General features: G+C 48.8%; 181 protein-coding genes, 6 pseudogenes and 1 CRISPR repeat array (1 of these 188 only partly in view). Of the genes and pseudogenes, 141 read left to right on the top strand and 46 right to left on the bottom strand.

Annotation, left to right across the window (positions count from 1 at the left end):
* The 11 genes from floT to QNH46_RS17870 all read left to right on the top strand — a co-directional run.
* Positions 1–773 carry the 3' end of a flotillin lipid rafts scaffold protein FloT gene (floT, locus tag QNH46_RS17920; protein WP_283928484.1) on the top strand. Its footprint begins 817 nt before the window's first position, so only the last 773 of its 1,590 coding nucleotides appear in the window; its start codon lies beyond the left edge, outside the window; its stop codon occupies positions 771–773.
* 174 nt (positions 774–947) lie between these two features.
* Positions 948–1,790 (top strand): glucose PTS transporter transcription antiterminator GlcT, encoded by an 843-nt coding sequence (gene glcT / locus QNH46_RS17915; protein ID WP_283925472.1) that lies wholly within the window; start codon positions 948–950, stop codon positions 1,788–1,790.
* A 237-nt stretch (positions 1,791–2,027) separates the two neighbouring features.
* Positions 2,028–4,088, top strand: a complete 2,061-nt coding sequence (gene ptsG, locus QNH46_RS17910; protein WP_283925471.1) for a glucose-specific PTS transporter subunit IIBC — start codon at positions 2,028–2,030, stop codon at positions 4,086–4,088.
* Positions 4,089–4,173: 85 nt separating this feature from the next.
* Complete coding sequence (locus QNH46_RS17905) at positions 4,174–4,449, top strand: HPr family phosphocarrier protein (protein ID WP_155610719.1); 276 nt, start codon at positions 4,174–4,176, stop codon at positions 4,447–4,449.
* The gene (gene ptsP, locus QNH46_RS17900) at positions 4,442–6,154 is read left to right on the top strand and encodes a phosphoenolpyruvate--protein phosphotransferase (protein WP_283925470.1); all 1,713 of its coding nucleotides are present in this window, start codon (positions 4,442–4,444) and stop codon (positions 6,152–6,154) included. The genes QNH46_RS17905 and ptsP overlap by 8 nt, the downstream gene beginning before the upstream one ends.
* 225 nt (positions 6,155–6,379) lie before the next feature.
* Complete coding sequence (locus tag QNH46_RS17895; protein WP_283925469.1) at positions 6,380–7,021, top strand: 50S ribosomal protein L25; 642 nt, start codon at positions 6,380–6,382, stop codon at positions 7,019–7,021.
* Positions 7,022–7,262: 241 nt separating this feature from the next.
* Positions 7,263–7,976, top strand: coding sequence for a DsbA family protein (locus QNH46_RS17890; RefSeq protein ID WP_283925468.1), 714 nt, complete (start codon positions 7,263–7,265; stop codon positions 7,974–7,976).
* A 1-nt stretch (position 7,977) separates the two neighbouring features.
* Positions 7,978–8,418: a disulfide oxidoreductase gene (locus QNH46_RS17885; RefSeq protein ID WP_283925467.1), complete on the top strand. Its 441-nt coding sequence runs from the start codon at positions 7,978–7,980 to the stop codon at positions 8,416–8,418.
* Positions 8,419–8,575: 157 nt separating this feature from the next.
* The gene (locus tag QNH46_RS17880) at positions 8,576–9,457 is read left to right on the top strand and encodes a DUF8580 domain-containing lipoprotein (protein ID WP_283925466.1); all 882 of its coding nucleotides are present in this window, start codon (positions 8,576–8,578) and stop codon (positions 9,455–9,457) included.
* A gap of 160 nt (positions 9,458–9,617) precedes the next feature.
* Positions 9,618–15,347: a WIAG-tail domain gene (locus QNH46_RS17875; protein WP_283925465.1), complete on the top strand. Its 5,730-nt coding sequence runs from the start codon at positions 9,618–9,620 to the stop codon at positions 15,345–15,347.
* 422 nt (positions 15,348–15,769) lie between these two features.
* Positions 15,770–16,783, top strand: coding sequence for a LacI family DNA-binding transcriptional regulator (locus QNH46_RS17870; protein WP_283925464.1), 1,014 nt, complete (start codon positions 15,770–15,772; stop codon positions 16,781–16,783).
* Positions 16,784–16,836: 53 nt separating this feature from the next.
* On the opposite strand, the gene QNH46_RS17865 is transcribed toward QNH46_RS17870, so the two are convergent.
* Positions 16,837–17,781 carry a sugar kinase gene (locus tag QNH46_RS17865; RefSeq protein ID WP_283925463.1) on the bottom strand — a complete coding sequence of 315 codons (945 nt, stop codon included), beginning with the start codon at positions 17,779–17,781 and terminating at the stop codon, positions 16,837–16,839.
* A 287-nt stretch (positions 17,782–18,068) separates the two neighbouring features.
* Between QNH46_RS17865 and QNH46_RS17860 the strand changes: the two genes are divergently transcribed.
* A complete protein-coding gene (locus tag QNH46_RS17860) occupies positions 18,069–18,707 on the top strand; it encodes a bifunctional 4-hydroxy-2-oxoglutarate aldolase/2-dehydro-3-deoxy-phosphogluconate aldolase (RefSeq protein WP_283925462.1) in 639 nt (212 codons plus the stop codon).
* Between the two features lie 100 nt (positions 18,708–18,807).
* Here QNH46_RS17860 and QNH46_RS17855 read toward each other — a convergent pair whose 3' ends face one another.
* The 4 genes from QNH46_RS17855 to QNH46_RS17840 form a co-directional block, all read right to left on the bottom strand.
* Positions 18,808–19,911 carry a Gfo/Idh/MocA family protein gene (locus tag QNH46_RS17855; protein WP_283925461.1) on the bottom strand — a complete coding sequence of 368 codons (1,104 nt, stop codon included), beginning with the start codon at positions 19,909–19,911 and terminating at the stop codon, positions 18,808–18,810.
* 33 nt (positions 19,912–19,944) lie between these two features.
* Entirely contained in the window at positions 19,945–20,679 is a 735-nt protein-coding gene (locus QNH46_RS17850) for a ThuA domain-containing protein (RefSeq protein ID WP_283925460.1), read from the bottom strand.
* A gap of 15 nt (positions 20,680–20,694) precedes the next feature.
* Positions 20,695–21,855 carry a Gfo/Idh/MocA family protein gene (locus QNH46_RS17845; protein ID WP_283925459.1) on the bottom strand — a complete coding sequence of 387 codons (1,161 nt, stop codon included), beginning with the start codon at positions 21,853–21,855 and terminating at the stop codon, positions 20,695–20,697.
* A gap of 132 nt (positions 21,856–21,987) precedes the next feature.
* Entirely contained in the window at positions 21,988–22,839 is an 852-nt protein-coding gene (locus QNH46_RS17840) for an AraC family transcriptional regulator (RefSeq protein ID WP_283925458.1), read from the bottom strand.
* Positions 22,840–23,015: 176 nt separating this feature from the next.
* Here QNH46_RS17840 and QNH46_RS17835 point away from each other — a divergent pair, with 176 nt between their 5' ends.
* The 6 genes from QNH46_RS17835 (at position 23,016) to QNH46_RS17810 (ending at position 29,057) form a co-directional block, all read left to right on the top strand.
* Positions 23,016–23,744, top strand: coding sequence for a thioesterase II family protein (locus QNH46_RS17835; protein ID WP_283925457.1), 729 nt, complete (start codon positions 23,016–23,018; stop codon positions 23,742–23,744).
* Between the two features lie 289 nt (positions 23,745–24,033).
* Positions 24,034–24,651: a helix-turn-helix transcriptional regulator gene (locus QNH46_RS17830; protein ID WP_155610705.1), complete on the top strand. Its 618-nt coding sequence runs from the start codon at positions 24,034–24,036 to the stop codon at positions 24,649–24,651.
* 13 nt (positions 24,652–24,664) lie between these two features.
* Complete coding sequence (locus tag QNH46_RS17825) at positions 24,665–25,462, top strand: pyruvate, water dikinase regulatory protein (protein ID WP_283925456.1); 798 nt, start codon at positions 24,665–24,667, stop codon at positions 25,460–25,462.
* Positions 25,463–25,721: 259 nt separating this feature from the next.
* Positions 25,722–26,696, top strand: coding sequence for a class II fructose-bisphosphatase (glpX, locus tag QNH46_RS17820; RefSeq protein ID WP_155610703.1), 975 nt, complete (start codon positions 25,722–25,724; stop codon positions 26,694–26,696).
* Positions 26,697–26,997: 301 nt separating this feature from the next.
* On the top strand, positions 26,998–27,945 hold the full coding sequence (locus tag QNH46_RS17815) for a pectate lyase family protein (protein ID WP_283928483.1): 948 nt from the start codon (positions 26,998–27,000) through the stop codon (positions 27,943–27,945).
* Between the two features lie 164 nt (positions 27,946–28,109).
* A complete protein-coding gene (locus tag QNH46_RS17810) occupies positions 28,110–29,057 on the top strand; it encodes a radical SAM protein (RefSeq protein ID WP_283925455.1) in 948 nt (315 codons plus the stop codon).
* Positions 29,058–29,753: 696 nt separating this feature from the next.
* Here the strand turns inward: QNH46_RS17810 and QNH46_RS17805 are convergent.
* From QNH46_RS17805 to QNH46_RS17795, 3 genes are read right to left on the bottom strand one after another with little or no spacing between them, the layout of a single operon-like run.
* Positions 29,754–30,878, bottom strand: coding sequence for an ABC transporter permease (locus QNH46_RS17805; RefSeq protein WP_283925454.1), 1,125 nt, complete (start codon positions 30,876–30,878; stop codon positions 29,754–29,756).
* The gene (locus tag QNH46_RS17800; protein WP_283925453.1) at positions 30,838–31,872 is read right to left on the bottom strand and encodes an ABC transporter ATP-binding protein; all 1,035 of its coding nucleotides are present in this window, start codon (positions 31,870–31,872) and stop codon (positions 30,838–30,840) included. Before QNH46_RS17800 ends, QNH46_RS17805 begins: the two co-directional genes overlap by 41 nt.
* Before the next feature lie 2 nt (positions 31,873–31,874).
* Positions 31,875–33,035, bottom strand: coding sequence for a COG1470 family protein (locus QNH46_RS17795; RefSeq protein ID WP_283925452.1), 1,161 nt, complete (start codon positions 33,033–33,035; stop codon positions 31,875–31,877).
* Positions 33,036–33,264: 229 nt separating this feature from the next.
* On the opposite strand from QNH46_RS17795, the gene QNH46_RS17790 reads away from it, so the two are divergent.
* The 8 genes from QNH46_RS17790 to QNH46_RS17755 all read left to right on the top strand — a co-directional run bounded on the left by QNH46_RS17790 (position 33,265) and on the right by QNH46_RS17755 (position 39,841).
* Positions 33,265–33,879, top strand: coding sequence for an RNA polymerase sigma factor (locus tag QNH46_RS17790; RefSeq protein ID WP_283925451.1), 615 nt, complete (start codon positions 33,265–33,267; stop codon positions 33,877–33,879).
* Positions 33,854–34,717: an anti-sigma factor gene (locus QNH46_RS17785; protein WP_283925450.1), complete on the top strand. Its 864-nt coding sequence runs from the start codon at positions 33,854–33,856 to the stop codon at positions 34,715–34,717. The genes QNH46_RS17790 and QNH46_RS17785 overlap by 26 nt, the downstream gene beginning before the upstream one ends.
* A gap of 213 nt (positions 34,718–34,930) precedes the next feature.
* Positions 34,931–35,161 carry a hypothetical protein gene (locus QNH46_RS17780; protein WP_283925449.1) on the top strand — a complete coding sequence of 77 codons (231 nt, stop codon included), beginning with the start codon at positions 34,931–34,933 and terminating at the stop codon, positions 35,159–35,161.
* 101 nt (positions 35,162–35,262) lie between these two features.
* Positions 35,263–36,306 carry a nucleotidyltransferase family protein gene (locus tag QNH46_RS17775; RefSeq protein ID WP_283925448.1) on the top strand — a complete coding sequence of 348 codons (1,044 nt, stop codon included), beginning with the start codon at positions 35,263–35,265 and terminating at the stop codon, positions 36,304–36,306.
* Positions 36,303–37,517: a glycosyltransferase family 4 protein gene (locus QNH46_RS17770; protein WP_283925447.1), complete on the top strand. Its 1,215-nt coding sequence runs from the start codon at positions 36,303–36,305 to the stop codon at positions 37,515–37,517. Before QNH46_RS17775 ends, QNH46_RS17770 begins: the two co-directional genes overlap by 4 nt.
* Complete coding sequence (locus tag QNH46_RS17765) at positions 37,517–38,635, top strand: glycosyl transferase (RefSeq protein WP_283925446.1); 1,119 nt, start codon at positions 37,517–37,519, stop codon at positions 38,633–38,635. Before QNH46_RS17770 ends, QNH46_RS17765 begins: the two co-directional genes overlap by 1 nt.
* Before the next feature lie 286 nt (positions 38,636–38,921).
* Positions 38,922–39,383: a type 2 periplasmic-binding domain-containing protein gene (locus tag QNH46_RS17760; protein ID WP_283925445.1), complete on the top strand. Its 462-nt coding sequence runs from the start codon at positions 38,922–38,924 to the stop codon at positions 39,381–39,383.
* Complete coding sequence (locus QNH46_RS17755) at positions 39,341–39,841, top strand: DUF3502 domain-containing protein (protein WP_283925444.1); 501 nt, start codon at positions 39,341–39,343, stop codon at positions 39,839–39,841. Before QNH46_RS17760 ends, QNH46_RS17755 begins: the two co-directional genes overlap by 43 nt.
* A gap of 54 nt (positions 39,842–39,895) precedes the next feature.
* On the opposite strand, the gene QNH46_RS17750 is transcribed toward QNH46_RS17755, so the two are convergent.
* Positions 39,896–40,735, bottom strand: a complete 840-nt coding sequence (locus QNH46_RS17750) for an AraC family transcriptional regulator (RefSeq protein ID WP_283925443.1) — start codon at positions 40,733–40,735, stop codon at positions 39,896–39,898.
* A gap of 148 nt (positions 40,736–40,883) precedes the next feature.
* On the opposite strand from QNH46_RS17750, the gene QNH46_RS17745 reads away from it, so the two are divergent.
* From QNH46_RS17745 to abnA, 4 genes are all read left to right on the top strand, one after another.
* The gene (locus QNH46_RS17745; protein ID WP_283925442.1) at positions 40,884–42,941 is read left to right on the top strand and encodes a beta-galactosidase; all 2,058 of its coding nucleotides are present in this window, start codon (positions 40,884–40,886) and stop codon (positions 42,939–42,941) included.
* A gap of 123 nt (positions 42,942–43,064) precedes the next feature.
* Positions 43,065–45,494, top strand: coding sequence for a beta-galactosidase (locus QNH46_RS17740; protein WP_283925441.1), 2,430 nt, complete (start codon positions 43,065–43,067; stop codon positions 45,492–45,494).
* A gap of 18 nt (positions 45,495–45,512) precedes the next feature.
* Entirely contained in the window at positions 45,513–46,802 is a 1,290-nt protein-coding gene (locus QNH46_RS17735; protein WP_283925440.1) for a galactokinase, read from the top strand.
* Between the two features lie 278 nt (positions 46,803–47,080).
* On the top strand, positions 47,081–48,019 hold the full coding sequence (abnA, locus tag QNH46_RS17730; RefSeq protein WP_283925439.1) for an arabinan endo-1,5-alpha-L-arabinosidase AbnA: 939 nt from the start codon (positions 47,081–47,083) through the stop codon (positions 48,017–48,019).
* A 748-nt stretch (positions 48,020–48,767) separates the two neighbouring features.
* On the opposite strand, the gene QNH46_RS17725 is transcribed toward abnA, so the two are convergent.
* Together QNH46_RS17725 and QNH46_RS17720 are read right to left on the bottom strand one after the other, a co-directional pair.
* Positions 48,768–50,534, bottom strand: coding sequence for a sensor histidine kinase (locus QNH46_RS17725; RefSeq protein ID WP_283925438.1), 1,767 nt, complete (start codon positions 50,532–50,534; stop codon positions 48,768–48,770).
* Positions 50,535–50,551: 17 nt separating this feature from the next.
* Positions 50,552–52,117 carry a response regulator transcription factor gene (locus QNH46_RS17720; RefSeq protein ID WP_283925437.1) on the bottom strand — a complete coding sequence of 522 codons (1,566 nt, stop codon included), beginning with the start codon at positions 52,115–52,117 and terminating at the stop codon, positions 50,552–50,554.
* A 268-nt stretch (positions 52,118–52,385) separates the two neighbouring features.
* Here QNH46_RS17720 and QNH46_RS17715 point away from each other — a divergent pair, with 268 nt between their 5' ends.
* From QNH46_RS17715 to QNH46_RS17705, 3 genes are read left to right on the top strand one after another with little or no spacing between them, the layout of a single operon-like run.
* Complete coding sequence (locus tag QNH46_RS17715) at positions 52,386–53,693, top strand: ABC transporter substrate-binding protein (protein WP_283925436.1); 1,308 nt, start codon at positions 52,386–52,388, stop codon at positions 53,691–53,693.
* Between the two features lie 25 nt (positions 53,694–53,718).
* Positions 53,719–54,594 carry a carbohydrate ABC transporter permease gene (locus QNH46_RS17710; RefSeq protein ID WP_283925435.1) on the top strand — a complete coding sequence of 292 codons (876 nt, stop codon included), beginning with the start codon at positions 53,719–53,721 and terminating at the stop codon, positions 54,592–54,594.
* Positions 54,591–55,397 carry a carbohydrate ABC transporter permease gene (locus tag QNH46_RS17705; protein ID WP_283925434.1) on the top strand — a complete coding sequence of 269 codons (807 nt, stop codon included), beginning with the start codon at positions 54,591–54,593 and terminating at the stop codon, positions 55,395–55,397. The genes QNH46_RS17710 and QNH46_RS17705 overlap by 4 nt, the downstream gene beginning before the upstream one ends.
* A 109-nt stretch (positions 55,398–55,506) precedes the next feature.
* On the opposite strand, the gene QNH46_RS17700 is transcribed toward QNH46_RS17705, so the two are convergent.
* Positions 55,507–57,027, bottom strand: coding sequence for a response regulator transcription factor (locus QNH46_RS17700; protein WP_283925433.1), 1,521 nt, complete (start codon positions 57,025–57,027; stop codon positions 55,507–55,509).
* The gene (locus tag QNH46_RS17695; RefSeq protein ID WP_283928482.1) at positions 57,024–58,805 is read right to left on the bottom strand and encodes a sensor histidine kinase; all 1,782 of its coding nucleotides are present in this window, start codon (positions 58,803–58,805) and stop codon (positions 57,024–57,026) included. Before QNH46_RS17695 ends, QNH46_RS17700 begins: the two co-directional genes overlap by 4 nt.
* A 282-nt stretch (positions 58,806–59,087) precedes the next feature.
* Here QNH46_RS17695 and QNH46_RS17690 point away from each other — a divergent pair, with 282 nt between their 5' ends.
* The 7 genes from QNH46_RS17690 to QNH46_RS17660 all read left to right on the top strand — a co-directional run bounded on the left by QNH46_RS17690 (position 59,088) and on the right by QNH46_RS17660 (position 66,839).
* Entirely contained in the window at positions 59,088–60,452 is a 1,365-nt protein-coding gene (locus QNH46_RS17690; protein WP_283925432.1) for an ABC transporter substrate-binding protein, read from the top strand.
* An 82-nt stretch (positions 60,453–60,534) separates the two neighbouring features.
* Positions 60,535–61,428 carry a carbohydrate ABC transporter permease gene (locus QNH46_RS17685; RefSeq protein ID WP_055107188.1) on the top strand — a complete coding sequence of 298 codons (894 nt, stop codon included), beginning with the start codon at positions 60,535–60,537 and terminating at the stop codon, positions 61,426–61,428.
* Positions 61,429–61,431: 3 nt separating this feature from the next.
* Positions 61,432–62,271: a carbohydrate ABC transporter permease gene (locus tag QNH46_RS17680; RefSeq protein ID WP_283925431.1), complete on the top strand. Its 840-nt coding sequence runs from the start codon at positions 61,432–61,434 to the stop codon at positions 62,269–62,271.
* 55 nt (positions 62,272–62,326) lie between these two features.
* Entirely contained in the window at positions 62,327–64,843 is a 2,517-nt protein-coding gene (locus QNH46_RS17675) for a glycoside hydrolase family 2 protein (RefSeq protein ID WP_283925430.1), read from the top strand.
* 55 nt (positions 64,844–64,898) lie between these two features.
* Entirely contained in the window at positions 64,899–65,447 is a 549-nt protein-coding gene (locus QNH46_RS17670) for a cupin domain-containing protein (protein ID WP_283925429.1), read from the top strand.
* Between the two features lie 37 nt (positions 65,448–65,484).
* Positions 65,485–66,525, top strand: coding sequence for an NAD(P)-dependent alcohol dehydrogenase (locus tag QNH46_RS17665; protein ID WP_283925428.1), 1,041 nt, complete (start codon positions 65,485–65,487; stop codon positions 66,523–66,525).
* A gap of 86 nt (positions 66,526–66,611) precedes the next feature.
* Entirely contained in the window at positions 66,612–66,839 is a 228-nt protein-coding gene (locus QNH46_RS17660) for a hypothetical protein (RefSeq protein WP_283925427.1), read from the top strand.
* A 466-nt stretch (positions 66,840–67,305) separates the two neighbouring features.
* Here the strand turns inward: QNH46_RS17660 and QNH46_RS17655 are convergent, their stop codons facing one another.
* On the bottom strand, positions 67,306–68,259 hold the full coding sequence (locus tag QNH46_RS17655) for an AraC family transcriptional regulator (protein ID WP_283928481.1): 954 nt from the start codon (positions 68,257–68,259) through the stop codon (positions 67,306–67,308).
* 194 nt (positions 68,260–68,453) lie between these two features.
* Between QNH46_RS17655 and QNH46_RS17650 the strand changes: the two genes are divergently transcribed.
* The 8 genes from QNH46_RS17650 (at position 68,454) to QNH46_RS17615 (ending at position 81,121) form a co-directional block, all read left to right on the top strand.
* Positions 68,454–70,592, top strand: coding sequence for a glycoside hydrolase family 52 protein (locus QNH46_RS17650; protein WP_283925426.1), 2,139 nt, complete (start codon positions 68,454–68,456; stop codon positions 70,590–70,592).
* A gap of 87 nt (positions 70,593–70,679) precedes the next feature.
* Positions 70,680–72,413, top strand: a complete 1,734-nt coding sequence (locus QNH46_RS17645; RefSeq protein ID WP_283925425.1) for a sensor histidine kinase — start codon at positions 70,680–70,682, stop codon at positions 72,411–72,413.
* A gap of 1 nt (position 72,414) precedes the next feature.
* Positions 72,415–74,079, top strand: coding sequence for a response regulator transcription factor (locus QNH46_RS17640; protein ID WP_283925424.1), 1,665 nt, complete (start codon positions 72,415–72,417; stop codon positions 74,077–74,079).
* Positions 74,080–74,186: 107 nt separating this feature from the next.
* Positions 74,187–75,845, top strand: coding sequence for an extracellular solute-binding protein (locus QNH46_RS17635; RefSeq protein WP_283925423.1), 1,659 nt, complete (start codon positions 74,187–74,189; stop codon positions 75,843–75,845).
* 102 nt (positions 75,846–75,947) lie between these two features.
* The gene (locus QNH46_RS17630) at positions 75,948–76,847 is read left to right on the top strand and encodes an ABC transporter permease (protein ID WP_155610877.1); all 900 of its coding nucleotides are present in this window, start codon (positions 75,948–75,950) and stop codon (positions 76,845–76,847) included.
* A 12-nt stretch (positions 76,848–76,859) separates the two neighbouring features.
* Positions 76,860–77,741: a carbohydrate ABC transporter permease gene (locus QNH46_RS17625; RefSeq protein ID WP_283925422.1), complete on the top strand. Its 882-nt coding sequence runs from the start codon at positions 76,860–76,862 to the stop codon at positions 77,739–77,741.
* Between the two features lie 42 nt (positions 77,742–77,783).
* Positions 77,784–79,274 carry a glycoside hydrolase family 43 protein gene (locus QNH46_RS17620; protein ID WP_283928480.1) on the top strand — a complete coding sequence of 497 codons (1,491 nt, stop codon included), beginning with the start codon at positions 77,784–77,786 and terminating at the stop codon, positions 79,272–79,274.
* A 176-nt stretch (positions 79,275–79,450) separates the two neighbouring features.
* Positions 79,451–81,121, top strand: coding sequence for an MGH1-like glycoside hydrolase domain-containing protein (locus tag QNH46_RS17615; protein WP_283925421.1), 1,671 nt, complete (start codon positions 79,451–79,453; stop codon positions 81,119–81,121).
* Positions 81,122–81,471: 350 nt separating this feature from the next.
* On the opposite strand, the gene QNH46_RS17610 is transcribed toward QNH46_RS17615, so the two are convergent.
* Entirely contained in the window at positions 81,472–82,419 is a 948-nt protein-coding gene (locus QNH46_RS17610; protein WP_283925420.1) for a bile acid:sodium symporter family protein, read from the bottom strand.
* Positions 82,420–82,708: 289 nt separating this feature from the next.
* Between QNH46_RS17610 and QNH46_RS17605 the strand changes: the two genes are divergently transcribed.
* Positions 82,709–84,505 (top strand): acid phosphatase, encoded by a 1,797-nt coding sequence (locus QNH46_RS17605; RefSeq protein WP_283925419.1) that lies wholly within the window; start codon positions 82,709–82,711, stop codon positions 84,503–84,505.
* Between the two features lie 131 nt (positions 84,506–84,636).
* Here the strand turns inward: QNH46_RS17605 and QNH46_RS17600 are convergent, their stop codons facing one another.
* On the bottom strand, positions 84,637–85,797 hold the full coding sequence (locus QNH46_RS17600) for a serine hydrolase domain-containing protein (RefSeq protein WP_283925418.1): 1,161 nt from the start codon (positions 85,795–85,797) through the stop codon (positions 84,637–84,639).
* 343 nt (positions 85,798–86,140) lie between these two features.
* On the opposite strand from QNH46_RS17600, the gene QNH46_RS17595 reads away from it, so the two are divergent.
* Positions 86,141–87,328, top strand: a complete 1,188-nt coding sequence (locus QNH46_RS17595) for an MFS transporter (RefSeq protein WP_283928479.1) — start codon at positions 86,141–86,143, stop codon at positions 87,326–87,328.
* Positions 87,329–87,417: 89 nt separating this feature from the next.
* Here QNH46_RS17595 and QNH46_RS17590 read toward each other — a convergent pair whose 3' ends face one another.
* Positions 87,418–88,041, bottom strand: a complete 624-nt coding sequence (locus QNH46_RS17590) for an acetate uptake transporter (RefSeq protein ID WP_283925417.1) — start codon at positions 88,039–88,041, stop codon at positions 87,418–87,420.
* Between the two features lie 257 nt (positions 88,042–88,298).
* Here QNH46_RS17590 and sigK (QNH46_RS17585) point away from each other — a divergent pair, with 257 nt between their 5' ends.
* The 9 genes from sigK (QNH46_RS17585) (at position 88,299) to QNH46_RS24635 (ending at position 105,255) form a co-directional block, all read left to right on the top strand.
* On the top strand, positions 88,299–88,994 hold the full coding sequence (sigK, locus tag QNH46_RS17585; protein WP_055107206.1) for an RNA polymerase sporulation sigma factor SigK: 696 nt from the start codon (positions 88,299–88,301) through the stop codon (positions 88,992–88,994).
* 505 nt (positions 88,995–89,499) lie between these two features.
* On the top strand, positions 89,500–90,468 hold the full coding sequence (locus QNH46_RS17580; protein ID WP_283925416.1) for a LacI family DNA-binding transcriptional regulator: 969 nt from the start codon (positions 89,500–89,502) through the stop codon (positions 90,466–90,468).
* 239 nt (positions 90,469–90,707) lie between these two features.
* Positions 90,708–91,658 carry an ABC transporter permease gene (locus tag QNH46_RS17575; RefSeq protein WP_283925415.1) on the top strand — a complete coding sequence of 317 codons (951 nt, stop codon included), beginning with the start codon at positions 90,708–90,710 and terminating at the stop codon, positions 91,656–91,658.
* Between the two features lie 12 nt (positions 91,659–91,670).
* Complete coding sequence (locus QNH46_RS17570) at positions 91,671–92,567, top strand: carbohydrate ABC transporter permease (protein ID WP_283925414.1); 897 nt, start codon at positions 91,671–91,673, stop codon at positions 92,565–92,567.
* Positions 92,568–92,693: 126 nt separating this feature from the next.
* Complete coding sequence (locus QNH46_RS17565) at positions 92,694–94,322, top strand: ABC transporter substrate-binding protein (RefSeq protein WP_283925413.1); 1,629 nt, start codon at positions 92,694–92,696, stop codon at positions 94,320–94,322.
* Between the two features lie 24 nt (positions 94,323–94,346).
* On the top strand, positions 94,347–96,815 hold the full coding sequence (locus tag QNH46_RS17560) for a PfkB family carbohydrate kinase (protein ID WP_283925412.1): 2,469 nt from the start codon (positions 94,347–94,349) through the stop codon (positions 96,813–96,815).
* A complete protein-coding gene (locus tag QNH46_RS17555; protein ID WP_283925411.1) occupies positions 96,812–99,091 on the top strand; it encodes a GH32 C-terminal domain-containing protein in 2,280 nt (759 codons plus the stop codon). The genes QNH46_RS17560 and QNH46_RS17555 overlap by 4 nt, the downstream gene beginning before the upstream one ends.
* 110 nt (positions 99,092–99,201) lie before the next feature.
* Entirely contained in the window at positions 99,202–104,853 is a 5,652-nt protein-coding gene (locus QNH46_RS17550; protein WP_283925410.1) for an S-layer homology domain-containing protein, read from the top strand.
* Positions 104,854–105,159: 306 nt separating this feature from the next.
* On the top strand, positions 105,160–105,255 hold the full coding sequence (locus QNH46_RS24635) for a DUF2961 domain-containing protein (protein ID WP_232282258.1): 96 nt from the start codon (positions 105,160–105,162) through the stop codon (positions 105,253–105,255).
* Between the two features lie 196 nt (positions 105,256–105,451).
* Here QNH46_RS24635 and QNH46_RS17535 read toward each other — a convergent pair whose 3' ends face one another.
* Positions 105,452–106,345: a helix-turn-helix domain-containing protein gene (locus QNH46_RS17535; protein WP_283925408.1), complete on the bottom strand. Its 894-nt coding sequence runs from the start codon at positions 106,343–106,345 to the stop codon at positions 105,452–105,454.
* Positions 106,346–106,756: 411 nt separating this feature from the next.
* On the opposite strand from QNH46_RS17535, the gene QNH46_RS17530 reads away from it, so the two are divergent.
* The 7 genes and pseudogenes from QNH46_RS17530 to sigK (QNH46_RS17495) form a co-directional block, all read left to right on the top strand.
* Entirely contained in the window at positions 106,757–108,037 is a 1,281-nt protein-coding gene (locus tag QNH46_RS17530) for an ABC transporter substrate-binding protein (protein ID WP_283925407.1), read from the top strand.
* Positions 108,038–108,091: 54 nt separating this feature from the next.
* On the top strand, positions 108,092–109,012 hold the full coding sequence (locus tag QNH46_RS17525) for a carbohydrate ABC transporter permease (RefSeq protein ID WP_230202504.1): 921 nt from the start codon (positions 108,092–108,094) through the stop codon (positions 109,010–109,012).
* 13 nt (positions 109,013–109,025) lie between these two features.
* On the top strand, positions 109,026–109,880 hold the full coding sequence (locus QNH46_RS17520; protein ID WP_283925406.1) for a carbohydrate ABC transporter permease: 855 nt from the start codon (positions 109,026–109,028) through the stop codon (positions 109,878–109,880).
* A 24-nt stretch (positions 109,881–109,904) separates the two neighbouring features.
* Complete coding sequence (locus tag QNH46_RS17515) at positions 109,905–111,344, top strand: glycoside hydrolase family 32 protein (protein WP_283925405.1); 1,440 nt, start codon at positions 109,905–109,907, stop codon at positions 111,342–111,344.
* A gap of 786 nt (positions 111,345–112,130) precedes the next feature.
* Positions 112,131–113,003: a fructokinase ScrK gene (gene scrK, locus QNH46_RS17505; protein WP_283925404.1), complete on the top strand. Its 873-nt coding sequence runs from the start codon at positions 112,131–112,133 to the stop codon at positions 113,001–113,003.
* Positions 113,004–113,414: 411 nt separating this feature from the next.
* Positions 113,415–114,758, top strand: coding sequence for a NosD domain-containing protein (locus QNH46_RS17500; protein WP_283925403.1), 1,344 nt, complete (start codon positions 113,415–113,417; stop codon positions 114,756–114,758).
* Between the two features lie 442 nt (positions 114,759–115,200).
* Positions 115,201–115,701 (top strand): annotated as a pseudogene (gene sigK, locus QNH46_RS17495) (RNA polymerase sporulation sigma factor SigK); the annotation flags it as partial.
* 110 nt (positions 115,702–115,811) lie between these two features.
* Here the strand turns inward: sigK (QNH46_RS17495) and QNH46_RS17490 are convergent.
* Positions 115,812–115,979 (bottom strand): hypothetical protein, encoded by a 168-nt coding sequence (locus QNH46_RS17490; RefSeq protein ID WP_283925402.1) that lies wholly within the window; start codon positions 115,977–115,979, stop codon positions 115,812–115,814.
* A gap of 119 nt (positions 115,980–116,098) precedes the next feature.
* On the opposite strand from QNH46_RS17490, the gene QNH46_RS17485 reads away from it, so the two are divergent.
* Together QNH46_RS17485 and QNH46_RS17480 are read left to right on the top strand one after the other, a co-directional pair.
* Positions 116,099–116,305, top strand: coding sequence for a phosphopantetheine-binding protein (locus tag QNH46_RS17485; RefSeq protein WP_283925401.1), 207 nt, complete (start codon positions 116,099–116,101; stop codon positions 116,303–116,305).
* Positions 116,305–116,730, top strand: coding sequence for a hypothetical protein (locus QNH46_RS17480; protein WP_283925400.1), 426 nt, complete (start codon positions 116,305–116,307; stop codon positions 116,728–116,730). Before QNH46_RS17485 ends, QNH46_RS17480 begins: the two co-directional genes overlap by 1 nt.
* An 801-nt stretch (positions 116,731–117,531) precedes the next feature.
* On the opposite strand, the pseudogene QNH46_RS17475 reads toward QNH46_RS17480, so the two are convergent.
* From QNH46_RS17475 to QNH46_RS17465, 3 genes and pseudogenes are all read right to left on the bottom strand, one after another.
* Positions 117,532–118,767 (bottom strand): annotated as a pseudogene (locus QNH46_RS17475) (IS91 family transposase).
* Between the two features lie 293 nt (positions 118,768–119,060).
* Positions 119,061–120,923, bottom strand: a complete 1,863-nt coding sequence (locus QNH46_RS17470; protein WP_283925398.1) for an ATP-dependent nuclease — start codon at positions 120,921–120,923, stop codon at positions 119,061–119,063.
* Positions 120,920–122,569: an ATP-binding protein gene (locus QNH46_RS17465; RefSeq protein ID WP_283925397.1), complete on the bottom strand. Its 1,650-nt coding sequence runs from the start codon at positions 122,567–122,569 to the stop codon at positions 120,920–120,922. Before QNH46_RS17465 ends, QNH46_RS17470 begins: the two co-directional genes overlap by 4 nt.
* Positions 122,570–122,745: 176 nt before the next feature.
* Between QNH46_RS17465 and QNH46_RS17460 the strand changes: the two genes are divergently transcribed.
* Together QNH46_RS17460 and QNH46_RS17455 are read left to right on the top strand one after the other, a co-directional pair.
* A complete protein-coding gene (locus QNH46_RS17460) occupies positions 122,746–123,867 on the top strand; it encodes a Fic family protein (RefSeq protein ID WP_283925396.1) in 1,122 nt (373 codons plus the stop codon).
* A gap of 261 nt (positions 123,868–124,128) precedes the next feature.
* A complete protein-coding gene (locus QNH46_RS17455; RefSeq protein WP_283925395.1) occupies positions 124,129–125,958 on the top strand; it encodes a type I restriction-modification system subunit M in 1,830 nt (609 codons plus the stop codon).
* A 408-nt stretch (positions 125,959–126,366) separates the two neighbouring features.
* Here the strand turns inward: QNH46_RS17455 and QNH46_RS17450 are convergent, their stop codons facing one another.
* On the bottom strand, positions 126,367–127,875 hold the full coding sequence (locus QNH46_RS17450; RefSeq protein WP_283925394.1) for a tyrosine-type recombinase/integrase: 1,509 nt from the start codon (positions 127,873–127,875) through the stop codon (positions 126,367–126,369).
* Between the two features lie 280 nt (positions 127,876–128,155).
* Here QNH46_RS17450 and QNH46_RS17445 point away from each other — a divergent pair, with 280 nt between their 5' ends.
* The 3 genes and pseudogenes from QNH46_RS17445 (at position 128,156) to sigK (QNH46_RS17435) (ending at position 131,293) form a co-directional block, all read left to right on the top strand.
* Positions 128,156–128,908: a hypothetical protein gene (locus QNH46_RS17445; protein WP_283925393.1), complete on the top strand. Its 753-nt coding sequence runs from the start codon at positions 128,156–128,158 to the stop codon at positions 128,906–128,908.
* A 257-nt stretch (positions 128,909–129,165) separates the two neighbouring features.
* A pseudogene (locus tag QNH46_RS17440) lies at positions 129,166–130,224 on the top strand (recombinase family protein); the annotation flags it as partial.
* 541 nt (positions 130,225–130,765) lie between these two features.
* Positions 130,766–131,293 (top strand): RNA polymerase sporulation sigma factor SigK, encoded by a 528-nt coding sequence (gene sigK, locus QNH46_RS17435; RefSeq protein ID WP_283925392.1) that lies wholly within the window; start codon positions 130,766–130,768, stop codon positions 131,291–131,293.
* Between the two features lie 56 nt (positions 131,294–131,349).
* Here the strand turns inward: sigK (QNH46_RS17435) and QNH46_RS17430 are convergent, their stop codons facing one another.
* Positions 131,350–131,517 (bottom strand): hypothetical protein, encoded by a 168-nt coding sequence (locus tag QNH46_RS17430; protein WP_283925391.1) that lies wholly within the window; start codon positions 131,515–131,517, stop codon positions 131,350–131,352.
* 119 nt (positions 131,518–131,636) lie between these two features.
* On the opposite strand from QNH46_RS17430, the gene QNH46_RS17425 reads away from it, so the two are divergent.
* From QNH46_RS17425 to QNH46_RS24630, 7 genes are all read left to right on the top strand, one after another.
* Positions 131,637–131,843, top strand: coding sequence for a phosphopantetheine-binding protein (locus tag QNH46_RS17425; protein WP_283925390.1), 207 nt, complete (start codon positions 131,637–131,639; stop codon positions 131,841–131,843).
* Entirely contained in the window at positions 131,843–132,190 is a 348-nt protein-coding gene (locus QNH46_RS17420; protein WP_283925389.1) for a hypothetical protein, read from the top strand. Before QNH46_RS17425 ends, QNH46_RS17420 begins: the two co-directional genes overlap by 1 nt.
* A gap of 573 nt (positions 132,191–132,763) precedes the next feature.
* Entirely contained in the window at positions 132,764–133,801 is a 1,038-nt protein-coding gene (locus QNH46_RS17415; protein WP_283925388.1) for a cysteine peptidase family C39 domain-containing protein, read from the top strand.
* A gap of 219 nt (positions 133,802–134,020) precedes the next feature.
* Positions 134,021–136,126: an MMPL family transporter gene (locus QNH46_RS17410; RefSeq protein ID WP_283928478.1), complete on the top strand. Its 2,106-nt coding sequence runs from the start codon at positions 134,021–134,023 to the stop codon at positions 136,124–136,126.
* 60 nt (positions 136,127–136,186) lie between these two features.
* A complete protein-coding gene (locus QNH46_RS17405; RefSeq protein ID WP_283925387.1) occupies positions 136,187–136,861 on the top strand; it encodes a response regulator transcription factor in 675 nt (224 codons plus the stop codon).
* 41 nt (positions 136,862–136,902) lie between these two features.
* Positions 136,903–138,249, top strand: a complete 1,347-nt coding sequence (locus QNH46_RS17400) for a sensor histidine kinase (RefSeq protein WP_283925386.1) — start codon at positions 136,903–136,905, stop codon at positions 138,247–138,249.
* A 215-nt stretch (positions 138,250–138,464) separates the two neighbouring features.
* Positions 138,465–138,716: an ATP-binding cassette domain-containing protein gene (locus QNH46_RS24630; RefSeq protein ID WP_430691845.1), complete on the top strand. Its 252-nt coding sequence runs from the start codon at positions 138,465–138,467 to the stop codon at positions 138,714–138,716.
* A 368-nt stretch (positions 138,717–139,084) separates the two neighbouring features.
* Here the strand turns inward: QNH46_RS24630 and hcp are convergent, their stop codons facing one another.
* Positions 139,085–140,776: a hydroxylamine reductase gene (gene hcp, locus QNH46_RS17395; RefSeq protein WP_283925385.1), complete on the bottom strand. Its 1,692-nt coding sequence runs from the start codon at positions 140,774–140,776 to the stop codon at positions 139,085–139,087.
* Between the two features lie 421 nt (positions 140,777–141,197).
* Here hcp and QNH46_RS17390 point away from each other — a divergent pair, with 421 nt between their 5' ends.
* The 5 genes from QNH46_RS17390 to QNH46_RS17370 all read left to right on the top strand — a co-directional run bounded on the left by QNH46_RS17390 (position 141,198) and on the right by QNH46_RS17370 (position 147,245).
* Positions 141,198–142,862, top strand: coding sequence for a cache domain-containing sensor histidine kinase (locus QNH46_RS17390; protein WP_283925384.1), 1,665 nt, complete (start codon positions 141,198–141,200; stop codon positions 142,860–142,862).
* Entirely contained in the window at positions 142,855–143,964 is a 1,110-nt protein-coding gene (locus QNH46_RS17385; RefSeq protein WP_283925383.1) for a response regulator transcription factor, read from the top strand. The genes QNH46_RS17390 and QNH46_RS17385 overlap by 8 nt, the downstream gene beginning before the upstream one ends.
* A 149-nt stretch (positions 143,965–144,113) precedes the next feature.
* A complete protein-coding gene (locus QNH46_RS17380; RefSeq protein WP_283925382.1) occupies positions 144,114–145,433 on the top strand; it encodes an ABC transporter substrate-binding protein in 1,320 nt (439 codons plus the stop codon).
* Between the two features lie 82 nt (positions 145,434–145,515).
* Positions 145,516–146,391: a carbohydrate ABC transporter permease gene (locus QNH46_RS17375; protein ID WP_283925381.1), complete on the top strand. Its 876-nt coding sequence runs from the start codon at positions 145,516–145,518 to the stop codon at positions 146,389–146,391.
* Positions 146,392–146,417: 26 nt separating this feature from the next.
* Positions 146,418–147,245 carry a carbohydrate ABC transporter permease gene (locus QNH46_RS17370; protein WP_283925380.1) on the top strand — a complete coding sequence of 276 codons (828 nt, stop codon included), beginning with the start codon at positions 146,418–146,420 and terminating at the stop codon, positions 147,243–147,245.
* Positions 147,246–147,324: 79 nt separating this feature from the next.
* On the opposite strand, the gene QNH46_RS17365 is transcribed toward QNH46_RS17370, so the two are convergent.
* From QNH46_RS17365 to QNH46_RS24625, 4 genes are all read right to left on the bottom strand, one after another.
* On the bottom strand, positions 147,325–148,974 hold the full coding sequence (locus QNH46_RS17365; RefSeq protein ID WP_283925379.1) for an ABC transporter ATP-binding protein: 1,650 nt from the start codon (positions 148,972–148,974) through the stop codon (positions 147,325–147,327).
* 22 nt (positions 148,975–148,996) lie between these two features.
* Entirely contained in the window at positions 148,997–150,250 is a 1,254-nt protein-coding gene (locus QNH46_RS17360; protein ID WP_283925378.1) for a radical SAM protein, read from the bottom strand.
* Between the two features lie 11 nt (positions 150,251–150,261).
* Complete coding sequence (locus tag QNH46_RS17355; RefSeq protein WP_283925377.1) at positions 150,262–151,725, bottom strand: radical SAM protein; 1,464 nt, start codon at positions 151,723–151,725, stop codon at positions 150,262–150,264.
* 90 nt (positions 151,726–151,815) lie between these two features.
* Complete coding sequence (locus QNH46_RS24625; RefSeq protein WP_430216641.1) at positions 151,816–151,944, bottom strand: huazacin family RiPP peptide; 129 nt, start codon at positions 151,942–151,944, stop codon at positions 151,816–151,818.
* Between the two features lie 268 nt (positions 151,945–152,212).
* Between QNH46_RS24625 and QNH46_RS17350 the strand changes: the two genes are divergently transcribed.
* Both QNH46_RS17350 and QNH46_RS17345 read left to right on the top strand, forming a co-directional pair.
* Positions 152,213–152,836 carry a hypothetical protein gene (locus QNH46_RS17350; protein WP_283925376.1) on the top strand — a complete coding sequence of 208 codons (624 nt, stop codon included), beginning with the start codon at positions 152,213–152,215 and terminating at the stop codon, positions 152,834–152,836.
* Positions 152,803–153,039 (top strand): annotated as a pseudogene (locus QNH46_RS17345) (carbohydrate ABC transporter permease); the annotation flags it as partial. The gene QNH46_RS17350 and the pseudogene QNH46_RS17345, both read left to right, overlap by 34 nt.
* A 149-nt stretch (positions 153,040–153,188) precedes the next feature.
* Here QNH46_RS17345 and QNH46_RS17340 read toward each other — a convergent pair.
* From QNH46_RS17340 to QNH46_RS17330, 3 genes are all read right to left on the bottom strand, one after another.
* Positions 153,189–153,515, bottom strand: coding sequence for a hypothetical protein (locus tag QNH46_RS17340; protein ID WP_283925375.1), 327 nt, complete (start codon positions 153,513–153,515; stop codon positions 153,189–153,191).
* A gap of 4 nt (positions 153,516–153,519) precedes the next feature.
* Positions 153,520–154,113: an ImmA/IrrE family metallo-endopeptidase gene (locus tag QNH46_RS17335; protein WP_283925374.1), complete on the bottom strand. Its 594-nt coding sequence runs from the start codon at positions 154,111–154,113 to the stop codon at positions 153,520–153,522.
* A gap of 111 nt (positions 154,114–154,224) precedes the next feature.
* Positions 154,225–154,578 carry a helix-turn-helix domain-containing protein gene (locus QNH46_RS17330; protein WP_283925373.1) on the bottom strand — a complete coding sequence of 118 codons (354 nt, stop codon included), beginning with the start codon at positions 154,576–154,578 and terminating at the stop codon, positions 154,225–154,227.
* A gap of 327 nt (positions 154,579–154,905) precedes the next feature.
* Between QNH46_RS17330 and QNH46_RS17325 the strand changes: the two genes are divergently transcribed.
* The 28 genes from QNH46_RS17325 (at position 154,906) to QNH46_RS17190 (ending at position 177,891) form a co-directional block, all read left to right on the top strand.
* On the top strand, positions 154,906–155,403 hold the full coding sequence (locus QNH46_RS17325) for an ArpU family phage packaging/lysis transcriptional regulator (RefSeq protein ID WP_283925372.1): 498 nt from the start codon (positions 154,906–154,908) through the stop codon (positions 155,401–155,403).
* 504 nt (positions 155,404–155,907) lie between these two features.
* Entirely contained in the window at positions 155,908–156,747 is an 840-nt protein-coding gene (locus QNH46_RS17320; protein WP_283925371.1) for a hypothetical protein, read from the top strand.
* Positions 156,748–156,758: 11 nt separating this feature from the next.
* A complete protein-coding gene (locus tag QNH46_RS17315; protein ID WP_283925370.1) occupies positions 156,759–157,076 on the top strand; it encodes a YqzN/YkzM domain-containing protein in 318 nt (105 codons plus the stop codon).
* 2 nt (positions 157,077–157,078) lie between these two features.
* On the top strand, positions 157,079–158,542 hold the full coding sequence (locus QNH46_RS17310; protein WP_283925369.1) for a phage tail sheath family protein: 1,464 nt from the start codon (positions 157,079–157,081) through the stop codon (positions 158,540–158,542).
* A 21-nt stretch (positions 158,543–158,563) separates the two neighbouring features.
* A complete protein-coding gene (locus tag QNH46_RS17305) occupies positions 158,564–158,980 on the top strand; it encodes a phage tail tube protein (protein WP_155610595.1) in 417 nt (138 codons plus the stop codon).
* 31 nt (positions 158,981–159,011) lie between these two features.
* Positions 159,012–159,473 (top strand): phage tail assembly chaperone, encoded by a 462-nt coding sequence (locus tag QNH46_RS17300; protein ID WP_283925368.1) that lies wholly within the window; start codon positions 159,012–159,014, stop codon positions 159,471–159,473.
* 14 nt (positions 159,474–159,487) lie between these two features.
* Positions 159,488–159,658 carry a cupin domain-containing protein gene (locus tag QNH46_RS17295; RefSeq protein WP_187386514.1) on the top strand — a complete coding sequence of 57 codons (171 nt, stop codon included), beginning with the start codon at positions 159,488–159,490 and terminating at the stop codon, positions 159,656–159,658.
* Positions 159,659–159,696: 38 nt separating this feature from the next.
* Positions 159,697–161,289, top strand: a complete 1,593-nt coding sequence (locus tag QNH46_RS17290; RefSeq protein ID WP_283925367.1) for a hypothetical protein — start codon at positions 159,697–159,699, stop codon at positions 161,287–161,289.
* Between the two features lie 14 nt (positions 161,290–161,303).
* A complete protein-coding gene (locus QNH46_RS17285) occupies positions 161,304–161,939 on the top strand; it encodes a LysM peptidoglycan-binding domain-containing protein (protein ID WP_283925366.1) in 636 nt (211 codons plus the stop codon).
* Positions 161,936–162,952, top strand: a complete 1,017-nt coding sequence (locus QNH46_RS17280) for an XkdQ/YqbQ family protein (protein ID WP_283925365.1) — start codon at positions 161,936–161,938, stop codon at positions 162,950–162,952. The genes QNH46_RS17285 and QNH46_RS17280 overlap by 4 nt, the downstream gene beginning before the upstream one ends.
* Positions 162,945–163,358 carry a hypothetical protein gene (locus QNH46_RS17275; protein ID WP_283925364.1) on the top strand — a complete coding sequence of 138 codons (414 nt, stop codon included), beginning with the start codon at positions 162,945–162,947 and terminating at the stop codon, positions 163,356–163,358. The genes QNH46_RS17280 and QNH46_RS17275 overlap by 8 nt, the downstream gene beginning before the upstream one ends.
* On the top strand, positions 163,351–163,836 hold the full coding sequence (locus QNH46_RS17270; protein ID WP_430691844.1) for a DUF2634 domain-containing protein: 486 nt from the start codon (positions 163,351–163,353) through the stop codon (positions 163,834–163,836). The genes QNH46_RS17275 and QNH46_RS17270 overlap by 8 nt, the downstream gene beginning before the upstream one ends.
* The gene (locus tag QNH46_RS17265; RefSeq protein WP_283925363.1) at positions 163,836–164,954 is read left to right on the top strand and encodes a baseplate J/gp47 family protein; all 1,119 of its coding nucleotides are present in this window, start codon (positions 163,836–163,838) and stop codon (positions 164,952–164,954) included. The genes QNH46_RS17270 and QNH46_RS17265 overlap by 1 nt, the downstream gene beginning before the upstream one ends.
* A complete protein-coding gene (locus QNH46_RS17260; RefSeq protein WP_283925362.1) occupies positions 164,947–165,534 on the top strand; it encodes a YmfQ family protein in 588 nt (195 codons plus the stop codon). The genes QNH46_RS17265 and QNH46_RS17260 overlap by 8 nt, the downstream gene beginning before the upstream one ends.
* The gene (locus QNH46_RS17255; RefSeq protein WP_283925361.1) at positions 165,515–166,624 is read left to right on the top strand and encodes a tail fiber protein; all 1,110 of its coding nucleotides are present in this window, start codon (positions 165,515–165,517) and stop codon (positions 166,622–166,624) included. Before QNH46_RS17260 ends, QNH46_RS17255 begins: the two co-directional genes overlap by 20 nt.
* A 35-nt stretch (positions 166,625–166,659) precedes the next feature.
* Positions 166,660–166,938: a hypothetical protein gene (locus QNH46_RS17250; protein ID WP_283925360.1), complete on the top strand. Its 279-nt coding sequence runs from the start codon at positions 166,660–166,662 to the stop codon at positions 166,936–166,938.
* An 81-nt stretch (positions 166,939–167,019) separates the two neighbouring features.
* Entirely contained in the window at positions 167,020–167,298 is a 279-nt protein-coding gene (locus tag QNH46_RS17245; RefSeq protein ID WP_055107265.1) for a hypothetical protein, read from the top strand.
* A 31-nt stretch (positions 167,299–167,329) separates the two neighbouring features.
* Positions 167,330–167,599 carry a phage holin family protein gene (locus QNH46_RS17240; RefSeq protein WP_283925359.1) on the top strand — a complete coding sequence of 90 codons (270 nt, stop codon included), beginning with the start codon at positions 167,330–167,332 and terminating at the stop codon, positions 167,597–167,599.
* Positions 167,596–168,312, top strand: a complete 717-nt coding sequence (locus QNH46_RS17235) for an N-acetylmuramoyl-L-alanine amidase (protein WP_283925358.1) — start codon at positions 167,596–167,598, stop codon at positions 168,310–168,312. The genes QNH46_RS17240 and QNH46_RS17235 overlap by 4 nt, the downstream gene beginning before the upstream one ends.
* A gap of 921 nt (positions 168,313–169,233) precedes the next feature.
* Positions 169,234–169,641: a hypothetical protein gene (locus tag QNH46_RS24620; RefSeq protein WP_430691843.1), complete on the top strand. Its 408-nt coding sequence runs from the start codon at positions 169,234–169,236 to the stop codon at positions 169,639–169,641.
* Positions 169,631–169,915, top strand: a complete 285-nt coding sequence (locus QNH46_RS17225; protein ID WP_283925357.1) for a hypothetical protein — start codon at positions 169,631–169,633, stop codon at positions 169,913–169,915. The genes QNH46_RS24620 and QNH46_RS17225 overlap by 11 nt, the downstream gene beginning before the upstream one ends.
* 194 nt (positions 169,916–170,109) lie before the next feature.
* Entirely contained in the window at positions 170,110–171,597 is a 1,488-nt protein-coding gene (araA, locus tag QNH46_RS17220; protein WP_283925356.1) for an L-arabinose isomerase, read from the top strand.
* Positions 171,598–171,687: 90 nt separating this feature from the next.
* Complete coding sequence (locus QNH46_RS17215) at positions 171,688–172,809, top strand: GntR family transcriptional regulator (protein ID WP_430691842.1); 1,122 nt, start codon at positions 171,688–171,690, stop codon at positions 172,807–172,809.
* A 620-nt stretch (positions 172,810–173,429) separates the two neighbouring features.
* The gene (araD, locus tag QNH46_RS17210) at positions 173,430–174,119 is read left to right on the top strand and encodes an L-ribulose-5-phosphate 4-epimerase (protein WP_283928476.1); all 690 of its coding nucleotides are present in this window, start codon (positions 173,430–173,432) and stop codon (positions 174,117–174,119) included.
* Between the two features lie 27 nt (positions 174,120–174,146).
* Complete coding sequence (locus QNH46_RS17205) at positions 174,147–175,817, top strand: ribulokinase (RefSeq protein WP_283925354.1); 1,671 nt, start codon at positions 174,147–174,149, stop codon at positions 175,815–175,817.
* Between the two features lie 27 nt (positions 175,818–175,844).
* Positions 175,845–176,975 (top strand): sn-glycerol-1-phosphate dehydrogenase, encoded by a 1,131-nt coding sequence (locus QNH46_RS17200; protein ID WP_283925353.1) that lies wholly within the window; start codon positions 175,845–175,847, stop codon positions 176,973–176,975.
* A 186-nt stretch (positions 176,976–177,161) separates the two neighbouring features.
* Entirely contained in the window at positions 177,162–177,512 is a 351-nt protein-coding gene (locus tag QNH46_RS17195; RefSeq protein WP_283925352.1) for a DUF805 domain-containing protein, read from the top strand.
* Between the two features lie 187 nt (positions 177,513–177,699).
* Positions 177,700–177,891, top strand: coding sequence for an aspartyl-phosphate phosphatase Spo0E family protein (locus QNH46_RS17190; RefSeq protein WP_230873731.1), 192 nt, complete (start codon positions 177,700–177,702; stop codon positions 177,889–177,891).
* Between the two features lie 43 nt (positions 177,892–177,934).
* Here QNH46_RS17190 and QNH46_RS17185 read toward each other — a convergent pair whose 3' ends face one another.
* The 7 genes from QNH46_RS17185 to QNH46_RS17155 form a co-directional block, all read right to left on the bottom strand.
* Positions 177,935–179,512: an oleate hydratase gene (locus QNH46_RS17185; protein WP_283925351.1), complete on the bottom strand. Its 1,578-nt coding sequence runs from the start codon at positions 179,510–179,512 to the stop codon at positions 177,935–177,937.
* Positions 179,513–179,656: 144 nt separating this feature from the next.
* Positions 179,657–180,223: a TetR/AcrR family transcriptional regulator gene (locus QNH46_RS17180; RefSeq protein ID WP_283925350.1), complete on the bottom strand. Its 567-nt coding sequence runs from the start codon at positions 180,221–180,223 to the stop codon at positions 179,657–179,659.
* Positions 180,224–180,350: 127 nt separating this feature from the next.
* Positions 180,351–181,514 carry a multiple monosaccharide ABC transporter permease gene (gene mmsB, locus QNH46_RS17175; protein WP_283925349.1) on the bottom strand — a complete coding sequence of 388 codons (1,164 nt, stop codon included), beginning with the start codon at positions 181,512–181,514 and terminating at the stop codon, positions 180,351–180,353.
* Positions 181,515–181,518: 4 nt separating this feature from the next.
* Positions 181,519–183,048, bottom strand: a complete 1,530-nt coding sequence (mmsA, locus tag QNH46_RS17170; RefSeq protein ID WP_283928475.1) for a multiple monosaccharide ABC transporter ATP-binding protein — start codon at positions 183,046–183,048, stop codon at positions 181,519–181,521.
* A 93-nt stretch (positions 183,049–183,141) separates the two neighbouring features.
* Positions 183,142–184,230, bottom strand: coding sequence for a multiple monosaccharide ABC transporter substrate-binding protein (gene chvE, locus QNH46_RS17165; RefSeq protein ID WP_283925348.1), 1,089 nt, complete (start codon positions 184,228–184,230; stop codon positions 183,142–183,144).
* Between the two features lie 568 nt (positions 184,231–184,798).
* A complete protein-coding gene (locus tag QNH46_RS17160; RefSeq protein ID WP_283925347.1) occupies positions 184,799–185,581 on the bottom strand; it encodes a cobyric acid synthase in 783 nt (260 codons plus the stop codon).
* A 23-nt stretch (positions 185,582–185,604) separates the two neighbouring features.
* Positions 185,605–186,195 carry a GbsR/MarR family transcriptional regulator gene (locus tag QNH46_RS17155; protein ID WP_283928474.1) on the bottom strand — a complete coding sequence of 197 codons (591 nt, stop codon included), beginning with the start codon at positions 186,193–186,195 and terminating at the stop codon, positions 185,605–185,607.
* 344 nt (positions 186,196–186,539) lie between these two features.
* On the opposite strand from QNH46_RS17155, the gene QNH46_RS17150 reads away from it, so the two are divergent.
* The 7 genes from QNH46_RS17150 (at position 186,540) to QNH46_RS17120 (ending at position 193,416) form a co-directional block, all read left to right on the top strand.
* Positions 186,540–187,364 carry a carbohydrate ABC transporter permease gene (locus QNH46_RS17150; protein ID WP_283928473.1) on the top strand — a complete coding sequence of 275 codons (825 nt, stop codon included), beginning with the start codon at positions 186,540–186,542 and terminating at the stop codon, positions 187,362–187,364.
* Between the two features lie 31 nt (positions 187,365–187,395).
* Positions 187,396–188,238 carry a carbohydrate ABC transporter permease gene (locus tag QNH46_RS17145; RefSeq protein ID WP_283925346.1) on the top strand — a complete coding sequence of 281 codons (843 nt, stop codon included), beginning with the start codon at positions 187,396–187,398 and terminating at the stop codon, positions 188,236–188,238.
* A gap of 37 nt (positions 188,239–188,275) precedes the next feature.
* Positions 188,276–189,616 (top strand): ABC transporter substrate-binding protein, encoded by a 1,341-nt coding sequence (locus QNH46_RS17140; RefSeq protein WP_283925345.1) that lies wholly within the window; start codon positions 188,276–188,278, stop codon positions 189,614–189,616.
* A 14-nt stretch (positions 189,617–189,630) separates the two neighbouring features.
* The gene (locus QNH46_RS17135) at positions 189,631–190,458 is read left to right on the top strand and encodes an HAD family hydrolase (RefSeq protein ID WP_283925344.1); all 828 of its coding nucleotides are present in this window, start codon (positions 189,631–189,633) and stop codon (positions 190,456–190,458) included.
* Positions 190,455–190,796, top strand: a complete 342-nt coding sequence (locus tag QNH46_RS17130; protein WP_283925343.1) for a DMT family transporter — start codon at positions 190,455–190,457, stop codon at positions 190,794–190,796. The genes QNH46_RS17135 and QNH46_RS17130 overlap by 4 nt, the downstream gene beginning before the upstream one ends.
* A gap of 41 nt (positions 190,797–190,837) precedes the next feature.
* Complete coding sequence (locus QNH46_RS17125; RefSeq protein ID WP_283925342.1) at positions 190,838–191,713, top strand: metallophosphoesterase family protein; 876 nt, start codon at positions 190,838–190,840, stop codon at positions 191,711–191,713.
* A 254-nt stretch (positions 191,714–191,967) separates the two neighbouring features.
* On the top strand, positions 191,968–193,416 hold the full coding sequence (locus QNH46_RS17120) for an N-acetylmuramoyl-L-alanine amidase family protein (protein WP_283925341.1): 1,449 nt from the start codon (positions 191,968–191,970) through the stop codon (positions 193,414–193,416).
* 91 nt (positions 193,417–193,507) lie between these two features.
* Here the strand turns inward: QNH46_RS17120 and QNH46_RS17115 are convergent, their stop codons facing one another.
* Positions 193,508–193,897 carry an SH3 domain-containing protein gene (locus QNH46_RS17115; RefSeq protein ID WP_283925340.1) on the bottom strand — a complete coding sequence of 130 codons (390 nt, stop codon included), beginning with the start codon at positions 193,895–193,897 and terminating at the stop codon, positions 193,508–193,510.
* 462 nt (positions 193,898–194,359) lie between these two features.
* Between QNH46_RS17115 and cas3 the strand changes: the two genes are divergently transcribed.
* The 7 genes from cas3 (at position 194,360) to cas2 (ending at position 202,469) form a co-directional block, all read left to right on the top strand.
* The gene (cas3, locus tag QNH46_RS17110) at positions 194,360–196,798 is read left to right on the top strand and encodes a CRISPR-associated helicase Cas3' (RefSeq protein WP_283925339.1); all 2,439 of its coding nucleotides are present in this window, start codon (positions 194,360–194,362) and stop codon (positions 196,796–196,798) included.
* A 210-nt stretch (positions 196,799–197,008) separates the two neighbouring features.
* Positions 197,009–197,728 (top strand): type I-C CRISPR-associated protein Cas5c, encoded by a 720-nt coding sequence (cas5c, locus tag QNH46_RS17105; RefSeq protein ID WP_283925338.1) that lies wholly within the window; start codon positions 197,009–197,011, stop codon positions 197,726–197,728.
* The gene (gene cas8c / locus QNH46_RS17100) at positions 197,725–199,632 is read left to right on the top strand and encodes a type I-C CRISPR-associated protein Cas8c/Csd1 (RefSeq protein WP_283925337.1); all 1,908 of its coding nucleotides are present in this window, start codon (positions 197,725–197,727) and stop codon (positions 199,630–199,632) included. Before cas5c ends, cas8c begins: the two co-directional genes overlap by 4 nt.
* Positions 199,629–200,492 carry a type I-C CRISPR-associated protein Cas7/Csd2 gene (cas7c, locus tag QNH46_RS17095; protein ID WP_283925336.1) on the top strand — a complete coding sequence of 288 codons (864 nt, stop codon included), beginning with the start codon at positions 199,629–199,631 and terminating at the stop codon, positions 200,490–200,492. The genes cas8c and cas7c overlap by 4 nt, the downstream gene beginning before the upstream one ends.
* Positions 200,482–201,141, top strand: a complete 660-nt coding sequence (gene cas4, locus QNH46_RS17090; protein WP_283925335.1) for a CRISPR-associated protein Cas4 — start codon at positions 200,482–200,484, stop codon at positions 201,139–201,141. Before cas7c ends, cas4 begins: the two co-directional genes overlap by 11 nt.
* On the top strand, positions 201,138–202,169 hold the full coding sequence (gene cas1c, locus QNH46_RS17085) for a type I-C CRISPR-associated endonuclease Cas1c (protein ID WP_283925334.1): 1,032 nt from the start codon (positions 201,138–201,140) through the stop codon (positions 202,167–202,169). The genes cas4 and cas1c overlap by 4 nt, the downstream gene beginning before the upstream one ends.
* A 9-nt stretch (positions 202,170–202,178) precedes the next feature.
* Positions 202,179–202,469: a CRISPR-associated endonuclease Cas2 gene (gene cas2, locus QNH46_RS17080; protein WP_283925333.1), complete on the top strand. Its 291-nt coding sequence runs from the start codon at positions 202,179–202,181 to the stop codon at positions 202,467–202,469.
* A gap of 170 nt (positions 202,470–202,639) precedes the next feature.
* A CRISPR array of direct repeats spans positions 202,640–204,692; the repeat unit is 32 nt; unit sequence GTCGCATCCCTCGCGGATGCGTGGATTGAAAT.
* A gap of 263 nt (positions 204,693–204,955) precedes the next feature.
* Here the strand turns inward: cas2 and QNH46_RS17075 are convergent.
* The 4 genes from QNH46_RS17075 to QNH46_RS17060 form a co-directional block, all read right to left on the bottom strand.
* Positions 204,956–206,194 (bottom strand): response regulator, encoded by a 1,239-nt coding sequence (locus tag QNH46_RS17075; RefSeq protein ID WP_283925332.1) that lies wholly within the window; start codon positions 206,192–206,194, stop codon positions 204,956–204,958.
* The gene (locus QNH46_RS17070) at positions 206,194–208,107 is read right to left on the bottom strand and encodes a cache domain-containing sensor histidine kinase (protein WP_283925331.1); all 1,914 of its coding nucleotides are present in this window, start codon (positions 208,105–208,107) and stop codon (positions 206,194–206,196) included. Before QNH46_RS17070 ends, QNH46_RS17075 begins: the two co-directional genes overlap by 1 nt.
* Complete coding sequence (locus QNH46_RS17065; RefSeq protein WP_283925330.1) at positions 208,097–209,095, bottom strand: substrate-binding domain-containing protein; 999 nt, start codon at positions 209,093–209,095, stop codon at positions 208,097–208,099. Before QNH46_RS17065 ends, QNH46_RS17070 begins: the two co-directional genes overlap by 11 nt.
* A 207-nt stretch (positions 209,096–209,302) precedes the next feature.
* Positions 209,303–210,304, bottom strand: a complete 1,002-nt coding sequence (locus QNH46_RS17060) for an ArsR/SmtB family transcription factor (RefSeq protein WP_283925329.1) — start codon at positions 210,302–210,304, stop codon at positions 209,303–209,305.
* A 524-nt stretch (positions 210,305–210,828) separates the two neighbouring features.
* On the opposite strand from QNH46_RS17060, the pseudogene QNH46_RS17055 reads away from it, so the two are divergent.
* The 8 genes and pseudogenes from QNH46_RS17055 to QNH46_RS17020 form a co-directional block, all read left to right on the top strand.
* Positions 210,829–211,054 (top strand): annotated as a pseudogene (locus tag QNH46_RS17055) (endo-alpha-(1->5)-L-arabinanase); the annotation flags it as partial.
* 881 nt (positions 211,055–211,935) lie between these two features.
* Positions 211,936–213,321 carry an ABC transporter substrate-binding protein gene (locus tag QNH46_RS17050; RefSeq protein WP_283925328.1) on the top strand — a complete coding sequence of 462 codons (1,386 nt, stop codon included), beginning with the start codon at positions 211,936–211,938 and terminating at the stop codon, positions 213,319–213,321.
* Between the two features lie 125 nt (positions 213,322–213,446).
* Positions 213,447–214,334, top strand: a complete 888-nt coding sequence (locus tag QNH46_RS17045; protein WP_283925327.1) for a carbohydrate ABC transporter permease — start codon at positions 213,447–213,449, stop codon at positions 214,332–214,334.
* A 27-nt stretch (positions 214,335–214,361) separates the two neighbouring features.
* On the top strand, positions 214,362–215,204 hold the full coding sequence (locus tag QNH46_RS17040; RefSeq protein ID WP_283925326.1) for a carbohydrate ABC transporter permease: 843 nt from the start codon (positions 214,362–214,364) through the stop codon (positions 215,202–215,204).
* 62 nt (positions 215,205–215,266) lie between these two features.
* Positions 215,267–216,670, top strand: coding sequence for an arabinan endo-1,5-alpha-L-arabinosidase (locus QNH46_RS17035; RefSeq protein WP_283928472.1), 1,404 nt, complete (start codon positions 215,267–215,269; stop codon positions 216,668–216,670).
* A 47-nt stretch (positions 216,671–216,717) separates the two neighbouring features.
* Complete coding sequence (locus QNH46_RS17030) at positions 216,718–217,686, top strand: glycoside hydrolase family 43 protein (protein WP_283925325.1); 969 nt, start codon at positions 216,718–216,720, stop codon at positions 217,684–217,686.
* A 55-nt stretch (positions 217,687–217,741) separates the two neighbouring features.
* Positions 217,742–218,491, top strand: a pseudogene (locus QNH46_RS17025) (alpha-N-arabinofuranosidase); the annotation flags it as partial.
* A gap of 2 nt (positions 218,492–218,493) precedes the next feature.
* Complete coding sequence (locus QNH46_RS17020) at positions 218,494–218,784, top strand: LamG domain-containing protein (protein ID WP_283925324.1); 291 nt, start codon at positions 218,494–218,496, stop codon at positions 218,782–218,784.
* A gap of 44 nt (positions 218,785–218,828) precedes the next feature.
* Here the strand turns inward: QNH46_RS17020 and QNH46_RS17015 are convergent, their stop codons facing one another.
* Positions 218,829–219,734 carry a helix-turn-helix transcriptional regulator gene (locus QNH46_RS17015; RefSeq protein ID WP_283925323.1) on the bottom strand — a complete coding sequence of 302 codons (906 nt, stop codon included), beginning with the start codon at positions 219,732–219,734 and terminating at the stop codon, positions 218,829–218,831.
* 141 nt (positions 219,735–219,875) lie between these two features.
* Here QNH46_RS17015 and QNH46_RS17010 point away from each other — a divergent pair, with 141 nt between their 5' ends.
* The 3 genes from QNH46_RS17010 (at position 219,876) to QNH46_RS17000 (ending at position 226,993) form a co-directional block, all read left to right on the top strand.
* Positions 219,876–221,852, top strand: coding sequence for a glycoside hydrolase family 127 protein (locus QNH46_RS17010; RefSeq protein WP_283925322.1), 1,977 nt, complete (start codon positions 219,876–219,878; stop codon positions 221,850–221,852).
* A gap of 238 nt (positions 221,853–222,090) precedes the next feature.
* Entirely contained in the window at positions 222,091–223,641 is a 1,551-nt protein-coding gene (locus QNH46_RS17005) for a response regulator transcription factor (protein ID WP_283925321.1), read from the top strand.
* 520 nt (positions 223,642–224,161) lie between these two features.
* The gene (locus tag QNH46_RS17000; protein WP_283925320.1) at positions 224,162–226,993 is read left to right on the top strand and encodes a glycoside hydrolase family 3 protein; all 2,832 of its coding nucleotides are present in this window, start codon (positions 224,162–224,164) and stop codon (positions 226,991–226,993) included.
* A gap of 1 nt (position 226,994) precedes the next feature.
* Here the strand turns inward: QNH46_RS17000 and QNH46_RS16995 are convergent, their stop codons facing one another.
* Positions 226,995–227,897, bottom strand: coding sequence for an AraC family transcriptional regulator (locus QNH46_RS16995; RefSeq protein WP_283925319.1), 903 nt, complete (start codon positions 227,895–227,897; stop codon positions 226,995–226,997).
* A gap of 133 nt (positions 227,898–228,030) precedes the next feature.
* Between QNH46_RS16995 and yicI the strand changes: the two genes are divergently transcribed.
* Positions 228,031–230,352: an alpha-xylosidase gene (gene yicI, locus QNH46_RS16990; protein WP_283925318.1), complete on the top strand. Its 2,322-nt coding sequence runs from the start codon at positions 228,031–228,033 to the stop codon at positions 230,350–230,352.
* Positions 230,353–230,686: the final 334 nt, after the last annotated feature.

Below are 230,686 nucleotides of genomic sequence, written 5' to 3'. Positions count from 1 at the left end.
ATATCCAGGAAGCGCGTGCAAAGCAGACGATGGTGGAAGAGCAAATGAAGGTTGAGCTCGTGCGTAAAGAACGCGAAATTGACCTGCAGGATAAGGAAATTTTGGTACGGCAGAAGCAATATGACGCCGAGGTGAAGAAGAAAGCCGACGCCGACCGTTATGCGGTAGAGCAGGCAGCAGAAGCTGAGAAGGCCCGAAAGATGCGGGAGGCCGACGCGCTGCAATACTCTATCGAGACCCAGGCTAAGGCTTCTGCTGAGCAGAAACGCCTCGAAGGTCTTGCGATCGCGGATGCCGAACGGGCAAAGGGGACGGCCGACGCCGAGATTATCCGGCTGCGGGGGCTTGCCGAAGCCGAAGCGAAGGAGAAGCTGGCTGAAGCGTTCCAGAAGTTCGGCGAGGCCGCGATTCTGGATATCGTGGTGAAAATGCTGCCTGAGCTTGCGGAGAAAATCGCTGGTCCAATCTCGTCCATCGATAAGCTCACCGTCGTCGATACCGGCAAAGGCGAAGGCGCTGCCCGGGTGAGCAATTACGTGACCGAGCTCATGGCTACGGCGCCGGAAATGCTCAAGAGCGTATCCGGCATCGAGCTGGATCGTTTGATTAAAGGCCTGACCCAAGGCAAAGCCCTGCCGGCAGCTTCTTCTGCCCAGGCTCCGGCTGCAGCCTCCGCAGGGGCGGCTCATAACTCGCCTTCTCCGCTGCAGACAGGGTCAGTCAAACCGCCTGTCGTTCAGGAAAGCGCAGCTTCCTCGGAGCAGGATTCCTGATTTCATGGCGTGGATTTGCTTGATAACAGGGAGTAATTATTGACATTTGTGCATAAGCTCGTTGTAAAGCGTCTCGCCGAAAGGCGAGACGCTTTTATATTGCGCCGTACTATGGTAGAATTTATTATTCGTAAGCATGGTATTTTGTATTTTGGAGGCAAGTGAGGTGCAACTGTGAGCAGGCTGCATGTAGCCAAAGCGCTGAATAACAATGTAATCATTGCGAATCATCCTGGACATGGAGAGGTCGTTGTCATTGGCAAGGGCATCGGATTTAACCGCAGGCAGGGCGACTCGATTCCACTGGATGCGGTAGAGAAGATGTTCATTCTGAAGAACCAGCAGGAGCAGGAGCAGTATAAACAGCTTGTTCCCCAGGTTGATGAACATCTGATTGAAGTGATTGGGGAAATCATTATGTATATATCCCAGAAGACGAATCAAGAGCTGAATGAGCATATTCACATTGCATTGACCGACCATCTTTCGTTTGCGATCAAACGGGCGGAGCAGGATATGGCCATCCATAACCCCTTTCTGTTCGAGACCAGGGAGATCTATCCTGTGGAATACGAGCTGGCTGAGTATGCAATCGAGCTTATTCATGAAAGACTGGGCGTAGATTTAGGCCAGGACGAGATCGGTTTTGTCGCCCTCCACATCAACAGCGCGATGACGAATCGGCATGTCAGCGAGGTACGCGAGCACACGCAGCTGATCGCAGACCTTGTGAATATGGTGGAGGAGGAGCTGAGGATGAGAATACTGCGCCATTCCTTGGATTACTCACGCCTTTTAACTCATTTAAGGTTCGCGATTGAGCGCATAAAGCGTGGCGAGAAAGTTGCCGTCGTCGAGAAGTTGGAAGCGCTGCTAAGTCAGGAATATCCGGAGCTGTACCAGCTGGCCGGGAAATTGACGAAAGTGATGGAGGACAGGCTGAACAAGCCGGTATACCAGGCTGAAATCAGCTATCTGACCATGCATCTGCATCGTCTGACCGTCCATCATCGATAGAGGCTTGACACTGAACTGACCTTCTTGCTATACTCTAGTCGATAAACAACAATAGCATATGACAATGTGTTACTGATTCGATCAGGCATGAGTTGATTAAAGTACTTTGATTGCATTTCTATAATGCGGGGTATTATAACCGTAGGAGATGTGAGCCAGAAGTACCTTTTATTAGCTTATGCCTTTTTTGCTGTTGTTGGGCAGTTATTATAGAGAAAAACTTACAGGAGGATGGATATGTTTAAACGCTTTTTTGGCGTGCTGCAGCGGGTAGGTAAGGCATTGATGCTGCCTGTAGCGCTGCTGCCTGCGGCTGGATTGCTGCTTGGTATTGGAAACATGCTGGTCAATCCGGATTTCTTGAACCTCGTGCCGGCTCTGGATAACGCCACAGTAAATGCAGTCGCTACGGTGATGATGAATGCTGGCGATATCGTCTTTACGAATCTGGCATTGCTGTTTGCCGTCGGGGTGGCGGTAGGGCTTGCTGGCGGGGACGGAGTTGCAGGACTTGCCGCGATCATCGGTTATTTGGTCATGAACGTGACCATGGGAACGGTGATCGGGGTTACGCCTTCGATGATTGGAACAGATCCTGCATATGCTAGCGTGCTGGGCATCCCAACCCTGGGGACAGGCGTATTCGGGGGGATCATAGTAGGGGTTCTCGCAGCCTCGATGTACAAGCGATTCTTTAAAATCGAGCTGCCGTCCTATCTTGGCTTCTTTGCAGGTAAACGTTTTGTACCGATTATGACCGCCGCCACATCTTTGCTGCTTGGCTTGGCTATGGTCGTTATTTGGCCGCCGATTCAGGGAGGGCTTAACGCGGTATCCCACTTTATGCTGGAGCAGAACCGCACGCTTTCCGCCTTTATTTTCGGCGTCATCGAGCGGGGACTTATTCCATTTGGTCTTCACCATATTTTCTACTCACCGTTCTGGTTCGAGTTCGGAGAGTACGTAAACAATGCGGGACAAATCGTTCGCGGGGACCAGAAGATCTTTATGGCGCAGCTTCGCGATGGCGTAGGGTTTACTGCAGGTACGTTCATGACTGGTAAATTCCCGTTTATGATGTTCGGTTTGCCGGCTGCGGCACTGGCGATTTATCACGAATCTAAGCCTCAACATAAGAAGTATGTTGCCGGAATCATGGGTTCGGCCGCGTTGACTTCGTTCTTGACGGGAATTACAGAACCGCTTGAGTTCTCATTCCTGTTCGTAGCACCGCTGCTCTTCGTCGTACACTGCGTGTTTGCAGGGTTGTCGTTCATGACGATGCACTTGCTTGATGTAAAAATTGGAATGACGTTCTCTGGCGGATTGATCGACTTCCTGATTTTCGGGGTAATTCCAGGACGTACGCCTTGGTGGAACGTCATCATCGTCGGCTTGATCCTGGCCGTGATTTACTATTTCGGCTTCCGCTTCGTTATCCGCAAATTCAACTTGAAAACGCCAGGCCGCGAGGATGACTCCGCTCAACAAGACGGCGGGGAACAAAGAGGGAAAACTACGCAGGATGAGCTGCCGCACAACATTCTTGCCGCATTGGGCGGTCAGGACAACATCGTCCATCTTGATGCCTGCATTACCCGGCTTCGCGTGGAAGTGAAGGAGAAAGCAGATGTAGACAAAAACCGCCTTAAAGCGCTTGGGGCTTCTGGAGTTCTGGAAGTTGGCAACAACATTCAAGCCATTTTTGGCACAAGATCTGATACGATTAAGACCCAAATTGGGGATATAATGAGTGGTAAGACCCCAGTTATTTCGCCTGCTGCTGCGGCGGAGAAGCCTGCCGAGGTAGAGCAGCAAGCAGCTCAGGACGGGAAAGCGATTATCGACGAGGATATCGTAATGCCGGCTAGTGGCGAGTTGATGGATATTACGAATGTTCCTGACCCTGTCTTTTCCGAAAAAATGACGGGTGACGGATTTGCGGTGCTGCCAGAGGAAGGGACGATTTGTTCCCCGGTTTATGGTAAAGTGTTTAATGTATTCCCTAGCAAGCATGCGATCGGCATCTTGTCCGACGGAGGCAAGGAAGTGTTAGTGCATATTGGCGTCAACACCGTGAAGCTGAAGGGACAAGGTTTCAAAGTGCTGGTAGAGGAAGGCGATCTGGTAGCTGCAGGGCAGCCGATTATGGAAGTGGATATCGCTTATGTGAAAGAGAATGCGAAGTCATTGATTTCGCCGATTATTTTCTCCAACCTTCCAGAAGGCTCTACGGTGGAGCTGAGCAAAACGGGCAAGCTGAAAGCTGGAGAAGGCAACATTATTACGATAAAATAAGCACGGCCTGGGGTTACAACATCCCTCATCCGCAGATGAGGGGTTCAAATAAACTAAATTTTAACAGAAAGCGAGTGTACTTATGATGGAAAAAGTATTCAGAATTACGGATGAAGATGGTATTCATGCACGCCCAGCCACAGCGCTGGTAAATACAGCAAACAAATTCAGCGGAGCTGAAGTATTCGCGGAAGCTAACGGCAAAAAAGTGACCTTGAAGTCCATTCTTGGCGTACTTTCCCTAGGGCTTGAAAAAGGCGATCTCATTACGTTGACTGTCGATGGAGACAATGCCGCAGAAGCGCTTCAAGCGCTCACTGACGTAATGGTTAATGAAGGGTTAGGCGAAGTAAATGCTTAACATCAATGGGATTGCTGCATCGGCAGGTGTAGCGATTGCTCCGGTTTTCAAGCTGGAGCACCCTGATTATACGGTAAAGCGCCGGGAGATCGAGGATCCTGCGGCAGAGAACGCTCGCCTGGACGAAGCTTTATCGAAGTCGCAGCAGGAGCTTGAGGCAATTAAAGCGCGCACGCTTCAAGAGCTGGGGGAGAAGAAGGCAGAGATTTTCGAATCGCATCTGCTCATTCTGAACGACCCTGAGCTGCTTACCCCTGTACGGGACAAAATCAATACGGAAAAAGTCAGCGCCGAATTTGCTCTGAACGAAACCGCCCAGCAGTTCATCTCCATGTTTGAGAACATGAAGAGCGACTATCTCAAGGAGCGTGCGGCGGATATGAGGGACGTTACGAAGCGCGTACTGACTCATCTGCTTGGTCTGAATTACGTAAATCCCGCTGAGATCAGCGAGGAGGTTATCGTAGTAGCGGAAGACCTGACGCCTTCGGATACGGCGCAGCTTAACCGCAAATATGTAAAAGGCTTTACGACGAATATCGGCGGCCGTACTTCGCATTCGGCCATTATGGCGCGTTCCCTGGAAATTCCGGCGGTTGTTGGAACAAAGGACGTGCTGAGCCAGGTAAACAACGGCGATCTGCTGATCGTCGATGGACTGGACGGAACCGTCATCGTAAATCCTTCGCCTGATGTTGTTGAGCAGTATACAGCGAAGCGTGACCAGCATTTGCAGCAAATCGAAGAGTGGAAGAAGCTGCGTGAGGTTCCGACGGTTTCCCGCGACGGGGTTCATGTGGAGCTGGCGGCCAACATTGGAACGCCAAACGATGTGGCTGGCGTACTGGAGAACGGCGGCGAAGGCGTAGGGCTGTACCGTACCGAGTTCCTTTATATGGGCCGGACGGAGCTTCCTTCGGAGGAAGTGCAATTCAACGCCTACAAAACGGTGCTTGAGAAAATGGAAGGCAAGCCGGTAGTCGTAAGGACGCTGGATATCGGCGGCGACAAAGAGCTGCCATATCTGGACTTGCCGAAGGAAATGAATCCATTCCTCGGTTTTCGGGCCGTACGTCTCTGTCTGGAGCGGACGGATATTTTCCGGACACAGCTTCGCGCTTTACTGCGGGCGAGCATTTACGGGAATTTGCGGATCATGTTCCCGATGATCGCTACGCTGGATGAATTCCGTCAGGCAAAAGCCCTGCTGCTGGAGGAGAAGGATAAACTAGCGGCTGAAGGCGTATCCGTATCGGAGGACATCCAGATCGGGATTATGGTGGAAATTCCGGCAACGGCGGTGCTGGCTGATCAGTTTGCCAAAGAGGTTGACTTCTTCAGCATCGGCACGAATGATCTTATCCAATATACGATGGCTGCCGACCGGATGAACGAGCGCGTTTCCTATTTGTATCAGCCATACAACCCGGCGATTTTGCGTTTGGTGAAAATGGTTATCGATGCCGCTCACAAAGAAGGGCGCTGGGCAGGCATGTGCGGAGAGATGGCGGGAGATTCCACAGCAATTCCGCTGCTGCTTGGGCTTGGATTGGATGAGTTCAGCATGAGCGCCACTTCGATTCTGCCAGCGCGTTCGCAAATCGCCAAGCTCTCCAAGGCAGAAATGCAGGAGCTGGCGGCCAAAGCGCTGCAGCTAAGCACAGCCGAGGAAGTCGTGGAGCTTGTCAGAGGCATCCAACAATAAAGCGCTATTCTAAAACTTATCAGGTATTACTTTTCAGGTTTCAGCTTTTCCAACAAAATATTTGGGTTTCTTTCCAGCCGGCGCAGATGCGCCGGTTTTTTTTCGTATCTGCGTATTTAGCGATTAAGGAATTATAAGGTGGTGGCAACGTTAGGAATAGCGGAGAATTGGGTAAAATAACAATGTGGTTTCAGCCATGGCATTACAATGAGGAGGGTGTTACGTATGACTGCGAGTACGAATCAACGAACCCAGTACTTAGACGTCTCAAAGAGGACGGAGTTTACCCGCTCTTCACTTCACCGATTAAGGAAAAATGGGGGCATTCCTGCTAGCGTGTACGGAGGCGGAACGGAAGCCCAGTCTATTTACGTGGACGAGAAACAACTGGCCAGAGTGGCTCGTACGGGACGCACCGAATTTTTTGAGCTGCGGATCGACGGGGCTGAGGGCATTCCGGTATTGATAAAGGATGTTCAGCAGCGAGGCGGCAAAATACTTCATGTCGATTTCCAGAAGGTGTCGAAAAATAAACCGATTCGCGTTAAGGTGCCGCTGATTTACAATGGGACGGCCGAAGGAACTAAGGTTGGCGGAATTCTGCAAATTCAAGCGACGGAGCTTGAAATCGAAGGTTTGCCGGATGTCCTGCCGTCCGGGCTCGAGGTGGATGTGACTCCGCTTGGCACCGGAGACAAGCTGGTTGCCGCTGACGTCCAGCTGCCAGAAGGCATCTCATTGATTGCCCTGAAGGATGAGCTACTGGCTTCAGTCGTGCTCCCGCGCGTGGCAGAGCCCGAGGCAGAGGCGGAGGGCGACGCTGGAGCGGAGCCGGAGGCTGCTGACGGCGCCGGGGAAAAAGAATAATTTCCAGTTTATCTGTGTACAGGAAAGGCGGTCTATCGGGCCGTCTTTTTTAGGTTTTGTCTTAAATTTAGATTTATACGATTCTAGCATTGTGGTGTTAGATGTTTTTCTATAATAATAGTATAATATATTCATGTTATGTATTATAATTCCAATACAACAAAGCGAAAACATTCCTTTGTAACAAGGTTGGTTACACTGTATAATGTGAATATGCAAATTTAAAGAAAGAGGGGATGACATGCCGCCGAAAAAACAAACTAATGCGTTGGCGCAGCGCAAATCGGAACAAATGAAGCAGCAGCAAAAACAGAAGACAAGACGGGTGATTTGGTTTTCCACGGTTGGGGTGCTGTTGGCGCTCTGTATTATTGTTTTACTGATCCCGACGAAACCCAAAGCAGAGGCGTTTGAGTATGCCGGCCTTCCGGTATTGGGAGATCCGAACGCTCCTATTAAAATCGTAGAATTTGGAGATTATAAGTGCCCGGCATGCAGCATTTTCAATGAACTTGTCAAGCCGCAAATCCAAAGCGATTATGTAGATCAGGGCAAGGCTGCCTTTTATTTTATGAACTATCCTTTTCTCGGACCTGATTCAGATACGGCTGCATTGGCAGCGCAGTCTGTATACCATCAAAGCAACGAAGCATTCTGGACTTATTTTGATGCCTTGTACACAAATCAAGGGAACGAGAACGAGCAGTGGGCGACGGTCGATTATCTGGTCGAGCTGGCGCAGAAGGAGAACATTGGCATCGACTACGATCTTCTCCGCAAGGATATCGAAGAGAAGACGTACCAGAACGAAGTGGACGAGCACCGAAACAAAGCGAATCAGCTCAGAGTTCAGGGAACACCTACGATATTCATTAACGGCAAGCCGTATAACGGGAACTTTGGAGACTACACCGAGATCAAGAAAGCGATAGAAAACGAATTGAAGGGTGAGTAGGATGGTCCAAGGCCCGGTACGCTCTTTTTTTAGGGAATATGGCATTTATGTTGCTTGGCTCGTATCGATGGTAGCTGCCGCAGGAAGCCTGTATTTAAGTGAAGTGCTGTACTATGAGCCCTGCAAGCTGTGCTGGTTTCAGCGCATATTCATGTATCCGCTCGTGATTATGCTCGGCATGGCCGCGTTTCGCAACGACCGCAGAATGATTGGATATGCCCTTCCGCTCAGCATTATCGGAGGATCTATCTCGATCTATCATTACGCCCAGCAGAAAATTCCCGGTTTGGCGCAGCTGCTGCCGTGCAAAGTAGGGATTCCGTGCAATATCGATTATTTGAATTGGTGGGGATTCATCACGATTCCTTTTATGGCATTAATTGCATTTTTATTAATTACCGTATGTCTGTTCCTCGCCAGAACGGCCTCAAACGATGAATAAGCCTTACAGGCGCCCTCAGCCATTAAATGGCTAAGGGCGCCTTTTTGCTGGAACGAAGGCGGGATGGCTTAGCGACTAGCTGCCAGACGGCGAATTCGGGTAATAAATAGTGCAACATTTTGAGTGCTTGAAACGTTATCGTAGGTGGAGGTGCATAATGAATAAGAGCAGAAAAATGTTAATATTGTTGGCAGCAGTGGTGCTAACGTTGTCTGTGTCGCTAACCGCGTGCAGCAAGACGGGAACGGAACAGCCGGGAACACCGGCAAACTCGAATAACGGGAATAGCCAGATACACGATGAGACCAAACCTCCCGAAGATGCCGGAAATGAGGAAACTAAACAGGGAACAGGCCGATTTGTAGGATTGATGGATAATCATTCGCTAGAAATAGAGGTAAACGGGGAACCGATGCCATTCCAGATGGATGCCTCGATTTCCGCCATCGCTGAGGGATTGTTACCCAGTGACCCGGTCGAATTCGAATACGTAGAAAAGGCGGTCCCCGGGGATGATTCGCTGAAACAGCTGGTTCTTACCCGACTGGAGAAGGCTGAGGCGCCCCGGACATCGGGAGAGCTGCCCGCGACCAAGCAGCTTGAGGTTGAGCTTGAAGGAATGAAGGAAGAACGAACTGCCAATTTGGCTGAAGGCCAGGGATATGCGCTCTATGTGTTTGATATTTTTGACTTTGATCCGCAATCGGATACTTTGAGCATGAAATACGATTCGAATTACAAGGTGAAAATTACTAAGCTCCCTTCCGATTACAACACGGATGACCTGCGGAGTGATGCGAAGGAAAGGTTGTCAAAGACAGGCAAGATCGAGGAAGTTACAGGCGAAGTCATGAACAGGTTTATGCCGGATACTTCCGTGTTCTTGCAGGCTGCCGGAAATGATCTGAGCCAGCAATATGTTGTCAAGGAAATTGGCGGACAGGGGTATGCGTTTGAGGTGAATATCCCGCAAGGCGAGCCGTCGGAAGGCTTTGTGCCGCTAGCCTATGCTTCCTTGAATTCTATCGTAACTCAATAATTGAAACGGAAATAGCCTTGGCGAGAGCGGTCTTGCTAGGGCTATTTGCATTGTGCTGCGTTGAATCGGGCGGCTGCAGAGAATGCAGCTGTGACAAGTGCCTAGCCGTTCGCATATGATGCCACAGACGATTTAATTACTGGGCAAAGGAGAGAACGGCTTGAAGAAGAACAAACCCCCGAGAAGCGGTAAGAAGAAAAAGTCGCTTTATTACGTGGATAATCCGGATATTAATGAGCTTAAACTGCTGGAGACGGAAATAAACGAGCGGCGAGCCGAGCCGAAGGATATGAGGATCCATCAATCTGCTGCGCCTGCAATATTTTCACCTGATGATGATTTGATGGCGGACGATTTTTTTATCGAGGAGGATGAGTTAGCCGATACAGCGGAGGCGGCTGAATCAGCAGTGACGGCAAACGCCGAGCATACGGATGATGAAGCACCGTTATCCAACCTGAATTTGGCGGCGCATCTGGCGGAGAAGAAGACACCTCTTGTTGACGAAGGGATCGTCTATACGAACGATTTGAGAGATGCCGCCGTAACAGGGCCGAAAATCGCCCCTTATACGATCGATGCATCGAGAATCAAGTATGGGACGATCGGCACGGCCTGGCTAGCCGATTATGCTGTCCAAGGCATCAAGATTGCCGATGGGGCGGTAACCTCATCCAAAATTGCACCTGAATCCATTACGGGTGAGCATCTGGTTGACGGCTCCATCGAGGGAAGAACGATCAGGAATCGTTCCATTGGGGGGGAGAAGCTTCAGGAAGGCAGCATTACTTCAGATAAGCTGGCTGACGGCATCATCGTAGCTGACAAACTGGCCGATCATTCGATTCAGAGCCGCCACTTGAGCGATTGGATCGTGACCACGGATTTACTGCAGGATCAAGCCGTGACCTCGGATAAAATTATGAGCGGCAGTATTCAAACGATCAATTTGGCCAACGGTGTCATCGATAACTCCAAGCTTGCCGACCAGTCCATCACATCTTCCAAGCTTCGCGACGGCGCTGTTACTGGGGGAAAAATTCAAGACGGTGCTATTCAAAGCCGCCATTTAGCCGAGGATGCGATTAATGTGCGCAATTTGGCTCCCGGACTGATTGGGAAAGAACAGCTGGCCTACTCTAGCGTCGGAACAGAGCAATTGGAGAACAAGATCATCTCATCGCAGCATATTAAGGAGAACGCCGTCCAGTCGGAGCATCTCGCGCCGGAATCGATTGACCGGGTTCATATTCGTGCAAGCAGCATTGGCGAAGAGCATATCGGGGCAGGGCAAATCAAAGGCAAGCATCTGGCCGATCGCAGCATTCTTTCGACGAAGCTGTCTGATCAATCGGTAGGCACGATGCAAATCGTCGAGCAGGCGGTCACCTCATCGAAAATCGCCGACCAAAGCATTTTACCGCAAAAAATAGCGGATGAAGCTGTATTGACCAGGCATCTTGCCCCCGGTTCGATTCAATCAGCACAGCTTGCCCCCGGCGCGGTGAAGTCTCCGAACATCGCGGCTGAATCCGTACAGGGAGGGCATATCATGTCCTATGCCATTGAGGAGTGGCATATCGCAGAAGATGCTGTGACCGGAGATAAAATTGGTGAAGGTGAAGTTGGGGATCGGCATTTGGCGCAAAACTCCGTTTCAACGCCCCATATTCAGAAGGGGGCAATTATCTCCGAGAAACTGAAGGACGGGAGCATCACCGGAAGTAAGATTGCCGACGGAGCTGTCACAGCCAAGGCTATCGATGCCGGGGCGATCCATTCTTACCATCTGGCTCAAGGAGCTGTTCATGCCCCTCATTTAGCACCGGAGAGCGTCGGAGGGATTCAACTGCAGCCAGGGGCCGTTGAAGAGGAGCATATTAATCATGGAGCCGTATTTACCCACCATTTACAGGATCATTCTATCACTTCGCTGAAACTGTCTCCCGAATGCGTTACAAGCGACAAAATTAATGATTTGGCCGTAACGGTATCCAAGCTTGCTGAAGGAAGCGTAGTCTCCTCCAAGCTTGCTCCTGCTTCTATCCTGACCCGGCATATATCGAGAGAGGCCGTCCAAAGCGACGCGCTGGCACCGGGAGCCGTATTGTCCGAGCATGTTGCAACAGAAGCTGTAACTAGCAGGCACCTCGGTACGGGCGTATTGAAGGGTCACCATTTCTCAGATGGTTCAGTATCGGAAAAGGCGTTGAATGATGGAGCGGTTACGGCTGCCAAGCTAAAAGAGAACGCAGTGCAGGATCGGCATTTGGGCGAGGAAGTCATTAAGGGCCGGCATATCGGCAAAGCGGTGCTAGAATCGCGGCATATAAGCCCTGAATCCATTACGGGTGATCATTTAGCGCCCGAATTACGCCGTGACGGATTGCTTCCCGAGGGCGGAGTCAGCGGAGATGACTTGATGCCGGGCTCGGTAGGCCGAGAACATTTACACCCTAGATCCGTCGATGGAGCCGTGCTGCAAACCGGTGTAGTTGGTTCCCTGCATTTGATGCCAGATTCCATACAACGGCAACATATTAGTGTTGAATCTGTGCTTAGTCAGCATTTGACCGATAGCGTGATACAATCCCGCCACGTATCGGAAGGGGCTGTCGGCGGACAGCATATTGCTGCCGAAGCGATCGAGGCATGGCATATCCGGCAGCAAGCTGTGCAGAAGGGGAATTTGTCCGCCGAGCTGCAGCAGCGGGGGCTTCTGCCGGAGGACGGAGTCGCTGGGGCCGATATTACGCCGGGAGCAATTGAACGAATACACCTGCAGGCAGGTATTGTGGATGGCGATGTATTACAGAACGATGCCGTACAATCGGTTCATTTGCAGGCTGATGCGGTGCAGAGCAAGCATCTGGCACAGCAATCCGTTCACGGCGGGCATCTCGCGAATGGCGCGGTAGAGGGGCAGCATATAGCTTCGGGCTCCATAGATGGACAGCATATCGCCGATGCTTCGCTGGGATCCCGCCATCTTCAGCCGAAGGCGGTGGAGGTTGAGCACCTATCTGCCGAGCTGCGGCAGGAAGGGCTGCTTCCGGAGACAGGAATTGCGGGAAAGGATATTATGCAGGGCTCGATCAGCCGGGTTCATTTGCAGGAAGGGGCGGTGGACAGCGATGTACTGCAACGGGAATCCGTAAGCTCGTCGAAATTGCAGCCGCGTTCGGTGCTGCCCTATCATTTGAGCGATGAGTCGGTTAACGGACAGCATTTGACGGATGCCGCAATTGAAGCCCGACACTTAACAGAAGGCAGCGTGGAGGAGAAACATCTTGCCGATTCTTCGGTTGATGCCCGGCATATTCGTCCACATGCAGTGCAATTAGAGCATTTGTCGTCTGATTTGCATCGCGAGGGATTGCTTCCAGAGGGAGGCATTGTCAGCAAAGATGTGGCAGCAGGCGTGATTGGGCGCATTCATTTGCAGTCAGGCGTTGTGGATGGAGATGTTCTGCTAGGGGAGAGCGTAAATTCTTCGCATATTCAGAACGAGGCGGTGCAGGGCCATCACTTGGCGGAGGGAGCGGTACAGAGCCGCCATTTGTCGCCTGGTTCGGTGAAGATGGAGCATCTATGTGAGAATAGCGTGAACGGCAGACACCTCGCGGATTCCTCCGTCGAATCGAGGCAGATTTCTCCTCAAGCCGTTCAGGTAAAGCATTTATCTATTGACCTGCAGCGGAATGGACTGCTGCCGGAGGCCGGCGTAAGGGGAAGCGATTTGGCAGCAGGCTCGGTCAGCCGCGCTCATCTGCACCCTGGCGCGGTAGACAGTGTTGTGCTCCAAGAGGAGTCCGTCGGGGCAGCGCATCTTCAGGCAGGAGCCGTTCAGAGCTATCACTTGGCAGAACAACTGATCCAAAGCCAACATCTGGCTACGGGTCAAGTGGAATCCCGCCATTTGAGCGAAGGCATCGTATCAGCCAGCCATATTGCGGAAAGAGTGGTGAGCTCCCGTCATATTGATGCTGGCACGTTGAAGGCTGAGCATTTATCCGCCGAGCTTCGGCAGGAAGGATTGCTGCCAGAGGGCGGTGTGAAGGGAAGCGATCTGGCAGCAGGCTCGGTCAGCCGTGCTCACTTGCAGCCGGACGCGGTGGACAGCGCAGTGCTTCAAGAAGAGTCCGTGGGCACGTCACATCTGCAGGCAGAGGCGATTCAGAGCTATCATCTGGCGGATGAATTGATTCAAAGCCAACATCTGGCGGTAGGTCAGGTGGAATCCCGCCATCTGAGCGAAGGCCTCATCTCAGAGAGCCATATTGCGGCAGGAGCGGTGAGCTCCCGTCATATTAGCGCTGGTACGGTGACCCCTGAACACTTGTCTGCCGATCTGCGGCAGGAAGGATTGCTGCCAGAAGGCGGTGTGAAGGGAAGCGATCTGGCAGCAGGTTCGGTCAGCCGTACGCATTTGCAGCCAGGCGTAGTAGATGGCGAGGTGCTCCAGGAAGAGTCCGTGGGCGCGTCACATCTGCAGGCAGAGGCGATTCAGAGCTATCATCTGGCGGATGAATTGATTCAAAGCCAACATCTGGCGGTGGGTCAAGTGGAATCCCGCCATCTGAGCGAAGGCCTCATCTCAGAGAGCCATATTGCGGCAGGCGCGGTGAGTTCCCGACATATCGGTGCCGGCACATTGAAGGCTGAGCACTTGTCTGCCGAGCTGCGGCAGGAAGGATTGCTGCCAGAGGGCGGTGTGAAGGGAAGCGATCTGGCAGCAGGTTCGGTCAGCCGTACGCATTTGCAGCCAGGCGTAGTAGATGGCGAGGTGCTCCAGGAAGAGTCCGTGGGTGCGTCACATCTGCAGGCAGAGGCGATTCAGAGCTATCATCTGGCGGATGAATTGATTCAAAGCCAACATCTGGCTACGGGTCAAGTGGAATCCCGCCATTTGAGCGAAGGCATCGTATCAGCCAGCCATATTGCGGCAGGCGCGGTGAGCTCCCGACATATCGGTGCCGGCACATTGAAGGCTGAGCACTTGTCTGCCGAGCTGCGGCAGGAAGGATTGCTGCCAGAGGGCGGTGTGAAGGGAAGCGATCTGGCGGCAGGCTCGGTCAGCCGTGCTCACTTGCAGCCGGACGCGGTGGACAGCGCAGTGCTTCAAGAAGAGTCCGTGGGCACGGCACATCTGCAGGCAGAGGCGATTCAGAGCTATCATCTGGCGGATGAATTGATTCAAAGCCAACATCTGGCTACGGGTCAAGTGGAATCCCGCCATTTGAGCGAAGGCATCGTATCAGCCAGCCATATTGCGGCAGGCGCGGTGAGCTCCCGACATATCGGTGCCGGCACATTGAAGGCTGAGCACTTGTCTGCCGAGCTGCGGCAGGAAGGATTGCTGCCAGAGGGCGGTGTGAAGGGAAGCGATCTGGCAGCAGGGTCGGTCAGCCGTGCACATCTGCAGCTCAGCGCCGTAGACGGAGCCGTACTGCAGGAAGAGTCCGTGGGGACGGCACATTTGCAGGCAGGAGCTGTTCAGGGCAATCATTTGGCGGATGCAGTCATACAAAGCCAACATTTGTCCGCCGGTGCGATCGAGAGCCCGCATATTAAGCAGGGTGCAGTTCAATTGGAGCATTTGTCGGTATCACCCGTGATTGCCATACGCGATCAACCAACGATGCAGCAGTTTGGAATGGCAGCATTTCTTCTTCAGAATCACGAAGAATCGACAGAAGTGATGGTGTTGCTTGAGGAGCCCTTTGCCCATGCGCATTATGTCATCGTAGCGATGGCGAACAATCCGGGGTATTACGTCTCGTTGAAATCGCAGGAGCCTGACTCAGCAATTCTTGAAATCTCGAGAATGAAGCCCAGCTCTAGGAATTATGGATTCGTCACATGGATCGCTGTTGGCAGTCTGAATTAACCGTAAATTTGGAATATCAGGTATAAGGATAGGATCAGAGGGACATCTCTTTTGTATAAAATTCGCGGGTTGCAGCCTGCAGTTTTAGTACGGAGGCAGATGTCTCTTTTCTGCCTGGAATTTATATCGAATCTGCCGTCTAATCAACAGACTATAGAATTGAGGGGGGATATCCAGAGCGGGCAATCACCACAAGCTGGTTATAGAAATAGGCTTATGAGTCATCCCTCATCTTGCCGAGCCGCTCAGAGCGAAAATGGCCAAGCAGAAAATTCGCAGCCGGTAATTAGATGCAAGTGAACCGTAGCTATAGATTATTTACTAAAAGATAGGTATACTTTTTTAGTAATATAGATGAATTGAGTGACGATATCCGATTAGTATTGTTCCTCAGCGGGTTGGACAAGGAGCGGAGAAGGTTGATGAAAAAACCGACAATCGAAGATGTGGCCAAAAGAGCCGGGGTTTCCAAAAGCACGGTCTCCCAGTATTTAAACGAACGATATCAATATATGAGCGAGGATACGAGAAGGCGGATCAGCGAGGTCATCGAGGACCTCAAATATCAGCCGAACGGGCTTGCCCGTAGCCTGAAGCAGAACCGTACCTTCATGGTTGGCATTATTGTGGCCAATATCGATTATTCGTTATCGATCAAATGCATACGCGCCATCGAAAATGAGCTGCAGCAGCATAAAACGCAGGTGATTATATGCAACGCTGATGAAAGTCCGGAGAAGGAGCGCGAATATATCGAAATGCTGGCAGCTCGCCAGGTCGACGGCCTGATCGTGTTCCCGTCCGGGAATGGGAACAGTTCCTATCGCAGGGTGATGGAGATGAAGCTCCCGCTTGTATTTCTGGATCGGCTCGTTGAGGGAGTAACGACGCAAAGCTTGCTGCTCGATAACGAAGCTGCGGCGAAAATCGCGATTCAGGAGCTGGCCGAGCATGGACATGAACGGATTGCGATTCTGTCGCTTCCGCTTGGCGATTACGCCATTACACCCCGCAAGGAGCGGATCAGCGGGTATAAAAAAGCGATGGAGGAGCTCGGCCTTCCGATCGACGAAGCCTATATTTGCCATGCACCGAAAGAAAATATAGCCGAGGTGCTGGAAAGGCTGCTGGCACTGCCCAAACCGCCAACAGCGCTGCTGGCAGGCAATGATATTGTGCTGGCGGAAATACTGAAGTTCGCCAATCAGACAGGCCTGCGGATTCCCGATCAGCTGTCCGTGATTGGCATCGATGATGCTGAATTTGCACATATCTATAATCCGGTCATTACAACGATATCCCAGCCTGCTTACGACATGGGGACACAGGCTGCGAAAATTTTACTCTCTTCGATCGAACAGAAGGGGACGGAGCTGCCGATTACATACCGTTTCCCGCCGATGCTGCAGCAAGGGCAATCCGTACGGACAATATAAAAAAACATGCTCCCGTTAGCGATGGAGCATGTTCTTTTTTATCATATCCAGATTTATTGCTTCATGAATTTCTGCAGCTTCTCCCGGTCAGGCAAACCGTCCATGTCCCCCGGAGACATGACATTGATGGCACCGATCGCATTGCCGCGCCGGACAGCCTCCTGCAGCGGCAGCTGCTCCAGCAATCCGCTGATGACGCCTACGGCAAAGCCGTCTCCTGCTCCTACGGTGTCCACGACTTCTTCGACCTTGAAGCCCGGAACATATCCTTCTCCGTCTGATGATTTGAAATAAGCGCCTTCCGGTCCAAGCTTGATCACCACGAGCGAAACGCCGCGCGCCAGGTAGAAATCGGCGATGGCCTCCGGCTTATCATGCCCCGTAAGCAGCTTGCCTTCGCTAATCCCCGGGAATACCCAGTTGGCGCGGGCGGCCAGGTCGTTAATCGCTTTCACCATCGTATCTGTATCCGGCCATAGGGAAGGGCGCAGGTTTGGATCGAAGGATACGGTTTTTCCCTGGGACCGCATGAAATCGACAGCGTGAAGAGCAAATTCATGACAGGATTTCGAAACCGCCGGGAAAATGCCAGTTACATGCATATGCTTCGCGGATGCGAAATAATCGCCGTCAAAATCGGATAAGCTGATTGTGGAGGCAGCTGAATTTTTGCGAAAATATTCAACGACAGGATCTCCTGTCAGTACTTTCGATTTGACCAGCATACCCGTTCTATGTTCATTCGTAAATTTTACGTTGGAGGTGTCGATGTTCTCCTTGTTCAGGGTATCGGTAATAAAATGGCCGAAGTTGTCCTCCCCGAGCTTGGTGACCAGACCGACGGAGTGGCCCAAACGGGATAATCCGACGGAGACGTTGCATTCGGCGCCGGCCATCCCCTTGGAGAAAGAAAGCGCTTTATGCAATTCCCCGGGTTCATTGGCGTAAAACATCGCCATCGGTTCGCCGAAAGTGACTACGTCAAGCTTCTTGTTCATGTATGCTTCCTCCTAAATCTAATTGTGAGATGATGAACTTATTTGGCATATTCAAAATAATCGGTTATCTTGAAATTAACACATAAATCGGTTTTGTACAATAAAGGAATTAAGGAATCGTGCTTTGACACAGATCCTCCATAAGAATCCGTGAAATTTAGCGAAAAAACGATAATTATTCAAGAAATATAGTGCATTTACAGCAGAGTTGTTGTTTAATATGATGTAGATAATCATAAATGGCAAGGTAAATAAGATAAAAAAGTTTAGTTGAGAGGGAGATGGCGATGAAGAAAATAAAAGTGCTGCAAAATATTACAGAGTTGGGCGTCGTCGCGGTAATCCGCGGAGACGATGCGGAGTCCGCCTATCAAATGTCCAAGGCTTGCATCGAAGGCGGTTTGAACAATATTGAGGTTACTTTTACGACGCCGGACGCCGACGAGGTTATCAAACGCCTGATTAAAGAATACGGAGGGCAGGCTGTGATCGGTGCGGGAACGGTGCTGGATCCGATCACCGCGAGAATCGCCATTTTGGCAGGAGCCGAATTCGTCGTGAGTCCTTCCTTTGATGAGGAGACAGGCAAGCTGTGCAATCTGTACAGCATACCTTACATGCCTGGCTGTATGACGCTTAATGAGATGAAGGAAGCGTTGAAGCTCGGCGTGGACGTGCTGAAGCTGTTCCCGGGCAATAACTTCAATCCGGGTTATATCAAGGCTGTCAAAGGCCCGATGCCGCATGTCAACATCATGCCAACCGGCGGCGTTGACCTCGACAATATGGAGCAGTGGGTTCGCAGCGGATGCATTGCTGTAGGGATCGGCGGAAACCTGACGGCACCGGCCAAGGAAGGGCGTTATGATCTGATCGCTGAGCTTGCCGCTAAATACGTGGCCAAGTTCCGCGAAATCCGTGCATAAGCAATCTGCATCAAAATAAAACAGCAACTAATAAACCGGGCAGGGGATATCATCCCCTGCCCAGTTTTTATATGTCGTGTATCTATTAAAGTTTTAGAATCTAATCGAGTGTATAAGGCGCAAGATCGACTGGAAGAGCGGCAGGGCGCTCGCAGCGGCTATGCATCTCGTAATAGCGGCCTGAGTCGGATGATTCATGGAACGCCCACATCGCTTCCAGCACATGGTAAGCAAGCTCTCCGCTGGCCCGGTGCGGACGGCCGCGAAGCAGCGAATACGCCATGTCTGCCGGGCCGATTCCGCGGCTGTTCTCTGTATAGCCTGGAAGAAGCGGCTGTTCCGTCCATTCGGCTTCGCCGATTTTACGGTATTTCACCGGGCCGCCGAACGTGTTCGGATCAGGTACGAGCAGCGTTCCTTCCGTCCCATGGATTTCGATGGGCGGCAGGCTGCTGCCGCCAAAGATATCGAAACTCGTAATCAGGGTCGCGATGGCCCCGTTGTCGAAGCGAAGCGTGCCGGCAACATGGGTGGGAATGTCGACGGGAATCATTTTGCCGTATTTTTTGTCGCTCGTTATGATTCGCTCTTCCATGGCTTTGCCTGTCATTCCGGCAATGGAATGAATCGGGCCGAGCAATTGCACCAGGGCGGTCAAATAATATGGCCCCATATCGAACATTGGCCCCCCACCTTGCGCATAGTAAAACTCTGGATCCGGATGCCAGAACTCGTGTCCGCGGCTCATCATGAAGGCTGTCGCCGATACCGGGCGGCCAATCACGCCATCCTCGATCAATTTGAGGGCGGTTTGGATGCCAGCGCCCAGGAATGTTTCCGGGGCGCTGGCAACGATAAGGCCAAGCCTTTTTGCCGTATCCAGCACGAGCCTGCCTTCCTCCAGCGTAGCGGTAAGCGGCTTTTCCACATATACATGTTTGCCGGCTTCCAGAGCTTTAAGGCTTACCTCGGCGTGCACGGCTGGAATCGTCAGGTTGATGACGATGTCGATATCCGGGTCTGCGAGCAGCTCATCCGTAGTATAGGCGCGAGGAATGCCGTACTTCTCCGCCTGTTCCCGGGCACGGCTTACATCCAGGTCAGCGCAGGCCGCAAGCTCTAGGACGCTGAATTTTTTACAGTTCTCCATATAAATGCTGCTGATTTTTCCGCAGCCGATAATGCCAACCTTCATTTTGTCCATGATACGCCTCTCCTCTTCCGTGCAGCTGGCGGTTTATTGGCTGTCGCCCATGCCGGTATAGTGATTTTGCTGCTTAAGCGCCTGATCGCCATACATCTCTTTAGCGAGCTGCTTGCCTTCTGCTGCCCAGAGGAGGCCGCGGGTCATCAGCTCGGTGACCTCCGGCATCGCAACGATGTCTGCGTGATGTCCGAGGGAATTATAATATACGCGTCCGATTCCCCAGCGCTTCGTCCAGACGACAGGCATATCGACGGCTTTGTTCAATCGGTGAGGGCCGTCGGCTACGGGAAAGCGGGTGGTCGCCAGCACCTCGACTGCCGGGTCCACATGCAGGTAATACTGCTCGCTCACTACCTTAAAGTCTTCCATTCCGGCGACAAGCGGGCTGGAGGACTGCTTGATTTCTACCATATATTCTATGCCGTCATTCCCCGGGTGGGCCACCCATTGGCCTCCGGTCATAAACTGCCAGTCTACATTATGGCGGAAGGAGTCGCACATGCCGCCGTGGCAACCGGCGAGCCCAGTACCGTTCTGAACCGCCGCCGATACGTTGTTGACATATGCTTGCGGGATTTCCCCCATCGTCCAGACGGGCACGATCAGATCAAGACCCATCAGCTTCTCTGCATCTGCATACGCTTCCAATGTATCCGCGACTTCCACGTCGAATTGATGGTTTCGCAATATATTTGCGAAGATGCCAGCGACTTGCTCCGGTTCGTGTCCGTCCCAGCCGCCCCAGACTATTAATGCCTTTTTCATATCTCTATGTCTCCTTTACATTTCCGAGATTTCGACCCAGCGGCGCTCGTCGATGGAGCGCTCTACGGCCTCCAGGACAGCCTGGCATTTCACGCCGTCACGGAAATTCGGCTGTGGCAGCCTCTCTTCCCGAAGAGCGTTGGTTAGTTCCAATATTTCATGAATGAACGTATGCTCGAAGCCGATCGTATGTCCTGGCGGCCACCAGGCTTCCGCATATTCATGGGCCGGATCCGTAGCCAGCACTCTCCGGAAGCCTTGGACATCCTCTTCATCCGAGTTAAAATACACTTCCAGCTCGTTCATCCGTTCAAAGTCAAATTTTACGCTGCCCAAGCTCCCGTTAATTTCAAAGGAATTGGTCGACCGGTGTCCTGCCGCGAAACGGGTTGCTTCGAAGCTGCCGAGCGCGCCGTTGGCGAACCGCGCCAGGAAGAGCGTTGCATCGTCGACGGTGACCGGTCCCCGTGGAGCATCTTTGCTGCCTTTGGCGCTGAGTCCCGTCATTTCCTCGGCGATCGGGCGCTCTTTAATGAAGGTCTCGCTCATCCCGATGACCTCATGGATGTCCCCGACCAAGTAGTGGGCCAGATCGATCAAATGGGCGCCGAGATCGCCATGCGAGCCCGAGCCTGCAATTTCTTTCTGTAGCCGCCAGACGAGCGGGAATTCGGGGTCCATGACCCAATCCTGCAGGAACCAGGCTCTGAAATGATAAATTTTGCCGAGCCTGCCGCTTTCTACGAGCTTTTTGGCCAGCTTGACCGCCGGTGAAAAGCGATAGTTGAAGCCGATCATATGGGCTACTTTGGCTTCCTCCGCCGCCTGCAGCATCTCGTGGGCGTCGCTTAATGTCAGCGCAAGCGGTTTTTCGCAGAAAATATGCTTTCCGGCCTTGGCCGCAGCGAGTGCAATTTCTTTATGGACATCGCTAGGGGCATTGATATCGATCAAGTCAATGTCATCACGCGCGATCAGATCCTTCCAGTCCGTTACGACATCAGACCAGCCCAATTGTGCGGCAGCCTCGGTTACGGCTTCCTTGTTTCTTCCGCACAGGGCGGTCATTTCAGGCTTCATAGCCTCAGGAAAAAACATCGGCAGAGTCCGGTAAGCGTTGCTGTGTGCTTTTCCCATAAATTTGTAGCCAATCATTCCGACGCGCAGTTGCTTCATTGTATCCCTCCATCGATAATAAAATTGAATTCAATATTATTATAAAAATTACCTCGATGAATCTCTCGCCAGTTTATGCTTATACATAGACAAAAAATGCACTTTAAACATAAAGTGCATTCCAGATTGAAATTAGATTTGATGAACAGGCAGGGCGGCATTAGAAACACCGTCACGCGAGCTGGAAGGGACGCAGCCTTTCAATTCTTTATATACCCGATTGAACGTACGGATGCTGTTAAAGCCGCATTCCAGGGCAATATCCATAATGCTGGCATCGCTGCTGATCAGCTTGCGTTCCGCCTTGAGCACGCGGATCGTATTTAAGTAGGTCCGAAAATTCATACCCACAGCGCTTTTGAACGTGCGGCAAAAATAAGACGGCTCCATTTGAAAATGGGTCGAAATCAATTCCACGGATAAATCATCCTGATAATTTTCTTCAATGAACGACAAAATTTGCTGGATTCTCACCCGCTTCGATTCGAGCTTGCTTCGTGAGCTGCGGCTCAGCCTATGGGACGGCCAGCTTCTCTGCAGCGTTCCGCATAATTCGAGCAGACGGGCTTTGATGAACATTTGATGACCTGGTTTGGCGTTTTCTTTTTCCTCCATTATGTCGTACAGCAGCTGCCTGATATGCTTGAATGCAGGGTCTCCCCCCGGCATGAAAGGGGAAACAAAGCTAAAATCATTTGGCCAGTTCACGGATAGGCTGATCATTTCCGGCTTAAATATGAGAATGATAACCTGCGAATCTTCTTTGCTCTCAAAATGATGAATGTCGTTACTGCAGCAAATGACCATATCGCCTTGCGTGAGCAGACGCTTTTCCTCATTGACTCCGACAAGGATACTTCCCGACTCGACATAGATGAATTCAATCTCAGAATGATAATGTGCGTAGAACGTCAGGTTATGCCCGTGGTGGATAACTAGCGGCAATTCGTAATCCAGTATCCAATTCTGATAGAAAGATTTCATGCGCTCACTCCCGTGCTTTGAACATTACACACTTTCATCATATCGGGAAGTACAATTAATGTCTAATACGGATTGTTCTATCACTCTTGGTAAGGTTGAAGTATAATAAATCTATAACAGGAAAATTATAGGATGGCCCGAAGTGTTCACCAGGATCGGAAGGGGAAGGAGTACATATGTCTATCGGAAAATTGATCTGCCTTGCGCATGCCGGAGGCAGTGCGTCATCTTATTTACGCTGGAGCAGCCGTTTTGATTCAAGCCTTAAGCTGGTACCTCTTGAGTATGCAGGTCGGGGAATCAGATCGAACGAGCCTTTATATGAAAATATGGACGAGACTGTGGCGGATCTAATCCAAATGCTGAAGCCACAGTTGGCTGATCGCATTCCGTACGTCCTATTCGGGCATAGCCTCGGGGCGCTGGTGGCTTACGAGCTCGCTTATGCGCTCCAGCAGGCCCGGCTGCTTGGGCCCTCTATATTGATTCTATCCGGTAAAAATCCGCCCCATCTGCACCTGCGAAACAAGCGTCATTTATTACCTGACACGGAATTTCGCCAGGAGCTCGCTTCCATGGGCGGGACGCCTCCTGAATTGCTGGAAGATTCGTCTTTTGCTGAATATTTCATGCCGATTGCCCGTTCCGATTTCAAGCTGGTGGAGACGTACCGTCTGGAGGCCGGAAGGCCTAAGCTGCATACAAATATTTGTGTGCTCAATGGCATGGAGGATAACTTCGTCGATTTAAAGGAGATGGAGGGATGGGGACGTTACTGCGAGGGGGAGTTTTGGCAGCAGCAATTCCCTGGAGGGCATTTTTATCTGCACGAGCATATTGAGCAGGTAGCTGTGTATCTGAAGCGATTGCTTGCTCAACCATCGGCTTGGCAGCCGCAGATTTGAAGCTTGTTTTGGTCATAAATGAACATAGCCGGGCCTTCAAGGCGCCGGCTTATTTTGCATGAGAACATACCAATTTACACATTAATTGTTTCAAATCAATAAATAGTGCGTATTATATATTGAATAATAATTAAATATGACGTATTATATACACGATCAAACTATTCTTACAGGAAGGAGGAATCAAAATTCGCCAATATGACATTCTAATGAACGACGAAGGAATGTTATACTAGGAGCGAACCTATCTGAAGCGGAGGGATTTATTATCAAACTAACATCCCGTCAATTGGAAATCATTGACATTGTGAAGAAGCATGCTCCGATTACCGGAGATCTCATAGCGGAAATGCTGAATTTGACTCGCCCGACAATCCGTTCAGATTTGTCCATTCTCGTCATGCTCGATTATATCGATGCAAAACCGAAGGTAGGATATTTTTTGGGCAAGAGAAGAACGCCGGAAGAAGAGAGCAAGCTTCGGCTGCTTGATATGAAGGTCGGGGATCTTCACGGCGTACCTGTGATTGTTCGTGAAACGACGACGATTCAAGAGGCGGTCGTCTCGCTTTTTCTAGAGAATGTAGGCCATTTGATTGTTACGGATGAGCAAGGAAGATTGGCAGGGATCGTATCCCGTAAGGATTTACTCAAGGTTACGCTAGGCAATGCCACTGCATCCTCAATGCCCGTAAGCTTCATCATGACTCGGCGGCCTAATATCATCACCGTCTCACCGGAGGATTCGGTGCTTGAGGCGGCGAGGAAAATTATCGCTCATCAAATTGACAGCTTGCCTGTAGTCGTGCCGGCGGAGACCGGCGAAGAGGGAGACGTAAAAGTGGTAGGGCGAATTTCTAAGACAAATATTATAAAAATGCTGCTAGACACGATAGCTGAGGATTAGTGGGAGGAATGGGATGAATCAGTCTCCAGCTCATTTTATAGCAATCTGTTCAGATTCCATCGGAGAGACTGCGGAAGCGGTTGTCCGGGCCACTCTTGAGCAATTCGAATTACCCAACACCGAGATCAAGAGATTCATGAACGTTCGCAATGAAGAAGAGTTAAGTCGGTTGATGGAGGAAGTATCTGAACGTGGAGGTTTTGTCGTATATACGTTAGTGCAGCCTGAGCTTCGGGAGGCGATGAGGGAAGAAGCCGTCCGCTTAAACGTTCGTGCTGTGGATATTATGGGGCCGATGATGCAGGCTTTTGTGGATACATTTAATGACACGCCCAAGCGTACCCCCGGCCATAAGCTCGATGAGGATTATTACCAGCGGGTGGACGCCATCGAATTTGCTGTGAATAACGACGACGGCAAAGATGTGGGCGCAATACTTAAAGCGGATATCGTCATTCTTGGCGTTTCGCGCATTTCCAAGACGCCGCTGTCTATGTTTTTGGCGCATAAGGGGAAAAAGGTCGTCAACTATCCCGTCGTACCTGAATTAACACCCCCGAGCCAGTTGAAGGAGGTCAGCAGCGATAAAATTGTCGGATTAACGATTGACGCGAAGCATTTGGTCAAAATCCGCTCGGAACGGCTAAAGGCGCTGGGCCTGCCGGATGATGCCGAATATGCCTCCTTTGAGCGTGTGGAGTATGAATTGAAATATGCCGAGTCGCTGTTTGCCTCGCTGGGCTGCCAGGTGATTGACGTCACCGACAAGGCGATCGAAGAGACGGCAGGGCTCATCATGAAGCACTTATAATTTTATAGAGAAACATCGTGATCCAAAGAGGAGTTTTTGAACTACCATTAAAAAATAAGTTTAAAAACTCAACTTTTCAGCACCGAGAAGGTTGCAGGAACCTGAAGAAGGAGGAGCAGAGTGTAGGAGAAGCCTACATGAGCACCGGACTTCGAAGGTGAGTGCAAGATTCGAAGCCGAGATACACCTAGTGAAACATCGTGATCAAAAGAGGAGTTTTTGAACTACCTTTATAAAAAATTGGGTGGAGGGAGAAACAATGGAGCGTCACATAGCACTGGAATTAGCACGCATTACGGAAGCGGCTGCCCTTGAGGCGGCGCGCTGGACAGGTCGGGGCGATAAGAATAGCGCAGATGAGGCGGCGACGATGGCAATACGCAGCAAATTCAATTCCGTTGCTATTGACGGGACGGTGGTTATTGGCGAAGGGGAGATGGACGAAGCGCCGATGCTATACATCGGTGAAAGAATCGGCAACCGCCGCGGGCCGAGAGTCGACATTGCCGTCGATCCTTTGGAGGGAACGGAGACGGTTGCCAACGGGCTGAATAACGCTATCTCCGTCATCGCCGCAGCTCCCGAGGGCAGCCTGCTTCATGCTCCCGATATTTACATGGAGAAGCTGGCGGTCGGCCCAGCGCTTGCCGGACAGCTCTCGCTGGATGATCCGATCGAGACGACGCTCGCCAAAGCCTCCCGCATACTGGATAAGCCACTGGCGGATATGACGGTATCGATTCTGGACCGGGAGCGGCATTCGGTATTGATCGATGCGCTGCGCAAATCCGGAGTCCGGATCAAGCTGCTGAGCCATGGCGATGTGATGGGTGCCATTGAGGCGGCAATGGAGAAGGAAGTCGATATGTATGTAGGCTCCGGCGGAGCGCCGGAAGGAGTGCTTGCAGCAGCGGCGTTGAAATGCCTTGGCGGGGAAATGCAGGGGAGATTGCTTCCTAACGGTCTTGAGGAATACAACCGCTGCGTCCGCATGGGGCTCTCCAAGCCGGATCAGCTGCTCCGTATGGAGGACATGATCGGTCATGACAACGTCCTGTTCGTGGCTACCGGCGTCACATCAGGTGATTTCCTGCACGGGGTGCGCTACTTGCCGAAGCATAAAGCCGAGACACATTCCGTTATTATGGGTTCCGAGAATAGAACGATCAGTTACATCCAGACGACCCATCATTTCACGGAGCAATTCAATTCGGTGAGAGGGGCCGCTATCTAAACGCTAGATTCTATAGAGCAACACAAAATCGACAGGGACTATTTCTGCAGATGGCTTAGTTTGTAGAATAGTCCCGTTTTTTCGGAGTAATTTAAATAAATTATAGAAAAATATTAAAATTATGGTAAAATCGATAAATAGGAGGTGATCATGAGGACAATAAAAGGGAGAAAGGAGGTTGCAAGGCCAATCTATCGGCCTGGAAATTGAAAGCGCTTACTATTTTTTGTGCTTACTATAACCTATAAAGGACGTGAATAGTATGAAACAAAGATTAGCTTTATTGTTGGTACTAACAGTAATGATAAGCATGTTCTCTCTTCCATCTTCCCAGGCAGCCGATCCCGGATACGTTGGATTTGCAACCATGAACGGCGGAACGACCGGCGGAGCAGGCGGTACCTCTGTTACGGTAACCACAGGGGCCGCGCTTCAAACCGCGCTCAAGAATAAAGGCAGCCAGCCGCTGACCATTTATGTGTCGGGCAAAATTACGCCAGCCAATTCCTCGGATAACAAAATCAGCATCAAAGACGTTAATGACGTCTCTATACTTGGCACAGGCGCCGGTGCTGAATTCGAGGGTATTGGCATTAAAGTGACCCGTGCGAACAATATCATTATTCGCAATCTGAAAATCCACCATGTCAATATTGGCGACAAGGACGCCATCAGCATCGAAGGCCCGGCAAATAATGTCTGGGTTGACCACAACGAATTATACGCTACTCTCAATTCCGACAAGGATGATTATGACGGTCTGATCGATGTGAAGAAAAACGCCCAATATATTACGATCTCCTACAACTATATCCATGACAGCTGGAAAACCTCGCTCATCGGCTCCTCCGACAGCGACAATTACGACCGGAAAATCACGTATCACCATAACCGCTTTGAAAATATTAATTCCCGCGGTCCGCTGTTCCGCTTCGGCCAGGGCCATTTATTCAACAACTATTACAACAATATTATCGATACGGGCATCAACTCCAGAATGGGAGCCAAGCTCCGCATCGAGCATAATGTCTTTGAGAATTCCAAGGATCCGATTGTTACATTGTACAGTAAGGAGCAAGGATACTGGGATGTGAAAAATAACCTGTTCGTGAACAGCACCGGCAGTATGCCGACGACTTCGACGACCAGCTACACGCCTCCGTACAGCTATACGCTGGATGCGGTTAACACGGTGAAGAATCATGTGATTGCCAACGCAGGCGTAGGCAAGATTAACGTTGGAAAGTAAAAGGGTGGGATTTAGGACGCGTGTCCCGGCAGGGACACGCATTTTTCTTGTCTGGTTTGATCCGCTGTGATCTTCGCTTTATGCAGTAAGAAGGGTCACAGACGATGCGGAGCAATTATTTTAAGATGTAAGCTGGCCTAATTTTGCATTAAAGGAGTCAAAGCATGAAATATAAATCTTTGGAGCTGGAGAAGCCTCTGAGCTACGAATTGGAAGGGCTGGAGATCGGCATGACCTCCAATTGCAACTTTCGCTGCGACTATTGCTGCGCCTATCAGCGAAACGATGGGAACAGCATTGGCGCCAAGGAGGTGATCCCTCTGCTGGAGCAGCTGCCGTCCCTGAAGCGGGTTAGGTTGTCCGGCGGGGAGGTCACCCTGAAGTATGAGGATTGCGTCGAGGTCGTAAGCTATTGCTCGGCTCGCGGCATTCAGACTCAGCTTAATTCCAACGGCAGCCTGCTGAATGAGGAGCGGATTCGGCGGCTGGCCGACGCGGGATTGACGACGATCCATATTTCCTTCAACTTTACGACGGCGGAGGAGTTCTCCCGGTATTATCACCTTCACCCTAACGTATATCGCAAAATCAGAGATAACATCGCCATGTTCGCCTCTACCAGAGTGGACACTGTGCTGGAGACGCTGCTATTCAGCGAAACCGAGCATCATATGAAGGAAATTCACGATCATGTCTATGACATGGGGGTCCGTACGCATGAGATACAGAACAGCATCATTATGAATCACAGCGGGTGGAAGGCTATTGCGGCCCGGGATGCGTTAAAGCAGGCAGTCAACGAGCTTATTGCCCGTAGAAAAAACGACATGACACTGTATTTCACCTGTATGGACCGGTTTATGGAGGAGCTTGGATTTCAGGAGCAGCCTGGCGTATATTTTCCGCACTGCATTGAAGGGAAGAAGCAGCTTCACCTGCATGGCAACGGCGACATTCTTATTTCGGAGCTGTGCCATCCCGTCGTCATTGGCAATATTCATGCAGGCGCTTCGCTGCGAGATATCTACAGTGATATGCCGGCGGCCTTGAGGGATTATCTGGACCGGGAGCCATGCCCCGCGCGCGAGGCCTTGTTTCCGTCCAGTGGATGAAATGATGTAGTCATAGGCGGGCCGGAGTATGCTAATCGGAGCTAAAATGTGAAGAGGATGTCCCCAGAATAAACTTTACGACCGTTTGCCCTTGATGTGACCAAACACGTTTTCCACCCTTTACATCGGGCAAATCGTGGATTTCTCGTTCTGGCGAGTATGAATCATGGACTTCTCGTTCTGCGAGCATGAATCGCGAATTTTTCGTTCTAAATGGATTTATAGTAGTTAGTTTCTGCAGCAAGGAAAGAAAAGTAGATTTAAATGGATTTCATGTCGTTAGAAGAGGGGAGCTCGCCATCATAGGCGGGATTCTTGATTTTAGGTGCATAAAATCCATCTAATCCATTGAACCATTCGTTTAGAGCATAATTAGATACATAAATTCCATTTAGTGCTCGAGTTCGATAGAAGTGCTCGAGTTCGATAGAAGTGTTCGAGTTCGATAGCTATGTTCGTGTTCGATTGCTTATGCTCGAGCTCGACAGCTTATATAAGCTGAGTCAAAGAATGGGATGCAGGCAAGGGAGAAATGGATTCCGCAGAAATGAGTTCCACAGAAACGGATTCCGGCAGACGGATAGCATTCTAAAAAAAGATAGGGGCGCCCCTCAGTCATCTATGATGACGAGGGGACAGCCCCTTTGCCGTTTGTCGGTATTCCAATTCGTTCTGTCCGGTGCTCCAGCCGGCCCGTTAGGAGCGGCCGCGGATCTCCTGGCGGAGAAACAGGACATAGGAAAGGGCGAAGCAGATCAAGGTCAGCGCAATAAGGCCGGTCACCTGCGGCCAGACGAGCAGCAGGCTTTGCCCGAAGGGCAGAGGGCTGGCAATGGCGCCGTAGACCTGCTCGGTCGTCAGCGGCCCCAGGTTGCGGACCGAGGGCATGAGCAGCGTGGTGGTTGCCTCATTAAACAGCGTGTAAGGCGATAGTCTGCTTAGCCACAGCATCTGGTTCTGGAAGCCGACGATGTCCTCGACCGTGGCGGTTCCGGCGTTCGGCGCGATTCCTTTGGACACGATATTCAGGATCATGTCGTAGAAGAAGCTGAAGAACAGCCAGACGGAAATTCCCGACAGCGCCGAGGTAGCCGGCTGGCGGAAGCGCACGGAGAATAGGATGGACAAATTAAGCCAGAACCCGATGTAGAAAATAATGATGAAAATGAAGCTGATCATTCTTAAGAATTCCTCCAGAGTCGGGGGAATGCCTAAAATGATCGTCCCCAGCGCCATGATCAGGAAGCCGAGCATCAGGAACATCATGCTGATGACGCTAAGCGAGGCGACGAACTTCGCGTTAAGCAGCGCGTCGCGGTGCAGCGGCTGGGCCATGATCCGGCTTAAGGTCCCTTTATTGCGCTCGCTGTTGACGGCGTCGAAGCCGAGGCCGATTCCAAGGAGCGGACCCAGGAATCCGATGAAGCTGATGAAGGACGGCAGAGTTCCGTCCGACAGCGTGAACATCTTCAGGATCACGAATTCATTCGCCGAGCTGTCCGACTGAATGGCCTCTTGTATACTGTTCATGGCCGTAGAGAGAGAGGCGATGCAGGTAAGCAGAATGATGCCGAGCAGCAGCATGAACCGCCAGCTGCGGATATGGTCGGAGATCTCCTTGCGCACCAATACGCGGAAGGGCGAGGTTCTCCAGCCTCCGGATTCCTTGCTTCGCTCGAAGACGGAGCCGCGGCCTTCGCCTTCGCTTCTGCGGAACAGCGGCTGGCGCCGGAGCCATTCCCGCACGCTATTCGCCAGGCGGCGCAGGCTGCCCTTCAGGTCAGTCCTGCTGTGTTTCAGGTCGGCTGCTTCCTTGTTCATGCTGTTCACCCCCTTCAAAATAACGGTGATAGATCTCGTCGAGCCCGTATTCCTTCCGCTGCAGGCCGAACAAGGCTACGCCGTCCTCGATGATCATCCGGGCGATCGCATCGCTGCAGTCGGTATCCGAGCCAACGATCATCCGGCTGCGGCCGGCGGATTCTGCTCCAGCCGAAGTGGCAGCAAGGTCCGCTTTGTCCCCGTCTGCCGGCTCGGCGTGCCGCACGCCCGGGATGGCGCGGATCCGCTCCAGCAGTCCGTTATTCAATGGACCGCTCTCCACGGTAATCTGCAGCGGATCGTCAGCGAACAGCGACCGGGACAGGCTGGCGATATCGCCTTCGGCAAGCAGCTGGCCGCGAACGAATAATCCGACCCGGTCGCAGATTTGCTGCACTTGATGCAGCTGATGGGAGGACAGCAGCACGGTCAAGCCCTGCTCCTCGCTCAGGCTGCGGATCAGGGCCAGCAGCTCATCCATTCCCTTGGGGTCAATCCCCAGCGTCGGTTCGTCCAGAATGATGATTTCCGGCGCCTTGATCAGGACGTCGGCCAATCCGAGCCGCTGCCGCATACCGCGGGAGTATGCCCCCGTTTTTTTATGGGCGGCATGCTGCAGGCCCACGCTCTCCAGCAGCTGGTAGGCCCGCTCCTTCGCCTCCGCTTCCGGCACCTGGTTCAGCCTTGCCGTCAGCACCAGATTTTCCAGGCCGGTCCGGTCTTCATAAAAGCCGACGTCGTCGGGCAAATATCCGACCTTGCGTTTGACGGGAATAGGCTCCCTGGTCGGATCGAGGCCGAGAACGCTGATGCTGCCCTCGTCAGGCTCGCTGAGCCCGAGCAGCATGAGAATTGTCGTCGATTTGCCGGCTCCGTTCGGCCCGAGCAGACCGAAGATTTCGCCGCGTTTAATCTGCAGGGACAGCTGGTCTACGGCTTTTACGCCGTTATAGCTTTTCGTCAACGCGTGAATGTCGATGACCGTCTCTGTCACGGTTATCGCCTCCCGTATTTGCGAATCAAATAGTAGATGCCGCCGAGAATCGCAGCGATGACCAGCACTCCGATCCAGCCCCACAGCATGGAGCCCTTAACAGCGATCCGAAATTGCGCCGAGGAGCTGGATTCCGGGGAGGATGCAGTCATGCCCGTGACATAGTCTCCGGCTATTGCCTTTTTGCTGGCGGTAATTTTGGCTTCTACCGTGGTGGATTGGCCGGCGGCCAGCTTGTCGACCGTTTTCGGATTGAAGCTGACTTCCCAATCGACCGGGGCGTTGGAGCTGAGATTAATGTCCGTGAGATCGGCTGTTCCGGTATTCTTGACCAGCAGATTAATCGTTTTGCTGCCGCCTGCAGTCACATCGGCACTCAGCAAGCCGTTTGGAGTCGTCAGCTCCAGGCCATAAGTGCCGGTTATAACGGCCTCCAGCTTCAGCTCCGAGGAGGTGGACTGGTTGGAGGCGCTGACAGGAATGCTGTACGTGCCTTCCTTGACCTGCTCCGGCGGCTGTACCTTGACCGAGATCGACTGGCTGGCGCCAGGCTCCACCTCAACGGAGGAGACCTGATTGTCTCCGGAGGTAAAGGTCACATTCCACCCCGGATCCGCCTGGGCCTGCAGAGCGTAGTTTTGTTTCTCCGCCGTCCGGTTCTGCAGCTTGAGCGAGTAGGTAAAGCTGGAATCGGAAGGTCCCTGCAGATTGGCCTGATCGGTGGTCAGCTCAGTCTGGTAGATTCCTTTCTCCGTAATTTCTACCGTAAAGGGCAGGCGTGCCGCCGAGCCAGCCGTCAGCTCGAAGCGATAGATTCCTTTGTCTATTTGTAGAGGAACCGTCACGTTCAGCGAAACGGTGCTGGATTCGCCGGGCTTGACGGACACTTCCTTCACCCGCCAGCCGCCACTGTTCAACTCGGCTGTCCAGTCTTTGGGCAGATTGTTAAGCTCCAGCGGAACCGTTACGACGTCGGACGTGTTATTGATGACCTCGACGCTGTAATCCAAGGCTTCGCCGGGTGGGACGGAAATCGAAGTGTACGCTGAATACAGCGTGACTCCTCCGGCAGCAGATGCTGGCATTCCCCCGAGCAGGCCGGCTCCGAGAACAAGCAGGAGCAGCATGCTCACCAGTTTCATTTTCCTTCCCCACGATTTCATCGTATGAACCCTCCTTAATATTTTTGTTCATAAGAAGTACGTAGGATGCAGCCGATTTGGATTTATCGAAAGCTTAAAATTAGCTAAATATTTGCTTAAAAGCAGCTAAAAAATGATCGAGCAGGCAAAAAGCCGGATGAAATTTGCTACAATATGCGTAAAATAACTGGCCCTAAGATAGGCCCAATATGATCCTAAGTTACAGGTTATGGTCAAGGAGGGACGGGGGATGAAGGAGAGCCCCGAATTATGGCTGGCGGAGATTGCGGAGGGGTCGGTAACGGCGTTCAGCCGTTTCTACGATGCCTATGCTCCGATGGTGTACAGGTTGGCAGAGCAGTGCATGAAGAATGCTGCCGAGGCGGAGGACGTGTGTCACGACGTATTCATTGAAATTATGGATAAGGCAGGCGGTTATAACCCGGCTCGGGGCAGTGTGGAGGCCTGGCTTGCGGTACGCACGCGCAGCCGGGCCCTGGATCGGCTGCGGAAGCAGCAGCGATGGTCTGTGGCGGAGGAATGGAGCATGGATCAGGAAGCGGATATCCTCTGGAGCAGGGGGATGGAATCCGCTGAGTATGAGGCGCTGCGCAAATGGGAGCAGGAGCAGCTGAAGCAGGCGATGCAGGCTATCCCGCCGATGCAGCGGATGGCGCTTCATGGTAGCTATATTGAGCAGCTGTCACATCGTGAAATCGCCGAGCATATGAAGAGGCCCGTTGGAACGGTCAAGTCGTTAATCCGTTATGGCATCCGCAATTTGCGGCGCCGGCTGGACGAGATGAACCTGGGCAAGCTGGGAGGGGGAGTGGAGCCGTATGCGCAGGATAAATTGCACAAATAATCCGATGGATCCGCTTCATGACCGGGCTGAGCCCTGCGGCTTGTTTGCGGAGGAGCAGCTGGCCGATTTCGCAATGGGACGGCTGCCGGACGGAGAAAAGGCCAGGATGGAGGAGCACCGGCGGCGGTGCCGGTCCTGTGATGCGATGATTCATGAATGGACGGAGCTGCTGGGTCAGGCGGCCATCGGCATCGGACCGGTCTTTAACGATTCGGAGGGAGGCGGGGAGCCTCCTGCGAATCGGCAGGCGTATTTGCGCCCGCATGCACCGGTGCACTCATTGCCGCATCCGCCGCGAAGGCTGCGCCGCAGGCTGATCCTCTCATTCCGGCTGCGTTCATTTCGCCGCAAATGGGCAGCGGATCGAAGCCGATATACCTTCGGCGCCATAGGCGGGCTGGCGATAATCCTCCTGTTCGGCGGCTTGTTTGCCCTTCGTCCGCAGAACTGGCCCGGCGAGCAGCAAAGCCGGATTGAACGGGATATTTCGCATCAAATCCATCTGATTCAGAGCGCTGATACGGAGCGGTATGCGATTGAGCCTCACCCCCCTTATTACGGGGAAGGCACGGTCTGGCTGAAGCGGGAGTCCGGCGAAATGCTGATCGTTGTGGACGGGCTCCTCTCGGTGGTGGAGAAGGATTATCAGATTTGGCTGCAGATGGAGGACGAGGCGAGCAGCCCGGGAATTCTTCCGGTGCAGCATCCCCAGGGGAAAACCTATTACCACGGATACGGGGCGAAGGAAGCCGAGCGGCTGATCATTAGCCTGGAGCCGAAGGGCGGCAGCAGGGTGCAGACCGGTCCCGAGGCGGTATGGGTAGAAATGAAACGGTGATAGTGTGGCAGAAAAAGTACTTTTAGAGTGGATCCAATAGAATTTAAGAAATATCGCATTAAAAGATAGGAATTGGACCTGCATTTTTCGGTTAAATCGGCCAACAGGGGAATTTTTGCCCAAATTCGCCGGTTGAAATCGAAGCGGGTCTTCTTTTTATAATAATATTAGCAGCCGACTTCATTGAGTGCTAATATTGAAAGGAGGATACGTATGTGGCTGACAAAAGGGGCAAGCCCGCAAAGCTGCCTGCAGCTGCCAGGGAGCGGCGCAGCAGGCGGAGCTATCGCTATATTTCAGGCGGAACATACGATGCTGTCCTGGAATATGGGATTCAAGCAGATGGCTATTCGAACGGGAAATCAGGCCAAGCGCCTGAGAAAAAGCATAAAGCGGATGCTGCGGCTTGATGACAAGCCGGAGATAACAAAGCAAGGAAGCTGAAGATGACGTGAATTTTCACTATTATGGCAACATGATCGTTGAAAAATCGACCGCCATGATTCAGCTTTTTTAATATCGATCAAGGAAGGGTGATGTTTGTAATGAAGGTATTGCTGTTAGCGGGAGGAATGGGCAGCCGTCTGCTGCCTTTAACGGGCCAATACCCGAAACCCATGGCTCCGGTTGGGAACCGGCCTTGGCTGGAGCACTTGATTACTCAGCTCCGGGATCAGGGTTTCCGTGAAATCGTCATTGCCCTCAAGCATTATCCCGAGCTGGTTCGCGGATATTTCGGCAGCGGGAGGAAGTGGGGAGTGAGCATCGACTACACGCTGGAGAAGGAGGCGCTGGGAACGGCCGGGGCGATCAAGCACGCTGAACCGAAGCTCGGCAATTCATTTATCGTCCTTAATGCCGATGTGGTGCAGGAGCTCGACCTGAAGCCGCTCGTCGATTTTCATGCCGGGCACGGGCAGGCGGTGACCATCGGGCTGACGGAGGTAGAGGACCCTTCGCAATTCGGTGTCGTTGAGCTGGCTGAAGGACAGCGCATCGTCCGCTTTGTGGAGAAGCCGCGGAAGGAGGAGGCGCCGTCCCGGCTCATCAATGCGGGAATCTATGTCATGAACAAGGAGGCGCTGCAGCTTATTCCCGCCGGAAGAGAGGTTTCCATCGAGCGGGAGGTCTTTCCGAAGCTGATTCGCACGGGAATGGGCGTCTTTGGTTATCAGCTTAAAGGCTATTGGCTTGATATGGGCACAAGGGCGAGATATCGCCAGGTGCATTGGGATGTGCTCGATCGAAAGCTGCCGATTCCGATTTATGGCGAGGAGATCCGCCCAGGGGTCTGGGTCGGGCGGCAGTGCAGAATTTCGCCCCGGGCCACGATCGTTCCTCCGGTACTTATCGGGGACAAAGTGCGGATTGAGGACGGCGTGACCGTTGGGCCGTATTCCGTAATCGGGAGCGGCTGCATCATTAAAGAGCAGGCGGAGCTGTCCGAAACGATACTATGGGAAGGCTGCCGCGTCGAGTACGGAGCGCAGCTTCATCAATGCGTCTTCGGCACGGGCGCGGAGGCTGGCCCGAATTATGCGCTCTATGAAGCCGTCGTAAATCGGATGAGGGAGGCGGTGACCTTATGACGAAAATCGCTTTTATCGGTACTTATATTCCCCAGCGCTGCGGCATTGCCACGTATACGCATCATCTGCGCCAGAGCATCCGGGGGGCGAGAGGATGGCGGGGCATCGATCCGGTTATTGCTCTGCGGACGAGCGAGGCTACGGGACTGGAGACGGCTCCCGGTATTTGGGAGCTCGACAAGCATGACCGGAACGCTTATATCCGGGCGGCTGACCGGCTGAACCGCAGCGAGGTGGCCGTGGTATCGCTCCAGCATGAGTTCGGAATATTCGGCGGAGAAGCCGGAGGATATGTGCTGGATCTTGCCGAGCGCTTGGAGAAGCCACTGGCCGTAACTTTCCATACGGTCTTCGAGCAGCCGAAGGAGCCTTACCGCAGCGTGCAGGAGCGTCTGGCGAAGCGAGCCGATATGATCATGGTCATGAACCGGAGGGCGGTAGATTTCCTGCACAGCGCCTTCCGGATTCACCGGGAAAAAATCCAGGTCGTCCCCCATGGCACGCCGGAGCCGGCCCCTGGCAAGCGGATAGCGTACCGCCGCAAAATGGGCTGGAACGGGCGGAAGGTCGTGATGACCTTCGGGCTGCTCGGCCGGGGTAAGGGATTGGAGACGGTCATACATGCGCTGGACAAAGTAGCCCGCGAGGTGCCGGACGTCCTGTATGCGATCGTCGGACAGACGCATCCCGAGGTGAAGAAGCAGGAAGGAGAGGCCTACCGCGAGGAACTGCAAGCGATGATCCAGCAGCGCGGGCTGGAGGACCATGTAACGATGATCGACCGTTACGTGGAGGAGGATGAGCTTGTCGGCCTGCTGTCGGCCTGCGACCTCTACGTGACGCCTTATCCCGGGCTGCAGCAAATAACGAGCGGCACGCTGGCCTATGCCGTAGGGTTGGGCCGGCCGGTGCTGAGCACGCCTTACGTATATGCGGAGGAGCTCCTGGGAAGCTATCCGGAGCTGCTGCTTGCGCCCGGCGATGCCGAGCTGTGGGCCGAGCGGATGTGCAAGCTTCTCGGTAGCGAGGAGGAACGGCTGGAGATGGAGCGCGGCATGATGAACATCGGCCGTGCCATGCACTGGCCAAAGGTCGGCAATCTGCACTTGAGCTTGTTCGGCCAGCTCGCCGCCAAGGCAAAGGCTGGCGCAGCTGCCTCCAGCCTTAAGCAGGATCGGCGGGAATTGGCTCCGAAGGTTGTGGAAGCGTAATGACAGCAACGATAAGCAGAAGGCTTCCCGGGCTGGCCCATCTTCGGCGACTGACCGACGATACGGGGATTACAGAGCACGCACACGGGAAAATTCCCCGACGGAAAGAGGGGTACAGCACGGATGACCAGGCCCGCGCGCTCTGGGCCAGCCTGGAGCTTCTGGAATTGTCCGGCGAGCAGGATCGCCCGCTGCTCTTGCCGCTAATCGATATTTATTTGGCGTTCATGTTGTGGGTGCAGAAGGAGGACGGCCATTATCATAACAATATTGCTTATGATCGCTCGGCGGAGCCGGAGACCCCTTCGGAGGACTGCCTGGGCCGGTGCCTGTGGGCATCCGCTCTGGCTTACTGTCGCCTGGAGGATCCCGGCAGGCAGCTGGCTGCGGAAACATTGCTCGCCCATTCGCTCCCGCTGGTCTCCACGCTGCGGACGCCCCGGGGATGGGCTCACGCATTGGCAGCGCTGGGCCTGCTCAAAAGACATGGTTATCACGATGGTCGAATCCATGGCGCCGCAGCAGCTTCTGCATTTTCCGCAGAGCTGGCGGACTCCGTCATCCAGGAGCTGGCGCGTCGCCTTAAGCAGAGTTACCGCAGCCATGCGGCGGAGGAATGGCAGTGGTATGAGGCCGAGATGACTTACAGCAACGGGCTTCTGCCTTGGGGGATGCTATGGGCCTATGAATCGACCAGGGACAGGGAGGTACTCGACATCGCCTTGAGCAGCCTCGACTTCCTCATCCTGCGGAGCCGCAGTCCCGAGGGACATATTCGTCCGATCGGCAACAGGGGCTGGTGCTCGCGGCATTCCCGGGCCTTATGGGATCAGCAGCCGATCGATGTCATGAAGCTGATGCTGGCCTGCATCAAGGCGGACGAACTGACGGGCGGAACGCGTTACCGTGAGACGGCACGGGCTTGCCGTGACTGGTTCTACGGCGATAACGACGCCGGGGTGCCTCTTGCTGATCACGAAGAGGGCAGCTGCTGTGACGGTCTGCAGGAGAGCGGGGCGAATTTGAACCGGGGTGCAGAATCGACCATCTCCTATTTGCTGGCTGAGGTTATGTATGAAGAGCATTTGGCAAACGAGAAACAGGCAATAGAAAAATAAGTAAAGAGAACAATGAACATAGAAGCAGGGAAAGAGGGAATAGAAAAGTAGATAGTCATAAAGAAATAACATCGTAACTGATGAAGATATTAGTTGGAGCAGCATGGACAGCAAGGCAGCGGCCAAGCCTGTCCCTGCTGCTTTTTTATTAATAGTTCGGTTGGCGTACGATTAATAACAGGAAAAATCCTGGCCTATCCAGTAAATGTAAAAGATTGATATACATATCTGGGCATTTTACAATGATCAGGCGATCCGCGGCGGCTTCCTGGAGCTGACGGAGGATATGCTTGTGAAATACACGCCGAAAACGTGGGAGGCGCTGCCAGCGGCTGCGTGGGATCAGGCAAAGGTATCCGGCAAAGTATACATAGTACCGCAAAACAGTAACGAGGTTGTAGACAAAGTGGTATTGATCCGCGAGGATCTGCGCAAGAAATACAATCTTGAGCCGGTAAACAGCCCGGAGACGTATGCGGCATATCTTAAAACGATTGCAGCCAACGAAAAAGGAATGAATGCATTCGGTGCCAAACCGGGCGACGGCTGGAAATGGCATGAGCTTGACGAGGTGCTGCTGGAGCAGCAAAACAACTGGAAGGTTGTTGATTCGAACGTGCCGTTTGCATTCAAAATGGACGATCCGTCCGGAAAGGTGTTTAACGTTTATGATACGCCTGAATTTACGGATCTGCTCAGAACGGCGTGGCGATTCATGCTACCTCCAAAAACCCGGAGCGTGCGCTGATGCTGATCGATTTACTGCAAAACGACAAGGAAATTCACGATTTGACGATGTACGGCATTGTCGGCAAGCACTATGAGCCAGTGGGCGATGACCAATTTACGCCTGGTCCGAGCTCTACGAACTACACCGGCTTCTCGAACTGGGGATGGAACTCCCTGCTGAACCGTACGGATACGACGTATCCGAAGGAAGCTGACGAAATGCTCAATCAGTGGCAGGAGCATGTATACCATTACCCTCTCGAAACTTTCGTGTTTGACGACAGCAAGGTGAAGAACGAAGTATCGAACCTGGGGAACGTGATGCTGCGCTATGCGATTCCATTGGAATACGGCCTAATCCAGGATATCGAAAAAGGCCAAGCCGATCTGATCAAGCAGCTGCAGGCGGCAGGCATTGATAAAGTGAGCGCCGAGATGCAAAGCCAGGTTGATGCATTCCTGGCAGCACAGAAATAAAACAGGTCCAGAACTGTCCCAAACGTCATGTTTGGGGCAGTTTTTTCAATGAATTTACGGCTGGTCTTTGTATTTTTTGGGCGTTAGGCCATAAGTGCGTTTGAACATGCGAATAAAATAGCTCGTTTCCATGCCGAGCTTCTCGGCCACGCTCTCCACTGTTATGTCGGGGTTCTCTTGAAGGAGCTGGGTCGCCCGGCGCATCCGCAGCTGCAAAATGTACTGCTGGGGCGTCATGCCGTAGCTGGTCACAAACAAACGGTGAAAGTGCTGGGGGGAATAGCCAGCGGCCCTGGCTACGTTCGTCAGCAGCAGCCTTTCGTTGTAGTGGTCGTGGATGAGCTTTACTGCGGCTTGCAGAGCAGGCTGCGGGCTGCCGGAAGCAGTAACGCCCTTCAACGATTTTTTGTCACTGGTCTGCCCTTCAAGCAATGAGATGGTCATGCCGTAAATGCGCTTGGAGGCTTCCCAGTACGATTGCTCCCCGTTCAGGCTGATGAGGTGCCATAGCGACTCAAGCTGGCTCCAGAGCAGCTCGAAGTTGGGTGCCTGCAGCGCTGTCAGCATCAATTCGTGCATTTGCTCCAGCAGCGGCTTGGCCGCATGGCCGTCGAAAGCGACGAAGCCCAAATCCCAATTTTCCGTAGATTCGTAAGGGAAATAAGCGTGCGGGAGATTGGCTGGCAGAAGCAGCGCGGTACCGGGAGTCAACAAAATATCGGCACGGCCTGGGATGCGGAAGATCCCTTGACCGCTGCGGGACAGGAAGAGCTGATGGGCAGGGTAGCCATCGGGCCGCTCGAGGTGCTTCTGTTCATGGCTGCCGACGCAGTAAACGTACAGCGGGAGTATTTGCTCCAAATTGGTGAATTCCGCAAGCAGGAAAGGCATCATGGCTTTTAGTGACCTCCAGATTGAAAATAGTCCAATGTTAAGATAAGACGATTATTAGTTGTATATGTTCTATGATTATAAGAGGATTTTGGTCTATTATCAAAGGTGGATAAGTGAATATGACGATTTTATAAGGAGAGATACAGCGATGACGAAGAAATTTCCACCGATCAGCGACAGGCTTCCCGTCTTGATGCACGGAGCGGATTATAACCCGGACCAATGGCTGCATGATCCAAAGGTGCTGGAAGAGGATATCCGCATGATGAAGCTCGCCAACTGCAACGTAATGGCGCTTGGCATGTTCTCCTGGGCTGCTCTTGAACCTGAAGAAGGGGTATTTACGTTTGAATGGCTGGACCGGGTACTCGATTCGTTTGCGGCGAACGGCATTTATGCCTGGCTGTCCACGCCAAGCGGCGCACGCCCGGCCTGGATGTCGGCGAAATATACCGAAGTGCTGCGGGTGGAGAAGAACCGCGTCCGCAATTTGCATGGCATGAGACATAATCACTGCTACACATCCCCGGTTTACCGGGAGAAGACAGCGATCATTAACGGCAAGCTGGCGGAGCGCTACGGAAACCATCCTGCCGTCATCGGCTGGCATATTTCGAACGAGCTGGGCGGAGACTGCCATTGCGACTATTGTCAGGAGGCGTTCCGGGCATGGCTGAAGGAGAAATATGGCACGCTGGAGAAGCTTAATTTTGCCTGGTGGACATCCTTCTGGGCCCATACATACACCGATTGGAGTCAGATCGAGTCGCCTGCTCCTCACGGGGAAAATATGGTTCACGGACAGAACCTGGACTGGCGCCGTTTCGTGACCGATCAAATGACGGATTTCTGCAATCATGAGATCCAGTCCGTGAAGAAGGCGAATCCTGCCTTGCCGGCGACGACGAATATGCATATGACGGATGGGCTGGACTACCGGAAACTGGCCAAGATTCTTGACGTCATTTCCTGGGATGTGTATCCGACCTGGCATGATTATAAAAATGACATTGAGCTGGGCGCTTCGGTCTCTTTCTGGCATGATCTGTATCGTTCGCTGCAGCAGAAGCCATTCCTGCTGATGGAGAGTACGCCGAGCCTGACAAACTGGCAGCCGGTCAGCAAGCTGAAGCAGCCGGGCATGCATAAGCTGTCCTCCCTGCAGGCGGTCGCTCACGGCTCGGATTCCGTGCAATATTTCCAGTGGCGCAAGAGCAGAGGCTCCAGCGAGAAATTCCACGGGGCGGTCGTGGATCACGTTGGACATGAGCATACAAGAGTGTTCAAGGATGTCGCCGATTTGGGACGTACGCTTGCCGATATTTCCGAGATTGCGGGCACGCCGACTCCGGCGAAGACAGCGATTCTCTTCGATTGGGATAATCGCTGGGCCGTACAGGATGCGCAAGGACCGCGCAATTCAGGCATCCATTATGAGGAGACGGTAATCGCGCATCACCGGGCGATTTGGGAGCAGGGCGTACCGACGGATATTATCGGCTCGGAGGATGACTTTAGCGGTTATAAGCTGATCGTTGCTCCAATGCTGTATCTGTGCCGTGAGGAGACGGGCCGCGAGCTGGAGAAGTTCGTTGAGAATGGCGGAACTCTGGTTACGACCTACTGGTCCGGCATCGTCGATGAGCATGATCTGTGCCATCTTGGCGGGTTTCCAGGGCCGCTGCGCAAGACGCTTGGCATCTGGGCGGAGGAGATCGAAGGATTGTACGATCATGACCGGAACGGCATAGCGATGGCCGAGGGCAATGAACTGGGCTTCACGGGCAGCTTCGAGTCCCATGAAATCTGCGAGCTGATTCATACGGAAGGCGCCGAGGTATTGGGAACCTATACGGACAGCTTCTATGCGGGCAAACCGGCATTGACTGTGAACCGCTTCGGGCAAGGCCGCGCTTACCATATGGCGACGCGCCTGAAGGACGATTTCCTGGGCGAGTTCTACAAGCAGATCGTTAATGTCGCAGGCGTTGACCGGGTTATTCATACTGAACTGCCTGCCGGCGTGACCGCTCAGGTCCGGACGGATGGGGAATTCGATTATGTGTTCGTGATGAACTTCAGCGGACAGGAGCAGCATGTACAACTGGATGATCGTCAATATGTGAATATGGAAACAGGCGAAGCGTTGAGCGGAAAACTCACCTTGCCTGTTCACGGAGTAGTTGTATTGAAACGTCCGGCTTAAGCCGCAAACCTGCCAATAATACTTGAAATTTGCATGTTAGCCTAACAACAAGCCGGAGCGAATGCCCGGCTTGTCTTCTCTGATCCGATTTGCCCAAATTGCCCATTGAGAGGAGTTTTGACGATGCTATATTCCATTCAAGCCAATATTATGCCCAAAAAAGTAACCCTTTCAACCTTGAGGCTGGGCGGACGAAATCCGGCTGGAGACGAAATCAGCTTTACGAACTACTATATGGAGTTCAATGGAAAGCCGTATTTTGCCATCTGCGGTGAATTTCACTATTCCCGCTACCCGGAAGCGGATTGGGAAGCAGAAATCAACAAGATGAAAGCATCGGGCATCAACATTCTTGCGACTTATATTTTCTGGAATCATCATGAGGAAATCGAAGGGCTGTACGACTGGCGGGGGAACCGTAATTTGCGGAAGTTCATCGAGCTTTGCCAGCGCAGCGGTCTTTACGTCATTTTACGCATCGGGCCGTTCTGTCATGGGGAGGTCCGTAATGGCGGACTGCCGGACTGGCTGTTTGGCCGAGCATTCGATGTCCGTTCGAATGATGAGGGTTATCTGCATTATGTCCGCCGCCTATACGCGGAGATCGGCCGTGAGGCGTCCGGGCTGATGTTCAAGGAGGGAGGACCCGTCGTTGGCATTCAGCTGGAGAACGAGCTTAACGCCGCCGCGGCGCTATGGGAGATGACGGCAAAGCAGGGAGACGAGTATTTGAGCGGAGGCAGTAGGGGAGGCGAAGGGGTAAGGCATATGCGGCACCTGAAAGAGCTGGCGATCGGGGCTGGGCTTGAAGCGCCGGTTTATACGAGCACGGGCTGGGGCGGGGCCCCGGTGCTGGAGGATGAGGTGCTGCCGCTTTATGGAGGTTATGCCTATACGCCTTGGAGCATTAGCGCGCAAAATCCGCTGCAGCAGCCGACGCGCGAGTATATATTCGACAGCTATCATGACGATGGGGTAGCCGGAGATTTTGCACCGCCGTACCCGAAGGAGAAATATCCGTTCGCCTGCTGCGAAATGGGCGGGGGCATGCAGACCTGGTATTTGTCCCGCTTTCAGGTGGAGCCGGAGAGCGTATCGGCTATGAGCCTGATGAAAATTGCGGGCGGCTGCAACTTTATCGGGTATTACATGTTTCATGGCGGAACAAATCCCGTGGGGCAGAGCGGTTATTTGAACGAAAGCACGACTCCGCGGATTACTTATGACTTCCAGGCCCCGATCGGGGAATTCGGCCAAATCCGGGAATCGAACCATCGGCTTCGCCTGCTGCATTATTTCCTGAGAGCCTTTGGGGATCGACTGGCACCAATGTCGACGGTTTTGCCGGAAGGGGCGGCCGGGCTTGCACCGGACAATACGGAAACGCTTCGGTATGCCGTGCGTACCGATGGAAGCTCGGGTTTTGTTTTCGTGAATAACTATCAGGATCATGTCGAAATGAAGGAGCATCGAGACGTTCAATTTGACATTCAACTGGGGGAAGGCAGTATTCGCTTGCCGCAGAATAATACGTTGACGATTCGCAAAAATGCTTCGTTCATGCTGCCGTTCCAGTTCGACTTATCCGGCTTGCTATTGCGTTATGCCACGGCACAGCCTGTAACGGTGACGGGTTCCGGGAAGCTTAGCACTTACTTCTTCGCCATGCCGGAAGGCATCGACGGAGAATTCATGCTGGCGGCGGACGGGATAACGAGTGCCGAGACTGATGCAGGAACGGTTCGGCGGGAAAAAGACGGAAGCTACTGTATCATCGTACCTCATCACGTACCGGCAATGATTCGTATTTACCGCACGGACGGCAGCGAGACCCGCATTTATGCGATGTCATCCAAGGAAGCTTCTATGCTGTGGGAGGTAGAAACGGAAATGGAAGGAGTCGATGATGAATCGGTCTCAGCTTTGGCCTCGACAGCAGGTAGAGGCAGAAGACGCATTCTGTTCTCGGATACCCCGCTTGCCGGAACCGCGTACGGATTAGAGTTTTACAGTTATGGTGCAAATGAATTTTCATTCCGGGAATATACGGATGAAAGGAACAAGCAGGAATGGCTGGCCGGTGGAAAGGGCTGCCGGATTGCGGCCGAGCGGGATGGCTGGTTTGAAAACTGTCATATACAGGTCCCGGCCAAACCCATTACAATGGAAGTGAAGCGCATTCATGATCATAAGGTGCTGATTTCTCTAGACCAACGCATTCTGGAGGATGCCCAGGATGTTCTTCTTAAGATCGATTATACGGGGAATGTCGGCTATGCCTTTTCGGAGGGCAGGCTGTTCCACGACCATTTCTATAATGGCGCCCCATGGGAGATTGGCCTGTCGCGATTCCAGGAAGCCATTCAAGGCGGGGAAATCGTATTGGAAACGACGCCGCTGCGCAAAGGAGTTATGAATGTGGCACAAGGCGCGGCCATGGCGGTCGAGCAGTTGTTCGAGGGAGAGCAGACGGCGGAATTTCACGAGGTATCGGCTGAGGTTGTGTACCACGTTGCGGTGACAAGCAGAATGAAAGAGTTGGGAGAGTTGTAGAGACAGGAGGGTTTCAAGATGCAAAACGCAGAGCAAGCGTTGGAGAAATTGCAGAGCAGCAAGGGGAAAGCATTACTATCCAAAATGTACGGCGAAGAACAACTAGCAGATCAGATTGCCCGTTACCGCTCTTTGGTGCAAACCTATAAGGAGCATTTCGGAGACGGCGAGCTGGCTTTGTTCAGCGCGCCCGGCCGCTGCGAAATTGGCGGGAATCATACGGATCATAACCATGGAAAGGTGCTGGCAGGCAGCATTAATCTCGATACGATTGCCGCTGCCGTGAAGGTGGACGAGCCGGTTATTACGTTCATTTCGGAAGGTTATGAAGGGAAGTTCGAAGTTGATTTGACGCAGCAGGAACCGGTTGCGGACGAGGCCTCAACCTTGTCGCTGGTTCGCGGTATCGTAGCAGGCTTCAAAGAGATGGGCTGTGAGGTCGGAGGCTTTAAAGCCTATATTTCGACAACGGTCATTCCCGCTTCCGGCCTAAGCTCCTCGGCTTCGTTCGAGATGCTGATCGGCAGTATACTGAATACGTTCTATAATGAATCCAAATTGGATGCCGTAGCTTTGTCCAAAATTGGCAAATACGCCGAGAACAAGTACTGGAACAAGCCGTCCGGCCTGCTGGATCAAATGGCCTGCGCGTACGGCGGTCTGATCACGATTGATTTCGCCGATCCGGAGCAGCCTGTCGTTCAGCCTGTAAACTATGACTTCCAAAACAGCGGCTACTCTCTGGTTATCGTCAATACCGGCGGCAACCATGCTGATTTGACAGAGGATTACGCCGCGGTGCCAAATGAGATGCGGGCCGTAGCCAAGGCGCTAGGCGCCGAGGTCTGCCGGGATTTGGCACCAGAGGATATTTACCGCAATCTGAATTCCCTCCGCGAACAATGCGGGGATCGGGCGGTGCTGCGGGCGCTGCACTTTTTTGCGGAGAATGACCGGGTAGATGCCCAGGTAGAAGCCTTGCAGGCCGGACGATTGGACAGATTTCTGGAGCTGATCACAGATTCCGGGGACTCCTCCTGGAAATGGCTGCAGAACTGCTATCAGGAGACCGACGTTCGCCATCAAGGGATTACGGTTGCGCTGGCACTGACGGAATCATATTTGAAATCGATCGGCAAAGGAGCCTGCCGGGTCCATGGCGGCGGGTTCGCCGGAGTGATCCTGGCGATTCTTCCAAATGAAGAGGCGGCCAAGTACGCCGAGTTCATCAAGGACACGATCGGCACCTCGACATTCATTATCAATGTCCGGGAGCAAGGGGCCATTTGTCTGGACTTGGAAGGTTAGTTAGAGTGTATTTTCAGCAACGAGGAAATGAATGCATCGTACTCGCAATTTTGTTTCCTGGTGAATAGTAGAACGCGTAATGAGAAGATTAAATGTTAAGAAAGCAGTTATCCCCCGAAATTATCAGGGATGGCTGCTTTTTTTACGAAAATTATTTTATAAAAATGTATATTGTTTTAAACTTAATATTCCAAAATATTTACTTTTCTAGTATATTGTAGATGAGAGAAAGCGCTATCATTTTTCTCTTCAAATTCAATAAACTGGAGGAATGTCTAATGCGTTATCGGAAATTGCTTTTATCGGTCATCTGCAGTGTCGCTATCCTGGGATCAGCCGTCGGAACAGCCCTGGCGGCGCATTGGAACTTGACCGGCGATGTCGCCGTTCATGATCCATCCATCATCAAGGAAGGATCGGCCTGGTATACGTTCTCGACGGGGCAGGGCATCCAAGTACTGAGGTCGGATAACGGCACCAACTGGTACCGTGTTCCCCAAATTTTCCTGAGCCCGCCTTCCTGGTGGAAAACCTATGTGCCGAATATGACCACAAACGATGTGTGGGCACCGGATGTTCAGCTGTACAATGGCCGGGTTTGGCTATATTATTCGATCTCCACCTTCGGCAAGAACACCTCAGCGATCGGCCTCGCTTCAGCGACGAGTGTAGGGGCGGGCAGCTGGCGGGATGACGGGCTGGTCATTAAATCAGACCCTTCGGTGGACTATAACGCGATTGACCCGAATCTTGTCATTGACGCCTCCGGCAATCCTTGGCTGGCCTTCGGCTCCTGGTTCAGCGGCATCAAAATCACGAAGCTGGACAAAACGACGATGAAGCCGACAGGCAGCCTCTATTCGATCGCTAGGCGGAGCAACGGCATCGAGGGCGTGTCCATTGTTTACCGCAACGGCTATTATTACATGTTCGCTTCCATCGATAATTGCTGCCAGGGCTCGAACAGCAACTATAAAATCGTCGTCGGAAGATCAAGCAGCATTACCGGGCCTTACAAGGATAAAAGCGGGGTGGATATGATGAACGGCGGGGGAACGGTATTCGATGCAGGCAATACGCGTTGGGCCGGTCCAGGCGGACAGCATGTGTACAACAACGTCATCGCAAGACATGCCTATGACCGGAACGACAACGGCAACCCGAAGCTGCTCATCAGCGATTTGAACTGGGATTCCAGCGGCTGGCCGACGTATTAAGGCAGGGGTTTATCCATCGCGTATTGTCTGGGTGTGAGAGGGGTTTGTTTTATGAAAAAATAAAATAAACCAATTTTCGGTCGACTTAATTTCTAAGTATGCCGCAATGGAAATTTGAACCTGTTAACCTATAACAACGCTAAAGGATCTATAAAACGACTAAATAATTTCAATAGTTCGACTTATATAATTGGATTTTTAGTAGTTAATTTCTATGGCAAGGAAGGGAGGGCGGATTTAAATGTATTTCATGTCATTAAAAGAAGGGGGATTGAACTATCATATGATCGACTCTTGATTTTAGTTGCATTAAATCCATTTAGTCCCTTGAAATGTTCGTTTAGAGCATAATTAGATACATGAATTCCATTTAGTGTACGCCACAGCCAAGTGTAAAGATCTTAGGTGTGCGTCGTAGTATGCGACCATCCTAGTGTATAGATCTTAGTGTGCGCCTTAGTGCACCACACAACTTAGTGGCGCGCAGCTTATATAAAATGAAATCAATTGCAGGCAAGGTGAACACAGAATCCGCTGAAACGAAGTAGCTTTCTTCTCAGAGAGCTGCTTCGGGAGCATAAGCCGTGGTTGCCTTTGTGACAGAATTTTGCCTCTTATGAACGCAATATCATCCAAAAAATCCGGGAGCAGCACGATTAAAGGAACATTTCGTACTTGCCCGTATTCATTTCAACAGTTCATCTTATATAGCGGCTTTCATGCCGCTAGCTTTTTTTCCTGTTCGTCATTAACTATTTATCCGCTCTACAGATTGCGTAACCGGCAGCGTAATCTTGATTGCCGTTCCGTAGCCTGCTTCGCTTTCGATTTGGACGCCGTAATTGGCGCCGAACAACAATTGAATCCTCGCATGTACATTGTTGACCCCGATCCCGGACAAGTGGTGTTTTTTCTTCTCATTGATCTGCTCCACCGTTGAGGACATGCCGACCCCGTCATCCATAATCTCGATCATGAGCCTCTCCTCCAGCCTGCGGATAAATATGTGAATATTTCCGCTCGCGATTCCCGGAAAGGCATGGAAGAAGGCGTTCTCCACAAAGGGTTGAATGATCAGCTTCGGAACGAGCAGTTGAGAGCAGTCTTCCGCAATCTCGTAATGAACCCCGATCTGCTCGCCGTATCTGATCCGGTTAATGAATACATAGTGCTTTAGCGTCTCGATTTCTGTTTCTACCGTAACCATATCCTCGGTTGAACCCAAGGTGCTCTGCAGCATGGAGATCAGACTGTCGATCGTTTGGTCCACCTCGTCCGTACGATGCATTTTTGCCAAATATTTGATCGAGCTAAGCGTGTTGTAAAGAAAATGCGGGTTAATTTGCATCTGCAGCGCATTGAGGTCGGCCTTTCTGCGCTCCTGCTGCTCGTACACCAGCTTATCCGTATATTGATCGATTTCGCGGATCATCCGATTGTACGCTTTGGTTAACACATTCGTCTCGTAGCTGTCGCCTTCCTTCAGGGGATGAAATTTCAGATTATCCCCTTTGCTCGTCTGCATCGTCTTCACGAGCTGGCTGAGGGGGCGGGTAATCCGCCGGCTTAAAGAGTAGACGAACGGCATAGTGACAAGCAGTACAACGCTGATGACCGTGAGGATCTCGGTGGAAATACGGTATAAGGGCGCGAAGGCCGTTAACTGATCGATCTCTTCAAGCAAATAGGCATTGAATTCCGGCAGATAGTAGGAAATATAGGTCTGCTTGTCTTCCGAATCCGACCATACGCCCCCCTGCTCGGACACGTGGCCGGCCAAGGACAGCAGGGTCATGTCCTTTCTACTGATCGAATCCTTCCGGCTGCTGGACAGGATTGTGCCATCCGAGGAGATCAGGGAAATATGGATGCCTTCGGAAATGTAGGGGCTGTATTTGCGGTAAATGTTCTGCTCGTCCATCACGACGGCAGCATACCCGTACATCCAGCCTGTGCCGCTGTGCACAAGGGGCTTGGTCGCAAAAATATAGTTGTCGTAAGGCACGGTCTCTACGAATAAATCCGGGCTGCTGTTGTAGCGGATACGGTTAGGGATTTTGCCGTCCTCAGTCATATAGGTCGAGACGATATCCTGGGGGATTTTGTCCCACTTCAGAGCGTTGCTCGAGTAGTGACGGCCGCCCAGCCCTGGCAGCGCCGACACGATAATATGCGATTTCTCCGGGCTTAAATAATCCTTGTACAAATCGATATATTTACCCAGGGACATCACCAGATTGATTTGCTCCTGCGGCGTATTGGCCGGCTTCGTAATATAGTTCCTGAACTCGCTGCTGCTGCTGATCTGCAGCATCGTATTGACGACTTGATCATTATAATTCAGCAGCTCGTCTTTCACGTGATTCATGTTGGCGGAGGCGTTCTTGACGACCTGATTCAGCAGAATCCGCTCCGAGATCGTAGAGGACGCCAGCGTCAGCAGCAATGAAATAACCAGGATGCCCGAGAGCATCAGGACGAGAATTTTAATAAAGATGCTGTTCTTGCGCAGCACGATTAAACACCTGTCTTTTATGATGGGATTTGATTGCGATATTCCACGGGAGTCATCCCCGTTATTTTCTTGAATACTTTGGAGAAATAGTTGTGATCCGAAAATCCCGTCAACCGGCTGATTTCCGACACCGACAGCTTATGATCCATGAGCAGCTCCTTGGCCTTGTCCGTCCGCACCCGGTTGATGTACGAAGTCAGATTCTCGCCCGTGCGCTGTTTGAAATAGGAGGACAGATAGCTATAATTCAAATGCAGACTGTCGGCCATTTCCGATAGCGATATTTCGTTGGCATAGTTCTTGTGGACGTATGCGTAAATTTGCTGGAGAATCGGCGATTGCTGCTGTTCCGGCGCTGGGAGGATCTCCTTCAGATTCTGCAGGAACTGCAGCATGATGCCTCTAAGCTCTTCGATATCATAAGCGAGATCGATTCTTTTGAACAGCTTCAGCTTAGACGAGCCCAGCTCGGCTACGGGCTGCTTCATTTGCTCCAGCGTGCTCATTGCCGTATAAATGAGATTCTGGCATAGGCGCTTCAGGCTGTATTCGTCATAGGCCATGCTGTCTGTATTTTCTGAGAAAAGCGTTTCCAATTGCGCGCCAGCCTCATCGATGGAGAAGCTGCGCAGCGCTGCCGTAAAATGCTCCTGATTAAACTCCGCCTTTTCGCTCTGCACCGTGATATCATCCTCGGCAACGAGCGCTTGCCCCGTAAAATATAGCAGCTTCCCGAGATAGGGAGTCAGCCTGATATGCTCTGATTTCATTTGCCGTAGGTCTTGAAAGGGATTTGAAAGAACGAATGACAGGTAGGATAGGGCTTCCGAGGCCGAGTCTGCAAACCGCTTGAGGGCGGATAACATCTCAACGGACCGACCAGACTCATAATTGGCGAGCAATAGACATTCGTTTTTCAAAAATACGAGAGCATAACTCAGCCCGTGTAAATGCTTCGCTGCCAGTTCGAGGAGGATCTGCTCCAGTTGGCTCTGCGTATAAGTGGTTCTTAAAAGCAGCAGGCTTGTACTGGCTTTGGCCATGACGAAGAGCTCGGAATCGAAGCGCCGGCCAAGCTCCTGAAGCAGGGCTTCATTGTGCTTGTCTTCCTCTATATGGCTGCTAGCAAGCCATTGTCCCAGCAGCAGGGCAGGGTCATTTTTCACAGAAGGCTGGTTCTGTTCGCTTAAATCCATTCCGCTGCACAGCGATTGAATCAATGATATCAATTCGGCAGCAGAGACTTTAGGCTTAAGCAAATAGTCAGTAACTCCATATTTGAATACCTCGCGCACGTAATTGAATTCGCTGTAGCTGCTCAGCACCACGATTTTAATTTCAGGGTGCTCCTTGCCCATGATTTTGGCAAACTCGACTCCGTCCATGATCGGCATGACTATATCCGTAATTACCACATGGGGATGAACATCTTCTATATATTGCAGCGCCTCCAAACCATTTGAAGCTTGGGCAACAATTTCGATTCCATATTCGCTCCAATTGCATAGATGCAGCATGCCTGTGCGCAGGATCGCTTCATCATCCACGATCATGACCCGATAGTTTGCGGAGCGTTCTTCCATGATTACACCTCTCCTGCAAAGTCTTTTGTCCTAATCATATACCAATCCCTGTGATAAAGGTATGATTGGACAGGGGAAATCCTGAAAATACAAAATAACTGCTAACACCCATAATTATTACTAGGAAATTATTGGAACTCAGATGGAGAGCAATAATTACTGCTAATATAGAGCTAATTTTGATTATACTTCGCATTTTTAATTTTCTAAAATAGATAACGAATTACATGAAACGCTTACAAAAACATATCAAAAGGGGTTGTAAAGAGTGAAAAAATGGTTATCCATGTTGCTGCTGGTTTCCATGACAGCGTCACTGCTGGCGGCGTGCGGTTCTTCGAATTCGAACTCTGCGGAGAAGGGCGGCAATGAAGCCGGGAGCGGCGGAACAAAGAAAGTCGTTGCCTGGGCGTGGGATCCTTCCTTTAACGGAGCAGCGCTGAAAATCGCCGAGGATTTGTACAAGAAAGATCATCCGGATTTCCAACTGGAAGTTATCGATATGGCGAAAGCGGATCTGGAGCAAAAGCTGAACACGAACCTGGCTGCAGGCGTCAAAGACGGGCTGCCGGACATCATTCTGGTGAACGATCCGAACATCCAAAAATACGTAACCGCTTATCCGGGAACGTTTGCTGACTTTAAAGAAAAGGTAGACTTTACGCAATTTTCTCCATATAAGGTAGATGCGCTGCGGATCGAAGATAAGATTTACGGCGTTCCGTTTGACATCGGCGTAACGGGCATGTTCTACCGCGTCGATTATTTGGAGGAAGCCGGCTATAAGGCCGAGGACCTTGAGAACATTACTTGGGATGAATATATTGAAATCGGTAAAGTCGTCAAAGAAAAAACAGGCAAATACATGGCGACCATCAACCCGAACGACGAAGCCTTGACTTCGATCCTGCTTCAATCCGCCGGATCCTGGTACATTACGCCGGATAACAAAGGCAACTTCGTAGACAATCCGGCCATGACCGAGACGCTTCGCGTGTATAAAGCGATTGCTGATTCAGGAATTGCCAAGCCGGTAACGGGCTGGAGCGAATTCGTAGGCAGCTTCAACGCCGGCGACGTGGCTACGGTCGTATCCGGGGTATGGCAAATCGCTTCGATCATGGATGCCCAGGATCAAAGCGGCAAATGGCGTGTAGCACCCATTCCGAGACTGAATGTGGAAGGCGGCGTCAATGCTTCCAACGAGGGCGGTTCCAGCTGGTTTGTACTTGAGGAATCCGCAAACAAAGATATGGCGATTGACTTCCTCGCTTCCACGATGGGCAGCAGCACGGAATTCTATGAGCGCTTCCTGACGGAAAACGGCGGAGTCGGTTCCTTTATCCCAGCCTTCTCCAGCGAAGTATACAATCAGAAGCCAGAATTCTTCGGTGGTCAGGCAATTTACAGCGATTTCACAAGATGGTCGACCGAGGTTCCGGGTATTTCTTTGGGAATGTACACGCAAGAGGCCAAGGACGCCCTCAAGAACGAGCTGCCTAACATTTTGAACGGTGCGGACCTGACCCAAAGCTTGGCTAACATTCAGAAACATTTTGGACAGCAGGTGCAATAAATACTAAGTTAGCGGGTGGTAACCTATGGGCAGTAAATGGAATAAATCTTCTTTGATGGGATGGCAGTTCGTGCTGCTGCCTTCAGCGCTTATTCTTTTGTTCAGCTTCTATCCCATGCTGCAATCCTTGCTCTTGTCGTTTCAGTCCGGCAAAGGAACGGTGTATCAATATGTAGGACTGGCCAATTATGGACGCTTGTTCTCAGATCCGATGTTCAAGCAAGCGGTTCTTAATACGCTGTTATACCTGATTGTCCAGGTACCGATCATGCTGATGCTCGGGCTGGTGATCGCTTATTTCCTGAACATGCCGAAGCTCCGCTTCAAAGGGTTTTATCGTACGGCCATATTTCTGCCCTGCGTAACATCGCTTGTATCGTATGCGGTGCTGTTCAAGAGTATTTTTGCCGTCGACGGCATTCTGAATAAGATGTTGATGTCCATCCACCTGATCCAAGAGCCGGTTGCCTGGCTCATGGATCCGGTATGGGCAAAAGTCGTCATCATTGCGGCGATTACCTGGCGCTGGACCGGTTACAATATGATTTTCTATCTGTCGGCGATGCAGAATATTGATCCAAGCGTCTATGAGGCGGCTTCGATGGATGGTGCGTCAAAGACACGGCAATTTTTCAGCATTACCGTTCCGATGCTAAAGCCGATTATCTTGTTCACGGCAATTATTTCGACGAACGGGACCCTGCAGTTGTTCGATGAGGTCGTCAACATTACGAACGGCGGTCCGGGCAACTCGACGATGACGATTTCCCAGTATATCTATAACCTGTCCTTCGTCTATACGCCTAACTTCGGTTATGCGGCGACAGTGTCCTATGCAATCGTAGTGATGGTGGCTGTGCTGGCCTTCCTTCAGCTCAAGGTCGGAGGTGAGAAACAATGAGAAAATTAAGCTCGCTGGGTATTCATTTGTTCCTGATTATCGCGTCTGTCGTTTCTCTGTTTCCCTTCGTCTGGATGCTGATCGGCATGACCAACACATCCTCGGATATCGTGAAGGGCAAGTTCAGCTTCGGTACGATGCTGCAGAGCAATATCACCAAACTGCTTGATATGACCAACCTCGGGGCTGCCTTCGGGAACTCCGCGCTGATCGCGATCGTCGGCACGATTGGAACGCTGGTGTTGAGCTCCATGGCGGGGTATGGCTTTGAAATTTACCGTTCCAAGGGCAAGGACAGGCTGTTCGGCCTGCTCATGCTCTCCATGATGATGCCGTTCGCGGCTGTCATGATTCCGCTGTTCCGCATGTTCAGCAACATGGGCATGCTGAATACGCCGACCGCGGTCATCCTGCCTTCGATTACGACGGCATTTATGATCTTCTTCTTCATGCAGAATACGAAGTCGTTTCCGCGGGAGCTGTTGCAGGCCGGCCGGGTTGACGGATTAGGCGAGTGGCGCTTGTTCGCCCAGGTCTACGTTCCAACGATGAAGCCAACCTATGCGGCCGCAGCGATCATTACGTTCATGAACTACTGGAACAGCTTCCTGTGGCCGTTGATCGCCTTGCAGACGCAGGACAAGAAAACGCTGCCGCTGATCGTATCGTCGCTGGCCTCCTCCTATAATCCGGACTACGGAATTATTATGGTGGCCATCGTGATTACGACGCTGCCGACGGTGCTGATTTTCTTCCTGCTGCAGAAGCAATTCGTGCAGGGTATGCTGGGTTCGGTGAAATAGCGGACGAAGATAGAAACAAAAGGAGTTCGTCAATCCAGTATCAAAAAAACAGGGCTTCCTATCTGTCGTAAACGACAGCGGGAAGTCCTGTTTTTTCAAGAACATGACTCTAACGATGAAGCATCGGGCTGTTCAGCACTTTATATTCCTTCGCGCTGACTCCGCATAATTTGCTGAAATACGCGGAGAAATACTTGTAATCCTTGTACCCTACCAATTCGGCGATTTCATAGTATTTCAAATCACTGTTTAGAATGAGTTCCTTCGCTTTTTCGATGCGAATGCGATTCACCCACTCTTTAAAGGAATAGCCGGTTTCGCTTTTGAAGATTCTACTCAAATAACCGGTGGAAATGTAAACGGCCTTGGCGACATCGGTCAGCTTGAGATCCTTGTTATAATTTTGGCTGATATAATCCAATGCGGCCGCAAACTGCACATTTTTATAATCCGTCTCCATGTTTGGCCTGGCCAAGCTCAGCAACAGCTCGATCACTTCCTCGGGCGTTTCCGTTTCAGCAACAATTTCCGCGGTTTTGCGGGCATCGTTGTGCTTTTCCATCACCGCCTCCATCAGCACGATGATCCGGTTCACCGATTCCAGAAAGCGCGACCGGGAGACGGCATTTTGACGCATAAACTCAGCGTAATCCTGGATAGCGCTTTCAATATGGGCAGCATTTTTGGACAAGACCGCGGAGATGACCTTGCTCTCGCTATTGCGTATCTCACTGAGCCCCACGCTAGGAAACATATCTGTTGGCGCAACCTCCGTATATTCCCGTTCCGTGTTCCAGAAGCAGGCATCCAGCGCACTGTCCAGCAGCGCATAAGCGCAGGAGAGCTTCTCCAGCGACTCGATACGGTTCATTAACACCATACTGTTGCCGAAAATATAAGGCTTGAGATTGGCCAGCGTCTTGTCCATAACCTCCTCCGAAACACCCTGCGCACCGACATTTAATACCGTTACGAGCTTGCTGTCATCCATGAAGAATACGAAGGGCTCGAACTCCTGAAAAGCCTGCACAAAATGGTTGTACACCAGCCAGTCGTCATTCGCAACACAGCGGGAGAGCAGCACCGAATAGCAGGGGCCCGGCAGCGGCATATCCAGTTTTTCCGCCTTCTTCTGAAACGTGTTCAACGGGATTTCGTTTTTTAAAAATTTCGCAAACAAGGCGGATTTAATCAAATGCTGGTTTTCCTTATAAATCGTCTGCATCAGCGCCTGACGCCCAAAGGCGGCATTTTCTTCCGAAATAGCGTCCTTTGCCCGGAGGGCCGCCTCCAGTATTTTGCCGGAATCGGCATTTTTCAGGACGAAGGAGCTTACCTTTACTTCAATCGCACGGGTAAAGTTTTCGGTATTGCCATATGCGGAGAGGATAATCACCTTCGTGCGCGGCAAATACTCATTTAATTTTCTCGCCAGCTCAATTCCGCTCATGATCGGCATCTGGATGTCTGCAAAAACGATATCAGGGGAGAGCTGAATGGCCATCTTCAGGCCATCTTCTCCGTTAGCTGCCTCTCCGACAATTTCCATCCCATGCTTTTCCCACGGAATCGTATAGCGGATTCCCTGACGGATAAATGCTTCGTCGTCAACGAGCAGGATTTTTATCATCTCTTCAGCCCCTTTGTTTGTTCACTGTTGTAGTCTGCGAGCGTAATTTCCCGGGCATCGGCCTCTTCAACCCTCAGCTTTTGCGTAATTTGGAAGACGCTGAATCCGTCACGCAAAAAACAACCTAGATGAAAGCCCTTTCCATTTTTCAGAGCGATCCGCTCCTTAATGTTCCGTAAAGCAAAGCCCCGCATGCCGCTGCCCTCTACCTCCAGCAGGCGGTTAATTTCAGTGACGTCCACCGGTGTGCCATTATTCATCACCTCGTAAACAAGCGTATTTTCGTTTTCGTAAATTCGCACCTTTACGATGCCATGGGTGCTGTTCTTCAGCCCGTGGAGAAGTGCGTTTTCGACCAGCGGCTGCAGCAGAAGGCGCAGAACGTAATAAGACTTCAAATGCTCCGGACAATCGATTTCGAACACGAACTGGTCGCCGTAGCGGATTCGCTGGATATGGATGTAGCAGCTTAGATGCTCCAGCTCTTCCGCCAGCGTCACCATGTCACTGTTGCCAGGGGAGAGCGTCATGCGCATCATTTTCGACATATTTGAAACCATGGAGCTGACATTTTTGGTGTCGCCCATCTCCGACATCCAGTAGATTGTGTCCAGCGTGTTATATAAAAAATGGGGGTTGATCTGTGTTTGCAGGGCGCTTAGCTGCGCTTGCTGTAATTTCAAATTCCCCATGTAGACTTCCTTATACAGAAAGTCCAGCCGCTGCGCCATACGGTTGAAATTGTTGGCCAGCACCGCGATTTCATCATTTCTCTTAACGTCGATGCGCACGGAGAAATCCTCGTTGGAGATCGACTTCATACGCTTGCCTAGCTTGACGAGCGGGGCCGTGATAATCTGGGAAAAAGTGAAGGACAATAGCAGCGTAAATAGGAGCACCAGCACCACGGTCAGCGACAAGCCCTTAAGAAGAGTTTCCTTAATAATGGTTAGGATATTCGGTTTTACAATGCTGTATAAAACGAATGGAGTTCGTTCTATTTTATGGGCGGAAATGAAGTATTGTCCGTTGATCTGCGTATTGGCCGAGCTGGAAGCCAACTGGAGAAGATGCGGATAGGAAATGTCCCCCTTCAGATTGGCGTAGCTTTGGCCGGAGCTCGTATCTACAAGGAGCTTGTTATTTTCATCAATGATAAAATAGGAAACCTCGTGGTTGATCCGGTCCGACATCAGGGTATCGATAAGCTGCTTCCGGCTCATGGCGATTTTGATAAAGCCGAGCTCCTCGGACAAATTGCTCGGATTCCTCAGCAATCGGGTTAGAGTAATATGGCTGTATGCTTCCATTGGCGTATCCTGCAGGCTGGAAACGTCGCGATAATCCCAATAGGGCCTCGATGCCCCGGCTCGCGCAGCTTCCAGATCTTCCTTCGATATTTTTAACGAAATGCCTACATTAATAGAGGCTTGATCCCGCGAAAGGAGAGAAATGCCGCGAATGCCGTTGGAGAAACCGTAGGGCATAGAGAGCAGGATGCTATTGGCGTTGCTGGTCAACGCGAAATAGTTCTCATCATCCTTCGGCTTGCTTAAGAAGGCTTTCAGATTCGTTTCCATTAATGGATAGGTCGTAAGATCCAGCGCATCGGTAAAAAATTGATCCGCGTTTTTGCCGATTCCATGGATATGGTTCGAAAAAAGCGCTTGCAAATCTTTTTTGGTGCTCTCATAAAAGATGTTGATTGCTACGGAATAAATCGTAAGAATCGGGATCATCACGAGGCAGATGAAGAACAGCATAAGCTTTTTACGCATGGTCACAGGGCGCACACTCCCCCCCTTGATGTTATGAATTTATTCTGTCATTGCGCCGGACAGGTGTCAATTGTCCTATGCCAATTTTATGAGATGGTCATTTTTTGTGATAAATATCAAATTTTAAGGATATCGTTTGCCTCATGGGCAGAGGTTGATCCGATTTTTCTTTCGATGATGACAAAATACGAGGATAATGAAGACAAGAAAGCGGATACAAAATAAATCTCCCGTCTTCTATAGTTAGGTTATGAAATCAAATATACATTTTGGAGGGGCAACATGAAAAAGAAAAAGATCATGCAAATCATCTCATTTCTGGCAGCTCTCTCGCTAATCCTTTCTGCCTGTGGCAGCGGCAGCAATGGAAGCAGCAATGGCAGCACGACCCCCGGAAATTCCGGTGCGGGCGGGGCAAAGGGAGAACAGATTCAATTGACCTTCTCGCACTATTATTTGGAGGAGGAACGTCCCACAAGCGCAGAAATGGACAGCTACATGACGCTGGTTGAAGAGTGGGAAGCGAACAATCCGAATGTCAATTTGGTTCAGTCGGTCATGTCGCAGGCGGATTATTCGACAAAAATCCAGGCGCAGGCCGCCGTCAACGAAATCCCGGACATCTTCTTCTTAAAAGGTTCTTGGGTGAGCAACTTTGCAAACAACGACCTGCTGATGCCGATCAACGACTATTTGGACAAATATGAGCACAAGGACCAGTTCCGCAAAGGCGTGTTTGATGCGGCTACGCGGGACGGCAACATTTACGGGATTCCGAATCAGCTATCGATCACCTCGGTTGTTTTTTATAACGAACAAATGTGGAAAGAAATCGGCTATGACCGTTTTCCGGACAATTGGGAAGACATTTATAAGGCCGCTGAAAAATTTAATGAAAAGGGAATCTCCGCTATCGCACTGGGCAACAAGGACAAATGGCCGGCCGAATCCAGCATCCTTTCGACCATGGGCGATCGTTTCACAGGCACCGATTGGACGAATTCGATTATAGCCCGTGACGGCAGCGCGAAATTTACCGACCCTGAGTTTGTAAGCGCACTCGATCAGATGCAGAATATTGCCGCCAATAAAGTGTTTAACCCTGATTTCAATATCATCTCCAATGCGCAGGCCGAGGAATATTACGCACAGGGCAAGGCGGCAGCTACTATTGACGGCCACTGGGCGCTTAGCTACCTGCTGTCCAATGCCTCGGAGGAAGTGCTAAGCCAGACCAAGGTTGCGATCCTGCCGCCAGTGGATGGTGGAAAGGGCGATAACAATACGATCTCCGGCGGGGCCGGCTGGTATGTTGCGCTCAACAAAAATCTGGAAGGCGCAAAACTCGATGCAGCTATGGATTTTCTGTTCAGCACGGCGGGTTATGACTTTTCCAGAGTTTATGCCGAAAAATACGGCATGACTGGCCCAAGCCTGATTGAAGGCACCGATTTGACGCAGTTCCCGCAGCTGACGCAGGATTTTGCCGCATTGACCGGCTCCCTGACGTTTACGCCGATCTACGACATGCTGATGGAAGGGGCCATCATCGAAAGCATGAATACAGGTTTGCAGGAAGTGCTGAACGGTACGAAAACGGGCCAAGATCTTGCCGCACAGCTTCAATCTGGGCAGGAAAGCCTGTAACCGCCGCGATGGTTCAAGCTGCTGGCACCACCGGCGTGCCGGCAGCTTACCATCATGCGTTAATTAAGGAGGAAGCAGCGACATGAACCAGGCAATTCGTCCGTCAAGGAAGGCTTTCATATTGTACATGCTGCCGGGCTTTATCCTGTACACCTTTATCGTATTTGTTCCGATCGTCCTGGCTTTTTATTACGGGTTCTTTGACTGGTCGGGCGGGACGAAGATGAATTACATCGGTTTGGATAATTTTATAGCACTGGCTAAGGACGACATTTTCATCCAATCTTTTGTCAACAACATTTATCTTACGGTGCTGTGCATTGTCGGACAAATCGGCTTCGCCTTCTTGTTCGCCATACTGCTGAATACAAGAGGCGTCAGATTCAAGGCTTTTCACAGAACGATGTCTTACTTTCCGTCGGTATTATCGGCGGTCGTGATCGGCTTTATTTGGACGATGCTGTATGACTACAACTATGGCTTAATCAATATTTTTCTTAAGCAAATCGGAAAAGCGGAATGGATTCAGCCCTGGCTGAACAACGAGAGTCTTGCGCTGACATTGGTTGCGATTCCCCTGATTTGGCAATATATCGGATATTACATGATCATCATCCTCTCCGCTCTAGCTTCCATTGACCCGCAGGTGCTGGAAATGGCGGAAATCGACGGGGCGAACGGCTGGAAGAAGGCGATCCATATCACTTTGCCTCTCGTCAAGAATACGCTGATCGTCTGCGTGACGCTCTGTATCGCGGGGACAATGAAGGTCTTCGACCACATCTATGTCATGACCGGCGGAGGCCCGGGAACCTCAAGCAACGTGATGGCGCTAAACGCCTATAAGACGTCCTTCCTTAGCTATAAGATGGGTTACGGCAGCGCGATGTCGATCGGCATCCTGATTCTGAGCTTGATATTTATCGCCGGAACGAGATGGCTGCTGCTAAGCTTTACGAAGGACAAGGAGGTGTGAGTGATGGGGGAGAGCAGTAAACGCCGTTTTTTGTCCGGCCTGGTCCCTAATCTGGTTTTGGCCGTTTTCTCCATGACCTGCATTTTTCCGGCGATATGGCTATTCTATTCTTCGCTAAAAGGGAAGGCCGAGTTTTACGCCAATCCGATTTCATTGCCGCACAGCCCGAACTTTCAGCAGTACATGGCGATTCTGACCAAAAGCAAAATTCTGCTGTGGATGGGCAACACCATCCGGAATAGCGTGCTGTCGCTGGCGATCATCCTGATTCTTGGCTTTATTATCGGTTACTTTCTTTCCCGCTTCCGGTTTAAAGGGAAAAATGCGCTTTACAACTACTACCTGCTCGGGATGCTTGTTCCGATTCATGCCTTAATGGTGCCGATGTACGTGCTGTTTACGAAAACCGGGATGGGCGATCAATGGTACACGCTGATTTTTCCGTATGCGGCCTTCGGTTTGCCGATTGCGATTTTCCTGGTGGAGAGCTATGTGCGAAGCATTCCCATTGAAGTTGAGGAAGCCGCCAATATCGATGGCTGCAGCTTCCATCGCACTTTGTTTAGCATCGTGCTTCCGATGTGCCAGCCGATCCTCGTCACCGTCGGCATCATTCAATTTTTTATCGTATGGAATGAATTTACGTTTGCGCTGATCCTGATCAGCAAGGAAACCCTGATGACCGTGCCTGTCGGCATCACGCTGTTCAAAGGACAGTTCGTTACCGATTATCCGAAAATGATGGCCTCGATGCTGATCGCTATTTTTCCCGCTATGGCACTATATTTTGCGTTCTCCAAGCAGATCATCAAGGGTATGGTTGCCGGTTCGGTCAAGGGTTGATTCGCACCAATGAAATAGGAATGACAACAAATACACATCAAGGATGGGGAGACTTATGAAAAGATTTGACTTAAACGACGCATGGCTTCTTCACGAGGCGCCGCTGCACTGGGGCAGAGACAGCCTGGCGGCTGTGAAGGCTTTGAAGGAAGGCTGGTATCCCTGCACGCTTCCGACCGATGTTCGTATTCCTCTCATCGAGCATGGCATCATCCAGGAGCCACTTGAGTCCGATCATGCGCTCGCCAGCGAATGGATTGAACAGCGTTCCTGGTGGTACACCAAGGAATTCGACGGCGCGGGTATCGATTTTGACAGTGACATTATCGAGCTTGTCATCGAAACGATCGACACAAACAGCGATATTTTCGTAAACGATCAATATGTCGGCAGCCATCGCAATGTGCATTATCCGTTCGTCCGCAATATCAAGGACATTCTGACCACCGGGAAAAACACACTTACGGTGCGCGTCACTACCGGGCTGGAGGACGTTACCGACAACGATCTGGCGGAGCTCAACTGGGCGACCTGCCGCGAATACGACAACGGCGGCAAAGACCGCGGCGACTATCGCCGTTCCTACGTAAGACGTCCGCAATATACGGTAGGCTGGGACTGGGGGCCTCGCGTCGTTACCTGCGGGCTGGGCGGAAACGCGTATCTGCGCTGCGAGAAAGAGATCGCGGTTCGCGAGGTGAAGCTTGTCACTGTCAGTGCTGACCAGACTGCCCGGCTTAAAGCGACCGTTAACATCGAGAACCTGGACATCATCGGGACGATAAACTGTGATCTGCAGATCGACATTTCCTATGACGGGGAATCCTGTGTGACGAAAAAGCTCGAGAACCTGCTCCTGACCTCTGGCACGAACTACTTTGATGTGGACCTCGAGGTGGAGAATGCCCGGCTGTGGTGGCCTGCGGGGCATGGCGAGCATCCGCTGTACGATGTGCAGGTATCTGCGGTGAGCGCGAACGCGAAGACCGAATATCCCGCATTCCAATTCGGCATCCGGACGGTCGAGCTGGACACGTCAATCCTGCGCGGCGAAGAGCGCAATTTCCGGCTGATCGTCAACGGTGTTCCTATTTTCAGCAAGGGGGGCAACTGGGTTCCAGCTGATTTCATCCATGCGCGTGTTACCGACGAGAAGTACGAGACCTTGATCCGCGAGGCGGTGGAAGCGAACTTCAACATGCTGCGCGTCTGGGGCGGCGGGCTGTTCGAGCGGGATATTTTCTATGATCTGTGCGACCGGAACGGTCTGCTGGTGTGGCAGGATTTCATGATGGCCTGCTCCACCTATCCTGACCATAAACGTGAATTCCGCGACGAGATGCGGGCCGAGATGGATTATCAGACCAAGCGCCTGCGCAACCGGGCATCGATTGCCTTGTTCTGCGGAACCAACGAAGTCCACTGGATCTTCAACAAATATGACAATCCGAGATGGCAGATCGAGTTCAAGCATGAGAAGCAGTATGGAATGTACATCGCGAACATTCTCGCCAAGGAGATCATGTACAACAACTGCTCCCACATTCCTTACTGGAACAGCTCGCCATACGGCGGGGCGCTTCCGAACGACGATACGGTCGGCGATGTCCATCGCTGGCACAACGCCTTCATGAGCCTCAATATGGACGAGCGCATCGAGCCGATGGACTTCGATACAGTGAACTCCAAATTCGTGAGCGAATACGGCTTTGTCGGCCCTTGCTCTCTGGAGAGTACGAAGAAGTATTTGGGCGGGGAAGAAATCGACTTCGACAGCGAAGTATGGCAAATGCACTGCAATGTGTTTGAGAAAGGAACCGTCATCACGGGCATCGCTAAAAACTACCTTGACCGCACCGACAATTTATCCATCGAGGACTATCTGCTTTACGGCGGCATGGTACACTCGCTCATGCTTGAGTATTCGTTGGAAGCGATCCGATTCAAGGAAGATTGCGGCGGCGCGCTGTTCTGGATGTACAACGATGCCTGGGGCGAGGTTGGCTGGACGATCATCGATTATTATCTGAGCCGCAAAATCCCGTACTACGGCGTAAAACGCGCTCTGGCCCATACGAAGCTGTCGATGCGCGTGGTGGACGGAAACGTCGTTGTTCAAGGGATGAACGATACGGCAGAGAAGGTGAGTTTCCGGGCGGAATACGGCTATATTTCGTTCGACGGAACAGTTCGGCAGACGAAAACGCTGGAGATTTCCCTTGAGCCGCATAGCCGGGTTTACCTGCTTACGGAGAAGCTGCCGGATCAGGATTACACCAAGGGCAGCATGATGCTGATTCCAGATTCGGATACCGTGAACTCCATATCCTTGCGGACGGGCGATATGAAGACGATGGTATTCGATCCATCGCCGGTTGAAATCGTGAGCGATGAGCAGATCGGACCGGATCGCAAAATTACGCTGACCAGCAAAGGGTATGCGCACGGTGTATATGTTGCGGGCGGTTATGACTGCTCCGACCTCTACTTTGATCTGCTGCCGGGTGAGGTGAAGACGATTACCGTCTATTCTGCAGGCAGCGAATCGCTTAAATTTGCTTCGGTCAGATAAACATGAATAAATTACTAAATTTCTAAAACACTGGAGATGAGGAAGGGCGGCCGTTATGAAAAAATCAGTGTATCAGCATTTTAAGCCAATCATTCTGGATTATTACGACAAGGCCCATATCGTGCTGACCGAACAGGAGAAGGACAATCTGGAGATCGCTGACTTCGGGCTGGATCAATTCGCGCTGGTGGGGCTTTCCATCGTCACCCTGATCAATACCGACCGCTGCTGCGCAAAGGAAATGGTGCTTCTGCCGGGACAGACCTGTCCCGAGCACAGGCACCCGGCGATTCCCGAGCTGAATTATCCAGGCAAGGAAGAGACCTTCCGCTGCCGCTACGGCACGGTGTATTTGTATGTGGAAGGCGAGCCCAGCTCGAGTATTCGCGGTATTCTGCCGGAGAGCGGCAAAGAGCATTACTCCGTATTCCATGAAATCGTGCTGAACGAGGGCGAGCAATATACGATTTATCCGAATACGAAGCACTGGTTCCAGGCAGGCCCGGCAGGTGCGGTCGTATCTGAATTCAGCACCAGAAGCCTTGACGAATACGACATTTTTGCCGATCCCCGCATTGACCGGATTCCTCGCATCGAGGACTGATGAATTAAAATAATAACGCAAGATGGAGGCGTTTCTGTTGAACAATCGCGCAGCATTTATGACCGGCCTGAAGCAAATGGAAATCCGCGAAATTCCAGTGCCCGAGCCAAAAGAGAAGGAGGTGCTCGTCAAGCTTGAATACGTCGGCATCTGCGGATCGGACGTGCATTATTACGAGCATGGCAAAATCGGCGACTTTATTGTCAACGGCGATTTTATCCTCGGGCACGAGTGCGCGGGCACGGTAGTCGCTATCGGGAAGGGCGTCAAGCAGCTGCAGGTAGGAGACCGCGTAGCTCTGGAGCCGGGCGTGACCTGCGGACAATGCGAATTTTGCAAAAGCGGACGCTACAATCTGTGCCCCGATGTGGAATTTCTCGCTACACCGCCTTATCATGGCTGTTTTGAAAACTACATTGCATTTCCAGAGAACATGGCGTTCAAGCTTCCTAATTCTATTACGACCAGAGAGGGCGCGCTCGTCGAGCCGCTTTCGGTCGGCATGCACGCTGCCAAGCAGGGCGGCGTCACGCTAGGCAGCTCCGTGGTCATTCTTGGCGCAGGCTGCATCGGCCTGACGACATTGCTGGCTTCCAAAGCCTTTGGCGCTATCGACATTACCGTTGTGGACGTCATTCCGAAGCGGCTGGATAAAGCGCTGGAGCTTGGCGCAACGCGAGTCATCAACGCGGCCGAGATGGACGCGGTCAAGCTGATTGACGAGCTGACGGACGGCGAAGGCGTGGATGTTGTCATGGAGACCGCAGGCGCGGTAAAGACGGTACAGCAGACAGCGTACATGGTCAAGCGGGGCGGGACTGTCGTCCTGGTCGGCATGGCGCCGCAGGATATCATTGAATACAACTTCGCCAAGCTGCTGGGCAAGGAGGCGGAGATCAAAACCGTGTTCCGCTACCGGAACATCTACCCGCAGGCAATCAAGGCGATGGACGAAGGGCTCATCGACGTGTCCGGCATTGTGACTCACGAGTACAGCTTCGATGAAATTGCCGAGGCGTTTGACGTCAATATCAACCGGAAAAACGACGTCGTAAAGATTATCATCAAAATCGATTAATTTAGTAAGGTAGATGTAAGGGACTGTTCCAAAAGTAGTTTTTCCAATGCAGGAACTGATGAAACGAGCAACACGATTTCAATTTTATGAAAAAAGCGCAAGTTCTCGGGCTATATCAGCCCCGGAATTTGCGCTTTTTGCTTCATGGTTGCCCATTTGAGCATATTATCGATGGGCAAGTGAAGGCTACCCAACCTCTAGGTTTACTTTGGGTAGGCCGAGTAGCAGGAAGCGCCGAAATCCTCGATTTGCACTTTTATAATGGCGAAGGCTTAACATTGTATCCGCTTACTGCTTACCCTACACCCTTTTAATAGTTCAACACTTATCTAAATGGATCTATAGTAGTTAGTTTCTGCGGTCAAGAAGGAAATGTGAAATTAAATGGATTTCATGTCGTTAGAATAAGGAAAATTGCCAATCATGGAATGGATTCTTGATAATAGTTGCATGAAATCCATCTAATCCCCTTAAGCATTCGTTTAGAGCATCATTAGATACATGAAATCCATTTATTGTATGACCTGTACGACAGGTTAGTATATCCAAGGATTTTATATCAAGAGGACTTAAAGAAAAGGGTGCAGGGAAGGGGGTGTCATCAGCCATATATGACCACTTTTGGGACAGCCCTTGCTTTCTTCCTGCCCTTCTCCAGGAAATGAATAACGAATCGTTGGGAGTTTACGTCCGCCTTTAGGAGCCATTTGTTACATTAAAATCTAATCTAGACAAATGGCGGATAACAGCGGCCCGTAGATCGTTATTATTTTCCACTCTCTATATAAACGGATTGTCGCGATAATGCTGCTCGGCATCAATCTCCCGGCGGTCGGGGTGGTTGAGCTTGCGATAGCCCTGCGGAGAAAGGCCGGTCCAGCGTTTAAACTGCTTGCTGAAATGAGAGGCGTCCCGGTAGCCGAGGCGCAGGGCGATTACCTCTACGGACAGGCTGTAATTCAGCAGCAGCAGCTTGGCCTGGCGGATAATCAGCCCCGACAGATACTGGCGCGGCGATTTGCCGTAGACCTGCCGGAACACGCGGTTGCAGTGGGCGGGGCTGTACCCCAGCTTCGCGGCAATGTCCTCGATGCCGGCTCTCCCTTCACCGCCAGCTGCTGAAGCGCAGACAAGCTCCTCAAGGTGCTTTTCAATAGCATTGGCGAGCAGAATCGCGTTCTCGGGCGGGCTTGGCTCGTATGCCGGCGGGTTATCGGGCAGCTCCGATAATGCCCAGCCGCTAAGTGCGGTAAGCAGCCGAAGCGAGGCGCGAAGCGCATTTAGGCGCTGGCGATGCGTATCCGGTTCACCGGAAATCGTAGAACGGATGAAATCGTCCAGCGCCTGCCGTACGTCCGCTATTTCCGCGGTTTCCCCCGTGAGAATGACCGAATCGGCCATCATGAGGGAGCGTCTTAGAGATGAATCATCGATATCAAAATTAAGGGCGTAATATGTCATTCCCTCCGGCCCTCCGGAGCCTTGGCTGGAATGCTCCACGCCGGGGCGGATGAACAGGATGTCCCCGGTTTGCTGCAGGAAGGGGCGGCCGGCAACAGTCATATGCTGCTCGCCTTCCAGCACGATGTTGATTTCAAACGCGCGGTGCTGATGCACAGGATAACGCCAGGCGGCGTTGACCTTGCGCCAGTGGGTGGCATAAATGCGGAAGGCGGCCTGAATATCCGGAGACATGATGCTGTCCATGGTGTTAGGTGTGCCGGTATAATCCATCACGATCGGAACCTCATCTACTGTAAATTGGTAACTTTATTATATCATACGGCACTAGGGCAATCTGGACGGCGGGCGTCCGTTTTGCCCATTTTGTCGTAAGGTTTGACCCTGTTCCTCCTCGAATGTAAGCCTTACCATAGATTTTAACCCTATGGATTTTAGGAGAATTGCATTAAAGGAGTGTCCGAGGCATGACGCCGAAAAACCAGTTTTTTAACGCCCATCACTCCCCGATCGGGGCATTTGCCAGTTTTACCTTAGGTTTTCCCGAGGCAGGCGGGGGATTCGATTTGGAGCTGGGCCAGTCGCCTATGCAAAATGTGTACATTGGCCTTGAACGGGAGGATGGCAGCGGATACGATTCACTGCCGTTCCATGAAATGACGGGAGAGGATGACCGCAAGCGCTATGACGTAGAGAAGGAAGACGATCCTGCTGTTAAAAAGAAGCGGAGAATCATCCATCATTTTCCCCGGGAAGAGATCAAGCGGGATTTCCGGCTGGCGACCGACAGCTGGAGCGCAGGCGGCCTGACCTTCCGCATCATTTCGCAGGTGCGCTCCGTTCCCGATCCGAGGACCGCTTCCGAGCAGGAATTGAAGGATGTGCTTGTCCCTGCGGTTCTGATAGAGATGGATGTGGATAATACAGGTTGCAGCCGGTCAAGACGAGCCTTCTTTGGCTTTCGCAAGAACGACCCTGCAGGCTCCATGCGCAGACTGGACGATGTGTCGGACCGGCTATCCGGAATCGGACAGGGCCGATTCATCGCGATTGCAGCCGAGCGCGGGACGGTGCAGTCCGGGCTTTATTTCAATATAGAGGAAATTCTCAGACCTGCGCATGAAGAGAACTGGGGTTTCGGGCTCGGTTCGTCCGGGGCAATGCTGATGGATGTTCCGGCCGGGACGAAACAGACCTATCGTTTTGCCGTTTGCTTCCACCGCGCCGGATATGTAACTACCGGAATCGATGCGAGCTATTACTATAACCGCTTCTTTCCGAATATTGAGTCGGTCGCTGAATATGCCTTATCCAGGTTCGATGCTCTGAAGGAGGAGGCAGAACGGGCGAATGATTTAATCGATAAATCCCCTTTGAACGAGGATCAGGCTTTCATGCTGGCCCATGCCATTCGCAGCTATTACGGCTCCACTCAGCTGCTGGATTATAACGGCGAGCCCTTCTGGGTGGTCAATGAAGGCGAATACCGGATGATGAATACCTTCGATTTGACGGTGGATCAGCTGTACTACGAGCTGCGGATGAACCCGTGGACAGTGCGCAATGAGCTGGACATGTTCGTGAAGCGCTACAGCTATGAGGATACAGTTACGTTCCCGGGGGATCGCACCGAGTATCCGGGAGGTATCAGCTTTACGCACGACATGGGAGTCAACAACTCCTTGTCCCGTCCGGGCCATTCCTCCTATGAAATATACGGCCTGGACGGCTGCTTCTCGCATATGACCCATGAGCAGCTGGTAAACTGGATACTTTGCGCGGCGGCGTATTACGAGAAGACGAAGGACTCCGCCTGGATGACGCAAAATATCGGCATGATGGCACGATGTCTCGACAGCATGCTGAACCGGGATCATCCCGATCCGGCCCAGCGAAACGGAATCATGGGTCTGGACAGCACCCGCACGAAGGGCGGCGCGGAAATTACCACGTACGACAGCCTGGATGTCTCCCTTGGCCAAGCGCGCAACAATATTTATTTGGCGGGCAAATGCTGGGCGGCCTATGTGGCGATGGAGAAGCTGTTTGCCGAGTTCGGGATGGCTGAGAAAGCTCAGACCGCAGGGGAACAGGCTGTCAAATGCGCAGCAACGCTCGTGTCCAGCGTCACCGAGCAGGGCTATATTCCCGCCGTCATCGGGGAAGGCAATGATTCTAAAATCATACCAGCCATTGAAGGGCTGATATTCCCGTATGTGACGGGCTGCCGTGATGCATTGGAGCGCAGCGGCCGCTTCGGAGCATATATCGGGGTGCTGGATCGCCATCTGCACAGCGTGCTGCGAAAGGGGGTCTGCCTGTTTGAAGACGGGGGCTGGAAGCTGTCCTCGACGAGCAACAACAGCTGGCTCAGCAAAATCTACCTCTGCCAGTTCATCGCCCGGCAAATACTCGGGTTAACCTGGGATGAACAGGGCCGCCATGCCGACAGGGCCCATGTGGAATGGCTGACGCATCCGGAGCTCTCTGTCTGGAGCTGGAGCGATCAGATGATCTCGGGTCAAATTACGGGCAGCAAGTATTATCCGCGGGGCGTAACAGCCATATTGTGGCTGGAAGAGGATGCGGCGGAGAAGCAGGCGTAAGGATTGCGTTACAAGTTCATCGGCCTTCGGTAGGGAACACTGCCCTACAGCGAAGGCTCTTTTCTATTTTAGTAGGGGAGGGAGAACATGAACCTGAATCATCCATGGAAAAAAAACGTGCTCAAAAGACTGATCCTCTCGTTTATTTGCATTCTTCTTCCTCTCTATATCCTCAGCATGATCATTTATAACTGGGGAGTCCGCACCTTGGAGGACGAAATCTCCAAATCGATGATTTCACAGGTATCGCAATATTACAGCGGCCTGGAGGAGGAGTTCAAACGAATTCAAACGCTGCAGTATGATGTCTTGAGCGATGATAATCTGAACGCGCTGGGCGCGATCCCGGAATCGATGAATGATATCGAGAAAATGCAGAGCATTCTGCGCTTGCAGCAGCGGCTTAACGCCATACGGAACAGCAGCGCTTATATCGTCGATGTGTATGCCCATATTCCGGCGATCCAAAAAAACGTATCCGCTCTAACGATCTCCTCGTTTAATCCAGAGGAATATGAGGATTTCAAGAATATTCCGCTATCTCTGGATTCGAAGCTGATCAATATGAACGGCAAAACCTATTTGAGCGCCTCGTATCCTTTTGTGACGCCGGAGAGCAAGAAGTGGCCGCTCTTTATCGTGGTCATCGAAATTTCCAAAGACAAGCTCAAGGAAAATATGAAGAAGATGGTCAACTCCCCGGGGGAGGGGCTGGTATTTAAAAGCTCGCAGTTTGAGATCACGACCAGTCATGACGCTCATTTCGATCTTGCGGCTGCTTCGCAAATGTTAAGCGACGTCGACCCCAATACGGCGCAGACCGTGACGATAACGAACAAGCAGTATTTGGCCGTGTACAGCTACTCGCATTTCTTCGGGGCGGTGCTCAGCAAATACGTTCCGGTCCATGCCGTATTCCAGCCGCTCGAGAAGTACCGGAACTGGTTCGTTCTGCTGCTGCTCGTATCATTTGCCATCATCGTCGTATATTCTCTTTACGTCTACAAGTATATTCACAAGCCGCTGTACAAGCTGGTCAAGGCTTTCCGCAAAGTCGAGCACGGCGATTTCAATGAGCAGATCGACCATGATTTCAATGATGAGTTCCAGTATATTTATACGCGTTTTAACGCCATGCTGGAAAATCTGAAGTCCTTAATCGACCAGGTGTACAGACAGCAGCTATTGACACACAAGGCCGAACTGAAGCAGCTGCAGTCCCAGATCAACCCGCATTTTCTGTACAACAGCTTTTTCATTCTTAATACGATGACGCGCTTGGGCGATTATGACAATCTCGAGCGGTTCACGAATCAGCTTGGGGAGTATTTCCAATTCATTACGCGAGGCGATTCCGATGAGGTGCTGCTGGGGAGAGAGGTAAAACATGCGAAGGTGTACTCCGAAATCCAGGCTATGCGATTCGCGAAACGCAACCGGATCGAGTTCGGCGAATTGCCGGAAAATGTGGGCCATATTATGGTGCCAAGACTGATTTTGCAGCCGATTATTGAGAACGCCTTCAAATACGGGCTGGAGAAAAAAAGCGCCAACGGCATTTTAAGTGTCCATTTTGCCCGAACGGAAAACGAGCTGCTGCTGATCGTGGAGGATAACGGCGAGGAGCTGACGGATGGGCAGATCCGTGCTCTGAACGAGAGCCTGTCGCGTCCAGATGAAGCGGAGACGACGGGGCTGCTCAATATACACCAGAGAATCCGCCTGAAGTTTGGACAGAACAGCGGATTATATGTGGAGCGAAGCGAGTTGGGCGGATTAAAAGCGACGATTCGGATCGTCATTTCGGATGGAGGGATATAAGATGTACAGACTTTTGGTCGTCGATGACGAAATGATTATAGCGGACGGGTTATATGAGGTGCTGTCGAATCTGCCCCAGCTGGAGCTGGATGTTTACAAGGCCTATTCCGGTGATGAGGCAGTGCGGCTGTTCGATCGGACGCGCTTCGATATCGTGCTTACGGATATCCGGATGCCCGGCCTGAGCGGACTTGAGCTGCTGGACAAAATCAGGGAGAGATGGCCTAGCTGCAGGGTCATTTTTCTGACGGGACATAATGAATTCTCCTATATTTACTCGGCCTTCCAGTATGAGGGTGTGAGCTATTTATTAAAGACCGAAGGGTATGAAAAAGTGATTCAGATGGTCGAGCAGGCGGCCATGGATATCGAGACGGAGCTGAAGGCGGAGGCGTTGCTCCAGAAGGCACAGGAGCAGCTTGACGCGACAAGGGAATTGCTGCAAAAAGACTACGTCAAAGGAATCTTGAACGAGCAGCTCGGCGTGCAGGAAATCCATCAGAAGCAGTTCGATGAACTGGCGATTCCACTGCGCGCGGACCGTCCTGTGCTCATTATGCTGGGCAGGGTCAACAGCTTCGCCAGCGCGCTTACCTATGCGACGAAGTCCAGGCAGCTCTACAGAATCAGGCTTATAACCAACCAGTATTTGTCCGCTCGCGTCTCGTTCGTTGACGTCGTCAATGAGAGCATGGACCCGGTTTGGCTGATTCAGCCGCTGCAGGAAAGCAGCGAAGCCGAGAGCTGGGAGCGGGCCATGACGTTCATGAAGGGTAATCTGGAGCTGATCCAGTCGGCATGCCGCGAGTCCCTCGGCGAAGTGCTGTCGTTCGTGCTTGACGATAGCCCGGTGATGTGGGAGGACGCGGCGGAGCGATTCTCCACGCTGAACATGCTGATGAATTACCGGATCGGGCAGGGCTGCGGCATGCTGCTTCTCGATAAGCAAATGATTGAGCAGAAGCTTCAGCCGCCAGGGGAGGAACAGCGCGGAAAGCCGCTTCTGCGCCATGCCAAGCCGGCCGCGCTTGCTGATCAATTGGAGCATGGACAGCGGGCCGAATTCAGAGCTATTCTGCTCGATTGCGCGGCCGCGCTGGCTGACATCGACAGCATGCATCATGTCCCGGCCCAGGAGCTGTATTATTCCATCGGGCTGGTATTTCTGTCTTACATGAATCGCTGGAACCTGGTCGAGACGGCGGCGACCCGGATCGGCCTGCACAAGCTGATGCAGCCGGGGGAGCATGAGTCCTGGCAGCAAGCATTCGACTATTTGCTCCATGTCGGGGACATGCTGTTCAACCTTCAGAGTCAGGAGGAGGAGAGGCGGGCAAGGGACGTTATCACCGTCATTCAGAAGCATGTTCAGGACCATCTGCATGATCCCGACGAGATATCGCTGGTCCGGCTGGCAGAGCTGGTCTTTTTTAACCCGTCTTACCTATCCCGGCTGTTCAAGCAGGTGACCGGCACAAATTTATCCGAATACATCTCGGCGTGCCGAATGACGAGGGCCAAGCGGCTGCTGGAAAATCCGGACGTCAAGATCCAGGACGTGGCGGAGCTTGTTGGATACGGAACGGCCACGAACTTCACGCGCTCCTTCCGCAAGGCGACCCATATGACGCCCCAGGAATATCGGGCCACCATATTCAACAGGTAAACAGTTGATTCAAATGTCAAGAGATGAATATTGAATGAGAGCGGTTTCAAATCTAACATTAAACCTATAAGGGCCCTATACCACTTACAGCTTTCAGGGAGGTTCATATGAAAAAGAGAAGAACAATGAAGAAATCGGCAATTCTATGCTTGGCAGGTTTCATGCTGCTCACAGCCTGCGGAGGCGCCAAGGAAGCGAATTCGCCCGCAGCTGCTCCGGATCCGGCCAAGACCGATGTGGATTTGATGGCGAAGTATGATCCGCCCGTGGACATTACGGCATGGCGTTATACGGAATCAACTTACAAATACGAAAACAACGATACGATCGAGGACAATATTTATACCCGCACTTATTTAAGCGATCTCGGCATCAATTTGAAGTATGTCTGGACGGTTCCCGTCGAGCAGTTCGATCAGAAGATGAACGTATCGATCGCCTCCGGCGATTTGCCCGATATTATGTGGCTGAAGAACAAGCAGCTGACTGACCTGGCGGAGAACGACATGCTGTACGATTTGACGAATTTGTTCGAGAAATACGCATCGCCAATTACGAAGGAAATCATGCTGCAGGATGAGGCCAGCTTTAACACGGCGAAGATCGGCGGCAGATTAATGGCGATTCCGCATACGTCCTCTGCGGTCGACGGGCTGCCGATATTGTATGTCCGGACGGACTGGCTGGAGAAGCTGGGGCTGCCGGAGCCGCAAACGATGCAGGATGTGCTCGCTATTGCGGAAGCATTTACAAATAATGACCCGGACGGCAACGGCAAAGACGATACGTTCGGCCTGGCCTTTACCAAAACCTTTTTGACGGATGCCCATTTCGGTACGTCGGGATACTTCTCCGGTTATCATGTGAATCCGGGCAAATGGGTTAAAGATGATTCTGGCCAGCTCGTGTACGGCAGCATTCAGCCCGCCGTGAAGGATGCGCTGAAGCAGCTGCAGGATCTGTACGCTAAAGGCATACTGGATCGGGAGTTTGGCGTGAAGGACCGCGCCAAGGTGACCGAATCGGTGGCGAGCGGCAAGGTAGGCATGTTCTACGGTTCCATGTCTGCTCCGCTGTCCATCATCCAGCAGAATGTCGACAATGACCCGAACGCCGAGTGGAAGGCTTTACCGCTTGTATCCGTGGATGACAAGAAGGCAACCCCGATTGGCAAAATGCCGATTACGAGATATTACGGGGTGAGCAAGGACAGCAAGCATCCGGAAGCGATTATCAAGCTGCTGAACTTCAGCATGCAGGGCTATGATCCAGAAGTCGCTCAAGAGAACAGCAAATTCGGAATTACCGATACGAACATTCCGGTCTATCTGTACAGCTTGATCAGCGCCGACCCGGCCAAGAAAAACCTGAACGCGCACTTAAATACGATGCAGGCTCTGGAAACGAATGACCCATCCCAGCTGTCTGTTGAGGAAAAGGGCTACTATGACAGAATCGTCGACTACCGGGGCGGCAACAGAGCAAACTGGGGAACAGAACGCGTATTCGGTTCGCCAAGCAGCTTCGACGTGATCGATCATTATGTTCAGGAGGATAACTACATTTTCGATGCCTTCTACGGGGCGCCGACGCCGACGATGGTCGAGAAGCTCGCCACCCTGGAGAAGATGGAGGAGGAAGTATTCACAAAAATTATTATGGGACAGTCGCTGGACAATTTCGACAAGTTCGTGGAGGACTGGAAGAAGCTTGGCGGAGAGCAAATTACGAAGGAAGTCAACGAATGGGCTGAGAAGAACAAATAAAAGTTTGGCTCGGATTGGATAAGAGGACGATGAAAAGGGAAGAAAGGGGCAACTCTATTTTCCCTTTTTATTGTCAGCATGGCTATGAATGGAGGAGCCGCGATGGGAATGAAGAAGAAACTGCAGGAAATTCCTCTGCATCTGATGATTTTACCCGGCATTATTTTAACTGTAATTTTTAGCTATGTCCCGATTTTGGGGACGGTGATCGCTTTTCAGAAGTTCGTTCCTTCCAAAGGGATTTTCAACTCGAAATGGATTGGTCTGGACAACTTCCGCTACATGCTGGATATGCCGAACTTTACGAGCGTACTGTGGAATACCGTATTTATCGCCATTTTGAAAATTATCGCGGGACTGGTTGTTCCGATTATATTTGCGCTGCTGCTCAATGAGCTGGCGGGAGCCTTTTTCAAACGCACGATTCAAACGATTATTTATTTTCCTTACTTCTTGTCCTGGGTTATCCTGGGCGGGATTCTGATCGACATATTGTCTCCTTCGAGCGGGATCGTGAATCAATTTCTGGGCGTATTCGGCATCAAGCCGATCTTTTTCCTGGGGGATGATAAGTGGTTCCCTTATACGCTCGTCCTGACGGATACCTGGAAAACCTTCGGCTACGGCACGATCGTATATTTGGCCGCCTTGACGGGGATCGATCAGAGCCTGTATGAAGCGGCTACCATGGACGGCGCGAACCGCTGGAAGCAGACGATTCACATTACGCTGCCCGGTATGCTGCCGATTATTACCCTGATGACCGTGCTCAGCTTGGGGAATGTGCTTAATGCGGGCTTTGAGCAGGTGTTCAACCTGTACAGCCCTATGGTCTACAGCACAGGGGATATCATTGATACGCTAGTGTACCGGATCGGTCTCGTGGACGCGCAATACGGCGTGGCGACGGCGGTTGGCTTGTTCAAATCGCTGATCTCCTTCGTCTTGATCGTCCTGTCCAACAAGCTGGCCAACAAATACGCCGGATACAGGGTTTTCTAGGAGGGAGAAGGCATGCACAAAACATCAATCAGCCGAAAAATATTTCTGACGTTCAACTATATTCTGCTAACCGTTACGGCCATTGTATGCATTCTGCCGTTAATCAACGTGCTCGCCATTTCCTTCAGCTCCAGCAGCGCGGCGGCTGCCGGGTATGTTAAGCTCTGGCCCGTTGATTTTACGGTCGCCTCATATAAATACGCGCTGACCAAAAATGAATTTCTGACCGGATTTTTCGTTTCGGGCAAACGAGTGCTGCTCGGCTATATCGTCAACATGCTTATTACCATTTCGATCGCCTATCCGCTATCGAAGGAGAAAAAGGCGCTCGGGATGCGGAACGTGTATGCCTGGTTCTTCATCATTACGATGCTGTTCCACGGCGGGCTGATTCCGACCTATATGACGATCAAGTCCTTGGGGCTGCTGGATACGATCTGGGCGCTAGTACTGCCTGGCGCCGTACCCGTATTCAATGTCATCCTGCTGATGAATTTCTTCCGCAACCTGCCCAAAGAAATCGAGGAAGCGGCTTATATTGACGGGGCCGGCCATTGGCGCGTGCTGTGGAGCATCTATTGTCCGCTTTCGAAGCCAGCCTTGGCGACGATATCGCTGTTTGTTCTCGTGGGGCACTGGAACTCCTGGTTTGACGGCTTGATCTACATGAATTCGCCTGCCAACTATCCGCTGCAGAGCTATCTGCAGACGATCATCATCGAGGCCGATCCGAGCATCGTCAGCTCCAATGAGCTGCTCGATATGTCGGAGATTTCAAACCGGACGTTTAAATCGGCTCAGGTATTCTTGGCCGCCTTCCCGGTACTGATCATTTATCCGTTCCTGCAGAAATATTTCATGAAGGGGCTCGTGTTTGGAAGCGTGAAGGGATAAGGAAAAGCTTTTTTAGAATAAAGGAGTGGAAAAAGGGTGGATATGAACCGAACGATGACAATGCCTGCGTGGGGGGATCTTGGCAACGGCTATTATCGCAATCCTGTGCTGAACGCGGATTTCTCCGATCCGGACGTCATCCGCGTGGGCGATGATTTCTATATGGTGTGCTCGGATTTTCATTTCATGGGCATGCCGGTACTGCATTCGAAGGATCTGGTCAACTGGTCGATCATCGGCAAAGTATACGAACGGCTGGATATCGATCCGGCGTATGACGACATGCGGGCTTATGCGAAAGGGAGCTGGGCGCCTGCGCTCCGCTATCACAATGGGCTGTTCTATGTGTATTTCTGCACGCCGGATGAAGGGCTGTACATGAGCACGACTCAGGATCCTGCCGGTCCCTGGAGTCCGCTTCATGAAGTGAAGCGCGTCGTCGGCTGGGAGGATCCCTGCCCATTCTGGGACAACGACGGCCATGCCTATCTGGGCCACAGCACCGTTGGCGCCGGCCCAATTATTATTCACCGCATGAGCGCGGACGGTAGGACGCTGCTGGATGACGGCGTCATCGTCTATGTAGGAAAAATTGCCGAAGGAACGAAAATATACAAGAGAAACGGATATTATTATTTGGTTATTCCCGAAGGCGGCGTAGAGACCGGCTGGCAAACTGTGCTTCGCGCCAGGGATATTTATGGCCCGTATGAACGCCGGGTCGTCCTGCAGAAGGGAGCGACCGATATCAATGGCCCGCACCAGGGAGCATTGGTGGAGCTGGACAGCGGGGAGACGTGGTTTATGCATTTCCAGAGCGCGGGTGCGATCGGAAGGGTGTGTCACCTGCAGCCAGTGGAGTGGGTGGACGATTGGCCCGTCATTGGTGCGGCTGGAGAGCCCGTGGCCGTGTATGCGAAGCCGTCCGTCGCCGGGCGTCATCCGGTGCGGCTGCCGCAGACCTCGGATACGTTTGAGGGACCGGAGCTCGGACTGCAGTGGCAGTGGAACCATAATCCGGTCAATGACAGCTGGTCTTTGCGCGAAAGGCCGGGATATTTGCGGCTGAAGGCAATGCCTGCGCTGGAGCTTCTGCAGGCGAGAAACACTTTGACCCAGAAGCTGATCGGAAGCAAAGGCATCGTATGTACCGAGCTCAGCGTTCTGCATATGAATCCGGGACAGCGAGCGGGCTTGGCCTTCCTCTGCGCCCGGGAAGAGAACTGGATCGGCGTTGTGACAGAGGAAGGCGGCAATTATCTTCAAGCCGTTACAGGCGGAACGGTATTCCACGGTCCGAAGCTTGCCGGCGAATCGGTCTGGCTGAAAAGTCATATCGATTTATCGGGCGAGACCAGTTTCTTCTTCAGCCTGGATGGGATAACGTTCATCCCGCTAGGCGGCGAGTGCCGCATGAGCGCAGGCTTCTGGAAGGGAGCGAGAGTCGGGCTGTTTAGTTATACGATCGGTGAGAAAGGCGGCAGAGCCGATTTTCAAGGCTTTCGCTACGAGCATGATGGGCCGTGGGCGTAAGCGGTGAAAAGAAGAGTGTCGGCACGTGGACAAGTGAGGAAGCTCAAGCAGGCATGTAGGCAAACATGCAATCATGTAAACATGCAAACATGTAAGTAGGCCATAGGTAAGCATGCAAGTGAGCGGATGGTGTCCGGCCTACGTGCTAATTCGATGATTACATTGTAAAGAGGCTGATGAGATTGAATGAGAGCTTATTGACAAAGCTGCGGGATCTGGACGCGGTAACGCTGATTGGGGAGGAGAAGCAAAGTTCTCACGGGTCAGTACTTGAGGAATGGCAGCGCTCAGGCGTTAAGTTTGCATCCTCGGCGGAACGGTTCGAGGGCGTCTATTACTCCGCGGCCCGCAAGCTGCTGGATTGCATCGTCACGTCCCGAGGGGGTGCTCACGTCCTGCATGAAGGCGGAGCTTATCCGGGCACCTGGCTGGAGAGCACGGGGACGATCAATGCCGAGCTGCTGTCGCGGTTCATACCCGGCGTGGCGGAGGCTACGTTCCGCCTGTTCGCCGAATATCAAAGGGTCGACGGCCAGATGCCCTATAAGGTAACGGCGCAGGGGCCGGCTTACAGGCAAATCCAGATGGTGACTCCGTTGGCCAGAAGCGTATGGAATCACAATATGCTGAATAAGCGGGATAAAAAAGATCAGGCCTTCCTGAGGGAAATGTACACCGCCATGGCCCGGTTTGACGAATGGCTCGTCCGGTATCGGAACACTCGGGGCACTGGCTGCGTAGAAGCATTCTGCACGTTCGATACCGGCCATGATCTGTCGCCGCGCTTTTGGCATGTTCCTGATACCGCCCATTTGGACGATGCCCGGCAGTATAACCCGGCTTCGCCTATACTTCCATTTCTGGCGCCTGATTTGACAGCTAACGTATATTGCCAGCGCAAATATTTGGCCAGAATGGCGCGGGAATTGGGAGCAGAGGCGGAAGGAGCCGGATGGGAGTTGAAGGCCAAGCAGAGCGAGCAGAGCTTGTTCAGGCACTGCTTCGACGAAACGGACGAGTTCTTCTATGATGTGGATCGGAATGGGGATTTCGTCCGCGTCCAGTCCGATGTATTGCTGAGGGTATTAGCCTGTGAGACAGGGGACCGTGCATTATTCGACAAGGCGCTGAGACGTTACTTGCTGAATACGAGCAAGTTTTTTGCTAAATATCCTTTAACCTCAGTAGCGATGGATGATCCGCGCTTTGATCCGTCCTCGGCGTATAATAGCTGGGCTGGGCCCACGAATTTCTTGACTTTGATTCGAACGTCGCATGCTTTTGAGCATCACGGTCGATACGTGGAGTTGACCTGGGTGATGCAGCCGATATTAAGTGCGATGTCCCGTATGACTCGTTTTTCGCAAACATTGAGCCCATGGACGGGAGAAGAAGGATACACGGACACTTATTCACCATCGCTTTTATGCGTGCTGGATTTCGTAGAGCGGATGTGTGGGATTATGCCTACGCCTGAGGGAGAGCTGTGGTTTACAGGGCTGCTGCCGTATCCGATGGATCATGGGGAAGAAGTCTCGAACGAGACGGCTTATTCGCGAATCGTTGACGGTACGAGGTTCGAGCTGGTCAATACGCGCAAGGATTCGGTGGTATACCGGGACGGGGAAGCTTATATTCAGTTCCCGTATGGTACGAGAATCGTGACCGATCTTAAGGGGAAGCTATTGAAGGTTGTTGGAATGAGCGTGGCTCCGACAGAGGGTGTAGTGCTGGTCGAAGGTAAGGCTTACCCGATTGCGGTCAAGGGGAATGAACAGCAAGCATTTACGGGAGGCGGCTTTGAGACAATGAGCGACTTCGGTATCGTTATGTCGACCTATCGATAGCAGATTGTTTGTTCGGATACCGAGTGGCTAAGTTCATGCGGACCAAGAAGTAACTTCGTTTCAAATGAAATCTCCCGCGGACCCTGGTTCCGCTATTTCGCGAAAAAGCTGTTTTATCCGCAGCTAACGGACATAGTGGACCTTATTTGCGTAAAATCAAAGGATTCGATGACCAATTTGCTCAAATAGCATCTTCTGTGTCCGTTGCCTGGCTAATTTAGCGCAAAAACAGCAAATAGCGGATCGTCTGTCCGTTACCTTCACGATATAAGAACCCGTGCCAACGCACGGGTTCTTTATTGGTTTATATCAAGGCTGGTTTGCTATCAAGAGGCCGAAGCTGCGTTCAATTACCCCTTATCTGCCGGAGCATTGCGGCCCAGCAAATAACCGACAAGGGAGGCGATCATTTGCTGGAATACCATACCGAGTACGACCGGAACGGCAACAGGAGCAGGAAAATAAGTAACGGCCAGCACCGCCCCCGCGCTGATGTTACGCATGCCGCCATTGAAGATGAGCGCGACTCTGTCGGCATAACTCCACCCCATGAGCTTGGAGAAGGCCAGGCCGAGCAAGTAGCCCGTAGAAGCAATGGCCACGATGACGACGGCCAGACCTGCCAAATGCAGGCTGAAATCCGTAAGATAGGGGGCGACGACCGAGCCGTTAATGGCCACGATGGCGGCCATCGTGAGCTTAGAAAACGGGTTGAGTCGCGGGCCCCAAACGGGAGCGATAGCTCCTTTGCTCCATTCATTCAAAATCATGCCGATCAGGGAGGGCACGACGATCATCCAGAACAGGCTGCTCATCATGTCGTACACATCCAATTGCACATCGGTGCCGACGAGCAAGGATAGAATGCCGGGAACAAGGAAGGGAGCCAGCATCGTGTCAATCAGAATAATCGATAGCGTTAGGGCTATGTTACCTTTGTACATGCTGACCCATACAAAGGTGCTGACCCCCGTCGGGATGCTGGCAGCGAGGATTAGCCCGGTGATCATATACATATCTCCCGGATAGACAAGATGGCCGAAGCCCATCGCAATCAGAGGCATCGCCAGATGCAGGATGAACAGGCAGATGATCAGGGGCAAGGGCCTCTTGAGCACATTCACAAAATCTTTAAAACCGAGGCTGATGCTTCCGGCAAAGGTCATGAATGCGAACAGCCATGGGGACAAATAAGTAAATGAAGACAGGCGGCTGCCGCAAAGGAGACCAATGACGATGCTCACCGGAGTAATTATAGGCATCAAGCGGTTCAGCAGGCGGTTCATGGATTGCAGCATGGTTGATTACGTCCTTTTCATCAGCTAGTAGAGTGGAATGTTTAGTTTAAGACGGGAGCTAAGGCGAAGCAGCTGGCCCACCTTTTATATTAAAGGAAAGAAGAGGATGTTTAAACAGGAATGCTGTATTGATTTCGGAATAAGCTGGTTTGCCTGATTGCCTGTTATGTCATGTCCAAAAATTTAATAATTCAATAACATGTCCCGGACTCTACCATGACAATCGTAAGTTACGGTTGGTATATATATTTTTGTATAGATCCGAATTCATGCCAGCAGGAGGAGAATTATGTTTAAGTTGAAGCCGTCGAACAAAAAACGAATCGTTGCATCCTTAGCGGTATGTTTGCTGTCAGGGAGCCTTGGCGGAGGAGCAGGGGCAAGCGCCGTGGCAATCCCCGAATCGGTAACTCCGCCGAAGCCGTCATGGGGTTACTTTGTGGACCAATACAAAAATAATGATAAAGATCATTTATCGGCCGTCTCCAATCCCGCGATTGGAGTTCTATCGGAATATCACAAGCTCTGGACTCCCGGGGACAGCTGGGATACGGGAAGCAAATTGAACAATGCGCTGCTGGACGCCAATATCCAGAAGGTCGTCGAAATCACTGCCAACCGGACGGCTGAAGAGGCGGAAGCCGCCTATTACGATGACCGCCGCAAGCAAAGCTACAGCGTTATTGAAGGATTGGGCCCCCTCACCGATATCTACCGCGTCAAAGCAGGAGCTAGGACGACGATCAAAAGCATTCCGGCCGACGCTACCCGTGTAAAATATGACGATGAGGGGACGAATTCGGGCATTCCCGAGTCATCGCTAGGCAGCATTGTCAGCTTAGTCGATACGCTGCGCGGCAGCTATTCTTCGACGAATCCTGCGAAGAGCTATTACAACTATGCCCGCCCTTTCCGCTGGAATGACCATGTAGCCGTCCTGCCAACTCTTGTTCCAGCTCAAAACCCCGATCCAAGCAATGACGGCGGCTATCCCAGCGGTCACACGAATGCGGCATACTTGACGGCCTACGCGATGGCTTATGCCATCCCGGAGCGTTACCAGGAGCTGCTCACCCGCGCATCGGAGCTTGGGCACAATCGGATTGTCGCAGGTATGCACTCGCCATTTGACGTCATGGGAGGGCGGGTCATGGCGACAGCGCTAGCTGCGGCAATCCTGAATGATCCGGCCAACAGCAGCCTGAAGAAGGCGGCCTACGAGGAGGCGCACAATATATTGCTCGCTCATACGGGGGCAGCGGCAGATCGTTTCAGCGATTATGCTGCGAACAAGCAGAACTTTACGAAGCGGTTGACTTATGATTTTCCACAGGCAGGGCCAACAGGTAAGCCGGCCGTCGTGCCGAAAGGAGCGGAGGTGCTGCTGGAGACGCGATTTCCATACCTCGACGATACGCAGCGCCGCTGGGTGCTGGCTACGACGGCTCTCCCTTCCGGGTATCCCGTGCTGGATGACGAGGAAGGCTGGGGGCGTCTCAATCTCTTTGCAGCAGCGGATGGATACGGCGCATTTGCAGGTGACGTTACGGCAACAATGGATTCTACGCAAGGCGGCTTTCATGCAGAGGACCGCTGGCGTAATGACATCTCCGGCACAGGCAGGCTGATCAAGAAAGGGACAGGCACATTAAAGCTGGAAGGCAGCAATATGTATTCCGGGGGAACGCGGATCGACGGAGGGACGCTTGTTGGCGAATCGGAAACGGCGTTCGGCCTCGGAGACGTGTCCAATCAGGGAGGCACTCTCGTGGTTGCCAATGCTTCCGGCAAGCTGACGATCGGAGGAAGCTTCAAGCAGTCTGAGCAAGGAACGCTGGAGCTTCGCCTTGACGGCCCGAATGACGGGCTGCGGATTAAAGGAAGCGCGTCGTACGCAGGAAGGCTGCGGGTAAACTTTGCGAAGGGTTACGTGCCTAAGGGCGTCATCACGATTATTACGGACGGCAGTCCGGATAAAAATGGAGAGTTTGCATCGGTAGAGACCGCCGGGTTGCCGAGCGGTTATAAAGTTCAGACGATCTACAATGGCTATAGCGTTCAGTTGAAGGTGCATGCGGGCAAGTAGCTTTTGATGCCTTTCAGGCATCGTCCAAACGAAACTGGAAAAAGCCAATTTACGGTCTTCTCAACCCCGTAGATTGGCTTTGTGCAATTAAAATACTCTATCATTACGCTCTATTCTGCTGCTGTATTGGGTTACAAGCTGCCATAAGCCGCTGCGCGGACGCGAAGATGGTGATACTCCTCCATGTTAGGGAATAATTGATGCATGTACACTACCGAGAAGCCTTCGCTTGGATCGATGGAAGCCCAGGTGCCCGCGGCGCCGGTCCAGCCGAATTCACCGATGGAGCTGTTGGAGTGACCGGCCGCCGGATCCATCATTGTTCTGACGCCAAGCCCATAGCCGTAACCAGCAAGGTAGGAATTGTGGAAGTCGGCCAACTGTCTATCATTTAAATGATTAGTCCGCATTAGATCGATCGTCTTCCGGCCGATGATTCGCTCACCCTTCCCAACTCCGCCGTTGGCCAGCATTTGCGTGAAGGCCAGATAATCCTTCAAGGTGGAGTAGAGTCCGACACCGCCGCTCTCATAAATAGAGTCTGCCTGATGATGCTCATCAAGCCAGCCGGGAACCTCCTGCAGAGATCCATCTGCGGCAGGGCTATAACAGGAAGCCATCCGCTCCTCGATATTATCGCGATAACGGTATCCTGTGCTGGTCATTCCCAGAGGGCTGAACAGCTCCTCCTGCAAAAACTGGCCCAGCGATTTGCCGGAAATGACCTCGATCAAAGCGCCGACCAAGTCGTGCCCGTACCCGTAAAGCCACTGCGTGCCCGGTTCAAAGGCCAGCGGAACCTGAGCTGCGGCTTTGACTTCGGTGAGCAGGCTGTATTTTCCATGCTCATCCTTTAGCTTCTGCTGCAGATCTCTTAGCTGCCGGGCCGATTCGGATTCCCCGAAGGGGTAAGGAATTCCTGCGGTCATGCAGAACGCGTCTTTGATAAGAATCGGGTTTTTGGCGGCTTCCATATAGATTTCGCCGTTCGGTTTGGTCTTGACGACCTGCGGATTTTTATATTCGGGAATGTATTCATGCAGCGGCTCATTCAGCAGAAAATGTCCTCTTTCGAAGAGCATCATGGCTGCGGTACATACGACGACTTTTGTCATGGAGAACAACCGGAACACCGTTTCGTCAGATATCGGGATTTCCTTGCTTACATTGGCGTAACCGTGATAGCCTTCATACAAAATTTCCCCATGTCTTGCTACAGCGCAGGCACAGCCAGCAAGATTCTTCTTCGTAAAGCCGTCCAGCATTGCGTCCAGATGCCGGAAATCTCCCATACCAGATCCCCCATTTCATTGATTTTAATGATCGTATCCGTATAAAAGTTCATATATCCGTGAATAAAATCATCATACTGCAAACAGGGCTTTTGGGGCAAACTTCCATTTTTTTGAATTGTAAAATTTAAGATGTTTATCCGTAGATTATTCCACTTCCATTCGCGGTAGCGTCATATGTACTGATTTATTCAAATATGCAGCCCAAACTGGACAAAGATGTCTTGAAGACGGTATGCAACTGTGTTATATCATAGTCACGGGCTTAAGTACCGAATAATTATGACTATTACAATTAAGGCATGTATAGCATCATGAAGCGGAGAGATCAATTTTGACAACCATGAACAAAAGAGCTGCAGCACGACAAGACAGACAGATGCTGATCCTTCGTGGAATAAACTTCTGGCAGTACGCTATTTTAGCGGTGCTTGCGCCATTTTTGCCGTTGTATTTTGCGAACTTGGGGTATTCGTCCTCGCAAGTCGGTTTTCTTATGATGATTGGCCCGTTTGTGGCAAGCATGGTTCAGCCGTTCTGGGGGTATGTGAGCGACCGGCTGCAGACGGTAAAAATGATGATTTTTTGGCTGTGGATGTTGGCGATTGTCAGCAGTGTCGCATTGTTCAACTCTGGGGAGAGCTATGTACTGACGCTATGTTTCGTGTTATCGTTGTACTTCTTCTATCAGCCGACGATGCCGTTGCTGGACAGCATTTCCGTCCAATCGGCAGCGCGCAGGGGGAGATCCTACGGTTCGTTGCGGCTGTTCGGCTCTTTGGGCTACACCGTAGTATCCCTGTCGGGAGGGCTGCTGCTGGCTGTTTTGGGCGGGATTACCGGTCTGCCGTATTTGCTGTGGGCCGCTTGGGTCGTGCCGTTACTACTGCTGATCTTCCTGCGCGACGAGCCTGCCGAAGGAGAAGGCATGACTCTGACCACCTTAAAAGAACTGTTCACGAACAAATCATTCCTGTGGTTTCTGTTTCTGGTATTCGTCATTTCAGTTCCTCATCGGATGAATGATGTTATGCTTGGCCTGTACATGAAGGAGCTGGGCGCCACCGATGCCATGGTCGGATGGGCCTGGGCTCTGGCCGCGGCCATGGAAATTCCCGTATTCGCTTTGCTCGGCAAGTATCTAAACCGGATCCACGAATATGTGTTGATTGGCATTGTCGGTCTTTTATACACGATTCGTTGGTTCATGTATTATGTATCGGATGATCCGTGGGTTCTATTGGCGCTGCAAGCAGGGGCTGCTATTACCTTTGCTGTGTTTTGGATCGTGGCCATGCATTATGTCGCACGGATTCTTCCTCCGCAGCTAGGGGCTACGGGTTTTTCACTGCTGAGCATGGTGTATCTTGGCCTGGCCGGCATGACGGGCGGAGTCGTGGGCGGGAGACTATCCGATCTGTACGGGGGATCAAGCATGTATTTGTTTGCAAGCATTACTTCCCTTGTCGGAGGAGTCCTGTTTCTGGCGACGGAAGCGATGTCCCGCCGACGTGCCTGGAAAGCCCGGTGATAAAGTCACACCATATGAAAAAGCCGCCTATCGCGTATCGGAGCGCGAAGGGCGGCTTTGTTTTTGTAGTTAGCAAGGTTAGCAGCGGGTCAGGTCCGGGGTTTGAAGATGCCAAACGGGCGCCCTACCGGCAGAAATACCCGGCCGAAATGCACATTCAGCACCGCCGCTCCGGCGCCATACAGCGAGAGCAGGGCAATCCCCATTTCCGCGTAAGCAGCCAGGGTGTGGAACACTTCCGGGGCAATGCCAAATGCATCCATAGCTAGACCTAGAAAAAGAAGATCAATCAGGACAAATATGAAGAAGAGCACTTTATGTGTCTCCATAGCACCGATGGTCATAAATATAGTAAAGATGAGGTATCCGGTAAAAGCAAAGCCAAGCTGCCTGCCGTCTATGCCAGCAGCCAGCTCCGGCCCGAATGCGCCGAGCTTGATCAGCCAGCTGACGCCCATGGAGAACCAGAAGAAGGCATAGGCGCCAAAGGCGGTCATCCCAAAGGTGTTGTTATGCTTCGCATCCTGGATGCAGGCGAACAACTGGGCGAACGACCCGAGAAATATCGCCCACGGAAGGACATAACTTAAGCCGTCCGTCAGTCCCAGCTTTTGCGAGGAAGCGACTAGAGTGACGATCGCCAGTCCAAACAGGCCGATTCCGCTGGGATCAGCCGTGATGATTTTGACATGAGTAGAATTTGCAATTTGCATAGCTTTGTAAAAGCCTCCACAAGATGATATATTGCTGCATTCCTCCGATAGCGGAATGAAGACCGAGGCATTCATTATACCGGATTTGGACGGGTTCTGCAGCGATGTTTTTCCACATCAAGAAAGAAGAGCGAAGATTCCTGTGTACATGCACATCTAGGCCAGTGCCTACATACAATGTAGAACTGAATTTCATCGTGAGCTGAAGCGGGGCGCCGCGATCCCCTTTGGCCAATCGACGTGGGGGTGCTTTGGTCATGGAATTATTTTCTGCGATTGCCTTGTTTGTGAAGCAGCTGACTTTGCTAGTGTCTTATGTGAAAAACAATGCGTTTCCCCAGCCATTGACAGAGGAGGAGGAAGCGAAGCATCTTCAGCTTATGGCGGAAGGAGATGCTGTGTCCAGGAATATGCTGATTGAGCATAACCTGCGGCTGGTGGCTCATATCGTCAAGAAATTCGATAACACGGGCGAAGACCTGGAGGATCTCATCTCGATCGGGACGATCGGGCTGATTAAAGCGATCGAGAGCTTCCGGCCGAACAAAGGGACGAAGCTGGCGACATTTGCGGCCCGCTGTATCGAGAACGAGATACTGATGCATCTTCGGTCACTGAAAAAGACGCGTAAAGATGTGTCACTGCACGATCCGATTGGAACGGACAAAGAGGGCAATGAGATTACGCTCATAGATATATTGGGAACGGAAGCCGACGATGTGGTCGACCGGGTTCAACTAAAAATGGAAAAGAGCAAAATCTATCAAAACCTCGATATTCTCGAAGCAAGGGAGCAGGAGGTTATTAAGGGTCGCTTTGGTCTCGAACATGGAGGGGAGGAGCGGACGCAGCGTGAAATCGCCAAGGAGCTCGGCATTAGCCGTAGCTATGTGTCGCGGATCGAGAAAAGGGCGCTGATGAAGTTGTATCATGAGTTTTATAAGAAGAAATAAGGTTCATTTTGCAGGCTGCTCAGTTCAATCGCTAGCAGTCTGTTTCATGATTATACATCTAGATACAAATAACATTCCTCGTGCATATAACTTGACGTAACCCTGTTCGGTACCGCCTAGCTATGTGGCTGGGGAGAGAACAAGAGGTTATTCAGTCGAGCCGTGAAAGGTTTATCCAAAGAAGCCATTCCTTTGTCAGGAGTGGCTTTTGTTATATGCTGATGTATATTTTGCTGTCAAACAGTACTTTGTACTTTACATTACAGTGAACTGTAACACAAGGGATTGTGCTAGATTATCGTGTGGGATCGGAATGCCATAGTACTTGATAACAGATGAATGTGATTTCGTTCCCGTAATTCGCTGGCCGTTAAAATAACAATTTAAAGGTGAAAGTGTGAGTGTTAAAGAAAAATATAAAACTTGAAACGTTTCCAAAAAGGTGTTGAAACGTTTCCAACTTGATGTTATTATATGGTTCATAAGAGAGTCCGGGGGGGGGAATATGGCAAGTATTAAAGATGTAGCTAACTTGGCTGGTGTTGCTGTGGGGACCGTTTCCCGAGTCATTAACAACTCTGGCGCTGTAAAACCTAATACACGCAGAAAAGTAGAGGAAGCTATACGAGAACTGAATTATATTCCAAATGAAGTAGCGCGAAATTTCAAAATGCAGAAATCCAAGATGGTAGCTCTATTGCTCCCAAGTATCTGGAATCCTTTCTTCTCTGAACTGGCTTATTATATTGAGGATGAGTTGGACCTCGAAGGCTTCAAGCTCATGCTGTGTAACAGCGGTGGCAAGCCTGAGAAGGAATTGTATTATCTGGATATGCTCAGGCAGAACAAAGTGGCGGGTATTGTAGGCATTACTTACAATGATATTGAAAGTAATGTTAGCCATGATATTCCTATTGTAAGCATCGACAGACACTTTGATAAAAAAATTACTTGCGTCACTTCGGACAATTATGAGGGGGGACGCATAGCTTTAAGGGAGCTTGTTAAGGCAGGTGCCCGGAAACCGGCTTTTATTGGGAGTGTCACTTCCGTTTTCAGTGAAACGATGAATCGGAAAAAAGGGTTCATTCATGAAGCGGAAACGTTGGGAATCGAAGTTGTGGTCTATGAAAAACCGGATCCCATTGTCGATGAAAATGCCTTTTTTAATGAATTTTTTAATGAATATGGCGATGTGGATGGCGTTTTCGCTATTACGGATATGTTAGCCGCCAGCTATATAGAAAGAGCACGAAGACAGGGCATTCGTGTTCCAGAGGATGTAAAGGTTATCGGTTACGACGGCATTCAAAATCATCCCTATTTTCATCCTATCCTATCAACGATCAGGCAGCCGGTGGAAGAAATGGCCCGTATGACGATCAGGCTTCTTTACAACAAGATCGAAGGTAAACCTCTAGATAAGCAGGTGTACCGTATTCCTGTCATTTATAAGCCAGGCGAAACTACATGATCCCTTTTAGGAGAAAAACATCAGTTTATCCGGTATGGATAAATGAACTGAAGTTTTTCTATTCCAAAATTGGAAACGTTTCAAGTGAATAACCTATTCCAATTTATATAGATATTTGACGAAGATATCAATTTATTATGGTTGATTCATTATATAAATTAAACGGGGGCGTTTTGCTCCACCTAAATTGGAAACGTTTCAAAGTTGCTGATTAATTTACATTGAAAGGGAGTATAAGAGTGAACTCAAGAACTAGCGGATTGGATCATTCCATAATCAAACCGAACCGCAAAAGATGGAGAAGGGTAAAACGGGACTATGAACTGTATCTGTTTTTGTTGCCCATCATTATTCTTTATCTCGTCTTCAAATATTATCCGATGTACGGCGTGCAGATCGCTTTTAAGGATTTCACCCCAAGTAAGGGGATCTGGGGAAGTGAATGGGTAGGGTTTCAACACTTTATCGATTTTTTTAATTCCTATAACTTCTGGACAATCATCACGAATACGCTCTCTCTCAGTTTTCTTTCATTGTTATTTAGCTTTCCAGCTCCAATCATTATCGCAATCATGCTGAATCAGATGCTCGGTAAGAGATACAAGAAATTTGTGCAGACGGTGATCTATGCCCCCCATTTTATTTCTACCGTCGTACTGGTCGGTATGCTTAATGTTTTTTTATCTCCAAATAGCGGAATTGTGAATCACATGATCACCTGGTTCGGTGGAGAGCCTATTCTCTTTATGGCGAACGAGGGCTGGTTCCGGCCATTGTATATACTATCAGGTTTATGGCAGGAAACCGGATTCTCAACCATTATTTACCTTGCTGCTCTTGCAGGAGTCAATCCTGAGCTCCATGAAGCTGCAATAATGGATGGGGCAAGCAAATGGAAGCGTGTATGGAATGTGGATATTCCAAGTATTTTGCCAACGATCGTCATTCTGCTGATTCTAGCACTCGGCAACGTGATGAGCATCGGCTTTGAAAAGGCATTTCTTATGCAGAGCGATTTGAATTATGCTGCCTCCAATATAATCCCTACCTACGTGTATGAAATGGGGATTCAGAAGGCTCAATACAGCTTTTCTACGGCAGTTGGCCTGTTTAATTCTGTCGTCAATATTATCCTGATTGTCACCGTTAACTGGATTGCTAAAAAGATGACAGAAACTAGTCTGTGGTAGGAGGAGTTCATCTTGTATCAGTTATTAAAAAGAAAGAGCAGAGGGGACGTATGGTTCGATATTATCAACAATATTCTGTTAACCCTCGTTATGCTGCTCGTATTATTCCCGTTGTATTTTGTGCTGATCGCTTCATTTAGTGATCCCAATTATATCTACTCCGGTGAGGTCTGGTTATTTCCAAAAGGCTTCACGTTGGATGGCTACGAGCGGATTTTTAGTGATTCCTCCATATGGATTGGGTACGTTAATTCGATATTATACGCAACCCTAGGAACAATAATTGGTGTCGCCGTGACTGTATTCGCGGCCTACCCGTTGGCTCGTAAAAATTTGGTAGGTAAATCGGTGATTATGTGGTTCTTAATGATTACGATGTTTTTTAGCGGAGGGCTGATCCCTACCTATTTGCTGATTAAGGATCTTCACATGCTGAATACGATCTGGGCACTTGTTATTCCTGGAGCGGGCGGTGTATTCAATGTGATTATCGTGAGGACATTTTTTCAATCTTCCATACCTGACGAAATGTGGGAAGCGGCTTCTATTGACGGGTGTTCCAACACCAGATTCTTCTGGAGCATCGTCCTGCCATTGTCCAAATCCATCCTGGCTGTCATGGTGTTGTATCATGTCGTCGGCTTCTGGAATGGTTTCTTCGACGCTTTGATCTACCTGAACGATGAAAACAAATATCCTCTGCAATTGGTGCTTCGCAACATACTTGTTCAGAATCAAGTCAACTCTGGGATGATGATCGATGTGGAATCTTACGCAGCCAAAATGCGCGTTACGGAATTGATTAAATACGGTGTCATCATCGTATCCAGTCTGCCGCTGTTGATTCTGTACCCTTTTTTGCAGAAGTACTTTGTAAAAGGCGTGATGATCGGATCGATCAAGGGTTGAGTTTAATGTTGGTTGAGTTTAATGTTGACGAAGCTTGAAAGGGGGGATGTGCAGAAATTGAACAAACGCAAATGTAGAGCACGTATGATTTTATCTTGACGGATGAATAAAAGGGAGGTTATCTATGTGAAGTCTTTATTTAAAAAAGCAGGAATTCTTGTATTAGCCGGAGCATTTGTGCTTAGCGGATGTTCGGAAAACGGCAACGGGTCAAAAAAACAGGAAAGCAGCCCGGTTCAAAATACAAATTTCAACAAAACCGGCCTTCCAATTGTGAACAATACAGTGACATTAAGAATGGTATCCCCGAAAGCTGCATTGGCGCCGGAGTTCTCGGAAATGGAAATTTTCAAGCGGCTGGAAAAGGAAACAAACATCAAGATCAAATGGGAGAACATTCCTGACACCGATTATGCAGAGAAGAAAAACTTGTTACTCGCAAGCGGAGATTTGCCGGATGCATTTTATGCAGCTGGATTTACCGACTACGAGCTAATCAATTACGGTAAAGACGGAACCATTATTCCGTTGGAGGATTTAATTGATCAATATGCACCTAACTTGAAAGCGCTTTTCGAACGACGGCCAGATATCAAATCATCGATTACGGCGCCGGATGGGCATATCTATGGGCTGCCGTCTTGGGAAGATAATAATCTTGGAACTAACCCCTTCTTTCACGTCATCAACAAAAGCTGGCTTGATAAGCTGGGTCTGAAAGTGCCGCAAACACTGGATGAATACACGGAGGCACTGCTTGCCTTTAAAACTCAGGATCCAAATGACAATGGAAAGCAGGATGAAATCCCACTCAGCTTTATGCATATGCAGTGGTGTATGGATATTGCCGGAATTTTCGGCGCCTTCGGACTTCCGGATAACCTGGAGCATAGAGTCGTACGCGATGGAAAAGTCATTTTCACCGCAAATCAGCCTGAATATAAGGAAGCTCTTAAGTATTTTCATGAAAAATGGTATAAACAGGGCCTGATTGATCCAGAATCCTTTACCCAGGACGCAGCACAATATCTGGCAAAAGGTAAAACAACAGATGAGACACTTGGATCTTATATCTGGTGGGAAATCGATGAGGTTGTCGGGACTGAGCGCAGTAAGGATTATGTTCTGCTGTCTCCGCTGAAAGGGCCGAATGGAGGTCAGACAATCGGACGTGCCAATGGCGGTGGTCCAGGACGAGGGGCTTTTGTTATTACCAAAGAAAATAAGAACCCGGAAATCACCATGCGTTGGATCGATCAGCAGTATGAACCATATATGGCCGCTCAAATCCATTGGGGCCCGCTGGACGTCGTATTTGAGAAGGATGAAAGCGGTAAGTTGGTGAACTTGCCGGTTCCGGATGGAATCTCCGCAGGTGAGTTTCGCCAAAAGGTTGCTCCGGGTTCGGGCGGACCAGGCGTCATTACTTTTGAAGATTTCGGAAAAATTGTAGACATGGAGCTGCGGGCCCAGCAGCGTGCTAAAGATTTGGAGCAATATTACAATCCGTACATGGAAAAGGAAAACTATCCAAGCATCTTCTTTGAACCAGAGGAACTGGACAAAATCAACAAGATTGAGCCTGAATTGATCAAATACGTAAATACGCAAAGAGCTAAATTCATTGTTGATGGCGGCGTGAATGAACAGTGGGACAACTATGTGAAGACACTGGAGAAGATGGGCCTGAATGACTTAATGGAAATTTATCAAACCGGGCTTGATCGTTATAACGAAAACTTAAAAAATAAATAACTAGAGGATAGGTGGGGAGAAACTGTGCTTGATGTTATTGCGATCGGGGAAGTATTGATTGACTTTACTCCGGCAGGCCGTACAGCGGGAGGTAACGAGCAGTTTGAATGCAATCCTGGAGGGGCTCCGGCTAATGTAGCCGCTGCGCTATCCCGATTAGGAGCAAGAACGGCATTGGTTAGCAAGGTCGGGGAGGATCAATTCGGTTCCTTGCTGCAGAAGACTTTACTTAACATCGGTGTGGATGTGACTGGAGTATCTTATACGAAGGAAGCGAGCACTACGCTGTCATTTGTTCATTTGGATGACAAAGGGGATCGCTCCTTCAGCTTCTTCCGGAGCCCGGGAGCGGATACCTTCTTACACACAAGAGATATTCCGCTGGGCAGGATTGAAACGTGCCAAGTATTACATTATGGCTCGTTGTCCATGACTCATGAACCGGCCCGGACGGCAACAAAGACGGCAGTTCTTAAGGCAAAGGAAGCAGGAGCTTTACTTTCGTTCGATCCGAATATCCGGTTTGCGTTATGGGAGAGTCAGGAGGAGGCCAAGCAGAATATTCTTTGGGGCCTGATGTATGCCGATATCTTAAAAATATCGGAAGAAGAGCTTGCTTTTATTACGGGCACAGATGATGTGGAAAAGGGCTCACTTGAGCTTCAGCAACAGTTTGATATCACGTTAATCGTCGTTACTTTAGCGGAAAAAGGCTGCTATTACCGATTGGCTGGGCAGGATGGATATGTTCCAGGATTTCAAGTAAACGTCATCGACACGACAGGAGCCGGGGATGCCTTTCTGGGCTGCTTGTTATATAAAATCCTGGAAGCAGGAAGCTCTCTGAATGATCTATCCAACCAGCAAATCACTAGCATGCTGACTTTTGCTAATGCCGGCGGAGCGCTGGTAACAACACGAAAGGGGGCTCTTGGAGCAATGCCGACGACAGATGAAATAAATCAGATGATTGATTCCAACCAACAGGTTAATGATGAATATTTCCGACCGGGTTTTCATTTTTCACCTCCATCCCATTGGTTGAATGATCCCAATGGATTAGTTTTTTACGAGGGAACTTATCATTTATTCTACCAGCACCACCCTTACGGAAATAAATGGGGACCGATGCACTGGGGCCATGCGGTAAGCAAAGACCTGGTACATTGGGAGCATATGCCGATCGCCCTGTTCCCGGATGAGCACGGTGCTATTTTCTCGGGCTGCTGTGTGGTGGACTGGAAAAATAGCAGCGGATTGTTCGAAAAATCTCATGGATTGGTTGCGCTCTTTACCCATGCGGATACACATCCGGAGACCGGACAGCCGCGCCAGCGGCAAAGCTTGGCTTACAGCAGTGACAAAGGTCAAACCTGGCAGAAATATGAGGGGAATCCCGTACTTGCAGAGGATGAGCTTGTTGACTTCCGTGACCCGAAGGTGTTCTGGCATTCACAAAGCGGGCGCTGGATTATGGTTCTCGTGGCAGGAGATCATGTCCGGTTCTACCAATCTAAAAATCTGCGTGAATGGTCTTTTAGCGGTGAATTCGGTAGAGGAGAAGGTTCACATGACGGAGTTTGGGAGTGCCCTGATCTGTTTGAATTGCCGATTGATGACACCGGGCGTACCAAATGGGTACTTATCATAAGCATCGGCGATAATCCCAGATGTCCGGAAGGATCACGTACGCAATATTTTATTGGAGAGTTTGACGGAAATACATTCATTAACGACAATACGGCCGATCACATCATGTGGCTGGATTATGGTAGAGACAATTATGCAGGAGTTTCCTGGTCGGATATACCTGAGAAAGACGGACGCCGTGTAATCATCGGGTGGATGAGTAACTGGAAGTATGCCAACGAGACACCTACCGGTTCTTGGAGAGGGGCTATGACTCTACCTCGCGCCTTGTCACTGACCGAACGGGACGGAAGTGTGAGTTTGACCCAAATGCCAGTCCGGGAAACGGAACAGCTTCGCAAAGAATCCATGCGCTGGAATGACGTCACTGTTACGCCGAAGACTCCTTTTTTGCAGAAGGTGAAGGAGGATTTGCTAGAGATTGAAGCGGATATCGATATCCGGTCCGGTGAAGAAGTTCATATCGGATTGACATCCTCTGGGGAGGGAGAGATCGTAATCGGATATGACTCTGAGAATCAATGGATATTCATCGACCGTTCAAAATCGGGGGTTACGGATTTCCACTCATCATTCGCATGCAAGCACGGTGCGAGAATCGTTGCGTTGAACGGAAAGATCAAGCTGCATATCTGGCTGGACCGCAATTCCGTTGAAGTGTATGCGGATCATGGCCTGGTTGCACTGACGGATCAAATTTTTCCTGGCGCTCCTATCGAGAATGTCGAGGTAAGCACGAAATCAGGGCAGGTAGTACTGGATTCGCTTCAGATCCATACGCTTAAATCCATTACTATTCCCGGTAACACAGCTGAGTTGACTGTAGGGAGGGATGATGCATGAGCTGCCCAATGGATGACCAGGGATTAATCATGCATTGGCCTTTTGATGAAGGAGCGGGAGCAAGCGCTCTGGAGAATGTATCCCGTGTCCGCAATGAGATTCAGTACGTATTTAATCAAGCGGAGTTTACCGAACCGACCGGCCCGCAGTGGAGAAAGGGAGTAACGGGAAGCGGTCTCCTGTTCGACGGTTACTCGACTTTTATTTCCCATTCGGTCAGTGAAGAAACCACAAACGGCGGGCCGGAATTTCGATCGGCACTAAGCATAGGAGTGTGGGTTGCGCCACGCTCCTATGATTGGGGCTATGAAGGCAAGTTGGCTGCCATTGTGAACCGCCACAATATGGACTGCAAGCAGGGGTATTTGCTTGGCATATTCAGACACGGCCGCTGGTCTTTCCAGGTTGGACTCGAGGATGGGGGCTGGAAGGAAGTTTGGTCACCGGACGGCTGTGAACTGCCGAAGAATGAATGGTCTTATGTAAATGCTGTTTTTGATGGGAATAACGGCGAAATCAAGCTGTATTTGAATGGCCGTGAAATTGCTTATTCCGAAGTGCCCAGCGGTTCCCGCCTTGCTGAAGCCACGGGCACGGATTTGCTCATCGGCAAAAATAATCATAGCAGCGTGTGGGCGGGAATATTCAATCTCCAGATGTTTAGCGGTATCCTCGATGAATTGAAAATATACAACCGGGCCTTAAGTGCAGAGGAAGTGGCCGCTTCTTATCAGCAAATGCTTGATTCCGTGCATGGGGGCATTAAGCCTCAGTTGCAATATGATGAGATCAAGCTGGATCGGACACCTCTGCTGCAGGACCGGCACAGACCGCAGTATCATGTCAGCCCACCCGCCCATTGGATGAATGAACCGCATGCGCCGATCTATTTTGACGGGAATTATCATTTGTTCTATCAGCATAACCCGCTAGGGCCGTTCTTTTATCATATCCATTGGGGGCATTGGGTCAGTGAGGATCTCGTACATTGGCGTGATCTTCCGGTGGCCCTGGCGCCTGAAAAGGATCAGCTTGCACCGGACGGAATCTGGTCGGGAAGTGCAACTTATGATGCGGACGGTCTGCCTGTCTTGTTCTTTACGGCAGGCAATGACAGTGCTTCGCCGAATCAGAGCGTGGCGCTTGCCCGGAGCACTTATTCCCGGGATGGCGATCCGAATTTGGTTCAATGGATCAAGCATCCGGAGCCGCTCATCGTACAGGAGAAGGGAATGGGCGCATTCGGGGATTTTCGCGATCCGTTCGTGTGGAAGGACGATGAAGGCTGGTATGCTTTAGTTGGATCAGGAATCGAAGGCGAAGGCGGGGCTGCACTGGCATTTGCGTCCAAAGATATGCTGAATTGGACTTACAAAGGGCCATTTTATCAGGCGGATATTCAGAAGTTCCCCTATCTTGGACCGATCTGGGAGCTCCCTGTCCTTCTTCCTCTTGGCACCGACAAGCAGGGTGAGAACAAGCATCTTTTACTGGTCAGCCCTGTGGGAAAGGGCGCCGATGTCGAGGTGTTCTATTGGATCGGGCGGCTGGATAAAGAACATCTTTCGTTCATTCCCGATCAGGAGGAACCGGAACTGATTGATGTCGGTGATTTCCATTTTACCGGCCCGAGCGGAATGGTGGATCCGAAAACCGGCAGAAACATCGTCTTCACGATCGCCCAAGGCGACCGGACGTCCGAACTGGAGTATCAATCAGGCTGGGCTCATAACGCAGGCTTGCCATTGAGCGTGTATTTGCGGGAGGATGGACGGCTGGGAATCGAGCCGATTCAAGAGCTGGAGTCTCTGCGTGGTGCTAAGCGGCTATCGATCCGTGACAAGTCATTGGCCGAGGCTAATGTGTTGTTAAGGGACGTTCAGGGTGACATGCTTGAGATTCAAGTGGAACTGGAGCCGGTTCGTGCGTCACAACTCGGAATCAAGGTCCGTTGTACGCCGGATGGTGAAGAGGAAACTTTACTGTACTATGATTTCAATGAAGCTAGACTCTTGGTGGACCGGACGAAGACGACGCTGCATCCAGGAGAAAAATGCAAAGGGATTCAAGGCGGCAAACTGGAACTGTTAGGTGAGAATTTGAAGCTTCATATCTATTTGGATCGCTCTATGGTTGAAGCCTATGCTAACGGATTGAAAAGCCTGACGACCCGGGTCTATCCGACCCGTAGGGATTCTTTGGGGCTAGAGATCTGGGGAGATGGAGAGCTTATCGTTAAATCTATGGAAGTATGGGATATGCAGTCTATTTGGTAGAGAAGCGCTTCGGCGCTTCTTGCCGATAGGCATAGAACGTTATATGCATTCAGGAAGTTTGCACCTGCATTTTGAAAGCGTTTTATTCGAATAATGAAGGGAGCTCTTGAATGAGAAAAGTTAAGAATAAAAAGAGTTGGATTTCCAGACTGGTTATTTGGGCGATCGTGCTCCAGCTTGTTTCTCCCGGAATTTCGGCAGCAGCCGAGCAGGGGTCAAGCTTTGGGGAAGCTCTCGATTCAAAACCGGGCCTGGGATGGTCGGTTACGGATGCGGTCTATCAAGTTCAAAATCCAAGTTTCGAAACGGGGGATATGACAGGTTGGATGGTAGTCAGTGGCGAAGCGTTTGGTCCGGACAGCGTATCGAACGAAACTACGTGGTGGGCGGAGCAAATCCCTTATCACCAGGAAGGAACCTATCATTTAAACGGTTGGAAGTATAGCGAGTCCGCGACCGGCGTGCTTCGTTCCAGCACCTTCGAGCTGGGCGGAAGCGGCTGGATCAGCTTCAAGCTGGGCGGCGCAAAAAATCCTAACAAAGTATTTATAAATATCGTAGAAGCCGATACGGGGCAGGTTATTGCCAGGTATGGCAACAGCGCATTCGCCGACGTGAGTTTCCCGAATCCCGATCAGGGCATGCGGCTTGCTAACATGGAGCAATATAAGGCGGATCTTTCAGAGCATTTGGGTAAAAAGCTGTTTGTCGAGATCGTCGATAATGCCACCTCGGATTGGGGGCTGATCTTTGCGGACGCCTTCTTCATGTATCATCCATCCGAGCCGGCCGAGGGAATTGTCGCCACGGATATCAAGCCGGACTTCAAACGCTATCAAATTGAAAATCCCGGCTTTGAAACCGGAGATTTATCGGGATGGACAGTCGTTGAAGGCGAAGCTTTCGGTCCAAACAGCGTTTCAGATGAAACAACCTGGTGGGCGGAACAGATTCCGTATAACCAGGAAGGCGCCTATCACTTAAACGGCTGGAAGTATGACGAATCTGCGACCGGCGTACTTCGTTCCAGCACCTTTGAGCTTGGGGGAACCGGCTGGATTACCTTCAGACTGGGAGGAGGCAAGCATACGGATCAAGTATACGTAAACGTGATCGATGCGGATTCGGGAGACTTGATTGCCAGGTACGGAAACACCGAATTTAACGAGTCCGGCTTTCCGGATCCTGCGCAAGGCTTGAGACTCGCGAATATGGAGCAATATAAAGCCGATCTCTCCAAATATATCGGAAAGAAGCTATATATTGAGATCGTCGATAAAGGGGCTTCGGATTGGGGACTCATCTTTGCGGACGCCTTTAACACCTTCAATGAACTTGTTCCGCAAGAAGGAGTCATGGCCGATAACATCATGCCGACCGAAATGCAGAATCCAGGTTTTGAAACCGGAAATTTTGACGGTTGGACCGTTGAAGGCAATGCTTTTCAAGTAACCGATGAACCTGGGGCAGGTAAAGAAGGCAACTTTTATGCCAAATCCTCATTGGAGGGACAGGGCTCGATCACCTCTAGTATTTTCACGCTTCAGGGAACGGGAACGATTAACTTTACTATTTTAGGTGTCGATCATCCGCAGGATGCCTGCGTTGCACTATATGATGCCAACACTGACACGCTGCTCAAGAAGACCGGGAACATCCGGGCAAATGAGAGAATTTCGTGGAAAATGCAAGAACATTATAATAAGAAGCTTTACATCAAGGTAATCGATCAATCGAATCAAGCCAGCATTTCCGTGGATGCTTTTGAGACTCGCGCTGTGGGCAACATATTCTACATGAATTTTGATGAAGGCACAGGAAAGAAGGCCCTTGAGGACGTAAGCAATCTTGAGCATGATGTGTATTATGTATTTAATGATGCCAGGTATATGGCCTCTAAAGACCCTAGGTGGACTTCGCGCGGAGTAAAAGGCGGGGCGTTGCTTTTCGATGGATATTCGAATTACATTGAGATTAAGGCAGAGAATACGGTTCCGGCACGTGACGCATTAACGGTTGAAGCTTGGGTTGCCCCCCGCAGCTATGAATGGGGAGACGGAAACAAGCTGTCCACCATCATTAGCCAATCTAATCAGGATAAAGCGGAAGGCTTCGAGCTTGGCATGTACCGGCACGGCACTTGGTCGATGCAGGTCGGGATCGGCGGCCATTGGATTCAAGTGTGGGTCGAAGATCATCCACTAGAAAAATACAAATGGAATTACGTAGCTGCTACCTTCGACAAAAAGGATGGGATGATGAAGTTGTACCTGAACGGCGAGGAAGTCGCTTCCCAAGCCACCCCTGTGGACATTCCGATCACCCCATCTACGGAAAACCTGATGATCGGTAAAAATAATAAACCGGTCGAGCTGGCAGGTTTGTTCTCCTATAATATGTTCAGCGGACTTATCGACGAAGTGAAGCTGCAAAACAAAGCCCTTACCCCTCAGGAGATCCTTGCTGAATATGAAAATGTGAAAACGCTTCATGGCGGATCGGTTCCGGAAATTCCGAATGGCGATATTGACGAGGACCCGAGTGTGTTTGATGGAGATCAGCATCGTCCCCAGTACCACGCGATGCCGCCGCAAAATTGGATGAATGAAGCGCATGCACCCATTTATTATAACGGTAAATACCATTTATTTTATCAGCATAACCCGCAAGGTCCATATTGGCATCAAATCCATTGGGGACATTGGGTGAGTGACGATATGGTTCACTGGGAAAATGTGAGGCCTGCTCTGGCCCCCGAAGCGGGCACCCTGGATCCGGACGGAGTATGGTCAGGGAGCGCAACATATGATCGCAACGGTAATCCGGTACTCTTCTATACTGCCGGGAACGACTCTCTGTCGCCTAACCAAAGAACAGGATTGGCGACCCCGGCCGATTTGGCTGATCCTTATTTAGAGCACTGGGTGAAATATCCCGAACCCGTTACGGAACAGAAGGGAAATGGCATTCACAATGAGTTCCGGGACCCCTTTGTATGGTACGACGAAGAGGTAGACAAGTGGTATCAGTTAGTGACGTCCGGCCTTCAAGACTACAGCAGCGGCACAGCTTTGGTGTATGTGTCCGACGATATGTACAACTGGGAGTATAAGGGGCCACTATACGTTAGTGACAGAAACCTTTATCCGGAGCTCGGTACGGTATGGGAACTACCGGTATTACTGCCGTTAGGCAGGGATAGTACAGGCAAGCAACAGCATATTTTTATGGTTAATCCCCATGAAAAACCGGAGCATGTTGCTCCATCTAACGATGTGCAAAGAGATGTTGAAGTTTTTTATTGGATTGGAACCTGGGACAGGGACAATTTTAGATTTATACCCGATCAGGAGGCACCCTCCAAATTGGATGTAGGCGACGGTTATCTGACCGCAGAGAGCGGCATGGTTACGCCTGACGGAAGAACGGTCGTTTTCTCCATGGTGCAAAACGTAAGAACACCGCAGGCGGAATATCAAGCCGGATGGGCTCATAATCTGGCGCTGCCAGTTTCCCTAAGCCTGGATAGTCATGATCAATTGCGTATTGAGCCTATTCAAGAAATGCAGAGCCTCCGGGGGGCAAAACTGGTTGATTTTGCGGATAAAAACTTGGAGGCCGCCAATCAATGGATCCAAAATGTCAAAGGCGACATGCTGGAGATTGTGATGGAAATTGATCCGGGCGAAGCCCAGAAATTCGGTCTTAAGGTGAGACGCTCCGAAAACGGCCAGGAAGAAACACTGATATACTACGACAAGACGAACGGAACCTTCAATGTGGATCGGACCAAGAGCAGCATTGATCCGGATGTGCGCGTGGATGGCATTCAAGGCGGATACGTCGAACTTGGCGGAGAACATCTGAAGCTCCATATTTTCCTCGATCGTTCGGTAGTAGAAGCCTTTGCTAATTATAAGAAGAAGCTGACAACCCGCGTTTACGTAGGCCGGTACGACTCACTCGGCTTAAAGGTTTGGGCTGACAAAGATATCACGGTCAAGTCGATGGAAGTATGGAATATGAATGCCTTGACGGGTGAACCGGCTGCTCCGGTGTATGTTCCGGATGACTGGGACAACTCGGTGTATACTGATATTACGGATCTGCCTAACCACGATTTTGCTACAGGCGATTTAACGGGCTGGCTAGCGGAAGGAGATGCCTTCCAGGATGTCCATGTGACCGATGCTAAGTTGTTCTGGGATACGATCTATTTCAATCCGTCGCAGAAAATACCAGGCGGGTATCATTTGTGGGGTTTCAATGAGGTAGCCGGTGGTGACAGCTTAACAGGAACGCTGAAATCACAAAATTTTGTACTTGGCGGGAATGGTAAGATTAATTTCCTTGTCAGCGGCGGGCGTGATCTGGATAAGTTATATGTTGCATTGGTCCGAGTATCGGACGAAAAAGTGTTATTTAAAGAGACAGCAACCAATTATGAGGAATATCAACGGAAAGTTTGGGGCGCGTCGCAATATATCGGCGAAGAGCTTTACATTAAGGTGGTTGACCAATCCACGGCCGGTTTTGGGCATATTAATGTTGATGATTTCAATGTGCCGGTTAGAGTGAAAAATCCGACCAATCCAACAGTACCGACAAAACCGATCGATCCTGCTCCATCTATTCCTGTTGAATCGGGCAGCACTGTAAGCAATGGAGTTAACCCAAGTAAACCAGCCAGTCCAAATAGCCTGTCCTTCGAAATGGCTAAGGGTGAACGGCAGGTGCTGTTCCCGGTTAAAACGGCGGCAAATGATGGTAAGAATGCTTTGAAGATTAAACATAGCGGAGCAGAGATCGAAGTTCCCGCTGAGGTACTGAAGGAATTACAAGGGCTGGTTACAAGTGAAGAACTTGAACGTGCCCAAATCTCCTTTGAAATAGACACATTATCGGCAGATCGGATGAAAGCACTGATAGAACGTGTCAAGAGCAAGAATAAAGCGGACATATCAGCTTTAGGAGAGGTCTATGACTTCAAATTATCTATCGTGAAGGGTGATGGAACGGAGCTTAAGCTTGAAAAATTCGCCAAACCCGTCACCATCAGATTGAGCGCACAGGAGAATTACCACCAAGATTTAACGGGCATTTATTACATCGCAGATAATGGCAGACTGGACTATGTGGGTGGAACCTATGTGGAGGGTAAATGGATAGCGGATGTGAGTCATTTCAGCAAGAATGCCGTCCTTACGTATGATAAATCATTTGAAGATGTGAATGCCTCCTTTTGGGCCCATGATGTTATAAAAAGGATGGCAGCGAAGCAAATTGTCTTGGGTGTGAGTGAAACTGCATTCGCCCCAAAGCAAAATGTAAGCAGAGCTGAGTTCGCTTCTTTGATTGTTCGTACACTCGGAATAACAGGAACAAACTCAACTACATTCAAGGATGTAGCACCCACGAAGTGGTATGTTTCTTCTATTGCTGCAGCATATGAAGCGGGAATTGTAACCGGAAGAAGCAATGATACCTTTGCGCCGGAGGACACCATAAGTCGTGAAGAAATGGCATCTATGATTTATAAAGCATATCTGTTTCATACTGGACAGAAGGCTGCTGTTAATCGTCAAAGCAATTTCAAGGATGCCGGTACGATAAGCGGATGGGCTTCAGATGCAGTGGCTGCCTTACAGGAGCTTGGATTAGTTAACGGACGAGGCAACCAGTTATTCATGCCACATGAAACGGTGAATCGTGCGGAGGGTGCGCAAATCATCTCACTTCTGCTGGATAAAGTTAATAAATAACGGTTAAGGGAAAGCCGGGGAAGCAAGGTGATGTCCGCCTTCGCCATGCCTCCGGCTTTCTCTGATTTATACCGAGAATCATCTTACCAAAGTAGGAGTTCACACAGCATGACTGAAATGGAGTTGACCGCTGGCCTGATTGGTTGCTGCTGCTGACAAGAGGCCTGGGAAGATTCTGCGGCGTTCATGTTCATATATATAACACTTGGGAGCAGCCCGAAGAGGAAGCCGGGGTCTGGTGGTATGGGATAGGAAACCGGAAAACCATTGACTGGTGTTGGGGCGAAGGAGACGAGAAGTTTTTTTGTGGATGGTGAAACCGTTCCGTCCACATTTGGAACGGGTAGCGAGGACTACATTGGTTATGCCTGGGCGGCGGCCGCCCTTTCCTATGTTCGATAGCGTATTTACTTGTCAGCCCTTTGTTGAATTAGATGCCAATGGACACACCTCGGTGAATCGTTTTCAAATTTGCGACAATGTTCCTTTCATGAATTCCTTTGAAGGCGATATAGAAAAATATAAAGGAAATACCCTTTATTCGTGAAACTAAGACCATCCTCCTGTTAGGCTCTCCAGGTGAATATAGTGAATAATTCTAATCTTCATGTTCATGTTTATAGATTTTTTTCTTACGATAAAAGGAAGGATTAACTCCATCTATTTTTTTAAAGGCTTTACTAAAGGAATGAATATCCGGAAAGCCGACACTTTCGGCAATGAGCGTTAACGGGTCATTAGTGAACTGAATCATTTCCTTCGCCTTTTCTATTCTTAGTAAAAGATGATATTGGATTGGGCTCTTCCCGAATGATTGTTTGAATAATGAAATCATATAGTATTTGCTAATTCCCGAAATTTTGGAAAGTTCATCTAAGGTTACCTTTCGGTCGATATTGTGGTTCAAGTACATCCGCAACTGCTCCATTTCTCCCATATTGGTTACTAGATGTGGATTACAGTTCCAGTAGTTTTCACGTAAAAGTGCATTCAATAACTGCAAAAACAGTCCTTTTATATTCATTTCATAAAAGGGTAACGTCATTTGAAATTCTTTTATGATTTCAAAGATGATTCTTTCTATAACCAAGGTATTCCTTAACCGAATGTGACTGGGAATCTGAGGGATAATTTGCTCAAGATCGTCATTTCGAAACCATTTCATTTCATCCGCAGTCATATCTTCAAGTTTTTTAAAGGAAACCTTCACATCCGGACTATCCTCTTTATAGAACAAATCAAAATGTAAATGAGGTTGTCGTACTAATTCTGTTCCTAACTTTCTAATAGAGTGCCGTTGCTTTGGACGAAAAAGAAAGAGGTCCCCCGATTCACCGATAAAAACATCATTCTCGACGGTTACTTGTATTCTGCCTTCCTTAACGTAAAGTAACTCATAGTCAAATAAAACTCTCTCCTCTAAATACCAAGGGAATGGGATATGACTATCCATTGCTAATCGGATGTACGGCGATAATTGTTGAAAGTTCATATTAGTCTTTCCCTTCAGAGTGTTTTTCAAAGCAATATATGACAAATAAATAATAATTCTACCTAAATACTAATTCATAAATGTATTATAGCATGTATATGTGATGAGTGAATCGTTTCCATTGATTAGAAATTATTGACAAGGAAAGCCAATCTCGTCATGAAATTAAATCAGGAACAGGACATGAACGTTTGGGCAAAAAAACAGCCATTAAGCGGATTGCCATTTATCAATGATTCATGCAGTCTACCTGAATCAAGCTGGGATCGAACGAGGGGAAACCGGTATTTTATTGAGAGGGTATCACTTCATGAATGTGCAAGAGAAATTATGGTCTGGTATTCTTGGTGGTTGTATGGTTTTGTCGACGGTCTTGTCCGGTAGTTCAAGATAAGTTGAGAGGAGAAAAGTATGAAAACAACACGTGTAATGATGAGTGCCGTACTGTTTCTTTGTTTCTTGGTTGTGTTAGTCGGATGTGGAAGTAACTCTGCAGGTAGCTCTAATGACAAGACGTTAACGCTATTAGTTGAAGGCGGTGGTCCTGCTTTTGAAGTGGCGAATAGAACCGCAGCGAAGTTTGAGGAACAGACAGGCTATAAAATTAAGATCGATTCTGTTCCTTATAGCGGGGTATACGATAAGTTGAAGGCTGAAATTGATGCGAAAAAATCGACTCACGATGTAGCGATTATTGATGTATTATGGTTTCCTTCGTTAGCGAAGGGACTGGAACCGTTAGGGAATGTGCTGGCGGAAGAACAGATGAATGATTTCTTACCTCAGTTAAGTGAAAGCGCTACGATAAATGGGGAATTGTTAGGGATTCCGACTTGGAGCAATTCTAAAATTTTGCTCTACCATAAAGGTTTGTTTAAGGACCCGAATAACCAAGCGAACTTCGAGAAGGAATTCGGCTATGCATTGAAGGTTCCAACGAGTTGGAAAGAGTATGAGGATGTTGCAAAATTCTTCACGAACACTGGAATGTATGGCACGTCCGTCTTCGGTCAGACAGGCGGCGATGCTGTCAGCAGTTGGCTCGACCATGTTACTCAAGCGGGCGTTGATTCCTTGGTGCTGGATCGTAATGGTGAAGTGAATATTACTGAAGAGCCATATGTCCAATCGCTCACCTTCCTGCAGAATCTAGTCAAAGATAAAGTTGTCCCTGAGGATTATCTGTCGATTGCAAGTAGCGAAACTGCAGAGCTGTTTAATAACGGTAAATTGGCGATGCAGCTTGCGTGGGGACATTTTTACCTCTCCTCAGATAAAGTGTTGCCAGGGCAGATCGGTGCTGCACCGATGATTGCGGGAGAGAAGGGTATTGGCGCGGTGCCAGGGCCCTGGTATCAAGTAATCTTGAAGGATTCCCAGAAGAAAGACATTGCGGAGCAATATCTCAAATTCATGTATGATCAAAATGAACTGTATATGGAATCGTTAGGGGTAGCAGCTCGAAAGTCAGTCTTTGAAAAGTATATTGATATTCCGCAATATGCGCATGTGAAGGCGATTGAAGCGACCCTTGACGGAGCACAGACGCAGAACAGACCTCAGATTGAGCAATGGAGCCAAATTGAGAATGAAGTTCTCTCGCCGATGCTGCAAAAGGTTCTGTCCGGCAGCGATCCAACCACGGAATTAACATTGGCTAAAAAGCAAATCGAAGAAATTCTAGGCAGATAGAAAAAAGGTGGTGCGTTCGAACGTGCCACCTAAGCAAGGAGTCTAACGATACACATGATCACGATAACAGAAGAGTCTCTTCCAAAAAAAAAATCTCAGAAACGAGTGTCTTCGACCATTGATCGAAAAACATTGATGTTGTTTTTCTTGCCAGCAGCTATTTTTATGTTCCTGTTCTTGTTATATCCGTTATTCATGCTCGTGTTCGACAGTTTCTTTGTTACCAATGATGTTGGGACACGCACTTTTGCGTGGGGCGATAATTACCTCCGTGCCGTAGAATCTGCTTCGTTTTGGAAGTCGTTTAAGAATACGGTCATTTATGTGTTGTTGGCAGTAGGTTTTGAGACAGTCATTGGCTTGACCTTGGCAGTTGTTTTTACGCATAAATATCGTGGGTTCCGCTTCTTGCGCACCTTGATTTTGTCGCCATTAATGATTGCACCGCTCGTGGCCGGTTTGATCTGGAAATTCATGCTGAGCAACCAGTTCGGCATTATTAATACGTTATTGGTGAAGCTGGGGCTGATTGAATCCACTAACAGCATACTCTGGCTGGCCGACCCTAAAATTTCACTCCTGTCATGTATAATTGCGGATGTCTGGCTAACAACACCCTTTATGATGTTGATGTTTCTAGCGGGGATTCAAGGTGTTCCGGACAGTCTATACGAAGCGGCGGAAATCGAAGGTGCAAGTCGTTCGCAAATGATTTTCAAGATTATAATACCGAATATTAAACCGATTCTTATGAGCGCTCTGGTCGTGCGGATTATTGATGCTGCGCGGTCCTTCGATATTATTTGGGTCATGACACAAGGGGGACCTATCAATTCATCTGAGCTCTTGAGCGTGCATATTTACAAGATGCTTCAACGGTACGGTGATGTAGGGTATGCGAGTGCAATGGCCGTGATCTTCATTGTGCTATTGGTAGGAATTACATTGCTATCCATGCGAAAAGTAAAAGAATAGGGAGGCGATTCCATTGTTTGCAGAACAACTCGGGCGAAATAGAAAAGACAATGTTTGGATCTTTATCATGTATGGAGTAGCTGCATTGTTCTTAGTCCTCTTTATATTTCCGTACCTATATATGTTGCTGTCCTCACTTAAGCCGTCCAATGAAGTGATTTCCACGTCGCCAACTTTTTTTCCAAAGGCTTTCTCGATCGAGAATTATATTCAATTATCGCAATATGCGGGGATGGGTAAATTCTTTCTCAACAGTATTGTAGCAGCAACAGTGGGTACTCTTATTTGTCTTATCTTAGGATCTATGGCTTCGTATGCTATTTCCAGAACAGCAGCATCGAAATTAAGCGGATTTTTCTTGGTGCTTGTCCTGTGCCTCAAGATGATTCCGATGTCTAGTATCGCGGTTCCAATTTACGCATTGATCCAAAAATTCGGTTTATATGATTATTTGCCTGCTCTAGTCGTGGTGTATGCAGCTGTTAATATGCCATTTGTACTGTGGATGATGATTAGCTTTTTTAAAGCCATTCCAATCGATATGGATGAGGCTGCTTCGATTGACGGGGCTTCCCCGATTGTGAGCTTTCGAAAAGTCATTCTGCCGATCACCATTCCAGGGATCATTTCGACGGGGATCTTCACCTTTTTGTTGGCGTGGAACGATTTCTTGCTAGCACTTCTACTGACGAGCAGCTCAGCAAAGACCGTGCCCGTTGCGTTGTCGGAGTTTTTGACGGCATACAACTTGGATCTGGGACCGATGACTGCGGCAGCAACTTTATTTAGTTTTCCGGTGATCGTCATCTCGTTCTTCTTACAGAAATATCTGGTATCTGGCATGATGGCCGGGTCCGTGAAGGAATAATACAACGATGTCGGAGGGATCAGCATGGATTTGCATGAGCAAAGAATTGCAGAAGCGAATATCTATTTGAACCAGTATCGAGATAAAATCAGTCAAAGTCAATATCGCCAAAATTATCATTTCTGCACACCTGTTGGTTGGTTGAATGACCCGAATGGATTCATTCAGTATCGAGGCGAGTATCATTTATTCTATCAATTTCATCCGTACAAGCCTTATTGGGGTGCAATGTACTGGGGTCATGCCAAAAGTAAAGATTTGATTCACTGGGAGCACCTCCCTGTGGCATTGGCGCCGAGCGAAGCTTATGACGATCATGAAAAAGGCGGTTGTTTCTCAGGAACAGCGATTGAGAAAGACGGTCGATTATATATCTTCTACACCGGAACGATCCTCCAAGGGGAAAAAGTGATTCAGACCCAATGTCTTGCGATCAGTGAAGATGGGGTGAAGTTTACGAAGTATGCGGGAAATCCGATTATCGAAGCGGATTATCCGGGTGTTACGCCTGAGAATTTTCGTGATCCGAAGGTATGGGAGCATAATGGCCGGTATCATATGATTGTCGGTACGAGTATTTCGGGGAGAGGAAACGCCTTGTATTACACGTCGGATAATCTAGTGGATTGGGAACTCTCGGGCCCATTCGTTGATTATCAAGGCAATTATGGGACCATGTGGGAATGTCCGGATTTCTTTAGGATCGGAGAGAAGGCGGTCCTTCTTTTTTCACCAATGGGCCTCGGCGAGACGACAACGCTATATTTGATTGGAACCATCGATGATGCGACGGGGAAGTTTAGGATTGAATCCGAAGAAGTGATTGATTATGGGTTTGATTTTTACGCGCCGCAATCGATTTTAGACCATCAAGGTCGAAGGATTATGATGGCTTGGCAGAATGGATGGGATTGGATGCCATGGTGGAAAGATTTTGGCCCGACGTCAGAGATGGATCAGTGGTGCGGGGCGATGAGCTTGTCAAGAGAAGTGACTTTGAAGGGTTCTCAATTAAGTTTCAGACCTATCCAAGAAATCTCGCAATATATGAAGAATCAGTATCTGTTTCAAGAGATTTTTGTCTGGAAAGAAGAGCGTCTGTTAACCGCAGAAATGTCGGAGAGTTTTATGCTCGAATTAGATCGAACGGATCTTCAGGGTACTTTAACGTTGACCATCAGAAATGAGCAGGGAGTCGCCGATCAGATTGTTTGCTCTCGAACGCGTGTAGAATACTTCAATGTTAACAATCCGTTTGGAAAAACAGGGAAATCGATGGTGGCTGCTGACAATGAACCGCTTCTTTTGTATTCCGATAGCTGCAGCTTGGAGATTTTTGGAGTGGAATCAGGAAAAATGTTCTCTGTAAATAACTTCATGAAAAAGGGCAAGCGAATAATTACGGTGACGAGCGATTCTCCAAATACAATAATTAGATTAAACCTTAGTGAAATACGTAATTAGTTGGTTGCAAGATGAGAAAGGGTGCTCGATCTTGGCGAATATTAGTGATGTGGCAAAGAAAGCGGGGGTTTCCATCAAAATGGTATCCGGGTATTTGAATAACAAGGATATATTTCCGCAAAGACAGGAGCGACGATCCAACAAGCTATTGATGAATTGAATTATATACCTAATCAAGTCGCACGTAATTTATTCAAAAATAAGACTTATTTGATCGGCCTCGTGATTCCGGATGTGAAACATCCTTTTTTCTCGACGATCATGGCATTTATAGAGAATAACTGAATTCCAGGAACTTGAAAATAATTTCGTGAAATACGGCGAATTCAAGTGAAAAAGAAAAAGGTTAGATTAAGATACTGCAACAAGCGTTATCGCACCTTTGAATTCGAAATAAACAGCCATCATATTCCGTGTGCTACGTACGAGCTCGCTTGGAATCAATTTGATTTATGTAGCCATATTGAGGTGGCTGATGAAATACTGACGCAGTATCCAGATATTGATGGAATCTTCTCGGTAAATCTGGTCATCATTGCGATGCTTAGACAAGCTTTGAAGCGATGCATTCGGGTTACTCAAGCATTGAGATGAGTCGGATATGATGGGACCTATGTGTCGTTAGATGACCTATCCTTCTTTTCCAAGCGTCATCCAGCCTAATGAGGAGCTGGCCAAGAAAGCCGTCGCGCTCTTGGTGGAGTTAATGGACAAGAAGGAAATCGATTAAATGATCTATGAGTTGGATGTTCATCTGACGGAAGAACAATGATGGGAGGAAGAGAAATGCTACTGGGCTCGATTGAAGCGGGCGGGACGAAATTCGTCTGCAGCGTAGGCACGCCAGAACTGGAGATTATCAAGAGAGTCAGCTTTCCTACAACGACGCCAAGTGAGACGCTAGCGCTCGTGATTGATTTTTTTCAACAATATGCAGAGGAATTGCAGGCGATTGGAATCGGCTCATTCGGTCCAATTGATATTCATCCGGCTTCGCCAACGTACGGCTATATTACCTCGACACCGAAGCTGGCCTGGAAGGACTTTGACTTTGTAGGGACGATGACCGAGGCAATGCATGTGCCAATCGCTTGGACAACCGATGTCAATGCAGCAGCCTATGGGGAATATGTGAAAGGGCACGGCCAAGGCTTGTCCAGTATCGTCTACTATACGATCGGAACGGGCGTCGGCGGCGGGGCCATCCGGCAGGGACAATTCATCGAAGGATTCAGTCACCCTGAGATGGGACATATCTTCGTTCGTCAGCACCCCGACGATCTCTTTGAAGGGGCTTGTCCCTATCATCAGAATTGTCTGGAAGGGTTGGCGGCGGGGCCGGCGATCGAGAAGCGATTCGGTGTGAAGGGCCAAGAACTGCCAGTAGATCACCTGTACTGGGAGATCGAAGCGTATTACATTGCGCAATGTGCGTACACCGCAACGCTCCAGCTTTCCCCGGAGCGGATTATTTTCGGTGGGGGCGTTATGCAGCAAGAACACATGGTTCAGCGCGTGCGCGTGATATTCAAGGATTTGCTGAACAATTATGTCCGAACGCCCGATCTCGCCCAATATATCGTGACGCCGGCGTTAGCAAATAATGCAGGGACGGTCGGCTGCTTTGCCTTAGCGAGGGATCGGGTGTGGGAAGTGTAGAATGCTTGTGATGGGGGGAGCCCGCAGAAGCTGGTTAGCTTTGTTAGTCTTTGATTTCAAGACTAACTCTATGTCTAAATTGGCAGGGGAAGCTCCTGCTGCGGATTAAAGGTTGGTAATCCTCCCCTAAACTCCGACGTGCATTCGGAATATACTAATGTTGTCGACAAGTAGACAGCGCTTTTCGTCTTAAATGAAAGATAATAAGAATTGAGCGAGTTCATAAAGTCTTATTAAGAATCTGAACGTCTTTCGGAAAAAACTGATTTTTCTTGTCAAGTAATGATCCTTCTGAGCGAAAATAATCGGAAAAGCTGTAGGAAAAGTACGAGTTCTTAGGCTTTACTTCCAGCTATATCAGGAATAAGTAGTTTATGAACAAACACAATTAATTGATAGGAGAATTTATCTATGGCTAGTAAAAATTATTACGACGTAACAGAGTGGCCTGTCGGTAATCCGTATGAGGATATTGGTGAGGTAATTAATAGCATTATAGCAGATATTAAAAGTAGGCAAACGGACACTGATGTGAATAAAGGCGGAAAGCCGGGTGCGGTTATCTATATTCCACCGGGAGATTATCATCTTGTCAGTCAAGTAGTTATAGACATCAGTTATCTTAAAATTATGGGTTCTGGACACGGGTTTACATCTTCGAGTATTCGTTTTAATACTCCTGAGAATGAATGGCCGGATTTACATGAATTATGGCCGGGAGGAAGTCGCATACTCGTAGATATTCCCCTAGAAGTAAATGATGAGGAATATAAAGGAGCTGCATTTTATGTTGAACGAAGTGGAAATCCCCGAATAAGTTCGGTAGAGTTTTCTGATTTTTGTATTGATGGTTTGCATTTTATTGAAGATGGTTCAGGAGAAATAAATCCGGAAAACACATACATGAATGGGAAAACGGGTATTTATGTTGCGAGCGCTTGTGACTCATTTCGGATTACAGGCATGGGCTTTGTGTATTTAGAGCATGGAATTACGATCTATCATGCTGATGCACTGACTATACACGATAATTTCATTGCTGAGTGTGGTAACTGTATAGAACTACGAGGTTGGGGACAGGCTTCAAAAATAACCGATAACTTGATAGGAGCTGGTTTTAAAGGATATTCAATTTACGCTCAAAATTTTGGTGGACTTTTGATTACAGCGAATAATGTTTTTCCACGAGGTGCGAGCAGTATCTATTTTGATGGTGTGACACGTTCCAGTATCACAAATAATAGACTTCATTCATTTTATCCAGGAATGGTGGTATTCAGGGAAAATTGTTCGGAAAACTTGGTTTCTTCAAATCACTTTTTACGTGACCATGAACCTTGGACCCCTTTTCTGGGAATAGACAATGGTTTAGATGATTTGTATGGTCTCCTCTATATCAGTGGTAATAATAATTCTATAATAGCTAATCACTTTTCTGAAGGAATTAATACTCAGAACATCAAGCCGGTAGGTGCCACACCTGTAATCATACGTATTGTTTCGGGTAATGGAAATTATATTTCTAATAATCATGTTGTTGCCACTGAGGTTCATGCCAAGGTAAGTGATTCTTGTTTCTCTGCGCAAGTAGACGCTTTGTTGACTACCGAAGCATCAGAGCCGCTTACCGTAACAACAGTATTGGTAGAAAAAGAATCGCTTCAAAATACGATTCTTGATTCGGGAAGCGATGCACAGGTTGTTATGGACAAGACTGTAAATGCATTCAGAGCCACACCAACGCCAGGAGCATAAATAATATACTCAACTATTTTGTGGTAATTTTTGTTCAATAGTTTCAATTGCAAGTCGGACACTTAAATTATTTCGTTTGTCATTTAATTTTTTGGGGCGCTTCCAGCGATGGAAGTACCTCTTTTTTTATTTTTCCCATATTTGGATAAATGACAATAAAGTACACAGAAAAAAGGGGTTTTCTTAGGGGAGTTCCAGAAAATGTTTTATTTTAAGCTTAGAGAAAGCATAACAATGGCAGAATGAGGTCATCTAGGATTATAAAACCCTTCAATATATTCGAAACAAGCCAGAGTAAACCCTGATTCACTTGTTAAGAAATTCTTTAATTTAACTACCTGTATATACCCTTTGTATAATGGCTAAAGCTCTTTAACTGACAAACAATTTAAAAGTCCGTTACTTTTCTTTAGAAATTAACATCGTTTCGTGTCCATAACCTCAAAAAATCGATAATACCAGCGAGGATCTGGAGGATCTGATCCCGATCGGGACGATCGGGCTGATTAAAGCGATCGAGAGCTTCCGGCCGAACAAAGGGACGAAGCTGGCGACATTTGCGGCCCGCTGTATCGAGAACGAGATACTGATGCATCTTCGGTCACTGAAAAAGACGCGTAAAGATGTGTCACTGCACGATCCGATTGGAACGGACAAAGAGGGCAATGAGATTACGCTCATAGATATATTGGGAACGGAAGCCGACGATGTGGTCGACCGGGTTCAACTAAAAATGGAAAAGAGCAAAATCTATCAAAACCTCGATATTCTCGAGGCCAGGGAGCAGGAGGTCATTAAGGGTCGCTTTGGTCTCGAGCATGGAGGCGAGGAGCGGACGCAGCGTGAAATCGCCAAGGAGCTGGGCATTAGCCGGAGCTATGTGTCGCGGATTGAGAAAAGGGCGCTGATGAAGTTGTATCATGAGTTTTATAAGAAGAAGTGAGGAATGGCCGAGGGCTCTGTGAGCCGCTCGGCCTTTCTGTTGACCTACACTGTAATTTGCTGTCGAGAAAACCTGTGGAACGAACGTATACATCGGATGATACCGGTTCTTTAGTTGCGAAAGAGGTCCGGCAATATGTCGTAAATATACTGGTTCACCCAGTTCCAAGCATGCGTACCGCCATCAGCAGCGATAAAGTAGAGATTCCCTTTCTTCGTATCCGATGAATAAACAAAGACATCGGTGAACTGCTTCATCGCGTCGATCTGAGGTTTCAAGTTCGGATAGGCAATATCCAGGGTGCCTGTGGCGCTGAAAATGTAGTAATTATACTGGGACGGAATACGCTGAACCGCAAACGGAGCTGGAGCAGAAGCTGGCCACCGTATGGTCGGAGGTGCTTGAAAACGTCAATATCGGTATCGATGACGATTTTGTTGAGATTGGCGGGCATTCGTTACTTGCGCTCAAGCTTGAGGTAGAACTGCAGAGGCATTTTGACATCGACCATTTCGATCTCCAGGAATGCAATACGATCCGTAAGATGGCGGCGTATATTGAGGAGAAGCTGGCGGTTGCTGTTGGTGGAGGGGGAATACAATAATGCATAAACAGCTCCCTGTTCATATGCAGCCTGCGCTGTACAGCTATTTGCACCATGCGTATCCATTATCCGTCATGCCGGAGCCGTACTTTCTCCCCTGGCTTCACAGCCATTATATTCAATGGAGCGCGGACCCTGAGTCTTTTAATCATCTAAATGAACACATCCTTGTTAACTACTATCAGCCCATGCATACACACCATTACAATGAGCTGCTTCATCTCAAAATCATTACGGCAGATCTGCTCAGCCGGATGGAGACGGGAGCGGATTTGATCGCTTTTTTCAAGCGAAGTATCGATTGGCTCCTTCCAAAAATAATTGTAATAAACTTTTTTTTTCGGCATGACAAGAAGAATTGCTTCGAAATGATATCGAAGAGCAGCGATCCATTCAGGCCGATGTTGAAGCGAATCTGGAGCTGAAATTCATGATTGAACAGAGCAGACTGGAAATTCAATCCGGCAAAGCCCTTAGTACGTCGGAATACTGAGATATTTTGCAAACCTTAAATTCGGAAGGATGTTGTGTAAACCATGTCCTTGCCCAAAAAGATGGATCAAAAAAAGGCTAATGAACTTCGTTCCATATTGACGAAGATGAATATTATGCAAAGCAAAGTAAAAATCAATCCTTTTGGTATATATTAGGTTTGTTAATCTATTCAGAATACCAAAAAAAATCTGAATCTGGCCCCTTGTCTCTGGATGACTTGTTTCATATTGGTTAGTGTCAATTATGTGAAGTTGATTATCGAATTATAAAGAAATGTTCTGGCAGGGGATATTGATGAAAAATTCTTCGAGACGGATGATGATCAAGCAGTATGCTCAAGCGGTGATTTCGGAACTTCAACAATTAGGTTATCCTAATGATAAAAAGACAAATGAAAATTGTTGACGCTACAAGCAGACCAGAAATTTACCAAGGTAAGAAAATCCGTCAGGGATAAGATCGTTCCCTGACGGTCCTTTTTTGAGCTCGTTGTTACTGTTGTACATTTTTCCCTCGGACATCTTCAATTCGATACTCATAGCCATGTACACCCTTGTAATATTCCGGGTACATGGGTCCTCCGCATACTTCACATGAAAATTGAGGCGGAACCAATGGTTCGCCTCCATCCATAATGTCAAAGCTTCTCACGGTATCATAAGGTATTTTCTCTTGCTCGTCACATTGCAGGCAAATGTAGTTTATGTGCACCTTATCTTAGAGGAATTTGCTTAAAGGCACATTTCCTGGCATCTTTTTTTCCTGGTTTCTTCTTTCTGTTTTTCGACACTGGTGACATCCCTGACCATCCTCTCCAATACGGCTCTGCTTATTGAACACAGTGCCACTTTTACCTTCAGTTGCCCATCCTCCAGGCAGATTTCTCCCTTGTAATCATAATAACATTGACACTTTGGACAGGTCATCGGATCATGCCCTGTCCTTTCTTTAAGACGTTCACTCCATGTTCTGCGGCTAAGTACTCGTTTTGCACGGACAATCCATTTATGTGCCTCTTGCTGCCATGCGCTCACAAGTTTTTTTGCTCAGTGCCTTGATTCGACTGGAATATACGCCATAGTACCGAATCGTCTTAAAGTTCTCATCCGGGATATGCCGAATCAGTCGTGCAATGAATTCTTCCACTGGTATCCGTTCCGCCTTCTCCTGCCCATCTGCTATGTCTTGGTATCTAAATCCAACGTATTCTCCGTCATACTCCACGATCCGGTTTGCGGCAATCGCTGGCCTCCTCATGTAACGGCCAATGTATCCCATTTGTGCTTTCATATTCCCTTTTTGTTTCGGCGCATACACATAGAAGCCTTCTCCGTTATTGGAGTAGGCCTGTTGTAATCTGGCTTGTACCAGTTTCTTATCTCGTTCATTTAAGTTTCGTCGAATCAATTTAAGTATAACCGTCTGCCACTGCTTGCGCAGCATCTCAAACGGCACAAAGTCGTAGCTTTTCCACTTACCCGATTTCTTCATCCCCAGCATATGCACAAGCGGGTTAAAGTTCATTCTCGAACCAAACGTATGCAACCCCGCAATGATAACCGGGGTAACTTTATGCTTCTTTTCGAAATATTCCTTAACGATTCTGACTGCTTCGTCCATGAACTCCTTGAGCAGGTTACGGTGCTTTTTCAAGATATCCCAGAGTCCTTCATCGATCGTCATAATGACATGACGATGGTTAACCTGAAACACTTCTTCCTCCAATAACCTGCTCCACTCCTCCATCTCACCGCAGGAACAGGTCGTGCAGAATCTCCCTTTGATCGATACGGAACAAGCCGCAGGTCGTGGCACCCTTCGCACACCAGCTTTGGATTCCCGCAATAACGGAATTTAGCAACCTTTTTCAGGACATTCGCTCGGATCCTGTCTTTAATCTTCTGGATAAACTTGTCCCAATGGCCGTGTTCATCGAAAAAAATGCGTTTGAGGATGTTGGATTCCATTCCATATGTTCAAATTACCAGATATTACGAATAAGGATGAAGCATGAACTTCACCCTGGAAAGTTATAAATTCTGATATGTTAAAAAAAACGAATATTATTACAAAAAAACCTCAGGCCTAAAACATCATATGCGATTTTAAATTATCTTAAAGATAATTGACTTAGTCTTCATTTCAAGAAATCATGATTGTCTCAGAAGTGTTGTTAAAAGACTATACTAAACATAGTAATGGGTTTTAGACAAGCGGTTATAAAGGATACTCAATATATAATCTTTTAGGTTATATAATTCTAATGATCGCCGAAATAATTAGCCCTTTTTATATGTTCAATTATATCCGCAAGCTTTTCCTTAAGGTCAGTTCCATTATCATAATGTTTAGTTTCCCATTTTTCTACTATAGATGTTGCAATCTGTACTTTTTTCTTAGATAGGTCATTAGATATATCAATAATTTTCGAATGTTCTAATGGTCTACCATCAATAAGATGATACTTATTCGCATAGAATACGTCGAATGAATCATATAATCCTAGTGATGAGGCATCCAATGTAAAAGATAATGCAATCTTATCGCGCTTTGCTGTTTCATCTTTGACATAAATAAATTCTCTTCTAAATTGATCGAAAAGGACTTGTTCAAACAATTCACCAGGAATATAGTTTTCGATTTCTCTCCCAGATGTAATCCATATGTAGACATAGTGTTTTAATGAATTTTCCGCGTTTAAACGTTCAATTAATTTTTTAACTCTTTCTTTAACTGGATCATCTTCCTTCTTTTTATCAGAATCGCAAACAATTACTGAGTATCTGCTAGTCTTAAGTATATTAATGTAATCTTTATCGTCTATTAGATCATAACTAGCAATATTTGCACCACCGTACATAAGAAAACTAAAGTGTTTCCCTTCTAACAGATACGGATTGTTGTCTGTAATCCACTTCTTTAAATAAATACGGTCACTTGGCCCTTCAACCCAGATAACTATATTACTTTGTAAAAGTTGCGAGGGACGTATACCAAGTTCATCTAACACCTTATAATAATCTACTACTTCAGTACATGGAAGAATAGTAGATGGTTTTTCTTCTTTACGAATAACCCTATGTATGCTCCAATTTTCATTTAATTGATCAATTAATACTGATGAATGAGTTGAAACAAAAAAACGGTGGTTTTCAAAATTCTCTTCTAAAATTTTCATTAGTTGAACAACGGCTTCTGGGTGTAAGTTACTTTCAGGTTCTTCAATAAATACATTTAATATTCTTGAACGATTTAAATATAAAAATGAGAGTAACATTATAAGTTGGGATACACCGGTACCCAAGTTTTCAAGAAATGCTGCTACTTCTTTATCACCTCGCTTCAAAAAAAATCTCAGCTTTTCGTTAGTGGGGTCGAGGTGAAACTGAGGTTCAAGCAATATTATTTTTAGCCAGTCTTCTAGTTGCTTTTGGAATTGTCTCCACTTAGCATTCTCTTCATTGTGTAAAGTTATAATTTCTTGAACTATATTACTCCCGTCGAAGTCACTTTCACTGGGTTCAGAACTACCTCGTGAATAATGTCTTATAGGGTCAACAAAAACTAAGCTATCTGCAAACATTTTCCAATATATAACAGTCTCTTTAGGGTAACCTATACCTTCTACTGGATTAACGTATTCTCCTGTATTTGGATTTAAGATTTTAGGATTGGTTTGTATGAATTTCTCAATGAGATACTTTTCATTTTCATATTCAATAGAAAAGCAAGTTTTTTGATCATCAATTTTATGATGGGAACTCAAATTAATATTCTTTATTAGATGTAAAGTTGCTTCTATTCCTTGTTCCAATTCTTTAATTTGGTCTAATTGAATGTTGCAATGAATGTCTGCTCCATTTTCAGCCCAAGTATCTTGGATGGCTATTGATGTTGGCAAACAGTTTAATAGGTCATACGCTCCTAGCTCATCTTTTCTTTCATGTTGTGGCTTGGCATTATTTATCATTTCCCTGATTCGAAACAAATACTTAAATAGATTTGATTTTCCGGAATTATTTTGGCCTATGATAATATTAATCTTTTTAAAATTTTTCAATTCTATACCTTCAGTATTAGAATATGATCTCCAACCCTTTAGTTGAATACTTTTGATTTTCATGAATGCTCCACTTTCTGTTCATTTCGTTCTCTGATTGTCCACCATCGAGTAATATCTTCAACACTATATCCAGGAGGTGGTCCATCGACCCATGACTTATGATATCTAACATCATTGCTCTTTGGTTTAGGTGAGGGAGGATCAAACCGAACTTTTCCTGGCAATGTCATGGCATCTCCAGTGATTAAAGCTTCTCCATCCCTGAGACTAGAAAGTATATCAGCTTGATCACCTAATAAATCAGGTAATAGTCGTTTGATTTTATTTTGATCAAGATCATTTGTTAATCTTAAGGTGATAAATGTCCCGCATTGTGACAAGACTGTTGATGAAATATTCGATGGACGTTGAGTAACAACGATAAGGCTTATTCCATATTTTCGGCCTTCTTTAGCGATTTTTTCTACTCTTTCTAAGCAAAGAGAATATTTAGAAGATGTATCTTCAGGTATGTATGTATGAGCTTCTTCAAGGATTAAACATAAAGGCAAATTTTCAGGATCCATATCCCAATATCTGTAGTCAAAACATAATCGTGCTAAAACACCAACACAAATAGTTCTTACTTCAGCAGGAAGACCACTTAAATCAAGGACAGTAATAAATCGTTGACTTTTATCATTTAAACCTAATAATTCTGTGAAATATGAAGCAAGGCTTATCTTATTTTCGGCCTCACGCTTTAAGAATGAAAAGCGAGAATCATTATGAATGCTTTGAATCTTTAATATCATTTTATTAAATGGATCCTTCTTTGAATCTGCAGTTTCTTTGTCCCTTTTCTCCTTAATCTTTTCAATAAGTGCTTCTATGTCAAAAAAGATAGGACTGTCGACAGAAACTTTCTCTTGATCTGATCCGTTATAGCTTTCTTTTTTCAAGCCTTCAATAATTTCTTTTAAATACATTTTTTGAGTTCCGCCGGCTTCGGGATAATATATAGAAATGAACTCGTCTAAATCTAAAAACCAATAGGGTAGTGAAAAATTTTCCCATGCTATACAATTTGATTTGTTTGCCCATTGCTCAGAAAATGCATTTTTATACTCATTATGAATATCAAAGAAAATAAGTCTAGGCAGAGGGTAATTTTCTAAGATTGACTGGGCAATTCTGGCAACGGTGCTACTTTTACCACTTCCAGTTGTTCCAACGATGGCAACATGTCTTCCCAGCAGTTTATCCAAGTTTAAATAAGCATCGCCAGCACCTTGCATGGAACGCTTCCCGACTTTAAAAAATTTTTTACTCTCTCCATCTTGCTTGTCTCCTGAAGAATCTACATTTATACCTAGAAATTGGTTAACTTGTTCTCCAGATAGAAAGTAAGATTCGCAGTTTATAGTAGGTAATTTGCTAACACCTCTTGTAAATTTACCTTCGACATCAACACTGCCAACAATTGCTGCCTCTACGAGTTTATTTTCTTCTACAGAGCCTTTACGTTCAATTTCTTGGATTAGCACTCTAGTAATTGTGCAGATTGTATCTCCATGGTATCCTCCGCAGTTAATAAATGCTCCAACCTCTGCATGAAGTGTATCTTTGCCATCTTTATTTTTTAGCGTTTCCGCTTTTATAGTTATTTTACTGCCATCCACAGAGATAATCTTTCCGAATAAAAGCGAGGTTTTTCTCAATTCCATATACATATCCCCCCAAAGTAGTCATCACGAACCATTTCTCTTATATTCGACTATTCGACAGGAAAATGGAAAATCCTCCACAATAGAATAGAGATTGTTAGATAATTAATCACGTAATCAATTTGTTTGCGGCAAAATAGCGGCAATGTTATAATATTGATGAGGATGGTGATTTGATGTTCAAACCTAAATATTCCATTACAGATCATATGGCCTGTAAACTCATGGACATACAACGGGCTTGTACTGTTGTTGACTTGCTCCCATTACCTGCATCGATTCTTGATTTGCTTAAGAAAGAATCGATGGAAAAGACAGTCATTCTTTCAACGAAGATCGAAGGAAATACACTCGATGAAGCAGAAAAACGAAAGTTCCTTTATAAAGACAGCAATGAGGATGAGGAACAGGAAGTTTACAATTTAATGAAGGCATTGGAATACCTTGATGAAGCAGAAAAACGACAACTCCCAATCACAGAAGAGTTCATTAAAAAACTGCATGCCATCATTCGCATTTCGCACGGCCGGAAACCCCGCATTAGTGAATATCGAGAAGTGCAGAATCAGGTTGGCAACCGGAATGCTTCCGGATTCTATCTGCCTCCAGAGTGGAAGGATGTTCCTTCTTTGATGGAGGACCTGGTGGCTTGGGTCAACTCTCCGGAGACCTACGCAATACCTGTCCCGATCAAATCAGGTATTTTTATGTGGCAATTTCTGACGATTCATCCTTATATGGATGGGAATGGCCGTACCGCCCGCATGTTAGCCACTTATCTTCTTCGCCGCAGCGGATTTGGATTAAAGGGTTTGTTTGTGCTTGAAAACTTCTACGATCGAAATTTGGCGGAGTACTATCGTAGGCTCCAATTAGGGCTTCATCACAATTATTACTTCGGCCGAAATGAGGCGGATTTGACTCCATGGCTTGAGTTTTTTATTGAAGGTTTGGCAGAAGTATTCCAGGAAGCTGCCGCTATTGTAGGGGAAAAATCTGCCCAAATAATGAAGGTTGAACCGGAGCTGATTCGTAAACTAGACCCGCAGCAGAGAATGGTATTTGCCCAACTCACTTTTAAACAAAATACCATAACGACAAGCGAGTTGCGGGATCTGTTGCGATTATCCGACCGATCCATTAGGGAGAAAGTTAATCGCTGGCGGGAAGAAGGTTTCATCGAACCTCGTGATCAAGAGGCGAAAAGAGTTCGATCTGTAAAACTGACTGGAGATTATGAGCAATTAGCACAGGAAATTCGCAAGGCACCGGAACAATTTCCGCATTTTATTAAGTAATTACCGTTGGAACATATATTCGCTGACAATATATCTTCAAAATAAACGATTATAATATATATTCAGGGGACGCATGATTCGTGCGCACAAAATGGCAGGAATCAACGGTGTTTTGTCGAAATATAGTTCTTGAGACTTATTTTATGATATAAATAACTGCGATCATGTTGGTCTATATTCCTGTAAGAATTTCAATGGAATTTCCATCAGAAATACACTCTAAATCAAATTTGCAAAAAAGGACTTCTTAGGAGAATAACGATGATTAACATTAGAAAACTTGAATCTGAATTGTGGGAATCCGCAGACCTATTGCGTCAAGGTTCTAAGCTGACATCTAACGAGTATTGCATGCCAGTACTCGGGATCATATTCCTGCGTTATGCATACAGCCGTTTTAAGGCAGTGGAAACAGAAATCTTGAAAGATCGCCCTGTTCGCGGAGGACGTGTTCTTCCTGTTGAGCCTAACGACTTTAAAACAAAAAATGCATTGTATTTGCCGGAAAAAGCAAGATATGACTACCTTCTTAATCTGCCTGATGATGCGGATTTAGGCAAAGCAGTAAATGAAGCCATGGAACTTATTGAAGAGCAGAGCTCCCAACTTATTGGCGTACTTCCGAAAACTTATACCTCTTTCCATAACGATCTTTTACGGGAGCTGCTTCGGATTTTTAATAACAAGACACTGGACGAAGTAGGCGGCGACATTATCGGCCGCATTTATGAATATTTTCTAAGTAAATTTTCTCCCGCAGTAGCCTCAGATGATGGGGTATTCTTTACACCCAAATCACTCGTACAGATGATTGTCAATGTTATTGAACCGAAGCGCGGCATCCTGCTTGACCCGGCTTGCGGCAGCGGGGGCATGTTTGTCCAAACTGGGGATTTTGTTAATGCTAGTGGTACTAGCGCTAATAGTGCCATGACCTTCTATGGGCAAGAAAAGGTAGAATACAACGCAAAATTGTGTCTCATGAATATGGCAGTTCATGGACTAAACGGAAAAATCAAATCCGGTGACGAAGCCAACACCTTTTATAACGACGCTCATAATCTCGAAGGCAAATGTGACTATGTCATGGCAAACCCGCCGTTTAATGTAGATAAAGTGAAAGCTGAGAGTACCTTGAACGCCGGCCGTTTACCGTTTGGGCTTCCAGGGGCGAATGATAAAAAGGAAGTCTCCAATGCCAACTATCTGTGGATTTCTTATTTTTATGCTTATCTTAATAAAACAGGCAGAGCAGGTTTTGTAATGGCTGCATCTGCTACGGATAGCGGCGGTAAAGACAAAGAAATCCGCAAACAATTGCTGGAAACGGGCGATGTCGATGTCATGATTTCTGTTGGCAATAACTTCTTTTATACCAAATCGTTGCCTTGTACCTTATGGTTCTTTGACAAATCAAAGAAAGACGACGTTCGCGACAAGGTATTGTTTATTGATGCCCGGAATTACTTTACTGTGGTAGATCGGACATTAAATGAATGGAGCCGATGGCAACTTAAAAACCTGACTGCAATCGTATGGCTCTACCGCGGTGAAACGGAGAAATATAAAAATCTGCTTGCTGAATATAAACAAGAAATCCAAGAACGGTTTTCTGCATTGTTGACGATGATGGAAAATGACCTTTTACTGTTGGAGCGATTCGTTGATCCGCTCAAGGCATTAATAAAAGAAATTAAATCTGCAGTAAACAAGGCACATTCAGTACAGGATCTGTATAGCTTTAATGACTTGCTCAAGAATTATGTATCTACTTTGAATGAGCAGTCAAAGGCCCTGCTCTCTTATGGTGATGGATTGGAAAAAGCGGAAGCAAAAGATTTTGCGAAAGGTATCATGGATACAGTCTCAACTTGGGCACAGTTTAAAAAGACGGTATCCGCTACTTTTGAATCCACGGTTGCCGAAATCAAAGAATGCCGTACGATTATCAAGGAAGCAAAGTGGTTGACGGACAAATTTGGTGACGGGGTTTATCAGGATGTGCTTGGTCTGTGTAAGCGAGCTTCGCTTTTAGACATTGAAGAGAAAAATTACTCTCTGACTCCCGGAGCGTATGTTGGTGTTTCTTGATGAAAGTCCGAAGAAAGGCACACTTCTTGGCCTTTGTATTCTGATCCGAATACTGGTTAATGTAATCGGACAAAATTTCGCCGTTCGTAATGGATATAAAAGGCGTATTATTGCCCAAATGTTGCTGTACATATTGCAGGAACAGCTTCATTTCGGATTGGTATGTTGTTTGTGAAGTTCTGCTTAATTCAAGAAATTTTCCACTGACGAAAAATGAATCTACTGCCTCTGCAAGTAATGGATCGCATTCGTTATTGGTTGTCTTCTGAGATGGATGAAATTGAAGAGGTAACGATTGTATTGACAAAGTTAACTTATCTGCACCGTAGCTGCTTAAAAGTTCCTTCATCCGATTGTTCAGTTCCTGTAATTGTGTATCTTCAATAATCCTCGGCATGAACTTTCCTCCTATAAGTAATCAATTCGATTAATTGCACGTTGCAACTGAGCGTTACTTCGGTGAATATAACGAACGGTATTTTCTGGTCTATCATGTCTGGCCAAATACATCAGCATTTGCGGCGGACAATCTTGACGTTCTGACAATCTGCTGATAAACGTGTGCAGAAGTAAATGGGGACCTCCTGTAAATTTCCAATCTGAAACGAAAGCATAGAGCTTATAGCGATCTCGCAGTTCCAAGGTGAATGACTTGCGATTTTCACTGATTATGAAGTTTTGATTCGGACGAGTTTCGAGTAGCTCCGTCAACCATTGTAATAATGGTTCCGGAATGGGAAGTAAGACGCATTTTTCATTTTTTCCAAAGATGGATATAGTACGGTTGTCAATATTGATATCCTTGCGACGGAGATAACCAACTTCATGGATTCTTAAGCCTAACCATACCATTAACCCAAAAGCGACTCGATCTACTTCAGGTTGGTCAGAGAATTGTTCGATCGCCTCGAAGAAGTGCTGCAAATCAGTGTCTGTAGGTAGGTTACGGTAATGATATGGATCGTATCGGATACCGGTTACATTTAGGGTAATATCCTTGGTTAACCAACCCATTTTATATAAGTTAGAAAACAGATAACGAATATCGTATAAATGGTTGCTAGCAGTTTGTTTGCTACATTTACCACTTGACGCAAGTTTCAGTAAATAACTTTTAAATTCCAGCAAGTGAGTCTCGGTTACTCGGGATAATGGGATGCTATCAGGTTGTGTATGTTGGAAGTCCACATAGTTTTTATGGAGCCAATTCAGAAACTTAGAATAACTCAACTTATACTTGACATTTATGGAATGAATCTTCACACCCGAACGAAGTAAGTTTTCCATATGAGCCTGAATCGCCGGATGATTGATTGGCAGAGCCCTATGCTTTGATGAACGTGTTTTTAACTCTTCAATTTCAATTTCATGAGGCAGCAATTGTTTATAAATGACAGAAAGAAGATTTTTTTCAATGCGATTCGGGGGATAGGTATTAACAAATTCGATAAGTATGGCCTTATTCGTAAGATGTTCATCATGAACGTCTTGGGTTTTGAGATTCAATTTGGTTTTGAAAAACTGGACCAGTTTCAGTGAAAATTGCGTTAATGCCAAATAAGTTGTAGGTTTGCAGGACTTTTTCATTTCCAGATATTCAAGAATTGTTGACGAAGTTATATGTCCTTGAATTTGAGTCGACCAAATCCAATCATTCAGACCGCGCGAACCTACTCGATGAAAAAGAGGAGACTCAGGCAGTTTGATAGAGTACATGCTATTCAAGACGGATAGCACCTTCTTCATACTTATATTCTTGATATCATGGTGGTCATTATTTTTGATATTTAAACATTCTTGCGAAATAGATTTCGTATAAGAAGCATTCTCCGAAATACTTTTCGCTAAATGCTTCCAATGTTCCGACTGGAATAAGCCATAGATGTATTGTTTCGAAGTTATCGTATTTTCGTCCATCATCAGCTGCTCCTTTCAGATTCAGTTTGTCTAGACCATTCTTAGCTCAAGTTTTTGTGATAGTTTAAAGGAGGTGGAGCCGATGGTCTGCACTTTATTAGTAAAATATCATTTACTGTTCACACCGTCCTGTTTGCTCCACAAATGGAGCAAAATCTTGTTGGATGTAGAACCTATACGGTTCCTTACGGTCGATGAGAAACTGAATCTGTTCCATTTATGGAGTTTCGATGATGGAGCGATACGACCTAATTTATGATGATGGAGAGCAAAGCTGGATTTGAAGCAAACTCAAATCCTTTTTGATAAATTCATCAATGATGAAATAAATGAGAAATACTTTGTTTCTAAGCTCGATAAGGACTGGTCTGAGGTCAGAAATCTGGCTTCCACCCATCCTGAAAAATTTGGGCTTTTGTTAAGGAAACTTTCATTACCAAATCGTAGAAGGGCCTTGACTCAAGCTATAAGTTTGAAAACAGCTGAGTTAAGGAGATTGTTGTTAGGCGAATTTTCCAAATCGTCTTCAACAATTGCCGATTTGTATAATCAGTCAAAAACCAGAAGATTTAGTAATGAATTGCTAGCGAAGTTTGGGATTATTCATCGCGTTACTTTTGACTGGGTTTATAAGGGAGAAATCAGGTATCAGTGGGACTATAAGAATTTTGAATTTGCAGGGGAAGTCGTGTCCAATATGGAGGATTTGGTTCCTTTACTCACCTCTTCTACTGGCAAACTCAGAGATATCGGTGGATATATCCTTCGATGCAATCAAATGGACTGTTATTTCCGAATAGAAACACGCGAGAAAGCAGTGATTATGGATTTCTATAATCATGATCTGGCTGTTCATGATGAACTTATGACTGTATTAAAATCCACATCGTTCTTATGGCATGAATTTGTAAATCGGTCTGTCATTGCGGGATACCGGTATTACACTTTTGTAGGAGTTAAGCAAGAAACAGACTTTAACCAATTGATTGAAAATGAATACAAGTTTGTTGGAAATATCAATCGGTTGTGTTAGGACAATCGTCAAGCAGAATAAGGTGTATTGAGGTGAGGAGTATGGAGCGAATGTCGAACATCAAAATTGTATACGTGCCCCAGTCTTCGACTGTTCCAACCCCATCAAGCACCTTATTCGCTAAAGAAGCCAAAAGCGCAGTAATTGACTATATCTTAAAACGATTGATACTCAAACCGACTGAATAAGCCGGTTTTTTTGTTTCATTAAATGTAAATACTTGGTTGTATAAACAGCGTTTGAAGGGAGTCTGTTTCATGTACACCGCGATCTACTCTAGGGTTTCAACGGGCATGCAAGCATCAGAAGGCACCAGTCTTGATGCGCAAATTGAAATTTGTGTTCGAAAAGCGAGAGATATGGGGCTTTCAGAAGGCATGCTAAAAGTATATCGTGAAGAGGGATTTACGGGCGAGGATATTGACCGTCCAGCAATGAATGAATTAAGACAGGGTGTCGCGCAAGGAATCATCAGACGTTTAATCGTTACACATCCTGACCGTTTGACTAGGGATTTGACTGATAAATTAATCTTCTGCCGCGAATTAGAGAGAAGCGATGTTGAAATTATCTTCGTGGATACAGAGTACCGAAATACTCCGGAGGGACAGTTATTTTTCAATCTTATGAGTTCGATTGCTCAATATGAGCTGTCCTTAATTAAGAAACGGACTGTCCGCGGCCGACTCAAAGCGGTTGAGAAAGAGAAAAGGATTATGCCGATGAGGGTAGCTCCATACGGATATGATCTTAGCGATCATTCGTTAGTGATCAATGAAGAGGAAGCTGAATTTGTGCGAAAAATATATCATTGGTATGTGTACGATCACTATACCCTTAGGGAGATTGGAGAACGTCTTTATTCGCTTGGAGCCGTACCGAAACGAGGCGAAAGCCGAAACTGGAGTGCCAGTTCTATTCGGCGCGTCTTAACTTCAGAAGTGTATATTGGAAAGTTTTATTACAATCGACGAGAAACGCGCAAAATTCGTGGAGAAAAAACGAAGAATGGGACGCCGAAAAAAACTTATAAGTTCCGCGATGAAAATGACTGGCTTCTAGTTGAGGTTCCTCCTATAATCGACTCGCGGGTTTTTGCACTGGCACAGACACGGAAAGAGAAAAACATGAAGAAATCGGGAAACGTAAAATATGATTACTTATTAAAATCAATGATCCGTTGCGGGCATTGCGGCAGAATGTGGCAGGCAACTACTTATACCGGGCGAATCCGTAAAGAAACGGGAGAAAAGACCCATTACACTTGCTATCGTTGCCCTAACAAATTTCCCAAAAAGTATGGTGAAGGAGTCGAAAAGTGCCCAACCCAAACATTGCGAGCCGATATGCTTGACAATTACGTGTGGAATTTAATCTTGGAAACACTAACCAATCCGGATGATTATATCGAACGATTGCAAAGCAGATCATCAGAGCTTCATATGGAGTTGCAGTCTGCTGTGGACCATATTAAACGACAGATTGAGCAAAAAGAAAAGGAAAAAGAAAAGATTAAAGTCATGTTTAAGCGGGAAGTTATCGACGAGCAAGAGATGTTTAACGAAATGCAGCTCATCAACTCTGGGTTGAAATCGTTACAACAAGAGCTTTTCGAGTACGAAAAACAACAATCCGAATTGTTGGAAAAAGAACTTTCCGCCTCCCGAATGGCTGAGTTGACTCAAACGATCCGCATGTTTGTTGAGAGCGGCGGGGATCAACTGACCTTTGAGGATAAGCGCCATATTGTGGAGACATTAGTTGATGAGATTCTGATCCGTTTTGATGGGGATGAAGTAAAAGTCACAGCCGTAGGCGCCCTTGATGAGTTGAAACGTCAACAGCTTCTTTCTGAGAATGACATCGTTTCGTGTTCACAACCTCAAAAAATTCGACAACACAGGCGAAGACCTGGAGGATCTGATCTCGATCGGGACGATTGGTCTGATCAAGGCGATCGAGAGCTTCCGGCCAAATAAAGGGACCAAGCTGGCGACGTTTGCGGCGCGTTGTATTGAGAACGAGATACTGATGCATCTTCGGTCACTGAAGAAGACGCGTAAAGATGTGTCGCTGCACGATCCGATTGGAACGGATAAAGAGGGTAATGAAATCACGCTTATAGATATTCTTGGAACGGAAGCCGACGATGTGGTGGACCGGGTTCAGTTGAAGATGGAGAAGAGCAAAATCTACCAAAACCTAGATATTCTCGAAGCAAGGGAGCAGGAGGTCATTAAGGGGCGCTTTGGTCTTGAACATGGGGGCGAAGAGCGGACGCAGCGTGAAATCGCGAAGGAACTGGGCATTAGCCGGAGCTATGTGTCGCGGATTGAGAAAAGGGCGCTGATGAAGCTGTATCATGAGTTTTATAAGAAGAAGTGAGGAATGGCCGAGGGCTCGTGAGCCGCTCGGCCATTCTGGTGATCTAATTCGGCTCTTTAGTTGCGAAAGAGGTCCGGCAATATGTCGTAAATATACTGGTTCACCCAATTCCAAGCATGCGTACCGCCATCGGCAGCGATAAAGTAGAAATTCCCTTTGTTTGTATCCGATGAATAAACAAAGACATCGGTGAACTGCTTCATCGCGTCAATCTGAGGTTTCAAGTTCGGATAGGCAATATCCAGGGTGCCTGTGGCGCTGAGAATGTAGTAATTATACTGGGACGGAATACGCTGAACCGCAAACGGAGCTGGAGCAGAAGCTGGCCACCGTATGGTCGGAGGTGCTTGAAAACGTCAATATCGGTATCGATGACGATTTTGTTGAGCTTGGCGGGCATTCGTTACTTGCGCTCAAGCTTGAGGTAGAACTGCAGAGGCATTTTGACATCGACCATTTCGATCTCCAGGAATGCAATACGATCCGTAAGATGGCGGCGTATATTGAGGAGAAGCTGGCGGTTGCTGTTGGTGGAGGGGGAATACAATAATGCATAAACAGCTCCCTGTTCATATGCAGCCTGCGCTGTACAGCTATTTGCACCATGCGTATCCATTATCCGTCATGCCGGAGCCGTACTTTCTCCCCTGGCTTCACAGCCATTATATTCAATGGAGCGCGGACCCTGAGTCTTTTAATCATCTAAATGAACACATCCTTGTTAACTACTATCAGCCCATGCATACACACCATTACAATGAGCTGCTTCATCTCAAAATCATTACGGCAGATCTGCTCAGCCGGATGGAGACGGGAGCGGATTTGATCGCTTTTTTCAAGCGAAGTATCGATTGGCTCCTTCCAAAAATAATTGTAATAAACTTTTTTTTATGGTAATCTATAGGCTGTTGAAGAGGCAATATAAACTAGAGAATTTATTACTTGTGCAACTTTATGAAAGGGTTTCCATGAAGTGAAATTGGTTTATCTACGGTAGATTTAATAACAAGGGGAGCGAATTCTGAAAGAGGTAATTATCAATTGTAATTACAGCTGCGATTGAGCATAACTCGGTTAGACGTCCCCTAGAGAATCTAAAAAAACATAAAACCGTAGAAGTTACCTACATATCACCTAGGAAGGACTGGACCTGGGACATAGTCAGTTTCAATGAAACGAATTTACGCCTGCAGAAGAAATAGGGAGACTGGGTAGAGGGAAATCGCGTTCGGTTGACCAGGGGTTTGAAAGCCAAGTAACCCCTTGTATTTGCAGGGTATAAGAGGCCAATTGGTCCACTTTTTGTAAAGATTTTCATAAGAAGCCCCAATCTCTCTGTTATTAATATCATAGCGTTCTGAAATGAGATGAATCAAACTTTGGTTTCGCTTATGAACTTGACAAAAAGACAGCAACCAGTACTTGCATCATGTAGAGTGCATGAATATCTCTTTTTCGGGGGTGCTTAATATGAAGGTTCTTCCTCTTGTATATCCCACAATAGACTCGCTACCTCAACATTCATATATTATGTCAATATTAGAGGTTAATCATCAAATTGATCAACTAATATTTGACAAGTATATACAATTAAAAGTGGATGAATATAAAAATGGAGTCGCAGTGCTTGATTATTGTGAAGATGACTTTTTATCTTTTTCACAGTTTAAAGACGAAAGTTATTTACTGACTAGAAGAGAAATTGATGTTGATATTATTAAATTTTTAGTAGACCATATTGAAAAAGAATACTATATTTTTTTACACGTCGATGAGTATTTTTTGCCATTTTCTAAAGCTTATAGAAAGTATAATTTCGGACATGGAATAATGATATATGGTTATGATGAAAAGAAAGGTACTTTTAATGTTGTGGGCTATGATATTAGTAACAAACTATCGTTTAATTTGGTAAGCTACTCTGAGTTAAAGGAATCATATGAAAGATTACCTGAATATTTCAAAACAAATAACGATGACTATCTAAAAAAAATATTTATGTTGAAGCCTAAATATGTAGAAAATAATTTAAATAGAGATGTGTTAGTTTGTTTAATTACTGAGTATAAGCATTCGAAGAACACCATTAAAAGTTTTGTTAAAGATTACTATACCAACTGTGATACTTTTTTTGGTATATCCATATATAAAGTATTAATTAAGTACTACAAACTAGCTTTAAATGACGAAAATATCAATTTATTAACAAAAAATCTTTATGTTTTAATAGAACATAAAAAAATAATGAAAGCCCGTACAGCATTTTTTTTAAAAGAAATGGGTGTTAAAGATACAGAATTATTAGAATGCATTGACATTTTTATAAAAGAATTACAGATCGCCATGAATTTGAATATTAAATTTAACTTAATAAAAGACAAAAAAAATATATTGAAAATACTAAATATCCTTGAACAAGTATATTTAAAAGAAGTGAATTTTTTAAATAAACTTCTAACAAAAGCAATAATATTAGGGACAACCTGCAGAGGATTAATTAGCGATTAACCGTGTTGGAGCAGGAGCTGAATGAGCTGCACGGAAAACCCGTCATATCGTGTTCATAACCACAAGCAATGCAAAGGCGCCCAATCGGGTGCCTTTTTCGTGTATCTTACATTTTCTGGAAATTCTATAAGAGTTTATTTAGAGTTTAGATTCGTAGAATATGATGAAAGCCGTAGAAACATGATTTATGTATCGATAATGGAAATCAAGGAGGAAAAGATGAAGTCACTATTGACATCAATTACAGATTGGGTTACGACAAAGAGAGGTATGTGGATTACACTTGTGGTTTGGCTCGTTCTTATGATTGGTTTAAGCGCCGGACCCCAATTAAGCAACTATAAGGTGACCAATTTCCAATCGTTACCAAATGATGCACCATCTATCATTGCGAATGAAAAGCTGGAGCAGTACTTTCCAAATGATCAAGGTACGCCAGGCATTCTCGTGTTTCATAATGAAAATGGCGAAGTAAATCTCTCGGCAGTAACCGAGATTATGAATGCGATTATATCGGCAGATGTGGCAGGCGTTGACCAAATTGTAGATATTGCCAAATTGCCGCCTCAAGCAACCGCTGCTTTCATGTCTGAGGATAAATCCACGATGATTATTCCAATGACCCTAGACCCGGCAGCCGACAGCCGTCAGATTGGCGAAACGATCGATGCTGTCGCACAGGTCGGAAATGAAGCCGCGCAAGGATTTACGGACACCGTATTTCGAATAACGGGTCCTGCAGGTATTGCTGGCGATACGTTAAAGCTATTTGAACGTGCGGACATCGTGTTATTGCTGGCGACGATCGGGATTATTTTATTGCTTCTAATTACTATTTACCGATCCCCTTTGTTGGCGCTCATTCCCTTATTGGCGACAGCGATTGTCTACCAAGTTACAAATCAGGTCGTTGCCTTGATGGGCGCAGGCGGGTTGGAAATTAATAACTCGACAACCTCGATTATGAGTATCCTCCTGTTCGCGGCAGTTATTGATTACTCCTTGTTCGTCTTCTCGCGCTTCCGTGAGGAGTTGAATCATTACGAGAGCAAGTACGAGGCTATGAAGTATGCCATGCGTGCTACAGGCATGCCGGTATTCCTTGCAGGCGGTACAATATTTGCAGCAATGCTTGTTTTATTCTTCGCAAGCTTCCGGGATTACCAGAATTTCGCGCCTATATTCGGTACCACCATGCTCATTATTATGATCGCATCGGTCACGCTGGTACCTGCCCTGTTTACACTGTTCGGGCGTAAAGCATTCTGGCCAAGAGTGCCTAAGTTCGGTAAAGATGAAGAAATCAAACATGGTTTCTGGGGTCCAGTAGCTAAATTTGTAGTCAACAAGCCAGGATTATCGGGTGGACTGATAGCGATTTTAATGGTCGTAACTGCACTTAATGTGTTTAACTTGAATTATGAGTTCGATATGGTAAAATCGTTTCCGAAAGACTTACCTTCTCGCGAAGGATATGAGATTGTGGAAACTCGGTTTAATAAGGGAGAGCTAGCACCTACTTCGATCTTGGTGGAAAGTGATCAGGCTCTGTCTGAAGAACAAATCGAGGCGCTTCGTACGAGATTGCTTGACGAAGACAACGTTGCGTCGGTTAGGTTAAACAGTGTATCGGAGGATAATACAGCACTAAAATACAGCATGAGCCTTGAGCTTAATCCGTATTCGGTAGAAGCCATAGATCTGGTCCAAGAGCTGCGCGAAGGTAGCAATGAAATGTTAGCCGATGCAGGGATAACCGGCGAGATTCATTATGGTGGTGTTACACCGAAGCTGGTTGATGAGCGCGAGGTGAATAACCGCGATATATGGCTGATTGTTGTCCTTGAGACGGTACTCATTCTTGGCTTGCTGTTCGTTCTGACTAAATCGATCCGAATGTCAGCTTACATGATGGCTACCATCCTGGCCTCATTCGTAGCTGCATTAGGACTTGGTCTGTTCCTTGTTGATGCCTTCTTTGGTTATGATGCGATAAGTACCCGTGTTCCTGTATATTCCTTTATTTTCCTTGTCGCATTGGGCATCGATTATAACATTATTCTGGTATCCCGTTTCTTAGAGGAACGTAAATCCCATAAGGTGAAGGAAGCGTTAGAGATTGCCATTCGTAACACGGGCGGCGTCATCTCTTCGGCCGGTTTAATATTAGCAGCCACGTTCGCAGCGCTAATGACTATGCCTATTGCCGACTTGTTCGTTTTCGGCTTCATTGTAGCCATCGGTATTCTGATGGATACATTCTTGGTGCGCGGAATATTGTTGCCAGCTGTTATCTTATTTTTTGAGAAGGATAAGGTTAAGTAATTTGAAAAATGCAGAGACTATTTCTACGGTCTCTGCATTTTTTGGCTGAGGGGGGCTCCGATGAAGATCATTGTAATTGATGACGATAAGAACATTTTACAGCTTGTTAGCATTCATCTCACACGTGAAGGATATCAAGTGTTAAACGCGAATAACGCATCAGAAGCCTTAGATATGCTGGAGAGCGAAGTGCCTGACCTGGCTGTGGTTGACGTGATGATGCCCGGAATGGACGGAATTGAATTAACGAAGATCTTAAGCAAAGACTACGGCATTCCGGTTCTGCTTCTAACCGCGAAAGGCGAACTGGAAGACAAGACAAAAGGATTTTTGGCGGGATCGGAAGATTATGTGGTGAAGCCGTTCGAGCCGAAGGAGCTGCTATTCCGCATCGCTGTTATCCTAAGGAGATTTGAAAAGGAGTATCAGTCGGTGATTCAGGTAGGCAATGTGACCATTAGTCGTCAAACCTATGAAGTATCGACAGGTGAGCGTACTCTTGTGATGCCGTTGAAAGAATTTGAGCTGTTAGCCTTGCTGGCTAGCCGTCCAAATCACATCATGGAACGCAGCATGATCATGGAGAAAATTTGGGGACATGATTATGAGGGGGACGATTATACCTTGAATACCCATATCAAGCGACTTCGCGAGCGTTTAAAGCAATTGGGTGCAAACGTTGAAATTAGCACGACTCGCGGCGTTGGCTATCGATTAGAGGTTCCGCATTCGTGAAGACCCTGTATCGGCAGTTTACCCTCATTACTGTTCTCATTATGTTATTTAGTACAGTCGTATCTTTCTTTTTGACGAATGCGTATTATCATTCCGCCACGAAAGAATTGGATAGTGAGAAAAATATTCAAATAGCGCAGCAAATTACACAGTACATTGAATCCACTCCAAATGTAGATTTGGAGCATTATTTAAAGACGCTTGGTCAGGTGGGGTATCAGTTATATGTAACTAGCGATTCGGGGTATTCTAGGTTTATTGGGAGCGAGTTTAAAGTAAAAACGTTACCGGAAGCTGTGAAATCATCTGTATTTAGCGGGAAGATTTATAACGGAATGGAAAGCTTTCCGAATCATACCTTCATGAGCGGAAGGTTTGCCAATGAACTGGAAAATACAGTGGGCGTACCATTTCGCTATCAAGGTGAACATTATGGATTATTTCTACGGCCGCATATTGATATTCTCGTTGATGAACTTCACATTATTTTCGCGATCATGATTATATCCATGGCATTGATTAGTCTTCTAGCCATGCTTGTTACTGCCAAACAGATTATTCGGCCTATCGCGCAGCTTACGGAAGCAACCAAACAGATTTCGCTGGAGAAGTACGATCATTTGCTAACGGTTAATCGGAAAGACGAGATCGGACAGCTTGCCGAGAGCTTCAATCAGATGACGAAGCAACTGCAGGTGAATGATCAGTCCAGGAAAGAATTCATCAGCAATGTGTCGCACGATTTTCAATCGCCGCTTCTTAATATTCAAGGTTATGCGGATTTATTGAAATCCCAATCGACAACGGAAGAAGAACGAATAGCATTCTCATCCATTATCGAGGCGGAAGCGAAACGTCTGTCGATTTTGACGAAACAGCTACTGCTACTTACTTCATTAGATCAGTCGAACTATAGATTGGAGCGTTCATTCTTCTCGCTAGACCAACAGCTCAAAAGCTTGTCGCACAAATATTTGTGGCGCATCGAGGAAATGGGCATTGAGCTTTATTATAAAACGACACCTGTCCATTTCTATGGAGATAAAAGCCTATTGGAGACGGTATGGGATAACTTATTAACCAATGCTTTGAAGTACAATAAACCTCATGGTTCCATTCAAATCGAGATGGAGGACTTCAATCATTGTGTTACCATCCAGTTCAAGGACACCGGGATAGGTATACAGGAAAGTGAACTCCACCATTTGTTCGAACGTTTCTACCGGGAAGATTCCTCCAGAAGCAAAGAAGGTACAGGACTTGGATTGACCATCGTCAAACAAATCGTCGAATTACATGGTGGAAGCATTCATGTTTCAAGTAAAGTCGGGAAAGGAACCTGTTTTACTATTACATTGCCTAAAAAGGATTCTCGCCTAAGCCAATAAGCGGATACGGCTATCATGGGCATCTCAAAATCAAGAGCATCGCAATTTTGATGAAAACAGTTATAACTTTGTCTATGCAAACAACACTTATTTATGGAGCCGGCGGATGCCGGCTCTTTTTAGCTGCGGGCACAACCCCACATGATGTTGCCGATACCCGAAGCGGAAAAAATGATGTTCGCCATGTTTGAAAGAACGGTATAAGTCGTTAAGAGGTGAAAGCATGCAAATTCAAATGGTACCAAATCAGCAATCGATATTCGAAGAAAGTCTACGGGCTTCATAAGGTTTCACTTAACATTGGTCCCGGTCTATGCGGCCTAATCGGGTGGAACGGTGCCGGTAAGACTACTTTAATGAGTATTATCGCAGGGATTAGGGAAGCAACCGTTGGGACCGTCTATTTTGATGGACAGACGATGAAATCTGCCGCGATGCAAAGACATTTGCAGAAGAGAATAGGCTAAAAGGAAATCATGGATTACATAGCCATACTGCATGGACTGAGCGGGAAGAAGAAACACACTAGAATTCAGGAGTCGTCTAAAAAACGGGTTGATGAAGGGACTGGATCGGCTATTCTAGGGGATGCAATTTTGGCTGATATGCTGGACTCATTTCATCCTTTTCACGAAAGATAGGGAAAATGGGCAGCAGGCGCTCTATTTTACCTATGAGAAATCGGGAAGGCTGAACTTTAGGTCATTGGTTTAGAAATAGTATTCTGATAAATGACAGGCTGCGTTCCCATCCAACCAAACAAGGGACGCAGCCTGTTTCTTAACATATGAAAGTATAATTTTGGGATTACGCCAATTTGACGTTTTTCTAATTATTAAGCATAAGCCCCAAGGAACATCTTCATGTCATCCTCAACATTTGAAATCCCGCCGATGCCGAACTGCTCCACCAGCACATTGGCCACGTTCGGAGAGAGGAAAGCAGGCAGCGTCGGCCCGAGATGGATGTTTTTGACCCCAAGATAGAGCAGGGCCAGCAGCACGATGACCGCTTTTTGCTCATACCAGGCGATATTATATGAAATCGGCAGCTCGTTGATGTCATCCAGCCCCAATATCTCTTTCAGCTTCAACGCAATGATGGCGAGCGAGTAGGAGTCGTTGCATTGGCCTGCGTCCAGGACGCGCGGGATGCCTCCGATCTCGCCGAGATCAAGCTTGTTGTATTTGTATTTTGCGCAGCCCGCGGTGAGAATGACTGTGTCGCGTGGAAGCTGCTGGGCAAACTCGGTATAGTAACTGCGCGACTTCATCCGGCCATCGCATCCGGCCATGACAAAGAAACGCCGAATGTCTCCAGCCTTCACGGCATCGACTACTTGGTCGGCAATGCTCGTCACGGTGTTATGGGCAAAGCCGCCGACGATTTCCCCGGTCTCCAGCTCGGTGGGGGGCGGGCACTGCTTGGCTAGGGCAATCAACTCGGAAAAATCTTTAGGCTGACCGTCTACGCCCTCCGGAATATGCCGCAATCCAGGATAGCCGGTGTTTCCTGTCGTAAAGATGCGTTTCACATAGCTAGGCTTCGGCGGTACGATGCAGTTGGTCGTCATCAGAATCGGGCCATTAAAGCTCTCGAATTCACTGGCTTGCTTCCACCAGGCATTGCCGTAATTCCCGACAAAATGCTCGTATTTCTTAAAGGCCGGATAGTAGTGGGCCGGCAGCATTTCGCTATGGGTGTACACATCCACGCCAGTTCCCTCGGTTTGCTGCAGCAGCTCTTCCAGATCCTTCAGGTCATGGCCGCTCACTAAAATGCCCGGGCGGTTACGCACTCCGATGTTGACTTTCGTCACCTCGGGATGACCATAAACGCCGGTATTGGCTTGGTCCAGCATGGCCATGGCATCTACGCCGAATTTGCCCGTCTCCATTACGAGTGCGACCATTTGATCTGCGGTCAATGCATCATCTAAAGTAGCGGCAAGCGCTCGCTGCATAAATTGCTCCACTTCGCGGTTCGTATAATTCAGTTGATAGGCATGATACTGATATGCCGCCATTCCTTTAAGTCCATAGGTGAGCAGCTCTCGCAGGGAGCGGATATCCGCATCTGCGGTGGCAAGTACGCCAACCTCCTTGGCTTTGGCATCCAATGCCTCTTCATCGCTGTCATGCCAAACCGCCGCATCTGGCAATAACGTCTGGCTGGCTGGATGCTGATGCTCCCAGTGCTCACGTACTTCATCACGAAGAGCGAGCGCCTCTCGAATTTTAGCGACGAATACGTCCCGGTCAAAATTGGCATTTGTGATTGTAGCAAACAATGAATCCATCATAAAGACGGATGTCCGGCGTTCCAGCGATTCTGGCAGCTCCGTACCCACGCTGAAGAAGGAGATGCCTTTCAAAACAAAAATAAGCAAATCCTGCAGGTTGGCGACCTCAGGCGTCTTCCCGCATACGCCTACGATGGTGCAGCCGACACCTTTAGATGCCTCTTGGCACTGAAAACAAAACATCGGCATCCGCTCGTCATGATGATTTAATGCAGCTTGATTCATCTATGCGACCACCTCATTTTTATTTGTGAAAACGATTTGAGAATCATTTACATCATCTATCTATCAGAAGCATAACGCAGGAGGAAAGGCGACTAGGTGATTGGAATCACAATATATCAATCGGATCCAAAATATCCATAATTAGCGAAAATAGATAACAAACCGTTTTCTTTTGTAAAGACAGATGTTTTTAAAACAGCCTATACAAATTAGGATTTGAATTTTAGAATGGATAAATAATAGCAGCTATGAAATCACTGGAGGTCATGTTGTGAGAAGCTGGAGGACCATGTTCCCATGGTTTGGACGATTACAAATCATGCACAAGATTATTCTTATATTCCTTCCACTGATTTTTATTCCACTCTTTATATCGGGCTATCTCTCTAGCTACAATTTCAGTCAATCTACCATCCAAAATATGGAACAAAGTGCCCTGGATGAGTCAAAATTAATTGTATCTCAAATCGATTCTATTATTGGCAATGCAGAGAACAGCGCTAATTTTATTGCTACTGATATTAATCGCATCATTGCCAGCTCCCCTGAGCAGCGTGATTCGGTTCAAGAGCTGAAGTTCAGACGGCAGATCCAAAGCAAACTATCCACGGATCTTATTCTGTTTCCCGATGTTGATTCTGCCATTTTTATCGATAGGAACAACCATATTCATACTTCATACTCTCGCATAAACGAGGATGAACAGCAGGTATTTGATAGCGGAATGATCGAACAGGTGACTCGGATGGGAAGCTATGGAAGGAATCGCTGGTTTTCAATGGAGCAGCGTAATTTTCTGGTCAGTGACCCGGCGGTTCCCGTTCTTACTCTCGGCAAGGTCGTGATCGATGTAGATAGCGGCAATAAATTAGGCATTTTATTTATCAATGTGAAGGAGACGACATTCTCTTCATTTCTCGGCACAGAGAATAATCAGGGCATTTCCAAAACCTATTTGCTGGTGGATACGACCCAGAGGATTATTTCCAGTTCGAATCCGGAATATGTTCTAGAGCCGTTCGATCACTTAAAGATGAAGCGGCCCTTGACGTTTCTTAATGAACCCTATTCAGAAATTGTCGATCGTGACCAAGGGCAGGAATTCATCAGCGTATATCCTTACAACAGGATGAACTGGAGCCTGGTGAATATGAACCCGATGACTGCGCTAAAAAGCATGATCAGTCACAATGTCTGGATGACCGTCGTCATCGGGATGATTTGTTTATTGCTTGCATTGCTAGGAATAGCTCTATTATCCAAGATCCTAGTAAATCCCCTGCTTCAGCTTGCTAAATCGATGCGCAGAGTCAAGGAAGGCGATCTGAACGTTACAGCGGCTATTCGCGCGCAGGATGAGACCGGACTGTTAGCTACCGTATTCAATCTCATGATCGACCGCATAAAGCAGCTTATCGCCACCGTAGAGAATGAACAGCTCCGTAAGCGGGAATACGAGCTGGCGCTGATGCATGCCCAGATAAAGCCGCATTTCCTCTATAACACCTTAGATACGATTTATGTACTTGCTGACATGGAGCGAACGGAAGAGGCTAGAGACACAACCAAAGCTCTTGCGGACTTCTATCGTGTCATTCTGAGTAAAGGCTATGAAATTATTACGCTGGAAGAAGAGGTGAAAATCGTTAATGACTATTTAACGATTATGCAGGTTCGTTATCCTCATATTTTACAATATGATATTGCTATTCCTGACGAACTCAAGGGCATCCATATTCCCAAGCTGTCGCTGCAGCCCCTGGCTGAAAATGCGATTTATCATGGACTGAAGACGAAGGACAGCAGCGGCTTTATTCGGATTCGTGCGCATGCGGACAGCGAGCATGTAATCATTGAAGTGGAGGATAACGGCGTAGGAATGTCCCCCCAGCTTATATCCCGGATTACTGATTTCAAAGAGGATTCGGCTAAGAGAACATCGATTGGCATATTTAGCGTGCATGAAAGACTGAAGCTGTATTTCGGTGACATCTATGGTATTCATATTGAGAGCAGAGAGGGCCAAGGAACAACGGTTAAACTCATTCTTCCCAATAACTACAGCAAAGGTGAGCAGAATGTATAAAGTCATGATTGTTGATGATGAACCATTATTCAGAGACTATATGCGAAGCAAACTGGACTGGGCTAGCCACGGATTTCATATTTGCTGCGAGGCGGCTAATGGAAGAGAAGCGCTGGAGGAAGCCAAGGAGAATCGACCGGATCTCGCATTCATTGATATATCCATGCCATTTATCGACGGGCTGGAATTGACGGAACTGCTAAAGCAGACACAGCCTGATATCTCCGTCGTATTTGTGACAGGGCACAGTGAATTTGATTATGCGAGGCAGGCGGTTCGGCTCGGGGCACAGGATTATTTGCTTAAACCGTTCAATAAGGTTGAATTTTCGACAACACTTCAGCGGGTAAAACGTACGTTAGATGAACGCTCCCGGCCTTCTTTTCAGGAGAAAATCCCCCTTCAGAAAGCGGCAAACCTTGGAGTTCTCCCCTTTGATGTGCAGGAGACGCTGATTTTGACGCTCAGGATGAGGGAGATGGATGCTGTCCATGAAGAGCTGAGCCGAATCTGGCAGGTGATTCACAAGATGGATATTTCCATTTCGAGCGCTAGGGGACAGAGCTATCTGGAGGCCTTCATCAACCTTTGTCGTGCTTATATCCTAGAGTCCGAACTGAACCCGGAAGAAGTGTGGGGAACGGAAAGCACGCTAGAGCAGCAGCGACAAGCGCTGCCATCCTGGGAAGAGGCCCTGGGATGGATCGCCGAGCTGTTCAGCAAAGCGGTTAACTATAGGCAATCTTTTAAGCCTTCGAAATCGTATCAATTATTTACGGCTGCCAAAGCATATATCCAACAAAACTATTCAGATTCAGAATTGACTGTCGAAGGTGTGGCACAAGCCCTATATGTCGATGCCAGTTATTTGCGCAAAGTGTTTAGGAAGGAAGCTAGCATTTCAGTCGTAGATTATATCACCTACATTCGCATGAAGGAAGCGAAGGACATTCTGCTAACCAGACCCATGAAGCTGTCGGCCGTGGCAGAGAAGGTAGGATATAATGACCCCAATTATTTCTCCAAATGCTTTAAAAAAAGATTTGGTCTAACCCCTTCCGAATTCGAGCAGCTTCATGCAAATAAGGCGAATCCTGAGTAGATTCGTCTTTTTTGTCCTGTTTATTCCTTATGATGCTCGATTATTGCATTAATCAAAATGATGAACAATTTTATAATAAACATACACCTTGAAAGCGTTGCCAGCAGAAGGTGAACAGCACGTTAAATCCAGAAAAGAGGGGTAAAAGCATGAAAAAAGTTTGGTTCAAGTCTTTAACAGCTCTAGTCACCATCGCCATGTTATCTTTGTTTCTAGCTGCTTGTTCAGGGGGGAATTCGAGTCAGGGTTCGACAGGCTCAAGCGGTAATTCAGGAGAAGAGAAGGTTAGGCTGAAGGTGTATGCCCAGCATTTTGACGACGACACCTCCAAACCGTTTGACTATGCGGTAGAAGAACTGAAGAAGGAAATGCCGAATGTTGAAATCGTGCTGGATCCTGCGGTACAGGATGGATACCAGAAGCTAAAAACCTATGCCGCTACCGGGAATATGCCGGATATATTCGAAACAGACTGGGTAACTTTGCAAACGTTTGCCAAATCTAAAAACGTTCTTTTATTAGATGAATTTGAAGAAACGACAGCTTTTAAGAATAAATTGAATCCTGGGGTTGAAGGAAGGTTAATTGCACCAGACGGTCATATTTATGCCTTTCCATTTACTGGCATCGAATTCCAGATCCTCTATTACAACAAAGAAATATTTGAAGAGGCTGGTATTGAAGTTCCGATCAAGACCGTGGATCAGTTAGCAGAGGCTGCCAAAAAACTGAAGGAAAAAGGGTATGTTCCGCTATCCATTTTTGCTAAAGAGAAGTGGATTCCTACAGCGCTTTATCAAGGCTTTGTTACGCGGGAGGAAGCCATGGGCTACGGAAAGCTGGATGAAGCCGGTGTCACTGAACTGCCCGAGTCCTTCATCACTGCAGCTCATCAACTGAGAACATTGCAAGAAGCTGGGCTGTTTGATGTAAACGCTACAAATACGAACTATGATCAGGCTTCTTCTTTGTTCTACACGGGTAAGGCTGCAATGTTCGTGAACGGACAATGGGAAATTTACAGCTCTCAAGAAAAGCTTGGCGATAAAGTGGATTGGATGTACTGGCCGGCAAAAGATGAAGAAACCTATGAAAAAACAAAATATGCAGTCAACGGTTCCCCATCCCCTGGCGGTTTTGCCGTATCTCCATCGACGAAAGATCCGGAGCTGACGGTGAAGGTAGCCAGCTTTCTGGCTCAAAAGGCTGCCGAGTATAAATACGCTCAGCTTGGCAGTCCGATCGTATCCGTAAAAGTGGATAAAGAAATCACGGCGGAAATCCCGCCGATGATGCAGCGCATTGCAGATGAAATACTTCCAAATGCTACCGATTATGCGGTCGCCCTGAACAATGTTTCGATCAAGAATGTGCTGGATGACAATACGCAAAGTATGCTGATCGACGGCTTCTCCACGGAACAGTTCATTAAAAATCTAAATTCCGTATTGGCTAAAGAGAACAAGTAAGACATAGGACCCAGGCCGCCCCCCTTGATGCATGTGTTAAATCAGGGGGGGATTGCTTCCAGGAAAGGAGTGGGGTTACACCATGGATAGATATTTAAGCAACAAGAAGGCAATACTGATTTTTCTGCTTCCGGCATTGCTAGCCTATACTGTCGTTCTCATCTCACCAGTGCTGCAAACGATGTATCGCAGCTTTTTTGAATGGGACGGATTAGGTACGGCTGTGTTTAATGGTCTCGATAATTATAAGGAAATGTTCCAGGATCCTCTCCTCATGACATCTTTGCGAAATGGCTTTATTTTTTCCGTTGTCCTGGTCGTTTTTCAAATTGGCCTCGGAACGATTCTAGCGCTGGCTTGTGCCGATCCGCGAGTCAAGTTCAGAAAAATGCTGAAAACGGCTTATTTTGTGCCGGTGATTTTGTCTGTGACGGTAGTATGCCAGCTTTGGATAGCGATGTACGATCCGACGAATGGTTTGATCAATAAGCTTTTTCAGATCATGGGAATCTCATATCAGCAAAACTGGCTGACTTCGCCGACGGTATCGATTGTTGCCATTGCTTTTGTTAACGCCTGGCAGTTCATGGGCTATCAATTCAGCCTCCTGTATGCAGGAGTGAAATCGATCCCCGAGCAATACTATGAAGCGGCAACCATCGACGGCTGCAGCAAATGGATGGCTCACCGTAAAGTAACGCTCCCTTTGATGAAAGAAACCTTTAAATTCTGCTTTATCATTGCGATCACATCAGGAATCGGCGCTTTTGTACAAATGCTTATTATGACGAATGGCGGACCTGGCACGAGCAATTATACTTTAACCTTCATGATTTACCGGTATGCCTTCCTGGAGAATAAGTATGGCTATGCCTCAGCCATATCCGTATTATTAGTCGCCATTTCACTAGTAGCGACGATGATTATCAACAAGGTGTTTGATCGTAAAGATGGTTAACATGCATCTTAGAAGGAGAGATCGTTATGCAACGGGTTAAATCATTCCTCATCCAGGTTCCTTTATGGCTGTATTTCATTATTTCTGTTTATCCGCTGTTCTGGATGATTTCCTATTCGCTCAAGGACAACAATGAAATATTCGTTACCAATCCATTTGGGCTGCCGACCCAATTTCGATATGAAAACTACATTAACGCTTGGACTCAATTTAATCTTCCGCAGTATTTTATGAACAGTGTGGTCGTTTCTACGGTGGCAACGTTATTTATCGTCATTTTAGCGTTAATGTTCTCGTTTGCTATCGCCCGGCTGCGCTGGAGGTTTCGGGAAGCGGTCCGGCTCTATATGCTGGTTGGCATGTTCATGCCATTGCAGGTCATTATGATACCTCTTGCTATTCTCGTAAAAGACTTTCACTTGGCGAATACGTATGGAGCGCTCATTATTCCTTATATCGTGATTGGATTGCCATTTTCATCGCTTATTTTCTATGGGTTTATGCGCGATATTCCTTCCGAAATTGAAGAAGCGGCATGTATGGACGGAGCGAGTGTCTATCGGCTATTCACTAATATTATAGTACCTGTAGTCGTACCTGCTATTGCGACGGTGGTCATATTTCAATTCTTGAACAACTGGAATGAGTTCATGCTGGCGAACATACTTATTTCCGATGAATCGATGAAAACACTACCCCTGGGACTATTGTTCTTTCAGGGTCAATATAGCACCGACTGGGGCGGAATGGGGGCAGTGATGACGATTGCCAGCCTTCCGATGGTGATCATCTATCTGTTCTTCAGTGAACAGGTTGAAAGGGCGATGACCATGGGCTCTGCGGTAAAAGGATAATAGGCATGGCTAAATTAAAGGCCTGAACCCGGAAGAATACCGGGGGCAGGCCTTTCTGCGCTTCATCTACTATTTCATCCTACATTTCAACTTGACTAGAATGCAGCAGGTGGCTGCTGTTATCCTTGGCTTGGAGGTAAATGCTCTTGTTGCAGATACCGTCGAACTCATTGCTGTGGTCGATGATGACACAGATATAATCCGCTAGCTCCCCCGTGATCAGTTCCTTGATGTTGTCTCTGCCCAGCGCGTCCATATGGGAAATGGCTTCGTCGAACAGCAGCAGGTCAGCGCCTTTAAGCAGGGCCCGGGCAATGGCAATTCTTTGAATTTGCCCGCCGGACAGCAGGCTTCCGTTCTCGCCTACAAGCGTATTTTCTCCCTCCGGAAAAGAGGCGATGATTTTATCCAAACCCGTCATTTCCAGCACCTTGGCATAGGCCGCCTGATCCGGGCTGCCAGCTCCATATTTGATGTTATTCTCAATCGTATCGTCAAACAGGTAAATTTTCTGGGACACGATCCCGATTTTCGTACGAAGCGCATGCTTGTCCAGTTGATCAATAGGCCTTCCATTGATCAGGATTTGCCCTTTACCATCCCTGACCGTATACAGTCCCATTAATAGGCGAAGGATTGTTGTTTTGCCTGAACCGTTGGCCCCTTTGATCAACAGCTTGTCTTTGCTGTCCAAGCGAAAGGACACCTGGTTCAGTACATCGGGCTGATCCTCCTGGTATTTGAAGGATACCTTGTCGAAATCGATGCTGCGAATGGTATCGATCTTTTCCTTACTGGAATTCTCGTCTTCGCCCATTTGATCAAGAAACAGATGCACCCTCTTCAAGCTGACAAGGGCAGGCTGAATCGTTAAGGCCGTCGAGGACAAGCTTTGGATCGGCGAATAGAGCTTGGGGAGATAATTCATGAAGACGATGTAGCCTCCGATTGTCATCCCGCTGAAGATCACATCCCGTCCTCCCACGATAATGAGCAGAACCGATGATAATGCTCCAACCAGGATAATCAGCTCCAGTCCTATGGAATACAGAATGGACTGCTTGATGCTGATATCTACAAGCTCCTTCGTCGCGGTGTTGATCTTCTCGGTCTCCTCTCCCTCTACCGACAGGTTTTTTATTTCTTCAATGCCCTGTACTGATTGCTGGATCCGGCTGTTCAGAACTGCCCCTTTCTCTGCTGCCTCGGTCGAAACCTTGAAAATGGAAGACAAATACTTACTCGAAATCAGGTAATACACGGGCATGACCAGACAAAGAATCAAGGTTAGCTTGAGATTAATGTTGATCAGGATGATCAGCGTGGCGATCAATTCAAAAAAGCTGAGCACCACTTTGAACGTATTGGCCGATATCAATCCCCCGATATTGTTGGCTTCGTTTAGCCGGGAGGTCAGGTAACCGCTGGGATAGAAATTGAAAAATTCCATCGGCAGTTTTAACAATTTTGTGGAGATGTTCTTTCTTAAATTAAAGACGATATTTTGGCTCACTTTAGTGAACACCAGATTGGAGAAATAGTTGAATATGCTCTTCACTATATATATCGCGGCCAGAATACTGCTGAACGCAATGACGTGCTGAAAGTTATTCTGAGAGATTCCGTTGTCAAAAATACTCTTAAGCAGTAAACCGGGTATAATCGTAAGAATTGATAGGGCGACAAGGAGCAGGGAGGCCAGCAGCAAGCCCTTTTTGAAATCTTTCAAATAGACCCATAATATTGTCAGGTTATTCTTCATCCGCGATCGCCTCGTTTAAATGGTGGTGGATTCTATTGCAATACACCATGCCGTCCAGCTCGTTCGAACCATAAAAATCCAAGGCTCTGCAGTCAAAACAGAACAGGTTTCGTTCGCACTGGGAGCAGTGATTGATTTTCGTTTTGGACATTTCCCAATATGGTTTATGTTCTTTCCTGGCAAAAATCTCCCATAGGCGATCCTTGTCCAAGGAGCCTAATTTACGGCTGCGCAGCATCATGCAGGGATAGACCTCTCCGCTGCCCGATACGAAGATCTGGCCGTATAAACAGTTGTTATACCGCATTAAATAAGGCACTGCGTCCAAATGGACCGGTATTTCCCTAAGCAGAGGATTCAGCATTTCCTGCCGTTTTGCTGAAGAAGAGTAGGGATTTGCCGGATAAATGTAAATCATTTGATAACTGCGCTCACCGAGCTTTGATTTGATCGCCTCCACGGCCGACTCGTTGAGCGACGATACGATAATCGACACGGTATGGGGAATCTGATAGTGATCAATCCATTGAATAGCATTCTCTACACTGCAATACATATTTGCACATTGTGTAATCATTTCGTATCGCTGGTTGTCTTCTCCGAATATCTGCAAAGCCAAAGATACCTTCTTCTCCTTAAGGAATTTCGCTTGACTGGCATTCAACAGGGTGCCGTTGGTAAAGAGGGTTACGGCGATATGATGATCATGGAGATAGCTGACCAGCTCCTTGACCAAATTCCATTTGAGGAGAGGCTCCCCGCCTGTAAGGAAGCATTCTTGTATCCCGAGCTTCATAGCCTGGCTTATAATATTCTTCCACTGCCGCTCGCTCAGTTCATTGCTGTTCTCCCATTTCTTACAGCCGCAGGATTGGTAAACGATATTCTCTTCGGTACAGAACAAGCAATTTAAGTTACATGAACCGGTGACTTCAAGAACAAGGCGATTCAGCTTGAAAGGGATTAATTTATCGTATTTGAGCGTAGCGATCCGGCTCGTCTTTATTTTCTCCACATGAATGTTTCGTTCGTGGAACTGCCCGAAGCCCTGCTCCGCCAAGTAAGCCGTCAAATTCCCAGCGTCAGGCGGGACTCGGCCCGGCCGGTCGTTATTATACAACACTTCCGCTCTGCGGGTGTCTGCCGAATCAAGATAGATTTTGCGGCCTGTCATTAGGTTGCTCAGTATAGAGCCGTCTTTGCCCTTGGTAAAGACGACCTCCGGCTTAAATTTGAAGTACATAGCCAGCCCCCCTATTCTCTGAGATCCTGAAACAAATGCGGATTACTCTCCATAATGGAATAGTAGGTGGAAAAAGAACTGACAATTCCTTCCCGGAATCGCTCACAGTAGTCTGATTCCAGCCTAAAGCCCTTTCCATCTGTTTCGGCAATCACGTAACAAAGGTTGCATACATTGGATAAATTACAATCCGCGCAATGCTTAAGCGCTGCAAAGAACTCGTTCATGCATTTAGCCTGCATGGATATATCCAGCCCGTGATGAATGTCACCGATCGGGTAATGCGGGTTGATTTTCTCGCACATGTGGAAGCGGCCTTCGGAATCGACGGCGAGTTTATGCAGCCCCGGGAGGCAGGTGCCCCTAAGCTCATTCGGATTATAGGGCAGATTCATCATCGGCTCGAAGATGATGCTCTTGAGGACAGTTTTGGAGAACTGAGTGGCCGTGTCCTCGAAGGTCTTGTTTTTGCTGCGGGTGATCAGTTGGTGGATATACTCGCCACGCCTTTGCAAGAACGGCTCCAACTGCTGCTCATCGCCATAATAACTCGTATTCATGTCACTGACTCGGCTTACCCGCTGTACCCGCTGGTCAATATTCGGCTGGCTGGCGAAGAATGCTTCCATTTCTTCGAAATCGGCCAGGTTGTCGTATGTAATCAGGATGCCGTAGGGGATGGCGGGCTTTTGCGCAGCAACCTTCTCCTGATAAATCCTTTCAAGCAGCTGCAGATTATTGAATACTTTGGCGAAGGTCGGCTTGTTGTCGATGGTCACTCGATTTCTGTCATGATTTTGCGGATGGCCGTCCAAGCTGACAGAGATGGAGAAGCGATGCTCCAACATATAGTCGATATTCTCTTCGGATAACAGATAAGCATTTGTAGTGATAGAATAGACGAGATTCGGGAACAGCAGGGAATAGGCCTGTTCCGTATACTCGACGACCTGTCGGATCAGCCTCCAGTTCAGCAAGGTCTCACCGCCGTAGAAGCCTATCGTGATGTCGATATTAGGATTATATTCCACGGCTTTACGGTTCACGTTCATAAAATAATCGATGGAAGCCTTAGCCGTATCGAAGCTCATATGCCGGTTGGCGAAGCTCTTGGAGTAATAGTAATGATCGGAATAAATGCAGTATTTACAGCGGAAATTGCAGGCATCCGTTACGATCAGACATAAATGGGAGATGCCCTCCGACTGGATTTTCTCTTCCATGTACTGTTCAGTAATGACCGGGGGAGTGAAGACGGATTGAAACAGACGGTAATGCCGGATTTGCTCCAGCAGAGCGGAAAGACCATGCTGAATGAAATCATTCTCGTCATAGCAGGAACCGGCATCCACCTGCTGCAGAAATTGCCGCTCCGTATCGCCTACTGGAAATACGATTCGGGTGCTGTTGTCGTAACAATAGGTGTTATCTTCCGCAGTCGTAAACAATAATGGCGTTGACATAAATTGTATCATGGCAGCGATGATCTCCTTTCTTGTTAAGTAAAGCCAAGAGTAAATGATAGCGCTTTCCACTTACCCTTGGCACGAGCAATGATTTACGTATTAAGCCTTAAAGAATCTGGCTTCTCCCGCCGCGAAGCCAATGACGTCCGCGATTGGAGAAATTGTGTCAGCCGCGCATGCTACTGCACAGGTAGAAATACATTTGACTTGACAAAAGAGAATGGCCATCGTTATCCCTCCCTTCCTCCGATGGAATATCCGAAATCATCATGAGAATGTGAGAGTCCTCTCGATTTATATTATAAATGGTAAATATGTAATTTTATCAAGGTTATAGTGTCTATTTTGTTAAATATAGTAAAAATATGGATGGTTTCTCGCTTTGAATCCTAGTTGTTATAAAAATAACCATGGTTATAATTAGATGCAAAGTGACCTGTAATCTATCAGACAATGGGGAAAAGAGATGATATTCCTGAGAACCTGGCGCAACCTGATGCTGCAGACGAAAATTCTGATTGCTTTTATTCTCGTTCTATTTGTCGTGATCGGTTTAACCTGCCTCATTTTCTACTATGGAAATATGAGAGATACGAAGACGCATACCTACTCGATGTTAAATACGCTCAGCAGGCAGTATAGCAAAACCGTCGATTTTTTTATGGATGACATTGAGAAAATTTCTCTATCGATCTTCAGCGACCCCGCCATACAGGGTATTCTGGCCAATCATGCCCAAATCGGTCCTGAGGAAGGCTTGAAGGTAAGGAACGAGCTCTTTGCCTTGCTCTTCAACTATGCCCATCCCCGTCCGGAAATTGCGGGAATCCGCCTATTAACGACGGATCATATTTCCTATCATTACGAGGCAGGATCAACCGTAAATGCCGAAGTATTTCAGGAAGAGCTTTGGCAGACCCGGCTGGATGCGATGTCCAAAAGCGGTTATTTGCTGCTCCCGCCGTCCTCCTCCAATGAAGAAGGCTACAGGGAGAAAAACCTTTCCCTTGTGCGCCATATCTACCGGATCCCCAGGAGGGATAAAATTGGCTCGCTCAAGATCGATATCAACGCCCATGAAATGGGACGCTTGCGGTCGGGATTACATTTAGCTACTTGATGCATCCGTCCCGCGGCTTGATTAATACGGCATTGGCGGCGCTTGGCATTCAGGGGCCGAACTGGCTTGGCAACCCGGCGCTCGCGATTTATTCGGTCGGACTCGTGGATATTTGGAAAGGTGTCGGTTTTGCTACCGTCATCTATATTGCGGGCATGATGTCCATTCCGGCCGATTATTACGAGGCGGTCGATATCGACGGGGAATTTGGGTTACCGTGGGCTCCGGGTCATATAGGTTTGAAATGGAGCAGGTTAAATAAGGAAGGGCGATTATTGACTCCTTCTCCTATGTATAGCTAAGGGGCTCCGGTGAACTGGAGCCCTTTAGCAGCTTTGTAATAAAACTCAGTTCAGTAATACCTGTCCAATTGAAGGATTTCCTCGACGTCATCCATCTGGACAATGAGCAGTTCAAATGTCTCTCCGTGGCGCCCGTAGATTTGCGGGAGCAAAATACCAAGGAGGCTGTCGTCATCTGCCTGGCTCACCAGATCGTCCATTAACACGGACACGCCTCGTTCATCGCCGTAATCCTCGGCCTCCAGCGGCTCGAGGGGAGAGGGCAGGGATATGTATAATGTCTTCGACCAGTCCAGCTCGCCCGGCTCACACTTGATCACAAGCTGCAAAGGTCTATAGGCTTCGTTATAAAAATCGCAAAATGCTCTTATCCGCATATCTTCACCCCTTCTCCCAAAGCTGCTTCTCCAGCTGGGAAAGAATCCGCTGTGTTTCGGGCGACCATTTGACCACGGTCTCCTTCTGTCTCCTTTCAGCCTCCTGGGCCGCTGCCATCAGACTGCCGTGCAGGACGCGCCGCTGAATTTGATCGAGCCGCTGCTCGGCCAGCTCAAGCGGAATATGGAATACTTCAGCGATGAAAGGGATGGCTTCGCTCCGCTGGTCCGGAATGGGCAATTTCTCGAACATGTAGAAAGGGACGGCTGCATACAGCACAAACTGATCCGCCTCCGCTTCCTGGGCATCCTTGAATAGGCTGGGCATGACGCGCTGATCACCTGCATGCCTCAGGACATGGCATAATTCATGAAAGAAAATGACCCGGGCCATCACATCATGGGTATGTTTATTCAGGAATATGACCCGTTCCTCGTTATCCGAAAAAGACGGGCAGTCTGCATATATGAGTTCTATGTCAAAAGCTTCCGCAATCCGCTCGATATCATGCTGCTCGGCATCAAGCAGGCCGCTGCTTCGGTACTTTGCGTTAATCCACTGCTCCAGATGGGTCTCTTGATAATAACAAAATAACATGGATATCACCTCTTATGGGAATGTATGTTCGGTATGAAGGTGCAAATAAAGGTCCTGGTTAAGGACCTGAATGAGAATAAATGAGATTGCAGGGTATTGCCTTCATTATAGTTAATTATTGGATTGGTTGTCCAGAAGCTTTTTCTTCTGCTCGCGGTAAGCCTTCAATGCGGCCTCCATCATAGCGATCTCATCCGCCGTGTAAGCTTCCGGTCCGCCGTAAAAGGACATGCTCGCCTGTATTTCCTCCGTTGGCGAAGGATCGGAAGTACGCCCCAGCAAATAATCCCCGTTGGTGTCCAGCGCATCGACAATCCTTCTTAACGATTCGGGGTCTGGCTTCCGGTCGTTCGTCTCATATCTCGACAACTGAACAGTCGTTAAGCCTGCTCTAGATGCGAGGTCTTTTTGGGTTAAGTTTTTCAGTTCTCGAAGATGTTTGATCCGATCGCCCAGTGTATGCATAGACACTCCCTCTTTTGTTTGAACTCTACTAATAACCAACTCACCGTTACCATAATGGCATAAAAATATTTGAATGAAATGAATGATGTAAGATGTTGACATTACCAAAATGGTAATATATAATCGAATTATCATTACCGAATCGGTAATTTGGTGGATGAATTAAAATGTTATATATGTATTTTACCTTGAATGAAGGGGCAAATCAACACTTTAAACGTAATTTGTTTAAGAAAACAAGGGCTGTTGCTTTGTAAGTGTACGGCGTTTGTGTTGCCGTATTGGTAATGGAAACGCAGAATAATGAATTTCATGGAGGGATTTACAATGAGCAAGCGACAAATGAATTCATTTACGATTTTTCATAGTTTGCCGGTGGATGAGGCCGCAACCCGAGCAGCGGTCATCGGGTTTCTTGAAGAAGTGCGGCAGTATCGGCAGATTGGCTACATTCGCGAACTGGCGAGTGTAACGCACAGCTATTCACAGAGATATCACGGGGCTACACATGCCGTTCACAAGCCGACCGAGCAGGTTGCGCTGCGCAATATCGACCGGGAGGCTGAGCTGCGGAGAAAATCGGAGCTGCTGGATCAGGCCATGGGCGGGCTTACCGTTATGCAGCGTGAAGTCATTGAACGCAGTTATTTGGCGGGCGAGCGCGAATACGACTTCATCAGCTGCGGGGAAATGGGCATTAGCGACCGGACGTACCGGCGCATCAAAGCCAGCGCGCTCAAGCTGCTCGCCATAGCTATGAAGCTTGAAGTCTTTGTGGAACCAGAGGAGAGGAGAGCAACATTATCTGTGCATGGAGTCGGCTGATGCCGGCTTTTTTTTGTTTGATGATGGGGAAATCTCTCCAAATTATGAAGGTGTCTGTAAAAGGGAAGGATATGAATTGGAGAACGCCGGATACATATTCGCGGACTGCACCCGAGCAGCAGAACGAGGGCTTAGTTAAGTACTTTTGAACCTTGCTGGGTGTTATACCATTCGTGATGTCTTTGCTCCAGGAGAAGATATTTTTTTCACTGATTTTAATGACTAAAATGGCACTCGATACTGGTGTATCTGGTTCAGACGCTGTTCGATGGGCTGTCCGCCAGATGTCCGGTTTATGACCAGGGGATGTCCGTGCGCTGTACTTTAGACGTGTTAAATTTGTATTGTGGAAATGAATAGAGAGGGACGAAAGCCGCTGACGAGTCAGCGGTTTTTGCCGTTCTTAGAGTCCACGGAAGCGAGGCGGCAGTCCACAAGGGGGGAGGTGATACCATTGCGCAATGTTGGAGCAGGTAAATTCGAGATGCGGGAATGGTGTGCTTTATGAGAAGTGCGGTGACAGCCCAGCTGCTGGAGGCGGTGTCCGGACTGAATGCGGTTTACAGCTCTCCTGACGGGATTGGGGAAGAAGCTTTACTGCCTTGCGCGTTGTATTTGCAGGGCGAGGTGGAAGCAAACGGTGCCTGGTCCGGGTTGAGGCAAATCATCGAGCTGTGGCTTTACGTGCCCCGCTTAAGTCCGGCCGGATTGGATGGGTTGAGTGAGGAAACAGTTAAAGCGCTGGACAAGCAGCTGCTGAGGGCTGGGACAGGGGAAAGGTTCCTTTGTGTATTCGAGGGAAACCTCGGGCCGGATACGCCGGATGAAGCCAGGGATGCCGTAAAACGAGGCCTGCGGTTCGCCTTGATGGTGCCGCAACCATTAAGCCGAACGGTACAAATCAGCAGTGACCCATGGCTTAATGCGATCCAGACATGGACGCAGCGTGTGCTGGGCCCGGATTGGCAGGTACATAACGGCAGCTGGCCGTTAGGTTATGAACCGCCCGCAGTCATGTGGCGGATTGTCGACATGGAATCGACACCGCATGGAAAAACGTCTTGGGAGCTGCGGAAAAAGTTCACCGCCTTTATCGCCGGGACGGATGGAGATCAAGAGCATCTGGCGGTTCTTGCCCTGATTGAAAGCTTGGGTAAAGCAGTGAAGATTCCGCTGCAGCCTGGCACTAAGACGTATTTGACCGTCCTAGAGCCGAAGGTGAATTGGAATGCGAACAGAGTAACGGAGGGACCGCTGTCGGTGACGTTCAGTCGGCGCATCACGAGCGCTGTGGACGAGGGGGCACTGATGCAGTTTATTCAACACAAACGAACATCAATTTGAGGTGAAGAGCAATGGCACAAAAAAAGAAAGCAGCTCAAACGGCAGCCGAAGCAGCTAAAGCCACTCAAGCGGTTCAAGCAGCCGAGGCAGCTCATGCGAGTAAGGCAACCAAAGCTGCGAAAGTAGTCAAAGCTGTCAAAGCTGTCAAAGCATCTGAGGCTGCTGATCCGGTGTATCCGCTTGACGAGATTATGCAGCAGTCGGAAGCGTTGATGGGCGTGAAGCCGGAGGTATTGGCGGGCGCATATCATTCGCTGCCCGGCGGCAGCTTGACAGTTCAGGAAGCAAAGAAGCAGGTACAACTATTTTTGAATAGGAAGGTGAAGTAAATATGGCAGCAGGAAATTGGAATTTGACGAGTCAGCCGGTATTGCCGGGGCTGTTCATGAACTTTGTAAGTGCGGCGGGGTCAGCGATCGCGCCGGGGGCACGCGGCGTGGTGGTCGCTCCGGTCAAGGCGCATTGGGGGCCGATCAGCCAATTTGTGGAGGTAACGAGCGAAAATGCCATCAAAGAGCTGTTTTCAACCGACGAATCCGGCGGGGCAACGGCTTATACGACGCTGTACTTCTCCTTGCTTGGCGGCGCAAAGAAGCTGCTGGCCTACCGGATTGCGGACAGCTCTGCTGCGCCGGCCGAGCTTGTGCTGAAGAACGGTGAAGCGAGTCCTGAAGAGGCATTGAAGCTAAGCGCCAAATACAGCGGCGAACGCGGCAATGCTTTTAAGGTGACAATTCAATCGAGCCTGGCTGTGCCGGACATGAAGGAGCTCAAGCTTTATGAAGGCAACGCACTGCTCCGCACGATCACACTGGGTACTGGCGATGTGGATGCTGCTGTTGCCGCAATTAATGAGGATGCGGGGAATAAGTGGATCGTGGCGGAGAAGCTGTCTGACGGCGAGCTTGCTAACGTGTCCGGCGTGACTTTTGAAGGGGGAGCCAGCGGAATTTCAGGGATTACGAACGCGGATTATATCGCGGCTACGGAAGCTTTTGAGACGCAGGATTTCCATGTGTTAACGCTCGATGGGGTTACGGACGCGGCGCTGCGTACAAGCCTTGTCGCCTGGCTCAAACGGGTGCGCAGCGAGGGCAAAGGCATTATGGCCGCGCTCGGCGGAACATTCGCAGAGGATACGGGCGCAGATGCCGTGAATAAAGCAATTGCTCGCAGTGTCGCAGCGGATTTTGAAGGAGTCATCAACGTAGGGACGGGGGCTGTATTGAACGGAAAATCGTATTCCTCTGCACAGGTCGCTTGTTGGGTCGCGGGGCTGATTGCTGGACAGGCATTAAAAGAGTCCACGACATATGCCGCGTCGCCATTTGAGGATGTGACCCGCCGCTGGACGCGCTCGGAACAGGAGCAGGCGGTGCACAACGGCGTATTCCTGCTAGTGCATGACGGCCGCCGGGTTAAGGTGCTGCGCGGGGTGAACAGCTTGATTACCTTGCAGCAGGGCCAGAACAAGGGCTGGAAGAAAATCCGCAAAATCCGCGTTATTGACCAGATTAATGCTGATCTGCAGCGTCAGGCGGAGGATCATTACATCGGCAAAGTCAACAATACAGAGGAAGGCCGTCAGGCGCTGATTAGCGCAGGCAGGCAGTATTTGCAGTCTTTGGCTGCGGAGGGCGTCATCGCGGCTACGGGCTACGACGTGACGCTGGATCCGAGATTTTACGGGGACGGCGCAGTCATGCGGCCAGAGGATGATCAGGTATTCCTGACCTGGCAGGCGGACGACACTGATGTGATGGAACAAATTTTCGGCACGTTCTACGTGCAATAATTTTGAGGGGGAATTGATAAGATGGCACAATATCTCGATCCAAGCCGCGTCATTATGGGGACGTTCGGGCAGATTTTTATCGATGGCGTATGGCAGTCGAACCTGAATCACTTGGAGGCCAACGTAGAGGCGGATAAAAGAGAACTCAATCTGGTGGGCACGGAATACACCGTTTTCAAGCTGGGTCGCAAAAAAGGCACCGGCACGATGAGCGGCTATAAAGTGACCTCCGACATGATCCAGAGGGGCTTTCAGAAGTTCAATATTATCCAGAAGCTGGATGACCCAGAGGCGTACGGCTTTGAACGCATTGAGCTGAAGAACTGCATGGTCGATAGAATCCAGCTGGCTAATTGGACGGCGGGGGAAGAGGTTGTTGAAGAAACGCCGTTCACCTTCGAAGGGTATGATCTGCTTGATCCGATCACAGGACCTTAGTCTTTCCCGAAATTGAAAGGAGAAAACGAACATGAGTGATGTAAAAGAGTGGAACGAACAGGATATTCTCGACGGTCTCTTCGAGACGGCAGCGAATCTGCCGGAAGAGACCGTTTTTATTTCCCGGCTAAGCCTGCGCGTAACGCTGCGCGGCCTGACCTCCAGCAAGGTCGATTCAATCCGCGAGCGCTGCACGATTCGCAAAACGACGAAAGGCCACGTCTCGGAAAAGATCGACAGCGAGCTGTTTAATGCGACGCTGATTAAGGAGGCGACCTCTGCTCTGGAGGTCGTACGCAAGCAGACCGACGGCCAGGAGCAAAGCGTGAAGCTGAGCGGCTGGGGCGACGAGCGCATTACGAGCCGGCTCCGGCTGTCGGGCGGAGATGAAGCAGTGCGCCGTATGCTTCTCGCCGGTGAGCTTGATGCTGTAGGCGATAAGGTGCTGGAGCTGTCCGGCTTCGGGGTGGACATTGCCGACCTAAAAAACTAACGAACTCCGGCGGCATGACGACGCTCTTGTTCCATATGTGGAGCAGGCATAGTCTGCGCCCCGGAGAGTTCTGGTCTCTCCCGAAGGGAGAGCGCATGCTGCTGCGGGCTTTTACGGAGATGGAGCTGGAGATGATGTCATCTTCAGCCTCGCCGTCCGGCTCCGGGCGGAAGCAGCCCGGATGAGCCTGTATGGCTGAATTACGGCCGAAAGGAGGTAAAACGTGGCGAATCATGAACTGCGTTCAATGGACATCATTATAAATTCCCGGGATATCGATGCCGCGGAGAGGAAGCTGCGAAGCCTGGATCGCATGCTGCTGCAAACCCGGCGGCGCGCCCTCGCACTTGGTAACGCAAGAATGCGGCCGAGCATTACGTTAGAAGACCGTTTCACGGAAACGGCCATCCGGCTTAGCGCAACGATGAAGCGGCTTAATCAGGCCGCGGCCCGTCCGGTGGCCGAACTGATCGACCTGGCGACGCCGAAGATCGCCGAGATCAGGGGCGCGCTGGAGGAGCTGAGCCGTACACGGTGGCGGGTCGAGGTGGATGCAGGAGGCTTTGGAGCTGCGATTGGCGGCTCTATAGCTGAACAGATCTGTGCTGAAGGAGAAAGTTTATTGCAGCGGATTTCGGTGACTTTCCAGGAAGCTTTACAGTGTATTTTTGACGCGCTGGAAGTTGTTGAATGTCCGGCTGAGGCGGCAGGAGAGTGCAAATGCGGAGAATCCTCAGGATGTAGCCCTCAAGAGAGCGAGCCGCTATGCGAAGCAGCGGGGAAGACGCTCGGTCAGATATTCATTGAGGCATTTCTGGAGCTCATTGATCCTCAACGTATTGTTGAGAAGTTCTCGAATATTCCGTGGGATACAATGATTTCCGATGCCGGGAACGCTTTGAAGGAATTCGGAAAAAAATTAATAGAGTCAATAAAATCTGATATAGTCGACGGAGCGCAAAAGGAGCTTAAAGATCAGTGGAGTAATAAATGGCTTCCGAAGATCAAGGATTCCTGGCAGAATAGCAAAGTAAAACAAGCATGGGACAACAGCAAAGTAAAGAACGAGTGGATTCCCAAGGCCAAAGATTTATGGAATAACAGTAAAGTAAAGGGCTTTATGGATAAACCTTGGGTGAAGAAGGTAACGGAGTTTATAGGCAAGGGTAAAAAGATAATAAAAATACCGGGTATTTCACAAATCCAAACAGCCTATGAGATATTTACTGCCAAGACGGATAGGGAGAGAGCAGGGAAAATAGGGGGTTTTGTGGGTGGCTTGCTTGGAACAGCAGTAACTGGCTACTTTACTAAAAATTATTTAGCAACAGTAGTTGGAAATACAGTAGTAGATATGATTGGTGAAAAAATCGGAGTAGGCATATATGACTTATTTAGTGAAAAAGGAAAACGCACATTCCATGACCCACCGTATCCTCCGGGAACGACTATAGCTGATGCCTACTTAAGTGGTGGCGGAAGGAAATTGCACCCTACTACTGATATAGAACAACTCAAGCACGAGATCATTTTCGGTACTGGCAGTAAGCCTTCTGGAACCCCGTTAACGGATGGAGAGATTTTGAGTGCAGCTGAGTATTTCAAATCATTAAATGGACCGCTTCCTGCTCCAATTCCCCCTGTTCCCCAGGCGGCTGCACCTCAGCCAGCCCCTGAGATTATAGTAAATATGCCTCCAGGGATGGTTCAAATTCATCAGCAGCAACAGGAAATCGATATTGATAGTATTTCCAAGCAGGTTGGATGGCATGTGACTCATAATATAAGCAGAGTACTTATAAATATGACCAAATAAGGGGGGAGCAAAGAATGGAAATCAGGTTAATAGATGAAGCCGCAGGCACCGATTTCGTGTTCCCCGTCAATCCGGAAGAGGTGAGGATTACTCGGGGCAAAGGCTACGAGACCTTGAATATGCTATCTTACGGGGAATTTGATATGGCAACGGCAGAGAGGGTGAGGGAAATCACCTTCTCTTCTTTTTTTCCCGCACGGTGGGGAGATCACGAGATGCAGCCTGCGCCAAAGGAAGCCATGCACCTGCTGACGGAGATGATGAACAGCAAGCGCCCCGTTCGACTGATCATTGAGAATTTGGTGAACTTGCTCGTCTTTATCACGGTGCATGACACTACGTTTAAGGGCGGGGAGCCCGACGATATTTACTTCGATCTGACGGCCCGGATGTGGAGGCAGCCAAAGGTTCATACGAAGGCGGGGAGTGCTGCAGGCAGCGGGAATAGCGGTGGTGGATCGAATCGTCCTGATTTGAAAAAAACGCCAAAAGCCTACACCGTCAAGTCCGGCGACAGCCTCTCTAAAATTGCCAAGCTGGAGCTCGGCGACAGTTCTAAATGGTCGGCTATTTACAATTTGAACAAAAAAATGATCGGCCCTAATCCCAATTTGATCAAACCAGGGCAGAAGCTGGTGATGCCGTCATGAGTTATGAGGTGGTTCTGGAGGATAAGCATTATTTGCGGGAGTTGATCGAGAGTGTCTCCTTAACCGATTCGCTGGATCAAATTTCGTATGAGGCTCGCATCAATCTGCGGGTGCCTGAATCTGGACTATTCATTGCTCCGGGGCAGACGATTCGCGTAAGCGGCGTGCACTTTGGAGGGAAGGATATGGTCTATCTGCTGAATCCCGGCGTGGTGTGGGAATGCATCAGCAGCAATCGCGGCAGCAAGAGCCTCAGCCTTGTAGTGTACGACCGGACCATTTACCTCGCGAAATCGGAGGATGAGTACTTGTTCTCTTCGGGAGGAACAGCAAGCCAGCGGCTCAAGAAATACGCGCAGGATTGGCAAATCAAGCTGGCCTCCATTCCGGACACGGAAAAGGCGCTAAGTAAGGCGACTTACCGCTCTCAAGCGATCTATAACATGATCGTAACGGACTTAAGGGAGACCGTGAAGCTCGGCGGGGATGCGTATATGCCGCGGATGACGCCTGCGGGTCTCGAGCTGTTCAAAATCGGCAGCAACAAAACCGTATGGAAACTTGAAGCTCTGGAGGGCATCGACCAGCATCGGACCTTGGAGGGAACGATCACTAAGGTCAAAGTGATTGGCAGCACCGATAGCAGCAAACCAGCGAGTTCGAGAACCGGCAGCGATAAGAACAAAGCCGATCCCCCATCGCAATTTTTGGCGGTAGAGACGGGAGAAGTCAGTACATTCGGGACTTTGCAGCGGATTGTTCAGGACGAGGATGTGAAGACACCGGCGGAGGCTAAAAAATTGGCCAAAAGCATGCTGACCGGCCTTCAGGAGACTTTCACCGTAAACGGGCTCGACATTAACACGCTGCGGGCTGGTGATAAGGTGGAGCTAAACGGCCTGGAGCTGATTGTCATGTCCATATCGCATGAGCTGGGCGATCCGGGACGGATGTCGCTGGAGCTGGGGTCATACGACTACGTGAAAAGGAGGTATTATCTTAACCATGGCTGATCCTTATAAATCATTGGCGGCCGTTTTCCGGCAGCAGATGGCGGGATATGCCAAAGATATGCTGTCCGGCATGTCCACGGAGCTCGGAACGATAACGGCATCGGGGCTGAAGCTGGATCATTTCAAGCACGAAATTAAAAGTTATTGGGTTGCGGATTTTCCGGTCACTTTGGAAATTCCGGCTTTTCATATGGTAGGAACGATGATGTCGCCCGTCGATCAGGAGGGATTCCCGCTTGGAGTACCGGGTCCGCGAACGCGTTTTGAATTTGAGGCGGCCGAGATCAAGGACGTTCGCGTTAATCTGGCCGACGGTCTTCAGCCGGGGGATCGCGTCGTTGCCGCTAATTTGAATGGCGGCCATGAGGTGGTCGTCCTATGCAGGGTGGTGAGCCAAGGTGGCTAATTTATTTCCAGCGGAGCAGGAATGGGACGCTAGCTCGGACGTGGCTGGGTTGGATGAGCTGAACGTGCTAGAGGGGCAGCGTGCAGGAGATGGCGGAGTGTTTGGACGAAGCTGGCTGTTTGATTTTGACGCAGGTGAGTTCCGGATGACCCCTACGCGAAAAATAGTGTCCGCCGACGAGACCGCAGCCTGGATGATGTGGTGTGAGAAGGCCGTGCGAACCGCACGGTATCATCACTTAATTTATTCCCGCGATTACGGGCAGGAATACGAAGGCCTGATCGGCCGGGGGATGAGCCGCGGGGCGCTGGAATCGGAAATTCAGCGCATGACGACGGAGGCATTGATGATAGATCCGCGTACGGCGCGGGTGGATCAGTTTTCTTTTCGCTGGTCTGGGGATGCCTGCTTGTTCTCCTGCCGCGTGATGAATGTAAGAGATGAGACTGCGGTTTTGGAAGGGAGCGTGACCGTGTAATGGCAGGATTGCCAGTATATTTGCAAGAACAGACGGAAGAACAGATTATGCAGCGAATGTTAAGTCGGGTGCCTGACGATATCGATAAATCGGAGGGCTCTTTTATTTGGGATGCGCAGGCTCCTGTGGCTTTTATGCTATCGGAGGCTGCGCTCTGGGCCAGACAGGTGCTGGAATGGGGCTTTGCCAGCTCGTCTTATGGGCCATACCTGGATATGCGAGCAGCAGAGCATGGTGTGGTGCGGCGTGCTGCGACGGCGGCGACCGGACAGGTTCAGTTTACCGGAACGCCAGGCATAACGGTGCCTGCGGGCACGCTGGTAGCTACTCCGGCCGACGAAATTACGGGGGAAGCTTCTATTGAATACGCGACGACCGCAGCCGTGACGCTGGATGACACAGGTGTGGCATTTGTGGGTATTCGCGCCGTAGAACCAGGCCGCAATGGCACAGTGCCTGCAGGTGTGATTACGGTGCTGTCTGCTTCGGTGAACGGGATCACGGCAGTGACGAACCTTGAGGAGACCCGGGGCGGTACGGATGTAGAGTCGGATGAATCGCTGCTGGAACGTTTTTTGAATCAGGTGCGAAGCCAAGGAACGAGCGGGAACAAAGCCCAATATATGAAATGGGCCGGAGAGGTGCCGGGCGTTGGCGGCGTACAGGTTCATCCGTTATGGAACGGAGCGGGAACGGTCGGCATTTATTTGCTTGATGCGGACAAACGCGCGGCCAACGAGGATATCGTTGCGGCAGCCCAGCAATATATCGACCCGACGCAGGACGGGCAAGGAGAGGGCATGGCTCCGGCGGGGCCGGTTGTGACCGTGATGGCGGCTGAGGAAGTGCCGATTCATATCAGCGTTAAGCTGACCCTGGCCGACGGGGCTACCTTGGCCGAAGTGAAGGCGCTGATCGAAAAGGGAGTGCAGGCATATTTGAAGCAGCTGGCTTTTGCCGATCCGCTCGTGCGGGTAACGCGTATTGCTTCAGTTCTGCTGGATATTCCGCCGATTATCGATTACTCCGATCTAACGGTGAATGGACTATCCGATACAAATATTCAAATTGAATTCGGACAGGTCGCTGTGCTTGGGGCGGTGGATGTCCATGAATGAATTTACTGTTACTAGCCCTAGGGGCAAAGAAATGTTTTCCTATCTACCTGGTTATTATGAGTCATCCAGAGTAATACGTGCCAATATGCAGGCCAAAGGAAGCGAGCTTGATGCATTGAATCAAGCGCTGGATGAAACCCTTAGTCAATTTTTCGTTCAGACGGCCACCTGGGGGCTGGATCGGTGGGAATACGAGCTAGGTATTGAAACAGATCATACAAAGCCGATTGAGCAGCGACGTGCGGTAGTGGAGTCCAAATTGCGTGGGGTTGGTCAGTTTTCGGGGCGGCTCGTCAAGAACGTGGCTGAAGCCTACGACGGCGGAACTGTAGATGTGTCTTTCCAACCTGCGGAATGGAGCTTTACGATCAAGTTTATTGATACGATCGGAATTCCTCCGAATCTGGATGACCTGAAGGCTGTTATTGAAGAGATTAAACCGGCTCATCTGGCGGTGGAATATGAATTTAGCTATCTGCTGATCCGGGACATTCATGCTGTAATGACACTTGGTGAATTAGAGCAGGTATCGCTATCAAAATTTGCAGGAGGTGGTTCAGTTGGCAAGTCATACACCTAACCTTGATTTATTGAAGAAAGATCCTATTACGGATGGAAGTCAGACGTTTAATATTGAAACAATGCTCAACGAGAACTGGGATAAGATTGATTCGGCGGTGGGGCAAGTCCGGGAAGAATTAGCGAATGTTGATATACCGCTGTCCGATGCGACAAACGGAAACAGGAGCGATGTTGCGGCTTCGGAAAAGGCTGTTGGCCAGGTCATGAGTACAGCGCAGGCTGCCCAAACAACGGCTAATGCAGCAAATACGGCGGCGGCAGCGGCGCAGACCAGAGCTGATGCGGCTTTTCAGCTTGGCAATGAGCGGAAAGCGGAAGTGGTTGCCGCGCTTGTTGCCAAAGGGATTTCGGCATCCACGTCTGAGAGTTGGGATTCGTTGATCAGTAAGATGGCAGGGGTTATTAAAGCGACGGGGAATGCTGTTGCTGCGGACGTGTTAAGCGGAAAGACGTTTAGTAACGCCAGCGGAAATAACCTAACTGGTACCATGGCGAATCAAGGGGCAAAGGCAATAACTCCGGGTACAGCAAATAAAGCTATCTCGGCAGGATACCACAATGGGAGTGGGTATGTTGTCGGAGAACCGAATCTCATAGCTGGAAATCTTCCGAAGGATAAGACGTTTTGGGGGATAGTAGGGGCGCTAGAGCGCATGACCACAGCGGAAAAGCAGGCTATAGCAAACGCAATAACATCCAAAAATGTACCTGCTAGTGTTAATGATACAAATACAGTACTAGCTCAAAAGATCGGGCAGATCGTTACTGGAAAAAGGTGGGCAAGCGGTACCGGGATGACTGTTCCCGTCACATGGGGTAATTTTGAAATTAGAGGTCTAAATTTTACACCCAGAATAGTCATTGTACATGCAACTTATACTATTTCATTTGAACCGTATTACTGGTTTAAATTTTACGATCCAGATGACATGACATTACACGGGTGTACGGTACAATACGCTAATAACACCTTAAGCTTACCTACGGGTAATTACAGAAATCCAATAACTATTTATCCTGATGGATTTTCCGGCAATGTGGGATATGGAACCATTAGTTACGAATTTAAATGGAAGGCTTACGAGTAAGTCCAAGGACAAGTATGTAACGAAGGGTGTTGACAATGATTCGAATCTTTCAATCCAAGGATCGCGTTGAAGCGATTGAATTTTCTGATACTGATGCAGCGACAATACAACAGATCATTAAGTTTACAGGGAAGGGGGTTACACTTGCTTATGAAGCTGATGGCAGTGTTAGAGTAGGGATTAAAAAGGATGCTAAAAATGTCGTTTTAGTTCAGTTGGGTCAGTTTATTTACAAAACCAGCAATAGCGAATTGGGTGTTTGTGATTATGAATACCTGATATCAGAGTACGAAGAAATAACTGAAACGGCATAACAGTTTATGGTCAGCGCCGGAAAGGCGTTTTATTTTTGCCCCCGATCCGGGGGCTATTCTTTTTGAAACGGAGGGAGCAGGATGGAAATTACGATACTCATCTCCATTGCGACGGCCGTTAGTGGAATTTTGCTAGGCTGGTTGGGGCGCACACGGACCATACGCCAGGATGCAGCCAAAGATGCGGAGGCCGGAGCGACCCTGCAGACAGATGTGGAATATATCAAACGCGGCGTCGATGACATCAGGGTGGACGTGCGAATTCAAAGCCAGCGCTTGGATGGAATATCCGAACGTGTGACGCGGGTAGAGGAATCGACCAAGCAAGCACACAAGCGGCTGGACCGCCTGGAGGAATAAACTATATTAAAAGTTGGAAAGGAAGATAGTGATGGACTGGAACGTTATTTTTGAACTCATACATCCGTATTTAATCGGAGTTGTGGCAGTATGCTGGGTGATCGGCTATATTCTCAAAAAAACGCCCAAGATTCCCGATTGGAGCATTATATATATCGTTACCGTCGTTGCAGTTCTGCTTACCATTTGGCTGCTTGGATGGGGGCCGGATTCGCTGATTCAGGGCATTCTTACCGGAGCGTTTGCGGTATACGGCAATCAGTTCGTGAAGCAAGCATTGAAAGGGGCGGATGATCAATGAAAACGGTATGGATCGACGCAGGGCATGGAGGGAAAGATCCGGGAGCAACCGGAAATGGATTGAAGGAGAAAGACATTACTCTCCGGATTTCACTTGCCATGAAGCAACAACTTGAAGCTCAGTATGCGGATGTAAAGGTACTGCTCTCACGCACGACAGATGCTGATATCACCTTAAAAGAGCGTACCAGCAAAGCCAATCAAGCGGGCGCTGATATTCTTATCTCCGTTCACTGCAACGCCGGGGGCGGTGCCGGAGGATTCGAGTCTTACCGCTATACCTCGGCATCGGCGGGTTCCAAATCTCTGCAAGATATGCTGCATAATGCAATTATTGCGGAGCTCAAGCCTTATAACGTCACTGACAGGGGCAAGAAGGTCAAAAATCTTCATATGCTTAGGGAAAGTAAAATGACCGCGGTGCTGACAGAGAATTTATTCATTGACGTAACTGGCGATGCGAACAAACTGAAGCAGCAGGAGATAATTGAAGTAATTGTTAAAGGGCATGTTAACGGTATTGCCCAATTTTTGAGCTTGAAGCCTAAAGGAGGCAAACAGCCAGAAGCGGTTGATCCTGAAAAAACACAGAATTGGAAAGAAAGCGGCCGCGAATGGCTTATTGCGAACGCTGGGATCAGTCCAGTCTGGAAGGCAACCGATCCGATCGATATTGGAACGCTTGGCACGATTCTCAGCAGATTGCAGAAGTAAACTCTTATGGCGCCTGGGAGTTTACTCTGCGTATTTGCTGCTATATTTTAAGACTTGTTATTTTGCAGTTGATTATTTGTCTACTCGTTTCCTTGATGCATGTCTACTAGTTGTCCCGCTATTTGCTATCCAATTGTTAAGTTCACTAATCACTAATCACCATCCACGATTCGCTGTCCATTATTCGTTAATCTCTAATCTCTTAATCTGTAATCTATAATCGCTATCAGCTACTCGTATTTAGCTCTGGTCAGCTAGATCTAATTGTATTTGTTACATTTAAAAACTGCCGTTTATCGATGACAACACAAACTAGCTGCATTTCTTACAGTTAGAAATGAGATATGAAGGCTAGCCGGGCAAAATGCCGTAAACTAGATGTAGGAATTACATTTACTTCGCAAAACTTACCCTTATTGGCTTAAAGTAAATGTAGAAAATACATCTAGCGGACGTCCTCCCATACTAGACTACCAGCTTGCAGGCGAGTCGCAGTGATTATTACCCATGGCTAAGCCTGAAATCTAAAGGAACAAAGGGATTAGCAACCCCATTGGTCTTAAGACGCAGACTCCCTGTAAGTTTCTTTATGACCAATACACACTAAACAGGATGTACGCCACATACGCACACCCCATCAGTATGCAAAACGCAATTATCACAGAATCCCCTTCCCTTTGCCTCGATATCTTTCACCAAGCTTCCACATAATGCAGTCTCCTTTCATTTCACATGATCGAATTTCCCTTTAATACCCCATGCTTCTCTTTCCACCCGCTTACTATTCCTTAACATTGCCTGACAAAATCTAAACGAGTCATCTTAAGGAAAAATGTGGGCAGCCAGGCGCCATTTTCTACTTGTTAAAGAACATAAGTTCGTATATAATACAAACAAATGTTCTTATCGGAGATGATTTTGGTGAAAAAATACATTAACCAGGTGGTCGAGATCATATACATGGATCGCAGCGGCAGAATTACACAGCGGTCCATTCACATTCATGCCATTCGCAATGGGCTGGTTCGGGCAACATGTCTGCAAACGGGAGCACCAAGAGCCTTTAGAACTGAGCAAATTCTCGCACTTCATCCCGTGAAGCAATCTGTGAAGCAATCTGTGAAGCCATCGATAAAACAATCTACAAAACAATCTACAAAACAATCTACAAAACAATCTACAAAACAATCTACAAAACAATCTACAGAACAATCCATAATGCCATCCATAAAACAACCCGTGAAGCCATCTATGAAACAACCTGCAAAACCACCCGTACAACCACCTAAGCAGCAAATTACGAAAGGAGGCAGCTACTATGCTTCCTGATTTGGAACGCAAGCTGTTGCGGATTATTTATAATTTTTGGTCACAGCGCCGCCGTATTCCGAGTATGAAGGAACTTGAACGTACAACTGGCAGGATGGAGCGGGATATCCTGGCAGCTTTGGGACAGCTAGAGAGAGACGGATATCTGAATTGGCCGGACAAATCCAATCTAGCCACCCTGAGGCTGCTAAATGTTGCAGGGACGGAGGAACAAGCTAAGGCTAGACCGCGGCGGGGATTGCGAAGCGATATCGATTACTGGACGAATGATTGAAGATTATATAGGAATTTGAACCGATGGGGATAAAAAATACTTGCCTTTTCAGTGGAGCAGCTATAGAATCTAGGTAAGAACTTGTACGTACAATTGACATTGTGTATTTAAATATATCAATATTGTATATACAGGTCGGGAGGACTATTGCATTTTTACTTAAGAAATCAATCACTCTGGGAGGCGTTAACGCAATGAATTTGAAACCGTATTCATTTTGGTTTGTAACAGGAAGTCAGCATTTGTACGGGCCTGAGACGTTGGAAGAGGTAGCTGGGCATTCCCGCATCATTGCCGAGCAGCTGGACAAAGATCCTGCGTTTGCACAATCCATCGTATTTAAGCCAATTGTAACCACACCAGATGAAATTTATAAATTAATTGTCGAAGCGAACAGCGATTCATCCTGCGCCGGGATCATTACATGGATGCACACGTTCTCGCCGGCCAAAATGTGGATCCGCGGCTTGTCCCAATTGCAGAAACCGCTACTTCATTTCCATACGCAATTTAACCGCGACATTCCTTGGGAAACGATTGATATGGACTTTATGAACCTGAACCAGTCTGCGCATGGCGACCGGGAATACGGCCATATCGGGGCCCGTCTTGGCATTGCCCGTAAAATCGTCGTCGGTCATTGGGAGGACGCAAAGGTTCGCCAGGATATCGCCGGGTGGATGCGGACAGCCGTTTCGTATGCAGAGAGCCGCAGCCTGAAGGTAGCGCGCTTTGGAGATAACATGCGCGAGGTAGCGGTAACTGAGGGCGATAAGGTTGAAGCGCAAATCCAGCTTGGCTGGTCGGTGAACGGGTATGGTATCGGCGATCTCGTACAGCTGGTAAACGAAGTAAGCGATGCAGAAGTGAAGCAGCTTCTCGATGAATATGCTGAGAAATACACGATTACCAAAGAAGGTCTGAGTCCTGGTTCGGTTCGCGATTCGATCGCTTATCAGGCGCGTCTCGAAATCGCGATGAAACGGTTCCTTGAAGCTGGTAATTTTGGTGCGTTCACTACGACATTTGAAGACTTGCATGGTCTGAAGCAGCTCCCGGGTCTGGCTGTACAGCGCCTGATGGAAGCGGGCTACGGCTTCGGCGGCGAAGGCGACTGGAAGACCGCCGCATTGACCCGCGTGCTCAAAGTGCTTGCCAACAACAAGAATACTTCCTTCATGGAGGACTACACGTATCATTTCGAGCCGGGCAACCATTTGATCCTTGGCGCACATATGCTTGAGGTTTGCCCGACGATAGCCGCGACGAAGCCGTCGATCGAGGTTCACCCGCTAGGTATCGGGGGCAAGGAAGATCCGGCGCGCATCGTCTTTGATGGTCAAGACGGCCCGGCGGTCAACGCTTCCCTCGTGGACCTGGGCAACCGTTTCCGCCTGATCGTTAACGTTGTAGACGGGGTAAAGGTAGAGAAGCCGATGCCGAAGCTGCCGGTTGCCCGCGTGCTCTGGAAGCCACAGCCGTCGCTGAGAGAAGCTGCAGAAGCATGGATTTTGGCAGGCGGGGCTCACCATACGGTGCTGTCCTATAACATTACGGCCGAGAATCTGTCGGATTGGGCGGAAATGGCTGGTATCGAGGCTGTTATTATTGACAAGGATACGTCGCTGCGCCGGTTCAAGAACGAGCTTCGCTGGAGCGACATGGCATACCGCTTGCGCTAATGGCCTGAGCCTGAGAGATCCTGTTTCCGCGTGTTCCCCGGCCTATGATACAATAGCGGGTAGAATAAGAGCATTTGGCTGAGGTGAATGATGAGTAATCGGCGGATTCCTAAATATTTGCAGCTCAAAAATGAACTGTTGTCATGGTTTGAAACGGGAAAGCTGCAGCCCGGACAACAGGTCCCATCGGAGAACGAGATTTCTGAACAGTTCGGCATTAGCCGGCAAACGGTGCGCCAGACGTTCGGTGAATTGGAGAAGGAAGGGTGGCTGGAGCGGATTCAAGGCAAAGGCACCTTCGCGAGAAACCCATTGCGCCGAGAGGGTGAGCAGGTCAAGACGATCGGGATCATCACGACATACATTTCGGACTATATCTTTCCCCATATCGTCCGCGGCGCCGAGGCAGAGCTGCGAAGCAAAGGATACCGGCTTCTTCTATCGAGCACGGATAACAATAAAGAGAAGGAAATGGAAAGCCTGCAGCTGATGACCAGCCAGCCGCTGAGCGGGCTCATCATCGAGCCCACCAAGAGCGCGGAAGGCAATCCGAACTTAAGCTACTTTCTGTCGCTGCAGGAGAAGGGCATTCCGTACCTGATGATCAATGAGAAGTATCGCGAGCTGGAATGTCCTTGCCTGAAGGTGGATGACGAGCTTGGCGGCTATTTGGCTGCACGACATCTGCTGGAGAAGGGACACACCTCTATCGTCGGGTTCTTTAAACGGGATGACCTGCAAGGGGTAAATCGCCTTAAAGGTTTTCTCGCGGCGCATCGGGAGTTCGGGATCAGTGTATCTCCCCAACGAGTAGTAACTTACACGACGGAGGAGAAGGACGAAGTTCCGTACACTCAAGCTGTGCAGCTGCTACAGCAGGATGAGGAAGGCCGGCCGACCGCCTTTGTGTGCTACAACGATCAATTGGCGGTCGTTCTGATGGAGGCTATTCAACAGTGCAGCCTACGGGTTCCGGAGGACGTTTCGGTCGTCGGTTTTGACGATTCATCTCTTGCGCTCGCTTCCGGGACGAAGCTGACGACGCTGACGCATCCGAAGACGGAGATGGGTGAGCTGGCAGCCCGGCAGCTCATCGGGATGATTGAGCATGGGCTGGTGGTTGAAGACACGGTCTTTAAACCGGAGATCGTAGAGCGGGAATCCGTGCAAAACAGAGAACAGGCGAATCAAGAAGTGGAATTGCAAAGCTAGGGTCCGTTTCCCAGGACTCTAGCCTATAACTTGTACGTACAATACGTTTTGATTTGGCATGTATGTTTATGCATATACCAACTAAACTGTGCTGTATTAAATGGAATGCAGGTATCTAATTAGGCTCTAAACCATTGTTTTAGGGAATCAGATGGATTTATACACCTAAGATCAAGGATCCAGTCCGATCATTGGCGATGTTCCATCTTATAACTACAGGAAATCCATTTAAATTTATGTTTCCTATTTTACCGTAGAAACTAACGGCTATAAATCCATTTATTATTAAGTTGAACGATTAGAAATGGGTTAAGCAAGTACGTAAACTGTTCCTACGAAGCTGTATCTCCTAAATTCCTTAGATGATACAGGTTCATGGGATGTGTCCCCTTGACTGCATCCCAAATTTTTCAGTCGAGTTCATCTTAGATCGATATTTACAACTTGATTTGACTGATCTTGTAGTTTGATCTAACACTAGATGTTTGCAGTCTGATCGGATTGGATACTTGTCTATAGATCTAGGTTGTAGATCTGCATCTGCCTTCTGATCAGGACAGGGTATCTGTAATAGATATGCAACGTAAAGAATTACGATGAGAGGAAAGGAGTGGCCGCATATGTTGGAGGCGCTTAAACAGCAAGTTCTGGAGGCTAATTTGGAGCTGCCGAAGCACGGACTGGTTACATTTACATGGGGAAACGTCAGCGGCATTGATCGTGGAAGCGGGCTGTTCGTCATAAAGCCAAGCGGTGTGCCGTACGAGGAATTGAAAGCGGAAGATATGGTTGTTGTGGATCTGGAGGGCAATGTGGTCGAGGGCAAATTGCGTCCATCTTCCGATACTCCGACCCATATGGTGCTGTACCGGTCTTTTCCGGATATCGGCGGGGTCGTGCACACTCACTCACCTTGGGGAACAAGCTGGGCGCAGGCCGGAAAGGCGCTGCCAGCTTACGGTACGACACATGCCGATTATTTCTACGGAGAAATTCCTGTGACCCGGCCGATGACCCGGGAAGAAATCGAAGGCGCTTATGAACTGGAGACGGGGAACGTAATCGTCGAACGGTTTGCGGACATCGACCCGAACCAGGTACCAGGTGTATTGGTGCATGCCCATGCACCTTTCGTATGGGGAAAAGATGCCCACAATGCGGTTCATAACGCGGTTGTTCTTGAGGAAGTAGCGAAGATTGCGGCACGCATGCTGATGCTGAATCCGGAGGTGGCACCTATGGATCAGACGCTGCTGGACCGCCATTTCCTGCGCAAGCATGGAGCCAAGGCATATTACGGACAAAAATAATGCGCTATTGAACGGGAGGTTTTTCATATGGCTAACAAGTATACCATCGGGGTAGATTACGGTACGCAATCGGGCCGCGCGGTACTGGTCGACTTAGCGGACGGACGCGAAGTGGCGGATCACGTGACCCCTTATCCGCATCACGTTATCGACGAACAGCTGCCGGGCTCCGGTATCAAGCTTGAGCATGACTGGGCGCTGCAGCATCCTGATGATTATCTGGAGGTGCTGCGGAAATCCGTGCCAGCGGTTATCCGGGAGTCTGGCATCGATCCGGCTGATGTAATCGGAATTGGGATCGATTTTACGGCATGCACGATGCTGCCGATTGACGAGCAGGGCCAGCCGCTCTGCTTCGATGCGAAATACATCGATAATCCGCACAGCTGGGTGAAGCTATGGAAGCACCACGCCGCTCAGCCGGAAGCGGATAAGATCAACGAAATCGCAGCGGAGCGCGGAGAAGCGTTTCTGCCACGTTACGGCGGCAAAATTTCATCCGAATGGATGATCGCCAAAGTATGGCAAATCCTTGATGAAGCCCCCGAAATCTATGAGCGCACAGATATGTTCCTGGAGGCGACAGATTGGGTCATCTCGCAAATGACGGGCACCATCGTCCGCAACAGTTGTACGGCCGGTTATAAAGCGATCTGGCATAAGCAGGATGGCTATCCAAGCAAGGAATATTTCAAAGCGCTGGATCCAAGGCTGGAGAATCTTACAGAGACAAAGCTTCGCGGTGAAGTCATTCCGCTCGGAACGAATGCGGGCGGGTTGACTGAGCATATGGCGCAAATAATGGGCCTCAAGCCGGGCATTGCAGTTGCCGTCGGGAACGTAGACGCTCATGCTGCCGTGCCGGCTGTCGGCGTCGTAACGCCGGGCAAGCTTGTGATGGCGATGGGCACCTCGATTTGCCATATGCTGCTGGGCACGGAAGAGAAGCAGGTCGAAGGCATGTGCGGCGTCGTTGAGGATGGCATTATCCCAGGGCTGTATGGATATGAGGCGGGACAGTCGGCCGTAGGCGATATTTTTGAATGGTACGTAGAAGAGGCGGTTCCGGGTTACGTCAAAGAAGCGGCGTCCAAGGAAGGCATCGGCGTCCATCAATGGCTAGAGAAGGAAGCCGCGGCCTATAAGCCGGGACAAACCGGATTACTGGCGCTGGATTGGTGGAACGGCAACCGGTCTGTTCTCGTCGATACAGATTTGACCGGCCTGATTCTGGGAATGACGCTGCTCACCAAGCCGCAGGAAATTTACCGTACCCTGCTCGAAGCTACGGCCTTCGGTACCCGTAAAATCGTCGACGCTTTCCATAACAATGGAGTTGCGGTTGATGCCTTGTACGCTTGTGGCGGATTGCCGCAGAAGAATCGTCTGCTGATGCAGATTTACGCGGATGTTACGAATCGCGAAATTTTCGTTGCCGATTCCAAGCAGACGCCGGCACTTGGTGCAGCGATGTTTGCGGCGGTAGCTGCCGGGAAAGAGGCTGGCGGTTATGACACGATTCTTGATGCGGCAGAGCGTATGGCCCGGGTGAAGGAAGAGACGTTCAAGCCGATTCCGGAGAACGTGGAAATCTACGACCGTTTATACCAGGAATACAGCAAGCTGCATGATTATTTCGGCCGCGGCGAGAACGACGTAATGAAGCGGCTCAAGAGCATCAAGAAATCTACGGAGTAATGCCGTCAGACTGGAGGTAAATTCGGCATGGATAATTCCCGGGAAATAGACCATTTGGAGAAAATCGTTCTGGAGACCGGCGCGATCTATAAGGCAGCTCCTTTTCTAAGAGATCGTATTCTGCACCGCTTAGTGATCGTAGCCGACCAGAATACTTATGATGCGGCAGGGAAAGCTTTGGAAGAGAGTCTCCAATCCCAGGGCTTGAAGACAAAGCTATGTCTTCTGGAGCCGAATGCGGCCGGCGATGTCGTCGCCGATGAGCAGGCTGTTGTGCAGCTGCTGCTTGAAGTAGATCCTGGCACCACGGATGGGCTTATTGCTGTCGGTGCCGGAACGATCCATGATATCGTACGTTTCGCGAGTCATAAGACGGGAATTCCGTTTGTATCAATTCCGACGGCTCCTTCCGTGGACGGCTTTACCTCGGCGGGAGCGCCGTTGATTATTCGCGGGATTAAGAAGACGGTGGCGGCTGTTCCGCCGATTGCCATATTTGCCGATGTGCACGTTCTAATGAAGGCGCCGCAGCCGCTGGTAGCGGCTGGTTTCGGGGATATGCTGGGCAAATATACGTCTCTGTTCGATTGGAAGGTATCCCGCCTTACGGGGGGAGAGCCTTACAGCGAACAGGCTGCAGTCATTACAGAGCAGGCGCTTAAATCCTGCATCCAGCATGCTGCGGAGATCGGAGAGCGGACAGAGGAAGGGATTCGCATCCTGATGACGGCCTTGATCGAATCAGGGATTGCGATGCTGCTGTTCGGGCAGTCTCATCCGGCTTCCGGCGCAGAGCACCATTTATCTCACCATTGGGAGATGGCCTATTTGCGCCGCGGAAATCGGGCACTGCTACACGGGGCAAAGGTTGGCGTGGCCTGTGCTGAAATTTCCCGCTTGTATCACGCGGCCGTGGACGAAGGCAAATTCCCCGGACGGCAGCCGAAGGCGCTGCTTGAGCACGGTGACCAGATTCGGGAATGGCTGACTGAGGTGCCGTCCGCATCCAGGATCCGGGAATTGCTCGTTCTTGCTGGAGGTCCTTCTACGCTGGAAGAGCTTGGCGTCGATGAAGATCTATTTACGGAGAGTCTTCGCGAGGCGCATCTGGTTCGCTACAATCGGCACACCTTGCTGCGCGCGTTGAATGAGGCATGATTTAGCTTATTCTTATTATAGGTGCTGGCAAAGGATTGCTTGGGATTTAACCCAGGCAATCCTTTCATGATTTTTTTCATTGATTTTGCAAAAAAGAGCATGTTTTCTATAAAAAAATTAATAGTTTAAACCGATATATCCTTGTGCGAATTGTCGCAACAAAACTAAATTTATGAGGTGACGTTAGTGGAGTGGTATTTAAAGGTTCTCAAAAACTATGTCGGATTTGAAGGGAGAGCGCGCCGTAAAGAATACTGGATGTTTATTCTGTTCAACATGATTGCTTCGTTAGTTCTTGGCTTTATCGGTGGGTTAATAGGGTTGGATACAATTCTGTCCTACATTTATTCATTGGCTGTTTTATTGCCAAGCCTCGCGGTTGCTATACGTAGATTGCATGATACGGGAAGAAGCGGCTGGATGATTCTGCTAAGCTTTATTCCTCTAGTTGGTGCGATTATTCTAATTGTGTTCATGTGCCAAGATAGCGAGCCAGGCGACAATAAATATGGTTTCAATCCTAAGCTTCAAAGTTAATAAAATTTAGTTGTCCATACCAATTAAGTTTTAACTATCTATACATATGGTTTAAAAATGGAACACAAAGAGAGTCCGGGGCCTTGCAGGCTTCGGGCTCTTTATGCATCAAATAAAAGTTATCGAAAAACGTATAATGGGTATATTTGTCAACCTATACTAATATATTCATTAGGTGGTGTTTTTTGTGCAGAAATTAAAATCCAATTATATTAAACATAGAATTGAAGAAGAACGGCGTCAGCTTGGGCAGCTTGCGGAGCAATACGGCCTGCGGGATACGCGGGTGCTGAGGCAGTCCATGGAACTTGACCGGCTGATCAATCGCTATAATGAAGTCATGTATGATTATTTGCGGAGAAAAGAGCCGATTGCCTAAAGCAATCGGCTTCTTGAGATTTGCCCCAGCCATCCTCTGAAACCTAACGGAAAGAGGCTGCGGCGCTCTGAAGCAAAGTACGTATATCATATTGATACCGGTTAATCGGCTGAATTGGTTTGTCTACTCCCAGCAGTTGATAGACAGCGATTCTGGCTGTCCTGACGGAGTACTCCTCTGTAAAAACAACGTCATCAGGAATTTCACAGAATTGACCGATCAAAGCCAGGTTCGTTGAGCCTTCCGGAACGACCTGAGGGCGGTCGCCGGGCATTCTGGGCATGAATTGTGCCGTAATATACGGCATCATGCAGGGAATGCAGTTTGCGGAGCGGATAAGCTCATCCAACTCATTTTCGAATTTCAAATGGTGCAGCAGCTCCGTTAAAATTTCTTCTCCGGTGCAGTCACACATTCTTTTTTTCACATAGTCCCCCACATGATCCGGGTACAAGCCATAACCCCAGAACACTTTTACATCCTCAGGCTGGTTGCGGAAGTGCGGTTGATGAGCCAGCACGATGGACATGAACCAGCTGGAATCTTTAAAGGTCACCAAAGCTCCGCTTCCGGCCTTATTCCGCGAGAACTTCTCCATCCGATCGAAGAAGCGGGAGCCCTGGCAGGTGACGGTAAACGATTCCCATTTGGATTCATCGATGTGATCATCAAAGGAAGCGGGATTACCGAGCAGCCCTGGCTTCTTTGACGCAATCCGATCCCACAGCTGCCATGAGCTGCCTTTGCCGTTTAGCTGTGGAGGGGCTGTCATCGACCCAAGACTGGAACTTTCCGTCATCGAGCCGTTCGTGACAATGACCAAATCCTCCTTCGTCAAATCCAGCGCACGCTCCGCTCCATCTTTAACATAGTGCATGCGTGTCACCGTAATGCCATCCCCCGCTAGGAAATCCAAATCCGTCACCGTGCAATTCATTTCAAAATCAACACCATGCTCCTGCAAATACCGGTGCAGCGGAAGAATGATCGAGTCGTACTGGTTATAAGGCGTACGCGTAACGCCTTCAAGCGTATGAATCCGCGGAAATTCATGCATGAAGCGGATCATGTACCTTTTGAGCTCGACTGCGCTGTGCCAGGGCTGAAAGGCGAAGGTTGTCGCCCACATATACCAGAAATTCGTCTGGAAAAAATGAGCCCCAAACCATTCGTTAATCCGCAGCCGGCCTAACTGCTCCTCCGGTGTGATGATGAGCTTGGCCATGGCCATACGATCCCCCATGTTAAATCCCATGGAGGCCGCATCCACCACTTCACCATCCTTGTTCACAAGCCTGGCACGGGAATGCGTAGGATGCGCCGTATCAAAGGCCATAATCTCATCCCTTACCGATTGGCTGGGGTCATCGAGAGAGGGGATCGAGCTCAGCAGTTCCCATAAATTCTCATATGTCTCATCGTTCAGCATTCTGCCGCCCCGGATGACATAGCCATGCTCACGGTCTCCTGCGCCGTCGTTGCTTCCTCCGAGTACCTTCAGCTCTTCGATAATATGAATCTGCCGTCCTGGAAAGCCGCAATCCCTGATCAGAAATGCCGCCCCAGCTAATGAGGCGATTCCTCCTCCGACAAAATACACCTGGTTACTGTAAGTGCCCATACTTTTCATCCCCGCCTTCGTAGATTTTGATAACAACCTCAGAACATCTAGAGTAAGACAATTTCAATGTACGAGATTTCCTTTTTATAGAAAATCGACAATCGGCGGGTGCTGTATCATTTTTGGACATGTGCATGGTAATGTCTAGATATTCTGCCTATAACGCTGCAAAGCGCGTTCGAAATTGCCCTGCATCAGTTCGCTTAACTGTTCCACGATCAAAGCCGGCTCTTCCTTCATTCCCTGCTGCATCCATTGAATGACAAGCCCGGTAAAGGCCAGCGTATAGAAGTTGGCGAGAAACTTCTTATTCTCTTCGGCAACATGCATGCCGCGGCTTACTTCCTCCACGACGCCCATTATCAGGTCATAGGTGACAGCATACAGGTAGGAGTCCAGTTGACTTCGAGCCAGGGAATGAAGGGTGTTCAGGCAGAAGGATTTATTGCTCTCGATATAGGCGAATATCGTATATAACCCGTGCGTCCACGTATCGTAACTGCGATACTCGGCAAGGCTGCCTACGGCCTCCGTCTCATAAATCCAACCGAGCAAATCGTAGATATCTTGAAAATGGTAGTAAAACGTTTGCCGGTTCACCCCGCAGCGGCTTACGAGCTGCTTTACAGTGATCTTGTTTAAGGGAAGCTCCTGCATGGTTTGCTTCAAGGCATGGGCCAAGGCTCCCTTCGTAATGGTCGAGTTCGACAAAAGAATCCCCCGCTATCCCTAATTTTCATCCATATATATCCAATTGTAACATAAAAAAAGGCCCCACTCTTTAACAAAGAGTGAAGCTTTTTCAGAGGACTGCACACCTGCAGGCTGCAAATCGCACTTAATTCGTTTTGGATTTGTTATAGATGTCAAAGGCTACGGCCAGAAGCAGGACAAGCCCTTTGATGCCTTGCTGCCAATCCACCCCAAGGCCGATCAGGGACATGCCGTTGTTCATGACGCCCATGACCAGGCCGCCGATAATTGCACCGATGACGGTGCCGATGCCGCCGGAAGCGGAAGCGCCGCCGATGAAGCAGGCCGCGATCGCATCCAGCTCGAAGTTCGTGCCCGCTTTAGGCGTTGCCGAGTTCAGGCGTGCGGCGAAGATAAGTCCGGATAACGCAGCCATCGCGCCCATATTGACGAAAACCCAGAAGGTCACTTTCTTCGTCTTGACCCCGGACAGCTTGGCGGCTTTTTCGTTGCCGCCCAGCGCGTAAATATGGCGTCCGGCAATCATCCGGTTCATGACGAAGGAGTAGATGACGATGAGCACGAACAGAATGACGAGAATGTTCGGAATCCCGTTATAGGTGGCCAGCACATAGGTAAAGACGTTGACGATCGCGACAAGGGAGATCACTTTGGCAAGGAAAATCCACATCGGTGCAGTCTCAAAATTGTATTTGATCTGTGTCTGGCGCTCCTTCCATTCCTGCCAAATGACGAGCAGGGAGAGGATGGCGCCAAGGACGATCGTCAGGATGTGAATGCTCTCGCCTCCGAACCAGTCCGGCAGAAATCCGGAGCTGATCTTCTGGAACGACTTCGGAAACGGCGAGATCGATTGGCCGTTCAGAATAATCATGGTCAGACCGCGGAATAGCAGCATCCCGGCCAAGGTGACGATAAAGGCGGGAATCCTCACGTAAGCGATCCAGAAGCCCTGCCATGCGCCGATCAGCGCCCCAACCCCAAGCGATATGATGACGGCGAGGAAGGGATGCAGCTGCATGTCGACCATCATGATGGCCGCCAGCGCACCGATGAACGCCGCGATAGAGCCGACCGACAGGTCGATATGACCCGTAATGATGACCAGCACCATCCCGATGGCCAGTACGAGAATGTAACTGTTTTGCAATATCAGGTTGGTTACGTTAAGCGGCTTCAGCAGAATGCCGTCGGTGAGAATTTGAAATAAGACCGTGATGAATACAAGAGCGATAATCATGCCATACTGGCGGATATTTTTTTTGAAAAGCTCGCTAATCATTTGCATCTCCTTACCCCCTGCCTCGAGTCATGGATTTCATCAGTACTTCCTGGGTGGCGTCCTCGCGCTGGACTTCACCGGTAATGCGCCCTTCGCTCATGACATAGATGCGGTCGCACATGCCGAGCAGTTCGGGAAGCTCCGAGGATATGAACAGAATGCCTTTGCCTTCATCCGCCAGCTGATTGACGATGGAGTAGATTTCGTATTTGGCGCCGACGTCGATGCCGCGGGTCGGTTCGTCCAAAATGAGAATTTCCGGCTGCGCGTAAATCCATTTGCTGAGCACGACCTTTTGCTGGTTGCCTCCGCTTAAATTGACCGTTTTCTGCAGAATGCTTGGCGTCTTGATCTTTAATTTCTGCCGGTATTCCTCGGCGACCAGCACTTCTTCGCTCTCATTAATCACACCGCGGCGGGACAGCTTGCCCAAATTGGCGAGGGAAATGTTGCGCTTGATATCGTCGATCAATACGAGGCCATAATGCTTGCGGTCTTCCGTCACGTATGCGATGCCATGTTTGATCGCACTGCTGATATCGTTCAGGCGGATTTCCTTTCCATGCAGCAGCAGCTTGCCCTGGATGTTTCTCCCATAGGACTTGCCAAAAATACTCATCGCGAGCTCCGTTCTTCCCGCCCCCATGAGACCGGCCACGCCGACAATTTCACCGCGCCGGATATGGATGTTGATGTCGTCCAGCATTTTGCGGCCTTCCTGCTCAGGGTGATCGACCTGCCAGTTCTGCACTTCAAACAATTTCTCCCCGATGTTCGGTACACGCTCCGGATAACGGTGTGTGAGATCCCGTCCGACCATTCCTTTAATGATGACATCCTCGGTCACCTGATCCTTGCGCATGTCCAGCGTCTGAATGGTTTTGCCGTCCCGCAGAATCGTAATCGAATCCGCGACCTTCTCGATTTCATTCAGCTTGTGGGAAATGATGATCGAGGAAATGCCCTGCTTCTTGAGCTCCAGGATCAGGTTCAGCAGATTTTCGCTGTCATCCTCGTTGAGAGCGGCCGTCGGCTCATCCAGAATGAGCAGCTTCACCTTCTTGGAGAGCGCCTTGGCAATTTCCACAAGCTGCTGCTTGCCGACTCCGATCTGGATGACATGGGTGTTGGGGGATTCTTCAAGCCCCACCGTGGCCAGCAGCTCCTTCGTTTTGACGGTTGTTTCGTTCCAGTTGATGACGCCCCGCTTGGTTTGTTCGTTGCCGAGAAAAATATTTTCCGCGATGGATAGGTAGGGGATCAAAGCCAGCTCCTGGTGAATGATGACGATGCCCAGGCTCTCGCTCTGCTTGATATCCTTGAATTCGCATACCTCGCCTCGGAACAAAATATCGCCCTCATACGAGCCATGCGGGTAGACGCCGCTCAGCACCTTCATCAGCGTGGATTTGCCGGCGCCGTTCTCCCCGCAGAGGGCGTGGACCTCGCCTTCCTTGACCTTCAAGTTCACATTTTCCAAGGCCTTGACGCCCGGAAATGTCTTTGTAATTCCTCTCATCTCCAAAATGAAGTCACTCACAGTTCTCACCAAGCCTTTCGTCTCCATTCGAGTACAAAGGACAGCGGAGGCCGGAAAGGCCACCGCCGTATGTGCCGTTTGCATTCACGCAACTTACAGTCCCAATTCCTCTTTGGTATAGTAGCCGGTCTCTACCAATTCCTGCTCAATATTGTCCTTGTCTACCGATTTTGGCTCCAGCAGGTAGGAAGGGACGACTTTCACGCCGTTGTCATAGGTTTCCGTATCGTTGACCTCGGCTTCCGTGCCTTCGAGAATGCTGAGGGCCATGCCCACGGCTTTCTTTGCCAGCTCGCGCGTATCCTTGAAGACCGTCTGCGTCTGCTCGCCGGCCAGAATTGATTTGATTGAAGCCAGCTCGGCATCCTGCCCGGTAACGATCGGCATTGGCTTATTGCCGGAGCCGTATCCGACGCCTTTCAGGGAAGAGAGGATTCCGATGCTGATGCCGTCATAAGGAGAGAGGACCGCATCGACGTTCTCTGTCGCATAGTGAGCACTCAGCAGATTATCCATGCGCGCCTGAGCGGTAGCGCCGTCCCAGCGCAGGGTGGCGATTTGCTCCATTTTTGTCTGATTACTGCGAACAACCAGCTTGCCGGTATCGATATACGGCTGAAGAATGGACATCGCGCCGTTATAGAAGAAATAAGCGTTGTTATCGTCCGGCGATCCGCCGAACAGCTCGATATTGAACGGCCCTTTGCCTTCCTTCAGGCCAAGCTTCTCCTCGATATAAGAGGCCTGCTGCACGCCGACCTTGAAGTTGTCGAAGGTGGCGTAGTAATCCACGTATTCGCTGTTCATGATCAGGCGGTCATAGGCGATGACCTTGATGCCTTGATCGTGCGCTTTTTGCAGCACCTCGGTAATGGCTGCGCCATCAATGGAAGCGATGACGAGCAGATCCACGCCTTTGGTGATCATGTTCTCGATTTGGGATACCTGGTTCTCTACGACGTCCTCGCCGTATTGCAGATCCGTGCCGTAACCCTGCTGTTGGAATTCCTTCACCATGTTGTTGCCGTCATTCACCCAGCGCTCCGATGATTTCGTCGGCATCGCAATTCCGACCGTGCCTTTCTCGCCTTTCGTCGATCCGCCGCTGTTATCCTTGCTTCCGCAAGCCGTCAAAGTTAATGCCAGTACAAACGTCAGCAGCAATAATGTCGTTTTTTTCATTCCTGCTTACCCCCTGTTTATAAATTGAATTCCTTTATGAATCCGCTTTCAGAAGAGAGTATAACAAGGGAAGGCGGCTTTCGTATTTACAATAAACCTACTCTTTTTATAAAAATCAAACTTATTTGGGGTGAAGCAACTTTGGGGGAGAGGGGGGATCTTGTGGTTCTAGTCATGATAGAGGAAATATCTTTGATCATTTAAGATCGGAATGTATTTTATACAGTTAGTTAAGCCTCTTTTATCAAAAATACATACGCTAAATGTAAAACATGCAGTTAGTTTGCCCGAATGGAGCTCATTCGTCGAAATAGCTTTAAACTAAATGCAGGTTTTGCAGTTAGTTCCCTCTAACACGGAAAAAATCGCTGAACTAACTGCATGAAATGCATTTAGTTACCTGATCCTGACTATCTAGTCATAAATCAGTAGTCAAATTTATTGGAGAGAAAGGATTCATTTTTATTTAGGAGGCCGTGAGGTTCTTGCAATTTTTCGTTATACAAAGGAGTTCGAAATCCCATTACAGACCGGGGAGTAGCTTTAGCTTTCACTTGCTTTTATCCAATCACAACGCAACATCCAGCAAACGGCTGATCCGTCCAAGATCGATGTTTGCTTCGAACAACTCGGCCATACGGTCAAAGCTCTGCTCGTCCGGCACGATGAGGTCATGCTGGTAGGGCAAAATCCCGGCACAGGGGACGCCATGCTTATTTTCAAGGACATCTATGCCTGGCTGCAAAATGTCCTTGACCCCTTGATAGCGATTGATAATGAATCCTCCCAATTGATTCTTGATGGACTTATCCAATAAATCAATCGTGCCGTGAATCGCTGCAAAGACGCCGCCGTAATGAATGTCCGAGACGAGCAGCAGCGGGGAGTTCGTTATTTTTGCCGTATAAATATTAGCTACGTCCTGATTGGCCAAATTAATCTCCGCGGTTGATCCCGCGCCTTCAATGATGAGAATGTCGTATTTGGCGGCCAGCCGATGAAAAGAGCTTTCAATGCCAGTTCTGATTTCCGGCAGAAAATCCTCGTATTTCGTATAACTGCCTGTATACAATAACTTGCCGTTTAAAATGATTTGCGTCTGGTCATAGGCAGGCTTAATCAGAACGGGATTCATATCCGCTTCCGGAGCCACACCTGCGCTTAAGGCCTGAATATAGGTAGAATAAGCAATTTCGCAGTCATCTTCGGTCGTGAAGGACTTGGAGGAAATATTTTGCGCCTTAAAGGGGGCGGCAGCAATTCCTTTATTCCGCAGCACGCGCAGCAGAGCCGCTGTGATGAAGCTTTTGCCGCAGGAGGAGCTGGTTCCGACAATCATTAAGGATTTCATGGGTTCACCTGCTTTGCTATTTTTTATTCCGCAGAGTTATTCTCCGGATTATTCTCCGGCTCGATTTTCACGCTTTCGTCAAAATAACGCCCCTCCCGGAGATCGTAAACGAACTGCTGGAGCCATGTGTAATAGCTAAGGGCATGCCGCAGCTTGTGAAGATCCTGCAAGCATAGCTGGCGCTCTTCTTCCGGCGTGTCAAGCTCGAGAATGATTTCTGTAAGTTCGGGCAGGACGTCGTTAATGGCCTCCGTCATCACATCTATTTCACGCTGCAGCTTTATCGTAAAAAAGTTCTGAAAAGCCAGAAAAAAGTTCGTCTCCGCCTGATAGAGGTCTTTGCGCTGCTCCTTTTCCGGCAGCTTAAAGACCATTTGGGAAGCCATGAGCGAACGAACGGCATAGCTCATATTGCTTTTGCTCATATTCATGCGGTTCTTCATCTCTTCCAGCGTCATCGGCTTGTCCTCGAAATACATGATGCCATATAACTCGCCAAAGGAATGGGTTGCCCCGTACAAATCCATCGTATCGGCAATCGCCTTCACTACTTTTCGGCGAAGCTCCTCATGCTTGATCTTGCGCTGCTCCTCATCCCGATTGGATTGTTCCATAATTTCACCCGCTATCGCATCAAAATTATTCACGATTGTCTTTTACATAACATCCTATTCCATTTTACATGGAGAAAACCATACCTCTTAACTTCGATTGTACAATATTTTTTGAACGAACAAACTTTTTCTAAATTTTCATACAGACAAGGAGGACGGAGTTTAAAGCGATTATAACACAGCGTCAAATCATAAATCGAGCGAGTGATCAATAGGCTTTCGGAAATCAAAAAAAGTTCCTATGAATATAAGTTAAAAATATTTTGAACAAAAAAAGGAGGAGCAACTTGAAACAATCCAAACTGGCAGCCGATGTCAAGGCGCTGCTGTTCACGCTGCCGGCGATGATTCCGCTCACGATGTTTTGGCTCATCCCGCTAGGATATGCTTTTTATCTGAGTTTTACGGAATGGGATTTCATGAGTCCGGACAAGCTGTTCGTCGGCATGGCCAACTATGCTGAATTGGCGGACAACCCCGCGTTTTACAAGGCGCTGCGCGTTACGCTGCTGTTTACGGCGGGAAGCGTCCTTCCTACGCTGATCGGCGGGCTCGGCTTCGCCCTGCTGCTGAACAGCAAGCTTAGATTTTCCGGAATATATCGCACGCTTATTTTTTCACCTTGGGTAACACCAACCGTAGCCGTGGCCATCGTATGGTCTTGGATTTTTGAACCGGAGGTAGGGCTGGCCAATAACGTGCTGCGCTTCTTCGGTTCGGAGGGAGCAGGCTGGCTGGGTGATCCAAGCTGGGCACTTATCGGCATCTTGATTGTAACGTGCTGGAAATCCGTCGGCTGGGCGATGGTCTTCTACCTGGTAGCTCTACGCAATGTGCCGCGCGATTTGCTGGAAGCGGCCGCGATCGATGGTGCCGGAAGCTTGCGTAGGTTCACTTATATCACGGTTCCGCTCATATCTCCGACTACATTCTTTTTGACGATTGTGCTGATCATTCAGTCCCTGCAGGCCTACGATCAGATTAACGTGATGACGCAAGGCGGGCCTTCCGGATCAACAAGAACGCTGCTGTACATGTATTATCAGTCTGCATTTGAGGCCTTCAATATTGGAGAAGCATCCTCCGTGGCAGTCGTGCTGGTCATTGGCTGTGTGCTGCTCTCCATGGCTTCATTCGCAGTAAGCAGACGCAATGTGCACTACCATTAAACCAAGATTGATAGGAACAGGAGAGCAATTCATGACCGAGACAAGGATAAGCCATATCTTTACGAGGCATCTGCCGCTGGCGTTAATCGCCCTCCTAATGGCCTTCCCGTTCTATTGGATGGTGACCAGCGGTCTCAAAACCAATGATGAAATCTGGCAGTTTCCACCAACCTTCTGGCCAGAATCTCCCCAGTGGGGTAATTTTCTCGAAGCCTGGGAGGCGGCGCCATTTTGGCGCTATATGGCGAACAGCATCGGCGTGGCCAGTGCGATTGCCATCATTCAGGTGATCAATTCCGCGATGATGGCCTACGCGCTGACCCACATGAAATTCCGGCTGAAGGGTCTGCTGACCGCATTGATCCTGCTGGGTTACATGGTGCCGAACACCGCGGCTTATTTACCGAGCTATATCGTGTTATCCAAGCTTCACCTGCTGGATACTTACGCCGGCATGATTCTATCTAACTGTGTCAGCGTATTTTCGATTTTTCTCATCAGGCAAGCTTTTTTGCAGGTATCCCATGAACTGGTGGAAGCCGGGCATATCGATGGGGCATCGCATGGACGCATTCTGGGATCAATTCTCGTTCCGTTAACCCGCTCGTCCTTCGCCGTGCTCGTGCTCATTACGTTCATAGAGCAATACAACAATTATTTCTGGCCTATGCTGATCACCAAAAGTCCTGATCTGCAGCTGGTTTCGGCGGGTCTGCGCAGTTTTTTTGTGGAGGGAGGTGCTTACGGTTTGAAATGGCCGCTGATCATGGCTGCAAGTTCATTCACGATTATGCCATTATTGCTGCTGTTTCTGCTGACACAGAGGACAATTATGCAGAGCGTGAATTTATCTGCGGGAGTTAACAAGGGATAAACCATACAAATCATAAAATGGAGTGGAGGAGTTATACATGAATTTATTGAAAAAGGGTTTGATTTTCACCTTGATTCTAAGCTTCGTGCTGATCACAGGCTGCGGTACTAACGGCAGCGGAAGCAGCACGGGGGGACAGGCTGGCGCCGCAGTAAATGGAGCGCAGGGTTCGGGAGCGAAGGAGCCAGTGACGATTGAATTTTGGTACGGGCTGGGCGGCAAGCTGGGCGAGCAAATGAAGGCGCTCATCGACGAATTCAATGCCTCCCAGCAGGAGGTCATCGTCAAAGGGATCGTCCAGGCCGATTATTCGGAGACGGAGAAGAAGCTTCAGGCGGCGATCGCTTCGGGTGATGTGCCTGCGGCTGTATTGGCAGCGAATGTGGATTGGGCGCGTAAAGGTTATTTTGCCGAGCTGGACGAAATGATCGCCCACAGCCCGGATTTCAATAAAGAGGATTTTGTACAGACATTTCTGTCTCAGGGACAGGTGGACGGCAAGCAATACTTCCTGCCGATGTATGGCACAACCCAGGTGATGTACTACCGTAAGGACAAATTTGAGCAGGCGGGTATCCAGGCGGAGGATATCAAGACATGGGAGGATTTGGCGGCGGCGGCCGCGGCAATGACGGAACGGGAAGGCGGCAAAACGAAGGTGTACGGCTGGGAGCCGATGTGGGGCAGCGAGAATATGATCGATGCCGTACTAAGTAAAGGCGGACGAATTCTTAGCGAGGATGGAAAGACAGTCATGATCGATTCCCCGGAATGGGTGGAAACGTGGTCGCTGTTCCGCAAATGGATTCATGAAGATGGCATTATGCGCATTCACTATGGCGGACAAGGCTGGGAATATTGGTACAAAACGATCGACGACGTGATGAAAGGCCAAGCGGCAGGTTATACCGGCTCGAGCGGCGACCAGGGCGATCTTGATTTCACACAGCTTGGAGCGATGGAGCAGCCGGGCTGGGCGGGAGTTGGCGAAGGCAAGCCGGTCGCGAGCGCAATCTTGGCGGGCATTCCGGCCAAAGCAAGTCCCGAGCAGCAGCAGGCGGCGTTCAAATGGTTTTCTTTTTTCAATAATTCCAAAAATACGGCAGCCTGGTCGATGAATACCGGCTATATTGCTGTTCGCCAATCTGCGCTGGATGATCCGGATTTCGTTGCTTACAGCGAACAAAACCCGCAGAGTAAAATCCCGCTCATGCAGGCAGCGCATGCTTCCGCTCCATTCCAGGATCCCACCGGCGGCAGAATTAACGATGCGCTGAAAATCGCCGCCGATAAAGTGCAAATCGAGAATCTTCCGGCGGAAGAAGCGCTGAAGGAAGCGAAGGCAGTGGCTCAAAAGGCGCTGGATAGCATGAAATAGGAGTGACGCAAGGAATGCCTGAACTCATTGTAAATAACGGCAGCTATGCGATCAACGGCATTTTAATGGATAAGGACGGCACCCTGCTGGACTTTGTGTCCATGTGGGGGAGCTGGAGCGAGCATATGCTGCGGCACTTTGGAAGGCAGCTAGTAGCGGAGCTGAGGCAGTCTGGTCGGGCAAGACAGCTGGAATCTGGATTGGAACCGGGGCAGGAGCTGCTCTTCACAGAGTCACACTTGTGGGGGACGGTTCATGGACCGGATGGCGCAGTGATCGATTATGATCGCAATGGACCGCTGGCGATGGGGACGATGGGGGAGCTGTTTACCCTGCTCACTTGGCGGGGGTATCATTCGGGATTATCCTGGGCAAAAGCCAAGGAGTTGGCGGAGCTAAGCGGCAGGTTAGCTGCTGCGGAGCTGGAGCGGGCTCGTCCCGTCCGGCCGATCGCTGGAGTCCTCGCTTTTCTAGAAGCGTGCCATGCACAGCATATTCCGCTTGGAGTCGTAACTGCCGATGATACATTAGCGGCCGAGAAGCACCTGGAATGGCTAGGTATTCGCCATTTGTTCGGTGCTGTAGTTGGTACCGATCAGGTTGGGCGGGGAAAGCCGTTTCCCGATATGCTGGAGCTGGCCTGCGGTAAGCTGTCCATAGATGTACAGGGCGCAGCGGTGATCGGCGACACGAACGGAGATATGATCATGGGCCAGGCGGCCGGGGCAAGGCTTTGCATCGGCTTGCATTCGAAGCAGGCCGGGGCGGCGGAGCTTTTGCCCGATGCCGATTATATTATTGGAGCTTATGATGAGCTCCGGCTGAAAGGAGCGGCAGAATGAAGGCTGCGGATGGAATCGGCTGGTTATTTCTCGCCCTGGCCATCGCGCTTGAGCTGTCGGGTACGGTATCCATGAAAATGTCCGAGGGCTTCACGCGATTATGGCCCTCCGTAACGATGTTCGCGTCCTATGGTGCTGCTTTTACGTTCCTTAACTATGCCCTGCGTTATATGGACATGAGCATCGCTTATGCTACCTGGTCAGGTATCGGCATTGTCTTGATTACGCTGGCGGGCGTGCGGCTGTTCGGTGAACGGCTTCCCCTGTCCTCGATTATGTGGATGGTGATCATCGTCATTGGCGTAATTGGATTGAATATGAGCTCGAAAGCCCATTAATCATCTTTGTAAATGGTAAAAGAAAGGGAGTGGAGATTTCCATGAGACATCACGATCATACCGATCTCATCGAGCATGCCCAGGCCAATGAACAGCCGCTGGCTGCCTTCCAGGTCATTACGGATACCCATGTGACCGGGAATGCCGATCATGAATATAACCAGAATTTCGACAGAGCCCTAAAGGACATTATTGCCAATGCGGCCGGGAGCAGTGGAATTATGCATGTAGGCGATATTACGGATCACGGCTTTATCGAGGAGTACGGGGAATTGAAGCGTATTATCGAGGCTAACCGGGAAGGTCTTCCGCCTATTCTTTTTACCTTGGGCAATCATGATGTCGCCTTTGGAAATTGGAGCTCAAGATTGGGGAACTATACCGCCCAGACTGGTATGCAGGGAGTTTATCACGACCATTGGATCGACGGGTATCACTTCATTTTTCTCGGTACGGAACAGGGACTGGAGAGATTCTGCCATTTGACGAAGCAGCAGCTGGAATGGCTGGATCAGAAGCTTGGAGAGAAGGCTTCCGCCGATAAACCGGTTTTCGTATTTTTGCATCAACCGCTGATGGATACGGTGGCGGGTTCTCTCCAAGCTCAGAACTGGTACGGCGTGGAGCAGGATAAGGAGCTGAAGCAGGTGCTGAGCAAGCATCCGCAAGCGATCATGTTTACCGGGCATACCCATTGGCAATTAGAGGCCGAGCATACGATGTTCGATGGCAAGGGAGAAACGGCGACGATGTTCAACGCGGCTTCCGTAGCCTATTTATGGACAGACGAGGATGTTCATCTTACCGGGAGCCAAGGCTTTTACGTTGAAATCTATGCAGACAAGGTTCTGGTCAGAGGCCGGGATTTTGCATCGGGCAGCTGGGTGGAGTCGGCGCAATTTCAAATCAACTACTAGAAAAATCTAAAGACCACTTCGGTTTGAACTGCACCCCTAATGTTAGACACCATCTAACATATTGGGGGTGTAGTTCAGTTGAAGTGGTTTTTTTGCGCTTGTCTTAGGACTTTCGATAGAATTGTAGATTCTTATTCAAAAATATTATAGAAAAATAGCAACTTTTGGTGTGTTTTAGCGTTAAAATGGGTGATGTTGGAATTTGGGATATATTTAGTTGCCTCTATATATTATTAAAAGGATGCGTGGATAGATTGAAAAGGTTTGGAGTCATCGTTTTGTTTGCAGTTAGCTTGTTCCTGCTTAGTTTTAATTCGCCGGTATTTGCCAATACCGCTTCGATATATTTGAATGGGGTACAGCTCAGCGCTACTAATTTGTCTCAAGTTGAAATCGTCAACAGCAAAGTGATGGTTCCGATCCGCGTGGTGGAGGAGCTGGGCTACGTTGTAAATTGGAATAAGACGGATCAAACGGTGAACATTCAAAACAACTCCAAAACGGTTGCGATGGCGATGAATAAATCCAGTGCCTATGTCGATGATCGGGTCGTTTCGCTTACGTCACCACCCTTGTTGAAAGGGGGGACCTCCTTTGTGCCTTTGCGGTTTATCGGGGAAGAATTCGGTCTGGAGGTCAACTGGGATAACCGCACCAAATCGGTGTATTTATCCTCGGACGCTTTAGAGAGCACACTTGATTCGCTCGATACAACCTCTACTAATAAGGGGTTAATAGAAAATATCCAATTCGCGGACAATCGGCTGACGATAAACATGGATCAAAGCGTGCAGCCGGAAATTTTCACTATGAGCGGGCCGGAGCGGATCGTTCTTGATTTGCCGGGGGCTGCTTTAGCGGATGCTTTTGCTTTGCAAAATATGGCGGGAGCGGGGAGCTACCAGATTAATATTGAGGAAGAACCATCTTTTGTAAGCAAAATCCGTTATTCCTTGTTCAAATCGGATCCTTCGACCATTCGCGTTGTCCTGGATTTGAACTCCAAGGCAAGTTATCAGCTTTCCAATGCTGCGGGGAATTCGGAAGGAATTGTACTGGATTTATTCGATCCAACTTCGCCAACCGCACCAGCGACGTCTTCTGACACCATTTCAGACCTATCTACACCGCCGACAACAACGACGACGGTACCGGTTACCGGGAATAGATTAGTCGTGATAGATGCGGGACACGGAGCTCACGATAATGGTACTACCGGAGTGTCTGGCAGAGTAGAGAAGGATTTCAACTTGACGATGGCTTTAAAAGTAGAAGCGCTGCTTGGGCAGGAGCCGTTGATCGATGTCGTGCTTACCAGGCATGATGATACCTACGTCACAAGACCCGATCGCGCCAAACTCGCAAACGATCTTAACGCGGATGCGTTTATCTCTATTCACGCCAATTCGGTGCTGAATGTACCTACGGCAAGCGGTACGGAAACCTATTATTACAGCGAAGCCAGCAAACCCTTGGCCGATGTGATGCATAAGCACCTGATTCAAGCGACCCGGCTTAAGGATCGTAAAGTCAAATACAATAACTATGAGGTGTTAAGAAAGAGCAACATGCCAGCTATCTTGCTGGAGGTAGGCTTTTTGTCTAATGCAGAAGAGGAAGCGCTGCTTTTCACAGAAGACTTTCAGAACAGGGTAGCCCAAGGTATTGTGGATGGGATTAAGGAATATTTCGGAATCAACTAGTGAGCGAAGATGAATAGGTGCTTAAACTTAAATAACCCCCTCACCGTGGAAGTCTCCCATGGCGAGGGGGTTTCTATATAGGAGGTTGTGATTAGCCTATTTCCTCCAGGTAATCAACGACAACCCATCCCCATTCTCCGTGATTGTAGCTATAAACCTGCTTCCAGACATATCCGTCGGCAACCACATCGGTACCGCCATGCTGGGCGTTAACCATATCGCCCTTGTATAGCAAACCGAGTACTGTACCGGATGTCGAAGGAGTTTTTCTCAGTCTTACACCGTCTCCTGTGATTTCGTATGTTGCAGACATCGTTGTAATTTTTCCGGATGATTTTACAGGCCTTAATCCTGCTAAAACTTCATGCGAGCTTAGAGTAGTGGTGCTGACGTAACTGCTGCTATCCGCGGCAAAGACTCCGTAAGAAGGGATCATAAGGGTGGCTGCTACTAATGAAGCGGCAATGATTTTTTTGAACATGTGAATGTCTCCTTTTAAATTGAAATAGGTAGTTGAGAAACAAGCTGAACCACAGTAAACCCGCCAGAATTACTGCAGTAAAACTGATTCCCGAGAATGATCATAGTATAGTAGATCTTCTGCTTATCCCGCTTTCTTCTAAGTAGGAAAATACCTTATTCAATGTCAAACAACGGAGGCAATCCCGGCGATATCCCCTCCTTTCAAATTCCTTAGAAAGTCATGATTATGTGTTTAGTTATACCAATATTTATCAAGTATGTAATTAATATACCATATTATTTACTTATTTGGAATATGTTTACTATCCCTATTGGCTGAAATTAACCAGATTTGTAAATGACAAGGAAGGAAAAGGATACGAGTCTGTTGAATGATGTTTGTAAATGGAGCTATAAGTAATAGGATATTAGAACCAGTTATCGCATTCGCTCATAGCAGAATCATTATGAGGTGGAGAAAATGAATTATATTGCCCATATTAGAGAAGTGGATCGACAGCATCAGACAGTTGAAGAGCATTTATTAGGGGTAATGGCTTTAGCTGAAACATATGGGGAGAAGATAGGAATTAAGCATATTACCGGATTGGCTGGTATGCTTCACGATTTAGGGAAGTACACGGTTGAATTCAGGGAATATATTTTACAAGCCATAGACAATCCGGATTCCCCACCGGCTAGAGGTAGTGTCGATCATTCGACAGCAGGTGGGAAGCTTTTATATCAGCTCTTTCATACAAGCCAAGCCGTGAAGGAACATAGATACCGTGGAATTTTAGCGGAAGTCGTAGGAAATGCGATCATTTCTCATCATTCTTATTTGCAGGATTTTTTGAGCCCAGAATTGGAGTCTAAATATATGACTCGCGTAAGAGACAAGGAGCTCGATAAGTTCGATGAAACAGTTGATTTATTTTTTAAGCATGTGATGAAGGAATCTGAATTTTATCATTATGTGGATCAAGCCGCGGATGAACTGGAGAAATTTCTATCGAAAAATTCTTCAGCGAGTAACGAGAATAAACTGATGTTTTTAAGCAAATTTGTATTTAGTGTACTTATCGATGCTGATCGGACGAATACTCGGTTATTTGAAGAGAATGTAACGATGGATTCTGAACTGAATACAGAAGAAGTTTTTGCAGCTTATTATGACAGGCTTATGGCAAAGCTCCATTCTTTTGCTGTACAAACCGATGCTTCCTCACCAATTAACCAGTTAAGAAGAGAGATGTCGGAGCAATGTGAGCGGTTTGCGGACAAGCCATCTGGTATATACACCTTATCCATTCCGACCGGGGGCGGCAAAACCTTGGCAAGTCTCAGGTATGCTCTCAAGCATGCCAAATTGTATAACAAGAAACGTATTATTTATGTCGTGCCATATACAACGATCATCGAGCAAAACGCGGAGGAAGTCCGCAAGCTCCTGAAGGATGATATGCACATCCTGGAGCATCATTCGAACGTGATTGATGATATGGATGAGGATGATGAACTATGGGATGGCCTCATGAATACGAAGCAGAAGCTGAAGCTGGCCAAGGATAACTGGGATTCTCCGATTATTTTTACAACGCTGGTGCAATTTCTTAATGTCTTCTACGCGAAAGGCAGCAGGTATATCCGGCGGCTTCATCGTCTTAGTGAATCGGTGATTATTTTTGATGAAGTGCAAAAGGTGCCTATTTCTTGTATTTCTTTATTTAATCAGGCTTTGAATTTCTTGGTGTCTTACTGCCACTCCAGTATTGTGCTATGCACAGCCACTCAGCCGGCTCTGGACTTTGTAGAGCACAAGCTTGAGATTAAGCCCGATGCTGAGATGATTCAGAATTTACCGCAGGTGATTGAAGCATTCAAACGGGTTGAAATTATTGATCGAGCTTCGCGTGAAGAATTTAACAATGAGAAGCTCACGGATTTTATTCGTGAACGGCTGCAAGAGGTTCAGAGTGTTCTCGTTATTTTGAATACGAAGGGCGTAGTGAGGAATTTATACCTTCAAGTGAAGGAGAAGCATAGTGATATTCCCGTATATCATCTGAGCACATCTATGTGTGCTGCACATCGCAATCAGATTTTGGGAAAAGTGCGAGAACATCTTGCAGATGGAAATAAGGTTATATGTATAAGCACACAGTTAATAGAAGCGGGAGTAGATGTAAGCTTTGAATGTGTGATTCGTTCACTGGCAGGACTTGATTCCATTGCCCAAGCAGCGGGAAGATGCAACCGGCATGGTGAACAGGCAGTACGACAGGTATATGTCATTGATCATGCAGAAGAAAATTTAAAGCATCTGAAGGAAATCAAACTTGGTAAACAAATATCCAGGAAGATGCTTATTGACCTCAAGCGGGATCAGCAAGAGCATGGCGGGAATATTTTATCGGATATAGCGCTGGGGAGGTATTTTAAACAGCTCTATACCCATTTTGAGGATGATCTGGATTATCCTATCCCACAACTACGCAAGAATATGACGGAACTGCTTATGGCGACTAAGACGGATAATACATACGCTGAAGCTTATTACAGAAAGTATAACGAACGTCTGCCCTTATTTTTGGCCAATAGCTATAGAACTGCAGCTGAGCATTTTCAGGTTATTCGTGATCTTACTACTTCTGTTATCGTTCCTTATCATGATGAAGGGAAGGAGATCATTGCAGAATTAAATGGCGAGAGAAGTATTGCGGATTTAACTTGCTTATTACGGAGAGCGCAGCAATATACGATTAACTTGTTTGATCATGAGTTAAAGCAATTATCCAGCAGCAGGGGATTGGAGAGCTGTCTGGACGGGAAGGTATTGGTTTTAGGAGAAGGGGCTTATAACGAGGAATTCGGATTGGATATTGAGAACGATAGTGGGTTTGATTTGAAAATAATTTAAAAACCTATCTTAATTTAGATAGGTTTTCACATAATACAATATATTTTTCAATCCACGCTATTTACACCCTATATATAGCGACAAATTATTATAACATAGTCAAAAGTGATATATTGATGTTCATATAATGTATTATGATATTTACAAAACCTAGATTATGGGATACTATAGATTTGCCAAAGCACCAAAATAAGGAAGGAGGTGAGCTCTATGCGAAACTCGATCGAATTCGAGGTATACGGTGACTATGCACTGTTTACTGATCCGTTGACGAAATTGGGAGGAGAGAAGCTGAGCTATCAGATTCCGACCTATCAGGCAATGAAGGGAATACTTGAAAGCGTCTATTGGAAGCCGACGTTGATTATGATCATTGACGAGGTTCGTGTTATGAATCCTATACGTATGGAATCCAAAGGCATTCGTCCCATGGATTATAGCGGGGGGAATACATTAGCGAATTACACGTACTTGAAGGAGCCGAGGTATCAAGTCAGAGCACATTTTGAATTTAACATGAACCGTCCAGATTTGGCTGATGATCGCAACGAGCATAAGCATCACAATATGTTGAGAAGAGCGGTTAAGGCTGGGGGGCGCAGAGACATTTTCCTTGGGACGCGGGAATGTCAGGGGTATGTTGAACCTTGTGTGTTTGGTGAAGGCAAGGGATTTTATGATGAGGTAGAAGAACTACATTTCGGGCATATGGTCCACGGCATCAATTACCCGGATGAGACAGGCAGAAATCAGATGGAACTCCGGCTATGGAATCCGGTAATGAGAAAGGGCATTATCCAATTTATTCGGCCAGAACAATGCACGCAGGTTCGCCAAGTTTCCGATATGCAGCCCAAGACCTTCAATTCATCTAATGTTGAGTTCGTTGACAAACTATTAGCACAAATTGGAGAGGAGGGAAATGGATGAGCTGGTTATTGCATTTATATGAAACTTATGAGTCGAATCTGGATCGCGTAGGCGAAGTCGAAAAAAGATACAAAGATCGCGAATATACTTTGCTACCTATCTCTCATACAACGCAAAATGCACATATAGAAGTAGAGGTTACCGAGGACGGAGAATTTCACTCCGCGTATATTATCGATAATAAGGATGCGAGCACCCTCATCCCGTGCACCGAGGAATCGGCAAGCCGGGCCGGCTCGAAGATCGCGCCTTATCCGCTGCACGATAAATTAAGCTATGTTGCTGGGGATTTCGTCGCTTATGGCGGCCAGATCAAGAAAGAAGAGCCTTATACATACTATATCAAGCAACTGGAAAGCTGGGCTCAGTCTCCCTATGCTACAGCCAAGGTTCGCAGCATTTATAACTACTTAAGAAAAGGACAGTTAATTCAAGACCTGGTCAATGAGAAAATTTTGTGCGTGGATGCGGATCACAAGCTGATTGATAAATGGGATAAGAAATATGAGAGTTTATATCCCGAAAAACCACTCATATTCTCAACGGTAACCGGGGGACAGGAAAGTGCATTTATACGCTTTAATGTGTACTCTCCCAACAAAATTCTAACCAAAGTGTGGAAGGATCGGGAGATGTACGATTCTTTCATTAAATACTACCAAGACTTATTAGGCAGCGAAGATATTTGTTATGTCACAGGTCAAAGATTACCGAGTACGGACAGGCATGCGAATAAAATCAGGAATCCTGCAGATAAAGCAAAGCTTATATCGGCTAATGATACTAGCGGATTTACGTTTCGAGGTCGTTTTAGCCAAAGTAATGAGGTTGCCAGTATCAGTTACGAGGTATCCCAGAAGGCCCATAACGCCTTGAAGTGGCTGATTAACCGTCAAGGAAAAATCTTTGATCAGCGAGTGTTTCTGATATGGGGCAATGATATACCGGAGATGGTCGATCCGATGGAAGACGCTTTTTCGATTGATCCCGTGTCTACTACAGTAACAGCAAAAAAGTCATTCACGAACCAGGAGTTTGCTCTTGAGTTCTCCAAAGCATTGGATGGCTATCGAGGGAACATCACATCCCACTCCGAAGTCAACATCATGGTTCTGGATTCAGCTACAACAGGACGAATGGCTGTATTATACTACCGGCATATGAATAAGGAACTGTATCTGGACAGGCTGGTGAAGTGGCATTCGTCCTGTGCCTGGCTGCATCGTTATCGTAAGAATGATCAGGGTGAATTGGTGCAATTTTATGGGGCACCAGCTACCAGGGATATTGCCTTTGCCGCTTATGGACCCAGAGCTAGTGAGAAAATTGTTAAAGGATTAATGGAGCGTATGCTGCCATGTATTGTGGATGATCTGAAAATTCCGCAGGATATCGTAACCAGTGCATTTCATCATGCATCCAATCCCGTCTCTATGGATAAATGGGAGTGGGAGAAAACCTTAAGTATTGCCTGTGCCTTAATTAATAGACAGGAGGGATTCAAGTTGTCATTAGAGCCAGAGAATAATGATCGTGATTATTTGTTCGGTCGATTATTGGCGGTAGCAGATGTCTTGGAACGTTCCGCTCTGGGGCGGGAAGAGACAAGAGCGACCAATGCCATTCGTTATATGAACGCTTTCTCAAGACACCCGGCCAGAACCTGGATGACGATTCAGCAAAGCTTGCAGCCATATCAGGCTCGGTTGGGGACGAAGGCAAACTATCATTCCAAAATGATTGATGAGATAGCATCCAGAATAAAAGTCGAAGATTTTAATAATAAGCCATTATCGGGCAAGTATTTGTTAGGTTTCTATAGTCAACGTCATGAGCTCTACCAAGGCAAGGAAAAAAATCAAGATACTTTAGAAGTATCGAATGATGAGGAGAGATCGATATGACAATTTTGAATCATAAAATAGATTTTGCCGTAGTGCTATCGGTGAGAAATGCTAATCCCAATGGTGACCCTTTAAACGGAAATCGCCCAAGACAAAATTATGATGGTCATGGTGAAATTTCAGATGTGGCGATAAAACGCAAAATCAGAAATCGACTTCAAGATATGGGGGAAGCGATATTTGTTCAATCAAATGACCGGAAGTCAGATTCCTTTACCAGCTTGAGAGAGCGTGCAGATGCGAATCCTGAGCTACAGAAGGTTGTGAAATCCAAGTCCAGCTCCAGTGATGACTTTGCCAGGGTAGCATGCCAGGAATGGTTGGATGTTCGCAGCTTTGGACAAGTATTTGCTTTTAAAGGCTCGGATAAAGGCGGTGGTGTCTCTGTCGGTGTAAGAGGACCAGTATCTATTCATACGGCAGTTAGTGTGGACCCGATTAATATTACAAGTACGCAAATTACGAAGAGCGTTAATTCCGAGCCGGGGAAAGAACGTGGTTCGGATACGATGGGCATGAAGCATCGTGTAGACTTCGGGCTGTATGTTTTTTACGGAAGCATTAATACTCAATTAGCTGAGAAAACAGGTTTTACGCTTGAGGATGCAAACAAGATTAAACAGGCGTTAGTCACTTTGTTTGAGAATGATGCTTCTGCAGCAAGGCCAGATGGAAGTATGGAGATTCATAAGGTGTACTGGTGGGAGCATAATTCGAAGCTTGGCCAATATTCTTCTGCCAAGGTGCATCGTTCGCTGAAGGTGACTTCACGGACAGACGAGCCTAAATCCTTCGCGGACTATTCAATTGAACTTGTAGAATTAGAAGGCTTGAAGGTTGAAATTATAGATGGCTTATAGGGAAGATGACGATTACCTGATGTTATCGGGCATCCAGCATTTCCAGTTTTGCAAACGGCAATGGGCCTTAATTCATATTGAGCAGCAGTGGGAAGAAAACGTCAGAACGATAGAAGGGCAATACCTGCATCAGAAGGCGGATCAACCGTTTGTCAGAGAAAAGAGGGGAGATCGGCTTATCGTTAGGGCTATGCCTGTCAAATCGAATGAACTGAGGATCACCGGTATATGTGATGTCGTAGAGTTTATCCGAGATGATCGGGGTGTTCAAATCCATGGTGCCGAGGGCAAATACAATGTGTACCCGATTGAATATAAACGGGGAAAGCCCAAGTTAAATGATGCTGACCTCATGCAACTTACAGCTCAAGCAATTTGTCTGGAGGAAATGCTGTTATGTCATATTGATAAAGGTTATATGTACTATAATGAAATCAAGCATAGAGTCGAGGTTGGCTTGACTGCGGATATGAAGGATAAAGTAAAAGCGATTATTGCAGAAATGCAGGGTTACTATATCCGTAGACTGACGCCGAAAGTCAAGACGGGTTCTTTTTGCAAAAGCTGTTCCCTTCATTTGATTTGTTTGCCAGAATTAATGAATAAAAGATCTGTAAAGAGCTATATTGAAGGGAAAATTAAGGAATGAAAAAGCTGCTGAATACGCTATTTATTACGCAACCAGATGTTTACTTATCCTTAGATGGAGATAATGTTATCCTTCTCAAGGAGCAGGAGAAGCTCGGAAGGCTGCCGCTTCACAATCTGGAATCCATTGTAGCATTTGGTTATACGGGGGCAAGTCCAGCGTTCATGGGGTATTGCGCGGACAGAAATATTTCATTGGTGTTTCTTACGATGAGCGGAAGATTTCTGGCTAGAGTTATTGGAGCAAGCAAAGGGAATGTAGTTCTGCGGAAGAAACAATACCTGCTTTCGGAAAACGAGTTGCTTTCCGCTAAAATTGCCCGGAATTTCATTGTAGGCAAGATTTTCAATCATAAATGGATGATTGAGAGAATGACCCGGGACTACCCGTTGCGTGTGAATGTAGATCAATTTAAAGAAGTGTCCCAACACCTATCGTCTATTATGATGGATGTACGAGCATGCGAAGATCTGGAGCGATTAAGGGGCTTAGAGGGTCAAGCGGCTGTCAGCTACAATGCATTGCTGGATCAAATGATCCTGCAGCAGAAAGAACATTTTTATTTCCGTACCCGTTCAAGAAAACCGCCATTGGATAACGTAAATGCTATGTTGTCGCTAGCTTATACTTTGTTAGCTAACGATACGGCATCAGCCTTAGAAGCGGTGGGGCTTGATGCATATGTTGGTTTCTTGCATCGGGATCGCCCCGGACGAGCTTCTTTAGCCTTAGATGTAATGGAAGAGCTGCGAGGAATCTACGCTGACAAGTTCGTTCTAACTTTAATTAATAAGAAAATCGTCAATCATGAGGACTTCCTTCATAAAGAGAATGGCGCTGTGATTATGACGGATGAAGCAAGAAAAAAATTCTTAGCAGCTTGGCAGAACAAGAAGCAAGAGAAGATTACACACCCGTATCTTAGCGAGAAAATTTCTTGGGGACTCGTACCCTATGCACAGGCATTGCTGCTGGCGCGTCATTTACGTAATGACTTGGATGAATATCCTCCATTTCTATGGAAGTAGGTGTGAGATATGCTAGTATTAATTACGTATGATGTAAGTACGGTGAGCAGTGCGGGGCAACGCAGATTACGAAGGGTATCCAAAGTATGCCAAAACTATGGACAGCGCGTGCAAAATTCAGTATTTGAATGTGTGGTTGATGCCGCTCAATTTGCAACTCTAAAGCTAAAGCTTATAGACATTATCGATCCTGACCAGGATAGCCTCCGCTTCTACCAGCTAGGGAATAACTATAGGAATAAGGTTGAGCACATTGGTGTCAAAGAGTCACTAGATTTGGAAGGGCCCCTAATTTTGTAAGGTGCGAATGTGAAGCGAACATGATTCTCCAGGGACATTCGCACCAGAAAATATACTTTATTTATCAATAAAAGAAAAATTTACACGACTAAAATTGGGTGTTAACACAATTATAGGCATAAATGTTGTGTTATTTGCGACTATGGCGTTGTTATACGTCAAAAATCGCAGTCGCATCCCTCGCGGATGCGTGGATTGAAATCGATCCGCTCAGGATTGGGCTATCGATTGATTACACCGTCGCATCCCTCGCGGATGCGTGGATTGAAATCAGCGTCAGGATTAAATCATCCGCCAAACTATCGTCGCATCCCTCGCGGATGCGTGGATTGAAATAGGCCCGATAATCTGCACATTGCCCAGCGGCGTTGTCGCATCCCTCGCGGATGCGTGGATTGAAATAGGTGGGATAAAGCTTCACGGGCTTTGCGTCCCTGAGTCGCATCCCTCGCGGATGCGTGGATTGAAATATCCTCTTTAGCCTCCTCACAGCCTATTACAGGCGTGTCGCATCCCTCGCGGATGCGTGGATTGAAATACTAGCTTTACCTAACATGTCTATTCCTCGCCTTCGTCGCATCCCTCGCGGATGCGTGGATTGAAATCCAATCTCCCATGTAATCCACCGTACTTGGCCCGTCGCATCCCTCGCGGATGCGTGGATTGAAATCCCGATCTTCCAGCGCCGTATAAGGTGAGCTGCTTCGTCGCATCCCTCGCGGATGCGTGGATTGAAATGGGTATGTGACAGCGAGGGCATCTGTTGATTGCTGTAGGTCGCATCCCTCGCGGATGCGTGGATTGAAATTCGCTGTATAGCACGTATTCTTTGCCACCACCGGACAAGTCGCATCCCTCGCGGATGCGTGGATTGAAATTAAATGCGCACAATTGCCATATAGTAGAGAACTTTAGTCGCATCCCTCGCGGATGCGTGGATTGAAATTTAAAAGTAAATGGATGACATTGAGTGGCGGCAGTCGCATCCCTCGCGGATGCGTGGATTGAAATATCCAGACGCACAAATCCCAGTATATGCAAAACCGGGTCGCATCCCTCGCGGATGCGTGGATTGAAATCCGTCTTGCCGTTGCGTTGCTTTGTAAAATTAACCTCGTCGCATCCCTCGCGGATGCGTGGATTGAAATGTCTATCTCGTAAATACCCATTGTGAGTTGTTTGGGTCGCATCCCTCGCGGATGCGTGGATTGAAATGGTAAAGGCTGGATGCTCAAGCTTGGCGGCTGTGGTCGCATCCCTCGCGGATGCGTGGATTGAAATTGTCCTCGACGCCACGAACCACCTGCGACAATGCGTCGCATCCCTCGCGGATGCGTGGATTGAAATACCATCGGACAACTCGACCACATGAACGCCGAATCCGTCGCATCCCTCGCGGATGCGTGGATTGAAATCTCCAATCTGCGTAACAGCTTTTCATATTCGGTGCGCGTCGCATCCCTCGCGGATGCGTGGATTGAAATCTGTAGCCGTAATTCGTGTACAGCAATCTCCGCCGTCGCATCCCTCGCGGATGCGTGGATTGAAATACGTCATTCATCCTCTTTAGACTCCCCTTCTTCGAGTCGCATCCCTCGCGGATGCGTGGATTGAAATGCCACCACATCATGTTGAGCGGACTAGGCTAACCTCGTCGCATCCCTCGCGGATGCGTGGATTGAAATGAATAACTCCACTTGCCCCTCTTCCGCATAATCGGTCGCATCCCTCGCGGATGCGTGGATTGAAATGTCTATCTCGTAAATACCCATTGTGAGTTGTTTGGGTCGCATCCCTCGCGGATGCGTGGATTGAAATCACGGCCGGCGCGACTACTACGATTATGTTATCGGGTCGCATCCCTCGCGGATGCGTGGATTGAAATAGCGCATCGCCGAACGCAAAGCGCGTGTAACCGTGTCGCATCCCTCGCGGATGCGTGGATTGAAATTAGTCTGATGCTTGGCTGCTTGCTCCTGCTCGTCGTCGCATCCCTCGCGGATGCGTGGATTGAAATTGTTCAGCCAACAAGCCATCCCCAGCACAGATTATTCCGTCGCATCCCTCGCGGATGCGTGGATTGAAATAGTGATGTGCGCCAAATATATGCGCCTCCTTCTGCGTGTCGCATCCCTCGCGGATGCGAGGATTGAAATCTCTGTGATGTCCCAGTGTTTCAAAAAATCCATGAGTCGCATCCCTCGCGGATGCGTGGATTGAAATAAGGACTTTGGGGAGCGGATACAGCGGGGAGTGTAGCTCGCAATCTTCGTGGTAAATAGATTGAAATACAGAAGAACCTTGCGCTTCAAGGACAAACTGAACCGGGTCGTATTGCCCAAGTCCGCGAGAATAAGAAGCTTTTTGATTTTTTGCAGCATTCTCATTGAGATATACCTTGTAGAGCTTAAATTAAATGATCATTTTTGTCGAATGTCATAGACTCGCGTAGCATCTCTCGTAATTGATTTGCAAAAAACATGGCGCTACTCATCCTGAGCAGCGCCTCCTTTGCGATATTGCAGGGGGGAGATTCCGGTGGTGCGTTTAAACGCCGTGCTGAAATAATGCTGGGTTTCGTAGCCGACCTGCCTGGCGATTTCGGCGATAGTGAGGTCGGTGCCGTTCAGCAGCTGGGAAGCCCGGCGAATGCGGATTTGCGTCAAATAGCTGTTGAAGGAGGTATCCAGCTCCTGCTTGATCATCCGGCTTAAGTATACCGGGGAAGATTGCAGCTGCTGGGCCATGGACTCCAGGGTCAGTGTACAGTCGCCGAAGTGCTCCAGCATGTACTGCTTCGCTCTGCGCACTAACGGGGAGACAGCGGTCTCCTTCAATACGGCGGATTTACACTTGCGGAAGACGGCAGGCATTGCTGCGACGTCGTTATCTCCCTCGGTCAAATGGACATCTACGGCAACCTTCAAGTAAGTCCGCACGGACGATTCGATCTGATGGAAATCAGCATCGGCCGAGAAGCTCCAGAGCAGCACCACGATGACGCCGAAGGGATCGCGGAAGATGACCTTCGGGTACGGTGCGAGCAGTTCGGCGGCAATATTCTCAATCGCGAACAAATAGAGCTGGCGCTCGCTCTCTTTCATCAGGGGCTTCGGCGCAGCTGCCTCGCGCAGGCGGATCATGCCGAGCAGGGCGGGAGCAGTGACGGGCAATTGGAGAAAAGACAGCTGCTCCACGATTTCCTCCCGGGTCATGCTCCCGTCCATCCATTCCTGGCAGAAGCGTTCCCGCAGCAGGGGATAGCTCTTCGTAATTTGCCGCGAAGCGGTCTGCAGATGCTCCTGCTGGATAGCCTCAGCCTCCAGCTCATCCCTGACCTGGCGCAGCACCTTCTCCAGCTGCGCCGGATTAGCCGGCTTCAGGATGTAATCCTTCACCTGAAGGCGGATCGCCGTCTGGGCATAGGTGAATTCATCATGGCCTGTGATGATGACGATTTTGCATTCCGGCAGCTCCTCGCGGACGTGCTTCATCAGCTCAATTCCGTCCATGATGGGCATATTGAGATCGACGAGCAAAATGTCGATCCGATGCCGAAGGGCGAGCTCAAGCGCTTCCTCGCCATCTTCGGCTTCCGCGGCGACCTTAAGCCGCAGCTTCTCCCAATCGACGCTTTCCCGGATGCCTTCGCGAATGATGAATTCATCGTCGGCAATAAGTACCTTCCAATGGTGAGCAGAGGCAGGTGAAAATTGATTTAACATCAGCGATCAACTCCATTGTGAAAATCATTGTCCCGCAGCAGCGGGTGCATTACCGTTACCGTTGTTCCTTCGCCCAGAACGCTGTCTAGGCGAAGGCCGTATTTATCGCCGAAGGTAAGCCGCAGCCGGGCCTGCACGTTCAAGATGCCGTAACCCTTCGTTTCTCCAGCCGTTTTTGCGGCTTCTCCAGCTGGAGCGTTGGCCCAGTTCCCGATGGAAGCCTGACCGGAGCCAGGCTCCTCCTCTGAGCTTGCTGCTTGTTCAATCGCCTGGCGGAGCTCCAACAGCTGCTGCTCCGGCATCCCTTTGCCGTTGTCGCGAATCGTAATTACCAGGTTTCCTTCTCGTTCCATCGCTTCCACCTCAATATGTCCCGGACCCCGGCGTTCTTTGATCCCGTGATAAATCGCATTCTCTACGATGGGTTGAAGAATGAGCTTCAGTACACTGAAATCCTGCACGGCCGGATCGACCTTCAGCTCATAATCCAGCTTGTTCTGATAGCGGACATGCTGGATTTGCAAATAGCTGCGAATATGCTCGATTTCATCGGATAATGGAATAATAACATTGCCTTTGCTCAGCCCGATCCGGAACAGCTTTGACAGTGATTCTGCCATTTCGGCGATATCCACGGCATCCTTGCGGCGGGCCATCCAGTGGATGGTGTCCAGCGTGTTGTATAGAAAATGCGGCTTAATATGGGCCTGAAGGCTGCTGAGCTCGGCCTCGCGCTTTTGCCGCTCCTGCCGTTCCGTCAAGGAAATGAGCCGGTTGATTTGCAGCAGCATTTCGTTGAAGCGGCGGCCGAGGAGACCCACCTCATCCGAGCGGTCGCCCCAGTAGCGGATCGTCAAGTCGCCGGACTGAGCCTTCTGCATGAAGGACATCAGCTGCCCGATCGGCCTGGAGATCGAATGAGCCAGGTAGAAGGAAGCTGTCATGCCGAGCAGGCAGACGACGAACACGAAGCTGACGACATAGAAGCGGATTTCCCGTATCTCCGAAATGGAGTCCTCCGTACTGAAGACGCCGACCGTCGTCCAGTTCGTAAACGGGGATACCCGGTAGATGAACTGCAGCTTCCGTCCGTCGGCTTGATGGGAATACGTTCCCGAGCTGTCTTTGTTCAGCCAATCCAGCGGAATATGCTCGATGTACGGTTCAGGAGGCGCGTAGATGAGTTCGCCGCTGCTATCGATCACCGTGAGGTAACCGGTTTTGCCAAGCCGGACGTCCTGTGCCGTCTCTGCGATGACTCTCAGCTTCAAATCGATGAGGACGACGCCTTTCACCTGCTGTGTATCCGGGTCGAGAATTGCTCGGACAGCCGACACCACTTCACTGTTTTTGTAATGGACATGATTGGTGACATTGCGCTCATTCGGATGGCCGACGATCTTGAATATCCCCTTATTGCGCACGGCCTCCTGATACCACGATTCGCGGGTTAAGTCGCTCTCCGTCCGCGCATACATTTCGTTGCTGATATATTTGCCGCTGCTGTTCACGATCATAATGCCGGCTACCTCGGAATGGAGAGTCGTAAAGCCCTGCAGAAATTTGCGGATATCGTAATGATCCTCCTCGGAGGCGAGCGCCGGCGCTGATCCGCTCTTGCTATCAGGTTCCAGGAAACGCTGAACATCCGGATTAAAAGCGATTAGGAACGTCATATTCTGCAAATTTTCTACATATGTCTCCAGAGATTCATTCACCTTGCCGATCAGCTGCAGGGTGTTATTCGTAACCTGGCGATCCAGAACGCGGTCGACGGTCCAGTGAATCAGGAAACCGAGCCCAATAGACGGAAGGATGCTGATGAGCAGAAAATGGATAATCAGCTTATAGCGGATCGGTAAATTGTTGAATGACAAATGGCGCACCCCCGCCGACGTAAACTTATTTCGCATAGTAATCATCCACGTTTTGCCGCGTCACTACCGTGATTCCGGTATCCACCTGCTCGGGAACGGGCGGCGTACCCGGAATTTGCGCGGTGTTCAGATCATGTCCGAGCGAGAAAAGGAATTGCAGCGACCAATAGCCCATATTCCAGGTGCCCTGGGCCATCGTTGCGGAGATATCCCCGCTTTTGACGAGATCCAGCGTGCCCTTGTCGGTATCGAAGCTGATAATTTTCGGCCGCTGGCTCCCGCCGATTTCCCGTACCGCCTCCGCAACTCCGATGCCGCCGTTCGCTTCCGTCGCAAAAATACCGGCGATATCCGGGTAATCCCGCAATATTTCCTCGGCCGACTGCCGGGAGTAAATCTGATCCCCCTTGCCGTTCTTCACGGAGACAACCTTCATTTCGGGATAATCCTTCTGGATGGTAGCCAGGAATCCGTCGGTTCTATCCTGATGGTTCTGCTGGTTGGGCGTGGTGACGACCGCGACTTGGCCGCGGCCATTCGTCAGCTCCGCCATTTGATGCGCAGCTTTAATGCCTGCGGAATAATTATTCGTGCCGAGGAAGGAATAGGCTTTGCTTCCGGGCGCATCGGAGTCGAACAGGACGACGGGAATTCCCGCGTCCACCGCTTTGCCTATCGTCTCCGTCAAATCGGCGGGATGAATGGCCGAAATCGCAATGCCCGCCGGCTTCTTGGCGATAATTTGCTCCAGCACCGTAATCTGCTCATGGACGTCGCGCTGCGTGGAGCCGCGGTATTCGACGGATACATTCAGCGCCTGGGCAGCGTCCTCGAAGCCCTTCAGGCTGCTTTTCCAGTAATCGATCCCCATTTGAAAGGTGACCATCACGTATTTTTCATCGATTTCACCACGCAATCCTGCGGTTTTCCACTGTTCGTTCAAGTGGCTTTGGGATCTGTAGTCCAGTACGTACAGCAGAAAAAAGCCGATCAGGAGCAAATAGACGATCCAAATCTTTTTCATACTGAAACCCCTTTCAAAGACAGAGCTTGGACACATCATACTATGAATCGCTGCTGAAATATATCCTTTTCCCAAGCAGCGCCTGGCCTTTAAAAGACCTGAACAGGCAAAAGGCCGTCTCTTATGCAGAACATTGCTTCCGCACCTAAAGACAGCCTCCGGCTGATTGCTGTATCCTATTGTGGCTGATCCGATGAGTTTCCTTGCTTATTCCTGAGCTGTAGCCTGCACCGTCGGGTTTGTGTGCTTGCTATCCTTGCCGGGTCTTGAGGATGCTTTATCCTCGGCCTCATGGACCTCATGAACATCATAGAGCACCCGGGCGAGCAGATCTTGGCTATAGTTGCCGAAATGCTTGCCGTAGATCGTTAAGCCTCTTTTGTTCACGGGTTTATCGGTAACCGCGATTCTGAAGGTCAGCTCGCTTTTGTAATCCAGTTTGATCTGATCGATGGTGACATCCGAAATCCGGCATCCGTCAATGAAGCTGCCTTCGTGGTTGATACGGATCAGTTTAAGCATGCCGTACTGGTTCAAATGAGGCGGCCACCAGTCGGGGTTGAAGGTTCCCCGGGCATCGCCGAAATCGCCCGGACTTGTCCAGTAGCCGATTTCGATGCCATTGATATAGAAGTAAATGTCGGACGGATAGTTGTCATTGAAGCCGGGCGCCTCCGAGCTCAGCTCCATGGAGAACTGGATTTCGCGGAACGTCTGATTCGGCTTCAAATAGTTAGGAATCCGGTATTCCAGAAATCCGTCAGCGAGCCAAATAATTTCCGAGTCGATCCGCTGCGGATCCGCGAAATAGCGCGGGTCGTCAAAATCGCCGATAATGCTGTCCTTCGTCGCCAGTCCACAGGTAGGAACCGCCTGGTAGTCGCTGTAATGTCCTACCTGGATTTCCACCTCATATAAATTTTCGACATCCTTACTGCGTAAATCAACCATTAATTTGTCTTTGTTCAAGTAACAAATCTTCTGGATTCCGTGCTTGCCTACCGTCGTATTGATTTCAATAAGCCCGCTTTCCTCGAGCTTCCGAATATGCATCGTGATGGCGCCATTGCTTAGATTGAGCTTGTTAGCCAGATCGTTCAGGTTCAAGGATTGATTGTTTGCCAGCAGCTCCAGGATTTGAATTCGAATCTCTGAGCCAAGAGCCTTGAAAATGTCAATCCCGCTCATTAGATCTTTAATGTAGATCATCTACCGTACCAGCCTCCGAAAAAAGTTGATTTCATTTTCGTTTGTTTCAAATAATTATAAACCAACAAAACTGAAAATGAAAGCAATTAATTAAATAATGTAATATTTTTGCAATATCGAACATTTAATTCTAAATATAAGTATTATTATTTTATATTTGTATAAATCAATAAAAGTGTGCTGCAACTTAATGTTCGAATATTTATTGATATCTATAAGATAAATTGAAAATGAGTGGATAAAGATTAAGTAAACCTTAAAAAGATTTAAATTTATTAGTTTACTGTGTGGATTTGATTTGTTATTTTATAATTGTAAGCGGATTTATTTAAGGGGGTGAAATTAGTTTATATTTATTTGAAACAAGCAGGAATCGCTGGCGAATCAATCGGGTTACAATCACAGGAGGGTTACCATTGAAACTAAAAATAGCCATCGGTTGGACAGTCCTGTTGCTGCTGGCTTCGTGCAGCGGGCAGGCTGCGACCGGATTGCCCGAAGGGGAGACAGAGGGAGGCGGAAAAGTGCAGGCGGAGACGGGAAAGCAAGCTGCGGCAGAAGAGGTGCCGAATTTCAAAAATGCATCCGTTCATGATCCATCCGTTATCAAGGTGGACGATACTTACTATGTCTTCGGATTCCATTTGGCGGCGGCGAAGACGACGGATTTCGTGAATTGGACGCAAATCGCTTCGGGAGTAAAAAGACGGAAATCCATGGATCCCGAACGTGACTACCGAGCTGACGGAATAGCACACCATCGAGCCTACATGCCAGCGCCTCAGTCCCACTATGCTCGAATGAAGTAAAGCTTTGCTGCAAACGTAACGGACCCTAGATCCGTTATTTCCCCAAAAAAACGCAAATCCGTATGCTAACGGACCGTGGTTCAGCTATTGTACCCAAATGACTGAAAAGGATATGTGTTTTGAGTAAATAACGCCCCCAGTGTCCGTTAGGTCGCCAAAGTAGCCGAAAAAGCGAGAATAGGGTCTTCTGTGTCCGTTAGCTTTTGCCCAATCCACGCCCAGCCTACTGAAGCAAGCTATTAGCCACGCCCAGCCCAACTAGTACGCCCACCACTATTCAAGGTTAATAACCATCCTCAGCCGACCAGTTGAGCCATCACCATTTAACCCAAATAGATATAAACCAATAAATTTCCATACGGAAGTAAAGCGTCATAATTTTTACCGTCTCTCCCTGGGAACGATTAAAAAACATGAATATATCAACCTATATATTATATATTTATATAAATTTAAATAAGCATAAATAAATATTTCTCATATCCCATAAAACGCCCCGAGGCGAATTTAAAAGTAAACTAAACAAGAAAAATATGGAGTATTCCAATGATATGTTATATATTTATATAAAACTAATTCTCGAAAATAAGCATCGTTTTTTATTTTTTTCCCTTATTAAGCGCGGTATGCCATTTAATTTTATATTTTTATAAAAAGTTTTATGTTTTATTATTTACAATCCGCTTTCTATATGTTATTTTATATTTGCAAACGGATTCATTCAATTATTTAGAAATAGTTTTACATATAATTGAAGAATACGAAGGCTTAACATTTCTATTTTGTGCAATGTTAAATCAATATTCATTAGGAGGGTTTATGGTGGTCAAGAACAAAAGTTGGTTTACGCTCGTTTCGCTCATTCTCATCCTCTCAACCGTGCTGGCAGGCTGTGGAGGCAAAGGGAACGGTGAAGCAGGGGCCGGTAATGGCAACGGGAATGCCGGCAAATCTTCAGAGACTAAAGAGCTGACATTTATGTACCGCGGAGGTACCGATGAGCAGAAGGCTTATACGGAAGTCGTCAAGAAATTTGAAGCGGATCATCCCGGCGTAAAAGTGAAAATGGTCGTTACCGCAGCAGATCAGTATGCCACGAAGCTGAAAGCGGCCATCACGGGAAATAAAGTGCCTGACGTGTTCTATTTTGAATCCGGCGATTTGAAAGCCTACGTGAACAGCGGAATTTTGATGAACCTTACGCCTTACCTGAATAATAACGATGATATTCATCTCGATAACATTTGGAAATACGGCGTTGATTTATACCGCTATGACGGCGATGTGGCGGGACAAGGCGATATCTACGGCATGCCGAAGGACGTTGGACCGTTCGCTTTAGGATATAACAAGACGATGTTCGAGAAGGAAGGCATCCCGCTGCCGGACAATGACGTCCCGATGACCTGGGATGAATTTATCGAAGTGAACAAGAAGCTGACCAAGGATACGAACGGAGACGGGAAAATCGATCAATACGGGACAGGCTTTAACGTAAACTGGGTATTGCAGTCATTAGTCTGGAGTAATGGTGCCGACTGGATTGACGAGACAAAAACCAAAGTCACGATCGATGATCCGAAATTTGCGGAAGCGCTGCAGTTCTTTGCAGACATGCAAAACGTCCATAAAATTACACCTTCCGCCGAGGATGCGCAAACATTGGATACCTACCAGCGCTGGATGAAAGGCGAGCTGGCCTTCTTCCCGGTAGGACCTTGGGATATGAGTACTTATGAAGGGCTCCCCTTCGAATATGATCTGATGCCTTACCCTGCAGGTTCGACAGGCCAGTCCGCTACTTGGATAGGTTCGCTTGGAATCGGAGTTTCAGAGAAGACGAAATACCCCGAAGAGGCGGTTGCTCTGGTCAACTATTTGACCGCATCGAAGGAAGGCATGGAAATGCTGGTTAACGCCAAAGTGCAAATTCCGAACCTGATCGATATGGCGGAGGAATGGGCTGCCGATACGTCAACGAAACCGGCCAACAAACAGGAGTTTCTGGACATCGTAGGAGAATACGGCAGAGTGCTGCCAGGCCACTACACTTACAATGCCGAATGGTACAACCTGTTCTTTACGGATATCCAGCCAGTCCTGGATGGCAAAATTACGGCTGCGGAATATGTGAAGCAGGAACAGCCGAAGATGCAAAAGCTGTTGGATAAAGCGATTGAACAGGAACAAAAATCGAAGAAAAAATAACCGTTCTGCAACATTAGCATTGTAATTATCCAGTATGCAAAATGATGTTAGTCACTGAGGTTATCATACAAAGGGGCTAGCATCATTTTCATTCTGGCATCCGAAATAGAGGTGAACTGAACCGCATGAAAACCAAATCGAATCTCTATCGAAAAGAAAAAATATACGGGCTGCTGTATGTGACTCCCCCGGTTCTGGGCTTTTTGCTATTTACCTTGTTTCCTGTAGCGTATTCGTTCTACGGTTCGTTTACCGACTGGGACGGCCTGGGGCAGATGGATTTCATCGGCCTAAGCAATTTCAAGGATTTGTTTACGGATGAACTGTTTCTCAAGGCCAGCTTCAATACGATCTTCATGATGATCGGAATTCCGATCGGGATCGTGCTCGCCCTGTTGATTGCCCTCGGATTGAACCGGGGCATACCCGGAACGACGACGTTTCGCGTCATTTATTATGTTCCGGTCATTTCTTCGCTTGCCGCTATTTCGATTATGTGGAGCTGGGCTTTTAACGGCGATTATGGCCTAGTAAACCAATTCCTCGAATTGTTCGGCATTAAAGGGCCAAACTGGCTGATGAACAAGCATACGGTCAAACCAGCCCTAATCATGATGACCGTATGGAAAGGCCTTGGTTACACCATGCTCCTGTATTTGGCGGCATTGCAGAGCGTTCCCCGCTCCTATTATGAAGCGGCTGAACTGGATGGAGCCAACGGCTTCGCGGCCTTCCGCCATATCACTTGGCCGATGGTTAAGCCGGTGACCTTCTTTATCGTCGTGACAAACATTATCGGCGGATCGCAAATTTTCACGGAAATCAATATTATGACCTCTACGGGGGGGCCGGAATATTCATCGGCTTCCGTCGTGTTCTATATTTGGCAGAAGGCTTTCAACAACCTGCAAATGGGTTATGCCTCCTCCATGGCAGTCGTTCTGGGCATATTCATATTTATGGTGACCCTGATTCAATTCAAAATGAACGAGAAATCATCCCTTGATATTTGAGCATGAGGGAAAGGAGAGAATATGAATATGTCTCATTCGACTAGAATCAAACTGACAAATACGATCATCTTCATCATACTGGCGATCGGGGCCGTTTTTATGATTGCGCCCCTGCTATGGATGCTATCTACTTCGATCAAACAAAAATTGGACGTATTTGCTTTGCCTCCGGTGTGGATCCCTAGCCATCCGCAATGGGGCAAGTATTTGGAAATATGGGAAGCCGGTCCGCTGCTTAGCGGAATCCAGAACAGTGTCATTATCGCGGTCTCGGTTACGGTCGTAGGTACGTTTAGTTCCAGCCTGGCCGCATTTTCGTTCGCGAAGCTCAGATTTCCCGGCAAAAACCAAATTTTTCTCATGCTGCTGTCGGCGATGATGATCCCTTATCCCGCAGTCATGATTCCGCAATTTATGATGTTCTCTAAAATCGGCTGGATCGATACGCTGCTGCCGCTCATCGTTCCTGGCTTATTCGGCAATATTATTATGATTTTCTTCCTGCGGCAGTATTTGATCAGCGTTCCGAACGAGATTATTGAAGCGGCAAAAATCGATGGAAGCTCTTATTTCCGGCTTTTCTCGGCCATAACATTTCCATTAATCAAACCTGCTGTGGCTGCTCAGCTGATCCTGTGGTTCATGGGCATATGGAATGATTATCTGGCACCGATCATTTATTTGAATTCGCCGGAAAAAATGACGCTCCAGCTCGTCATAGCGAACTTTAATGCAACGTACGCGATCCAGACGGACTATCCGCTGATCATGGCGGCTTCCGTGATCGCTCTCCTGCCGGTGCTGATCATTTTCCTTGTGTTCCAGAAGCAAATTATCGAGTCTGTCGCTATTTCTGGAGTGAAAGGATAAGCGAGTCTGCAGGGCGGTGAATGACAATGAAATTTTTATCAAAAAAGGCGGTGCTGTCAGGCATGTCTCTATGGATGATTCTCGGGGCGGTTGGCTGCACGGGAAAAGGAACGCCCCATCCGATATTTCCCGATTCGCCAGACGCAGTGGCGATGTACGATACGTCAATTCTTCATGCAGAAGAGAAGTGGACGGTCAATAATGCCCACGATCCCGGCATGATCAAGACGGAAGACGGCTATTATATCTTTTCCACGGACGTCAAAGTCGGCGGAGAGCCGCGGCCGGGAGTCATGGTGCGCAAATCCCAGGATCTTATCCGCTGGCAATGGGTCGGCTATGCGCTGCCGGGTATTCCGGAAGAGGCTGGGGCTTGGAGCGGGGCAGTCAATTTGTGGGCTCCCGATGTCGTGAAGCATGGGGACGAGTACCGGCTCTACTATTCGGCTTCCACGTTTGGCAGCAGGCAGTCTATGATCGGCATGGCAACTTCCAAGTCCATCGATGGCCCGTGGCAGGATCAGGGAGCTGTGCTTAAGACGAGAAGCGAGGATGTGCTGAATGCCATCGATCCTAACATTATTACGGATGCCGATGGGCGGATGTGGATGGTGTACGGTTCTTTTTTTGGCGGAATTCATATTATTGAACTTGATCCGGAGACAGGGAAGCCTGGCGAGGAAGGATTCGGCACTAGATTAGCTGCACGCGATCCTATTACGGAGGACGGGGCAGTTGAAGGGCCTTATATCATCTATAACGAGAAATTCAACAAATATTATTTGTTCGTATCCTATGATTCCTTATTCGAGGATTATAACGTGCGTGTGGCTCGTTCAGACACGATTACCGGGCCTTATGTGGACTATAACGGGCGGCAAATGACCGATACCGGATTCGAGCCGCAGTATGAGGTTGGCACTAAAATTCTCGGCGGCTATAAGTTCGGCGAAGACGAGGGCTGGATAGCGCCGGGCCACAATTCCGTTCTCAAGGATGGAGACGAATATTATATCGTACATCATGCCCGCGGAGAGGTAGATAAGCATTGGTCATATCTTCATATCCGCAAAATACTTTGGACGGAGGACGGGTGGCCCGTCGTATCGCCGGAGAGATATGCCGGAGAGCAGGAGCAGGACATACCGGAGGCACTGATCGCCGGGGAATGGGAACGGATTGATATCGATCCGTTTATCGACGGAATGATCGAGTCGGATCAGCTTATCCTTCACCCCAAAGGGAAGCTGGAAGGCAGCCGGGGACAAGGGACCTGGAAATTCGATGGACGGAGAACGGTGACTTTGACATGGAACGATGTTGCCGAAGGCGAGGGGAAAAGCGCGAGTGTGCAGCTGCTTCCTTCATGGGATTGGGAAAAAGGGGGGCAAACCCTCGTATTTACCGGATTGGATGAGCGTGGAGTTTCAATCTGGGGCAAGCAAAAGGCCCAACCAGAGAGCTGAGCCTGCTCTGGATTTACACAAAATGATTTCACAAAGGAGAAACCAGCATGATGACGAATCAGGAATTCAAAAATCCAATTGTAGAGCAACGGGCAGATCCTTGGGTTTACCGGCATAGTGACGGCTATTATTACTTTACGGCTTCTGTTCCGGAGTACGATCGGATTGAGGTGCGCAGAGCCCGAACGATTCAAGGGCTTGGCGAGGCACAGCCCGTTGTGGCTTGGAGAAAATATGACACCGGGCCGCTTAGCGCCAACATTTGGGCTCCGGAAATTCATTATATTCAGGGGAAATGGTATATCTACTTCGCCGCTGCACGAACAACGGAGACGAAGGACGGCTTGTTCGATCACCGGATGTACGTTCTGGAGAACAGTGCAGTTAACCCGCTTGAAGGAACTTGGGTAGAGAAAGGGCAGGTTCGCACCCGCTGGGAATCTTTTGCCCTGGACGCAACCGTGTTCGAGCACCGGGGGGATCTGTACTATGTGTGGGCGCAGAAGGATCCTGAAATTGACGGCAACTCGAATATGTATATTTCCAAAATGAGCAATCCGTGGACGCTGACAGGAGAGCAGACGATGATCTCAACCCCGGATTATGACTGGGAGATCATTGGCTTCAAGGTGAATGAAGGAGCAGCGGTCTTAAAGCGCAACGGTAAAATATTCATCAGCTACTCGGCCAGCGCCACGGATCACAATTATTGCATGGGACTGTTGTGTGCAGACGAAAATGCCGATCTGCTAGATCCGCAAGCCTGGTCCAAATCTCCGGTTCCCGTCTTCCAGACGAATGAGGAGAACGGACAATATGGTCCGGGACATAACAGCTTTACGGTTACAGAGGACGGCCGGGACGTCATTGTCTATCATGCCCGCAATTACAAAGAGATTACAGGGGATCCGCTGTATGATCCAAACCGCCATACGCGCGCCCAAATCTTTCATTGGAATGAAGACGGAACGCCGAACTTCGGGGAACCGCTGCCGGATGCGCAACGAACTCGGTAATTTGCTGCTTGTCTTGTAAGGGGAAAATATTATTTTTCATCTGGAGGGCATCATTTTGAACAATGTCGTGATCGTTAACGCGGACATCCGCAAAGGAATTATTAATAAGAATATTTAAGGCCATTTCTCGGAGCATTTGGGCCGCTGCATTTACGAGGGGATTTGGGTTGGCGAGGACTCCCCGATTCCCAATACGAAAGGAATTCGCAATGACGTTCTTCAGGCGTTGAAGCAGATCAAGGTTCCGGTGCTGCGCTGGCCGGGAGGCTGCTTCGCCGACGAATACCATTGGAAGGACGGCGTCGGGCCTAGGGAAAGCCGCAAACGCATGGTCAACACGCATTGGGGCGGTGTGGTTGAGAACAATCATTTTGGAACCCACGAGTTCATGCTGCTCTGCGAGCTGCTGGAATGCGAGCCGTATATTTGCGGCAACGTGGGCAGCGGAACGGTACAGGAGATGTCGGAATGGGTCGAATATATGACCTTTGACGGCGAATCCCCCATGGCGAACTGGAGACGAGAGAATGGCCGTGAAGAGCCGTGGAAGCTGAAATATTTTGGCGTGGGGAATGAGAATTGGGGCTGCGGCGGAAATATGCGTCCGGAATATTACGCGGATTTGTACCGCCGTTATCAAACCTATGTACGTAATTATCGGGACAACAACATTTATAAAATCGCCGGCGGGGCGAATGTGGATGATTATAACTGGACGGAAGTGTTAATGAAGAATGCTGGCTGGCTTATGGACGGATTAAGCCTGCATTATTACACGATTCCGGGGGACTTCTGGCTGGGCAAAGGATGTTATGGGCAGGATCGAACTGGTATGATGCCGGAACCGGCGTGAATACAGTTCCGAGAGAATGGACGCATTTTGCCTTCACCGTCAACAAGGGCCATGTCACCGTGTACGTGAACGGAGAAGAGAAATTTACAGGCACCGGCTTCCCGGATGTGTTCCTGGATGACCAAGGCACCTTTAGCTTGGGCGTGAACTGGTGGGATGCGCCGTTCAAGGGCATGATCGATGAACTGCATATTTACAAGGGGGTCATTACGGCGGACCAAGCTGCGGCGCTGGCCCATAAATAAATTCGATTAGAGCGTGCAAAGAGCTGATCCGCAGGTAGATGCGATCAGCTCTTTGTTCTGACTCTGACGACGGGGGGATGGGAGAATTGCCTGCGGAACTGCTGTGGGGAACAGCCGTATTTGCCGGCGAACCGATTGGAAAAATACGGAGTATTCCTAAAGCCGACGTAATTGGCGATTTCCGCGATCTTCCATTCCGTTTTCAACAGCAACAGCTTGGATTGCTCCAGACGGTAATGCTGTAAATAATCGTTCGGCGTCATCCCGTAGACCTGCTTCATGCAGCGCGTAATGTAGTTGTAATGGTAGTGCAGCGCCGCAGACATATCCCCGCTCGTCAGCTCGGTGCGGTAGTTGTTCCGGATGAAGGCCTCGGTCTTCTCGGCGACGGCGACGGCGGGAGACGTATACTGTTCGAGCTGCCGTAAATCCATCATGCGCAGCAGTTCCTCGAACGCCTGCTGCTGTGTCCAGAAGGCGCTGGATTGGCGCGTACCTGGCGTTTGCAGCAGCGTCTCCATAAGCTGGTAAGCTCTCTCCGGGTAAGGCATGTCCCACATTTTTGGCAGCTGGATGTCATAGGGAGAAGTCAGAAATTCATGATAATGCTGCTCCGACTGGAGAGCGATCTGCTGGCCGGCAGCGAATTCGGCCCATTCGCATACGGAATGAAAGTGAACCCAGTAAAATGTCGTATCCTCCTCGCAAGGCTGAACCGCATAATGATAACGATCAGGGAGCAGCAGCAGCGATTGCCCGGCCGTCAAGACCCATTTCCGCTGCTCTTCACCGATGAACAGCGTCCCGGACTTCATAAGGATGAGATCGAATTTCCCCATGTTCTGCCGGTTCGGGTGCTCTTCTCCCGGTGCGTATGAGGTATAGCCGCATTCCAGGTAATACGGAGCGGGCGGAGCCGGAAAATGGACGATTTCTGTGGCTCTGATCATAGGAATCCTCCTAGTCCATCGTGTGATTATGAGTGTGAAATATTATAAATAATAGGTTGGTACTATCAATGTTAATTATTAAATATATCGGATAGAATCAGAATTGTCAGTATGATATTTCGAAAAAGGGAGGGCTCCAGCATGAGTAAATCTATACCGTTTCAGCATGTTGACAGAGTGCCGCTTGATCACGTGAACATCCAAGATGATTTTTGGAGCTATTATATTGATTTGGTGCGCAGCGTCGTAGTTCCTTACCAATGGGATGCACTGAATGACCGGATCGAAGCCGCCGAGCCAAGCGGGGCTATCCGCAATTTCAAGATTGCCGCCGGGCTGGAGGAGGGCGAATTTTACGGCATGGTGTTTCAGGACAGCGATGTGGCCAAATGGCTGGAGGCTGTATCCTATTTATTAGAATCGCGGCCGGATCCCGAGCTGGAGAGCACGGCGGACGAAGTGATCGAGATCATCGCCAAGGCCCAGCAGGAGGACGGTTATCTTAATACTTACTATACGCTTAAAGAGCCCGGGAGAAGATGGAGCAATTTGGCGGAATGCCATGAGCTCTATTGCGCAGGCCATATGATCGAGGCGGGGGTGGCCTATTACCGGGCGACGGGAAAAAGAAAGCTGCTGGACGTCGTATCCCGCTTTGCAGATCATATCGACTCCGTATTCGGCGCGGAGCCGGGCAAGCTGCAGGGTTATGACGGACATCAGGAAATCAAGCTGGCCCTCATTAAGCTTTATCACGCAACCGGAAATGAGCGCTATTTGCGCCTTGCCCAATATTTTGTAGAGCAGCGGGGCCAGAAGCCGAATTTCTATGAAATACAGCTGAAGGAACGCGGAGGCGAGAGCCACTGGACGGGAATCAATCATGCGATCGATTTGCAATACAGCCAGTCGCACGCGCCCGTCAGGGAGCAGGAGCAAGCAATCGGCCATGCTGTCCGCGAGGTCTATATGCTGACGGGCATGGCGGATGTGGCGGCCGAGACGAAGGACGAATCGCTTCTTGCAGCTTGCCGGCGTCTGTGGGACAACATCGTGTCCCGGCAGATGTACATTACTGGAGCGATCGGCTCCATGCCGCAGGGCGAGGCATTCTCGTTCGATTACGACCTGCCGAACGATACCGTATACGCCGAAACGTGCGCTTCCATCGGGCTGATTTTCTTTGCGCACCGGATGCTGCGGATTGCTCCCCAGGCGGAGTATGCCGATGTGCTGGAGCGGGCGCTGTACAACACGGTTGTTGCCGGCATGTCGCGGGATGGCAAGCATTTCTTCTACGTTAATCCGCTAGAGGTTGATCCTAAAGCCTGCCGCGGGGCAAATCACAAATTCGACCATATCAAACCGGTGCGACAGGAGTGGTTCGGCTGCGCCTGCTGTCCGCCAAACGTAGCCCGTCTGCTCGCTTCACTAGGGGAGTATATTTATATGGTTCAAGAACGTACCATCTATGCCCACCTCTATATTGGCGGGGAAGCGAAATTGAACGTTGGAGGCAGCGAGGTACAGGTGATGCAAACCTCCAGTTATCCATGGGATGGACGGATTCGGTTCGAAATCAACCCGCAGAAGCCCGGTGAATTCGCTCTCGCGCTGCGTATTCCAGGCTGGTGCAGACATGCCCGCCTGTCCGTCAATAACGAGCCATATCCGGTGAACGGCCAAGTTATTCAGGATGGCTACGTTTATATCTCGCGGAATTGGCAGCAGGGAGACTTCGTAGAGCTGGTGCTGGATATGCCGGTGGAGCGTATGCGCAGCCATCCCCTGGTTCGCGGAAATGCGGGCAAAGTTGCGCTGCAGCGCGGGCCGCTTGTGTATTGTCTGGAACAGGCGGATAACGGCGCGAACCTGCATGAAATCGTACTGCCGGCCAACGCCAAGCTGGAGGCGAAATTTGATAACGGCTTGCTGGGGGGAGTCGTAGCGATCACGGCCCAAGGCCTGCGACAGGATGCCGCCAAGTGGCCGGGCGGGTTGTACAGCTCGGAGGCCGTACCAGGTCTGCAAGAAGCGAAAGTGACATTTATACCTTATTACGCCTGGGCGAATCGCGGTGAAGGCGAAATGAGCGTATGGGTTCGGGAGACGTTCTAACTGTAAGGCGCTGTTTGTTCGGAAAGGGTTCCATGCCGCAGGCAATCCACAGCTTGGAACCCTTATTTTCTTATCAGCACAATGTCAAAATAGTGCAATAAATGCACAGGATTATGTAGGCCAAGAACCGGGAGTCGGGTATATGATGAATGAAAGCGCTTAACTCTAACTGTGATATGAGATGACAGTTTATTTGTATTGGTACCGTTTATAAATAAATCCGGAGGAGGAGTTCTGGATGATTGACGTCCTGATTGTGGATGATGAGCCGAAGCTGAGAGAAGGACTTCGCGCGTTTATCGATTGGGAAGCTCTTGGTTACCGGGTAGCGGATACGGCGGCCAATGGAAACGAAGCGCTGGAGAAGTACGCAATTTGCCGGCCGGGGCTCGTTATTGCTGATATTAGAATGCCGGGCATGGACGGGCTCCAGCTTATTCAGCGCCTTCGTGAGCAGGATCCCTTGCTTCATATCCTGATTCTAAGCGGATATGCGGATTTTGACTATGCCAAGAAGGCCATCGCTCATCGGGCCGACGGTTATTTGCTTAAACCAGTCGACGAGGACGAGTTAATAGAGTACCTCCGGGGGATCAAGGCGGCGATCGAAGAGGAACGGGCATCGGAAGAATGGCAGCATGCCACGAAGGAGTGGACGAGGGAAGCTTTGATTCATATGCTGCTCACGGATACGGAGCATACGTCGGATGACCGCCGCCAGCTGAAGGATCGGGCCGAGGAACTGGGGCTAATATGGAATTGCTACCAGGTGCTGCTTGTCGCTTTGCATGACGAATTGACGGAATCGGTGCTTTATCTGCTGAGAAGGGCTATGGCCGAGACCTTCGAGCAAGATGACCGAGGCCTTGTTTTCGAGCTTTACGGGCAAGTCGGCGTACTGCTGAAGGAACCGCTGCTTGCTATAGAGAGGGAAGGCATATACCGCTCCATCCGGAATGCCATAGGTGAGACAGGCGTAGAATTCACGGTGGCGCTTGGCTCCAAGGCAGGTTCGTTAAATGAAATAGCCGGTTCCTACAGCGCTGCGCGTGAACTGATCAAGCTGCATTTTTTTCTTGATGATGGGAAGCTGCTATGCCAGGACGATGCGCATAGTGAGTATGAAGAGGGTTGCTCCGAGGTTCTCCCATCCGAAACTCTAACGGATCAAATATATTACGCCGTCGATATCGGCAATATGAAAGCCGTGAAATCACTGGTTAGGCAGACTGGGCGCAGCTTGGTTGCGGAAGGATATTCCGAGACGGATATCAAACGCCGTTTCGTGGAAATTTTAACCTCCGTTATGGGCAAGGGGCTGCAGCAGCATCCTGAGCTTCAGCAGCATAACAAGCCCTTCTCGGATATGCTGGCCGAAATATATCATTTGCGCAGCATCCAGGCGCTCTATGACAAGATCGATTACTTTTTCCAGCAGCTCATGAGCAACCTGGGGGAGAAGGCCAAACACCGGGAAGTCAAAATTATGCTCGATCTGATCGAACGGAATTTCAGCGACAACCTGAAGCTGGAGACGCTGTCGGGCGTCCTGAACTACAATAGCGCCTACTTAGGCAAGCTGTTCAAGAATGAGACGGGGGAATACTTTAATACCTATCTTGACAAGGTTCGGATCGAGAAGGCGAAATCTTATCTTGAGGCCGGTTTTAAGGTGTATCAGGTAGCCGAGAAGGTCGGCTACACGAACGTCGATTATTTTCACTCCAAATTCAAAAAGTACGTAGGCACTTCTCCGTCCGCTTATCGCCGGCATGCGAGCAGTGAGTGATCAGAACGAATCAGCAAGCTCTTCGTTAAAGCGAAGCGCAAAAATGCAGGCTTAGGCTGCGCCATCCGATCTTTCCAGGCATCATCCTGGAAAGATTTTTTTGTCCAATTTCCGAGCACGCAGCTAACTGTATTTGCTGTAGTAAAAGGATACGGTCTATCGCTGAATGCGCCATTAACTGGATTTCTAGCAGTTAGTATTTAAAAAATGGCCCGATAGGTTGAAAAGCTGTGTTTTAGTTACTTTAAATACAGCTATTTTGCGAAACAGCCTTATTGAACAGTAATTAGATGCATGAAATCCATTCAATCCATAAATCCACTAATCCATCCGGTAGAACGGAAAGCCTGCTCAGTAGTACGAAGAACTTAGATTATTATATGAAAACATGACTAATCTTCCGTGTATGAAGTCCTTTTCACGCGAGCTATCATGACAGTATGGGAAGATAGCTGGAAGCAGCGCGGAATTCAAAAGCGCTTTCAAGGTTGAAAATCATGCAGAAATGAGGTCATTTTACGTGGAGAATCATTACCAGTTTCCATTTCAGAATCCCGATTTGCCGCTGAACGAGCGGGTGAACGACCTGATCTCGAGATTTACGACGGAAGAGAAGATTCAATTAATGTGTCAATACCAAGCGGAGATTCCCCGGCTGGGCGTAAAAAAATACAAGCATGGCACCGAAGGGGCGCACGGCGTAGCCTGGCTTGGCGAAGCGACTGTGTTTCCGCAAAATACGGGCCTTGCCTGCACGTGGAATCCCGAGCTGATGCATGAAATCGGCGCGGTCATTGCCGATGAAGCCCGGGTGTATTACCAGCGTGATCCGGCCATCAACGGCCTGACGATCTGGGCGCCGACGGTCGATATGGAGCGCGATCCCCGCTGGGGCCGGACCGAGGAGGCGTATGGGGAAGATCCGTGCTTGACCGGACGCTTGACGACTGAGCTAATTAAGGGAATGCAGGGAGACCATCCTTTCTACTATAAGACGGTAGCCACCTTGAAGCATTTCTATGGGAACAATAACGAGATTGACCGTGGCAGCGCTTCGGTCAGCATCGACCCTCGGAATAAGCGCGAGTACTATTTGAAGGCGTTTGAAGCGCCATTCCGTGAAGGTCGCGCTGGCTCAATGATGACTGCGTATAACGGCATCAACGGGACGCCGTGCAACTTGAACAATGAAGTCAACGAAATTGTCAAAGGCGAATGGGGCATGGACGGCTTTGTCGTGGGCGATGCCGGGGACGTGCTGGGAACGGTTATGGATCACGGTTATGTCCAGTCTTATGCCGAGGCGGTCGCAGGCTCGGTAAAGGCGGGAATCGACAGCATCACCGATGACCAGGACATTTCATTCCAGGCGCTGCGCGATGCGCTGGAGCAAGGCATTCTGGCAGAGAGCGATTTAGATCATGCGCTGCGCAACACCTTTCGGGTTCGCTTCCGTCTAGGAGAGTTCGATCCGGATGACCGCAATCCTTACAGCCATGTGCCGGAGTCGAAGCTTTGCGCGCCGGAGCACTCGGCCCTGTCGCGGAGAGCGGCTCAGGAATCGATCGTGCTGCTGAAGAACGAGGGACTGCTGCCGCTGCCGAAGGGGCAGGGCTCCGTTGCCGTGATCGGACCGCTTGCAAATGAGGCTTATACCGACTGGTATAGCGGCACGCCGGCATACAAAATTACGCCGCTTCAGGGCGTGATGGAGCAGTTAGGCACGAGCCGGGTCCATTTTTCTACGGGAAATAACCGGGTTCGTCTTCGTTCTGCCGAGAACGGAAATTATATTTCCGTTGCTCCCGAAGACGGGCAGCTCAGAGCGGACACGGTATCTGCCGAGCAAGCCGAAGTATTCGAATGCACGGACTGGGGCTGGGACAGCCTTACGTTGCGGGCGCTGGGCAACGGCAAATTCATCACAGAACGCGACCACGGACAGGGCGGAGGCATTGCCGCTGTCTCGGAGGAGGCCAGCGGCTGGTTCGTCAAAGAGGTGTTCAGCTTCGCCAAAGGCGAGAAGGACGCGCTCGTCATGAAATCCTGGGAAGGCAAGGCAATCATCGAGGATGAGAACAAGCGGCTGGTCGTCGCCGAAGTAGAGCAGGCTGCTGCAGCTGTAAGCGGATTTTATGTAGAGGTCGTGCAGGACGGGCTGAAGGAGGCTGTCGATACGGCGAAATCTGCCGATACGGCCATTGTATTTGTCGGCAACAATCCGTTCATCAACGGAAAGGAAACGACGGATCGCGCCGACATTATGCTGCCGCCATCACAGCAGGCCATGATTCAGGCCGTACATGCTGCTAATCCGAATACCGTTGTCGTTATTGTCGGCAGTTACCCGTTTGCGGTCAATTGGGAGAAGGAGTATGTTCCTTCTATTATCTTTACATCGCATGGGGGACAGGAGCTTGGACATGCGGTGGGCGACGTGCTGTTCGGAGATTACAATCCGGCTGGACGTTTGAATATGACCTGGTACAAATCGGCCTCCGAGCTGCCGGACATGATGGATTATGACATCATCAAGGGCAAAAGAACCTACCAATACTTCGAGGGCGAAGCGCTGTTTCCTTTTGGTCATGGACTCAGTTATACCGAGTTCGCATACAGTGATTTGACTTTAAGCGCCGTTAAAGTATCCGAAAATGAGTCCGTCACCGTATCCGTGAATGTGCGCAACGCTGGGCAACTGGACGGTGACGAGGTCGTTCAGCTGTATGTCCGCGCGAACCACTCTCGGGTTGTACGCCCATTGAAGACGTTAGGCGGGTTCCGGCGCATCCATCTGGCCGCCGGGGCATCGGCTACAGTAACGTTCGAGCTGCACAGCGCCGACCTGGCCTTCTGGGACGTAACCCGGGATCGTTACTGTGTGGAGCGCGGAACATATACGCTGATGGTCGGTCGTTCGTCCGGGGATATCATGCTCGAAACGTCCCTGGAGGTTGAAGGAGAACAGATTCCGGCGCGGATGGCCGCAGCCCCGGTGAGGGCTGTAAACTATGACGACTACGAGGGCGTCTTCATCGACGAATGCCGCGAGGGCGGCGAAAGCGTGGCCTGTAAGTCTGAAGAAGGCTGGATCGCTTTCCATGACATGGAGTTCGGAAGCGAGGCTCAGCGGTTTGAAGCGAGAGTATCGGGAGCTATCCGGGGCGGCGAGATCGAAATCGCGCTGGATGCCGCGGACGGGCCTGCCGCAGCCCAATGCCGGGTGCTGCCGACCGGCGGACCACAGGCATGGACGACGATATCGGTTCCGGTCGAAGCAGTTTCTGGCCGCCGGCAGCTATATTTGAGGCTGAAGGGCGAGGTCCGGCTCAGCTGGTTCCGGATCGTTTGATTTAAGCTTCGATCGATTCGAACCATTTTTTGCGGAATTCCGAAGGGGAGCAATTCATCGCCTTCCGGAATACCCGGATGAAATAGCTGATATTGTCATAGCCTACCTCAAGAGCGATGTCGGATATTTTGCGGTCAGGCTCCCGAAGCAGCTCGACGGCTTGCCGGATTCGGTAGGAATTGATGTAATCCATCGGGGTCTGCCGGGTCATGGATTTGAAGAAGCGGCACAGCTGTCCTTCGCTCATCGGAATGAGCGCGGCTAATTCGGAGAGCCGGATTTGCTGGCCATAGTTCTGCTGAATGTAATGGATGACCTTTTTCAGCCGCTCGATTTTGAAGGAGTCATTGCCGGTCGTAGCCGCACGGTTGCACAGCTGGCCACGTACCGCTAATTCCGAGAGCATAAGATAGAGATGCCCTTTGACAGAACCCTCATATCCGGGAGCTCTCGCCTCACAGCTGTCCATGATCGCTGCCAGGTGCTGCAACAAGGGTTGTCCGTAATCATGCTTTTCGGATATATGACGGGGGAACGTGGCTTTTCTTTCCTGCAGCGGGAGAATTAAATTCTCCTGAACAGCGTCATAATAAGCGCTGGACAGCATATTCGTTCCAAATACGAGCGTAAAAAAAGAGCAGCCCTGTTCTCCATGGGCATGCGCGGCGTGAATATCGCCGCCGTCGATAAATACGGCTTCCCCGGCCCGCACGACGAAATAATCGGTGTCTACCTGGAACAGCGTCTCTCCCTCCAGGCAGTAGAAGAACTCGGCTTCCTCGTGCCAATGGCAGTCCACGACGTGCTCGCCTGGGCCGAACTGGTACCAGTAGGTGCCAAATGGCAATCTTTCGTCGCCATGAGTCTTGCTCTCCTTCAGAGAGCGGCGCAATGCTTGATCCATTCTGCTCACCTCATCAATATTGTGTTATAAATTCATTAAATTATGTTAGAATGGGTTATTTTTTATCAGTATAATGCAAGTATAGACGGTTTATTGCAAGATTACAACGATATTAGAAAGGCGGTTCTAAACGATGAAATTTACAGACGGCAACTGGTTGATTCGTGAAGGATTTACACTGTCGACAGCAGTGCAGGCCCACGATTTTACGATTGCGGATAATAAGCTGACAGCCTATGCTTCAACAAGGCCGATCCAAGGTCGTGCCAATACGATCAACGGCCAACTGCTGACGATTCAATTCCACTCCCCGCTACCAGGCGTCATCGGCGTGAAACTGGTGCATTTTGCTGGTACAGTGGATCACGGTCCTCATTTCGAACTCGCAGGCGGCAGCGGCGATCATGTCCAAATTACGGAAAACGACGATTACGCCGAGCTGAAAAGCGGTAATTTGAGCGTCAGAGTGAACAAGGGGCCGCAATGGTCTGTTGATTTCTACCGCGGTTCGGAGCGCATTACCGGCAGCGCGTTCAAATCCATGGCTCATGTCGAGGAGAACGGCGGCGCGGTATATATGCGCGAAGAACTGGATCTTACGGTAGGCGAATGGGTATACGGGCTTGGAGAACGCTTTACTTCCTTCGTCAAGAACGGTCAAGTCGTGGATATCTGGAATAAAGATGGCGGCACAAGCTCCGAACAAGCTTACAAGAACATTCCTTTTTATATTACGAACAAAGGATACGGGGTATTTGTCAATGATCCGGGCGCTGTTTCCTTTGAAGTAGCTTCCGAGAAGGTCAAGAAAGTACAATTCAGCGTTCCTGGGGAATCGCTTGAGTATTTCGTCATCGACGGTCCTGAGCCGAAAGAGGTTCTGAACAAATATACGGCGCTTACGGGCAAGCCTTCCCTGCCTCCGGCATGGACGTTCGGGCTGTGGCTGACGACGTCGTTTACAACGAACTATGATGAAGCGACGGTCAACTCCTTTGTTGACGGCATGGCGGAAAGAGATTTGCCGCTGCATGTCTTCCACTTTGACTGCTTCTGGATGCGCGAATTCCACTGGACGGATTTCAAATGGGACGAGCGCACTTTCCCGGATCCGGAAGGAATGCTGAAGCGTCTTAAAGAGAAGGGGCTTAAAATTTGCGTCTGGATCAATCCATATATCGCTCAGCGCTCCGCTCTGTTTGAAGAGGGCAAGAAGCATGGCTATCTTGTGAAAAGACCTAACGGCGACGTATGGCAGTGGAATTTGTGGCAGCCGGGAATGGCGCTTGTTGACTTCACGAATCCCGATGCGTGCGAATGGTTCGCAGGCTATCTGCGTGATCTCGTAGATATGGGCGTGGACAGCTTCAAGACCGACTTCGGCGAGCGGATTCCAACAGATGTCGTCTACCATGACGGCTCCGACCCGGTGAAAATGCACAACTACTACACTCAATTGTATAATAAAGTTGTGTTTGAAGTGCTGGAAGAGAAGCTTGGCAAAAATGAAGCGGCATTGTTTGCCCGTTCGGCTACAGCGGGCGGTCAGAAGTTCCCGGTTCACTGGGGCGGCGACTGCTACGCGGACTACGAGTCGATGGCTGAGAGCTTGAGAGGCGGATTGTCTCTTGGCGTATCCGGCTTTGGCTTCTGGAGCCACGATATTGGCGGATTCGAGAATACGGCTCCTGCCGACGTGTTCAAGCGCTGGCTCGCATTCGGACTCCTGTCCAGCCACAGCCGTCTCCATGGAAGCAGCTCTTACCGGGTTCCATGGGCATACGACGATGAGGCGGTAGACGTAACGCGCTTCTTCACGAAGCTGAAATGCCGTCTGATGCCGTACTTGTTCGACACAGCGGTTGAAGCGACGGAGCAGGGCGTGCCGACGATGCGCGCGATGTTCCTGGAGTTCCCGGAAGATCCGGCAAGTGAAATGCTCGACCGTCAATATATGCTGGGCGACTCCGTGCTGGTGGCACCGGTATTCAGCAAGGAAGGCAACGTAGCCTACTACTTGCCGGAAGGCAGCTGGACCCATCTATTGACGGGCGAAACGATCGAAGGCGGAAAATGGCGCAAAGAGAATTACGATTTCTTCAGCCTGCCGCTCTTCGTGCGTCCGAACTCCATCCTCGTTATGGGCGCGAACGATGTCAAACCGGATTATGACTACGCTCAGGACGCAGATGTCAGATTGTATCAAATCGAAGACGGTGCGCAGGTATCCCGGAAAGTTCGCAACGTGAAGGGCGAAACCGAGCTGGAAATCGCGGTATCGCGCGAAGGCTCTACGCTCCGCATTACGGCGGAAGGCGCAGGCAAGCCGTTTAACATCAGTCTGCACGGCTTCGGCCAGGCAGCATCGGTGCAAGGCGGCCAGCTGAATGCCGATGGCAGCATCGCAGTAGGCGCATTCAGCGGCAAAGCGGAAATTCAAGTTACACTTAAATAAACAAGTTGGATTCAAGTGGAAATATCCCCTGCATCGCATAGGGGATATTTTCCGCTTTTATTGGGTGTTTTCGTTAGGACACTGGCGGTAACTAGTACCCTTCGTATACATTTTTCGCCTTACGGAAGCTCAAGAACCGTTCATTGGGGATTAAATCCATATCGAGGAGTCATGTTCGATACACCACAGGAGGAGTTATGTTTGATCACACCATAGTAAGTAACGATGTGGGAGTCTAGCGAAATGTATTTTATACATCTAGTTAAGCTGTTTTATCAGAAAACCATGCGCTAAATGCAAAACATGCAGTTAGTTTGCCTGAATGGAGTGAATT

The organism is Paenibacillus woosongensis, assembly GCF_030122845.1.
GTDB classification, from domain to species: Bacteria; Bacillota; Bacilli; order Paenibacillales; family Paenibacillaceae; genus Fontibacillus; species Fontibacillus woosongensis_A.
This window is presented reverse-complemented; position numbering and strand designations above follow the sequence as displayed.

What these genes read in the sequence shown, in the direction of transcription:
- QNH46_RS17350 (WP_283925376.1), top strand. Translation starts at nt 152,213, where the DNA reads ATGCTGCAGACGAAAATTCTGATTGCTTTTATTCTCGTTCTATTTGTC.
- QNH46_RS17015 (WP_283925323.1), bottom strand. Translation starts at nt 219,734, where the DNA reads ATGATCAGAGCCACAGAAATCGTCCATTTTCCGGCTCCGCCCGCTCCG.
- QNH46_RS17375 (WP_283925381.1), top strand. Translation starts at nt 145,516, where the DNA reads ATGGATAGATATTTAAGCAACAAGAAGGCAATACTGATTTTTCTGCTT.
- QNH46_RS17515 (WP_283925405.1), top strand. Translation starts at nt 109,905, where the DNA reads ATGGATTTGCATGAGCAAAGAATTGCAGAAGCGAATATCTATTTGAAC.
- QNH46_RS17640 (WP_283925424.1), top strand. Translation starts at nt 72,415, where the DNA reads ATGTACAGACTTTTGGTCGTCGATGACGAAATGATTATAGCGGACGGG.
- QNH46_RS17060 (WP_283925329.1), bottom strand. Translation starts at nt 210,304, where the DNA reads ATGATCTACATTAAAGATCTAATGAGCGGGATTGACATTTTCAAGGCT.
- QNH46_RS17885 (WP_283925467.1), top strand. Translation starts at nt 7,978, where the DNA reads ATGGTCCAAGGCCCGGTACGCTCTTTTTTTAGGGAATATGGCATTTAT.
- QNH46_RS17895 (WP_283925469.1), top strand. Translation starts at nt 6,380, where the DNA reads ATGACTGCGAGTACGAATCAACGAACCCAGTACTTAGACGTCTCAAAG.
- cas7c (WP_283925336.1), top strand. Translation starts at nt 199,629, where the DNA reads ATGACAATTTTGAATCATAAAATAGATTTTGCCGTAGTGCTATCGGTG.
- QNH46_RS17215 (WP_430691842.1), top strand. Translation starts at nt 171,688, where the DNA reads ATGAGTAATCGGCGGATTCCTAAATATTTGCAGCTCAAAAATGAACTG.
- QNH46_RS17775 (WP_283925448.1), top strand. Translation starts at nt 35,263, where the DNA reads ATGAAGGTATTGCTGTTAGCGGGAGGAATGGGCAGCCGTCTGCTGCCT.
- QNH46_RS17045 (WP_283925327.1), top strand. Translation starts at nt 213,447, where the DNA reads ATGAAAACCAAATCGAATCTCTATCGAAAAGAAAAAATATACGGGCTG.
- QNH46_RS17500 (WP_283925403.1), top strand. Translation starts at nt 113,415, where the DNA reads ATGGCTAGTAAAAATTATTACGACGTAACAGAGTGGCCTGTCGGTAAT.
- QNH46_RS17620 (WP_283928480.1), top strand. Translation starts at nt 77,784, where the DNA reads ATGAACCGAACGATGACAATGCCTGCGTGGGGGGATCTTGGCAACGGC.
- QNH46_RS17590 (WP_283925417.1), bottom strand. Translation starts at nt 88,041, where the DNA reads ATGCAAATTGCAAATTCTACTCATGTCAAAATCATCACGGCTGATCCC.
- QNH46_RS17795 (WP_283925452.1), bottom strand. Translation starts at nt 33,035, where the DNA reads ATGAAATCGTGGGGAAGGAAAATGAAACTGGTGAGCATGCTGCTCCTG.
- QNH46_RS17115 (WP_283925340.1), bottom strand. Translation starts at nt 193,897, where the DNA reads ATGTTCAAAAAAATCATTGCCGCTTCATTAGTAGCAGCCACCCTTATG.
- QNH46_RS17155 (WP_283928474.1), bottom strand. Translation starts at nt 186,195, where the DNA reads ATGGAACAATCCAATCGGGATGAGGAGCAGCGCAAGATCAAGCATGAG.
- QNH46_RS17720 (WP_283925437.1), bottom strand. Translation starts at nt 52,117, where the DNA reads ATGGAAGAACGCTCCGCAAACTATCGGGTCATGATCGTGGATGATGAA.
- QNH46_RS17760 (WP_283925445.1), top strand. Translation starts at nt 38,922, where the DNA reads ATGCTTGTGAAATACACGCCGAAAACGTGGGAGGCGCTGCCAGCGGCT.
- QNH46_RS17030 (WP_283925325.1), top strand. Translation starts at nt 216,718, where the DNA reads ATGATGACGAATCAGGAATTCAAAAATCCAATTGTAGAGCAACGGGCA.
- cas2 (WP_283925333.1), top strand. Translation starts at nt 202,179, where the DNA reads ATGCTAGTATTAATTACGTATGATGTAAGTACGGTGAGCAGTGCGGGG.
- glpX (WP_155610703.1), top strand. Translation starts at nt 25,722, where the DNA reads ATGGAGCGTCACATAGCACTGGAATTAGCACGCATTACGGAAGCGGCT.
- QNH46_RS17225 (WP_283925357.1), top strand. Translation starts at nt 169,631, where the DNA reads ATGCTTCCTGATTTGGAACGCAAGCTGTTGCGGATTATTTATAATTTT.
- QNH46_RS17625 (WP_283925422.1), top strand. Translation starts at nt 76,860, where the DNA reads ATGCACAAAACATCAATCAGCCGAAAAATATTTCTGACGTTCAACTAT.
- QNH46_RS17415 (WP_283925388.1), top strand. Translation starts at nt 132,764, where the DNA reads ATGAAGGTTCTTCCTCTTGTATATCCCACAATAGACTCGCTACCTCAA.
- QNH46_RS17200 (WP_283925353.1), top strand. Translation starts at nt 175,845, where the DNA reads ATGGATAATTCCCGGGAAATAGACCATTTGGAGAAAATCGTTCTGGAG.
- mmsB (WP_283925349.1), bottom strand. Translation starts at nt 181,514, where the DNA reads ATGCAAATGATTAGCGAGCTTTTCAAAAAAAATATCCGCCAGTATGGC.
- QNH46_RS17410 (WP_283928478.1), top strand. Translation starts at nt 134,021, where the DNA reads ATGAAGTCACTATTGACATCAATTACAGATTGGGTTACGACAAAGAGA.
- QNH46_RS17145 (WP_283925346.1), top strand. Translation starts at nt 187,396, where the DNA reads ATGACCGAGACAAGGATAAGCCATATCTTTACGAGGCATCTGCCGCTG.
- QNH46_RS17390 (WP_283925384.1), top strand. Translation starts at nt 141,198, where the DNA reads ATGGAACAAAGTGCCCTGGATGAGTCAAAATTAATTGTATCTCAAATC.
- ptsP (WP_283925470.1), top strand. Translation starts at nt 4,442, where the DNA reads ATGCTTAACATCAATGGGATTGCTGCATCGGCAGGTGTAGCGATTGCT.
- QNH46_RS17400 (WP_283925386.1), top strand. Translation starts at nt 136,903, where the DNA reads ATGTTATTTAGTACAGTCGTATCTTTCTTTTTGACGAATGCGTATTAT.
- QNH46_RS17265 (WP_283925363.1), top strand. Translation starts at nt 163,836, where the DNA reads ATGGCAGGATTGCCAGTATATTTGCAAGAACAGACGGAAGAACAGATT.
- cas3 (WP_283925339.1), top strand. Translation starts at nt 194,360, where the DNA reads ATGAATTATATTGCCCATATTAGAGAAGTGGATCGACAGCATCAGACA.
- QNH46_RS17750 (WP_283925443.1), bottom strand. Translation starts at nt 40,735, where the DNA reads ATGATGCCTTTCCTGCTTGCGGAATTCACCAATTTGGAGCAAATACTC.
- QNH46_RS17330 (WP_283925373.1), bottom strand. Translation starts at nt 154,578, where the DNA reads ATGCATACACTGGGCGATCGGATCAAACATCTTCGAGAACTGAAAAAC.
- QNH46_RS17140 (WP_283925345.1), top strand. Translation starts at nt 188,276, where the DNA reads ATGAATTTATTGAAAAAGGGTTTGATTTTCACCTTGATTCTAAGCTTC.
- QNH46_RS17860 (WP_283925462.1), top strand. Translation starts at nt 18,069, where the DNA reads ATGAAGAAAATAAAAGTGCTGCAAAATATTACAGAGTTGGGCGTCGTC.
- QNH46_RS17460 (WP_283925396.1), top strand. Translation starts at nt 122,746, where the DNA reads ATGTTCAAACCTAAATATTCCATTACAGATCATATGGCCTGTAAACTC.
- QNH46_RS17480 (WP_283925400.1), top strand. Translation starts at nt 116,305, where the DNA reads ATGCATAAACAGCTCCCTGTTCATATGCAGCCTGCGCTGTACAGCTAT.
- QNH46_RS17465 (WP_283925397.1), bottom strand. Translation starts at nt 122,569, where the DNA reads ATGGAATTGAGAAAAACCTCGCTTTTATTCGGAAAGATTATCTCTGTG.
- cas5c (WP_283925338.1), top strand. Translation starts at nt 197,009, where the DNA reads ATGCGAAACTCGATCGAATTCGAGGTATACGGTGACTATGCACTGTTT.
- QNH46_RS17865 (WP_283925463.1), bottom strand. Translation starts at nt 17,781, where the DNA reads ATGAACAAGAAGCTTGACGTAGTCACTTTCGGCGAACCGATGGCGATG.
- QNH46_RS17380 (WP_283925382.1), top strand. Translation starts at nt 144,114, where the DNA reads ATGAAAAAAGTTTGGTTCAAGTCTTTAACAGCTCTAGTCACCATCGCC.
- abnA (WP_283925439.1), top strand. Translation starts at nt 47,081, where the DNA reads ATGCGTTATCGGAAATTGCTTTTATCGGTCATCTGCAGTGTCGCTATC.
- QNH46_RS17280 (WP_283925365.1), top strand. Translation starts at nt 161,936, where the DNA reads ATGAGTTATGAGGTGGTTCTGGAGGATAAGCATTATTTGCGGGAGTTG.
- QNH46_RS17525 (WP_230202504.1), top strand. Translation starts at nt 108,092, where the DNA reads ATGATCACGATAACAGAAGAGTCTCTTCCAAAAAAAAAATCTCAGAAA.
- QNH46_RS17840 (WP_283925458.1), bottom strand. Translation starts at nt 22,839, where the DNA reads ATGAAATCTTTCTATCAGAATTGGATACTGGATTACGAATTGCCGCTA.
- QNH46_RS17710 (WP_283925435.1), top strand. Translation starts at nt 53,719, where the DNA reads ATGGGCAGTAAATGGAATAAATCTTCTTTGATGGGATGGCAGTTCGTG.
- QNH46_RS17125 (WP_283925342.1), top strand. Translation starts at nt 190,838, where the DNA reads ATGAGACATCACGATCATACCGATCTCATCGAGCATGCCCAGGCCAAT.
- QNH46_RS17870 (WP_283925464.1), top strand. Translation starts at nt 15,770, where the DNA reads ATGAAAAAACCGACAATCGAAGATGTGGCCAAAAGAGCCGGGGTTTCC.
- QNH46_RS17240 (WP_283925359.1), top strand. Translation starts at nt 167,330, where the DNA reads ATGGACTGGAACGTTATTTTTGAACTCATACATCCGTATTTAATCGGA.
- QNH46_RS17680 (WP_283925431.1), top strand. Translation starts at nt 61,432, where the DNA reads ATGGGGGAGAGCAGTAAACGCCGTTTTTTGTCCGGCCTGGTCCCTAAT.
- QNH46_RS17075 (WP_283925332.1), bottom strand. Translation starts at nt 206,194, where the DNA reads ATGTTAAATCAATTTTCACCTGCCTCTGCTCACCATTGGAAGGTACTT.
- QNH46_RS17785 (WP_283925450.1), top strand. Translation starts at nt 33,854, where the DNA reads ATGCGCAGGATAAATTGCACAAATAATCCGATGGATCCGCTTCATGAC.
- araD (WP_283928476.1), top strand. Translation starts at nt 173,430, where the DNA reads ATGTTGGAGGCGCTTAAACAGCAAGTTCTGGAGGCTAATTTGGAGCTG.
- QNH46_RS17880 (WP_283925466.1), top strand. Translation starts at nt 8,576, where the DNA reads ATGAATAAGAGCAGAAAAATGTTAATATTGTTGGCAGCAGTGGTGCTA.
- QNH46_RS17855 (WP_283925461.1), bottom strand. Translation starts at nt 19,911, where the DNA reads ATGGACAAAATGAAGGTTGGCATTATCGGCTGCGGAAAAATCAGCAGC.
- QNH46_RS17320 (WP_283925371.1), top strand. Translation starts at nt 155,908, where the DNA reads ATGAGAAGTGCGGTGACAGCCCAGCTGCTGGAGGCGGTGTCCGGACTG.
- QNH46_RS17670 (WP_283925429.1), top strand. Translation starts at nt 64,899, where the DNA reads ATGAAAAAATCAGTGTATCAGCATTTTAAGCCAATCATTCTGGATTAT.
- QNH46_RS17245 (WP_055107265.1), top strand. Translation starts at nt 167,020, where the DNA reads ATGGAAATTACGATACTCATCTCCATTGCGACGGCCGTTAGTGGAATT.
- QNH46_RS17335 (WP_283925374.1), bottom strand. Translation starts at nt 154,113, where the DNA reads ATGTTATTTTGTTATTATCAAGAGACCCATCTGGAGCAGTGGATTAAC.
- QNH46_RS17040 (WP_283925326.1), top strand. Translation starts at nt 214,362, where the DNA reads ATGTCTCATTCGACTAGAATCAAACTGACAAATACGATCATCTTCATC.
- cas1c (WP_283925334.1), top strand. Translation starts at nt 201,138, where the DNA reads ATGAAAAAGCTGCTGAATACGCTATTTATTACGCAACCAGATGTTTAC.
- QNH46_RS17250 (WP_283925360.1), top strand. Translation starts at nt 166,660, where the DNA reads ATGATTCGAATCTTTCAATCCAAGGATCGCGTTGAAGCGATTGAATTT.
- QNH46_RS17615 (WP_283925421.1), top strand. Translation starts at nt 79,451, where the DNA reads ATGAGATTGAATGAGAGCTTATTGACAAAGCTGCGGGATCTGGACGCG.
- scrK (WP_283925404.1), top strand. Translation starts at nt 112,131, where the DNA reads ATGCTACTGGGCTCGATTGAAGCGGGCGGGACGAAATTCGTCTGCAGC.
- QNH46_RS17405 (WP_283925387.1), top strand. Translation starts at nt 136,187, where the DNA reads ATGAAGATCATTGTAATTGATGACGATAAGAACATTTTACAGCTTGTT.
- QNH46_RS17845 (WP_283925459.1), bottom strand. Translation starts at nt 21,855, where the DNA reads ATGAAGCAACTGCGCGTCGGAATGATTGGCTACAAATTTATGGGAAAA.
- sigK (WP_055107206.1), top strand. Translation starts at nt 88,299, where the DNA reads ATGGAATTATTTTCTGCGATTGCCTTGTTTGTGAAGCAGCTGACTTTG.
- QNH46_RS17825 (WP_283925456.1), top strand. Translation starts at nt 24,665, where the DNA reads ATGAATCAGTCTCCAGCTCATTTTATAGCAATCTGTTCAGATTCCATC.
- QNH46_RS17765 (WP_283925446.1), top strand. Translation starts at nt 37,517, where the DNA reads ATGACAGCAACGATAAGCAGAAGGCTTCCCGGGCTGGCCCATCTTCGG.
- QNH46_RS17185 (WP_283925351.1), bottom strand. Translation starts at nt 179,512, where the DNA reads ATGGGCACTTACAGTAACCAGGTGTATTTTGTCGGAGGAGGAATCGCC.
- QNH46_RS17705 (WP_283925434.1), top strand. Translation starts at nt 54,591, where the DNA reads ATGAGAAAATTAAGCTCGCTGGGTATTCATTTGTTCCTGATTATCGCG.
- QNH46_RS17305 (WP_155610595.1), top strand. Translation starts at nt 158,564, where the DNA reads ATGGCACAATATCTCGATCCAAGCCGCGTCATTATGGGGACGTTCGGG.
- QNH46_RS17385 (WP_283925383.1), top strand. Translation starts at nt 142,855, where the DNA reads ATGTATAAAGTCATGATTGTTGATGATGAACCATTATTCAGAGACTAT.
- QNH46_RS17470 (WP_283925398.1), bottom strand. Translation starts at nt 120,923, where the DNA reads ATGAAAATCAAAAGTATTCAACTAAAGGGTTGGAGATCATATTCTAAT.
- QNH46_RS17660 (WP_283925427.1), top strand. Translation starts at nt 66,612, where the DNA reads ATGAAAAAAGCGCAAGTTCTCGGGCTATATCAGCCCCGGAATTTGCGC.
- QNH46_RS17325 (WP_283925372.1), top strand. Translation starts at nt 154,906, where the DNA reads ATGAGCAAGCGACAAATGAATTCATTTACGATTTTTCATAGTTTGCCG.
- araA (WP_283925356.1), top strand. Translation starts at nt 170,110, where the DNA reads ATGAATTTGAAACCGTATTCATTTTGGTTTGTAACAGGAAGTCAGCAT.
- QNH46_RS17595 (WP_283928479.1), top strand. Translation starts at nt 86,141, where the DNA reads ATGAACAAAAGAGCTGCAGCACGACAAGACAGACAGATGCTGATCCTT.
- QNH46_RS17150 (WP_283928473.1), top strand. Translation starts at nt 186,540, where the DNA reads ATGATTCCGCTCACGATGTTTTGGCTCATCCCGCTAGGATATGCTTTT.
- QNH46_RS17700 (WP_283925433.1), bottom strand. Translation starts at nt 57,027, where the DNA reads ATGATAAAAATCCTGCTCGTTGACGACGAAGCATTTATCCGTCAGGGA.
- QNH46_RS17370 (WP_283925380.1), top strand. Translation starts at nt 146,418, where the DNA reads ATGCAACGGGTTAAATCATTCCTCATCCAGGTTCCTTTATGGCTGTAT.
- QNH46_RS17550 (WP_283925410.1), top strand. Translation starts at nt 99,202, where the DNA reads ATGAGAAAAGTTAAGAATAAAAAGAGTTGGATTTCCAGACTGGTTATT.
- QNH46_RS17535 (WP_283925408.1), bottom strand. Translation starts at nt 106,345, where the DNA reads ATGAACTTTCAACAATTATCGCCGTACATCCGATTAGCAATGGATAGT.
- QNH46_RS17295 (WP_187386514.1), top strand. Translation starts at nt 159,488, where the DNA reads ATGACGACGCTCTTGTTCCATATGTGGAGCAGGCATAGTCTGCGCCCC.
- QNH46_RS17780 (WP_283925449.1), top strand. Translation starts at nt 34,931, where the DNA reads ATGTGGCTGACAAAAGGGGCAAGCCCGCAAAGCTGCCTGCAGCTGCCA.
- QNH46_RS17340 (WP_283925375.1), bottom strand. Translation starts at nt 153,515, where the DNA reads ATGCGGATAAGAGCATTTTGCGATTTTTATAACGAAGCCTATAGACCT.
- hcp (WP_283925385.1), bottom strand. Translation starts at nt 140,776, where the DNA reads ATGAATCAAGCTGCATTAAATCATCATGACGAGCGGATGCCGATGTTT.
- QNH46_RS17655 (WP_283928481.1), bottom strand. Translation starts at nt 68,259, where the DNA reads ATGGATTATACCGGCACACCTAACACCATGGACAGCATCATGTCTCCG.
- QNH46_RS17605 (WP_283925419.1), top strand. Translation starts at nt 82,709, where the DNA reads ATGTTTAAGTTGAAGCCGTCGAACAAAAAACGAATCGTTGCATCCTTA.
- sigK (WP_283925392.1), top strand. Translation starts at nt 130,766, where the DNA reads ATGACATCGTTTCGTGTTCACAACCTCAAAAAATTCGACAACACAGGC.
- QNH46_RS17635 (WP_283925423.1), top strand. Translation starts at nt 74,187, where the DNA reads ATGAAAAAGAGAAGAACAATGAAGAAATCGGCAATTCTATGCTTGGCA.
- QNH46_RS17070 (WP_283925331.1), bottom strand. Translation starts at nt 208,107, where the DNA reads ATGCGAAATAAGTTTACGTCGGCGGGGGTGCGCCATTTGTCATTCAAC.
- QNH46_RS17530 (WP_283925407.1), top strand. Translation starts at nt 106,757, where the DNA reads ATGAAAACAACACGTGTAATGATGAGTGCCGTACTGTTTCTTTGTTTC.
- QNH46_RS17630 (WP_155610877.1), top strand. Translation starts at nt 75,948, where the DNA reads ATGGGAATGAAGAAGAAACTGCAGGAAATTCCTCTGCATCTGATGATT.
- QNH46_RS17835 (WP_283925457.1), top strand. Translation starts at nt 23,016, where the DNA reads ATGTCTATCGGAAAATTGATCTGCCTTGCGCATGCCGGAGGCAGTGCG.
- QNH46_RS17555 (WP_283925411.1), top strand. Translation starts at nt 96,812, where the DNA reads ATGAGCTGCCCAATGGATGACCAGGGATTAATCATGCATTGGCCTTTT.
- cas8c (WP_283925337.1), top strand. Translation starts at nt 197,725, where the DNA reads ATGAGCTGGTTATTGCATTTATATGAAACTTATGAGTCGAATCTGGAT.
- QNH46_RS17020 (WP_283925324.1), top strand. Translation starts at nt 218,494, where the DNA reads ATGTTATGGGCAGGATCGAACTGGTATGATGCCGGAACCGGCGTGAAT.
- QNH46_RS17010 (WP_283925322.1), top strand. Translation starts at nt 219,876, where the DNA reads ATGAGTAAATCTATACCGTTTCAGCATGTTGACAGAGTGCCGCTTGAT.
- QNH46_RS17065 (WP_283925330.1), bottom strand. Translation starts at nt 209,095, where the DNA reads ATGAAAAAGATTTGGATCGTCTATTTGCTCCTGATCGGCTTTTTTCTG.
- QNH46_RS17260 (WP_283925362.1), top strand. Translation starts at nt 164,947, where the DNA reads ATGAATGAATTTACTGTTACTAGCCCTAGGGGCAAAGAAATGTTTTCC.
- QNH46_RS16995 (WP_283925319.1), bottom strand. Translation starts at nt 227,897, where the DNA reads ATGGATCAAGCATTGCGCCGCTCTCTGAAGGAGAGCAAGACTCATGGC.
- QNH46_RS17745 (WP_283925442.1), top strand. Translation starts at nt 40,884, where the DNA reads ATGACGAAGAAATTTCCACCGATCAGCGACAGGCTTCCCGTCTTGATG.
- QNH46_RS17650 (WP_283925426.1), top strand. Translation starts at nt 68,454, where the DNA reads ATGACGCCGAAAAACCAGTTTTTTAACGCCCATCACTCCCCGATCGGG.
- QNH46_RS17005 (WP_283925321.1), top strand. Translation starts at nt 222,091, where the DNA reads ATGATTGACGTCCTGATTGTGGATGATGAGCCGAAGCTGAGAGAAGGA.
- QNH46_RS17905 (WP_155610719.1), top strand. Translation starts at nt 4,174, where the DNA reads ATGGAAAAAGTATTCAGAATTACGGATGAAGATGGTATTCATGCACGC.
- QNH46_RS17035 (WP_283928472.1), top strand. Translation starts at nt 215,267, where the DNA reads ATGTCTCTATGGATGATTCTCGGGGCGGTTGGCTGCACGGGAAAAGGA.
- QNH46_RS17580 (WP_283925416.1), top strand. Translation starts at nt 89,500, where the DNA reads ATGGCAAGTATTAAAGATGTAGCTAACTTGGCTGGTGTTGCTGTGGGG.
- QNH46_RS17810 (WP_283925455.1), top strand. Translation starts at nt 28,110, where the DNA reads ATGAAATATAAATCTTTGGAGCTGGAGAAGCCTCTGAGCTACGAATTG.
- QNH46_RS17735 (WP_283925440.1), top strand. Translation starts at nt 45,513, where the DNA reads ATGCAAAACGCAGAGCAAGCGTTGGAGAAATTGCAGAGCAGCAAGGGG.
- QNH46_RS17275 (WP_283925364.1), top strand. Translation starts at nt 162,945, where the DNA reads ATGGCTGATCCTTATAAATCATTGGCGGCCGTTTTCCGGCAGCAGATG.
- QNH46_RS17135 (WP_283925344.1), top strand. Translation starts at nt 189,631, where the DNA reads ATGCCTGAACTCATTGTAAATAACGGCAGCTATGCGATCAACGGCATT.
- QNH46_RS17610 (WP_283925420.1), bottom strand. Translation starts at nt 82,419, where the DNA reads ATGCTGCAATCCATGAACCGCCTGCTGAACCGCTTGATGCCTATAATT.
- yicI (WP_283925318.1), top strand. Translation starts at nt 228,031, where the DNA reads ATGAAATTTACAGACGGCAACTGGTTGATTCGTGAAGGATTTACACTG.
- QNH46_RS17675 (WP_283925430.1), top strand. Translation starts at nt 62,327, where the DNA reads ATGAAAAGATTTGACTTAAACGACGCATGGCTTCTTCACGAGGCGCCG.
- ptsG (WP_283925471.1), top strand. Translation starts at nt 2,028, where the DNA reads ATGTTTAAACGCTTTTTTGGCGTGCTGCAGCGGGTAGGTAAGGCATTG.
- QNH46_RS17355 (WP_283925377.1), bottom strand. Translation starts at nt 151,725, where the DNA reads ATGATACAATTTATGTCAACGCCATTATTGTTTACGACTGCGGAAGAT.
- QNH46_RS17770 (WP_283925447.1), top strand. Translation starts at nt 36,303, where the DNA reads ATGACGAAAATCGCTTTTATCGGTACTTATATTCCCCAGCGCTGCGGC.
- QNH46_RS17685 (WP_055107188.1), top strand. Translation starts at nt 60,535, where the DNA reads ATGAACCAGGCAATTCGTCCGTCAAGGAAGGCTTTCATATTGTACATG.
- QNH46_RS17690 (WP_283925432.1), top strand. Translation starts at nt 59,088, where the DNA reads ATGAAAAAGAAAAAGATCATGCAAATCATCTCATTTCTGGCAGCTCTC.
- chvE (WP_283925348.1), bottom strand. Translation starts at nt 184,230, where the DNA reads ATGAAAAAAACGACATTATTGCTGCTGACGTTTGTACTGGCATTAACT.
- QNH46_RS17790 (WP_283925451.1), top strand. Translation starts at nt 33,265, where the DNA reads ATGAAGGAGAGCCCCGAATTATGGCTGGCGGAGATTGCGGAGGGGTCG.
- QNH46_RS17600 (WP_283925418.1), bottom strand. Translation starts at nt 85,797, where the DNA reads ATGGGAGATTTCCGGCATCTGGACGCAATGCTGGACGGCTTTACGAAG.
- QNH46_RS17420 (WP_283925389.1), top strand. Translation starts at nt 131,843, where the DNA reads ATGCATAAACAGCTCCCTGTTCATATGCAGCCTGCGCTGTACAGCTAT.
- QNH46_RS17160 (WP_283925347.1), bottom strand. Translation starts at nt 185,581, where the DNA reads ATGAAATCCTTAATGATTGTCGGAACCAGCTCCTCCTGCGGCAAAAGC.
- QNH46_RS17695 (WP_283928482.1), bottom strand. Translation starts at nt 58,805, where the DNA reads ATGCGTAAAAAGCTTATGCTGTTCTTCATCTGCCTCGTGATGATCCCG.
- QNH46_RS17645 (WP_283925425.1), top strand. Translation starts at nt 70,680, where the DNA reads ATGAACCTGAATCATCCATGGAAAAAAAACGTGCTCAAAAGACTGATC.
- QNH46_RS17315 (WP_283925370.1), top strand. Translation starts at nt 156,759, where the DNA reads ATGGCACAAAAAAAGAAAGCAGCTCAAACGGCAGCCGAAGCAGCTAAA.
- QNH46_RS17130 (WP_283925343.1), top strand. Translation starts at nt 190,455, where the DNA reads ATGAAGGCTGCGGATGGAATCGGCTGGTTATTTCTCGCCCTGGCCATC.
- QNH46_RS17805 (WP_283925454.1), bottom strand. Translation starts at nt 30,878, where the DNA reads ATGAACAAGGAAGCAGCCGACCTGAAACACAGCAGGACTGACCTGAAG.
- QNH46_RS17455 (WP_283925395.1), top strand. Translation starts at nt 124,129, where the DNA reads ATGATTAACATTAGAAAACTTGAATCTGAATTGTGGGAATCCGCAGAC.
- QNH46_RS17235 (WP_283925358.1), top strand. Translation starts at nt 167,596, where the DNA reads ATGAAAACGGTATGGATCGACGCAGGGCATGGAGGGAAAGATCCGGGA.
- QNH46_RS24625 (WP_430216641.1), bottom strand. Translation starts at nt 151,944, where the DNA reads ATGGCCATTCTCTTTTGTCAAGTCAAATGTATTTCTACCTGTGCAGTA.
- QNH46_RS17285 (WP_283925366.1), top strand. Translation starts at nt 161,304, where the DNA reads ATGGAAATCAGGTTAATAGATGAAGCCGCAGGCACCGATTTCGTGTTC.
- QNH46_RS17300 (WP_283925368.1), top strand. Translation starts at nt 159,012, where the DNA reads ATGAGTGATGTAAAAGAGTGGAACGAACAGGATATTCTCGACGGTCTC.
- QNH46_RS17850 (WP_283925460.1), bottom strand. Translation starts at nt 20,679, where the DNA reads ATGAAAAAGGCATTAATAGTCTGGGGCGGCTGGGACGGACACGAACCG.
- QNH46_RS17360 (WP_283925378.1), bottom strand. Translation starts at nt 150,250, where the DNA reads ATGTACTTCAAATTTAAGCCGGAGGTCGTCTTTACCAAGGGCAAAGAC.
- QNH46_RS17890 (WP_283925468.1), top strand. Translation starts at nt 7,263, where the DNA reads ATGCCGCCGAAAAAACAAACTAATGCGTTGGCGCAGCGCAAATCGGAA.
- QNH46_RS17205 (WP_283925354.1), top strand. Translation starts at nt 174,147, where the DNA reads ATGGCTAACAAGTATACCATCGGGGTAGATTACGGTACGCAATCGGGC.
- QNH46_RS17310 (WP_283925369.1), top strand. Translation starts at nt 157,079, where the DNA reads ATGGCAGCAGGAAATTGGAATTTGACGAGTCAGCCGGTATTGCCGGGG.
- QNH46_RS17740 (WP_283925441.1), top strand. Translation starts at nt 43,065, where the DNA reads ATGCTATATTCCATTCAAGCCAATATTATGCCCAAAAAAGTAACCCTT.
- cas4 (WP_283925335.1), top strand. Translation starts at nt 200,482, where the DNA reads ATGGCTTATAGGGAAGATGACGATTACCTGATGTTATCGGGCATCCAG.
- QNH46_RS17815 (WP_283928483.1), top strand. Translation starts at nt 26,998, where the DNA reads ATGATAAGCATGTTCTCTCTTCCATCTTCCCAGGCAGCCGATCCCGGA.
- QNH46_RS17450 (WP_283925394.1), bottom strand. Translation starts at nt 127,875, where the DNA reads ATGGACGAAAATACGATAACTTCGAAACAATACATCTATGGCTTATTC.